This is a genomic window from Streptomyces sp. NPDC096311 (assembly GCF_044763085.1).
Lineage (GTDB): Bacteria > Actinomycetota > Actinomycetes > Streptomycetales > Streptomycetaceae > Streptomyces.
Window position 1 is genome coordinate 57672 of sequence record NZ_JBIWFN010000012.1, and the last position, 230077, is coordinate 287748.

At 69.9% G+C, this 230077-nt stretch carries 195 protein-coding genes, 6 tRNA genes, 1 other RNA gene and 5 pseudogenes (2 of these 207 only partly in view); 123 read left to right on the top strand and 84 right to left on the bottom strand.

The features are described 5' to 3' along the window. From ACIRA5_RS28890 to ACIRA5_RS28915, 6 genes are all read right to left on the bottom strand, one after another. On the bottom strand, nucleotides 1-732 hold the 5' portion of the coding sequence (locus tag ACIRA5_RS28890) for a CDP-glycerol glycerophosphotransferase family protein (RefSeq protein WP_403695283.1). Its footprint begins 1539 nt before the window's first position; the window shows 732 of its 2271 coding nt (coding positions 1-732); its start codon is at nucleotides 730-732; the stop codon falls past the left edge of the window. A gap of 149 nt (nucleotides 733-881) precedes the next feature. Continuing rightward, nucleotides 882-1790: a carbohydrate ABC transporter permease gene (locus ACIRA5_RS28895; protein ID WP_403695286.1), complete on the bottom strand. Its 909-nt coding sequence runs from the start codon at nucleotides 1788-1790 to the stop codon at nucleotides 882-884. After that, nucleotides 1787-3127, bottom strand: a complete 1341-nt coding sequence (locus ACIRA5_RS28900) for a carbohydrate ABC transporter permease (RefSeq protein ID WP_403695288.1) — start codon at nucleotides 3125-3127, stop codon at nucleotides 1787-1789. The genes ACIRA5_RS28895 and ACIRA5_RS28900 overlap by 4 nt, the downstream gene beginning before the upstream one ends. Before the next feature lie 7 nt (nucleotides 3128-3134). Continuing rightward, nucleotides 3135-4568, bottom strand: coding sequence for an ABC transporter substrate-binding protein (locus ACIRA5_RS28905; RefSeq protein WP_403695291.1), 1434 nt, complete (start codon nucleotides 4566-4568; stop codon nucleotides 3135-3137). A gap of 225 nt (nucleotides 4569-4793) precedes the next feature. Continuing rightward, the gene (locus tag ACIRA5_RS28910; RefSeq protein WP_403695294.1) at nucleotides 4794-5636 is read right to left on the bottom strand and encodes a 2-phosphosulfolactate phosphatase; all 843 of its coding nucleotides are present in this window, start codon (nucleotides 5634-5636) and stop codon (nucleotides 4794-4796) included. 33 nt (nucleotides 5637-5669) lie between these two features. Next, on the bottom strand, nucleotides 5670-9080 hold the full coding sequence (locus ACIRA5_RS28915) for an FHA domain-containing protein (RefSeq protein WP_403695839.1): 3411 nt from the start codon (nucleotides 9078-9080) through the stop codon (nucleotides 5670-5672). A 477-nt stretch (nucleotides 9081-9557) separates the two neighbouring features. On the opposite strand from ACIRA5_RS28915, the gene ACIRA5_RS28920 reads away from it, so the two are divergent. From ACIRA5_RS28920 to ACIRA5_RS28935, 4 genes are all read left to right on the top strand, one after another. Further along, the gene (locus ACIRA5_RS28920) at nucleotides 9558-11324 is read left to right on the top strand and encodes a serine/threonine-protein kinase (RefSeq protein ID WP_403695297.1); all 1767 of its coding nucleotides are present in this window, start codon (nucleotides 9558-9560) and stop codon (nucleotides 11322-11324) included. Nucleotides 11325-11482: 158 nt separating this feature from the next. Beyond that, a complete protein-coding gene (locus ACIRA5_RS28925) occupies nucleotides 11483-12724 on the top strand; it encodes a serine/threonine-protein kinase (protein WP_403695300.1) in 1242 nt (413 codons plus the stop codon). A 332-nt stretch (nucleotides 12725-13056) separates the two neighbouring features. Continuing rightward, on the top strand, nucleotides 13057-14163 hold the full coding sequence (prfB, locus tag ACIRA5_RS28930) for a peptide chain release factor 2 (RefSeq protein ID WP_403695303.1): 1107 nt from the start codon (nucleotides 13057-13059) through the stop codon (nucleotides 14161-14163). 312 nt (nucleotides 14164-14475) lie between these two features. Continuing rightward, nucleotides 14476-15093 carry an LPXTG cell wall anchor domain-containing protein gene (locus ACIRA5_RS28935; protein WP_403695306.1) on the top strand — a complete coding sequence of 206 codons (618 nt, stop codon included), beginning with the start codon at nucleotides 14476-14478 and terminating at the stop codon, nucleotides 15091-15093. Between the two features lie 199 nt (nucleotides 15094-15292). Here ACIRA5_RS28935 and ACIRA5_RS28940 read toward each other — a convergent pair whose 3' ends face one another. Beyond that, nucleotides 15293-15484 (bottom strand): hypothetical protein, encoded by a 192-nt coding sequence (locus tag ACIRA5_RS28940; RefSeq protein WP_095854342.1) that lies wholly within the window; start codon nucleotides 15482-15484, stop codon nucleotides 15293-15295. 391 nt (nucleotides 15485-15875) lie between these two features. Between ACIRA5_RS28940 and ftsE the strand changes: the two genes are divergently transcribed. The 7 genes from ftsE (at nucleotide 15876) to ACIRA5_RS28975 (ending at nucleotide 22256) form a co-directional block, all read left to right on the top strand. Next, on the top strand, nucleotides 15876-16565 hold the full coding sequence (gene ftsE / locus ACIRA5_RS28945; protein WP_067379910.1) for a cell division ATP-binding protein FtsE: 690 nt from the start codon (nucleotides 15876-15878) through the stop codon (nucleotides 16563-16565). A gap of 31 nt (nucleotides 16566-16596) precedes the next feature. Then, nucleotides 16597-17514, top strand: coding sequence for a permease-like cell division protein FtsX (gene ftsX / locus ACIRA5_RS28950; RefSeq protein ID WP_403695309.1), 918 nt, complete (start codon nucleotides 16597-16599; stop codon nucleotides 17512-17514). Between the two features lie 67 nt (nucleotides 17515-17581). After that, nucleotides 17582-18748, top strand: a complete 1167-nt coding sequence (locus tag ACIRA5_RS28955) for a S41 family peptidase (protein WP_403695311.1) — start codon at nucleotides 17582-17584, stop codon at nucleotides 18746-18748. A gap of 69 nt (nucleotides 18749-18817) precedes the next feature. After that, on the top strand, nucleotides 18818-19360 hold the full coding sequence (gene smpB, locus ACIRA5_RS28960) for an SsrA-binding protein SmpB (RefSeq protein WP_054229635.1): 543 nt from the start codon (nucleotides 18818-18820) through the stop codon (nucleotides 19358-19360). A 105-nt stretch (nucleotides 19361-19465) separates the two neighbouring features. Continuing rightward, nucleotides 19466-19854, top strand: a transfer-messenger RNA (tmRNA) gene (gene ssrA / locus ACIRA5_RS28965). A gap of 79 nt (nucleotides 19855-19933) precedes the next feature. After that, a complete protein-coding gene (locus ACIRA5_RS28970) occupies nucleotides 19934-20779 on the top strand; it encodes a hypothetical protein (RefSeq protein WP_403695316.1) in 846 nt (281 codons plus the stop codon). Between the two features lie 52 nt (nucleotides 20780-20831). Further along, complete coding sequence (locus ACIRA5_RS28975) at nucleotides 20832-22256, top strand: hypothetical protein (protein WP_403695318.1); 1425 nt, start codon at nucleotides 20832-20834, stop codon at nucleotides 22254-22256. Between the two features lie 6 nt (nucleotides 22257-22262). Here ACIRA5_RS28975 and ACIRA5_RS28980 read toward each other — a convergent pair whose 3' ends face one another. The 7 genes from ACIRA5_RS28980 to ACIRA5_RS29010 all read right to left on the bottom strand — a co-directional run bounded on the left by ACIRA5_RS28980 (nucleotide 22263) and on the right by ACIRA5_RS29010 (nucleotide 33036). Continuing rightward, entirely contained in the window at nucleotides 22263-25205 is a 2943-nt protein-coding gene (locus ACIRA5_RS28980) for a glycoside hydrolase family 3 C-terminal domain-containing protein (protein ID WP_403695321.1), read from the bottom strand. Between the two features lie 11 nt (nucleotides 25206-25216). Beyond that, on the bottom strand, nucleotides 25217-26230 hold the full coding sequence (locus ACIRA5_RS28985; RefSeq protein WP_403695323.1) for a LacI family DNA-binding transcriptional regulator: 1014 nt from the start codon (nucleotides 26228-26230) through the stop codon (nucleotides 25217-25219). Next, nucleotides 26230-28479 carry an alpha-xylosidase gene (gene yicI / locus ACIRA5_RS28990; protein ID WP_403695326.1) on the bottom strand — a complete coding sequence of 750 codons (2250 nt, stop codon included), beginning with the start codon at nucleotides 28477-28479 and terminating at the stop codon, nucleotides 26230-26232. Before yicI ends, ACIRA5_RS28985 begins: the two co-directional genes overlap by 1 nt. 11 nt (nucleotides 28480-28490) lie before the next feature. Continuing rightward, nucleotides 28491-29312 carry a carbohydrate ABC transporter permease gene (locus ACIRA5_RS28995; protein ID WP_403695329.1) on the bottom strand — a complete coding sequence of 274 codons (822 nt, stop codon included), beginning with the start codon at nucleotides 29310-29312 and terminating at the stop codon, nucleotides 28491-28493. After that, entirely contained in the window at nucleotides 29309-30286 is a 978-nt protein-coding gene (locus ACIRA5_RS29000) for a carbohydrate ABC transporter permease (RefSeq protein WP_403695332.1), read from the bottom strand. Before ACIRA5_RS29000 ends, ACIRA5_RS28995 begins: the two co-directional genes overlap by 4 nt. Beyond that, a complete protein-coding gene (locus tag ACIRA5_RS29005; protein WP_403695335.1) occupies nucleotides 30283-31578 on the bottom strand; it encodes an ABC transporter substrate-binding protein in 1296 nt (431 codons plus the stop codon). The genes ACIRA5_RS29000 and ACIRA5_RS29005 overlap by 4 nt, the downstream gene beginning before the upstream one ends. A 120-nt stretch (nucleotides 31579-31698) precedes the next feature. Beyond that, on the bottom strand, nucleotides 31699-33036 hold the full coding sequence (locus ACIRA5_RS29010; protein WP_403695338.1) for an MFS transporter: 1338 nt from the start codon (nucleotides 33034-33036) through the stop codon (nucleotides 31699-31701). 83 nt (nucleotides 33037-33119) lie between these two features. Between ACIRA5_RS29010 and ACIRA5_RS29015 the strand changes: the two genes are divergently transcribed. The 6 genes from ACIRA5_RS29015 to ACIRA5_RS29040 all read left to right on the top strand — a co-directional run bounded on the left by ACIRA5_RS29015 (nucleotide 33120) and on the right by ACIRA5_RS29040 (nucleotide 42984). Next, nucleotides 33120-34124, top strand: coding sequence for a LysR family transcriptional regulator (locus ACIRA5_RS29015; protein WP_403695340.1), 1005 nt, complete (start codon nucleotides 33120-33122; stop codon nucleotides 34122-34124). A 1666-nt stretch (nucleotides 34125-35790) separates the two neighbouring features. Next, nucleotides 35791-36618, top strand: coding sequence for a hypothetical protein (locus ACIRA5_RS29020; RefSeq protein ID WP_403695342.1), 828 nt, complete (start codon nucleotides 35791-35793; stop codon nucleotides 36616-36618). Then, the gene (locus ACIRA5_RS29025) at nucleotides 36618-38828 is read left to right on the top strand and encodes a glycosyltransferase (RefSeq protein ID WP_403695344.1); all 2211 of its coding nucleotides are present in this window, start codon (nucleotides 36618-36620) and stop codon (nucleotides 38826-38828) included. The genes ACIRA5_RS29020 and ACIRA5_RS29025 overlap by 1 nt, the downstream gene beginning before the upstream one ends. Further along, nucleotides 38825-40141 carry an acyltransferase gene (locus ACIRA5_RS29030; protein ID WP_403695346.1) on the top strand — a complete coding sequence of 439 codons (1317 nt, stop codon included), beginning with the start codon at nucleotides 38825-38827 and terminating at the stop codon, nucleotides 40139-40141. The genes ACIRA5_RS29025 and ACIRA5_RS29030 overlap by 4 nt, the downstream gene beginning before the upstream one ends. Nucleotides 40142-40342: 201 nt before the next feature. Further along, the gene (locus ACIRA5_RS29035) at nucleotides 40343-41722 is read left to right on the top strand and encodes an MFS transporter (protein ID WP_403695348.1); all 1380 of its coding nucleotides are present in this window, start codon (nucleotides 40343-40345) and stop codon (nucleotides 41720-41722) included. A 101-nt stretch (nucleotides 41723-41823) separates the two neighbouring features. Continuing rightward, on the top strand, nucleotides 41824-42984 hold the full coding sequence (locus tag ACIRA5_RS29040; RefSeq protein WP_403695350.1) for a uroporphyrinogen-III synthase: 1161 nt from the start codon (nucleotides 41824-41826) through the stop codon (nucleotides 42982-42984). Here ACIRA5_RS29040 and ACIRA5_RS29045 read toward each other — a convergent pair. After that, the gene (locus tag ACIRA5_RS29045) at nucleotides 42933-43490 is read right to left on the bottom strand and encodes a DUF1772 domain-containing protein (RefSeq protein WP_403695352.1); all 558 of its coding nucleotides are present in this window, start codon (nucleotides 43488-43490) and stop codon (nucleotides 42933-42935) included. The two genes, ACIRA5_RS29040 and ACIRA5_RS29045, sit on opposite strands and share 52 nt — an antisense overlap. Nucleotides 43491-43668: 178 nt before the next feature. On the opposite strand from ACIRA5_RS29045, the gene ACIRA5_RS29050 reads away from it, so the two are divergent. The 6 genes from ACIRA5_RS29050 to ACIRA5_RS29075 all read left to right on the top strand — a co-directional run bounded on the left by ACIRA5_RS29050 (nucleotide 43669) and on the right by ACIRA5_RS29075 (nucleotide 51068). Further along, entirely contained in the window at nucleotides 43669-44256 is a 588-nt protein-coding gene (locus ACIRA5_RS29050; RefSeq protein WP_403695355.1) for a CGNR zinc finger domain-containing protein, read from the top strand. 293 nt (nucleotides 44257-44549) lie between these two features. Next, nucleotides 44550-45086: a sigma-70 family RNA polymerase sigma factor gene (locus ACIRA5_RS29055; RefSeq protein WP_054229655.1), complete on the top strand. Its 537-nt coding sequence runs from the start codon at nucleotides 44550-44552 to the stop codon at nucleotides 45084-45086. Nucleotides 45087-45124: 38 nt separating this feature from the next. Further along, entirely contained in the window at nucleotides 45125-45910 is a 786-nt protein-coding gene (locus tag ACIRA5_RS29060) for an anti-sigma factor family protein (RefSeq protein ID WP_403695357.1), read from the top strand. An 83-nt stretch (nucleotides 45911-45993) separates the two neighbouring features. Then, entirely contained in the window at nucleotides 45994-48420 is a 2427-nt protein-coding gene (locus ACIRA5_RS29065; RefSeq protein WP_403695360.1) for a HelD family protein, read from the top strand. A 423-nt stretch (nucleotides 48421-48843) separates the two neighbouring features. Next, nucleotides 48844-50265 (top strand): NAD-dependent malic enzyme, encoded by a 1422-nt coding sequence (locus ACIRA5_RS29070; RefSeq protein ID WP_403695362.1) that lies wholly within the window; start codon nucleotides 48844-48846, stop codon nucleotides 50263-50265. A gap of 521 nt (nucleotides 50266-50786) precedes the next feature. After that, nucleotides 50787-51068: an HU family DNA-binding protein gene (locus ACIRA5_RS29075; protein ID WP_007382399.1), complete on the top strand. Its 282-nt coding sequence runs from the start codon at nucleotides 50787-50789 to the stop codon at nucleotides 51066-51068. A 168-nt stretch (nucleotides 51069-51236) separates the two neighbouring features. Here ACIRA5_RS29075 and murA read toward each other — a convergent pair whose 3' ends face one another. Then, entirely contained in the window at nucleotides 51237-52583 is a 1347-nt protein-coding gene (gene murA / locus ACIRA5_RS29080; RefSeq protein ID WP_403695365.1) for a UDP-N-acetylglucosamine 1-carboxyvinyltransferase, read from the bottom strand. Between the two features lie 280 nt (nucleotides 52584-52863). On the opposite strand from murA, the gene ACIRA5_RS29085 reads away from it, so the two are divergent. The 17 genes from ACIRA5_RS29085 (at nucleotide 52864) to ACIRA5_RS29165 (ending at nucleotide 72125) form a co-directional block, all read left to right on the top strand. Then, entirely contained in the window at nucleotides 52864-53439 is a 576-nt protein-coding gene (locus ACIRA5_RS29085; protein WP_054229660.1) for a YqgE/AlgH family protein, read from the top strand. A gap of 30 nt (nucleotides 53440-53469) precedes the next feature. Then, a complete protein-coding gene (locus tag ACIRA5_RS29090) occupies nucleotides 53470-53766 on the top strand; it encodes a DUF3039 domain-containing protein (RefSeq protein ID WP_403695366.1) in 297 nt (98 codons plus the stop codon). 253 nt (nucleotides 53767-54019) lie between these two features. Further along, complete coding sequence (locus ACIRA5_RS29095) at nucleotides 54020-55339, top strand: extracellular solute-binding protein (protein WP_403695368.1); 1320 nt, start codon at nucleotides 54020-54022, stop codon at nucleotides 55337-55339. 4 nt (nucleotides 55340-55343) lie between these two features. Continuing rightward, nucleotides 55344-56288, top strand: coding sequence for a carbohydrate ABC transporter permease (locus ACIRA5_RS29100; RefSeq protein ID WP_403695369.1), 945 nt, complete (start codon nucleotides 55344-55346; stop codon nucleotides 56286-56288). 2 nt (nucleotides 56289-56290) lie between these two features. Further along, complete coding sequence (locus ACIRA5_RS29105) at nucleotides 56291-57139, top strand: carbohydrate ABC transporter permease (RefSeq protein ID WP_373559073.1); 849 nt, start codon at nucleotides 56291-56293, stop codon at nucleotides 57137-57139. A 1-nt stretch (nucleotide 57140) separates the two neighbouring features. Beyond that, a complete protein-coding gene (locus tag ACIRA5_RS29110) occupies nucleotides 57141-58817 on the top strand; it encodes a beta-N-acetylhexosaminidase (protein ID WP_403695371.1) in 1677 nt (558 codons plus the stop codon). 280 nt (nucleotides 58818-59097) lie between these two features. After that, on the top strand, nucleotides 59098-59991 hold the full coding sequence (locus ACIRA5_RS29115) for an FAD binding domain-containing protein (RefSeq protein ID WP_352049009.1): 894 nt from the start codon (nucleotides 59098-59100) through the stop codon (nucleotides 59989-59991). Then, nucleotides 59988-61637 (top strand): 2Fe-2S iron-sulfur cluster-binding protein, encoded by a 1650-nt coding sequence (locus tag ACIRA5_RS29120; RefSeq protein WP_403695375.1) that lies wholly within the window; start codon nucleotides 59988-59990, stop codon nucleotides 61635-61637. The genes ACIRA5_RS29115 and ACIRA5_RS29120 overlap by 4 nt, the downstream gene beginning before the upstream one ends. After that, nucleotides 61634-63940 (top strand): xanthine dehydrogenase family protein molybdopterin-binding subunit, encoded by a 2307-nt coding sequence (locus ACIRA5_RS29125; protein WP_403695378.1) that lies wholly within the window; start codon nucleotides 61634-61636, stop codon nucleotides 63938-63940. The genes ACIRA5_RS29120 and ACIRA5_RS29125 overlap by 4 nt, the downstream gene beginning before the upstream one ends. Continuing rightward, nucleotides 63937-64101, top strand: a complete 165-nt coding sequence (locus ACIRA5_RS29130) for a hypothetical protein (protein WP_164331724.1) — start codon at nucleotides 63937-63939, stop codon at nucleotides 64099-64101. Before ACIRA5_RS29125 ends, ACIRA5_RS29130 begins: the two co-directional genes overlap by 4 nt. Nucleotides 64102-64291: 190 nt before the next feature. Then, nucleotides 64292-65470, top strand: coding sequence for an SUKH-4 family immunity protein (locus tag ACIRA5_RS29135; RefSeq protein ID WP_403695381.1), 1179 nt, complete (start codon nucleotides 64292-64294; stop codon nucleotides 65468-65470). A gap of 533 nt (nucleotides 65471-66003) precedes the next feature. Then, nucleotides 66004-66549: a hypothetical protein gene (locus ACIRA5_RS29140; protein ID WP_403695384.1), complete on the top strand. Its 546-nt coding sequence runs from the start codon at nucleotides 66004-66006 to the stop codon at nucleotides 66547-66549. A 643-nt stretch (nucleotides 66550-67192) separates the two neighbouring features. Further along, complete coding sequence (locus ACIRA5_RS29145; protein ID WP_403695387.1) at nucleotides 67193-67798, top strand: recombinase family protein; 606 nt, start codon at nucleotides 67193-67195, stop codon at nucleotides 67796-67798. A 1122-nt stretch (nucleotides 67799-68920) separates the two neighbouring features. Further along, nucleotides 68921-69367 (top strand): hypothetical protein, encoded by a 447-nt coding sequence (locus ACIRA5_RS29150; RefSeq protein WP_403695389.1) that lies wholly within the window; start codon nucleotides 68921-68923, stop codon nucleotides 69365-69367. 658 nt (nucleotides 69368-70025) lie between these two features. Next, a complete protein-coding gene (locus tag ACIRA5_RS29155; protein ID WP_403695392.1) occupies nucleotides 70026-70325 on the top strand; it encodes a hypothetical protein in 300 nt (99 codons plus the stop codon). Between the two features lie 155 nt (nucleotides 70326-70480). After that, complete coding sequence (locus tag ACIRA5_RS29160; RefSeq protein ID WP_403695394.1) at nucleotides 70481-71134, top strand: helix-turn-helix transcriptional regulator; 654 nt, start codon at nucleotides 70481-70483, stop codon at nucleotides 71132-71134. 460 nt (nucleotides 71135-71594) lie between these two features. Then, nucleotides 71595-72125 (top strand): hypothetical protein, encoded by a 531-nt coding sequence (locus ACIRA5_RS29165; protein ID WP_403695396.1) that lies wholly within the window; start codon nucleotides 71595-71597, stop codon nucleotides 72123-72125. 577 nt (nucleotides 72126-72702) lie between these two features. On the opposite strand, the gene ACIRA5_RS29170 is transcribed toward ACIRA5_RS29165, so the two are convergent. Next, nucleotides 72703-73290, bottom strand: a complete 588-nt coding sequence (locus tag ACIRA5_RS29170; protein WP_403695398.1) for a hypothetical protein — start codon at nucleotides 73288-73290, stop codon at nucleotides 72703-72705. A gap of 115 nt (nucleotides 73291-73405) precedes the next feature. Further along, nucleotides 73406-74197: an XRE family transcriptional regulator gene (locus ACIRA5_RS29175; RefSeq protein ID WP_403695400.1), complete on the bottom strand. Its 792-nt coding sequence runs from the start codon at nucleotides 74195-74197 to the stop codon at nucleotides 73406-73408. 154 nt (nucleotides 74198-74351) lie between these two features. Here ACIRA5_RS29175 and ACIRA5_RS29180 point away from each other — a divergent pair, with 154 nt between their 5' ends. Together ACIRA5_RS29180 and ACIRA5_RS29185 are read left to right on the top strand one after the other, a co-directional pair. Next, a complete protein-coding gene (locus ACIRA5_RS29180; protein ID WP_403695403.1) occupies nucleotides 74352-74666 on the top strand; it encodes a DUF6415 family natural product biosynthesis protein in 315 nt (104 codons plus the stop codon). Continuing rightward, on the top strand, nucleotides 74663-74893 hold the full coding sequence (locus ACIRA5_RS29185; RefSeq protein ID WP_403695405.1) for a hypothetical protein: 231 nt from the start codon (nucleotides 74663-74665) through the stop codon (nucleotides 74891-74893). The genes ACIRA5_RS29180 and ACIRA5_RS29185 overlap by 4 nt, the downstream gene beginning before the upstream one ends. Before the next feature lie 433 nt (nucleotides 74894-75326). On the opposite strand, the gene ACIRA5_RS29190 is transcribed toward ACIRA5_RS29185, so the two are convergent. The 3 genes from ACIRA5_RS29190 to ACIRA5_RS29200 form a co-directional block, all read right to left on the bottom strand. After that, nucleotides 75327-76292: a tyrosine-type recombinase/integrase gene (locus tag ACIRA5_RS29190; RefSeq protein WP_403695409.1), complete on the bottom strand. Its 966-nt coding sequence runs from the start codon at nucleotides 76290-76292 to the stop codon at nucleotides 75327-75329. A gap of 266 nt (nucleotides 76293-76558) precedes the next feature. Further along, nucleotides 76559-76633, bottom strand: a tRNA-Cys gene (locus ACIRA5_RS29195). Nucleotides 76634-76642: 9 nt separating this feature from the next. Further along, nucleotides 76643-76740 (bottom strand) — tRNA-OTHER (locus ACIRA5_RS29200). 218 nt (nucleotides 76741-76958) lie between these two features. Between ACIRA5_RS29200 and ACIRA5_RS29205 the strand changes: the two genes are divergently transcribed. The 5 genes and pseudogenes from ACIRA5_RS29205 (at nucleotide 76959) to ACIRA5_RS29225 (ending at nucleotide 82029) form a co-directional block, all read left to right on the top strand. Beyond that, nucleotides 76959-78401, top strand: coding sequence for an MFS transporter (locus ACIRA5_RS29205; protein WP_403695412.1), 1443 nt, complete (start codon nucleotides 76959-76961; stop codon nucleotides 78399-78401). 256 nt (nucleotides 78402-78657) lie between these two features. Beyond that, on the top strand, nucleotides 78658-80457 hold the full coding sequence (locus tag ACIRA5_RS29210; protein WP_403695413.1) for a DEAD/DEAH box helicase: 1800 nt from the start codon (nucleotides 78658-78660) through the stop codon (nucleotides 80455-80457). A 430-nt stretch (nucleotides 80458-80887) separates the two neighbouring features. Further along, nucleotides 80888-81532 (top strand): IclR family transcriptional regulator, encoded by a 645-nt coding sequence (locus ACIRA5_RS29215; protein WP_403695415.1) that lies wholly within the window; start codon nucleotides 80888-80890, stop codon nucleotides 81530-81532. A gap of 186 nt (nucleotides 81533-81718) precedes the next feature. Then, nucleotides 81719-81826: pseudogene (locus tag ACIRA5_RS29220) on the top strand (succinyl-diaminopimelate desuccinylase); the annotation flags it as partial. A gap of 38 nt (nucleotides 81827-81864) precedes the next feature. Continuing rightward, nucleotides 81865-82029 (top strand): hypothetical protein, encoded by a 165-nt coding sequence (locus tag ACIRA5_RS29225; protein WP_403695416.1) that lies wholly within the window; start codon nucleotides 81865-81867, stop codon nucleotides 82027-82029. On the opposite strand, the gene ACIRA5_RS29230 is transcribed toward ACIRA5_RS29225, so the two are convergent. Then, nucleotides 82010-82831 carry an alpha/beta fold hydrolase gene (locus ACIRA5_RS29230; protein WP_403695419.1) on the bottom strand — a complete coding sequence of 274 codons (822 nt, stop codon included), beginning with the start codon at nucleotides 82829-82831 and terminating at the stop codon, nucleotides 82010-82012. The two genes, ACIRA5_RS29225 and ACIRA5_RS29230, sit on opposite strands and share 20 nt — an antisense overlap. 57 nt (nucleotides 82832-82888) lie before the next feature. Here ACIRA5_RS29230 and ACIRA5_RS29235 point away from each other — a divergent pair, with 57 nt between their 5' ends. Next, entirely contained in the window at nucleotides 82889-83419 is a 531-nt protein-coding gene (locus ACIRA5_RS29235) for a MarR family winged helix-turn-helix transcriptional regulator (RefSeq protein ID WP_403695421.1), read from the top strand. 21 nt (nucleotides 83420-83440) lie between these two features. On the opposite strand, the gene ACIRA5_RS29240 is transcribed toward ACIRA5_RS29235, so the two are convergent. Then, nucleotides 83441-85018: a PucR family transcriptional regulator gene (locus tag ACIRA5_RS29240; RefSeq protein WP_403695423.1), complete on the bottom strand. Its 1578-nt coding sequence runs from the start codon at nucleotides 85016-85018 to the stop codon at nucleotides 83441-83443. A 171-nt stretch (nucleotides 85019-85189) separates the two neighbouring features. Here ACIRA5_RS29240 and ACIRA5_RS29245 point away from each other — a divergent pair, with 171 nt between their 5' ends. Genes ACIRA5_RS29245 through ACIRA5_RS29255 form a run of 3 tightly spaced genes read left to right on the top strand, consistent with a single transcriptional unit; the run spans nucleotide 85190 to nucleotide 87888 of the window. After that, nucleotides 85190-85966 (top strand): chorismate synthase, encoded by a 777-nt coding sequence (locus ACIRA5_RS29245; RefSeq protein WP_403695426.1) that lies wholly within the window; start codon nucleotides 85190-85192, stop codon nucleotides 85964-85966. Further along, nucleotides 85963-87084, top strand: a complete 1122-nt coding sequence (menC, locus tag ACIRA5_RS29250; RefSeq protein WP_403695429.1) for an o-succinylbenzoate synthase — start codon at nucleotides 85963-85965, stop codon at nucleotides 87082-87084. Before ACIRA5_RS29245 ends, menC begins: the two co-directional genes overlap by 4 nt. A 15-nt stretch (nucleotides 87085-87099) precedes the next feature. Further along, nucleotides 87100-87888: a S16 family serine protease gene (locus ACIRA5_RS29255; protein ID WP_403695432.1), complete on the top strand. Its 789-nt coding sequence runs from the start codon at nucleotides 87100-87102 to the stop codon at nucleotides 87886-87888. Here the strand turns inward: ACIRA5_RS29255 and ACIRA5_RS29260 are convergent. The 7 genes from ACIRA5_RS29260 to ACIRA5_RS29290 all read right to left on the bottom strand — a co-directional run bounded on the left by ACIRA5_RS29260 (nucleotide 87885) and on the right by ACIRA5_RS29290 (nucleotide 93144). Then, complete coding sequence (locus ACIRA5_RS29260; RefSeq protein WP_403695434.1) at nucleotides 87885-88070, bottom strand: hypothetical protein; 186 nt, start codon at nucleotides 88068-88070, stop codon at nucleotides 87885-87887. The two genes, ACIRA5_RS29255 and ACIRA5_RS29260, sit on opposite strands and share 4 nt — an antisense overlap. Then, entirely contained in the window at nucleotides 88067-88669 is a 603-nt protein-coding gene (locus ACIRA5_RS29265; protein ID WP_403695436.1) for an ArsR/SmtB family transcription factor, read from the bottom strand. Before ACIRA5_RS29265 ends, ACIRA5_RS29260 begins: the two co-directional genes overlap by 4 nt. Before the next feature lie 77 nt (nucleotides 88670-88746). Then, complete coding sequence (locus ACIRA5_RS29270) at nucleotides 88747-89709, bottom strand: glycine betaine ABC transporter substrate-binding protein (RefSeq protein WP_403695843.1); 963 nt, start codon at nucleotides 89707-89709, stop codon at nucleotides 88747-88749. Between the two features lie 50 nt (nucleotides 89710-89759). Continuing rightward, nucleotides 89760-90638 (bottom strand): ABC transporter permease, encoded by an 879-nt coding sequence (locus ACIRA5_RS29275; protein WP_403695845.1) that lies wholly within the window; start codon nucleotides 90636-90638, stop codon nucleotides 89760-89762. Nucleotides 90639-90727: 89 nt separating this feature from the next. Further along, a complete protein-coding gene (locus tag ACIRA5_RS29280; RefSeq protein ID WP_403695438.1) occupies nucleotides 90728-92014 on the bottom strand; it encodes a betaine/proline/choline family ABC transporter ATP-binding protein in 1287 nt (428 codons plus the stop codon). Beyond that, nucleotides 92007-92654 (bottom strand): ABC transporter permease, encoded by a 648-nt coding sequence (locus ACIRA5_RS29285; RefSeq protein WP_403695440.1) that lies wholly within the window; start codon nucleotides 92652-92654, stop codon nucleotides 92007-92009. Before ACIRA5_RS29285 ends, ACIRA5_RS29280 begins: the two co-directional genes overlap by 8 nt. Nucleotides 92655-92673: 19 nt before the next feature. Beyond that, the gene (locus ACIRA5_RS29290; protein ID WP_352049052.1) at nucleotides 92674-93144 is read right to left on the bottom strand and encodes an Lrp/AsnC family transcriptional regulator; all 471 of its coding nucleotides are present in this window, start codon (nucleotides 93142-93144) and stop codon (nucleotides 92674-92676) included. Between the two features lie 122 nt (nucleotides 93145-93266). On the opposite strand from ACIRA5_RS29290, the gene hppD reads away from it, so the two are divergent. Next, a complete protein-coding gene (gene hppD, locus ACIRA5_RS29295) occupies nucleotides 93267-94412 on the top strand; it encodes a 4-hydroxyphenylpyruvate dioxygenase (RefSeq protein WP_403695441.1) in 1146 nt (381 codons plus the stop codon). Between the two features lie 146 nt (nucleotides 94413-94558). Here hppD and ACIRA5_RS29300 read toward each other — a convergent pair whose 3' ends face one another. Next, the gene (locus ACIRA5_RS29300; protein ID WP_403695443.1) at nucleotides 94559-96148 is read right to left on the bottom strand and encodes a tetratricopeptide repeat protein; all 1590 of its coding nucleotides are present in this window, start codon (nucleotides 96146-96148) and stop codon (nucleotides 94559-94561) included. A 92-nt stretch (nucleotides 96149-96240) separates the two neighbouring features. Here ACIRA5_RS29300 and ACIRA5_RS29305 point away from each other — a divergent pair, with 92 nt between their 5' ends. Continuing rightward, nucleotides 96241-97647 (top strand): FAD-linked oxidase C-terminal domain-containing protein, encoded by a 1407-nt coding sequence (locus ACIRA5_RS29305; RefSeq protein ID WP_352049030.1) that lies wholly within the window; start codon nucleotides 96241-96243, stop codon nucleotides 97645-97647. Here the strand turns inward: ACIRA5_RS29305 and ACIRA5_RS29310 are convergent. Then, nucleotides 97644-97928, bottom strand: a pseudogene (locus ACIRA5_RS29310) (aldo/keto reductase); the annotation flags it as partial. The gene ACIRA5_RS29305 and the pseudogene ACIRA5_RS29310 overlap by 4 nt on opposite strands. Between ACIRA5_RS29310 and ACIRA5_RS29315 the strand changes: the two are divergent. Continuing rightward, nucleotides 97844-98716, top strand: coding sequence for a transcriptional regulator (locus ACIRA5_RS29315; protein ID WP_403695445.1), 873 nt, complete (start codon nucleotides 97844-97846; stop codon nucleotides 98714-98716). The pseudogene ACIRA5_RS29310 and the gene ACIRA5_RS29315 overlap by 85 nt on opposite strands. Before the next feature lie 59 nt (nucleotides 98717-98775). Here ACIRA5_RS29315 and ACIRA5_RS29320 read toward each other — a convergent pair whose 3' ends face one another. Continuing rightward, nucleotides 98776-99249 carry an SsgA family sporulation/cell division regulator gene (locus ACIRA5_RS29320; RefSeq protein ID WP_403695447.1) on the bottom strand — a complete coding sequence of 158 codons (474 nt, stop codon included), beginning with the start codon at nucleotides 99247-99249 and terminating at the stop codon, nucleotides 98776-98778. A 255-nt stretch (nucleotides 99250-99504) separates the two neighbouring features. Here ACIRA5_RS29320 and ACIRA5_RS29325 point away from each other — a divergent pair, with 255 nt between their 5' ends. Both ACIRA5_RS29325 and ACIRA5_RS29330 read left to right on the top strand, forming a co-directional pair. Continuing rightward, entirely contained in the window at nucleotides 99505-101115 is a 1611-nt protein-coding gene (locus ACIRA5_RS29325; protein ID WP_403695450.1) for an RDD family protein, read from the top strand. A gap of 121 nt (nucleotides 101116-101236) precedes the next feature. Beyond that, complete coding sequence (locus tag ACIRA5_RS29330; RefSeq protein WP_403695453.1) at nucleotides 101237-101914, top strand: RDD family protein; 678 nt, start codon at nucleotides 101237-101239, stop codon at nucleotides 101912-101914. A gap of 63 nt (nucleotides 101915-101977) precedes the next feature. On the opposite strand, the gene ACIRA5_RS29335 is transcribed toward ACIRA5_RS29330, so the two are convergent. Then, nucleotides 101978-102298: a hypothetical protein gene (locus tag ACIRA5_RS29335; RefSeq protein WP_403695455.1), complete on the bottom strand. Its 321-nt coding sequence runs from the start codon at nucleotides 102296-102298 to the stop codon at nucleotides 101978-101980. 509 nt (nucleotides 102299-102807) lie between these two features. Between ACIRA5_RS29335 and ACIRA5_RS29340 the strand changes: the two genes are divergently transcribed. Beyond that, on the top strand, nucleotides 102808-105153 hold the full coding sequence (locus ACIRA5_RS29340) for an immune inhibitor A domain-containing protein (protein ID WP_403695458.1): 2346 nt from the start codon (nucleotides 102808-102810) through the stop codon (nucleotides 105151-105153). 121 nt (nucleotides 105154-105274) lie between these two features. Next, complete coding sequence (locus ACIRA5_RS29345) at nucleotides 105275-105616, top strand: hypothetical protein (RefSeq protein WP_403695459.1); 342 nt, start codon at nucleotides 105275-105277, stop codon at nucleotides 105614-105616. Between the two features lie 77 nt (nucleotides 105617-105693). Here the strand turns inward: ACIRA5_RS29345 and ACIRA5_RS29350 are convergent, their stop codons facing one another. Then, the gene (locus ACIRA5_RS29350) at nucleotides 105694-106278 is read right to left on the bottom strand and encodes a nicotinamidase (protein ID WP_403695462.1); all 585 of its coding nucleotides are present in this window, start codon (nucleotides 106276-106278) and stop codon (nucleotides 105694-105696) included. 274 nt (nucleotides 106279-106552) lie between these two features. After that, on the bottom strand, nucleotides 106553-107881 hold the full coding sequence (locus ACIRA5_RS29355) for a nicotinate phosphoribosyltransferase (RefSeq protein ID WP_403695464.1): 1329 nt from the start codon (nucleotides 107879-107881) through the stop codon (nucleotides 106553-106555). 119 nt (nucleotides 107882-108000) lie between these two features. On the opposite strand from ACIRA5_RS29355, the gene clpS reads away from it, so the two are divergent. From clpS to ACIRA5_RS29390, 7 genes are all read left to right on the top strand, one after another. Next, nucleotides 108001-108318 carry an ATP-dependent Clp protease adapter ClpS gene (gene clpS, locus ACIRA5_RS29360; protein ID WP_054229692.1) on the top strand — a complete coding sequence of 106 codons (318 nt, stop codon included), beginning with the start codon at nucleotides 108001-108003 and terminating at the stop codon, nucleotides 108316-108318. 97 nt (nucleotides 108319-108415) lie between these two features. Next, nucleotides 108416-109021, top strand: coding sequence for a DUF2017 domain-containing protein (locus ACIRA5_RS29365; RefSeq protein WP_403695467.1), 606 nt, complete (start codon nucleotides 108416-108418; stop codon nucleotides 109019-109021). Between the two features lie 461 nt (nucleotides 109022-109482). Then, complete coding sequence (locus ACIRA5_RS29370) at nucleotides 109483-110943, top strand: amino acid permease (RefSeq protein ID WP_403695470.1); 1461 nt, start codon at nucleotides 109483-109485, stop codon at nucleotides 110941-110943. 76 nt (nucleotides 110944-111019) lie between these two features. After that, nucleotides 111020-111442 carry a Mov34/MPN/PAD-1 family protein gene (locus ACIRA5_RS29375; RefSeq protein WP_403695472.1) on the top strand — a complete coding sequence of 141 codons (423 nt, stop codon included), beginning with the start codon at nucleotides 111020-111022 and terminating at the stop codon, nucleotides 111440-111442. A gap of 125 nt (nucleotides 111443-111567) precedes the next feature. Next, nucleotides 111568-111669, top strand: coding sequence for a putative leader peptide (locus ACIRA5_RS29380; protein WP_312638615.1), 102 nt, complete (start codon nucleotides 111568-111570; stop codon nucleotides 111667-111669). Nucleotides 111670-111791: 122 nt separating this feature from the next. Further along, entirely contained in the window at nucleotides 111792-112070 is a 279-nt protein-coding gene (locus tag ACIRA5_RS29385; protein ID WP_054229696.1) for a MoaD/ThiS family protein, read from the top strand. A 17-nt stretch (nucleotides 112071-112087) separates the two neighbouring features. Further along, a complete protein-coding gene (locus ACIRA5_RS29390) occupies nucleotides 112088-113038 on the top strand; it encodes a cysteine synthase (RefSeq protein ID WP_352049042.1) in 951 nt (316 codons plus the stop codon). A 193-nt stretch (nucleotides 113039-113231) separates the two neighbouring features. Here ACIRA5_RS29390 and ACIRA5_RS29395 read toward each other — a convergent pair whose 3' ends face one another. After that, nucleotides 113232-113711 carry a type II toxin-antitoxin system PemK/MazF family toxin gene (locus ACIRA5_RS29395; RefSeq protein WP_403695476.1) on the bottom strand — a complete coding sequence of 160 codons (480 nt, stop codon included), beginning with the start codon at nucleotides 113709-113711 and terminating at the stop codon, nucleotides 113232-113234. A 260-nt stretch (nucleotides 113712-113971) separates the two neighbouring features. Here ACIRA5_RS29395 and ACIRA5_RS29400 point away from each other — a divergent pair, with 260 nt between their 5' ends. Next, nucleotides 113972-114724 carry an MBL fold metallo-hydrolase gene (locus tag ACIRA5_RS29400; RefSeq protein WP_403695478.1) on the top strand — a complete coding sequence of 251 codons (753 nt, stop codon included), beginning with the start codon at nucleotides 113972-113974 and terminating at the stop codon, nucleotides 114722-114724. A gap of 72 nt (nucleotides 114725-114796) precedes the next feature. Here ACIRA5_RS29400 and ACIRA5_RS29405 read toward each other — a convergent pair whose 3' ends face one another. Next, complete coding sequence (locus tag ACIRA5_RS29405; protein ID WP_403695480.1) at nucleotides 114797-116062, bottom strand: PTS transporter subunit EIIC; 1266 nt, start codon at nucleotides 116060-116062, stop codon at nucleotides 114797-114799. 221 nt (nucleotides 116063-116283) lie between these two features. Further along, nucleotides 116284-117573, bottom strand: coding sequence for a PTS transporter subunit EIIC (locus ACIRA5_RS29410; RefSeq protein WP_403695482.1), 1290 nt, complete (start codon nucleotides 117571-117573; stop codon nucleotides 116284-116286). A gap of 174 nt (nucleotides 117574-117747) precedes the next feature. Between ACIRA5_RS29410 and ACIRA5_RS29415 the strand changes: the two genes are divergently transcribed. From ACIRA5_RS29415 to rdgB, 4 genes are all read left to right on the top strand, one after another. Further along, nucleotides 117748-117981, top strand: coding sequence for a glucose PTS transporter subunit EIIB (locus tag ACIRA5_RS29415; RefSeq protein WP_030569190.1), 234 nt, complete (start codon nucleotides 117748-117750; stop codon nucleotides 117979-117981). A 107-nt stretch (nucleotides 117982-118088) separates the two neighbouring features. Further along, a complete protein-coding gene (gene rph, locus ACIRA5_RS29420; protein WP_403695485.1) occupies nucleotides 118089-118823 on the top strand; it encodes a ribonuclease PH in 735 nt (244 codons plus the stop codon). Nucleotides 118824-118947: 124 nt separating this feature from the next. Then, a complete protein-coding gene (locus ACIRA5_RS29425) occupies nucleotides 118948-119340 on the top strand; it encodes a hypothetical protein (protein WP_403695487.1) in 393 nt (130 codons plus the stop codon). Between the two features lie 47 nt (nucleotides 119341-119387). Next, nucleotides 119388-119990 carry an RdgB/HAM1 family non-canonical purine NTP pyrophosphatase gene (gene rdgB / locus ACIRA5_RS29430; RefSeq protein ID WP_403695490.1) on the top strand — a complete coding sequence of 201 codons (603 nt, stop codon included), beginning with the start codon at nucleotides 119388-119390 and terminating at the stop codon, nucleotides 119988-119990. A 52-nt stretch (nucleotides 119991-120042) separates the two neighbouring features. Here the strand turns inward: rdgB and ACIRA5_RS29435 are convergent. The 6 genes and pseudogenes from ACIRA5_RS29435 to ACIRA5_RS29460 all read right to left on the bottom strand — a co-directional run bounded on the left by ACIRA5_RS29435 (nucleotide 120043) and on the right by ACIRA5_RS29460 (nucleotide 122650). Beyond that, nucleotides 120043-120126 (bottom strand) — tRNA-Leu (locus ACIRA5_RS29435). Next, nucleotides 120126-120800 (bottom strand): HNH endonuclease, encoded by a 675-nt coding sequence (locus tag ACIRA5_RS29440; RefSeq protein ID WP_403695493.1) that lies wholly within the window; start codon nucleotides 120798-120800, stop codon nucleotides 120126-120128. The genes ACIRA5_RS29435 and ACIRA5_RS29440 overlap by 1 nt, the downstream gene beginning before the upstream one ends. Next, nucleotides 120800-121359: pseudogene (locus ACIRA5_RS29445) on the bottom strand (HNH endonuclease signature motif containing protein); the annotation flags it as partial. The pseudogene ACIRA5_RS29445 and the gene ACIRA5_RS29440, both read right to left, overlap by 1 nt. A 67-nt stretch (nucleotides 121360-121426) precedes the next feature. After that, nucleotides 121427-121747, bottom strand: a complete 321-nt coding sequence (sugE, locus tag ACIRA5_RS29450; protein ID WP_403695495.1) for a quaternary ammonium compound efflux SMR transporter SugE — start codon at nucleotides 121745-121747, stop codon at nucleotides 121427-121429. Nucleotides 121748-121924: 177 nt separating this feature from the next. Next, complete coding sequence (locus ACIRA5_RS29455) at nucleotides 121925-122227, bottom strand: co-chaperone GroES (RefSeq protein WP_187285621.1); 303 nt, start codon at nucleotides 122225-122227, stop codon at nucleotides 121925-121927. Between the two features lie 84 nt (nucleotides 122228-122311). Next, nucleotides 122312-122650, bottom strand: coding sequence for a DUF3618 domain-containing protein (locus tag ACIRA5_RS29460; RefSeq protein WP_403695497.1), 339 nt, complete (start codon nucleotides 122648-122650; stop codon nucleotides 122312-122314). A 145-nt stretch (nucleotides 122651-122795) separates the two neighbouring features. On the opposite strand from ACIRA5_RS29460, the gene bcp reads away from it, so the two are divergent. After that, a complete protein-coding gene (gene bcp, locus ACIRA5_RS29465; protein ID WP_067379715.1) occupies nucleotides 122796-123263 on the top strand; it encodes a thioredoxin-dependent thiol peroxidase in 468 nt (155 codons plus the stop codon). A 37-nt stretch (nucleotides 123264-123300) separates the two neighbouring features. On the opposite strand, the gene ACIRA5_RS29470 is transcribed toward bcp, so the two are convergent. Continuing rightward, nucleotides 123301-125784, bottom strand: coding sequence for a transglycosylase domain-containing protein (locus ACIRA5_RS29470; RefSeq protein ID WP_403695500.1), 2484 nt, complete (start codon nucleotides 125782-125784; stop codon nucleotides 123301-123303). A gap of 209 nt (nucleotides 125785-125993) precedes the next feature. Between ACIRA5_RS29470 and ACIRA5_RS29475 the strand changes: the two genes are divergently transcribed. The 4 genes from ACIRA5_RS29475 to ACIRA5_RS29490 all read left to right on the top strand — a co-directional run bounded on the left by ACIRA5_RS29475 (nucleotide 125994) and on the right by ACIRA5_RS29490 (nucleotide 129628). After that, nucleotides 125994-126794: an ABC-2 family transporter protein gene (locus ACIRA5_RS29475; RefSeq protein ID WP_164404877.1), complete on the top strand. Its 801-nt coding sequence runs from the start codon at nucleotides 125994-125996 to the stop codon at nucleotides 126792-126794. Nucleotides 126795-126927: 133 nt separating this feature from the next. Next, nucleotides 126928-127704 carry an ABC transporter permease gene (locus ACIRA5_RS29480; protein WP_403695848.1) on the top strand — a complete coding sequence of 259 codons (777 nt, stop codon included), beginning with the start codon at nucleotides 126928-126930 and terminating at the stop codon, nucleotides 127702-127704. Nucleotides 127705-127710: 6 nt separating this feature from the next. Continuing rightward, nucleotides 127711-128712, top strand: a complete 1002-nt coding sequence (locus ACIRA5_RS29485) for an ATP-binding cassette domain-containing protein (protein WP_403695503.1) — start codon at nucleotides 127711-127713, stop codon at nucleotides 128710-128712. A gap of 10 nt (nucleotides 128713-128722) precedes the next feature. Beyond that, a complete protein-coding gene (locus tag ACIRA5_RS29490) occupies nucleotides 128723-129628 on the top strand; it encodes a DUF1707 domain-containing protein (RefSeq protein WP_403695506.1) in 906 nt (301 codons plus the stop codon). Nucleotides 129629-129642: 14 nt separating this feature from the next. Here the strand turns inward: ACIRA5_RS29490 and ACIRA5_RS29495 are convergent, their stop codons facing one another. Beyond that, nucleotides 129643-130977 carry an SGNH/GDSL hydrolase family protein gene (locus ACIRA5_RS29495; RefSeq protein WP_403695509.1) on the bottom strand — a complete coding sequence of 445 codons (1335 nt, stop codon included), beginning with the start codon at nucleotides 130975-130977 and terminating at the stop codon, nucleotides 129643-129645. A gap of 284 nt (nucleotides 130978-131261) precedes the next feature. On the opposite strand from ACIRA5_RS29495, the gene ACIRA5_RS29500 reads away from it, so the two are divergent. The 3 genes from ACIRA5_RS29500 to ACIRA5_RS29510 all read left to right on the top strand — a co-directional run bounded on the left by ACIRA5_RS29500 (nucleotide 131262) and on the right by ACIRA5_RS29510 (nucleotide 134946). Then, on the top strand, nucleotides 131262-132689 hold the full coding sequence (locus ACIRA5_RS29500; RefSeq protein WP_403695512.1) for a DUF445 domain-containing protein: 1428 nt from the start codon (nucleotides 131262-131264) through the stop codon (nucleotides 132687-132689). 94 nt (nucleotides 132690-132783) lie between these two features. Further along, nucleotides 132784-134280, top strand: a complete 1497-nt coding sequence (locus tag ACIRA5_RS29505) for an MFS transporter (protein ID WP_403695515.1) — start codon at nucleotides 132784-132786, stop codon at nucleotides 134278-134280. A gap of 114 nt (nucleotides 134281-134394) precedes the next feature. Beyond that, nucleotides 134395-134946, top strand: a complete 552-nt coding sequence (locus ACIRA5_RS29510) for a hypothetical protein (protein ID WP_403695517.1) — start codon at nucleotides 134395-134397, stop codon at nucleotides 134944-134946. A gap of 19 nt (nucleotides 134947-134965) precedes the next feature. Here ACIRA5_RS29510 and ACIRA5_RS29515 read toward each other — a convergent pair whose 3' ends face one another. Further along, nucleotides 134966-135496, bottom strand: a complete 531-nt coding sequence (locus ACIRA5_RS29515) for a levansucrase (RefSeq protein ID WP_403695519.1) — start codon at nucleotides 135494-135496, stop codon at nucleotides 134966-134968. 16 nt (nucleotides 135497-135512) lie between these two features. Then, complete coding sequence (locus tag ACIRA5_RS29520) at nucleotides 135513-135986, bottom strand: DUF2269 family protein (RefSeq protein ID WP_403695521.1); 474 nt, start codon at nucleotides 135984-135986, stop codon at nucleotides 135513-135515. Between the two features lie 269 nt (nucleotides 135987-136255). On the opposite strand from ACIRA5_RS29520, the gene ACIRA5_RS29525 reads away from it, so the two are divergent. Beyond that, complete coding sequence (locus ACIRA5_RS29525) at nucleotides 136256-137287, top strand: GlxA family transcriptional regulator (protein WP_403695523.1); 1032 nt, start codon at nucleotides 136256-136258, stop codon at nucleotides 137285-137287. Nucleotides 137288-137354: 67 nt separating this feature from the next. Here ACIRA5_RS29525 and ACIRA5_RS29530 read toward each other — a convergent pair whose 3' ends face one another. Together ACIRA5_RS29530 and ACIRA5_RS29535 are read right to left on the bottom strand one after the other, a co-directional pair. Beyond that, the gene (locus tag ACIRA5_RS29530; RefSeq protein WP_075029125.1) at nucleotides 137355-137657 is read right to left on the bottom strand and encodes a hypothetical protein; all 303 of its coding nucleotides are present in this window, start codon (nucleotides 137655-137657) and stop codon (nucleotides 137355-137357) included. 82 nt (nucleotides 137658-137739) lie between these two features. After that, nucleotides 137740-138276 carry a MarR family winged helix-turn-helix transcriptional regulator gene (locus ACIRA5_RS29535; protein ID WP_403695524.1) on the bottom strand — a complete coding sequence of 179 codons (537 nt, stop codon included), beginning with the start codon at nucleotides 138274-138276 and terminating at the stop codon, nucleotides 137740-137742. 163 nt (nucleotides 138277-138439) lie between these two features. On the opposite strand from ACIRA5_RS29535, the gene ACIRA5_RS29540 reads away from it, so the two are divergent. Both ACIRA5_RS29540 and ACIRA5_RS29545 read left to right on the top strand, forming a co-directional pair. Next, entirely contained in the window at nucleotides 138440-139756 is a 1317-nt protein-coding gene (locus ACIRA5_RS29540; RefSeq protein ID WP_403695526.1) for an MFS transporter, read from the top strand. Nucleotides 139757-140172: 416 nt separating this feature from the next. Next, nucleotides 140173-141492 carry a DUF222 domain-containing protein gene (locus tag ACIRA5_RS29545; protein WP_403695529.1) on the top strand — a complete coding sequence of 440 codons (1320 nt, stop codon included), beginning with the start codon at nucleotides 140173-140175 and terminating at the stop codon, nucleotides 141490-141492. Nucleotides 141493-141750: 258 nt separating this feature from the next. On the opposite strand, the gene ACIRA5_RS29550 is transcribed toward ACIRA5_RS29545, so the two are convergent. Then, on the bottom strand, nucleotides 141751-141969 hold the full coding sequence (locus ACIRA5_RS29550; protein WP_403695531.1) for a DUF397 domain-containing protein: 219 nt from the start codon (nucleotides 141967-141969) through the stop codon (nucleotides 141751-141753). Beyond that, nucleotides 141966-142814 carry a helix-turn-helix domain-containing protein gene (locus tag ACIRA5_RS29555; protein WP_403695533.1) on the bottom strand — a complete coding sequence of 283 codons (849 nt, stop codon included), beginning with the start codon at nucleotides 142812-142814 and terminating at the stop codon, nucleotides 141966-141968. The genes ACIRA5_RS29550 and ACIRA5_RS29555 overlap by 4 nt, the downstream gene beginning before the upstream one ends. Nucleotides 142815-143052: 238 nt before the next feature. Here ACIRA5_RS29555 and ACIRA5_RS29560 point away from each other — a divergent pair, with 238 nt between their 5' ends. After that, entirely contained in the window at nucleotides 143053-143697 is a 645-nt protein-coding gene (locus ACIRA5_RS29560) for an ATP-binding protein (RefSeq protein ID WP_403695850.1), read from the top strand. 4 nt (nucleotides 143698-143701) lie between these two features. Here the strand turns inward: ACIRA5_RS29560 and ACIRA5_RS29565 are convergent, their stop codons facing one another. Then, nucleotides 143702-146863, bottom strand: a complete 3162-nt coding sequence (locus tag ACIRA5_RS29565) for a DUF3427 domain-containing protein (RefSeq protein ID WP_403695536.1) — start codon at nucleotides 146861-146863, stop codon at nucleotides 143702-143704. A 458-nt stretch (nucleotides 146864-147321) separates the two neighbouring features. On the opposite strand from ACIRA5_RS29565, the gene ACIRA5_RS29570 reads away from it, so the two are divergent. After that, entirely contained in the window at nucleotides 147322-148116 is a 795-nt protein-coding gene (locus ACIRA5_RS29570) for a DUF6602 domain-containing protein (RefSeq protein WP_403695852.1), read from the top strand. Nucleotides 148117-148134: 18 nt separating this feature from the next. Here ACIRA5_RS29570 and ACIRA5_RS29575 read toward each other — a convergent pair whose 3' ends face one another. Next, on the bottom strand, nucleotides 148135-149250 hold the full coding sequence (locus tag ACIRA5_RS29575; protein ID WP_403695538.1) for a hypothetical protein: 1116 nt from the start codon (nucleotides 149248-149250) through the stop codon (nucleotides 148135-148137). Nucleotides 149251-150222: 972 nt separating this feature from the next. Between ACIRA5_RS29575 and ACIRA5_RS29580 the strand changes: the two are divergent. Continuing rightward, nucleotides 150223-150693: pseudogene (locus ACIRA5_RS29580) on the top strand (hypothetical protein); the annotation flags it as partial. 90 nt (nucleotides 150694-150783) lie between these two features. Here ACIRA5_RS29580 and ACIRA5_RS29585 read toward each other — a convergent pair. The 3 genes from ACIRA5_RS29585 to ACIRA5_RS29595 all read right to left on the bottom strand — a co-directional run bounded on the left by ACIRA5_RS29585 (nucleotide 150784) and on the right by ACIRA5_RS29595 (nucleotide 154139). Next, nucleotides 150784-150951 (bottom strand): hypothetical protein, encoded by a 168-nt coding sequence (locus tag ACIRA5_RS29585; protein WP_403695878.1) that lies wholly within the window; start codon nucleotides 150949-150951, stop codon nucleotides 150784-150786. A 287-nt stretch (nucleotides 150952-151238) separates the two neighbouring features. Continuing rightward, nucleotides 151239-152816 carry a substrate-binding domain-containing protein gene (locus ACIRA5_RS29590; RefSeq protein ID WP_403695539.1) on the bottom strand — a complete coding sequence of 526 codons (1578 nt, stop codon included), beginning with the start codon at nucleotides 152814-152816 and terminating at the stop codon, nucleotides 151239-151241. A gap of 303 nt (nucleotides 152817-153119) precedes the next feature. Then, nucleotides 153120-154139 (bottom strand): hypothetical protein, encoded by a 1020-nt coding sequence (locus tag ACIRA5_RS29595; RefSeq protein ID WP_403695542.1) that lies wholly within the window; start codon nucleotides 154137-154139, stop codon nucleotides 153120-153122. A 188-nt stretch (nucleotides 154140-154327) separates the two neighbouring features. Here ACIRA5_RS29595 and ACIRA5_RS29600 point away from each other — a divergent pair, with 188 nt between their 5' ends. From ACIRA5_RS29600 to ACIRA5_RS29615, 4 genes are all read left to right on the top strand, one after another. After that, complete coding sequence (locus ACIRA5_RS29600; protein ID WP_403695545.1) at nucleotides 154328-155164, top strand: class E sortase; 837 nt, start codon at nucleotides 154328-154330, stop codon at nucleotides 155162-155164. Between the two features lie 384 nt (nucleotides 155165-155548). Next, the gene (locus ACIRA5_RS29605; RefSeq protein ID WP_403695547.1) at nucleotides 155549-155875 is read left to right on the top strand and encodes a DUF6412 domain-containing protein; all 327 of its coding nucleotides are present in this window, start codon (nucleotides 155549-155551) and stop codon (nucleotides 155873-155875) included. 164 nt (nucleotides 155876-156039) lie between these two features. Next, complete coding sequence (gene yidC / locus ACIRA5_RS29610; protein ID WP_403695854.1) at nucleotides 156040-156747, top strand: membrane protein insertase YidC; 708 nt, start codon at nucleotides 156040-156042, stop codon at nucleotides 156745-156747. 125 nt (nucleotides 156748-156872) lie between these two features. After that, on the top strand, nucleotides 156873-157730 hold the full coding sequence (locus tag ACIRA5_RS29615; RefSeq protein WP_403695550.1) for a fumarylacetoacetate hydrolase family protein: 858 nt from the start codon (nucleotides 156873-156875) through the stop codon (nucleotides 157728-157730). Nucleotides 157731-157883: 153 nt separating this feature from the next. Here the strand turns inward: ACIRA5_RS29615 and ACIRA5_RS29620 are convergent, their stop codons facing one another. Both ACIRA5_RS29620 and ACIRA5_RS29625 read right to left on the bottom strand, forming a co-directional pair. Further along, on the bottom strand, nucleotides 157884-158348 hold the full coding sequence (locus tag ACIRA5_RS29620) for a heme-degrading domain-containing protein (RefSeq protein WP_352047016.1): 465 nt from the start codon (nucleotides 158346-158348) through the stop codon (nucleotides 157884-157886). Continuing rightward, nucleotides 158345-159424, bottom strand: coding sequence for a Gfo/Idh/MocA family oxidoreductase (locus tag ACIRA5_RS29625; protein WP_403695553.1), 1080 nt, complete (start codon nucleotides 159422-159424; stop codon nucleotides 158345-158347). The genes ACIRA5_RS29620 and ACIRA5_RS29625 overlap by 4 nt, the downstream gene beginning before the upstream one ends. Nucleotides 159425-159472: 48 nt before the next feature. On the opposite strand from ACIRA5_RS29625, the gene ACIRA5_RS29630 reads away from it, so the two are divergent. The 13 genes and pseudogenes from ACIRA5_RS29630 to ACIRA5_RS29690 all read left to right on the top strand — a co-directional run bounded on the left by ACIRA5_RS29630 (nucleotide 159473) and on the right by ACIRA5_RS29690 (nucleotide 172776). After that, complete coding sequence (locus ACIRA5_RS29630) at nucleotides 159473-160822, top strand: ROK family protein (RefSeq protein ID WP_403695556.1); 1350 nt, start codon at nucleotides 159473-159475, stop codon at nucleotides 160820-160822. 281 nt (nucleotides 160823-161103) lie between these two features. Then, the gene (locus tag ACIRA5_RS29635) at nucleotides 161104-162207 is read left to right on the top strand and encodes a hypothetical protein (protein ID WP_403695559.1); all 1104 of its coding nucleotides are present in this window, start codon (nucleotides 161104-161106) and stop codon (nucleotides 162205-162207) included. 48 nt (nucleotides 162208-162255) lie between these two features. Then, complete coding sequence (locus ACIRA5_RS29640) at nucleotides 162256-163014, top strand: GntR family transcriptional regulator (RefSeq protein ID WP_319747772.1); 759 nt, start codon at nucleotides 162256-162258, stop codon at nucleotides 163012-163014. 179 nt (nucleotides 163015-163193) lie between these two features. Next, nucleotides 163194-164318 carry a TIGR03364 family FAD-dependent oxidoreductase gene (locus tag ACIRA5_RS29645; protein WP_403695562.1) on the top strand — a complete coding sequence of 375 codons (1125 nt, stop codon included), beginning with the start codon at nucleotides 163194-163196 and terminating at the stop codon, nucleotides 164316-164318. A gap of 5 nt (nucleotides 164319-164323) precedes the next feature. Then, nucleotides 164324-165004 (top strand): annotated as a pseudogene (locus tag ACIRA5_RS29650) (HAD family hydrolase); the annotation flags it as partial. Between the two features lie 197 nt (nucleotides 165005-165201). Next, nucleotides 165202-166287, top strand: coding sequence for an ABC transporter ATP-binding protein (locus tag ACIRA5_RS29655; RefSeq protein ID WP_403695564.1), 1086 nt, complete (start codon nucleotides 165202-165204; stop codon nucleotides 166285-166287). Then, nucleotides 166280-167134 carry a 2-aminoethylphosphonate ABC transporter permease subunit gene (locus ACIRA5_RS29660; RefSeq protein ID WP_403695567.1) on the top strand — a complete coding sequence of 285 codons (855 nt, stop codon included), beginning with the start codon at nucleotides 166280-166282 and terminating at the stop codon, nucleotides 167132-167134. The genes ACIRA5_RS29655 and ACIRA5_RS29660 overlap by 8 nt, the downstream gene beginning before the upstream one ends. Then, complete coding sequence (locus ACIRA5_RS29665; protein ID WP_403695570.1) at nucleotides 167121-167918, top strand: ABC transporter permease; 798 nt, start codon at nucleotides 167121-167123, stop codon at nucleotides 167916-167918. The genes ACIRA5_RS29660 and ACIRA5_RS29665 overlap by 14 nt, the downstream gene beginning before the upstream one ends. Nucleotides 167919-167975: 57 nt before the next feature. Continuing rightward, nucleotides 167976-169061, top strand: coding sequence for a 2-aminoethylphosphonate ABC transporter substrate-binding protein (locus tag ACIRA5_RS29670; protein ID WP_403695572.1), 1086 nt, complete (start codon nucleotides 167976-167978; stop codon nucleotides 169059-169061). A 99-nt stretch (nucleotides 169062-169160) separates the two neighbouring features. After that, on the top strand, nucleotides 169161-169940 hold the full coding sequence (locus tag ACIRA5_RS29675; protein ID WP_054235562.1) for an HAD-IIA family hydrolase: 780 nt from the start codon (nucleotides 169161-169163) through the stop codon (nucleotides 169938-169940). 126 nt (nucleotides 169941-170066) lie between these two features. Further along, entirely contained in the window at nucleotides 170067-170735 is a 669-nt protein-coding gene (locus ACIRA5_RS29680; RefSeq protein WP_403695575.1) for a hypothetical protein, read from the top strand. A 1-nt stretch (nucleotide 170736) separates the two neighbouring features. Continuing rightward, a complete protein-coding gene (locus tag ACIRA5_RS29685) occupies nucleotides 170737-171414 on the top strand; it encodes a class F sortase (protein WP_403695577.1) in 678 nt (225 codons plus the stop codon). A 345-nt stretch (nucleotides 171415-171759) separates the two neighbouring features. Further along, nucleotides 171760-172776: a glycoside hydrolase family 6 protein gene (locus ACIRA5_RS29690; protein WP_403695579.1), complete on the top strand. Its 1017-nt coding sequence runs from the start codon at nucleotides 171760-171762 to the stop codon at nucleotides 172774-172776. A gap of 154 nt (nucleotides 172777-172930) precedes the next feature. On the opposite strand, the gene ACIRA5_RS29695 is transcribed toward ACIRA5_RS29690, so the two are convergent. The 3 genes from ACIRA5_RS29695 to ACIRA5_RS29705 form a co-directional block, all read right to left on the bottom strand. After that, a complete protein-coding gene (locus ACIRA5_RS29695) occupies nucleotides 172931-174868 on the bottom strand; it encodes a galactose oxidase-like domain-containing protein (protein WP_403695582.1) in 1938 nt (645 codons plus the stop codon). Next, entirely contained in the window at nucleotides 174865-176859 is a 1995-nt protein-coding gene (locus ACIRA5_RS29700) for a glycosyltransferase family 2 protein (protein ID WP_403695585.1), read from the bottom strand. Before ACIRA5_RS29700 ends, ACIRA5_RS29695 begins: the two co-directional genes overlap by 4 nt. A 513-nt stretch (nucleotides 176860-177372) precedes the next feature. Beyond that, nucleotides 177373-177446, bottom strand: a tRNA-Lys gene (locus ACIRA5_RS29705). A 206-nt stretch (nucleotides 177447-177652) separates the two neighbouring features. Between ACIRA5_RS29705 and ACIRA5_RS29710 the strand changes: the two genes are divergently transcribed. The 11 genes from ACIRA5_RS29710 (at nucleotide 177653) to ACIRA5_RS29760 (ending at nucleotide 196782) form a co-directional block, all read left to right on the top strand. After that, a complete protein-coding gene (locus ACIRA5_RS29710) occupies nucleotides 177653-179026 on the top strand; it encodes a peptidoglycan-binding protein (protein ID WP_403695588.1) in 1374 nt (457 codons plus the stop codon). Nucleotides 179027-179215: 189 nt separating this feature from the next. Then, a complete protein-coding gene (locus ACIRA5_RS29715; RefSeq protein WP_403695590.1) occupies nucleotides 179216-180376 on the top strand; it encodes an SPFH domain-containing protein in 1161 nt (386 codons plus the stop codon). A 154-nt stretch (nucleotides 180377-180530) separates the two neighbouring features. Continuing rightward, a complete protein-coding gene (locus ACIRA5_RS29720) occupies nucleotides 180531-181184 on the top strand; it encodes a lytic polysaccharide monooxygenase (protein WP_403695591.1) in 654 nt (217 codons plus the stop codon). A gap of 147 nt (nucleotides 181185-181331) precedes the next feature. Further along, complete coding sequence (locus ACIRA5_RS29725) at nucleotides 181332-181832, top strand: DUF3592 domain-containing protein (RefSeq protein WP_403695593.1); 501 nt, start codon at nucleotides 181332-181334, stop codon at nucleotides 181830-181832. Nucleotides 181833-181858: 26 nt separating this feature from the next. Beyond that, on the top strand, nucleotides 181859-183559 hold the full coding sequence (locus ACIRA5_RS29730) for an AMP-binding protein (RefSeq protein ID WP_403695596.1): 1701 nt from the start codon (nucleotides 181859-181861) through the stop codon (nucleotides 183557-183559). Nucleotides 183560-183768: 209 nt separating this feature from the next. Continuing rightward, nucleotides 183769-185091 carry an MFS transporter gene (locus ACIRA5_RS29735; protein WP_403695599.1) on the top strand — a complete coding sequence of 441 codons (1323 nt, stop codon included), beginning with the start codon at nucleotides 183769-183771 and terminating at the stop codon, nucleotides 185089-185091. Then, complete coding sequence (locus tag ACIRA5_RS29740; protein ID WP_403695856.1) at nucleotides 185066-188236, top strand: type I polyketide synthase; 3171 nt, start codon at nucleotides 185066-185068, stop codon at nucleotides 188234-188236. Before ACIRA5_RS29735 ends, ACIRA5_RS29740 begins: the two co-directional genes overlap by 26 nt. After that, on the top strand, nucleotides 188233-193884 hold the full coding sequence (locus ACIRA5_RS29745) for a MupA/Atu3671 family FMN-dependent luciferase-like monooxygenase (RefSeq protein ID WP_403695602.1): 5652 nt from the start codon (nucleotides 188233-188235) through the stop codon (nucleotides 193882-193884). Before ACIRA5_RS29740 ends, ACIRA5_RS29745 begins: the two co-directional genes overlap by 4 nt. Nucleotides 193885-193890: 6 nt before the next feature. Beyond that, complete coding sequence (locus ACIRA5_RS29750; RefSeq protein WP_403695604.1) at nucleotides 193891-195183, top strand: M18 family aminopeptidase; 1293 nt, start codon at nucleotides 193891-193893, stop codon at nucleotides 195181-195183. 40 nt (nucleotides 195184-195223) lie between these two features. Then, nucleotides 195224-195946, top strand: coding sequence for a thioesterase II family protein (locus ACIRA5_RS29755; protein WP_403695606.1), 723 nt, complete (start codon nucleotides 195224-195226; stop codon nucleotides 195944-195946). Next, the gene (locus ACIRA5_RS29760) at nucleotides 195943-196782 is read left to right on the top strand and encodes a mycofactocin-coupled SDR family oxidoreductase (protein ID WP_403695608.1); all 840 of its coding nucleotides are present in this window, start codon (nucleotides 195943-195945) and stop codon (nucleotides 196780-196782) included. Before ACIRA5_RS29755 ends, ACIRA5_RS29760 begins: the two co-directional genes overlap by 4 nt. Before the next feature lie 347 nt (nucleotides 196783-197129). On the opposite strand, the gene ACIRA5_RS29765 is transcribed toward ACIRA5_RS29760, so the two are convergent. The 6 genes from ACIRA5_RS29765 to ehuB form a co-directional block, all read right to left on the bottom strand. After that, nucleotides 197130-197203: transfer RNA gene (locus tag ACIRA5_RS29765), tRNA-Lys, on the bottom strand. Nucleotides 197204-197305: 102 nt separating this feature from the next. Next, nucleotides 197306-198064, bottom strand: a complete 759-nt coding sequence (locus tag ACIRA5_RS29770; RefSeq protein WP_054235545.1) for an IclR family transcriptional regulator — start codon at nucleotides 198062-198064, stop codon at nucleotides 197306-197308. 216 nt (nucleotides 198065-198280) lie between these two features. Next, entirely contained in the window at nucleotides 198281-199024 is a 744-nt protein-coding gene (ehuA, locus tag ACIRA5_RS29775; protein ID WP_403695858.1) for an ectoine/hydroxyectoine ABC transporter ATP-binding protein EhuA, read from the bottom strand. A gap of 76 nt (nucleotides 199025-199100) precedes the next feature. Then, the gene (gene ehuD / locus ACIRA5_RS29780; protein WP_403695611.1) at nucleotides 199101-199751 is read right to left on the bottom strand and encodes an ectoine/hydroxyectoine ABC transporter permease subunit EhuD; all 651 of its coding nucleotides are present in this window, start codon (nucleotides 199749-199751) and stop codon (nucleotides 199101-199103) included. Further along, entirely contained in the window at nucleotides 199748-200467 is a 720-nt protein-coding gene (gene ehuC / locus ACIRA5_RS29785) for an ectoine/hydroxyectoine ABC transporter permease subunit EhuC (protein ID WP_054235543.1), read from the bottom strand. The genes ehuD and ehuC overlap by 4 nt, the downstream gene beginning before the upstream one ends. Continuing rightward, a complete protein-coding gene (gene ehuB / locus ACIRA5_RS29790) occupies nucleotides 200464-201393 on the bottom strand; it encodes an ectoine/hydroxyectoine ABC transporter substrate-binding protein EhuB (RefSeq protein WP_403695615.1) in 930 nt (309 codons plus the stop codon). Before ehuB ends, ehuC begins: the two co-directional genes overlap by 4 nt. A gap of 107 nt (nucleotides 201394-201500) precedes the next feature. Between ehuB and ACIRA5_RS29795 the strand changes: the two genes are divergently transcribed. Beyond that, nucleotides 201501-202007, top strand: coding sequence for a DUF3830 family protein (locus ACIRA5_RS29795; protein WP_352046991.1), 507 nt, complete (start codon nucleotides 201501-201503; stop codon nucleotides 202005-202007). Nucleotides 202008-202217: 210 nt separating this feature from the next. Here ACIRA5_RS29795 and ACIRA5_RS29800 read toward each other — a convergent pair whose 3' ends face one another. Continuing rightward, complete coding sequence (locus ACIRA5_RS29800; RefSeq protein ID WP_403695616.1) at nucleotides 202218-203621, bottom strand: amidase; 1404 nt, start codon at nucleotides 203619-203621, stop codon at nucleotides 202218-202220. Between the two features lie 20 nt (nucleotides 203622-203641). After that, nucleotides 203642-204565, bottom strand: coding sequence for a D-2-hydroxyacid dehydrogenase (locus tag ACIRA5_RS29805; RefSeq protein WP_403695860.1), 924 nt, complete (start codon nucleotides 204563-204565; stop codon nucleotides 203642-203644). Between the two features lie 266 nt (nucleotides 204566-204831). On the opposite strand from ACIRA5_RS29805, the gene ACIRA5_RS29810 reads away from it, so the two are divergent. The 3 genes from ACIRA5_RS29810 to ACIRA5_RS29820 all read left to right on the top strand — a co-directional run bounded on the left by ACIRA5_RS29810 (nucleotide 204832) and on the right by ACIRA5_RS29820 (nucleotide 207755). Beyond that, entirely contained in the window at nucleotides 204832-205614 is a 783-nt protein-coding gene (locus ACIRA5_RS29810) for a decarboxylase (RefSeq protein WP_403695619.1), read from the top strand. After that, a complete protein-coding gene (locus ACIRA5_RS29815; RefSeq protein ID WP_403695620.1) occupies nucleotides 205611-206342 on the top strand; it encodes a decarboxylase in 732 nt (243 codons plus the stop codon). The genes ACIRA5_RS29810 and ACIRA5_RS29815 overlap by 4 nt, the downstream gene beginning before the upstream one ends. A gap of 318 nt (nucleotides 206343-206660) precedes the next feature. Continuing rightward, complete coding sequence (locus tag ACIRA5_RS29820) at nucleotides 206661-207755, top strand: LLM class flavin-dependent oxidoreductase (RefSeq protein WP_403695623.1); 1095 nt, start codon at nucleotides 206661-206663, stop codon at nucleotides 207753-207755. A gap of 27 nt (nucleotides 207756-207782) precedes the next feature. Here the strand turns inward: ACIRA5_RS29820 and ACIRA5_RS29825 are convergent, their stop codons facing one another. After that, the gene (locus tag ACIRA5_RS29825) at nucleotides 207783-209852 is read right to left on the bottom strand and encodes an EAL domain-containing protein (RefSeq protein ID WP_403695626.1); all 2070 of its coding nucleotides are present in this window, start codon (nucleotides 209850-209852) and stop codon (nucleotides 207783-207785) included. A 584-nt stretch (nucleotides 209853-210436) separates the two neighbouring features. On the opposite strand from ACIRA5_RS29825, the gene ACIRA5_RS29830 reads away from it, so the two are divergent. Further along, a complete protein-coding gene (locus tag ACIRA5_RS29830; RefSeq protein WP_403695862.1) occupies nucleotides 210437-211906 on the top strand; it encodes a M6 family metalloprotease domain-containing protein in 1470 nt (489 codons plus the stop codon). A 69-nt stretch (nucleotides 211907-211975) separates the two neighbouring features. Here the strand turns inward: ACIRA5_RS29830 and ACIRA5_RS29835 are convergent. The 7 genes from ACIRA5_RS29835 to ACIRA5_RS29865 all read right to left on the bottom strand — a co-directional run bounded on the left by ACIRA5_RS29835 (nucleotide 211976) and on the right by ACIRA5_RS29865 (nucleotide 218667). Next, nucleotides 211976-212049, bottom strand: a tRNA-Lys gene (locus ACIRA5_RS29835). Next, entirely contained in the window at nucleotides 212040-212675 is a 636-nt protein-coding gene (locus ACIRA5_RS29840) for a bifunctional DNA primase/polymerase (protein ID WP_403695628.1), read from the bottom strand. The genes ACIRA5_RS29835 and ACIRA5_RS29840 overlap by 10 nt, the downstream gene beginning before the upstream one ends. A gap of 186 nt (nucleotides 212676-212861) precedes the next feature. After that, the gene (locus ACIRA5_RS29845) at nucleotides 212862-213245 is read right to left on the bottom strand and encodes a hypothetical protein (RefSeq protein WP_403695629.1); all 384 of its coding nucleotides are present in this window, start codon (nucleotides 213243-213245) and stop codon (nucleotides 212862-212864) included. 332 nt (nucleotides 213246-213577) lie between these two features. Further along, entirely contained in the window at nucleotides 213578-214912 is a 1335-nt protein-coding gene (locus ACIRA5_RS29850; protein ID WP_403695632.1) for an AAA domain-containing protein, read from the bottom strand. After that, entirely contained in the window at nucleotides 214909-216513 is a 1605-nt protein-coding gene (locus tag ACIRA5_RS29855) for a hypothetical protein (protein WP_403695634.1), read from the bottom strand. Before ACIRA5_RS29855 ends, ACIRA5_RS29850 begins: the two co-directional genes overlap by 4 nt. Beyond that, nucleotides 216504-217718 (bottom strand): hypothetical protein, encoded by a 1215-nt coding sequence (locus ACIRA5_RS29860; RefSeq protein WP_403695636.1) that lies wholly within the window; start codon nucleotides 217716-217718, stop codon nucleotides 216504-216506. Before ACIRA5_RS29860 ends, ACIRA5_RS29855 begins: the two co-directional genes overlap by 10 nt. Next, nucleotides 217669-218667, bottom strand: a complete 999-nt coding sequence (locus ACIRA5_RS29865; RefSeq protein ID WP_403695639.1) for a phosphatase PAP2 family protein — start codon at nucleotides 218665-218667, stop codon at nucleotides 217669-217671. The genes ACIRA5_RS29860 and ACIRA5_RS29865 overlap by 50 nt, the downstream gene beginning before the upstream one ends. Before the next feature lie 262 nt (nucleotides 218668-218929). Between ACIRA5_RS29865 and ACIRA5_RS29870 the strand changes: the two genes are divergently transcribed. Further along, a complete protein-coding gene (locus tag ACIRA5_RS29870) occupies nucleotides 218930-219526 on the top strand; it encodes a histidine phosphatase family protein (RefSeq protein ID WP_403695641.1) in 597 nt (198 codons plus the stop codon). 20 nt (nucleotides 219527-219546) lie between these two features. Here the strand turns inward: ACIRA5_RS29870 and ACIRA5_RS29875 are convergent, their stop codons facing one another. Then, the gene (locus ACIRA5_RS29875) at nucleotides 219547-220995 is read right to left on the bottom strand and encodes a hypothetical protein (protein WP_403695643.1); all 1449 of its coding nucleotides are present in this window, start codon (nucleotides 220993-220995) and stop codon (nucleotides 219547-219549) included. Between the two features lie 300 nt (nucleotides 220996-221295). Between ACIRA5_RS29875 and ACIRA5_RS29880 the strand changes: the two genes are divergently transcribed. Next, nucleotides 221296-221727 carry a hypothetical protein gene (locus ACIRA5_RS29880; protein ID WP_352046980.1) on the top strand — a complete coding sequence of 144 codons (432 nt, stop codon included), beginning with the start codon at nucleotides 221296-221298 and terminating at the stop codon, nucleotides 221725-221727. 74 nt (nucleotides 221728-221801) lie between these two features. After that, on the top strand, nucleotides 221802-222719 hold the full coding sequence (locus ACIRA5_RS29885; RefSeq protein WP_403695646.1) for a spermidine synthase: 918 nt from the start codon (nucleotides 221802-221804) through the stop codon (nucleotides 222717-222719). A gap of 106 nt (nucleotides 222720-222825) precedes the next feature. Here ACIRA5_RS29885 and ACIRA5_RS29890 read toward each other — a convergent pair whose 3' ends face one another. After that, nucleotides 222826-223353 (bottom strand): hypothetical protein, encoded by a 528-nt coding sequence (locus ACIRA5_RS29890; RefSeq protein WP_403695649.1) that lies wholly within the window; start codon nucleotides 223351-223353, stop codon nucleotides 222826-222828. A gap of 119 nt (nucleotides 223354-223472) precedes the next feature. Here ACIRA5_RS29890 and ACIRA5_RS29895 point away from each other — a divergent pair, with 119 nt between their 5' ends. From ACIRA5_RS29895 to ACIRA5_RS29905, 3 genes are all read left to right on the top strand, one after another. After that, nucleotides 223473-224174 carry a response regulator transcription factor gene (locus tag ACIRA5_RS29895; RefSeq protein WP_319747852.1) on the top strand — a complete coding sequence of 234 codons (702 nt, stop codon included), beginning with the start codon at nucleotides 223473-223475 and terminating at the stop codon, nucleotides 224172-224174. Beyond that, on the top strand, nucleotides 224171-225547 hold the full coding sequence (locus tag ACIRA5_RS29900; RefSeq protein ID WP_403695652.1) for a sensor histidine kinase: 1377 nt from the start codon (nucleotides 224171-224173) through the stop codon (nucleotides 225545-225547). Before ACIRA5_RS29895 ends, ACIRA5_RS29900 begins: the two co-directional genes overlap by 4 nt. 207 nt (nucleotides 225548-225754) lie before the next feature. After that, nucleotides 225755-227242, top strand: a complete 1488-nt coding sequence (locus ACIRA5_RS29905; protein ID WP_403695655.1) for a cellulose binding domain-containing protein — start codon at nucleotides 225755-225757, stop codon at nucleotides 227240-227242. Between the two features lie 17 nt (nucleotides 227243-227259). Here ACIRA5_RS29905 and ACIRA5_RS29910 read toward each other — a convergent pair whose 3' ends face one another. The 3 genes from ACIRA5_RS29910 to ACIRA5_RS29920 form a co-directional block, all read right to left on the bottom strand. Then, nucleotides 227260-227991: a methyltransferase domain-containing protein gene (locus tag ACIRA5_RS29910; protein ID WP_352046974.1), complete on the bottom strand. Its 732-nt coding sequence runs from the start codon at nucleotides 227989-227991 to the stop codon at nucleotides 227260-227262. 352 nt (nucleotides 227992-228343) lie between these two features. Further along, nucleotides 228344-229780: a GH1 family beta-glucosidase gene (locus ACIRA5_RS29915; RefSeq protein WP_403695657.1), complete on the bottom strand. Its 1437-nt coding sequence runs from the start codon at nucleotides 229778-229780 to the stop codon at nucleotides 228344-228346. A gap of 132 nt (nucleotides 229781-229912) precedes the next feature. After that, nucleotides 229913-230077: the end of a carbohydrate ABC transporter permease gene (locus ACIRA5_RS29920; protein ID WP_403695660.1), read on the bottom strand. It continues 744 nt past the right edge of the window; the window shows 165 of its 909 coding nt (coding positions 745-909); the start codon falls outside the window, past its right edge; its stop codon occupies nucleotides 229913-229915.

The following is a 230077-nucleotide window of genomic DNA, read 5'->3' on the forward strand; positions in this document are numbered from 1 at the left end:
CTCCGGGTGCGCGTCGAGATGCGCGAAGACACGGTCGTACTGCTCGAAGATGTCGAAGTGCTTGCGGCTGCTGGTGCCGAGGATGTTGCCCTGACGGCGCTGGCGGTAGTGCACACAGACCCGGTCGAGGGTGGCGATCGTCTCGGCGGAGATCAGCGCCGGGTAGGTCCAGGGGGTGTCCTCGTAGTAGCCGGGCGGGAAGGAGAGGCCCGCACGCTGCACGAACTCCCTTCGGTACGCCTTGTTCCACACCACCATCAGGACCCTGAGCAGCCCCGGCCGGTCGTCGAGCCGGAAGGGCGCGGGTCCCCGCTCGCTGAGCTGCTCCGCGAAGCGGTTGCGGACGATGTCCCCGTTCCAGTAGGTGCGCGCGTAGTCGTAGACCAGGACGTCCGGTTCGGCGGTCTCCTTCAGCCGGTCGGCGATCGCGCGCAGAGCGTCCCGGGTGAGGGTGTCGTCGCCGTCCAGGAAGAGCAGGTAGTCGCCGGTGGCGTGTTCGAGACCCGCGTTGCGGGCGCGGCCGAGGCCCACGTTCCCCGGCAGGCGGACGGGACGGACCCGGGAGTCACGGGCGGCGAACTCGTCGATGATCGCACCGCAGGCGTCGGGCGAGCAGTCGTCGACGGCGATCAGTTCGAGGTCCGGACAGGACTGCTCCAGCACGGATTCGAGGCATTCGTGCAGGTACGCCTGAACCTTGTACGCGGGGACGATGACACTGAACCTGGGCAAGGGACATCCATGGGTCGGCGCGGGCATACTGCCCGGCAACGGCCGAAGGGGTGACTTGGTTACGCCAGATGTGGCATACGGGGGATTCTGGGTGAACGCCGAGGGGCGAGCCGGTGTCCGGCTCGCCCCTGATGTGGTTATTTGTCCGGCTACTTCACCGCGCCCGCCATCACCCCGGACACGAACTGACGTTGGAACGCGAAGAACACGGCCAGCGGGATGACCATCGAGATGAAGGCGCCGGGCGCCAGCACGTCGATGTTGTTGCCGAACTGGCGTACCTGGGTCTGGAGCGCGACCGTGATCGGCTGGCTGCCCGCGTCGGAGAACACCAGCGCGACCAGCATGTCGTTCCACACCCACAGGAACTGGAAGATGCCGAGCGAGGCGATCGCGGGACCGCCGAGCGGCATCACGACCTTCAGGAACAGGCGCAGTTCACCCGCGCCGTCCAGCCGGGCCGCCTCCAGCAGCTCCCGGGGGATCTCCGCGAAGAAGTTCCGCAGCAGGAACACCGCGAAGGGCAGACCGAAGCCCACGTGGAAGAGAATCACCCCGAAGATCGTGCCGAAGATGCCGATCTTGCCGAAGAGTTCGGCGATCGGGATCAGCGCCACCTGCACGGGGACGACCAGCAGTCCGACCACCGCCAGGAACCACCAGTCGCGGCCCGGGAACTCCATCCAGGCGAAGGCGTAGCCCGCGAGCGCGCCGATGACGACGACGAGGACGGTCGCCGGGACGGTGATCAGCACCGTGTTTCCCAGCGAACTGGTGATGTCACCGTTCTCCAGGAGCTTCTGGTAACTGTCCACGGTGAGCTGGGAGGGCTCGCTGAAGACCTTCCACCAGCCGGACGCGCTCATGTCCTCCGGTGTGCGCAGCGAGGCCAGCAGCAGCCCGACCGTCGGCACCAGCCAGAACAGGCCGACGAGGAGGAGGAACACCCGGACGATCCCGCCGCTGACACCGCTCGCGAGCCGTGAGGCGAGCGACTGCCTGGGCTTGACGCCGGTGACGGGCGCGGTCTTCGTGAGACCGCCGACGTGGGTGGTCATCGCCGTACCTCCCGCCGCAGACGACGCACGTTGAACCACACCACCGGGATCACGAGCAGCAGCAGGAACACGGCGATCGCGCTCGCGATGCCCGGCTGGTCCTCGGAGAAGCCCTTCCGGTACAGCTCAAGGGCCAGCACGTTCGCGTCGTCCTGGGAGGAGCCCGGCGGGATGATGAAGACCAGGTCGAAGACCTTCAGCACGTTGATCATCAGCGTGACCAGGACGACGGCGAGGACGGGCGCGAGCAGCGGCACGGTGACCCTTCGCAGCACCTGCCACTCGTTCGCCCCGTCCACCCGCGCCGCTTCGAGGAGTTCACGCGGCACGCCAGCGAGCCCCGCCGCGATGAGCACCATGGCGAAGCCGGCCCACATCCAGACATACGCTCCGATCACGGCCGGGGTGACGAGCGACGGGCCGAGCCAGTCGACGCCGTTGTACGGCTCCCGGAAGTTGCTCGCCGGGAGCCGGAGCCGAGCCCCGTCTGCCTTGTCGGAGAGCGTGAAGGTGCCGTCGTCCCGTACCTTCGCCGAATCGACGACCTTGCCGTCCTTCACCGCCTCGATCTTCATGCCCGGGTAGCCGAGTTCGCCCGGGTCGACCTGGCCGAGCCTGCCGACGCCCTTGCCCCGGGTGAAGTCCTGCCAGGCGGTGCCGGTGACCTTGCCGGGCTCGGACGGTGCCTGTACGGCCTTCTTCGCGCCGCCCGGCATCTTGTCGGGGGCGACGCCGACGAGGGGAAGGGAGACGGACTGCCCGGTGTGCACGGCCTGTTGGGTGAGGAACCCGCCCTTCTCCGGCCGGAGCGGCGACTGCCGTCCCGGGTGGGCGTTCGGGAACGCCGACGACTCGGCGAAGGTGTCGTGCACCCCCACCCAGACCGCGTTCGCGACCCCCTTGTTCGGGTCCTGGTCGTACACCAGCCGGAAGATGATCCCCGCGGCGAGCATCGAGATCGCCATCGGCATGAAGACGACCAGCTTGAACGCCGTGCCCCAGCGGACCCGTTCGGTGAGGACCGCGAAGACGAGACCGAGCGCGGTCGCCACGGTGGGCGCGAACACGACCCAGATGACGTTGTTCTTGAGGGCGGTACGGATGCCGTCGTCGGTGAACAGCGCCTTGTAGTTGTCGACCCCGGCGAAACCGTCGCCGGACTGGTTGAGGAAGCTGCGGATCAGCGAGTACCCGATCGGGTAGACCACGAGCGCGCCGAGCAGCACGAGACAGGGCAGCAGGAACAGCACCGCCACGGTCCTGCGGGTGCCGGTCACGCTCTTGCGTGTGCGGGCCGGAGGAACCGGTGCGGTTCCTCCGGCCGTTGCCGACGTCATCGCCGGATCAGCTTCCGCTGCCGTACGCCGCCGCCGCGTCCTTCTCCAGCGTCGCCTGGGTGCCCGCGACGTCGGTCGGGTTCTTCAGGAAGTCCTGGAGGTCCTTCCACTCACCCTTGCCGGGCGTGCCGCCGAAGGCCTGCGGGGCCTGGTCGGACATGTCGAAGCGGAAGTCGTCGCCCGACGCGATCAGGGACTTGGCGATCTTCTGCTGCACCGCGTTCGGGTACGCCGAGGTCGGCACGTTCTTGTTGGGGGAGAGGTAGCCGCCCAGCTTGGCCTGGATCGTCGCCGCGTCCGGGGAGGCCAGGAAGGTGGCCAGCGCCTGCGCCGCCTTGGAGTCCTTCAGGATGACGGCCGCGTCGCCGCCGGAGACCACGGGTGCCGCGCTGCCCACGGCAGGGAACGGGAACACCTTCGCGTCCGTGCCCACCTTGGCCTTCGTCTCGCCGATGTTGACCTGTGCGAAGTCGCCCTCGAAGACCATGCCCGCCTTGGGCTGGTCGCCGCCGGTGAAGGTCTGGGTGACGGAGTTCGGGAACTCCGTCTGCAGGGCGCCGTTCGCGCCGCCCGCGATGTAGTTCTTCTTGCCCCAGATCCCGGCGAGGGTGGTGAGGGCCTGCTTGACGGACGGATCCGTCCATTTGATCTTGTGCTGGCTCAGCTGGTCGTACTTCTCCGGGCCCGCCTGGGAGAGATACACGTTCTCGAACCAGTCGGTGAGGGTCCAGCCGTCGGCGCCGCCGACGGAGAACGGGGTGACACCGGAGTCGTAGACCGTCTGCGCGGTCGTCAGCAGGTCCTGCCAGGTCTGGGGCTCCTTCGCGCCCGCGTTCTCGAAGACCTTGGCGTTGTACCAGATCAGCGACTTGTTGGCGGCCTTGTAATACACGCCGTACTGCTTGCCGCCCACCTTGCCGATGTCCTGCCAGCCCTGCGAGTAGTTCTTGGCGAGTTCGGCCACGGCCTCGGGGCCGAGGGGCTTGGCCCACTTCTTGTCGACGGCCTGTTTGATGGCGCCGGGCTGCGGGAGCAGCGCGACGTCCGGCGGCTGGCCGCCCGCGATCTTCGAACCGAGGAAGTTGATGATCGGGTCCTGGGCCGCCACGAAGGTCACCTTCGCGCCGGTGCGCTTCTCGAACTCCGCGAGGACCGTCTTGAAGTTCTTCTGCTCTTCGCCGGTCCAGACGGCGGCGACTTCGAGGCTCTCGCCGTTGAGCTTGGGGAGGGTGACGGTGTCGCCGCTCGCACTGGCACTGCTCGTACCGCCGTTCTCCTTCTTGTCCTTGCTGCCACCGCCACACGCGGTGAGGGCGAGCGCGACGGCGACGGCGGCTGCGGCGGCCTGTGCGGCCCTGGGTGACCTGCGGTGGTGTGCGGCTCTGCGTGACCTGTGCGTCGAGTGGTTGGGCGACTTGTGTGTACGAAGAGCTCTGTGCATCACTGCCCCGTTCTCGTTCTTCGTCGAACGTCCGGCGCTGTCCCGTGCGCTCTGGTCTACGCCCGGGGCATCGAGGGCGGCAAGAGCGCCTGCGCTGTCAAGCGGGTGATCGTGATTGGGTCGTGACGTGGGCGGCTGTGCGAACGCGGTGCGGACTCTGTGCGGCGGAGGCGCTCCGGCGGTGGTAGTGGCGCAAGGAGGACTGGAACACCGGGTGATGGTGGGTCAGCCGTGCGGAGTGAGGCGGACGGGGCCGGTGTGGACCGCGCCGTCGAGGGGGCTGCCGTCGCTGCGGGTGCCCGCGGTGAAGGCGCCGTCGGTGAGGACGGGCACGGTCGTACTCGCGTCCACCTCGACCGCGATCGCCACGTCGTCGGCGAAGCCGCTCCGGGCCAGTTCCAGGGCCGAGGCACAGGCGGCCACGGCCGCCGCCGCGTCGGGGGTCCCGGTGTAGGCGGTCCGTGCGGCGGCGGCCTCGGGCGACACCGGTCCGGCGCCGCCCGTCGCCTGGAGTGCGGCGATGACCGCTCCGGCCCCCATCAGGTCTTCCAGCCCCGGCCGCAGGCTGCCGTCCGGCCGGCGCTCGCCCGCGGCGATCACGGCGAGTGGCCGTTCCAGGGTCCCGTGACCATGGAGCGCCAGCCATCGGCCGACGGCCGACGCGTTGCGCAGACAGCCCGCGACCACGGTCGAGCCGCCCGCCGCCGCGGCGATGGCGGATCCGTTGGGTGAGGGGAGGACGAGCCGGGGGGTGAACGGGGCCCGCCGGAGCGCGGCGGGGGACAGCGACCAGGGAGAGGCCGCGGTGACCGCCCGCCGTCCGACCGCCAGTTCCGCGGCGTTGTCCCGGGCGAAGACGGACGCCGTCTCGTCCCGCCAGGCACAGGGGTGGACCCGGGTCCCCGCCTCGACGGCGACGTTCACGGACGTGCTGAACGACAACACGTCCACCACCACGAGACACCCGACCCCGACCGAGATCCGCTCCGCCCCACCGGCCCCCCACTCGAACCGGACCCCGTACTCCTGCTGCAGGTACCACTCACCCAGGTCGCTCATGTCATTCATGAGGGCCGAGTGTCGCGTACGGCTGTCGAAGACCTACAGCAACGACGGTATCTCCACGGCCGCCACCGACCTCGCCGCCCGCTCGAGCGCGCTGGCCAGCAGAGCCAGGTCCGTGGGGCCGTTGCCGAGTTCGCGGACCGGGCGGCGGGCCGGGGGGTCGCCCATGCGGTGCCATTCGAGGGGAACGACCGTGGGGCGGAGGGTGGCCGTGCGGGGGATGCGGCCCGTGACCCGGCCGGCCTGGAAGGGCGTGAGGCGACCGTCGGGAGTGGACAGGCGGCCCCGGCCGGGGGCGGGTTCGTCCGCGCCGGGGGACACCGGGTCGAGGGAGATACGGAGCGAGGCGGCGCGGCCCAGTTCGGTGGTCGCCGTGCGGCCGTCGTCCGCGGCGGCCGCCACCAGGTGCACACCGAGGCGGTCACCCTCGCGGGCGACGGCCTCCAGAGCCCGTACGACCGAACCGGCCGCCGGTCGTCCCGGGGAGCCCAGCGCGGGGGAGAGCAGCGCGTCCAGGTCGTCGATGATGACGAAGAGACGGGCCAACGGGGGGCCCGGATCCGTCCGTTCGCGGGCAGCCGCCGGGCGCAGCCGCAGGGTGGAACTGGGGGGCGCGTCGAGATCCGCGGCGCCGGAGGCGGCGGGAGAGACGGAGGGGGAGGCGGAGCCGGGCTTCGCTCCCGGGGAGGGTTTGGGGGTGCGCTGGGTGACCATCCGGCCCGACACCTCGCCGCGCGTGTGCCACTCCGCGAAGCCGAGCCGGCCCAGGAGCTCGGCCCGCCGCTTCAGCTCGGCGCTGAGTGCCTGGGCGAACTCCCGCATCCGCACGGGGTCGTTGGCGGTGAGGTGGGTGGTGACGTGGGGCAGGTCCGTACAGACCCGCAGCCCCTCCGCTCCTTGGCCCGCGCCGTGGCCCCCGGTGCTGTCCCGCCCGTCCATCAGCACGATCCCGAGCCGGTCGGGGCGCTCCGCGGCGGCCAGGGACGCGGCGATCGCGCGGAGCAACTCCGTACGACCGCTGCCGGGCGGGCCCTCGATCAGCAGGTGCGGGCCCTCGGCGGGGAGGTCCACGGCGACCGGGCCGCGCGGGCCGGCGCCGAGGACGGCCCGGCCGCGGCCACCGAGCGCGTCCGTGTCGTCCGCCGCGTCCGCCCAACGCGCCATGAGGGATGCGGGGGTGGCCCGGGCCAGTCCCAACTCGTCCAGCAGGCGGGCCGCTTGAGGGAGCGGAGCGGACACGCGTGCGTGGCGGTCGGTGCGCGCCCCGTCCGTACGGAGGGGGGCCAGTGCGCGCGCGAAACGCTCCGCCCAGGCCAGTGACACCGCGTCCACCGCGGCGACCGTGCCGTGCCCCACGGGCCCGTCGGATCCCACCCTCATCAGCCGCAGCGCCGTGGCCACATCCCCGCTGAGCAGCGCGACCGCCCCGCACTCCCGGAACGCCGGTGATGCCTCGCAGGCCGCCTCGTACGTCTCCGTCACCGGGGACGCGGGCGACGCCGACACGGTCTCGGCCAGACACACCACATGTATGCCCGCCCGCACGCCCTCGTGCGTCAGCCGCAGCACCGCCTCCCGTACGTCGGCGCCTCCGGGGTCCCCGTCCACGACGAGCACGGTGAACGGCCCCTCGAAGTCCCGGTCGATGCCCGTCGGGTCCTCGTCGCGGGCCCAGGACGGGCGCCGTGCGCCGCCCCGCGCGTCCACGGGGACGCGATCGGCCCTGTCGTACGCCCCCCGGGCGCCGCCCGTTTCCGTCAGCTGGTCCTCCAGGCGGCGCAGGAGCTCGTCCGTGCGGGCCGTCGCCTGTTCACGGTCGTAAGCGAGGAGGAGACGGCAGTCCTGGCCGTGGGTGGGTCGCAGATGCGGGAGCCAGCCGAGCCAGGACCACTCGGCGGTGCGCTCCTCCACAGGGCGGGAGCGGTCCGTGCTGATCAGGACGATGTCGAGGGCGTCGGGGGAGTGCAGCGCGGCGAGCTGGGCGACCACCGAGCGGGCCAGCCCGGCCAGCCGCGCCCGCGGCCCCGCCAGGCCCAGCGAGCCGACCTCCCGCAGGCCCGCGGTCACCGGCACCGCGGGCACCAGTCCCGAACCGTCGGGCGCCGCCCGGTCCGCCGTGCCCAGCCGCACCGTCAGCGTCTCCGGGTGGCCCGGGCCGCGCTCCCACAGCCGCGGTCCCGGACCCAGCGCGGTGAGCAGCAGCGTCGCGGGATCGGGCCAGCTCTCCGGGGCCTGCGTGGGCAGGGAGGCCGCCAGGAACTCCGCCGCCCCGTCATCCCCGTCCGTCTCGTACGGATCTCCCGGTCCGGTGCCCGGCACGTCGCCCCGGCCGCCGGTCAGCCGACGCGCCCACGCGCCGAACCCGCTCCGCTTGCGCATCCCCGGCGGTACGTCGGTGCCCCGCGTGGGCGTGCCTTTGCGGGTGCCCGGCTCCGGACCGGCCGCGGCCCGGGGCGTGACCTTGCCCCCCGACGCGTCCGGGCCGGACGGCCGCGCGGGCCTGCTCTCGATCCGGGGTGCACGGCCCTGCTCGGGCACGACCGGGCCGTGCTCCTGTGCTCCGGGGACGCCGCCCGCGGCTCCCCACTCCGCCGATCCGAAGCCGTGATGTGTGTCACCGACGGGCGGCACGGGCAGCGCGCGGGCACCGGAGGCGCCTCCCACGCGCGCGTGGGGCACGACAGGAGCCGAAGGACCGGCGGGGGCGGCGGAGGACGACGAGGGGCCGGGGCCGGTGGGCGGCTTCGGGCGGGTGGCCGTACCGGTGAGGGTGGTGACCCTGACGTGGCCCTCCCCGTCGGGCGTCGTGCCCACCGGATCCGCGCCACCGGGCGGAGCCAGTCGCAGGGCGGACTCGCCGACGCGCAGCAGCGCGCCCGGCCCGAAGCGGACCGGGCGGGTGCCGACCTGGGTGCCGTCCAGCGTCGTGCCGTTCGTCGAGCCCAGGTCGGCGACCGAGACGCGGCCGTCGGGGGTGACCGTGACCGCGCAGTGCAGGCGGGAGACGTCGGGATCGTCCAGCGGGACGTCCGCGTCGGCGGAGCGGCCGATGTCGATCCGGCCGCCGTGCAGCAGGTGGACGCCGCCCGCGTCGGGGCCCGCGACGACATGGAGCCGGGCCGCGACCCCGTCCACGTCGGGACCGGGCTCGGCGGGGCAGCCCAGGGACAGCACGGCGCCGTCCGTCAGGGGCGGCTCGCCCAGTGTGCAGCGCTGGCCGTCGAGGCGCTCGGCGCCCGCGTACAGCACGACGGGACCTCCGCCGAGCTCCCGGCCGCGGTCGTGCTGGCCTGCGCCCTCACCGCCGACCGCCGAGGCCAGACCCGCCGCCACCGCTGCCAGCGCCGTCCCGGCGGGAGCGGTGACCAGCACATCGCAGGCCGCGGCTCGCCCCCGCGGCTCCGAGGGCGAGCCCAGCGGGTCTACGACGGTCAGCCGGATCTGCATCGCCGCCAGCGGTCCCTTCCGCGCAGGCACCCGCGAGGAGGGCGAGGCTGTGCCGCGGTCCCCCACCGCAGATTCCCCCACCGCACACGGGCACGTCGGCCAGTACTGAAGGCATCCTCGCACCTGTCACTGACAACACGCCCGCCACCCACCGGCAAGTGATCTTGATTGGTCGGCTCTGCCCGTAAAAGTGCCTGACCAGTGCCCGACCGGTGCCCGCTTGAGATCGGTCACGTCGCCCCCGTGGACGTCGATCGGCAACCAACCGCCGCATGCGAGCGTCTTTCCATCGAACATGTGCGGGAACGCGTACGTAAGCGCTTATGCGAAGCACAGGTGCTTATGGGAAGCAGTGAGAAGCACAGGAAGACGACAGTCCGGTGCCAGGTGTCTCGGCACTACAGTGGGGCGGAAACCGCCACAGCACGTTGACGACGGCGGACGGACCAGGCAAGCAAGCAACAGGGAGCGCATGACGTGCGGCCGGTAGGGAGCAAGTACCTCCTTGAGGAGCCGCTTGGGCGCGGCGCCACAGGCACTGTCTGGCGAGCCCGCCAGCGGGAGACCGCGGGCGCCGAGGCGGCCGTCGCCGGCCAGCCCGGCGAGACCGTGGCGATCAAGGTCCTCAAGGAAGAGCTCGCCAACGACGCGGACATCGTGATGCGGTTCCTCCGGGAGCGCTCCGTCCTGCTGCGCCTGACCCACCCGAACATCGTGCGGGTACGGGACCTCGTCGTCGAGGGCGACCTGCTCGCCCTGGTCATGGACCTGGTCGACGGCCCCGACCTGCACCGCTATCTGCGCGAGAACGGTCCGTTCTCGCCGGTCGCCGCCGCCCTCCTCACCGCCCAGGTCGCCGACGCGCTCGCCGCCAGCCACGCGGACGGCGTCGTGCACCGCGACCTGAAGCCCGCGAACGTCCTGCTCAAGCAGGACGGCGGCCAGATGCACCCGATGCTCACCGACTTCGGTATCGCCCGGCTCGCCGACTCCCCGGGCCTCACCCGGACCCACGAGTTCGTCGGCACGCCCGCGTACGTCGCGCCGGAGTCCGCCGAGGGACGCCCGCAGACGTCCGCCGTCGACATCTACGGCGCGGGCATCCTGCTGTACGAGCTGGTCACCGGGCGTCCCCCGTTCGCCGGCGAGTCCGCCCTCGAAGTGCTGCACCAGCACCTGAGCGCCGAGCCGCGCCGCCCTTCCACGGTCCCGGACCCCCTGTGGACCGTCATAGAGCGCTGCCTGCGCAAGAACCCGGACGAGCGGCCCAGCGCCGAGAACCTCGCCCGCGGGCTGCGCACCGTCGCCCAGGGCATCGGTGTGCACGCCAACTCCGCGCAGATCGCCGCCGCGGAGGGCGTGGGCGCGCTGCTCGCCCCCGACCCGGCGCCGGCCGCGGTGCCGGGCGTGCCCGGCGCGGCCGACCCCACGCAGGTGCTGCCGCACAGCGCCCCGGGGGCCTACGACCCGAACGGCGCGACCAGCGTCCTGCCGCACACCGGCGCCCCCGGCATGCCCGGCGCCGCCGACCCCACCGCCGTACTGCCGCACCGCGGCGCCGCCGACCCGACCGCCGTCATGCCGCCGGTGCCCCCGCACCAGCCGGGCGGTCAGCCGGGACAGCCCGGGCAGCCGGGGCAGGGCGAGGACCCGCACCCCTGGCAGAGCCAGCTGCGCGCGGCCCGGGACCGCAACGAGCAGACCCAGGTCCAGTACCTCGACCCCGGCCAGGACCCGCTGCGCCGCCGTCCGCAGCGGCAGGTCGCGCGCCCGCAGCAACAGCAGCGCCCGCCGCAGGGACAGCAGCCGCCGCCCGGATACGGGTATCAGCAGCAGCAACAGCCGCAGCAGTACGCGCCTCAGCAGCAGCCTCAGCAGCAGCCCCAGCAGCAGCCGCAGCGCCGTCAGCGGCAGCAGCAGCCGCAGGGGTACGCCCCCGCGCCCCAGCAGCAGCCGCAGCCTCAGCGGTACGCGCCCCCGCCGCAGCAGCCCGAGGCACCGGCGCCCCGGCAGTCGCGCGAGCCGCGGCAGCGCAGCGCCAACCCGATGAAGATCCCGGGACTCGGCTGCCTCAAGGGGTGCCTGTTCACGATCGTCATCCTGTTCGTCGCCGGCTGGCTGGTCTGGGAGTTCAGCCCGCTCCAGCACTGGATCGGGACGACCAAGGGGTACTGGAGTGTGCTGAAGGACGGGTTCACCACCGCCACCAAGTGGATCGGGGATCTCGGCGGTTCCGGCAATTAGCTCCCGCCGATTCCCTTTTGATTCCCGGTGAATCCCTCGCGGTTCCCTCGTGACTCTGGGGATTTGTCGACATCTGACGGGTGATTTCCGTCTCCGGAGTGAAGGTTGGCTCTTCGGACGCGTACTTTTAGCGGCAACACGCGTCAGTAGGAGCAGTCTTGGCACGGAAGATCGGGAGCCGGTACACCGCCCACCAGATTCTGGGGCGGGGCAGCGCCGGCACGGTGTGGCTCGGTGAGGGACCTGAGGGGCCCGTCGCCATCAAGCTGCTGCGCGAGGACCTCGCGTCCGACCAGGAGCTGGTGGGCCGCTTCGTACAGGAGCGCACGGCTCTGCTCGGGCTCGATCACCCGCATGTCGTGGCGGTACGGGACCTCGTCGTCGACGGCAATGACCTCGCGCTCGTCATGGACCTCGTACGGGGCACGGATCTGCGCACCCGGCTCGACCGGGAACGGCGGCTGGCGCCCGAGGCCGCGGTCGCGATCGTGGCCGACGTCGCGGACGGGCTGGCGGCGGCGCACGCGGCCGGGGTCGTGCACCGGGACGTGAAGCCGGAGAACGTGCTGCTGGACATGCAGGGGCCGCTGGGTCCGGGGGGCTCGCACCCCGCGCTGCTCACGGACTTCGGTGTGGCCAAACTCATCGACTCGCCGCGGCGGACCCGGGCCACGAAGATCATCGGGACGCCGGACTATCTCGCGCCCGAGATCATCGAAGGGCTGCCGCCGCGGGCCGCCGTCGACATCTACGCCCTGGCGACCGTCCTGTACGAGCTCCTCGCCGGGTTCACGCCCTTCGGGGGCGGGCATCCCGGGGCGGTGCTGCGGCGGCACGTGACCGAGACGGTCGTACCGCTTCCCGGTATCCCCGAGGAGCTGTGGCAGCTGATCGTGCAGTGCCTGGCCAAGGCGCCGGCGTCGCGGTTGCGGGCCTCCGAGCTGGGGGCGCGGTTGCGGGAGCAGCTGCCGCTGCTGGCCGGGATGCCGCCGCTGGACGTCGACGAACCGGACGGCGAGTCGGCGCAGGACGTCCCCGAGGGGGGCGAGACGGCGGAGCCGACGGAGCCCGCTTCGCGGGTGCGGCGGGGGGCGGTGCCGTTGGTGCCGGGGGCTGCGCCGGACTCCAACCGGGACACGCATACGTCGATGCGGGTGCCGGGGCCGGACGAGCTGGCGGGTGGGGCGCGCGGGACGGCTAGGGCGCCGCGGGCGGCGGGGGCGCCTCGGCCGGGGTCGGCTCGGCACCGGGCGTCGGCGCGGCGGCGTCGGATCACGTTGGGGGTGGCGGGGGCGGTTCTTGTCGCTGTGGTGGGGGTCGGTACGTGGCTGGCCACGTCGGGTGACGACGCGGGGGCGACGCCGCACGACACGAAGAACTCGGCCCCGGCGTCCCCCTGACCCCCACTCCGCCCCGGGGCTCCGCCCCGGACCCCGGTTGTTCGGCCGCGGGTGGGTGGGGGCTGGTCGCGCAGTTCCCCGCGCCCCTTGGAGGATGGGGCTTCGCCCCTGGCCCCCTGGCTGGTGGTTGGTTGGCTGCGGGGCGGTGGGGGTTGATCGCGCAGTTCCCCGCGCCCCTGGGGGGCGGGGTTTCGCCCCTGGCCCGTGGCTGCGGGGCGGTGGGGGCTGGGCGTGCAGCGCCCGGAACCGACGGTCCCGCGCCCCTGGCCCCGGGAGGGACCCCCGTCGGGCGAGGGGCGAGCCTCGCTTGCGGCAGCCGTTACGCTGGAGGCGTGGCAGTCGTCGATGTATCCGAAGAGCTCAAGTCCCTCTCCTCGACCATGGAGTCGATCGAGGCCGTCCTGGACCTCGACAAGCTGAGGGCAGATGTCGCCGTGCTCGAGGAGCAGGCGGCCGCGCCGTCCCTGTGGGACGACCCGGACGAGGCGCAGAAGATCACCAGCAAGCTGAGCCACCTCCAGGCGGAGGTCAGGAAGGCCGAGGCGCTGCGCGGGCGTATCGACGATCTGAGCGTGCTCTTCGAGATGGCCGAGGAGGAGGACGACCCGGACGCCCGTGCCGAGGCCGAGTCCGAGCTCGTCGCCGTCAAGAAGGCGCTGGACGAGATGGAAGTCCGGACGCTGCTCTCGGGGGAGTACGACTCCCGTGAGGCCGTCGTCACCATCCGTGCCGAGGCCGGCGGCGTCGACGCCTCCGACTTCGCCGAGAAGCTCCAGCGCATGTACCTGCGCTGGGCCGAGCGCCACGGGTACAAGACCGAGCTCTACGAGACCTCGTACGCGGAAGAGGCGGGCATCAAGTCCACCACCTTCGCCGTCCACGTCCCGTACGCGTACGGAACGCTCTCCGTGGAGCAGGGCACCCACCGCCTCGTGCGCATCTCGCCGTTCGACAACCAGGGGCGCCGCCAGACGTCATTCGCGGGTGTCGAGATCCTGCCCGTCGTCGAGCAGACCGATCACATCGAGATCGACGAGTCCGAGCTGCGCGTGGACGTGTACCGGTCGTCCGGCCCCGGCGGCCAGGGAGTGAACACCACCGACTCCGCGGTGCGCCTCACCCACCTCCCCACCGGAATCGTCGTCTCCTGCCAGAACGAGCGGTCGCAGATCCAGAACAAGGCGAGCGCGATGAACGTGCTCCAGGCCAAGCTGCTCGAGCGGCGCCGCCAGGAGGAGCAGGCCAAGATGAACGCCCTGAAGGGCGACGGCGGCAACTCCTGGGGAAACCAGATGCGTTCGTACGTCCTGCACCCCTACCAGATGGTCAAGGACCTGCGGACCGAGTTCGAAGTCGGTAACCCCGAGGGCGTTTTCGGCGGGGAGATCGACGGATTCATCGAGGCCGGAATTCGCTGGCGCAAGCAGCAGGAGAAGTAGTTCGAGGTATCAACATCACCTGGATGCCTCTTTGTCGACAAGGCAACTGCCGCCCATCGGGCGGCAGTTGCCTTTTGTGTGGGGGAATTCTGGGTTTTACGTCACAGTCACATGTCCGCAGGGCAGGCAAATGTCACTGATCCGGACATCGCGTACGCAACGACCTTGACGTTGCTGTGAAAACTGGGAAGGGTGACGTGTGGCATGCGTATCTCCGGGGCGCATGTGAACCGGGGGCTGAGCGAGCCGCCTGTGACGCCGTGGCCCCGGGCGCTGCTCCATTGACGATCAGCTACTGGGGGTAGCAAACAGATGACCAAGAAGACGCGGATCCGCGTGGCACGCATAGCGGCCGGTGTGGTGATCGCCGCCGGTGCTTCGCTGACTGCCGCGGGTGCCGCCTCGGCTCTCGACATCAATGTCGGTGTCACGGTTGACGGAGACCCGAGCGCCACCCCGACCGAGACGGTCATTCCCACCGACCCGGCCACCCCGACCGACCCGACGACGGACCCTGGCACGCCGACGGACCCGGGTACGCCCACCATCCCGAGCACGCCGACCGACCCGGCCACGCCCACCACGACGCCGCCGACGGACGAGCCCACCGACCCCACCGAGAACCCCACCGAGCCCACCGACCCGACGGACAGCCCGACGGACGGTTCCGGCACCGGCACCGGTGGCAATGACAGCAACCCCGACGGCGGCTCCAAGCCCGTCGAGCAGGGCAAGGGTTCCTCCGGCCTGACCGACACCGGCGCGAACACCTCGTCCGACACCTCCGCCCAGGGCAAGAACGGGCAGCTGGCCGAGACGGGTGCCGCCGAGACCACGTTCCTGCTGGTCGGCGCCGCCACGATGATCGCGGGCGGTATCGGCTTCCGTCTGCTGCCGCGCCTCGCGAACGGCCGCGGCGCCGCTGCCTGACGCGGCTGAGCGCAGCACGAGAGGGGCCCGGAGCTGACTGCTCCGGGCCCCTCTCGCGTCAAGCACGTCAGCGATGCTCGGGATGGTTCACACAGTGACCGACCGTCTCGGACGGTGACCACCATGACGAACACCGCGGTGACCACCGCGGTGACCACCTGAGATGGTGACCGAGGTCACACCGCTGCTCTCGGGAGACTCATACCGTCTGGTGCGCCAGCAGTGCCACCGCCGCGATCAGCACGGCGAGCAGCGCGATCAGCGCCATCGGGTTCAGCCCCGCGAAGGGGCTCTCCTGCTGCAGCCGCTCCCGGTTCGCGCGGCAGACCGGGCAGCGGCCCTCGCTGACGGGCGCCGCGCAGTTCGCGCACACCAATCGGTCGTACGTCATGCGCTTGCCCTCCTTGCGCCGTCCTCCGCCGCTTACATAACGTCGCGGGGAACGCAACCGTTCCCCTTCCACTGTGCCAGGTTCCGCGGGAAACGGCGCGGCTCGCCTTATCCTGCCCTGTGCTCCGCGGGTTAGGCAGGGAAACGGGCGCTTCCGAAGGAGCGGGCGGCGTCTGGTTCGCGGCTGCCGGCCGGTGGGGCCGGGCGCGCGGTTCCCCGCGCCCCTGCGGGGTGCCCGTACAAAGGCCCGTACAAAAGGGCCCCGCCAAAGACCTGTACAAAAACGCACAAGCCCCGCACAACCCCCGCGCAACCCTGACCGGCGACTGCGCTCGTGCACCCGGTTCGCGTATGGTCACGCTCACCTACCCCCGGCGACCCGTGGTGCATCCGTGATCCGATTCGACAGTGTCTCCAAGGTCTACCCCAAGCAGACCCGCCCCGCTCTCAGGGATGTCACCCTGGAGGTCGAGCGTGGTGAGTTCGTGTTCCTCGTGGGGTCCTCCGGCTCCGGAAAGTCCACCTTCCTGCGGCTGATCCTCCGCGAGGAGCGGACCAGCCAAGGCCAGGTGCACGTCCTGGGCAAGGACCTCGCGCGCCTCTCCAACTGGAAGGTGCCGCAGATGCGCCGCCAGCTGGGGACCGTGTTCCAGGACTTCCGCCTGCTGCCGAACAAGACGGTCTCCGAGAACGTCGCCTTCGCGCAGGAGGTCATCGGCAAGTCCCGCGGAGAGATCCGCAAGTCCGTGCCCCAGGTGCTCGACCTCGTCGGGCTCGGCGGCAAGGAGGACCGGATGCCCGGCGAGCTGTCCGGTGGTGAGCAGCAGCGCGTGGCCATCGCGAGAGCCTTCGTGAACCGGCCCAAGCTCCTCATCGCGGACGAGCCGACCGGCAACCTCGACCCGCAGACCTCCGTCGGCATCATGAAGCTGCTCGACCGCATCAACCGGACGGGCACCACCGTGCTGATGGCGACGCACGACCAGAACATCGTGGACCAGATGCGTAAGCGCGTCATCGAGCTGGAGCAGGGCCGCCTCGTCCGCGACCAGGCGCGCGGCGTCTACGGCTACCAGCACTGACGACGGTCCACGGAAAGGCTTAGCAGACGCCATGCGCCCCCAGTTCGTTCTGTCGGAGATCGGTGTCGGTCTCCGGCGTAATCTGACGATGACCTTCGCGGTCGTCGTCTCGGTCGCCCTCTCCCTCGCCCTGTTCGGCGGCTCGCTGCTGATGAGCGACCAGGTGAGCACCATGAAGGGCTACTGGTACGACAAGGTCAACGTCTCGGTCTTCCTCTGCAACAAGAGCGACGCGGAGTCCGATGCCCACTGCGCCAAGGGGGCCGTGACCACCGAGCAGAAGGACCAGATCCTCGGCGACCTCAAGAAGATGACCGTCGTCGAGAAGGTCTCGTACGAGTCGGCGGACCAGGCCTACAAGCACTACAAGGAGCAGTTCGGCGACTCCCCGCTGGCCAGCTCCCTCACGCCGGACCAGATGCAGGAGTCGTACCGCATCAAGCTGAAGGACCCGCAGAAGTACCAGGTCATCGCGACCGCCTTCGACGGCCGTGACGGCGTGCAGTCCGTGCAGGACCAGAAGGGCATCCTGGACAACCTCTTCGGGCTGCTCAACGGCATGAACTGGGCCGCGCGCGCGGTGATGGCGATGATGCTCGTCGTCGCCCTGATGCTGATCGTCAACACGGTGCGCGTCTCGGCGTTCAGCCGGCGCAGGGAAACCGGCATCATGCGGCTCGTGGGCGCCTCCGGGTTCTACATCCAGGCGCCGTTCATCATGGAGGCCGCGGTCGCCGGACTGATCGGCGGAGGCGTCGCCTGCGGATTCCTGGTGGTCGCGCGGTACTTCATCATCGATCACGGCCTCGCGCTGTCCCAGAAGCTGAATCTGATCAACTTCATCGGCTGGGACGCCGTGCTCACCAAGCTGCCGCTCATCCTCGCGACGAGTCTGCTGATGCCCGCGCTTGCGGCGTTTTTCGCGTTGCGCAAGTACCTGAAGGTGTGACGCATGCCAAGGGGGCCGTACTGCCAACCGGCGGTACGGCCCTTTGCGTTGTCCTAGACTCACCGCCATGTCAGGCCGAGACCTGTTCTGTCAGCCCCGCCGCGCAGGCCGCGGGGCCGCCCTGACATTGCTTTTCGCGAGTGTCCTCGTCGCGGGGGCCGCGACCGGGTCCTTCGGTGATCCCGACCGGAAATCCCCGTCCCCCTCGGCGCGTTCGACCCCGGCGGCCCACCGTGAGACGGTCACCGACGCCGCCGCAGAGGCGATGGCCGACGGCAAGTCCCCCATGGAAGCCGCCGAGCGGGCCGTCAGCCGCAGCGGGGACCGCTGGGGCGCCGTCTACTCCCAGGGCGAGTACGAGGAGTTCGAGGAGGCCCTCGACGGCCAGTACACGGGCGTGGGGCTGTGGGCCCGGCGTGAGCGTGACGGCCGTATCGAGGTGGCCCGGGTGCAGAGCGGCTCGCCCGCGGCGGCTGCCGGGATCCGCACGGGCGACCGGCTGCGCAGCGTCGACGGCGAGAAGGTGGACGGCCGGCCGGTCACCGAGGTCGTCTCGTTACTGCGCGGGGACGCGGACGACGCCGCCGCCGGTACGAAGGTCTCCCTCGGTCTGGAGCGCGGCACACGCGCGTGGAGTGAGACGGTGCGCCGGGCGCGGCTGTCCACGGACTCCCTGACCGTCCGCAAGCTCCCCGGCGGCGTCACCGTGATCAAGGTCGCCGCCTTCACCAAGGGCGTCGGTGACGCCGTACGGACCGCCGTCGAGCAGACCCCCGAGCACGCCGGGATCGTCCTCGACCTGCGCGGCAACTCCGGCGGACTGGTCACCGAGGCCGTCACCGCCGCCTCCGCCTTCCTCGACGGCGGCCTCGTCGCCACCTACGACGTCAACGGCGCGCAGCGCTCCCTGCACGCCGATCCCGGCGGCGACACCACCAGACCCCTGGTCGCGCTCGTCGACGGCGGCACGATGAGCGCGGCCGAACTGCTCACCGGCGCCCTCCAGGACCGCGGCCGTGCGGTCGTCGTGGGCTCCAGGACCTTCGGCAAGGGCTCGATCCAGATGCCGAGCCGGCTGCCCGGCGGCTCCGTCGCCGAGCTGACCGTCGGCCACTACCGCACCCCCGCCGGGCACACCGTCGACGGGCGGGGCATCACCCCCGACCTGGAGGTGGACGCGGAGGCCCTGGAGCGGGCGGCGACCGTGCTCAGCGGTCTCGGCGACCCTTCGTAGCCACCGGCTCGGCGCTCTTGTAATCGGCTTTCCCCCGGACCCCCCTGTAGTGCGAAAATGGTCAGCACTATGAGTAAGGGAATGTACGTACCGAAGGAGTCCCAGCCCAAGCAGGGCGGAGGGGCCGCGAAGGCCAAGGACGGCAAGCGCAAGATCGTCGCGCAGAACAAGAAGGCACGGCACGACTACGCGATCATCGACACCTACGAGGCCGGGCTCGTCCTGACCGGCACCGAGGTGAAGTCGCTGCGCCAGGGACGCGCCTCGCTGACCGACGGCTTCGTCCAGATCGACGGGAACGAGGCGTGGCTGCACAACGCCCACATTCCCGAGTACAGCCAGGGCACCTGGACCAACCACACGGTGCGCCGCAAGCGCAAGCTGCTCCTGCACCGCGAGGAGATCGACAAGCTGGCGTCGAAGTCGGAGGAGACGGGTCACACGATCGTGCCCCTCGCCCTGTACTTCAAGGACGGCCGCGCCAAGGCCGAGATCGCGCTCGCCCGCGGTAAGAAGGAGTACGACAAGCGGCAGACCCTGCGTGAGAAGCAGGACCGCCGGGAGTCGGACCGCGCGATCGCGGCGGCGAAGCGGAAGCAGCGGGGCGAGTAGCCACGGGGAATACGGTGGCATCGACGTGCGTTGGTCACGTACGATGGGATCTGCACCTCACAGCGGGTGCGCAACCCTCTTCGGAGGGGCTTGAAAAAACAACATGGGGATGATCGGTTTCGACAGCGGCTGTCGAAGCAGGGGAAGCGTGTCGAGGAAGCGACAATGATCTCGTTAACCATATGTCGCAACCAATAATCGCCAATTCCAAGAGCGATTCCCAGTCCTTCGCCCTCGCTGCCTAATAAGCAGTGAGTGAAGGACCCTTAATGGGTGTCAGCCCGGGGGTGTTCCCGACCCGGATCCTGGCATAATCTAGGGAACTAAACCATCGAGCCCGGTCACGGGGTTCGATGGGAAATCAAACAGTGGCTGGGCCCGTCGGCGACTTGTTCGCGTGATCACCGGGGCCGAGAAAATCGCAGCGAACTGCACACGGAGAAGCCCTGATTCTGCACCGGTGGACGCGGGTTCGATTCCCGCCATCTCCACGATCAGGAGGTCCCTCCGGACCTCCACATCCCATGTGGGCAAAGGCCTCGTCGCTTTCGAGCGGCGGGGCCTTTGTCATGCGTGATCATCCAGCTGAAGTACGTGGGCGGCACATATCCTCGCGAGGAACTCATGGCGGAACAACGGGAAGCACGCTTTTTGATCCACGACGAACCCCGGCACCTGCTCGTCCGCGCCCAGGGCGAGCCGTCTCCGGTGTACGAGCCGGAGGATCCCGGGGACCACGAGGACCCCGGCGCCTTCACCCGTAACACCCCGCTCAACGACGACAGGCTGGTCCTTCCGGCGGACCTGGCGGATGCGCTGCGTTCCTGGTCGTCGTCCCGCTCGGCGGACGGTTTCCCGTCCCGTCGGCACAGGCGGAAGCACGTCGAACGGGGCCTGGAGGTCTCCCGGGCGGTGGCGAGACACCTGGGGCCCGGATGGGTGGTGCGGTACTGGGACGAGAGGCAGGCCAGGGCCCACTTCGTGTGCTGGGGATGCGGACGCCCGGACTGGGCCCTCGAGGAACACGGCGAGCCCTCGCACCCGCTCCACATCGTGGTCGAAGGCGAGTTCAAGTGGTACCCGCTCCGCGCGGAGGGATTCGGAGACTTCGCACCGGACGGTCCCGTCGGCAGTCTCCATCTGTCCGAGGAACTGGTGGCCGATCTGTACGCGTGGGCGAAGAGCATCGACACCACGGTGAACCTGGACCTGCGGGACCGGGAGGACGGTAAGTACGACGACGAGTGGGAGCGGCTGTTCCACGAAGGGACGGAGCTGGCGAGACGTGTCGCGCACGAGCTCGGCCCTGCCCGGAAGGTGACCTACAAAGGCCTGGCGAACGGCGGTCCGGCCGCCATGACGTCGGTCACCTGGCAGGGGGACCGGGAAGTGCGAAAGTCCGCTGAACACGAGCGGTGAAGTGCGATGCGCGTTCGCCGTGAGAGAGACCTGAAGGCTGGAGGGGACGACTGTGACGGGACGGCAGGAGCCGTACTACGTGGACTATGACGCGGACTTCGGGCTCAGTGGGCTGACCGAGGCGTTCACGCTCACACCCGCTCCGGAGAACACCGGCGCGGCACTCGGGCTCGTCACGGCGAAGCTCGACGCGTATGACCGTGAGTGTCCCGCGGGCAGCGTCGACCATCTCAGCGCGGATGAGCGGAGCATCCTCGGCTATGACACCAGCCACGACGACTGGGGGTACGCCGAGGAGCTGCGCGAGGACGTGCGCGGGCTCGTCGAGTCCCCGCTGGCGGACGAGGCGATCCAGGCCGTGTGGCGGGCGGCCGCCGGGGGCGGGTGGGATCCCGCGGCGCACGGCATGAGCGCCCGTGACTGGCTGCGGCGCATCGACGAGACCTGCGCCGCACGCCCGCCCCGGAAAATCCCCGGGCGGCGCCCGGCGCCTTCCTCGTGGTGGGGCGCCTGGCGGCCGGCGGCCGACGAGGTGCGTGACGACGTAGTCGCGGAGATCGCGGAGATCGCGGAAATACGGTCCTGTCGCGAGCCGTCGGCCGGTTCCCTCCCTTCCCCCGACACCCGGTTCCCTTCCCCCGACACCCTGTCGGCCCTCGAAGAAGTGGCCGTCCGCGTGCATCCCGAGCTCGGCTTCCGCTTGTTCCTGCGCGCGCTGAAGGTGCACTCCGTGCGGATGGAAAAGGCGCGGTACGACCGGTTCCAAGCGCTCGGTGAGAGGTTCGGCCACCCCGCTGCGCTCATCGACTGCGGTCTCGACGTCGCGTGGCCGCCCCTCGACACCGCCCGCCGCGATGCCACCTGGGACTTCGGGTTCTCCCACCTCGCCGGGCAGGCCCATCAGGACTGGCGTGAAAGCCGGGAGGAGATCCGGAAAGCAGCCGAGGGCGACGACATCGGGCAGACCCCGGGCTCCGCGGCGGCCGTCCTCCTGGAGGACGCGCTCCGGCTGCTGCGGTCCGCACTGCCCGACGCCGCGGTCACCGCCCTGTGGGCCGGCGCCGCGGACAGGCCGGGGAGTACCGACGGCCGGGACTGGCTTCGGCTGATCGAGGACGTGTGCCGGGAGCGGCTGAGGGAGGCCGCTCCCGCGTACACACCCGTTGTGGCGCCCGCCCGCACCGAACTCGCCGACACGGTGCTGCGGGAAGTGCGGGAGACAGCGCCCGCGGTGGCGGACAAGGCCGCCGGCCGCCACTGGCATCCTGTTCCCGCCGCGGACGTCATGGACGCGCTGGAACACGTGGTCACCCGGATCGATCCCGATCTCGGGTTCCGGTTGTTCCTCCGCGTCCTGAACACGCTGTCCGTGCGACTCACGCAGGAGCAGTACGACCGGTACCAGGCGATCGGCGAGCGCTTCGGGTACGGCGAGTATCACGTCTCCGACGTGGATCACCTGATCGAGACCGGCTGACCCGCCTCAGCGCAGGGTGAACGTGGACAGCCGCACACCCCCGCTCAGCACCAGATACACGCCCGTACGCCCCTTCGCCGCGCCGGTGAGGGCGGCGGTCACCGTCGTGTAGTCGTACGGGGATGCCGTGCCGCCCGTACGAGCGGTGCCGACGAGCGGGCCGGTCGGCGAACCCAGCCGGACCTCGACCGTGCCGGACGAACCGGCGACGCGTGCGCTGAACTCGGACACTCCAGAACCCAGTTGGGCGTCCGCGAACTTCAGCCAGGCCCCGTCGGCCGTCGCGCCCACCGCCGTCCCGCGCGCCTTCGACTCGTCGACCAGACGGACGGATCCGGGGGAGTAGTCGTCGAAGTTCTCCGCCCGGGTCACTTTCGTGAGGTCCCGGGGCGGGATCGTCTCGCCCCGTACCGTCCATGACGTCCGGGAGCGGATGTCGCAGGACGAGGCGCCGACCAGGACGTCGTACGTGCCGCTCTCCACCACCCACTTCGAGCGGGTGACGTCCCAGTGCGCGAGGTCTTTCGCAGGGACCTTCAGCCGGACCGTCTTCGTCTCCCCGGGCTTCAGGGACACCCTCGCGTACGCCTTCAGCTGCTTCAGGGGCTCCTTGTCCCTCGACGCCCGCTGGTGGGTGTAGAGCTGGACGACCTCGTCGCCCGCCCGCTTGCCCGTGTTCGTGACCGCCACCTCGTAGCCGCCGTCCACCCTCTTCAGCACGCCGTAGCGGAACGTCGTGTACGACAGGCCGTAGCCGAAGGGATAGAGCGTCCGCCCCTTGAAGTACTGGTAGGTGCGGTCGGACTTGATGATGTCGTAGTCGAGGATCGAGGGGAGGTCCGATGCCGACCGGTACCAGGTCTGGGTGAGGCGGCCCGCCGGGTTCGTGTCGCCGTAGAGGACGTCGGCGAGCGCGTTGCCCGTCTCCTGGCCCGCGTGGGTGCTCCACAGGAGGGCCGGGACCTCCTTCTGGAGGGTGCCGAGGGTGGTCGGGTAGCTGTTCTCCACGATCACGACCGTCTTCGGATTGGCCGCGCGCACCGCCCTGACCAGGGCCTCCTGCGACGGGGCCAGGCCCATGTCCGTACGGTCGTGGGCCTCGCGGCCGTTGATCGCGGGCATCGAGCCGACCACGACCACCGCCGTGTCCTTGCCCCGCACCGCGGCCACGGCCTCGTCCACGCCGCTGCGGACGACGTCCTTGGAGTAGTGGGCGGCCCCCGACTTCTCGACCAGGCCCAGGGTGCCGTCGGGGCCCGTCGGGCCGAGGTAGACCGGGTTCGACCACCAGGACTCGGTGGTCTCGTATCCGGCGTACCGGAGCAGGTACGTGCCGTCGTCCTGCCGCTCCAGCTTGAACTGCTGCTGGACGTACCAACCGTTGGGCTGGACCTGGTCGTTGACGAAGTTCGACCAGTTGTAGCCGACGTACTTGCCGTTGGCGGCCGAGCGCAGGGTCACGATGCCTGAGCCCCAGTCGAACGCGTCGAACTGGGCCGCCACCCCTGTCTCGGTGCTCTCCTTCAGGGCCCCGCCGGCCTCCGCCGCGCCCGCCGTCACGTACTTCCCCGTCGCCGTGTCCCTCAGCGCGATGCGGTCGACGCCCTCGCTGCTCCCCACCGAGGTGCCCAGCTTCGTGGCGATGCCGTCGGCAGGCGTGACCGCGTACGGCAGCGTGCCCGAGTACCAGTCCGTGTAGAGGGTGTCGGCGAGCGGGCCGACCACGGCCACGTTCTTCGCCGCGGCCTTCAAGGGCAGTACGCCGTCGTTCTTGAGCAGGACCGCGCTCTCCGCCGCCGCCTCGCGGGCCAGCTTCTGGTGGGCCGGGCTGTTGATGACCGACTGGTCGATCGAGCCGTATCTGCCGCCGTTCGGGTCGAACTCGCCGAGCCGGACGCGGACGGCGAGGACGTGGGAGACGGCCGTGTCGACGTCCGACTCCTTCAACAGGCCGGTACTCAGAGCCGACTTGATGGCCGTGGTCGTCGGGGCCGAGTCGCCGTTGTTGTCCGTGAAGCTGTCGATGCCCGCCTTGAGCGCCGCCGCGTCGCCCTCGGCGAGGGTGTCGTAGTAGTTCTGGGTGCCGGGGAGCAGGTTGCCCGGGGCGAAGGCGTCGGTGACGTTCAGGAGGTCTCGGGAGGTCCACGTCCGTACGACGTCGCCGAGGTCCGGGTTCACCGTGTCGGGGCGGCCGTTGACCAGGTTGTACGAGGCCATCACGCCCGTCGTCGCGTCCGCCTCGACCGCCGGTCTGAAGGCCGCCTCGTCGTACTCGTGCTGGACGCGTGGGCGCAGGTCGGAGGACGTGGTCGCGCGGTTCACCTCGTTGTTGTTGGCGAGGTAGTGCTTGAGGGTGGGGGCCGTCTTGAGGTGGTCGGGGTCGCCGCCGGTCAGGCCCTCGCCGTACGCCGTGGAGATCGAACCGGTGAGATACGGGTCCTCGGAGTAGCCCTCCTCGTTGCGTCCCCAGCGCGGGTCGCGCAGCAGGTTGACCACGGGCGCCCACAGGTTGAGGCCCCAGCCGTCGGGGCGTTCCTGCTGGAAGCCGCGCGCCTCGTCGCCGACCGCCGAGCCGACCTGCTGGATCAGTGCCGGGTCCCAGGTGGAGGCGAGACCGATCGCCTGCGGGAAGACGGTCGCCCTGCCGAGCCAGGCGACGCCGTGCAGGGCCTCGGTGCCGGTGCGGAAGGACTGGATGCCGAGGCGGGGGATCGCGGGCTCGTACTGGTGGAGGAGGGAGACCTTCTCGTCGAGGGTCAGCCTCCCCAGCAGGTCGTTCACGCGTGCGGTGACGGGGAGGCGGGGGTTGCGGAAGGCGTACGCGGGGTCGTCCGCCCCTGCCGGAACGATGGCTGTCAGACCGGCGGTCAGCGCCAGCGCCAGGACGAGGGAGGCCCGCTGTCTTGTCCTGTTTCCTCTGTTTCCCTTGCTTCTCTTGCCTTTCCTCATGTCACGGCTCCTCAAGGGGTCAGCGTGCGCGGTGCGGTACTCGCGCGTTCCGTCAGCCGGGGTGCGAGGAGCGTGGCCTCGGGTACGTCGGTGCCGCCCAGCTTCTTCATCAGCAGATCCACCGCCCGCGCGCCCACCTCGGTGGACGGGATGGCGACGGAGGTGACGGGGACGCGGACGTTCTCGGCGAGCTCGTCCGGGCAGATCGCGGTGACGGAGAGGTCGACGGGGACGCGCAGACCGAGCTGTTCGAAGGCGTCGATCAGCGGTTCCAGGACCGGTTCGTTGTGCACGACGACGCCGGTGAGCGCCGGCTGTTCGCGCAGGAGCTGTTCGGCGACCCGGCGGGCGGCGGCGGGCGAGGCCTCGCAGGGGTGGACGGAGGACGCAAGCCTGCCCCGGTCCGCGGCGGCGGTGAAGCCCTCCACCACACGCTGGGCGAACGCCGTCCCCCGTACGTACACCTCGGGCGGCGACCCGACCAGCGCCACGACGCGGTGCCCGAGCCCCGCCAGCCGCTCGACGCACAGCTCGCCCGCCGCCTTGAAGTCCAGGTCGATGCAGGTCAGCCCGGCGGGCCTGGCAGGGAACCCGATGAGGACCGAGGGGCGGTCCAGGGCGCGCAGCAGCGGCAGCCTGGGGTCGTGCAGCTGGACGTCCATCACGATCAGCGCGTCCACCAGCGCGGTGTCCGCGACCCTCCGCAGCCCCTCCTCGCCCTCCTCCTGCGTCAGCAGCAGGACGTCGTGATCGTGCCTGCGCGCCGCCGTCACCACCGACACCGCGAACTGCATCACCACCGGCACATGGATGCCCGCCCGCAGCGGCACCACCAGGGCCAGGACGTTGGACCGGCTGCTCGCGAGGGCGCGCGCCCCGGCGTGCGGGCGGTAGCCCAGTTCGCGGATGCTGGCCTCGATGCGCTGTCGGGTCTCCTCGGAGATGGGGCGCTTGCCGCTCAGGGCGTAGGAGACGGTGCTGGGGGAGACCCCCGCGTGCCGCGCCACATCGGTGATCTTCACCATCAGGCCGGCTCCACCGTGAGGAACCCGGTCCCCGCCCGTGCCCGCGCGGTCCGCTCCCCGGAGGCCAGCCCCCAGGGTGCCGAGGGATCACTGCAGGACGCCCGGAGCGTGTCTCCTTCCCGTACGACGGTGAAGGTCACGTCGCCGACCGGCACGGTCACCTGAGCGCCCCGCTCCAGCCCGTACGCCCTGAGCGTGACCCCGTCGGCGTACACGTAGTCGGGCCGGTCGTCCACCGCGCCCACCGGGATCACCGCGCCCGGCCGCACCAGCAGCGGCACGCTGCTGAAGCCGTGCCGCTCGCGCACCCAGCGCGGACCGGTCACCGTGCGCCCCGTGAGGAAATGGGTCCAGGTGCCGTCCGGAACGTAGTAGGAGACGTCTCCCTCGTCGCTGAAGACGGGCGCGACCAGCATGTCCGGGCCGAGCATGTACTGCCGTTCCAGGTGCGCGCACCCCGGATCGTCGGGGAATTCGAGGACCATCGCCCGCATCATCGGCACGCCCTCCGCGTGGGCGGCGCGGGCGACCTCGTACAGATACGGCATGAGGCCGAGCTTCAGCCGGGTGAACAGCCGCAGCACGTCCACGGCCTCCTCGTCGAACAGCCACGGCACCCGGTAGGAGGACGAGCCGTGCAGCCGGCTGTGGGAGGAGAGGAGCCCGAAGGCGATCCACCGTTTGAAGAGGGCCGGTGTCGGTGTTCCCTCGAAGCCGCCGATGTCGTGGCTCCAGAACCCGAACCCCGACATGCCGAGACTCAGCCCGCCGCGCAGCGACTCCGCCATCGACGCGTACGTCGCCTCGCAGTCGCCTCCCCAGTGCACCGGGAACTGCTGGCTTCCGGCGGTCGCCGAGCGCGCGAAGACGACGGCCTCCGCCTCGCCCCGGTGCTTGCGCAGCACTTCGAAGACCGTGCGGTTGTAGAGGTAGGTGTAGTAGTTGTGCATGCGTTCCGGGTCGGCGCCGTCGGTGTACGCCACGTCGACGGGGACCCGCTCGCCGAAGTCGGTCTTGAAGCAGTCGACGCCCTGGTCGAGCAGCGCCTCCAGTTTCGAGGCGTACCAGTCGCGGGCGGCCGGGCTGGTGAAGTCGACCAGCGCCATGCCCGGCTGCCACAGGTCCCACTGCCACACACTGCCGTCGGGTTTCCTGAGCAGATGGCCCAGGGCCTTGCCCTCGGCGAAGAGCGGGGAGCGCTGCGCGATGTACGGGTTGATCCACACGCAGATGTGCAGGCCCTTGTCCTTCAGCCGGGTCAGCATGCCTTCCGGGTCGGGGAAGACGCGCGGGTCCCACCGGAAGTCGCACCAGTTGAACTCGCGCATCCAGAAACAGTCGAAGTGGAAGACCGAGAGGGGGAGTTCGCGCTCCCGCATGCCGTCGATGAACGAGGTGACGGTGGCCTCGTCGTAGGAGGTGGTGAAGGACGTCGACAGCCACAGGCCGAAGGACCAGGCGGGCGGGAGGGCCGGGCGGCCGGTGAGCCGGGTGTACTTGCGCAGGATGTCCTTCGGGCTCGGCCCGTACATCACGTAGTACGTCAACTGCTGTGTCTCGGCGCTGAACTGGACCCGGGAGACCGCTTCCGAAGCGACCTCGAAGGAGACACGGCCCGGGTGGTCGACGAAGACCCCGTAGCCCGCGTCCGTCAGATAGAAGGGCACGTTCTTGTACGCCTGTTCCGTCGCCGTACCGCCGTCGGCGTTCCACATGTCCACGACCTGGCCGTTCTTGACGAGCGGGCCGAAGCGCTCGCCGAGGCCGTAGACCTGGGTGCCGACCCCGAGGTTCAGCTGCTCGCGCAGATAGTGGGCGCCGGCCGCGTCCCGCATGATGCCCATGCCCTTGGGGCCGCTGGTGGTGAGGACACGGCCGTGGGCGAGGAAGTCGACGTGCCAGGGGGTGGTGCGGGACACCCGGACGGACAGGTCGCCCGCGGTGAGCGTCGCGTGCTCGTCGTCGTGCTCCACGGTGGGGACGAACTCGCTCCGGTGGACTTCGAAGCGGGGGCCGCGCGGTTCCTCGCCCTGGAAGTGCGTGAACGTGACGCCGATGACGTCCGGCATCGGCGCGTGCGCGCTGATCGTCACGACCGGTCCCTTCAGCAGGTCGCCGCGGTGGCGGATGGGCTGGGTCGGCGCGTGGATGTCGAGGGTTGCGTCGGACGCGCTGACGTCGAGGACCTCGACCGGGTGGGCCGCGGTGACGCCCTCGCGCAGCAGCCAGTAGCCGTCGGTGAACTTCACGCCCACACCCCTTACTTGACCGCGCCCACGGCGATGCCGCGGGTCAGTGTCCGCTGGAAGACGAGGAAGAAGACGATCGCGGGGAGCACGCCCAGGAGGGCCGCCGCGTTGGTCATGGTCGCGTCCATCAGGCGTTGGCCCTGGAGGACGCCGAGCGCCACCGACACCGTCTGGTTGTCGTTGGAGATCAGCATGACCAGCGGCAGCAGGAACTCGTTCCAGGTCCAGATGAAGAAGAAGACCAGGAGGACACCGATGGTGGGGCGGCTGACGGGGACCACGATCCGCCACAGCACCTGCCACTGGTTCGCCCCGTCGATCCGGGCGGCCTCGATGATCTCGCGCGGGAACCGCCCGAGGACGGAGGACAGGAGATACGTGCCGAAGGCCGCCTGGACGACCGTGAACACGATGATCACGCTGAGCCGGGTGTCGTAGAGGCCCGCCTGCTTGCTCAGGTAGTAGATCGGATAGACCAGCGCCTCCTGCGGCAGCATGTTCGCCAGCACGAAGAAGGCGAGGACCCAGGTGCGGCCCTTGATGCGGCCGATGCCGATCGCGTACGCGTTCAGGACGGACAGCACGGCGGCGCCGATCGCCACCGAGCCGGAGATCAGGATCGAGTTGACCAGCTTCTGGCCGTAGTCGACGCGCTGCCAGAAGTCCTTGAGGCCGTCGAGGTAGAGGCCGTGGGGCAGGCTGAGGGGTCCGTTCGACGAGTACTCGGCGGGGGACTTGACCGCGTTGATCGCGACGATGCCGAAGGGCAGCACCATGAACAGGGCCGCGATGATCAGGGCCACGAGGACGGGATAGCGGCGTACGGCGGTCATGCGCGGAGTCCTTCCTCGGCGTCCTCGGCGCGGGTCTGGAGCTTCAGGCCGATCAGGGCGAGTACGAGGATGATCACGGTCAGCACGGTGGAGATCGCCGCGCCGTAGCCGACCTGGGTCTTCTCGAAGAAGGTGGCGAAGGAGAAGTAGGACGGCACGTCGGTCGCGCCGCCGGGACCGCCCTTGGTGAGGACGTACACCGCGCCGAACACCTTGAGCGCGGCGATCGTGCACCAGAGGAGGACGACGTAGATCTCCGGGCGGATCTGCGGCAGCGTGATGTGCCAGAAGCGGCGCCACCAGCCCGCGCCGTCCAGCTCCGCCGCCTCGTACAGCTGCGGGTCGACGCGTTGCAGCCCCGCCATGAAGACGACCAGCGGGAAGCCGATCTGGACCCACACCATCACGCCCATGACGCTGTAGAGGGCGAAGTCGGGGTCGCCGAGCCAGTCCCGCTGGAGCGAGCCGAGGCCCACCGCCTTCAGAAGTGCGTTCAGGGAGCCGTTGTCGGGGGCGAGGATCCAGCTCCAGACGATGCCGGCGACGGCGATGGGCAGGACCTGGGGGAGGTAGAAACAGGCGCGCAGGACAGCGGCGATCTTCGTGCCGAAGTGCTTGCCGACGAAGTCGAAGAGGGCGGCGGCCAGCACGAGCCCGAGGACCGTCGGTACGGCGGCCATGGCGACGACCATGAACAAGCTGTGCCGGAAGGACGCCCAGAACTCGGAGTCGTGCGTCAGCTCGCGGTAGTTGGCGAGCCCCGACCACTTCGGCGAGCCGACGCCCTGCCAGTCGGTGAAGCTCACGCCGGTGTTCATCAGGAACGGGACGACGATCACGGCGAGGAAGGCGAGGACGCCGGGGAGCAGGAAGAGGGCGTAGGAGGAGTGGGGGCGGCGCGGGCGCGTCGTACGGCCGTGGTGCCGGTGGTGCCTCCGGACGACCCGGCCGCCCCGTTCGACGGTGACCGTCATGTCTTCGGCGCGCCCTTGTCGTACGCCGTCTGCAGCGCGCTCAGATAGGCGTCCGGTTTCTCGCTCCCCGTGATCAGCTTCTGGGTCTCGGAGACGAGGACGTCGTAGAAGCCGGCGACCGGCCAGTCCGGGTAGAAGGCCAGACCGTCCTTGCCGGAGAGCGTGTTGAAGTCGGCGATCAGGGTCTTGGCCTTGGGGTCGGTGATGGCGGCGGTGTCGGCGCCCACCGGGACCCCGCCCTTGTTGCCGAGCAGGTTCTGGATCTTCTGCGACATGGTGATGTCGATGAAGTCGTAGGCGAGGTCCTTGTTCTTGGCGCCCTTGGGGACGACCCAGAGGTTGCCGCCGGAGCCGAGGGTGAGGTTGCTGCCGGGCCAGAGGAAGGTGCCCCAGTCGAACTTGTTCTCCGTCTGGAAGCGCCCGTACCACCAGCTGCCGCTGAACAGGATCGGGCTCTTGCCCTGGATGAAGGAGACGCCCGCGTCCTCAGCCTTGAGCGAGGTGGACTTCTTGCTGATGTAGCCCTTCTTCACCCAGTCGGCGAAGGTCGTTGCGGCGTACGTCCAGGCGGCGTCGTGGAAGTCCGTCTTGCCCTTGTAGAGCTCGTACTTGTCGACCCAGGAGCGGTCGGCCTGGGAGAGGGCGAGCTGGTACAGGTACTGCTGGGCGACGTACTCGGCGCCCGCGTTCGCCAGCGGGGTGATGCCCTTCGACACGAACGTGTCCATGGCGGCGGTGAGCTGGTCGAGGGTGGTGGGCTCGGCGATGCCGTACTTCTTGAAGAGGTCCTTGTTGTAGAACACCATCGTGTACTCGGCGTAGTTGGGCACGCCGTACCACTTGCCGGAGCCCATGACCCCGTTGGTGTCGTACTGGCTGGTGGTGCGCACACCCGCGCTGAGCTTCTTGTCCCAGCCGCGCTTGGTCGCCTCGGCGGTCAGATCGGTGAGAAGCCCCTGCTTGGAGAGCAGCCCGGCCGTTGCGTTGCCCTTGTTGTACTCCATGAGGTCGGGCGCGTCGTTCGAGTTGAGGACCATCGGGGCCGTCTTCTGGATCTGCTCGAAGCCCTTCTCCTCGAACTTCACCTTGACGCCGGGATGCTTTGCCTCGAACTCCTTGATGGCCTCGTTCCAGGCCACGCCCATGGCGCTGTCCGGCGCTTCGTAGTGCCACAGCTTCAGTGTCTTGCCGTCCGAGGAACCGCTGTCCGAGCTGCCGCAGGACGCCAGCAGCAGGGAGCCCGCCAGGGCCACCGCCGCCGTCGCCACCGCACGCCTTCGTGTCGTCAACATCCATTGCCTCCGGGGGAGTTGGATGGGTTTCGGGACCGTCACGCAGCGTTCGTCGAATCGTTTCGATGCGTGACGTCGAAGCGCTTCGACGGGGGAAGGTATGTGGGGGTCCCGGGCGCGTCAATGGGGTGCGTCGGAATTGGGGCCGAGGGACTGGCGGCGGTTCGGCGGGTCGGACACCAGGGGGATCGTGAGGGAGATCGCGAGCGCGCTTCCCGCCGCCGCGACCGGCACCCCGAACCCCGCCGTCGCCGAGACGTGTTCGACCATCCAGCCGCCGGTCGCCGAGCCGCAGGCGATGCCGCCGAGCAGGCCCGTCACCGCGAGGGTCATGCCCTCGTTCAACCGGCCCTCGGGAGTGCGCCCCTGGACGAGGGCCATGCCGGTGACCATGGTCGGCGCGGTCGCGGCCCCGGCGAGCAGCAGTGCGCCCGCGAGCGCCGGGAGCGAGGCGGTCAGGGAGGCCGCGAGCAGGGGGAGGGCCATGAGGGCCGTCATGGCGGCGAGACACCACGGATGGCGCCGCTCGGCCGGACCGGTCGGCTTCCGCGCCCCGTACAGCAGCCCCGCCACGCACGATCCCGCCGCCTGGAGGGCGAGCACCGCGCCCGCCGCCGACCGATGCCCCTGTGCGTCCGCGAAGGCGATCGTGACGACCTCCATCGATCCGAAGACGGCACCGGTGGCGAGGAAACAGAGGAGCAGAGGCGGCATTCCGGTGGCCAGGAGAGGGGACTTGGACGGCGTACGGGGCTGGGGCGGCGGCTCCGTCGAACGCTGGGCGGCGAAGATCAGCACACCGGTCATCATCAGCACGCCGGCCACCAGCGTGCCCGCCTCCGGGAAGAACGTCCCGCACAGGAAGGCCGCGCACACCGGGCCCAGCATGAAACACAGCTCGTCCGCGGCCTGTTCGAAGGAGTTCGCGGTGTGCGCGGCGGCCGGGTCGTCCCGCAGGAGGTGGGCCCAGCGGGCGCGTGACATGCCGCCCGTGTTGGGGGTGGTGGCCGTGGCGGCGTACGCGGCGAACAGGGTCCAGTCCGGCGCCCCGAAACGCACGCACAGCAGCAGCGCGACGCTTCCCAGCAGGGCGAAGGCGGTGGCCGGCACCGCGATCCGGGCCTGACCGTGGCGGTCGACGAGCCGTGCGGTCCAGGGGGCGACCAGCGCGGTCGCCGCGAGACCGGTCGCCGTCACGGCGCCGGCGAGGGCGTACGAGCCGCGCGAGCCCGCGATCATGATCACCGCGCTGACGCTGAACATCCCCATGGGGAGCCGGGCGAGCAGGTTTCCGACGGTGAAGGCGCGGGTGCCGGGGATGGTGAAGAGGCGGCGGTAGGGGGTTGTCCGGCGGGGCGGGGCCTTCTGACGGCGGGGCCGGAAGTCGGCGATCACCAGGCTGTCGCCGGTGGCGGTGAGCAGGGGCAGGGACGCGTGCTCGGAGGGCTGTTGCGGCATGGGCCAACCGTCGCCGGGCGCGGGGTGGAGCGTCCAACACCTACTCCGCGGCCATTGACGCACCTGCGTTGTAAGTTCGCGTGATGCCCGCCCCTGCCGACCGCTCTCCTAGCCTCCCTCACCGCTCTCTCGACCCCCGACTCCTACGCGGGTTCCTCGTCGTCGCCGAGGAGTTGCACTTCACGCGGGCCGCCGCCCGGCTGTACGTCGCCCAACAGGCCCTCAGTCGCGACATCCGGCGACTGGAGCGCGAACTCGGGGCGGAGCTGTTCGTGCGCACGACCCGGCAGGTGACGCTGACCGCCGACGGTGAGCGGCTGGTGCCGTACGCGCGGCGGGTGCTGGAGGCGCAGGACGCGCTGCTGTCCGCGTTCGCGGGGGACGGACCGGAGCGGCCGCTGCTCGTCGACGTCAACTCCCCGGGCCTCGTCTCCGGCCGCGTCCTGGACCGGGCCCGTGCGCTCGCGCCCGACTGCGAGCTGATGGCCCGCTTCGAGAGCGGGCTGACCGGCGCGGCGGGGGAGATCCTCGCGGGCCGCCTGGACGCGTCGTTCGGACGGTTCGCGGGCCTCGATCCGGCGGTCCGGGCGCGGCTCGAACAGCAGCCCGTACGGTACGAGCCGATGGCCGTCGTGCTGCCCGAGGACCATCACCTCGCCGGCCTGGACGCGGTGCCGCTCGACGCGCTCGCGGGCGAGACCGTGTACGCCGGGGCGGGGAACCCGCGGACGCGGGAATGGACCGACTTGGCGCTTCACCTTTTCGAGGGACGCGGTATCGCGCTGGCGCCACCCGCGCCGGTGGCCGTCGGAGCCGATGAGTTCCGGCGGGTCATGGCCAAGAAGCGGAATCCTGTCCTTGCTGTGGTCGATTTTCCGGCCATGTCTGAAACCGTGCGGAAACCTCTCGTTGGGCCTGTTCCGTTGTCACCCGTGTCACTGGTGTGGCGAAAGGGGCTGGTGCACCCCGGGATCGATGCCCTTCGACGAGCGGCCGGCGAGCTGGCTGCCGAGGAAGGGTGGCTGCGGCGCCCCGCGGACGGTTGGATTCCGGCCAGTGATGAGCTGGTGATGGGGAGACAGGATTGACACATAAGCACACGGGTCTTCCCCATGCGCTACATTCATGGTCCGGGTGCAGTGTGGTAATAGGGGGGCGCTCGGGACGGGTGGGGGCTCGTTCCGAACGACATGTACGTAATGCCCGGAGTCGTGCGCGCACCCGAAACCTGTCCCTGGGGGGATGTGCGTGCGCGTGGAGAAGTGGCGAGAAGACGCCCAACCTGATCGCCGAGATATCGATCAGGCGGACGGGCGTGGGGGCGGGGAGTCGGCTGCGCCGACCGCGCCGACGGGATCCGGAGAGTCGGTGGTGTGGCCCGAGGCCGCCCGTGCGACGTCGACGTGGCCCCAGATCGCGGGCGCCGCCGCCGTGCGGCTCGCCGCGGAAGCGGAATCCGACACCGATGTCGAACGCGGTGTCGAAAGAGAGCCTGGAGCTGGCGGCGAAGGCCGACCGGGCGCCGGTACGGGAACTGGCGCGGAACGTGGATCGGGCGCGGAACGTGGATCGGGCGCGGAACGTGGATCGGGCGCAGAGGGTGCGTTCGGCGCGGGCCGGTTGCCGGGCGCGGGCCGTTCGTCCGGTTCTGAGGGGTTGTCCGGTGCGGGCAGATCGTCCGGTGCCGGTGGTCGGGGCGGCGTTGAGCGACGGTTCGATGTGGACGGTCGGGTGCGCGCGGACGACGACGCGGGCGCCGACGGCCTCGGCGCGGAGCGCCACGACGAGGCGAACCATGGAGACGACGCGGACCTGCAGGCCGGGGCGGTCCGCCGTGCTGGGTCGGACCGTCGTGCAGGGGTTGTCGACCGGGCGGCCGGACCGGACGACCTTGCCGGGGTGCCCGGTCAGCCTGCCGGGCCGCGTGACCGTACTGGAGTGGACCGGGGAGAAGAGGCTGCCCTGGGGGCCGGGGTGGCCGGCCGGGCCGGGGCGGTGGGCCGTGCTGGGTTGAACCGTCGTGCCGGGGTTGCCGACGTGGCGGTCGGATCGGACGCCGCGACCGGGGTGCCCGACCGGACCGCTGGACCGGACGACCTTGCCGGGGTGCCCAACCAGCCCGCCGGTCCGCGCGACCGTGCCGGGGCGGATCGGCGCGCCGGGGCGCCCGACCAGCCCGCCGGTCCGCGTGACCGCAGTGCATCGGATCAGCGCGCCGGAGTACCCGACCAGCCTGGCGGTCCGCGTGACCGTGCCGGGGCGGATCGGCGCGCCGAGGCGCCAGATCAACTCGCCGGTCCGCGTGACCGCATCGCACCGGATCGACTCGCCGGAGTACCCGACCAGCCCGCCGGTCCACGTGACCGCGCCAGGACGGATCAGCGCGCCGAGGCGCCTGATCAGCCCGCCGGTCCGCGCGACCGTGCCGGAGCCGATCGACGCGTCGGCAAGGACGATCGGCCGGCCACGGGCGGCTGGCCGGACGCGCGCAGGCGCCCCGACTTCCTCGGTCGACCTGACACCCTCGGTCGCCCCGACGCCTTCGGCCGACCTGACACCCTGGGTCGACCCGACACGCCCAGCCGTTCCGATACGCCCAGCCGTTCCGACATGTCCAGCCGTTCCGATACGCCCAGCCGATTCGACACGCCCGGTGGGTCCGACACGCCCAGCCGACCCCAGGGGGGCGGCTGGCCGGTTGTGGAGCGCAGGGCGGACACGCTCGGTCGGGGCCATGGGGACGGTCGGGCGATCGTGGGCCGTGGGGCCGACACGACCGGTGGGTCCGCTGCCGCGTCCTGGGAGCAGTCCGGTGAGCCGGGACACACCCACGATCCGCACGAGGTGACGGTTCAACTCGACGGAGTCGGACGGCGGAAGACGGAGGACTGGCTGGTTCAGCAGGCCAAGGACGCTCCGGGCGTCCAGGACGGCTCGGACGGCCCGGTGTTCGTGGACGAGTCCGGCCGCCGCAGCCGCAGGTTCCGCCGGCTCGGCATCCTCGTCGGCATCGCCTGCGCGGTGTACGCCGTCGTCATCGTCGCCACCCTCCTGTCCGGCAACTCCAACGCGCCCTGGCTGCCGGTACCGGGCCAGCAGGACGACACGCCGGCCGGGAAGGTCGACACCTCGCCGCTGCCCACCGATTCGGTGTCGCCGTCCGGTGCGAGCGGCGCCGCGCCCGGCGCGAGCGCCTCGGCGAGCGACGGTACGGCCCCCGCACCGGGCGTCAGCCCGACACCGGGCGCCTCCGTGAGCGCCACCGACCCGGGCACGTCCGCGGATCCGAAGCCCTCGACGTCCGCCACCACCAGGCCGAAACCGAGCACCAGCACCACCAAGGACCCCGTCACCCCGCCGTCCCTCCCGGTGTCCGACTCGCCCGACCCCAGCCCCTCCGAGGACGGCGCCGCCTCGCCGAGCCCCTCGGAGAGCACGGTCGGCGCCGACGGCACCGGCACGGTCGCCGACAGCCCCGTAGAACCGGGCCCCATCGCCTCCGAGCCCGGCATCACCAACTCCTCGTCCCCGGAGAACCCGGTGAGCCCGGCGACCCCGCAGAACCTGGAGAACATCCTCTGATGGCATCCCGCCCCAACGCGCACGGGCCCGCTCCCCGTGCGCGGCGTCCGGCACCCGATGTCCGGCGCCGACGGCTGCCCATGCGCTGGCTGCTGCCCTCGCTGCTCCTCATCGCCATGCTGGCGATGCTGATGCTGCGCGGCTATGTGCACAGCGAGATCCTCGCCGACCACCGCATCCAGCCCGAGGCCGCCACCGACAAGGTGCCGGACAAGATCCTCGACGGCGGCCCGGTCATCGACACCCGCGGTGGCCGCACGAACAGCCTGACCGTCCCCGACCACCGGCTCGTCCTCACCTTCGACGACGGCCCGGACCCCACGTGGACACCCAAGGTTCTCGACGTCCTGAAGAAGCACCACGCCCACGCCGTCTTCTTCGTCACCGGCACCATGACCTCGCGCTATCCGGAGCTCGTGAAGCGCATGGTCGCGGAGGGCCACGAGGTCGGCCTGCACACCTTCAACCACCCCGACCTCTCCTTCCAGTCCACGAAGCGCATCGACTGGGAGCTCTCCCAGAACCAGCTGGCGCTGGCCGGGGCGGCGGGCATCCGCACCTCGCTCTTCCGGCCGCCGTACTCGTCCTTCGCGGACGCCATGGACAACAAGTCGTGGCCGGTGACGGAGTACATCGGGACGCGCGGTTACATCACCGTCGTCAACAACACCGACAGCGAGGACTGGCAGAAGCCGGGCGTCGACCGGATCATCCGCAACGCCACGCCCAAGGGCGGCAAGGGCGCGATCGTCCTGATGCACGACTCCGGCGGCGACCGCCACCAGACCGTGCAGGCGCTGGACAGGTTCCTGCCGGAGCTTCAGGAGCGCGGGTACCGGTTCCAGAACCTCACCGAGGCCCTCGACGCACCCAGCGCGCACACCCAGGTCACCGGCCTCGAACTGTGGAAGGGCAAGGCCTGGGTCTACCTGGTGCGCGCCTCCGACGACGTCACCGACGTCCTGGTCGTCGGCATCGCGATCATCGGCGTGCTCGTCTTCACCCGCTTCGGCATGATGCTCCTGTTGTCCGCCCTGCACGCCCGCCGGGTGCGTCGCACGGACTTCCGCTGGGGTCCGGCGCCGGTCACCGAACCGGTGTCGGTGCTCGTGCCGGCGTACAACGAGGCCAAGTGCATAGAGAACACGGTCCGTTCCCTGATGGCGAGCGAACACCCCGTCGAAGTGCTGGTCGTCGACGACGGTTCGAGTGACGGCACGGCGCGGATCGTCGAGGACCTGCTGCTGCCGAACGTCCGTGTCGTGCGCCAGCACAACGCGGGCAAGCCCGCGGCTCTCAACCGGGGCCTGGCCAACGCCCGTCACGACATCGTCGTGATGATGGACGGCGACACGGTCTTCGAACCGGCCACCGTCCGCGAACTCGTCCAGCCGTTCGCCGACCCGAGCGTCGGCGCGGTCGCGGGCAACGCCAAGGTCGGCAACCGCGACTCCCTCATCGGGGCCTGGCAGCACATCGAGTACGTGATGGGCTTCAACCTCGACCGCCGGATGTACGACATCCTCGGCTGCATGCCGACCATCCCCGGCGCGGTCGGCGCCTTCCGCCGCTCCGCGCTGGAGCGGGTCGGCGGCATGAGCGACGACACACTCGCCGAGGACACCGACATCACGATGGCCCTGCACCGCGACGGCTGGCGGGTCGTCTACGCGGAGAAGGCACGCGCGTGGACGGAGGCGCCGGAGTCCGTCCAGCAGCTCTGGTCCCAGCGCTACCGCTGGTCGTACGGCACGATGCAGGCGATCTGGAAGCACCGCAGAGCGCTCGTCGAACGGGGCCCGTCGGGCCGCTTCGGCCGGGTGGGCCTGCCGCTGGTCTCGCTGTTCATGGTCCTGGCCCCGCTGCTGGCTCCGCTGATCGACGTCTTCCTGCTGTACGGGCTCGTCTTCGGCCCGACGCAGAAGACGGTCCTCGCGTGGCTGGGCGTCCTTGCCGTCCAGGCGGCCTGCGCGGCGTACGCCTTCCGGCTGGACCGCGAGCGCATGAGGTATCTCGTCTCGCTCCCGCTCCAGCAGATTCTCTACAGGCAGTTGATGTACATGGTCCTCCTCCAGTCCTGGATCACCGCGCTCACCGGAGGCCGGCTGCGCTGGCAGAAGCTGCGGCGCACGGGCGTCGTGGAGGCACCGGGATCGATCCCGCGGCAGCGGACGGCACAGAGCGGGAACGATCGGAGGCCGGTCGCATGACCACGCACGAGTACACGGCGGGTGCGACACCGCCGCTGGGATCGGCCCGGATCCACCCCGAACCGGCACCATCGCCGACACCCGCGCCGACATTCGCGCCGACACCCACCCCGGGATCAGCCCCGGGACCGGCCGCGCAGTCCGCTCCCGCGCCCAAGAAGCCCGGCCGTGACCGTTACCTGGACCTGCTGCGTTCGATCGCCCTGGTCCGTGTGGTCGTCTACCACCTCTTCGGCTGGGCGTGGCTGACGGTCCTCTTCCCCTCCATGGGCGTGATGTTCGCGCTGGCCGGCTCGCTGATGGCCCGCTCGCTCAGCCGCCCGCCCCTCGGTGTGATCCGCGGCCGTGTCCGCCGCCTCCTGCCGCCCCTGTGGGCGTTCGGCGCGGTGGCGCTCGCACTGATGTTCGCGGGCGGCTGGAACGTGCTGAAGGACCCGGACAACGGCGGCACCTGGGGCCTCGTCAAGCTGATCGACTACGTCATTCCGATCGGCGCCCCGCCCTTCCCCTGGCACGTCGGCTCCAAGTCCGGCCTGCTGGAGGACACCTGGGCGGTCCAGGCGGCGGGCCCGCTCTGGTACCTGCGCGCCTATCTGTGGTTCGTGATCGCCTCGCCCCTGCTGCTGTGGGCCTTCCGCAGGGTGCCCTGGGCGACGCTGCTGGCACCCCTCGCCCTGACGGCGGTCCTCGGCACCGGCCTGGTCACCATTCCCGGCGAGACGGGCAACGCGCTCTCCGACTTCACGGTCTACGGCGGCTGCTGGGTCCTGGGCTTCGCCCACCACGAGGGCGTTCTGCAACGGGTCCCCCGCTATCTGGCGATCTCCTGCTCGGCCCTGCTCATGGCCTTCGGCCTGTGGTGGGCCTCGGGACACCTGGGCCCCGACGGCTGGGACCTGAACGACATCCCCCTCGCCCAGGCGGCCTGGTCCTTCGGCTTCGTCGTCATCCTGCTCCAGTACTCCCCGTCCTGGCAGGAACTCCCCGGTCGGCTGGCCCGCTGGGACAAGCTGATCACCCTGTCCAACAACCGGGCCGTCACGATCTACCTCTGGCACAACATGCTGATCATGGCCACGGTCCCGATCATCGACCAGGCCTACAACCTCCCGTTCATGCAGAGCGACAGCGCGGTGGCCGCGCTCGACTCCTCGTACATGGTGTGGATGTTCCTCCTGGTCTGGCCCCTCATCGGCCTGACGATCCTGGCCTTCGGCTGGATCGAGGACATCGCCGCCAAGCGCAGCCCGAGGCTGTGGCCCGACGGCGCGCAGAGGAAGAAGGGCGCCTCGCGGGGAAGCCACCGGGTCTAGCGGGAATTCACCGGGTCTGGACACGGGCAGGGGGCGACGGCACCCGGGACGTCCTCACCGTCGCCCCCTCGCTCTCGTGAGAGCAACGTTCCTTTCCGGTCACTCACAGCCACAGCCTCGAAACGCGTCCTCCCTACCTTCGGGACTCAGTCAGTCGTTGTACGACACCTGGGCACCGCACCGGAGAACCGTGGAGGCGTCATGACAGCCCCTAGTACAGCCCCCGCACCGAGCAGGGGAGGCCGCTGGATCCAGAAGTGGGACCCGGAGGACGAGACCTTCTGGAAAGAGACGGGTGAGAAGGTCGCCCGGCGGAATCTGCTCTTCTCCGTGCTCTCCGAGCACATCGGGTTCTCGATCTGGACCATGTGGTCGGTGATGGTGCTCTTCATGGGCCCCGAGTACGGGCTCACCCCGGCCGACAAGTTCATGCTCACCTCGATGGTGACGCTCGTCGGAGCCGTGGTGCGGGTGCCGTACACCTTCGCGGTGGCGATCTTCGGCGGCCGGAACTGGACCATCGTCTCGGCGAGCCTGCTGCTCGTCCCGAGCGTCGCCGCGTTCGCGGTGATGAAGCCGGGGACCTCGTTCGACACCTTCCTGCTGGTCGGTCTGCTCGCCGGCATCGGCGGCGGCAACTTCGCCTCCAGCATGACCAACATCAACGCCTTCTTCCCGTTGAGGAAGAAGGGCTGGGCGCTCGGTCTCAACGCGGGCGGCGGAAACATCGGCGTTCCCGTCATCCAGCTCGTGGCGCTCGCGATCATCGGCGCGAACGGCGGACCGAGGGTCCTGCTGGGGATCTACATTCCGCTGATCGTCGTAGCCGCCGTGCTCGCCGCCGTCTCCATGGACAACATCGCGTCCGTGAAGAACGACACCGGCGCCGCCAGGGACGCCGCGAAGGACGCCCACACCTGGATCATGTCCTTCCTCTACATCGGCACCTTCGGGTCGTTCATCGGCTACAGCTTCGCCTTCGGGCAGGTGCTCCAGAACCAGTTCGGCCGCACCCCGCTGCAGGCGGCCTACGTCACCTTCATCGGCCCGCTGCTCGGCTCGCTGATCCGGCCCGTGGGCGGCTGGCTCGCCGACCGCTACGGCGGCGCGCGCATCACGCTGTGGAACTTCGTCGCCATGGCCGGCGCGACCGGTGTCATCGTCGTCGCCTCCACCCAGAAGTCGCTTCCCCTGTTCACGATCGCGTTCATCGCGCTGTTCGTGCTCACCGGGCTCGGCAACGGCTCGACGTACAAGATGATCCCGGGCATCTTCCAGGCCAAGGCCGTCGCCAAGGGACTGGAAGGGGAGGCGGCGGCCTCCTACGGGCGGCGGCTGTCCGGCGCCTCCATGGGCCTCATCGGCGCGGTGGGCGCGCTCGGCGGCGTCGGCATCAACCTCGCCTTCCGGCAGTCCTTCCTGTCCTACGGCTCGGGCACCGGCGCCTTCGTCGCCTTCCTCGCCTTCTACGCGCTGTGCTTCCTGGTGACCTGGGCCGTATACCTTCGCGGCCCCGCCACCCAGACCCGTACGGCCACTGCCGCAGAGGCGAAGCCGCAGCTCAGCTACGTCGAGGTCTGACGTAACACGGGTGACATCAAGGTGAACCGAGCCTGTCACGGGGTGTTGACAGGCTCGGTCAGCGGTGACCGCACATAGACCCCCAGCGCGAGACGAGAGCCATGGACGACGAACAGCAGCGACCGGCCGGGCAGGACAGCGGCCCCCTCGCGGGGTTCACCGTGGGCGTGACGGCCGCGCGTCGGGCCGACGAACTCGGGGCTTTGCTCCAGCGACGCGGCGCCGTCGTCCAGCACGCGCCCGCCCTGCGCATCGTGCCGCTCGCCGACGACAGCGAACTCCTCGCCGCCACCAAGGAGCTGATCGACCAGGCGCCCGACATCGTGGTCGCCACCACCGCGATCGGCTTCCGCGGCTGGATCGAGGCCGCCGACGGGTGGGGGCTCGGCGAGGCCCTGCTCGGTCGGCTGCGCGGGGTCGAACTGCTCGCGCGCGGCCCCAAGGTGAAGGGCGCCGTACGGGCCCAGGGACTGACCGAGGAGTGGTCGCCCTCCTCCGAGTCCATGGCCGAGGTGCTCGACCGGCTCCTGGAGGAGGGCGTCGAGGGCCGCCGTATCGCCGTACAGCTGCACGGCGAGCCGCTGCCCGGGTTCGTGGAGTCGCTGCGGGCCGCCGGAGCCGAGGTCGTGGGGGTCCCCGTCTACCGGTGGATGCCGCCGGAGGACATCGGGCCCGTCGACCGGCTCCTCGACGCGACCGTCACCCGGGGCCTGGACGCGCTCACCTTCACCAGCGCGCCCGCCGCCGCTTCCCTGCTGTCCAGGGCCGAGGACCGCGGCCTGCTGTCCGAACTCCTCGCCGCCCTCCACCACGACGTCCTGCCCGCCTGCGTCGGCCCCGTCACCGCGCTCCCTCTGCAGGCGCACGGCATCGACACCGTCCAGCCCGAGCGCTTCCGGCTCGGCCCCCTCGTCCAGCTGCTCTGCCAGGAACTCCCCGGCCGGGCCCGTACGTTGCCCATCGCCGGCCACCGCGTAGAGATCCGCGGTCACGCCGTGATGGTCGACGGAGCGCTGCGGCCCGTACCGCCCGCCGGGATGTCGCTGCTGCGGACCCTGTCCCGCCGCCCCGGCTGGGTGGTCGCCCGGGCCGAACTGCTGCGGGCGCTGCCGGGCGCCGGGCGGGACGAGCACGCCGTCGAGACGGCCATGGCCCGGCTGCGTACGGCACTCGGCGCGCCCAAGCTCATCCAGACCGTCGTCAAGCGCGGCTACCGGCTCGCGCTCGACCCGGCCGCCGACTCCAAGTACGCCGACGTGTAGGTGCGGTGGCGGTACAGGAGCAGGGCGCGGGTGAGGCAGGCCAGGGCGAGCGTCGACAGCAGGGCCCGTACGACGTTCCACGCGACCCAGGTGTCCTCGAACCTCTGGCGTACGGCGGCCGGGTCGGCGACCGTCGCGGGGTTTCCGGCGTTTGCCAGGCGGTTGTTGAGCGGGATGTTCACGGCGACCGTGAACAGGAAGGCCAGCGCGTACGCGGCGAGGGCGGCGAACACCCACCACCGGTGGGGGGACTTGCGCGACTGCCAGGCGGAGACCGCCGTGAGGACCAGCGCGCCCATGAAGCTCAGGAAGAACACCGGGTTCTGGATCACGTCGTTGATGTTCTGCATGACCTCGATGAAGACGCGGTCGTCACTGCGGGCCAGTGACGGCATGACGTCGCAGGCGAAAATGTAGAAGACCCCGGCGATCAGGCCCATCGCGACCGTGGCCGCACCCAGGACACCTCCGGCGGTGGTACGCCGCCCCGTGCTGTTCTGTGTCATGCCATCGAGTCAACCGGCGTGGTCCGGCGCCGGACATGGCCGAGGCGCGCGGTCTCATAAGCGGACGTCCACCCCCTGACCGGCACAGGTCTTCCGGTCGCGGGTGCAGCCATGCACTGTAGGGGGTACGACCCCTACCGACCCCTCACGGCGGTAACCCCAAGGCGGTGACAGGCACATGGCATCGGGCATGGCCACGGCCTCGTACGAGCTGAGGTTCGACTCCGGGCGGATCTGCCTGGACCTCCTCGCGACCACCCACCCCGAGGAACGGCTCGACTCGGTGGACCGGCTGCGCGCCTGGATCACCCGCTCCGGGCTCGTCCCCGCGGGCACCCCGCTAGCGGCGGCCGACCTCTCCTGGCTCGTGGGCTTTCGCGAACTACGTGGCCATGTCGCCCGGTTGGTGCGCGGTGAGCTGGACGCGCGGCCCGCCGACACCGCGCTCGCCCGCGTCAACGCCGTCGCGCTCGCCGCCCCGCCCGCCCCCTGGGCCGTACGCGCGGACGACGGCTCGCTGCGGCGCCGGCTGCACACCCCGCCCGGCTGCCCCGGGTTGCTCGCCGTCATCGCGCGCGACGCCCTCGAACTGCTCACCGACCCGGTGGCGCGCGCGAGCCTCAGACAGTGCGAGGGGGACAACTGCCCGATCGTCTACCTCGACACCTCCCGGGGGCGGCGCCGACGGTGGTGTTCCAGCGAGGTGTGCGGAAACCGGGAGCGGGTGGCCCGGCATCGGCGCCGGGCGGCCCTCGCCCGCGCGTGAACCGTGCATGACGCGCATACACGTGTATGACGCGCATAACCCCGTGTATGAAACGCGTCACAGTATCCGGAGCCTTCGCTTCACCCCTATGTGATGTGTTGATCGCGTGCGGTGATCAACAAACATCCTTCACAACTCTTCCAAGAAATATGTCCTACCTCTTTGAACATGCGCACGCCCAGACACGTACTCCGGGACGAGCGACCGACTGGGGGATCCCCCGGACACCGGAGGTAGGCGTGCGCAAGGATTCCGCCGTGGCTGATGAACGAAGGTCAAGGGCCCGACATCGCATGAATCCATCTGCGTCGGCTTCGTCGAACGAACCCGACGAGGAGCTGATGCGTGCGCTGTACCGGGAACACGCGGGTCCGTTGCTCGCGTACGTGCTGCGGCTGGTCGCGGGGGATCGGCAGCGTGCCGAGGACGTTGTGCAGGAAACACTCATCCGTGCCTGGAAGAACGCCGGTCAGCTCAATCGGGCGACCGGTTCGGTACGACCCTGGCTGGTGACGGTCGCCCGGCGCATCGTCATCGACGGCCACCGCAGCCGGCAGGCCCGGCCGCAGGAGGTGGACCCGTCACCGCTGGAGGTCATCCCCGCGGAGGACGAGATCGACAAGGCGTTGTGGCTGATGACACTGTCGGACGCGCTGGACGACCTGACCCCTGCTCACAGGGAAGTTCTGGTCGAAACGTACTTCAAAGGGCGTACGGTCAATGAGGCGGCCGAGACGCTCGGCATACCCAGCGGCACCGTGCGCTCCCGGGTGTTCTACGCCCTGCGGTCGATGAAGCTGGCGCTGGAGGAGCGGGGGGTGACGGCATGAACACATACGGGGGTTACGGAACGGGCGGGCCAGGAGCCATGCAGGGACCACGGGGACAACAGAACCCCGGTGACAACATTCACGAAACCGTCGGCGCCTACGCCCTCGGAATCCTCGACGACGCCGAAGCGACGGCCTTCGAGGCCCATCTCGCCACCTGCGAATGGTGCGCCCAGCAGCTCGACGAGCTCGCCGGGATGGAACCGATGCTCGCCGCGCTCGCGGATCTGCCCGCCTCGCAGGGCACGCCCGCCATCGGCGAGTCGCTGGCCGCCCGCCCGAGCCCACGGCTCGCCGAACGGCTGGTCGACGAGGTGTCGGAGCGACGCGCGGTCAAGCGCCGGCGCGGCCTCTACCTCGTGGCCGCCGCGGCCGCGCTGATCATCGGCGGCCCGCTGACGGTGATGGCCGTCAACGGCGGCGGCACCACCACCGCGTCGCCCGACTCGGCCATGGCCACCAGCCCGGCCAAGGCAGCCTTCGATGTCATGACGGACAAGAAGTCGGCCACGGACCCGGGCACCAAGGTCAACGCCGTCGTCGCGATCGAGAAGAAGGACTGGGGCACCCACGCCGTCCTCCAGCTCAAGAACGTCAAGGGCCCGCTGAAGTGCTCCCTGATCGCCGTCGGCAAGAACGGCGAGCGCGAGACGGTGACCTCCTGGGCCGTGCCGAACTGGGGCTACGGCATCGCGAACGCCAAGACGGAAGAGGCGAAGAAGCCCCTCTACGTCCACGGCGGCGCGGCCTTCAACCCGAACGAGATCGACCACTTCGAGGTCATGACCTTCGACGGGAAGCGGCTCGTCGAGGTGAACGTGTGAGCGAACTCAGGGCGCGCACGTAGCCTCACGGGGTCCCCTTCGCGTACGGTTGACGGCTGCCCAGCACGTCAGAAGGGGGCCCGGTGGCCGCTCAGGCTCAGCAGGAAACCGCGCTCGACCAGATCCACGATTCCGCACAGGACGATTCCGTACGGGATCGTGAGATCAGCGTCGAGCAGCAACATCTGGACCGGGTGTACCGGCGCCTCGAGGAGAAGATCCACGAGGCGGAGTTCCTGATGAACGACGCCGCCCAGCGCGGCCAGGTCGGTACACCGGGGGCGCTCGCGGAGCGCGACGCCCAGGTGTTCCGCGCGGGGATTCATCTGAATCGCCTGAACAACGAGTTCGAGGACTTCCTCTTCGGCCGGATCGACCTGCTGCTCGGGAAGGACGGCAAGAAGGGCCCGGACGGCGCCTACACGGCCGTCGAACCGGCCGAGGGTGTCGTACAGGTGGACGAGACCGGCCAGTACGCCTCCATCGCCGAGACGCTGCACATCGGCCGCATCGGGGTGCTGGACGCGGACTACGCGCCGCTGGTCATCGACTGGCGGGCGCCCGCCGCGGCCCCCTTCTACCGCTCGACACCGGTCGACCCGGGCCGCGTCGTACGCCGCCGGGTCATCCGCTCCAAGGGCCGCAAGGTCCTCGGCGTCGAGGACGACCTGATGCGCCCCGAGCTCAAGGCCACCCTCGACGGCCGGGAACTCCCGGTGATCGGCGACGGCGCCCTGATGGCCGCGCTCGGCCAGGCCCGCAGCCACACCATGCGGGACATCGTGGCGTCCATCCAGGCCGAACAGGACCTGGTGATCCGCGCCCCCGCCGCGTCGGTGACCTACGTGGAGGGCGGCCCCGGCACCGGCAAGACGGCCGTGGCCCTGCACCGGGCGGCCTATCTCCTCTACCAGGACCGCCGCCGGTACGCGGGCGGCATCCTGATCGTCTCCCCGACGCCGCTCCTGGTCGCCTACACCGAGGGCGTGCTGCCCTCCCTCGGCGAAGAGGGCCAGGTCGCCATCCGCGCCATCGGCTCCCTCGTCGACGGTGCGGAGGCCACCCTGTACGACGCTCCGGCCGTCGCCCGTGCCAAGGGCTCGTACAGGATGCTCAAGGTGCTGAGGAAGGCCGCCAGGGGCGCGCTGGAGACTCCCGGCGGCAACCCGGGCCGGTCCACCGCCGGCGGGGACAGGCCGGAGCAGCTCGCCTTCGGCGAGGAGGCCGCCCCGGCCCCCGCGGGTACCCCCACCCGCCTGCGTGTCGTCGCCTTCGGGCGGCGCCTGGAGCTGGAGGCCGCCGAGCTCGACCGCATCAAGCACAACGCGCTGAGCGGGACCGCGCCGGTGAACCTGCTGCGCCCGCGCGCCCGCAAACTGCTCCTGGACGCGCTGTGGGCGAAGTCCGGGGCCGGTACGCGGCACGCGGACCCGGAGCTGGCCGCCGAGCTGCGGTCGTCCTTCGACGAGGACGTCGCCTCCGAGGACAGTTTCATCGACTTCGTGAACGCGTGGTGGCCCGAGCTGACCCCGCGGGGCGTCCTCGCCGCCATGGCCGACGAGCGGCGCCTCGGCCGCTGGGCGCGCCGGATCCTCAACCCCGGCGAGGTGCGCCGGGTCGCGCGCTCGCTCAAGCGGGACGGGCTGTCCGTCCACGACGTGGCGATGCTGGACGAGCTCCAGGCGATCCTGGGCATGCCCGTCCGGCCCCGCAAACGCCGCGAGCTGGACCCGCTGGACCAGCTCAGCGGTCTCGAGGAGCTCATGCCCGTACGCGAGGAGTCGCAGCGCGAGCGGGCCGAGCGGCTGGCGCAGGAGCGCGTCGAGTACGCGCACGTCATCGTCGACGAGGCGCAGGACCTCACGCCCATGCAGTGGCGGATGGTGGGCCGACGCGGCCGGCAGGCCACCTGGACCGTCGTGGGCGACCCGGCGCAGTCCTCGTGGTCGGACCCCGACGAGGCCGCGGAGGCCCGTGACGAGGCCCTGGGAAGCCGTCCCCGGCGCCGCTTCACCCTCACCGTCAACTACCGCAACCCCGCCGAGATCGCCGAGCTGGCCGCCAAGGTCCTCGCCCTCGCCATGCCCGGCTCCGAGTCCCCTTCGGCCGTACGGTCCACCGGGGTCGAGCCGCGTTTCGTGGCGACGAACAACGCGGGCGCCGGTGTACGGGACTCGCTCGCGCGGACCGTGCGCGCCGAGGCCGCGCGGCTGCTGGACCGGGTGGACGGCACGGTGGGCGTCGTGGTGGCCATGAACCGGCGCGAGGAGGCCGCCCGCTGGCTCGCCGGGCTCGGCGAACGGGTGGTGGCGCTCGGGAGCCTGGAGGCGAAGGGACTGGAGTACGACGCGACGGTGGTCGTCTCGCCGGCGGAGATCGCCGACGAGTCGCCCGCGGGGCTGCGGGTGCTCTACGTCGCCCTCACCCGGGCCACGCAGCAGCTGACGATCGTCTCCGGCGACCGCGACGAACCCGACGCGAACGGGATGCCGGATCTGCTCCGGGACTGACCCCCGCCGGGGCCGACGCCCCAGATGAACTCTCGGGGTGGGAATTGCCTTACGGGGATCGTTTGTTACCGTGGATGTGACACCGGCCCGATCCAAGCCCCCGGGCCCAACCTTCGTCGCTACGAGCGACCACTTGCCGCGAGGCGAGCATGGCGGGTCGGTGTCACTGAACGAGGAGAGGCTCACGTCACCTGACGTGAGCCTCTTTCGTTGTCGGCTCCCGTTGGCCGACCGTTTCCCGCGAGGTTCACGTACTCTCGTATGGTGGAAGTTGTCTTCCGAAATCGCACGCCTTGCCTGCGAACAAAACGTTCGCAATCCGGGGCGGCTACCACGTACTGGGGGGTAGGTGCGACGATCGGACGGCATACCCGCGAGACAGCGCGACCCAGCAGTACACGGTGAAAGCAGAGGAAGTCGGCCATGGCAACGGCGCCCAGCGTCTCCTACTCGATTACGGTCCGACTGGAGGTGCCCGCGAGCGGAACCGCGGTCTCCCAGATCACCACGGCCGTAGAGTCCCACGGAGGCTCGGTCACCGGCCTCGACGTGACCGCCTCAGGCCACGAGAAGCTCCGGATCGACGTCACCATCGCGGCGAGCTCCACGGCCCACGCCGACGAGATCGTCCAGCAGCTGCGCGGCATCGAGGGCGTCACGCTGGGCAAGGTCTCCGACCGTACGTTCCTCATGCACCTCGGCGGCAAGATCGAGATGCAGTCGAAGCACCCGATCCGCAACCGTGACGACCTCTCCATGATCTACACCCCGGGCGTGGCCCGCGTGTGCATGGCGATCGCCGAGAACCCCGAGGACGCCCGCCGCCTCACCATCAAGCGCAACTCCGTTGCGGTCGTGACGGACGGCTCGGCCGTGCTCGGCCTCGGGAACATCGGGCCCAAGGCCGCCCTCCCGGTCATGGAGGGCAAGGCGGCCCTCTTCAAGCGCTTCGCCGGCATCGACGCCTGGCCGCTGTGCCTGGACACCCAGGACACCGACGCGATCGTCGAGATCGTCAAGGCCATCGCCCCCGGCTTCGCGGGCATCAACCTGGAGGACATCTCCGCGCCGCGCTGCTTCGAGATCGAGGCCCGGCTGCGCGAGGCCCTCGACATCCCCGTCTTCCACGACGACCAGCACGGCACCGCGATCGTCGTCCTCGCCGCGCTCACGAACGCCCTGCGTGTGGCGGGCAAGGCCATCGGTGACATCCGGGTCGTCATGTCCGGCGCGGGCGCGGCCGGTACGGCCATCCTGAAGCTGCTCATCGCCGCGGGCGTCAAGAACGCCGTCGTCGCCGACATCCACGGTGTCGTGCACGCGGACCGCGCGGACCTCGTCGGCGCGGCCTCCGATTCGCCACTGCGTTGGATCGCCGACAACACCAACCCCGAGGGCCTCACGGGCACGTTGAAGGAGGCCGTGCGCGACGCCGACGTGTTCATCGGCGTCTCCGCCCCGAACGTGCTCGACGGCGACGACGTGGCCGCCATGGCCGAGGGTGCCATCGTGTTCGCGCTCGCGAACCCCGACCCCGAGGTCGACCCGGCAATCGCCCGCCAGACCGCGGCAGTTGTCGCCACCGGCCGCTCCGACTTCCCCAACCAGATCAACAACGTGCTGGTCTTCCCGGGCGTCTTCCGGGGCCTCCTGGACGCCCAGTCCCGCACGGTCAACACCGAGATGATGCTGGCCGCCGCGGCCGCGCTCGCGGACGTGGTGACCGAGGACGAGCTGAACCCGAACTACATCATCCCCAGCGTCTTCAACGACAAGGTCGCGGGCGCGGTCGCCGGAGCGGTGCGCTCCGCGGCGAAGGCGGCGGGTGTGACAGCGGCGGAGTAGGGCACTCGGCGCCGGTGCGGGCGTCGCCGGGGGCCTGCCGCCCCCGGCCCCCGCGTCGGCCCGGACGGCCTTGTCCTCGAACGCCGGACGGGCCGGCAGGCGTCCGCCGGGTGAGGGTGGTCGGTGGTTGCGGCGGTGTGACTTGCTGTGACGATCGCCACGACGGCCGCGCGTCGGCGCGTCGCGGGATGCGGGGTCCCTGGCGGCCCTCTAGGGTGGCGGCCAGGCTCAGGCCTCCCAGGCCCTGCGGTCCGCTGCCGGGAGCGGACGGAGCGTCACCACACTGAGGCAGTGGCGCTTTTCGTGTGACTCCCAAGGGTGTTCGTGTGACTCCCAGGGGTGCCGGATTGGCTTTCCCGCCGCAGGTGGGGGCAGGATGCGTCTTCGGGCGCGAGGGTCTGGCTACGGACCCGGGTCCGGGGACCGACCGAGGGCCCTGGCAGCATCGGCTTCGCCGCATCCAACATGCGGCTCCGCCGCGTGGCACGCCTCAACGGCAAGAAGAACACGGGAGTAACAACATGAACCGCAGTGAGCTGGTGGCCGCGCTGGCCGACCGCGCCGAGGTGACCCGCAAGGACGCCGACGCCGTTCTGGCCGCGTTCGCCGAGACCGTCGGCGAGATCGTCGCCAAGGGCGACGAGAAGGTCACCATCCCCGGCTTCCTGACCTTCGAGCGCACCCACCGTGCCGCTCGCACCGCGCGCAACCCGCAGACCGGCGACCCGATCCAGATTCCGGCCGGCTACAGCGTGAAGGTCTCCGCGGGCAGCAAGCTCAAGGAAGCGGCCAAGGGCAAGTAAGCCGCGTCCGTGTGCCACGGGACGGCGCACGAACCGCAGTAACGCCAATGGGGCGGCCCCCTTGACCGGGGGCCGCCCCATCGTCGTACACACACCGAGCGCCGGCCGTGCCGTCCGCCCGTCGGCGGTGCCGCCCGAGCGTCAGCGCACGGTCCGGGTGTCCGTGTGCTATCCGAGCGCCTTGCCCGGCAGTTCGACCTTCGCGCCCAGTTCCACGAGCTTCTCCATGAAGTTCTCGTAGCCGCGGTTGATCAGGTCGATGCCGTGGACGCGGGAGGTGCCCTGGGCCGTGAGGGCGGCGATCAGGTACGAGAAGCCGCCGCGGAGGTCGGGGATGACCAGGTCGGCGCCCTGGAGCTTGGTCGGGCCCGAAACGACGGCCGAGTGCAGGAAGTTGCGCTGGCCGAAGCGGCAGTTCGAGCCGCCGAGGCACTCGCGGTAGAGCTGGATGTGCGCGCCCATCTGGTTCAGCGCGGAGGTGAAGCCGAGGCGGGACTCGTACACCGTCTCGTGGATGATCGACAGCCCCGTGGCCTGCGTCAGGGCGACCACCAGCGGCTGCTGCCAGTCGGTCTGGAAGCCGGGGTGGACGTCCGTCTCCAGGGCGATGGACTTGAGCTGCGAGCCCGGGTGCCAGAAGCGGATGCCCTCGTCGTCGATCTCGAACGCGCCGCCCACCTTGCGGTAGGTGTTCAGGAACGTCATCATCGAGCGCTGCTGGGCGCCGCGGACGTAGATGTTGCCCTCGGTCGCCAGCGCGGCGGAAGCCCAGGAGGCGGCCTCCAGGCGGTCCGGGAGGGCCGCGTGGGTGTAGCCGCCGAGCGAGTCCACACCGGTGATGCGGATCGTCCGGTCGGTGTCCATGGCGATGATCGCGCCCATCTTCTGCAGTACGCAGATGAGGTCCTCGATCTCGGGCTCCACGGCGGCGTTGGACAGCTCGGTGACGCCCTCCGCGAGCACCGCCGTCAGCAACACCTGCTCAGTCGCGCCGACGGACGGGTACGGCAGCTGGATCTTCGTGCCGCGCAGCCGCTGCGGAGCCTCCAGGTACTGGCCGTCCGCCCGCTTCTCGATCCGCGCGCCGAACTGCCGCAGCACCTCGAAGTGGAAGTCGATCGGCCGGCCGCCGATGTCACAGCCGCCGAGACCCGGGATGAACGCGTGTCCCAGACGGTGCAGCAGCGGGCCGCAGAAGAGGATCGGGATGCGCGACGAGCCCGCGTGGGCATCGATGTCGGCGACGTTCGCGCTCTCCACGTGCGACGGGTCGAGGATCAGCTCGCCCGGCTCCTCACCCGGACGGACCGTCACGCCGTGCAGCTGCAGCAGCCCGCGCACGACGCGCACGTCGCGAATGTCGGGGACATTGCGCAGTCGGCTCGGAGCGCTGCCCAGCAGGGCGGCGACCATGGCCTTCGGTACGAGGTTCTTCGCACCGCGGACACGGATCTCGCCCTCGAGCGGGGTTCCGCCGTGGACAAGCAGTACATCGTCAGAGCCGTTGACGGTCATGTATCTCGCGTTCCGATGAGTTGGGCAGGAGTATGCGTCGGCAGGCCGGTTGGGCGGGAGCCGAAGAGCAAGGGTAATCGCCGCCCACCCCCCTTAAGTAAGCCCAAGGACCACCCAGCAACGTCATAGCTTTGCCACAACACGAACCGTTCCGAATCGGGCACACGGGGTCACCGGTGACGGTGTGCGCGGGGGACGCTCCTCTGCGCCCTGAGCTGCATTCACTCGGGTACGGGTATTGGGTCCCCCTACCCGGGGAAGATGCGGGATCATGTCTGGCATGACCGAGGTGTCCTCGCTCACAGGGCGGCTGCTCGTGGCCACGCCCGCCCTGGCGGACCCGAACTTCGACCGCGCGGTGGTGCTGCTCCTCGACCACGACGAGGAGGGCTCGCTCGGTGTCGTCCTCAACCGGCCGACCCCGGTGGACGTCAGCGACATCCTGGAGGCCTGGGCCGACCTGGCCGGGGAACCCGGCGTCGTCTTCCAGGGCGGCCCGGTGTCGCTGGACTCGGCGCTGGGCGTCGCGGTGATCCCGGGCGGCGTCGCCTCCGGGGAGCGCGCGCCACTCGGCTGGCGGCGGGTGCACGGCGCGATCGGCCTCGTCGACCTGGAGGCCCCACCGGAACTTCTCGCCTCGGCCCTCGGCTCCCTGAGAATCTTCGCCGGGTACGCGGGCTGGGGCCCCGGCCAGCTGGAGGACGAACTGACCGAGGGCGCCTGGTACGTGGTGGAATCCGAACCGGGAGACGTCTCCTCCCCGTCCCCGGAGCGCCTCTGGCGCGAGGTCCTGCGCCGCCAGCGCAACGAACTCGCGATGGTGGCGACGTATCCGGACGACCCTTCACTCAACTGATGTCCGTGACCTTAAGTACCCTTGGCTCCTATGAGCACTCTTGAGCCTGAGACCCAGCCCCAGCGAGGCACTGGGACGGGGACCCTCGTAGAGCCGACGCCGCAGGTGTCGCACGGCGACGGGGACCACGAGCGCTTCGCCCACTATGTCCAGAAGGACAAGATCATGGCGAGCGCTCTCGACGGCACGCCCGTCGTGGCCCTCTGCGGCAAGGTGTGGGTCCCGGGCCGCGACCCGAAGAAGTACCCCGTGTGCCCCATGTGCAAGGAGATCTACGAGTCCATGGGCGCCGGCGGCGACAAGGGCAAGGGCGGCCAGGACACGTAACGGGCGCCGCCGAGCACCGGCGGCCCGACGATCACAAGGCCCTCGGGGCGCGTTCCGGCGCGCCCCGAGGGCCTTCGCGTCGTGTGCGCCGGCGGTCTTCGCGCCGGTTGCCGTTGCGCAGGGTGCGCCCCGTGGTCACAGAGTGGTTGAGACCTCTTGTGGACATGTTCATGTAGTCCATAGCCTCCGGTGTGTTGTGCAGAGCGAAACCGCCATTGCGTATGTTGCAACGCCCCCCATCGGAGGATGCTCGATGAAGCTCTCTGTGAAGCTGCCCGTGAAGCTCCCCGCACGAACGGCCGTCGCCCTCGCCGCCCTTGTCGTCGCCACCGCCTGCGCCCCCCAGACCTCCGGCAACTCCTCCTCCGGAAAGGACGAGAAGACCGGCACGCTGCGGGTCTGGCTGTTCCAGGAGGTCAGCAACGGGCCGAAGGAGAAGGTCGTCGACGCGGCCGTCAGCACCTTCAAGAAGGCTCACAAGGACACCAAGGTCACCATCGAGTACATCCCCGTGGAGACCCGCGCCCAGCGGATGAAGGCCGCCTTCAACGACCCGAAGAGCGCCCCCGACGTCATCGAGTACGGCAACACGGACACCGCCGGCTACGTCAAGGACGGCGGACTCGCCGACGTCACCAAGGAGTTCGCCGACTGGAGCGAGGCCAAGGACACCGACCCGACCGCCAAGCAGTCCGTGACGGTGGACGGGAAGATCTACGGCGCCCCGTTCTTCGTCGGCGTCCGCGCCCTTTACTACCGCACCGACATCCTCAAGAGCCTCGGCCTCGAAGCCCCCAGGACCCAGGCCGAGTTGATCTCCACCGCCAAGAAGATCCGCGCGGCCGATCCCGGCCTCTACGGACTCGTGGTCGGCGGCGCCTACACATACGGCGCGATGCCCTTCATCTGGTCCCAGGGCGGCGAGATCGCCCAGGGCAAGGGCGGCTCCTACGCCGCGACCATCGACAGCGAGGCCGCCCGGAAGGGCATCAAGGCCTACACCTCGCTGTTCGGCGCCGACAACTGTCCCGCCGCCAAGTGCGCGGGCATGACCGGCAACGACACCGTCACCGCGTTCTCCTCCGGCAAGGCGGGCATGGCCATCGGCGGCGACTTCAGCCACGCCGCGATCGAGGCCGGGAAGATCAAGGGCAAGTACGCGGTCGTGCCGTTGCCCGGTGTGGAGCCGGGCTCGGTGGCCCCGGCGTTCGCGGGCGGCAACAACATCGGCGTCCTGAAGAGCACGTCGCACCACACCCTCGCCGTCGACCTGATGGAGCGGCTGGCGAGCAAGAAGACCCAGAGCGAGCTCTTCGACGCCATGGGGTTCCTGCCCACGTACACCGACGTGCGGGACGCGGTCGCGAAGAAGCAGCCGTTTCTCGCGCCCTTCGTGAAGACCCTCGCCTCGGGCGCCAGGTTCGTGCCCGCCTCGGCCGCCTGGTCCCAGATCGACGCCTCGCTCGTCCTGCCGACGATGTTCCAGGAGGTCATCAGCGGCAAGAAGGACGTCGCGGCGGCCTCGAAGGACGCGGCGAAGAAGATGAACGACGCGTTCAGCTCCGTGGGGTGAGCGGATGACCACGCAAGAGGCCGTCGCCCAACCGGTCACGGTCGCGAAGGCCGCGGCCGGCGTCCCCGGCGGCCGGCGCGCCCGCTGGACCCCCTGGCTCTACCTCGCCCCCGCCCTCGTCGTCCTCGGCGCCCTGCTCGTCTACCCCATCTACCAGCTCGGCCTGATCTCGCTCCTGAAGTACACCCAGGCACAGGTCAGCGGCGGCGAACCGACCGCCTTCGAAGGGTTCGGCAACTACACCACCCTCTTCGCCGACGACCAGTTCTGGCAGGTCCTGATCGCCACGCTGGTGTTCGCGGCGGCCTGCGTGCTCTCCACCCTGGCCGTCGGCTGCGCCCTCGCCGTGCTCCTCACCCGCGTACGGGCCCTGCCGAGGCTCGCGCTGATGCTGGCCGCGCTCGGCGCGTGGGCGACCCCGGCGGTCACCGGGTCCACGGTCTGGCTGTTCCTGTTCGACCCCGACTTCGGTCCCGTCAACCGGGTCCTCGGAATCGGCGACCACTCCTGGACGTACGGGCGCTCCAGCGCCTTCGCGCTCGTCCTGCTCGAAGTGGTCTGGTGCTCCTTCCCGTTCGTGATGGTCACGGTCTACGCGGGGATCCGCGCCGTACCCTCCGAAGTGCTGGAGGCGGCCGCGCTGGACGGCGCCTCGCAGTGGCGGATCTGGCGCTCGGTGCTCGCACCGCTGCTCCGCCCGATCCTGGTGGTCGTCACCATCCAGTCGGTCATCTGGGACTTCAAGGTCTTCACGCAGATCTACGTGATGACGAACGGCGGCGGCATCGCCGGCCAGAACCTCGTGCTGAACGTGTACGCCTACCAGAAGGCCTTCGCCTCCTCGCAGTACGGCCTCGGTTCGGCGATCGGCGTGGTCATGCTGGTGATCCTGCTGGCGGTCACGCTGGTGTACCTGCGGCTGCTGCGCAGGCAGGGGGAGGAACTGTGAGCCTGATACCCGGCTTCGTACGGCGTCCCCGGCGCCCCTGGCGGCTCGCCGCCGAGGCGTCCGCGCTGCTGATCGCGGTGGTCGTCGCCTTCCCCCTCTACTGGATGGTGCTCGGCGCCTTCAAACCGGCCGGGGAGATCGAGTCCACCGAGCCCCGGCCGTGGACGCTTTCGCCCTCCCTGGATTCCTTCCGGCGCGTCTTCGGGCAGCAGGAATTCGGCCGCTACTTCGTCAACAGCCTTGTGGTGGCGGGGTCCGTGGTCGTCGTCTCGGCGCTGATCGCGTTTCTCGCGGCGACCGCGGTCACCCGATTCCGCTTCCGTTTCCGGACCACCTTGTTGATCATGTTCCTGGTCGCGCAGATGGTGCCCGTCGAGGCGCTGACGATCCCCCTCTTCTTCCTGATGCGGGACTTCGGCCAGCTGAACACGCTGGGCTCGCTGATCCTGCCGCACATCGCCTTCTCGCTGCCGTTCGCGATCTGGATGCTGAGGGGTTTTGTGAAGGCGGTTCCCGAGGCGCTGGAGGAGGCCGCGTACATCGACGGGGCTAGCCGTACGCGATTCCTCTGGCAGATCCTTTTCCCGCTCGTCTTCCCGGGGCTGGTGGCCACGAGCGTCTTTTCCTTCATCTCGGCCTGGAACGACTTCCTGTTCGCCAAGTCCTTCATCATCAGCGACACCTCGCAGTCCACCTTGCCGATGGCCCTCCTCGTCTTCTACAAGCCCGACGAACCCGACTGGGGCGGCGTGATGGCGGCGTCCACAGTGATGACGATTCCGGTGCTCATCTTCTTCGTACTCGTACAGCGACGCCTGGTCTCCGGCCTCGGCGGAGCGGTGAAGGACTGACGTGAACCATGTGATTCCGGCGCCCCGCGCCGTCGAGGGCCCCCTGCGCCGCGGGGTCGAACTCGACGCGGAGACCACCCTGTGGGCCGCTCCCGGCACGGACGCCACGGAGATCTGGCTGCGCGCCACGCTCGGCGCCGCGCTCGGCCTGCCGCTGCGACCAGGACCGCAGGACGCCCGCAACGCCGTACGGCTGCTCCTCGACGACACCCTGGAGCCGGAGGCGTACAAACTCAGCGTCGTCGTCAACTGGGGCATCGAGATCCGGGGCGGCGGCGCGGCCGGGGTCTTCTGGGGTGCGCAGACCCTGCGTCAACTCCTCGGCCCCGATGCCTTCCGCCGCGCCCCCGTCCGGCCGGGCAGGACGTACGGAATCGCGCACCAGATCATCGAGGACGCCCCTCGATTCGCCTGGCGCGGTCTCATGCTCGACGTCTCCCGGCACTTCATGCCCAAGGACGGCGTCCTGCGTCTGCTCGACCTCATGGCCGCCCACAAACTCAATGTCTTCCACTTCCACCTCACCGACGACCAAGGCTGGCGTGTCCAGATCAAGCGGTATCCGAAGCTGACGGAGGTCGGATCCTGGCGGGCGCGCACGAAATTCGGCCATCGTGCCTCGCCCCGGTGGGAGGAGAAGCCGCACGGGGGCTTCTACCCGCAGGACGACATCCGCGAGATCGTCGCGTACGCGGCCGAGCGGCATATCAGTGTCGTCCCCGAGATAGACATCCCGGGGCACTCGCAGGCCGCCATCGCCGCGTATCCGGAACTGGGCAACACCGACGTCATCGACACGACCTCCCTGACCGTCTGGGACACCTGGGGCATCTCCAAAAACGTACTCGCCCCCACTGACAACACCCTGCGCTTCTACGAGGGGGTGTTCGAGGAACTCCTGGAGCTCTTCCCGGCGGACGCCGGCCCGATCGCGCGGTTCTCGCCGTTCTCGGGGTTCTCGGGCTTCTCGGGGTTTGTGCACATCGGCGGCGACGAGTGCGCCAAGGACCAGTGGAAGCAGTCGCCGACCGCGCAGGCGCGCATCAGGGAACTGGGGCTCGCGGACGAGGACGAGTTGCAGTCCTGGTTCGTCCGGCACTTCGACAACTGGCTCTCCGAGCGCGGGCGTCGGCTGATCGGCTGGGACGAGATCCTGGAGGGCGGGCTGGCCGAGGGGGCGGCGGTGTCCTCGTGGCGCGGCTACCAGGGCGGCATCAAGGCCGCCCGCGCCGGCCACGACGTGGTCATGTGCCCCGAGCAGCAGGTGTACTTGGACCACCGTCAGGCCGCGGGTCCGGACGAGCCGGTGCCGATCGGATATGTCCGCACCCTGGAGGACGTCTACCGCTTCGAACCCGTTCCGCCCGAGCTCACCGAGGCGGAGGCACGGCATGTGCTGGGCACTCAGGCGAACGTGTGGACCGAGGTGATGGAGGACCCCGCGCGCGTGGACTACCAGACCTTCCCTCGGCTCGCGGCCTTCGCCGAGGTCGCCTGGAGCGCCCTGCCCGCCCCCGCCGAGCGGGACTTCGCCGACTTCGAGCGCCGGATGGCCGCCCACTACGGGCGACTTGACGCCCTGGGCGTGGCCTACCGCCCGCCCACGGGCCCCCTTCCGTGGCAGCGGCGCCCGGGTGTGCTCGGACGTCCGATCGAGGGGGCGCCCCCAAACGTGTGAGGTGACCCCCGACCGGCGTGTCCCGGCCCGTTCGCCCCGACGCAGTGGCCCCACAAGGCAAAAGACACCCAAGGGCCACCGAAGAGTGGCAATTCGTACTGACCGGCGATGCCGTAGGAAAACGGACCATCTCGCTGGTGAGGGGGCGAATGCCTCCTAGCGGACCCCCGCGTCGAGGGCCGGGGAAGATGTGCCAGAGTTGCCACGTCCGCCCTGTCAGCACGTACCGTACGCGCAACACAGGTGGGACCAGGTGGGGCAGCGGGAAGGGGCAGCCGGTTTGACCACGCACGCACCGCAGGCGGCGCAGGCCGTGACGCTGCCCGCCTCGCTGGACGAGGCAGTGGCGGCGCTGGCCGCCATGCCCGCCGCCGTCCCCGTGGCCGGCGGCACCGACCTCATGGCCGCCGTCAACTCCGGACAGCTGCGGCCCGCCGCGCTCGTCGGCCTCGGCCGGATCAGCGAGATCCGCGGCTGGCAGTACCAGGACGGCCACGCGCTGCTCGGCGCCGGCCTCACCCACGCCCGCATGGGGCGCCCCGACTTCGCGGCCCTCATCCCGGCGCTCGCCGCCGCCGCGCGCGCCGCGGGACCGCCGCAGATCCGCAACGCGGGCACCCTGGGCGGCAACATCGCCTCGGCGGCCCCCACGGGGGACGCGCTGCCCGTGCTGGCGGCCCTGGAAGCCACGCTGATCATCGCGGGCCAGGGCGGGGCCCGCCGTGAGATCCCGGTGTCGCACCTGCTCGCGGGCATGGAGATGCTCCGCGGCGGCGAACTCATCGGCTACGTGCGTGTGCCGCTGCTGCACGCGCCGCAGGTCTTCCTGAAGGCGACCGGACGCACCGGACCCGGGCGCGCCATCGCGTCCGTGGCGCTCGTCCTGGACCCGGCGCGGCGCGGTGTGCGGTGCGCCGTGGGCGCCATAGCGCCGATGCCGCTGCGGCCTCTGGACGCGGAGGCGTGGGTCGCCCAGCTGATCGACTGGGACAACAGCCGGACGATCGTGCCGGAGGCGCTGAACGCCTTCGGGGAGTACGTCGCCGCGGCCTGCATCCCCGATCCCGTCCCGGCCGAGGACGGCTCCGTGCAACAGCTTCCGCCCGCCGTACTGCACCTGCGGCGCACCGTCGCCGCGCTGGCCCGACGAGCACTGGGGAGGGCACTGTCGTGACCGACGACCAGCACGGAGAGGGCACTCCGCGGACCAGCGGCAGGTGGGACCCCCTCCCGCAGGGGGACTACGACGACGGCGCCACCGCCTTCGTCAAGCTCCCCGAGGGCGGAATCGACGCCCTTTTGGCGGAACGTGAGACGCCGCTCGCGGCGCCCGGTCACGGCTATGTGCCCCCCCGGATCACCACGGCGCCCCCGGCGGCCGACCCCGGGGCGACGGGCACCTGGGCCACGCCGGCCGAGGCAGTCCAGTGGCCGGACCCCAACGCCGCGCACCAGGAAGCCGTACGCCACGAGACCGGGCGCCAGGAATCCGGGCGTCACGAGTCCGGGCATCAGCAGGCCGCGCACGACGGGTTCTCGTACCACCCCGGCGCCACCGGGCAGTGGGACTTCGGCGAGGCCACCCGGGAGGGCGCCTCCTCCGGTCACCACCCGGCCGACGCGCCCGGACACGACGTCACCGGACAGTGGTCGATTCCCGTCGCCGGGGGTGATCTTCCGGATGAATCGGGCGAGTTCACCACGTCGGCCCTGGTCGAGCAGTGGGGCGGCACGCCGCCCGCCACGCTCCCGGGCGGTGCGGCAGCGCCCTGGGCGACCTCGGAGATCGGCGAGCCGTGGTCCGCCGCACCGCGCGCGGTGACCCCCGAGGCCCCGCAGGCCTCTGAGGGCCCCGTGGAGCCCGCGCGGCACACGCATGCGGAATCGGCCGCCGAGGCCGCCCAGACGGCCGCGCAGGCCGCTCACGAGGCTCCTGAGCCGGTCGCCGGACCCACGCACGCGACGGCCGAGGCGTACGGGACCCCGGACGGGGCAGGACCGGACCACGACCCGGCCGTGCGGACTGCTCCGGCAGCGGATCGGGAGGACTCCTCGGAGTACCTTTCGGAGCATCTTTCCGAGCACCCGTCGGAGTACCCCGAGACCCCGGCGCCGGACGCCCCCGCCGCGGAGGCGAGCGCCCCGGACACCCCCGCGCCGCCCCCGCACGACGAACACCCCCTGGCCTCCTACGTCCTGCGCGTCAACGGCGCCGACCGCCCCGTGACCGACGCCTGGATCGGCGAGTCGCTGCTCTACGTCCTGCGCGAGCGCCTCGGCCTCGCGGGCGCCAAGGACGGCTGCTCGCAGGGCGAGTGCGGAGCCTGCAACGTGCAGGTGGACGGGCGGCTCGTGGCGTCCTGCCTGGTGCCCGCCGTCACCGCCGCGAGCAGTGAGGTGCGTACGGTCGAAGGCCTCGCCGCCGACGGACAGCCCTCGGACGTGCAGCGCGCCCTGGCCAAGTGCGGCGCGGTGCAGTGCGGTTTCTGCGTCCCGGGCATGGCCATGACCGTGCACGACCTCCTCGAGGGCAACCCGGCCCCCACCGAACTCGAGACCCGCCAGGCGCTGTGCGGCAACCTGTGCCGCTGCTCCGGCTACCGCGGGGTCCTGGACGCCGTACGCGAGGTCGTCGCCGAACGCCAGGCGCACAACGCGGCCGCCGCCGAGGCCACCCCGGACGCGGACGAGCCGCGCATCCCGCACCAGGCGGGGCCCGGCGCGGGCGGCGTCAACCCCTCGGCGTTCGAGGACCCTTCCCCGTACGACTCCCAGGCGCCGCATGAGCGGCCGTACGGCCAGGACGGAGGCCAGGCGTGAGCAACGAGACCGCGACCGCGACTCCCGCGGCACCCGACACCGGCCCCGAGCCGCTGCCGCACGGGCTCGGCGTGTCGCTGCCCGCCGCGGAGGCCCGCGCCAAGACGGAGGGCACCTTCCCGTACGCGGCCGACCTGTGGGCCGAGGGCCTGCTGTGGGCGGCCGTGCTGCGCTCGCCGCACCCGCACGCGCGCATCGTGTCCATCGACACCAGCCACGCGCGTGAGATGCCCGGCGTGCGGGCGGTCATCACCCACGAGGACGTGCCCGGCTCCGCCCTGCACGGCCGCGGCCGTGCGGACCGCCCGGTGTTCGCCTCCGAGGTCGTACGCCACCACGGCGAACCCATCGCGGCCGTCGCCGCCGATCACCCGGACACCGCGCGGATGGCCGCCGCGGCCGTCATCGTCGAGTACGAGGTACTCGACCCGGTGACCGACCCTGAGCAGGCGTTCGAGGCCGAGCCCCTGCACCCCGACGGCAACCTGATCCGGCACATCCCGCTGCGCCACGGCGACCCGGACGCGGTCGGCGAGATCGTCGTCGAGGGCCTGTACCGCATCGGCCGCCAGGACCCGGCCCCGATCGGCGCCGAGGCCGGACTCGCCGTGCCCCGCCCGGACGGCGGCGTCGAGCTCTACGTCGCCTCCACCGACCCGCACACCGACCGCGACACCGCCGCCGCCTGCTACGGCCTGGAGCCCGAGCGGGTGAAGGTCGTCGTCACCGGAGTGCCCGGCGCCACCGCCGACCGCGAGGACCAGGGCTTCCAGCTCCCGCTCGGCCTGCTGGCCCTGCGGACCGGCTGCCCGGTGAAGATCACCGCGACCCGCGAGGAGTCCTTCCTCGGCCACGCCCACCGGCACCCCACCCTCCTGCGCTACCGCCACCACGCGGACACCGAGGGCAGGTTGGTGAAGGTCGAGGCGCAGATCCTGCTCGACGCGGGCGCCTACGCCGACACGTCCGCCGAGTCGCTGGCCGCCGCGGTCTCCTTCGCCTGCGGTCCCTACGTCGTCCCGAACGCCTTCATCGAGGGCTGGGCCGTGCGCACCAACAACCCGCCCTCCGGCCATGTGCGCGGCGAGGGCGCCATGCAGGTCTGCGCCGCCTACGAGGCGCAGATGGACAAGCTCGCCAAGAAGCTCGCCCTCGACCCCGCCGAACTGCGCCTGCAGAACGCGATGGCCACCGGGGACGTGCTTCCGACGGGCCAGACGGTGACCTGCCCGGCCCCGGTCGCCGAACTGCTCCAGGCCGTACGCGACTACCCCCTGCCCGCGCTCCCCAAGGACACCCCCGAGGACGAGTGGCTGCTCCCGGGCGGCCCCGAGGGCGCGGGCGAACCCGGCGCCGTGCGCCGCGGGGTCGGCTACGGCCTCGGCATGGTCCACATGCTCGGCGCCGAGGGCGCGGACGAGGTCTCCACGGCCACGGTCAAGGTCCACGACGGCGTCGCCACGGTGCTGTGCGCGGCCGTCGAGACCGGCCAGGGCTTCACCACCCTGGCCCGCCAGATCGTCCAGGAGACCCTCGGCATCGACGAGGTGCACGTGGCGCCGGTCGACACCGACCAGCCGCCCGCGGGCCCCAGCTGCCGGGGCCGCCACACCTGGGTGTCGGGCGGAGCGGTCGAACGCGCCGCGAAGATGGTCCGTACGCAGCTCCTGCAGCCCCTGGCGCACAAGTTCGGCATGTCCACGGAGCTCCTCCAGATCACCGACGGCAAGATCACCTCGTACGACGGTGTGCTCTCGACCACCGTCACGGAGGCGATGGACGGCAAGGAGCTGTGGGCCACCGCGCAGTGCCGCCCGCACCCGACCGAGCCGCTGGACGAGGCGGGCCAGGGCGACGCCTTCGTGGGCCTGGCCTTCTGTGCGATCCGCGCGGTGGTGGACGTGGACATCGAACTCGGCTCGGTACGGGTGGTGGAGCTGGCGCTCGCCCAGGACGTCGGCCGGATCCTCAACCCCGCCCAGCTCACGGCCCGTATCGAGGCGGGCGTCACCCAGGGCGTCGGTGCCGCCCTCACGGAGAACCTCCGTACCGCCCGCGGTCTGGTCCGCCACCCCGACCTCACCGGTTACGCCCTCCCGACGTCCCTGGACGCCCCCGACATCCGCATCGTCAAGCTCGTCGAGGAGCGCGACGTCGTCGCCCCCTTCGGCGCGAAGGCGGCCAGCGCGGTGCCGGTCGTGACGTCCCCGGCGGCCGTCGCGTCCGCCGTACGGGCGGCGACGGGCCGCCCCGTCAACCGCCTCCCGATCCGTCCGCAAGCCGCCGTGGTGACCACGTCATGAGTACCCCCGAGCCGACGACCCACGACCCCGAGCCGACGACCCACCTCCCCGAGCAGCCGCGCTACGAGCCCCCGCCGAGCGTCGGGAAGCTGGCGCTGTGGGTACTGCTGTTCGTCGTGGCGGCCGTCGTGGTCGTCCTGGGCGGCCTGTACCTCACCTGAGCCGGGCGGCGGCGAGGCGCCCCCCGATGGCTTGAACCCGCGTGTTTCCGGGCCGTACGTCCTGCGTGCCTGCGGGTTTCCGGCGTTGTCAGTGGGGCGGCGTATGGTTCTCGGTCAGTGGGGAATTGCCGCTGGGCGGCGGCGAGTTCCCCGCGGGAAGCACATATGCGTTCACATGCGCGGGGGAGCCATGAGCACGACTGACACCGATGTCGTCGGCGCGATCACGCTGACCGAGGACGAGCTGGATCCATCCATCACGCACACGGACACTCGGCAGTGGCTGACGGGGCCCGGGCTGCCGGCCGAGGGCACGCTGCTGGCCTTCGGCGCATTGCGGGAGCACGGGCTGCGCAGGGTCGCCGACCTGGCTGGTGACGCCGACAAACTCGCCACGGAGCTCCAGGACCAGCTGGTCGTGGGAGCCCTGCGGACCTTCGACCGGGACCTGGAGTCGATCGTCCTGGACGGGGCGACGGGGAAGGTCGCCACGACGTACTTCTTCTCCGACCCGGCTCTGATGGACCTCGCGCCCCTGGCCCCCTCCCTGGAAGCCCTGGTGCGTTTCTCGGCGGCGACGGAGGAACTGACGGCGTCCCGCGGACGGTTCGCCTCCTACGAGGGCCGCTTCGGCCCGAAGGCGGTCACGGAGGCCTCCGAGTCCCTCGCCGCGGTCTTCGCGGCGGGCGCGGGCGGCGAGGTGGCGCCGTACTGGCGGATGGCCGCCCTGATCCGCCCCCTGGCCCGGATCGCGGGCCCCGGCGAGGGCCTCGTCCTCGACCTGCCCAAGCGGCTGCTGGACGAGGAGTTCGGCGCGGGCGCGATCATGCGCTTCGAGGACGTCGACTTCCCGCCCGCGCTCGTGCACGAGCCGACCCGTCGCTTTCTGCGCGAGACCGGCCTGCCCGAGGACGGCCTCTTCTTCCAGCTGGACACGGAAGTGCCCCTGCCGGCCCTCGCCGACTACTACGCGGACCAGCGCCCCGACGACTTCTCCGCCGACGAACTCCCGCCGACGGCCGACCGCCTGATACGCCTCGGCTACCTCATCGAGGACACCAGCCTCGTGGTGGACGGCACCACGGGCGCGGTCCTCGCCTGGAGCGAGCCGGACATCACCCTGCGCCCCCTCAACGCCGACATCTCCACCCTCGCCTTCACCCTCTGGCTGCTCCACCGCGAGAGGGCCCTCGACGCGACCCACGACCTCACCGACTCCTACGAACAACTGGCCGCGACCATGGCCCAGACCCTCGCCACGGTCGACCCGGTCGCCTGCGACCCCACCCCCACGCTGGAGGGCGACGACGGCTGGCGCTACTGGCCGGAGATATTCGAGGACGAGGCGGGCGGCACCCTCCACGGCTAGCGGCGCTTTTCACACCCGGGGCGTGCCGAGGGCGCCCGAGCGCATGCCTGCCAGCAGGTGGGCGAGGGTGCGGGGTGGACTTCTGCCAGCGGAGGCCGACCGAGGTCTGGCGCTCGTCCGCGCCTGCGCCGACCTCTGGGGCTGGCGGCCGCTGTCCCGGCATGGCCGTCGTGGCACGTACGTGTGGTGCGATCTGACGGCGGCGTAGCTCATGCCGCGGTGACGCCGACGGCCCTGAGACGGTGTCCTCTCTGGTGAGGCGGAGCATGGTCGACGCGGTGCGGGCCGATGCGGCGCGGCAGGTCGACGGTCTCATTTGGGAGTAGCGGCTTCCGGGGCGCGGCAACGGCCGCGCCCCGGAAGCCGCATCCAGATTTACGACTCCTTCATGGAGGTGGATCGGCGGTACGTTTGTGCCGCCATTTTTAGGAGGGCTAATGCCGTCGAGTGCAGATCTCGCCGCGTGGGCCGGCGCCGTGGGCACATGGGCAGCACTGGGAGCCGCAGTCTATGGAGCGCGCGTCGCACTTCACATGATCCGAGTCGAGCGTGATCGGGATCGCGAGCAGGAACGTCAGCGGCAGGCGGATCAGGCCTCCAGCGTGGCGGTCTGGGTTGGGCGCGCGTTCGGTAGCAACCGCTCAGACCGCTTGGCGACCAGCGTGGCTCTCAGGCGTGAGAGCTTCTTTCCCGACATCTACTTAGTGAACAGCTCTCGTCTACCCGTTTACGAGGTCGGAGTCTTCGTCTGGGTCGACTTCAGCGACCGCCCGATTCGCTGGCAAAATCGCGTCATCCTTCCACCTACGCAAGAACCCGTGATCGCCAGCGCCTACGTGGATGCGGCCCCCGACGCCGCGCCGGTCATGGAGCGCGTCGTCGGCGTCAGTATCGCCTTCCGCGATGCTGAGGGGACGCACTGGCAGCGCACGCGAGACGGCTCCCTCCGCGAGGTCGACACGGGTGATGTGACTCAGCGGACGGGAGTTGCTGACGGTGGCGGTTTCGTTCAGCCCCAGGATCTGGAGGACGTGGATCTTCCACGTCCTCCAGGCCTGAGTCGATCGCAAGGCGCCTGACCAGACGACGACTTCTGGTGAGCGGAGCCCGGACCGCGCAGACAGGGGATTGCTGTCGACGGAAACGGAAACGGAGACGGAAACTGAGACGGACGAGCAAAGGGGCGGCACCCCTCATGGGTGCCGCCCCTTTCGTTTTTCCTGATCAAGGCACCAGAGGCCGTGGCGGGAATCGAACCCGCGTAACTCGCTTTGCAGTCTGCTAGCGCAGCCTGAGACTCGTACCGAGTCTGACCAGGCTCGTCCCCATGGTCAAGCGGTTCTGACCAGTGCAGGCGACTGACTCAACACGGGGCACACACGGCTACTGCCCAACCCCCTTGAAGCCTCAGCCACGAAGAAGACCAGGCGGGGCGGTCTGGAATTTCGAACGGTGAAGGTGGGGGGGGGTCTGTGCCAACCTTTGTACTGTCACCTAACGATCCGTCAGAAAGCTGCGCCCTGGTGTGGGAGCGCAGCCTTTGTGCCTAGGTTTGTATCGCGCTTCGCCGTTCATCAAACGGTCGTCTGCTGATCCTGAACGCCTGAGTGAGGTATGTCCGGTTAGCCCGATCCTGCTGTTTCATCAAACGGTTCATCTATCTGCTATCATCTATGTAGTGGAAACAACGTTTGATGAAGATGATCTAGAGGGAGACAGGGCATGGCGCTGGTGGGACTGGTCCGAGTGAGCACGGACAAGCAGGAGACGGCACGGCAGCATGACGCACTGAACGGCGCAGGGTGCGTCAAGGTCTTTGAGGAGAAGATCAGCGGTAAGACGCACGTGGAGGAGCGCCCTGGTCTGCTCGCTGCTCTCGACTACATGCGCGAGGGGGACGTGTTGTGCGTCCAAGAGGTTGACCGACTCGGCCGGAACCTCCTGCAAGGTCTGATCATGCTGACTGAGCTGTTTGAACGGGGCGTAGCCGTAAGGGTGTTGGACGGCATTGCCAAGGGTGACCACACAGAGCGCTCCCTGATCCTTGACCTTGCTTTCGCTCTGGCAGAGGACAGGCGCAGGGACATTGTGAAGAAGACCAAGAACGGCCTTGAGGCTGCGAAGAAGCGTGGCCGGGTAGGTGGACGTCGTGCAGTCATGTCGGAAGCCATGGTCATTCAGGCTGCGGCTCTCAGGGCGCAGGGCTACACCATCAAGCAGATTCAGCCTCACCTCACGTACAAGACTCAGAGCGGCGAGACCCGTAACCCGTCCGTAGGGGCCATCTCGCAGGCTCTCACTGCCCATGAGGAGCAGAAGGATTCGTAAGCCCTCACAGAGCCGTACAGACCCTCTAGAGCCTCTGCCTAACCGGTAGGGGCTCTCTTCTTTGGGACAATAGAGGGAGACAGGCAGACGACACAGAGACAGGAGATTGACCATGGGAGAGTACGAGCCAGGAATGCCCGTAGACATGGGAGCCATCGATGAGATAGCGGGAACAGCCACAGAGGGCGCGGGACAGATAGAAGACAAGCTAAATGATTTTGCACAGCATCTAACGAACGGCCACCGTATGGCTAACTTCGCTCAGGGCACCGGAGAGGCCAGAGCCAATGGCCGTGGCCTGCGAGCGACAGCGGAAGCGATTCCGGCTGTCTAGAAAACCCATTGTGATATCGAGCACAATTAAATACCGTGCAATACAGAAAAACTACTGAGCGTTGCAATCGAATTAATTAACGGCCTCGGCGGTCACATTACGTGACAGTCGGGGCCTTTTTCTATTTGGACTCAATCCGACATTGAATGAATACCTGCCATAATGAATATGAAAGGCAAGGAATACCATTCGGAATACACAAGGAGTATCACCAGGGGCATAAGGAAAAATAGCGAAAGACTAAGCCAATGAGCAGACGTAAGAGACTGCAAGACCTCCCTATCTGGCGTGGAGACTTTGAGCCAGGAGAGACAGCGGTATGGATCTGGCACAACGAAGATCTATCGTGGAATCTAAGGTATTCCGCTCAAAAGCTACTGCTGAACTTCGCTCTCAGCCACAGGGAGCGCTACATAGAACAACTGATCAAAGCCGGATGGATGCTCCATGACGAGAAGGGTCTACGTTCTGTAATACCCGGAAAGAAGAAGAGATATGGAAGAAACGGAAGTTGAACTAACCCCCTGGGAAGGGGAGAGCATGACTCCTTGGAAAGCCAGGCGAGTAAAGGCCAGAGCAGATTGGCTCTGGACGTACCTGAATCTATGCCAAGACGAAAAGACGAGATTCACGCAGACAGAGCTAAGTGAGGTTCTGGCACTCGGCGTAGACCGCGTACCGCTCAGAGAAGCGGTAAGAAACCTGGAAGGGCGGGGATTGCTGCGCGTGGATCGCAGCGTACGGCCACACCGCTATGAACTAATCGAAACAGAGACACAGGAGACAGCATGACAGACATGAACGCATTCAGCTTCGGAGCCAATGAGAACTGGTTTGCGCGCTACTCAGACCCTCAGGCCATGGCTCAGAGAGCCAATAGAAAGGCCGAAGCCGTGGCAGAGGAGCAGCGCAGAATGATTGAGGACCACAAGCAGCGACAGACAGCGGCTGTAATGGCGCAGGCCGGACCAGCGGTCCTCGCTCTTATCCGCCAGTACAACGACCAGAGCCGTCCTGCACTGACCAGCGAAGTGAAAGACCTGTTTAAGCAGAATCTACAGGGCGCAACGGATTCGGATTTTCAGACGACCCTAGACGTCTTGAAGGAGTCAGGAGCAGTAATGGAGAAGGTTACGACTAGCGGAATCAGCGGGTATGGCACGGAAGGGTTTATGGGCCAGAAAGTGACCGCCCTTTGGTCTATGGAAAAGCTAAACGAGTGGGGAGGACAATGACAGACCTGGAAAACCTCAGCTTCCCTGCTATCGCCCTCTACACAATATTTGAAGACGGACACGAAGCAGACTCAATACATACGCGAGAGGTCTTTTACCGGGGATTCCCCGAGTCCTCTTATGAGGACGCATTGGATGAATTGATGAATGCAGATTTGTACCCCGAGCCGGCTCGGACATTCCATATTGAAGAACCAAGGGGAGTTCTCTTTAGCCAGAGAAGTGCAAGACCGATAAGAATTGACTAACTAAAAGAGAAATGCCCCCCAATCCTACGGCCAGGAGAGGGGGCGTTTCTGTAAGTGCACCGAATAGCCTTACGGAATACACGGTATCTACAAGAAAAGGATACGCCATTCTTGGCCGTAACTGAGTTCTTGGCCGAATGGGCTAGGCGGTTGTCCGGAAGAATTGGCTATGTCCTAGTTTAATTGTCCTAAAGAATTGGGTATGTCCCATTTCGTTTCGGGCAGGAATGGGGACCGTTGACTTGTGATTAGTGCTGAGTCATAATCCTGTCTCTACCGCAGCACACAGCCCCAGGATTCCGGTCCTGGGGTTCTTTGTGTTGCGCGGGAGCCTAACTAACGTCAGCTCTATTTGAGCTATAATAGTTAGAGAAGCTAACGATCCCAGGAAACGAGGAAAGGACACACGTATGTCTAATGAGCAAGGGATATCCGGCTACTACCCGACTTGGGTATGGGAACCAGGAAACGGTTTGACTGTGAATGAGCGGGCTCTCTATATCTACCTATCCGCCATGGGAGGTTATGAGGGGCCCGTATCCCGCACCAATGACGATATCGCCCTACACACAGGAGTATCGGTAAGCACGGTCAAGAGAACCATTGCCCAGTTGAAGGCAAAGGCGCTTGTCACAGTGGAGAAGATCAAGGGTGATGGAAGCTATGCAACGAATCACTACACCCTGCGCATGCCAATAGAGTTCGCCTAGAACGAAATAAACCCTCTCTCTGAAACGGAGCGAATCAGAAAGAGGGTCTAAGTCGGAAAGGAAGGAAGCAGAAAGACAAATGCAATGAATGTAGCCAGTTCCAGGCACGAAACCATCTACTCAAAGGATATCAGCAACTAGCGAAAGGAATAGCCGTGGCCCAGAGAACAAGACCGAGACAAAATATCGATATGGAAGTACCTAGAGAAAGAATACCAGAGATGACAGATAAGCCATTCCCGCTTAGCTCTCCAGATGTGAAGTGGGAGTCAAAGACGTATGGACCCAGACCAGATTGGCTCTACACACCTGGAGTTTTCAACCCTAATGAGCGTTCCGTATGGGACTTCCTGAATATGCGTGCTGGAAAGAATCGTGAGGTCTACTGCTCCCTGGAGCACATTGCAGAGCACATCGGAGCTTCCAAAAGCACAGTGCAGAGAACATGCAACAGTCTGAAGGAACGGGGGCTACTCACCTGGGAGAAAGTCAAGACTGGCAGGAACCAGAAGTACCCAACCAACACGTACACCCTGTTTGTGCCAGCGGAGTTTGCCGAGCACCTGACTGCCCAATACCGCGCAAAGGTCTTGGGGAAGCCACAGACGGCCCAGGACACTGCGCTAGGACAGATTCCCGAGCAGAGACAGTCTGCGGCGCAGAAGTCTTCTCAGCACAAGGAAGACCCGCTAGACCGAGCATGCAGGATCGGAACGCTAGAAGCCTTCCAAGAGGTCTTCCCGGATCGTCCAGATACGGCACAGCTTTACTTCGACACGTGGCAGGAGGAGAACGGCGTAACCGTATAACTACCGGTCATCCTGACCACATGCTCTAAACCTGTGGTCAGATTGACCATAGGTCTTGTGGTCAGATTGACCATAGGTTTGGCGGAAACCTGTAGTCAGATTGACCAACTAAACAAACAATAAATACATAAACAAACAACGGGGAAACAGCGGACACAGGTTCTAGCCGGAGCCTACGGCTCTACCCCTACGCTGCTCCGCAGCTACGGGGGAAAGACTGTGCCTGCGGCACTAAGCAGAAGTTCCCGCTGGGAAGAGATGGAACAGCGTTCAACAGAGGTAATTCCTTACTTGAACAGAGGTAACGCAAGTTACTTATGAGTAACAAAGGAAAGAAGAGATGTAGGTTCAAGTAGACGTTTCTGACGATCTGTCAGGTATCTGCCTAGAAACCACCACGCCGCACCTGCGGCTACACAGAGCGCTTCGCTAGAACAGAGGAGAGAGGGAAAGGAAAGTTATGGCTAGAAGAACAGTGAAGACATGTAGCAAGTGCCAGGAGTCCAAGACTCGGGACAACTTCAGTAAGAACCGTGCGGCCAAGGATGGATTGCAGTCCTACTGCAAGGAATGTGTCAGGGCGTACAACCAGGCTAGGAACGCCTCTAACCGCCCCGTAGCCACTCCTACGGCCGAGGAGGCCAGCCATGGGCGCACAAGCCCTCAGACGGCCGCAGAGAGCTTTGACGAGATAGTGAAGGATCTGGAGTCTCCGGCGCTCCGGGACTTCCCTTGTCCCTTCGAAAAGCATCAACTAACTGAGGAGCAAGACGAAGCACTAGCCGGAATCCTGATTGCCCTTATGCGTAAGGATGTAGCCGGTTCCAAATTTCTTATGTCCGAGGTATGCGAAACCTGGAAAGACGTTACGGCGGTTATGGCCGTACTCCTGGAACTGATAATTGGCGTCGCAGGAAATTCTGACCAGAAAGACAAAATCATCTGGACGGCAGAAAAGGTAATCGGAGATAGGGTAGCCAGTAGAGCATAACCGAATAGAGAATAGGGAATTCTGCATCTCAGAGCCGGCCTGGGGTATGGAATTCCCTATTTCCCTATTCAGTATCGGATACTGCATTTGAATTAAATAGAAATTCCGACAACGACTCCTAGTTTTCTGGGTAATCCCAGACGTGTGGAGTTGGTACTGTGGGTAGTTCCGGGGTAATCCACCTTAGTAGTAGTTACTCCTCTAAGGGGGGTCCGAGTTATGGCAGGAAAATTCCGAGTTTCCAGGAATCGGGAACACTCCCAGATAGTTACTACTGTGGGTAGTGCATGTTCAGAATCCTCCCTGTCTTCACCGCCATCTTTCCCGCCTTGTACAGGGTGAGGATCAGTGCCTTTCTGCCTACCTGATTGATCGCTGGTTCAATCGAGAGCACTTCAGCAGTCTTACCGTTCCACAGTTTCAGGTGATCCCCCGCTTTCAGCTTGTCTGCTCTCTTGCGTTCTGGATTTTTGATGCTTCCTCCTCATGGGACGTCGGTTACTTGAGCTACGACTGTCCCATGAGGCACTGACAAACGAGACGGAGTGATTCCGCTTAGCGGAGAAATGGCGCCCTGTCACACAGATGGAGATGACAGCCCGAGTTCCGGGTAGTAGCCGTTGATCCTGTTGATCTGGTCGTCCAGTGCGCTGCGAGAGATCCGCTTTCCGTGCACCTCTTCACCGTTAGTCAGCCGCACTACAACCGTCACGGAGCCCCAACCAGGGGGAGGCGAGATGGTTTCGAAGTCATACGGGATCTCCCAACTCAATCCGCCAAAGGCTGGAAGTTCCATGTTCGGCGCCTTGAGGGAGCGTGCACCCGCAATGCGGGGGATTTTGATCTCTTGGCGGACCGGAACGCGCCTCTTTGGCCAAGGTTTGCGAAACATCTTCTTGAGTGGATAACGCAGCGGCATCCAACCCACCACGTGAACGCTCTCCACCTTGGCGGCTGTGGGGCTGACATTCTTGACGTGCAGACGGAAACCGAAAGTGTTCTTGCCCTTCCTGGGGCGTTCAAAGTCTCCTAGCAGTCCCCACCTGGAGTCGACTTCGACTCGTGGCCTTACGCGACGGTAGGTCAACGCAGAGATGACCATGTTGGACCCGGTGAACACCGCACTGACGGACGCGATGATGATCGCGATGACTGATAGCGACATGGGCCAAGGATGCCCAGCAGCAAGCCCGTTGGACCCTGACTTGAGGAACCTCAGCGCTTGGACATGAGAGAACCCCCAGACCGGTACAGCGTCCGGGGGCTCTCTTGATCACTCTTCAGGCTTCCGGCCTCACGTTCCACTTCTCCAGTGCTGCCTTGTTGGTGGACGCGTCCTTGAACTCCAAGATCCAGGGACCCGTGTTCACGTCGAACTCCTTGCCGAACCCGAGCCACTTACCGACCATGCGCCTACCGGTCGGCTCAATGAGCATCTGAATGGCACCGTGATACCGAGCCCCGGCGTAGTACCCCTCGGATGCCGTCTCCTCCACCCATGTCCCCGTGACCACATTCCCGTCAAGGGTGAGATCCATAGTGAGAGGGGAGTTCGGATTCAGGGAGGCATCCGGCAGAGAGCGCACCGTGAGCTTGTTCCCGTGCTGGAGCAAGACGACGTAGTGAAGCCCCGTGAACGTCTCGTCACGCCCAGAGGAGAAGAACTCATACCGGCTGAGCCAGATACCCGAGTAGTTCCCGTTCGGCGTCCTGGTGGCCGTCTGAGCGGTTGGTGTGGACGTGGGAGCCGTTGCCGACGACGGCTCTAGGTCGTGGCCTCCCTGTCCGTCGCTCTGAACGCTCGCCAGAGCCACTGGGACAAACCCCAGGGAGTCGATAGGAAGCCCTGTAACCCTCTCCAGAGCCCTTGCGTAGACCGGTCGGGGCGCACCCGTCGTCCCTGCCTCCCAGCGCTGTACGAGCCTCTTGGAGGCGTCGTTGGGCTCTCCTGCTGCTGTCCCTGCCTCGCGGATGGCTCGGGCTAGATCATCCTGGCTCATGAGCAGTCCCATACGGACCGCCCTGAGCTTGGCGTTCGGTACTGGCTTCACCGCTGTCTTGGCTGTCGTCATGGTCATCACGGTAGACCTCTGACGCCGACAATGACACCGGTTTGACGCCCTGGTAGACGCCCCTCTGACGCCGTGTCAGTCGTCGCGGGTAGCTGTAATGGCCCGGTAACCGTGAGCCATGACCAGTCACTGCGCGCCCATTGACGTTCCGACGATGCGCGAGACAGCCGCGCGTCTGCTCTCAGACGACGCTGAACTTCCGTCACTGGAAGAGCTGGAGACCCTGACTCTTCTACTGCGGGGACAGATCATGGTGAGCATCCCCGAGATCGAGACTGCTGCCGGAAAGCTCCCCGAGGACGACGTACCGCGCGCGTGCGCTCTGGCGTGCGTAGGAGAGGCCCGTATGAGGCTGCGCCTGGAACCCTCCAACCACACTCTTCCGGCAGGCGTAGCACACGCTCAGAGGCTGGCACGGTCCGTCAGAGCCCTGTCTGATCACTACGTGAATCTCGGGTGCCAGTCGTGACCCAGACCCTTCACGTCTGCCGGTACTGCGACGGCCTGATCACGGAGCCAGAGGACGCGGTAGCCGTCGCTCACGAACTGGGCATGTCCGGCCCCGGATGGACGGTATGGGCACACCGGGAACACGCGCACCTGGTGAAGCCGGATGAGGCTCCCATTCGCATTCTGGCGCGTGTCCTGGTGGCCAAGCTGACGTCACCTGATGCCGCATGGCGTAAGGAATCCTGAGAGCCATGAGGACGCGTCTGGGCCGAGTAGGAATGGCTCTGCTGACTGCCGCTCTGATAGCGGGATGCGGGAGCATAGGAGATAAGAGCGCTCAATCAGATGAGCCGGTCAAGGTCTCGCGCTGCGAGACTGGCCAGGGAGAGACCATGGAACTCCGGGCAACGAACAACTTCCCGGACCCCACGGCCTACATGATCCAGCTCTATTGGTTCGACAAATCGGGCAGACAGGCGGACGGGTTCAGAATGACCAGTCCCGCTGTCCAACCGGGAAAGTCCGTCACCTTCACTGCTGAGGGGCGCATACCCGGAGATACAGAGGGATGGACCTGCGACGTCAAGGTACTGGGAGCGCAGTAAGCCCAAGTCCCTGTAGGCAGTAGAAAGCCCCGGCAACCCAACCAAGGGAGACCGGGGCTCTCGTGTGTCTTGGGTCAGTACCTATCTCCCAAGCCCTGTACGGCGTTCACAGCCCTTGTACTGGCCATGTCTGCGCCGTACCTCCGGAGCATGGCAGGGGACTTCCAACCCCGGATAGCCATGATGTGCTCTCCCGATACTCCTGCCGCTTTGAGGTCATCGGCCCATGTGTGGCAGAACGAGTGAGGGGCTACCTGTGCAGGGTCGTAACCCGCATCCTTTGCCCGCTTCTTCACCATGACGTACAGACCCCTGTACTGGAGTGGTCCACGGTTCCGCGTACCGAGCCAGAGGAACGGAGTTGAGTCCGCCATGGCGTGAGTGGAGCGCACTCGGAGATACCGAGCCAGAGCCTTTGCTGTCTTGGGCTGGAGAGGGATCACACGGCCGTCAACGCTGTTCCTGTCCATCTTGAGCGGGATCACCAGCATGGTTCTCTGTGAGAGATCCAAGTCTTCTACCCGCAGGTTCAACAGCTCTTCCGCCCGTAGTCCCTCTGTGAGAACACGGATGATTGCGTGATCCCTCACCGTCTGGAAGTCGCGGACTTTGGGAGAGCCGTTCCCCGTGACCTTGAGTACGTCGGTCACGAACTCCTCAGAGAGCGTCTTGGGCTTACCGATCGGGGGAGCTGTGTACCGGTGGAGCTTGGGGGAGTCGTAGGGATTGGCGTGGTCGTACTCCTCTGCCAGATAGATGAACAGAGGGCGCAGGTTCCTTTGAAGGGTGTTGGTCCCTCCCGTGTAACCGCCCTTTCCGTCCTGGGACTTGGGCACGTCATGCACCTGGTAGTACCAGCGAAAGAAGCGGTTCAGTGTGGCCACATCACACGCGGTGAAGTCGCCTTCCATATCGCTCTCGGTCATCCAGTTGTGCAGAGCCACACCAGCGAACTTGTACGCGTTGATGGTCTTGCGCTGGAACGGACGGCCGTACCTGTTGGTGATCGTGCTCAGGTGAAGGTCGAGTTCTTCCAGCATGGCCGTACGCGCATCTGTGGCTGAGCGTCCGTCTACGACCCTGAGAGGTGTACTCGCTGCGCTCGTATCGCTGCTCTGAGGCTTCCTGAGCGCGCTCCGGAGAGGTGTACGTGCTGACACTTGGGCTCCCTTTGCGCCGTGTGGCGCTCTGTGGAGCTAGGTCAGTCGGTAGTGGACCAAGCAACTGACCTAGCCCCGTCTTGGACGGGAGTCCCTTGCTGTGAGAGCTGTGTCTGACCTACGAACATGCAGGTCAGAGACTGTATTGGAGGCCGTGGCGGGAATCGAACCCACGTAACTCGCTTTGCAGGCGAGTCCCTGAACCACTCGGGCACACGGCCAAGCAGGAACGGCCGTGGTGGGGATCGAACCCGCGTAACTCCCCGCGGGCGGAGCCCGCTGATGGATGCAGCGCAGGCGAGTCCCTGAACCACTCGGGCACACGGCCGTTCTCAGGTGCGGCACGGCTCACTCGTTCCGAACCTGATGGGTTGAACGTAGGCGGGGCGGAGGGCGGGCTCAAGAGGTGCGGGAGCGCTGCAACGGGACTGCCATACGCCGTTCATGAATGCCGGTTCCCGGACCTGTGGCGTACGACCAAAGACCCAGGCGATCACGGTCTTTGGACAGGAGTCACTGTCAGTTGCGGCCCTTACGCTGGCGGCCATGACAGCGCTGGAAGCACGTGATGCCGCGACCTCCCCGCCCGAGGGCAAGGGGGAGGGGGGTGTGCTGAGCCGTCCCTACCGGGCGCTCAGCATCGGGATCGTGTTCGTGGAGCTGCTGATCGCTTTCGAGGCGACGGCCGTCGGGACGGCGATGCCCGTCGCGGCGCGGGAGCTCGACGGGGTGTCGTTGTACGCGTTCGCGTTCTCGGCGTATTTCACGACGAGTCTGTTCGGGATGGTGTTCGCCGGACAGTGGGCGGACCGCGACGGGCCGCTCGCGCCGCTGACCACGGGGATCACGGGCTTCGCGGTGGGACTGCTGCTGTCCGGGACGGCCGGGACCATGTGGCTGTTCCTTCTCGGGCGGGCGGTGCAGGGGCTCGGCGGCGGGCTGGTCGTCGTGGCGTTGTACGTCGTCGTGGTGCGGGCCTACCCGGAGCGGCTGCGCCCGGCGATCATGGCGGCGTTCGCGGCGAGCTGGGTGATTCCGTCCGTGGTCGGACCGTTGATCGCGGGCACGGTCACCGAGCACCTGGGCTGGCGCTGGGTGTTCACCGGGATACCGGTGCTGGTCGTGTTTCCGCTGGCGCTCGCGCTGCCGCGGATACGACGGCTGTCGTCCGGGCGGTCGGCGGACGCGGGGACCGCCGGTCGCGAGCCCTTCGAGCGGCGGCGCATCCGGCTCGCGCTCGGGATCTCGCTCGGCTCCGGACTCCTTCAGTACGCCGCCCAGGACCTGGACCTGTTCTCCCTCGTCCCCGGCCTCGCGGGCGCCGCGCTGCTCGTCCCTGCCGTTCTCGGGCTGCTGCCGCGCGGCACCTACCGGGCGGCGCGCGGGCTGCCGTCCGTGGTGCTGCTGCGCGGGTTGGCGGCCGGTTCCTTCATCGCCGCCGAGTCCTTCGTGCCCCTCATGCTGGTCACCCAGCGCGGGCTGTCGCCGACGCTCGCCGGGTTCTCTCTCGCGGCGGCCGGCGGGACCTGGGCGCTGGGGTCGTATGTGCAGTCGCGGCCCCGCACGGAGCCCTACCGGGACCGGCTGATGTTCCTCGGGATGGTGCTGCTCGCGGCTGCCGTCGCCGCCGTGCCCAGCGTGCTGAACCCCGCTGTGCCCGTGTGGACCGTCGCCGTCGCCTGGGGGTTCGGCTGCTTCGGGATGGGGCTGGTGATCGCCTCGACCAGTGTGCTGCTGCTGCGCCTCTCGACGTCGGCGGAGGTCGGCTCCAACTCCGCCGCGCTCCAGATCTCCGACGGCCTCTCCAACATCGTGCTCCTCGCGGCGGGCGGCGCGGCGTTCGCGGCGCTGGGCGGCGGCAAGGTCGCGGAGACGGCCACCTCGGCGGCCGACGGTTCCCACCCCACCGCGTTCGCCGCCGTGTTCCTGCCGATGGCCGGGGTGGCGTTGGTGGGGGCCTGGGTGACGACGCGACTGCGAGAGCGGTGATCCGGAGAGAGAGCGGCGCTCCGGTTCGGGCGAGTGCGGTCCCCGTGGACCGGCCGGCCGCGTACTACCTGGTCATCGACGTGGCGGCCGGTGTGGAGCACGGCATCGGGCTGATCGCTGGGCGGTTGCGGGGTTTGTGAGGTGGGTCCCATCCATGGGTGACCCGGCGTCGTCCGCGCGTTGACAGCTCCGGGGCGCCGGTAGGGTGGCCCGGTTGTCATACGTAGCCGAGCCGCTCGACCAAACCACGGAGACCGTGACTACCACCGCCGCCAGCGCATCCACCTCGCACCACCTCTCACCCGCCTTCCCCGGCCGCGCCCCCTGGGGTACCGCCAGCAAGCTGCGTGCCTGGCAGCAGGGGGCGCTGGAGAAGTACATCCAGGAGCAGCCCCGCGACTTCCTGGCCGTCGCCACCCCCGGCGCCGGCAAGACGACGTTCGCGCTGACGCTCGCGTCCTGGCTGCTGCACCACCACGTCGTGCAGCAGGTGACCGTGGTCGCGCCGACCGAGCACCTGAAGAAGCAGTGGGCGGAGGCCGCCGCGCGGATAGGGATCAAGCTGGATCCCGAGTACAGCGCCGGTCCGCTCAGCAAGGAGTACCAGGGCATCGCCGTGACGTACGCGGGTGTGGGCGTGCGGCCCATGCTCCACCGCAATCGGGTCGAGCAGCGCAAGACCCTCGTCATCCTCGATGAGATCCACCACGCCGGTGACTCGAAGTCCTGGGGCGAGGCCTGCCTCGAAGCGTTCGAGCCCGCCACGCGGCGGCTCGCGCTCACCGGTACGCCCTTCCGGTCCGACACCAATCCCATCCCTTTTGTGACGTATGAAGAGGGAAACGACGGGATTCGCCGGTCCTCAGCCGACTACACCTACGGGTACGGGTCCGCGCTGGGGGACGGGGTCGTGCGGCCCGTCATCTTCCTCTCCTACAGCGGCAACATGCGGTGGCGCACGAAGGCGGGGGACGAGATCGCGGCCCGGCTCGGCGAGCCGATGACCAAGGACGCCATCTCGCAGGCCTGGCGCACCGCGCTCGACCCGCGCGGCGAGTGGATGCCCAGTGTGCTGCGCGCCGCCGACCAGCGGCTGACCGAGGTCAGGAAGGGCATCCCGGACGCGGGCGCGCTCGTCATCGCCTCCGACCAGGACTCCGCGCGCGCGTACGCCAAGCTCATCCGTGAGATCACCGGGACGAAGGCGACCCTCGTCCTGTCCGACGACACCGGCGCGTCCAGCAGGATCGACGAGTTCAGCCACAGCGAGGACCGGTGGATGGTCGCCGTCCGCATGGTGTCCGAGGGCGTCGACGTGCCGCGGCTCGCCGTCGGTGTGTACGCCACCACCATCTCCACGCCCCTCTTCTTCGCGCAGGCCGTCGGCCGTTTCGTACGGTCCCGGCGGCGCGGCGAGACCGCCTCCGTCTTCCTCCCGACCGTCCCCGATCTCCTCGGCTTCGCGGGCGAGATGGAGGTCGAGCGCGACCACGTCCTCGACAAGCCCAAGAAGGAGGGCGAGGAGGACCCGTACGCCGAGTCCGAGCAGGAGATGGACGAGGCGAACCGGGAGCAGGACGAGGACACCGGCGAGCAGGAGCAGTTCTCCTTCGAGGCGCTGGAGTCCGAGGCCGTCTTCGACCGAGTGCTGTACGACGGCGCCGAGTTCGGGATGCAGGCCCACCCGGGGAGCGAGGAGGAGCAGGACTACCTCGGGATTCCGGGGCTGCTCGAACCCGACCAGGTACAGCTGTTGCTCCAGAAGCGGCAGGCGCGGCAGATCGCGCACAGCCGCAAGAAGCCCGACGAGGAGGCCGACCTCCTCGAACTGCCCGCCGAGCGGCGGCCCGTGGTCTCGCACAAGGAGATGCTGGAGCTGCGCAAGCAGCTCAACACCATGGTCGGCGCCTACGTCCACCAGAGCGGCAAACCGCACGGCGTGATCCACACCGAACTGCGCCGCGTGTGCGGGGGGCCGCCGAGCGCGGAGGCGACGGCGGGGCAACTGCGGCAGCGGATCGCCAAGGTGCAGGAGTGGGCCACCCGTATGCGGTGACGCTGGGCGCTGTGCCTGGGCCGCTCTCGGTTCCGGGGCGCTGGGGTGTGCTTCTGCCGCCGGCCGGCGGGGGCTGATCGCGCAGTTCCCCGCGCCCCTTCGGGGGCGTGTGCGCCGTGTGTGAGGGGCGTGTGCGACACGTGGTGTGCGCTGTACGTACGAGGACAAAGGCTCCGTAAAGGGGAAGAGTCCGTACCAGGCCATGACCGGATTCTGGACGGAGACTTCCGCTGAGCGAACCGGCTCGCTACTGTCCCGCTACGCACACGCCCCGTGGCAGCGCCGCCGCGGAGCGCAGCCGTGTAGCGACTCCGCCCGGGAAGAGCCCGGGTCGTCAGCCGACGGCGGCCTCTGAAGCGCGTCGCCGACGGGACTCGGAGACGCAACCGCCGCGAGGGGCCGCCGACCTCACCACTAAGGAGTGGGCGTCGTGACCGCGGAGACCTCTCAGACGCTCGACCGGGGACTGCGTGTCCTCAAGCTGCTCGCCGACACGGACCACGGGCTGACCGTCACCGAGCTCTCGAACAAACTGGGCGTCAACCGGACGGTTGTGTACCGCCTGCTCGCCACGCTGGAACAACACGCGCTCGTACGCAGGGATCTGGGCGGCCGCGCCCGGGTCGGGCTGGGGGTGCTGAGGCTGGGGCGCCAGGTGCATCCGCTGGTACGGGAGGCCGCGCTGCCGGCGCTGCGCGCGCTGGCCGAGGACATAGGGGCCACGGCCCATCTCACGCTCGTGGACGGCACCGAGGCGCTCGCCGTCGCCGTCGTGGAGCCGACGTGGACGGACTATCACGTCGCCTACCGCGCCGGGTTCCGCCATCCCCTGGACCGGGGCGCCGCGGGCCGCGCGATCCTCGCCGCCCGCCAGCCCGGGCAGGCGGACGCGCCGGGATACACGCTCACGCACGGGGAGTTGGAGGCGGGCGCGAGCGGGGCCGCCGCTCCCCTGATAGGGGTGACCGGGGTCGAGGGCAGCGTCGGTGTCGTCATGCTCGCGGACTCCGTGCCGGAACGGGTGGGGCCGAGGGTCATGGACGCGGCGCGAGAGGTCGCGGACGCACTGCGCTGAGACTCCGGGCCCGCGCGGTGCTGAGATTCCGGGCCCGCGCGGTGCTGAGATTCCGGGCCCGCACTGCGCTGAGACTCCGGGCCCGCACTGTGCTGAGACCCCGGGCCCGCGCGGTGCTGAGTTGACGCCCCGTACTGCGTTGCGCTGACAACCCTTGTTTCCCGTCACCCCTTCCTGCGGGGCGACCTCCTGTACGGGCTCGGCGCCTGCGACATGAAGGGCGGAGTCGCCGTCGCACTCCGGCTGGCGGCGACGGTTCCCGAGCCCACCCGCGACCTCACCTACGTCTTCCACGCGCCCGGGTCGCGAGCGACGTCGTCCCCGACGCGTGCGTGATCACCGTCAACTCCCGTTTCGCCGCCCTCGGCACGCCCGCCCTCAACTACGGCCCCGGCGATCCGGTCCTCGCCCACACGGCGGGGGAGTACGTCCCCGTGGCGCAGCTGCGGGCGGGCGAGGAGCGGCTGGCGGGGTGGCTCAGGCGGGCAGGCCGCTGAGCCACTCCAGCAGGAACTTGGTGAAGACGTACGGCTGTTCCATGTTGGCGTAGTGGGCGGCGCCCTCGACGGTGGCGGTGCGGCCTTCGGCGACGGTGTCGACGAGGCGGTCGGCCAACGCGATCGGACCGGCCGCGTCCAGGGCGCCGTTGATGGCCAGGACGGGGACCGCGATGGTCCTGGCGCGCGCCGGGATGTCGGTCACCGGGACGGAGCGGTCGGGTTCGTCGGGCGTGTGCTTGGAAATGGTCCCCCGCGCCATTTCCCGTACCCGCCGTACGACCTCCGGGTCGACCTCGTCGAGCGTGCGATGCGGGCCGGCCACGGCCGAGGCGAAGATGTCGACCCAGCCGTCGATGTCGCCGGCGGCCAGGGTGCTGCCCCAGCGTTTCCAGATGTCCAGGGTCCAGGAGTCGGTGTCCTCGGGGTCGGTGATCCCGGCGCCGCTGACGACGAGCGCGCGGACGAGCTCCGGGTGTTCCAGCGTGGTGTCGACCGCGGTGGCCCCGCCCATCGACATCCCGACGAGGACCGCGGGGCCCGTACCGAGGTGGCGCAGGAGGGCGGCGAGGTCGTCGGCGGGGCGGAAGGGCTTCGTCGCGTTGGCGGACCGGCCGTGGCCGCGGGCGTCGGGCGCGATCACCCGGTGGCCGACCGCGAGGAGCGGCACCAGGTCGTCCCACATGCGGTGGTCGGTGAAGCCGCCGTGCAGCAGCACCAGCGGGGGACCGGTGCCGACGTCGCGGTAGGCGAGCGGACCGTCGGCGGACTCGAACATGAACACCTGAGCGGCATCAGTCATGACAACCAAGGTGTCATGTTGGGGCTGACTTGGCAACCAAGGTGTCATCCTGTCTCCGTGACCCACACCAGCAAGCCCGACACCAGCAAGTCCGACACCGTCAGGCTCGATGGCAAGCCCGACGACTCCAAGCCGCTCCCGCCCGACGACCTCGCCCCCCGCCTCTACGAGGTGTTCGCCGTGCTGGGGCCCCTGTACCGGCGCGTGAGCCGCAAGGTGGAGCTGAACGAGCCGATCGAAGGCCTGTCCATCGGCGTGCGCGCCGTCCTGGACCTCCTGCGCGCGCAGGGGCCCCTGACGGTCCCCCAGATGGGGCGAGCTCAGGCGCTCAGCCGTCAGTTCGTGCAGCGGATGGTCAACGAGGCGGCGGCCCACGGTCTGGTCGAGGCCATCGCCAACCCCGCGCACCAGCGGTCCTCGCTGATCCGGCTGACCGACGACGGCCGTACGGTCATCGACGCGGTGATCACCCGTGAGAGCGCGCTGCTGAAGCGGGTGGGCGGGGACCTCACCGACGCGGACGTGGAGAGGTGTGTACGGGTGCTGACGCGCATGCTGGAGGTCTTCGAGGACGTGGACATCACCTGACGGCCGGGCCCGAAGGGCGGCTCAGTGGCGGCTGCCGAGCCCGCCCAGCGTCCTCAACTGGAGCCACAGCACCAGCCGTTCGTCGGGATCGTCGAGGTCGATGCCGAGCTGCTGCCGGGCCTGCCGGAGGCGATAGCGGCAGGTGTTGGCGTGCACGGCGAGCAGCCGCGCCGCGCCCGCCATGTCGCAGCCCGCGTCCAGCCAGGCGACGAGAGTGCGCGCGTACTCGGTGCCGTGCTCGACGTCGTGCGCGAGGACCCGCCGCCACCCGCCCGCGCTCAACTCCCGCCGCTCGCCCAGGACTTCGGCAAGTCGCAGCAGGGTGACGCGCGGCCTCACCTCCTCCACGGTCGCCACCGGCAGGTCAGGGCCCAGCACCCGCAGGACGAGGTCGGCGTCGTCCCGGGAGGCCCGCACCTCCGCGAGCCCGCCGACCACATCCCCCAGCCCGGCCCGCACAGGCACCCGCAGCGCCTGTCCTGCCCGCCCCACGATGTCCTCAGCCAGCCCTCTGTGGCGCGCTCCGCCACGCTCCCCGAACGCGGGCAGCAGCGCGTACACGACCCCGTCGACGAGAACGCCCGCGTGCCGCCCGTAGCGCGCCTCGCACTGCAGGCGTACGAGATCCAGGAGCCGTAGCGCGGTCTGTTCGACGTCCGCCGCCGAGACGCTGGAGTCCAGGACGAAGGCGGCCACGCGCACGGGCGCCGGGTTTCCGTCCGGGCCGAGGCCCATGCCCAGGCGGTGGGCGGCGCCCGCCGGGTCGGCGGTGCCGTCGAGCAGGCGGCGCAGCAGGTCGCCGTTCTGGTGGCGGGCCAGCTCCTGCGCGGCGCGGGCCCGCAGCAGGAGCAGCGCCGCCGTGGACGCGCCCTGGGCGAGGGCCTCCTCGGCGTCCGGCGCGAGGCCACCGTCGTCGACGACCCAGAGCGAGCCGAGGGTCTCGCCGCCCGCCCGGACGGGGACGGCGAGCCGCGGCAGGTTGTCGCTGCCCTCCAGCGCGGGCAGCCGGACCACGCCGTCGGCCGCGAACAGCACCCGGTACTGCTCCGAGTTGGCGGGGCTCCCGGGCACCTGGAGGCCGAGGATGCCCGTGCGGCGGTCCTCGTCGACCGGCTGCCCCGGAACCGTCGAGTAGGCGAGGATCCGCTGCCGCGGGTCCTCGATCGCGGTGGCGCCACCGACGGCCGCGGCCACCGCGTCGGCCAGCGCGAACAGGTCCCCCAGACCGCTCCCGGCGGCCGACGGCCGGGCGCCGATCGCGGAGGCCAGCAGCAGATGTACGTGGTGCCACGCGGCGTCCTCGTCCACGGACAGCAGGGCCACACCCGCCGACTCCGCCTCCGCGAGCGGGCCGTCCGTGCCGCGTACGACCAGCCCGCTCATCCCCGCCTGGGCCGCCGCCCGCGCCAGCGGCCCCGCCGCGGACGCCCGCACCCCGACCGCGAGCAGCAGCGCCCCGGGCGCACGGGTCAGCGGCGCGTGGGCGTCGTACAGCAGCGCCTCCGTGACGGGCACGGCGAGCCCGGCGGGCGCGGTCTGCAGCCGTACGGAGGGGCCACCGACGACGTCCAGCAGGTCACCGAGGGTGCAGGCGTCCACGCGGCTCCTTCCCGAGGAGAGGGGTGGGGATGGGGAGGGGACGGGGCGGGATGGGACGGGGATGACAAGGATGGTCGGCCGGGCACGGTTGGCCGATCTCATCAGGAACGTACGCGCGTGTTGTCCTGATGCACAACGTGGGCGCCGCCGCGAGCTTCGACACTCGGTTCCATGACCGAAGAAGAAGTGAGCATCCGTACGGTTCACGACGTCACCGGGATCGCCGCGGTGGCCGACCTCTTCAGCGACGTCTGGCAGACGCCCCGCAGCAGCCCGCCGTATCCGGCGGAGGTGCTGCACAGCCTGGTGCACGCAGGGGGCGCGGTGCATGCCGCGTACGACGGGACACGGCTGGCCGGAGCCGCCGTCGCCGTGTTCGGGCAACCGGGGCGGCAGGACACGTACTCCCTGGTCGCCGCGGCCGATCGCGGGCTCGGGTACGCCGTGAAGCAGGCCCAGCGCGCCTGGGCGCTGGAACACGGCGCCCGCACCATGCGCTGGACCTTCGATCCGCTGGTCGGCCGCAACGCCCGCTTCAACCTGGTCAAGCTGGGGGCCACCGGCACGGAGTACCTGGTCGACTTCTACGGGCCCATGGCGGACGGGGTGAACGACGGGGACGAGAGCGACCGGCTGACGGTGACCTGGGATCTCACCGCGCCCCGCACGCCCCAGGAGACGGGCGACCGTGACGCCGCGCCCGCCACCCACCTCGCCCCCGACGGCGCCTTCCTCGCCCGCCGCGACACCCGCGACCGGCACATCTGGTGCCGGGTCCCGGACGACATCGTCAAACTGCGCGTCGCCGACCCGACGCTCGCGCTGCGCTGGCGCCACGCCGTCCGCGCGGTCTTCACGGAGGCCTTCGCCGAGGGGTACGTCGCCACCGGGATGTCCCGCGACGGCTGGTACACCCTCACCCGCCCCGCCACGGAAGGCGCCGCATGAAACTCGAACGCGTCGAAGTCGTCCACATCGCGCTGCCCCTCGTCATCCCCTTCCGTACCTCCTTCGGGACCATGACGACGAAGGACACGTTCCTCCTGCACGTCGTCACGGACGCGGCCGAGGGCTGGTCGGAGTTCGCCGCCGACCCCGAGCCGCTGTACTGCTCGGAGTTCGTGGCCGGCGCCGAGATCGTGCTGCGCGACTTCCTGCTGTCGCGCGTGGCCGCCCTCCCGCACCTCACGGCCGCCGCGCTCGCCCCCGCGATGGCGAAGATCAAGGGGCACGAGCTGGCCAAGGCGGCCCTGGAGACGGCCGTCCTCGACGCCGAGCTGCGCGCCCACGACATGTCGCTCGCGACCTACCTCGGAGCCGTCCACGACCGCGTGCCCGCCGGGGTCTCGGTCGGTATCAAGGACTCCGTCCCGGCACTCCTGGACGATGTCGAGCGCTACCTCGCCGAGGGGTACGTCCGGATCAAGCTGAAGATCGAACCCGGCTGGGACCTGGAGCCCGTACGGGCCGTGCGCGAGCGCTTCGGGGACGCGCTGCCGCTCCAGGTGGACGCCAACACGGCGTACTCGCTCGCGGACGCCGAGCACCTGCGCCGGCTCGACGCGTTCGGACTGCTGCTCATCGAGGAGCCGCTGGAGGAGAACAACCTCCACGCGCACGCACGGCTCCAGCAGCGCATCGCCACTCCCGTCTGTCTCGACGAGTCCCTGCACAGCGCCCGCGACACCGCCTCCGCGATCGCCATGGACGCCTGCCGGGTCGTCAACGTGAAGCCCGCCCGGGTCGGCGGCTACCTGGAGGCGCGCCGTATCCACGACGTCGCCCACGCGCACGGGGTACCGGTCTGGTGCGGCGGCATGCTGGAGACGGGCATCGGCCGGGCCCCGAACCTGGCCCTGGCGGCCCTGCCGGGCTTCACCCTCCCCGGCGACACCTCCGCCTCCAGCCGCTACTTCGCCGAGGACATCACCGAGCCCTTCGTCCTTCAGGACGGTCATCTGCCGGTGCCGAGCACCCCGGGCATCGGGACCGAGCCGCTGGCGGAGGTGCTGCGCCGCTTCACCACCGCCCGGCGGGACCTGTACGGAGGCCGCGCCGAGCGGTGACGTTAGATTGATCCCGTGCTCTCTCGTCTCACACGCCTCCAGGCCATCACCGTCTGCGCCGCTCCCGTCGTGGCCCTGCTCGCCACGGCGGCGTTCGCGCCGCTGCCGTTCTCCGTGGCACAGCCCGGGATGACGGCGAACGTCCTGGGCGAGAACAAGGGCGACCCGGTGATCACGATCAGCGGAGCGCCCACCCGGCAGACGAACGGGCAGCTGCGGATGACGACGATCGAGGCGACCGGGCCGGACGCGAACGTCAGCCTGGGCGACGTGATCGACGGCTGGTTCCGCACGGACCGGGCCGTGATGCCGCGCGACTCGGTCTACCCGAGCGGGAACTCCGTCAAGGAGATCGAGCAGCACAACGCGGACGAGATGAAGAAGTCCCAGGACACGGCCACCGAGGCGGCCCTGGCCTACCTGCACGAGAAGAACGACGTGAAGGTCACGCTCAAGCTGGCCGACGTCGGCGGGCCCAGCGCCGGACTGCTCTTCACGCTCGGGATCATCGACAAGCTGGACGGCAACGGCAGCGGCGGCGACCTCACGGGCGGTCGCACCGTCGCGGGTACGGGGACGATCGACGCCGACGGCAAGGTCGGCGCGGTCGGCGGGGTCGCCCTGAAGACGCAGGCCGCCCGGCGCGACGGTGCGACGGTCTTCCTGGTCCCGAAGGCGGAGTGCTCGGACGCCAAGTCGGAACTGCCCAAGGGGCTGCGACTGGTTCCGGTGACCACGCTCAAGGGCGCGGTCGACGCGCTGGTCTCCCTGGAGAAGGGGAAGGGCTCGGTTCCGAGCTGTTAGGCGACCGCCGGCTTCGGTGCGGCGGCGAGCCGCAGGCCGACCTCCACGAGGGTCCAGCCGAGGCGCGTCCGCAGTTCACCGGGGCGCCGGGCGGAGACGGCCAGGCGGTGGATCTCGGCCTGGGCCCGGAGCTCGGCGGCGCGGGTGTGATGCAGGGCGAGGTGGGTCTCGGCGTGCGTCATGGGTGCGTCTCCGTTCGGTCCTGCGCGATGGGGAAGGCGTGGGTGTGGATGCGGACCTGCTCCGCGGCGGGGTCGTCCTCGGCGCGGGCGAGGGGCCGGTAGCTTTCGAGCAGGTCGTGCATCTTCTGCATGAGTTCACGGGTGAGTTCAGGTGTCAGCCGCAGCGTCTCGCTGCTCAGGTCCCAGACGCTGGACCATTCCTCCGGCCACTGGGCCCGGTTGCCCAGCCAGGTCGACAGGTCTCGGGTGTGCATGGTCGCGACCTCGTGGAGGTACAGGTCGGCGGCCCCGCGCACGACCGGGTCGGTGTCCGCGAGCAGAGAGTCGTCGAACCTCAGGCCCCGGTGGGTCGCCTTCCACCACCGCTCCCGCCCCCTGCCCCGCTCCGGGGCGTCCTCGACGAAGCCGTGGGTGGCGAGTTGTCGCAGGTGGTAGCTGGTGGCACCGCTCGACTCACCCAGCTTCTCGGCGAGCTGGGACGCGGTGGCCGGACCGCCGAAGCGCAGAGCGTCCAGGAGCTGCATGCGCAAGGGATGTGCGAGCCCGCGCAGTGAGCGGGCGTCGAGATTGCGGACCTGGGGATCCTGGGGCTCTTCCATGCATCCAAAGGTAGCGTTGCAAAGAAATGGTTGCAAGGGTTCCTTTGCAAGCACTTCTTTGGAAGCCGTCGCTCCGCTCACCCTCCCTTGACGAACCCCTCCTGCTTCATCCAGTCCAGCGCCACCTGATGCGGATCCTGCCCGTCGACGTCCACCTTCGAGTTCAGGGTCTGGGCCACGTCGTTGTCGAGCTTCTTGGTGATCGGGTCCAGGACCTGGGCGATCGCCGGGTACTTCTTCAGGGCCTTGGAGTTGATCACGGGCGCCGCGTTGTAGTTGGGGAAGAACTTCTTGTCGTCCTCCATCACCGCCAGGTTCATCGACCTGATGCGCCCGTCGGTGGTGAACACCTCCCCGTACGTGCAACTCCCCTTCGCCACCTGGGTGTAGATGATCCCGGTGTCCATCTGCGTGATGTTCTTCGCGGGCAGACTCATCCCGTACGCCTTCTCCATGCCCGGCAGTCCGTCGGCCCGGTTGGCGAACTCGCTCTCCACGCACAGCGTGACCGCGCCCGGGTTCGACCTGGACAGCGCGGCCACGTCGGAGAGGGTCTTGGTGCCGTACTTCTTGAAGTTGGCCTGGTTCATGGCGAGCGCGTACGTGTTGTTGAGCGCGGACGGCGGCAGCCAGCTCAGCCCGTTCTTCAGGTCGGCGTCGTGCACCGCCTGCCACTGCCGCTGCGGGTCGGGGATGGGCCTGCTGTTGCCGAGGTACGTGATCCAGGCGGTACCCGTGTACTCGTACATCCCGTCCGCGTCCCCGCTCTTGACGGCCTCCCGCGCGCCGATCGAACCCTGGATGCCCGTCCGGTCGAGGACGTCCGCGCCGGCCGCCTGGAAGGCGATGCCCATGATCGCGCCGAGGATCAGCTGCTCGGTGAACTCCTTCGACGTCACCGTCAGATGGGCGCCCTTGAGCGGCTGCCCCTGCCCGATCGAGCCGGGCGTGACGTTGTCGACCATGGGGGAGCCGCTGGTGAGCCCGCAGCCGGCGGCCAGGACCAGCGCTCCGGCCAGCACCGGAGCCGTACGTCGCACGGCGGGTGCGGGGCCCGTACGTCTCGCGGCGGGTGCGGAACCCGTACGGCTCATGAGCCCGCCTCCAGTCCGTGCGGCCTGAGCAGCAGTTCGACCAGGGAGGCGAGCCAGTCCACCAGCAGGGCCAGTGAGATCGTGAGGACCGAGCCGAGGACCAGGACGGGCATGCGCTGGGTGGTGATGCCGGTGGTGATCAGGACACCGAGGCCGCCGCCCCCGCCGAAGGTGGCGAGGGTCGCCGTGCCCACGTTCAGGACCAGGGCCGTCCGTACGCCCGCGAGGATCAGCGGCACGGCCAGCGGGAGTTCGATGCGGGTCAGCACCCCCAGGGGGGACATCCCGATGCCGCGGGCCGCCTCCAGCAGGGTCGGGTCGTTGGCCTTCAGGCCCGCGATCGTGTTGGAGAGGACCGGCAGGATGGCGTAGACGGTGATGCCGATCAGGGCCGCCCGCTGGCCGGTGCCCAGCCAGATGACCAGCAGCGCCAGCAGGCCGATCGCGGGCGTGGCCTGCCCCATGTTGGCGAGCGTCATCGCGACCGGGGTCGCCTTCCGGAACGCCGCCCGGGTGAGCAGGATGCCCAGGGGGATCGCGATGATCAGCACGAAGAAGGTGGAGATCGCGGTCAGCCGGATCTGCTGCCACAGGGCCTTCGGCACCTGGCCGTTCGACAGCGCGTTCTCGGAGATCGGGTCCAACCGGGCCTGCTGGAACCAGAGCCAGGTGGCCAGCAGCACGGCCGCGAGGACCAGGGGCAGGAAGGTCAGCTTCTGCCAGCTGATCCGGCGCTTGAGGACGACCTTCGGAGGTGGGGCCTCCCCCTCGACTCCGCCTTCACCGTTCCCGGGAAGGCCTTCGGGAAGGTCCCCGGGGAAGTCCCCGGAGTCCGGGGAGAACTCGCCGTCGTCCCGGAACGCGAGCCCCTTCACCTCGTGCTCGCCCTCGGGCCGTTCCCTGCGCTGTTCCTCGGGCCGTTCCTCGGGCCGCTCTTTGGGCCGTTCCTCGGGCGGGGGAGTGCTCACGCCTTCGCCTCCCCGCCGCCCACGCCCTCCTGCTCGAAGTGGGTCTGCTGGGCGCGCGCCTCCTCCAGCTCGTGCTGGTGCTCCATCGCCTCCAGCCGGTCCTCCTCCAGCAGTTCGTGCACGGAGTTCATCAGCGTCTCCATGTCGACGACACCGGTGAACTCGCCGCGCCGCCCGGTGACCGCGACCCGGCCCGTGTTGTCGATGAGCACGGCCTCCAGCGCGTCCCGCAGCGTGGCGTCCCGGGTCACCGTGTCGTGCACCAGCGTGCCCGCCCGTGCCAGCGAACCCCTGGCCCGCATCAGGTCGCCGCGCCGCAGCCACTTGTAGGGGCGGCCCCGCCGGTCGAGCAGCAGGATCTCGTTCGTGCCGCTGCTTCTGAGCTTGTTGAAGATCTCCTGGAGCGGGTCGTCCACGGTGACCGTCGGATAGTCGGTGATCTCCACATCCCGTACCCGGGTGAGATTGAGCCGCTTCAGCGCCGCGCCCGCGCCCACGAACCCCGACACGAAGTCGTCGGCCGGGTTGGTGAGGATCGCCTCCGGGGTGTCGAACTGCGCGATGTGCGAGTGCTCGCGCAGCACCGCGATCCGGTCACCGAGCTTGATCGCCTCGTCGAAGTCGTGGGTGACGAAGACGATCGTCTTGTGCAGCTCACGCTGGAGCCGGATCAGCTCGTCCTGGAGGTGGTCGCGGGTGATCGGGTCCACGGCGCCGAAGGGCTCGTCCATCAGCAGCACGGGCGGGTCGGCCGCGAGCGCCCGGGCCACGCCCACGCGCTGCTGCTGGCCGCCGGAGAGCTGGCGCGGATAACGTCCCTGGAACTCGCCCGGGTCGAGGCCGACCAGGTCCAGCATCTCCTCGACGCGCGCCCTGATCCGCGACTTCGACCAGCCGACCATCTTCGGTACGAGGGCGATGTTCTGGGCGACCGTCATGTGCGGGAAGAGCCCGGACGCCTGGATGGCGTAGCCGATCTTGCGGCGCAGCTTCACCGGGTCCATGTCGGTGACGTCCTCGGCATTGATGCGGATGCGGCCGCTGGTCGGTTCGATCAGCCGGTTGATCATCTTGAGCGTGGTGGACTTGCCGCATCCCGACGGGCCCACGAAGACGACCAGCTCGCCCGCCTTGATCTCCATGTTGACGCTGTCCACGGCCGGTTCCCGGCTGTTGGGGTAGCGCTTGGTGAGGTTCTCCAGCTCGATGGTGGCGCCGGCCGTGGAGGTGTGCGCGCTCTCCGTGCCCTCCGGTGGCTCCGCGACCTCGGTCGTCTCAGGCACGGATCCCCCTCGGAATGGTCAGCCGGCCGATGAGGACGTAGGCGGCGTCGAACAGCAACGCGAGGATGATGATCCCGATCGTGCCCGCGAGTACCTGATTGAGCGCGTTCCTGCTGCCCAGGGACGCGAGGCCGCGGAAGATCTCGTTGCCGAGGCCGGGGCCGGAGGCGTACGCCGCGATCGCCGCGATGCCCATCAGCATCTGCGTGGAGACCCGGATACCGGTGAGGATCGGCGGCCAGGCCAGCGGCAGCTCGACCTTCAGCAGCCGGGCCGGAGCGGACATGCCGATGCCCTTCGCCGCTTCCACCAGCGCGGGGTCGACCCCGCGCAGGCCCACGATCGCGTTGCGCACGATCGGCAGCAGCCCGTACAGCGTCAGCGCGATCACCGTGGGCGGCACGCCCAGGCCCACGACCGGGATCAGCAGACCGATCATGGCGAGCGAGGGGATGGTCAGGATGGTGGAGGTGGTGGTCGTGGCCACGCCGCCCGCCCAGCCGCTGTGATAGGTGACGACGCCGATCACCACACCGATGAGCGTCGCGACGACCATGCACTGGAAGACCACGCTGGCGTGCTGGTACGCGTCCGTGAGCAACTGCTGATGGCGGCTGCTCAGGTACTGCCAGAAGTTCACGCCACCTCCCGGTCGTCGGTCAGTGCTCGGTCGCCGCCTGTTCCACCAGCGGGATGATCCGCAGCGGAACGGGGTTCTCCATGACGATCGCCGTGGAGGCCCGGACGATGCCATCAAAACCGACGACCCGGTCGATCACACGTTGGAGATCGGCGTTCGAGCGGGCCACCAGGCGGCACAGCATGTCGCCGCTGCCGGTGGTCGTGTGCAGCTCCAGCACCTCGGGGACGGTCGCCAAGTGCGCCCGTACGTCGGGGCCTTGTCCCTGCCTGATCTGCAGCGTCGCGAAGGCCGTGACGGGGTAGCCGAGCGCTGCCGGATCCACCTGCGGACCGAATCCCCGAATGACTCCATTCGATTGAAGGCGGTCGAGCCGGGCCTGCACGGTGCCGCGCGCGACCCCGAGCCGCCGGGACATCTCCAGCACGCCGATGCGCGGCTCCTCGGCCAACAGCACGATGAGCCGGCCGTCCAGGTGATCGATTCCCATGCCGCCCTCCCGGGTGGTCATCATGTACAGAACGTCCGCTCACATGGACGTTTTGCTGAGCACATTGTCCAGCTCTCCCGCAAACTATTGCGCACCTTGTGGAACGGAGGGAGTCTGCGGCCATGACGCAGACCACAGACCTCACTCCCGACACCGCCCGGCAGGCAGACCCCTTCCCGGTCAAGGGAATGGACGCGGTCGTCTTCGCCGTCGGCAACGCCAAGCAGGCCGCGCACTACTACTCCACGGCCTTCGGCATGCGGCTGGTCGCCTACTCCGGACCGGAGAACGGCAGCCGCGAGACGGCGTCGTACGTCCTCGAGAACGGCTCGGCACGCTTCGTCCTCACCTCCGTCATCAAGCCCACCACCACCTGGGGCCACTTCCTGGCCGAGCACGTGGCCGCGCACGGCGACGGGGTCGTCGACCTCGCCATCGAGGTCCCGGACGCGCGCGCCGCGTTCGCGTACGCCGTCGAGCACGGCGCCCGCCCGCTCGCCGAGCCCCATGAGCTCAAGGACGAGCACGGCACGGTCGTCCTCGCCGCGATCGCCACGTACGGCGAGACCCGGCACACGCTCGTCGAACGCACCGGCTACGACGGCCCGTACCTCCCCGGGTTCACCGCCGCCGCCCCGATCGTCGAACCGCCCGCCCATCGCACCTTCCAGGCCATCGACCACTGCGTCGGCAACGTCGAACTCGGCCGCATGAACGAATGGGTCGGCTTCTACAACAAGGTCATGGGCTTCACGAACATGAAGGAGTTCGTGGGCGACGACATCGCGACCGAGTACAGCGCGCTGATGTCGAAGGTCGTCGCCGACGGCACGCTCAAGGTCAAGTTCCCGATCAACGAGCCCGCCATCGCCAAGAAGAAGTCCCAGATCGACGAGTACCTGGAGTTCTACGGCGGCGCGGGCGTCCAGCACATCGCGCTGAACACCAACGACATCGTGCAGACCGTACGCACCATGCGCGCGGCCGGGGTCCAGTTCCTGGACACGCCCGACTCGTACTACGACACCCTCGGCGAGTGGGTCGGCGACACCCGGGTCCCCGTCGACACCCTGCGCGAGTTCAAGATCCTCGCCGACCGCGACGAGGACGGCTATCTGCTCCAGATCTTCACCAAGCCGGTCCAGGACCGGCCGACCGTCTTCTTCGAGATCATCGAGCGGCACGGCTCGATGGGCTTCGGCAAGGGCAACTTCAAGGCGCTCTTCGAGGCGATCGAGCGGGAGCAGGAGAAGCGCGGCAACCTGTAGGAATCATCTGCGGAAAGCTGTCATCTGTTATCTGTCAGCCGATATCTGTCAGCCGTCAGCCGTCAGCCGTCAGCCGTCAGCTGTCAGCCGTCAGCCGTCAGCCGTCAGCCAATGTCTGTCAGCGGTCAGCGGTCAGCGGCCCTCGGTCATCGTGACGCCGTGCGCCGCGGTGCCGGTGCCGGTGCCGATGCGTGTGGCCTGGGTCGACGGGTCGCCCTCGGGGCCGCCGGGTTCGCCGGATTCACGGCAGTGCCCGGCGGCCCCGCCGCGCCCCCCGGTTCCGCCGGGGTCTCGTCCTTCGGCTCGGGCGGCGGCTCCGCGGGCGGTTCGCCGAGGGCGGCCAGGTCGTGCCGGGCCTGGGGGGCGAGGACGGGGGAGAAGTACGGATTGATCTGGAGGGACTCCGCGATGTGGCGGCGGGCGGGCGCGAGCAGGCCCAGCTCGCGTTCGATCTGCCCCCGGTGGTAGACGTACAGCGCGCTGCGGACGCCGCCGCCCTTCGTCTTGTCCGTCGCCTTCGTCGCGAACTTCAGCGCCTCCTCGTCCTCCTGCGCCCGGTGCAGCGCCCACCCCAGCGCGTCCGCGACGGCGACCCCGGGCTGGCGCGCCCACTCCTCGCGCAGCCGGCGCACCGCGTCCTCCGGATCGCCGTGGTCCGCCTCGAACAGCCCGAGGACCAGTTCGTCGTCGACACCGGCCGCGGCGTCGGTGCGCACCCGCTCCCGCAGCAGGGCGTACTGCGTCTGTGCCGCGTCGCGCACCCCCAGCGTCTCGTACAGCTCGCCCAGCTCCAGCGCGTACCGCGGATCGGGCTCCTGGGCGAGCGCCGTCTGGTACGCACGCAGCGCCTCCGCGCTGCGCCCGAGCGCCGCCAGCGCACGCCCCTGTCCGGCGAGCGCGTCGTGCTGATCGGGGTCGATGCTCAGCGCGGCCTCGTAGTAGCGCAACGACTCCTCGCGGTCCCCGCGCTCCCAGGCGAGCCGGCCCGTTTGCGCCAGCCAGACCGCCCGCTCGGCCGGAGAGGTGGCGCCCGCCGCCGCGTCCGCGAGGGAGGCCACCGCGTCCTCGCGCCAGCCGCGGTCCCAGTACACCTGGGCGGCCTCGGCCAGCACCGGCGGCCCGTGGTGCAGCCCCTGGAGCTTCTCCAGCGCACCGCGGCTCGCCTTGTAGTCACCGAGGCCGCTGCAGGAGTCGATCAGCAGCGGATACGCCGTCCACCGCTTCGGGGCCAGCTTCAGCGCCTCCTCGGCCCACTTCCGCCCGGTCCGGAAGTCGTTGCGGGCGTTGGCGAGCGCGGCCAGCCCCTCCAGCGCCGTCAGGTTCCCCTTCGGTTTCGTCTCCAGCGACGTGCGCAGCGCCTGTTCGGCCTTCGGGAAGTACGTGGGTGTGGCGGTCCGCCGCCCCTGCTCCACATAGGCCACGCCGAGCACCGCCCACGACCGATCGTCGCGCGGATGGGCGCGCAGATGGGCCTCGTGGTCGCCGATGAGCGCCACCAGATCGGGCAGCGCGGCGGGCACCCCGGCCCCCACCGCCGTCGCCGCCCGCGCCGCCGGACCCGCCGACGGCGGCGCCGCGGTCCGCCGCTGCGAGGGCAGCAGCACCAGCACCCCGCCGAGGACGACAGATCCCGCCACCAGGCCGATCAGCACGTGCTTGGCGACGGAGGGACGCCGCCCGGAGGGCCCCTGAGGCGTGAGCCCCGTGAGCACCGGCTGTCGCTCTTCGATCTCCATGCCGCTCACTGTGCGTCAATACGAAGACCACACCCCGGCACGCCAAGCCCCGCGCGGATGGGGTTCACACCGATGGCCCCGAGTGCGACGCTGTGATCATGAGCCGTATCGAAGCCCCGCGCGACGAAGTCACCGGCAACCTCGCGGACCGCCTGCTGAGCGGCCTGCCGGCCGAGGCCGTCCTCATCGACCCGGACGTCACGGCCTCGTACGCGAACGACATGGCGAGCTTCTGCGAGGCGGGCACCCCCGCCGTCGTCGTCCTGCCCCGTACCGTCGAACAGGTCCAGCACGTCATGCGGATCGCGACCGAGCTGCGTGTCCCGGTCGTCCCGCAGGGCGCCCGCACCGGCCTGTCCGGCGCCGCCAACGCCTCCGACGGCTGCATCGTGCTGTCGCTGGTGAAGATGGACCGCATCCTGGAGATCAACCCGGTCGACCGGATCGCCGTCGTGGAACCCGGCGTCATCAACGCCACCCTCTCCCGCGCCGTGAACGAACACGGTCTGTACTACCCGCCGGACCCCTCCAGCTGGGAGATGTGCACGATCGGCGGGAACATCGGCACGGCCTCCGGCGGCCTGTGCTGTGTGAAGTACGGGGTGACGGCGGAGTACGTCCTCGGCCTCGACGTGGTGCTGGCCGACGGACGGCTCATGTCCACCGGCCGCCGTACGGCGAAGGGGGTCGCCGGGTACGACCTCACCCGCCTCTTCGTCGGATCCGAGGGCTCGCTCGGCATCGTCGTACGGGCGATCCTGGCGCTCAAGCCGCAGCCGCCCCAGCAGTTGGTGCTGGCGGCGGAGTTCGGATCGGCGCGGGCCGCCTGCGACGCCGTGGTCCGGATCATGGAGGGCGGGCACGTCCCCTCCCTCCTCGAACTCATGGACCGTACGACGGTCAAGGCCGTCAACGACCTGGCCCACATGGGCCTCCCGGAGACCACCGAGGCGCTCCTCCTCGCCGCCTTCGACACCCACGACCCGGCCGCCGACCTGGCCGCCGTCGGCGCCCTGTGCGAGGCCGCGGGCGCGACGCAGGTGGTCCCCGCGGAGGACGCGGCGGAATCCGAACTGCTCCTCCAGGCAAGGCGGTTGTCGCTCACCGCGCTCGAAGCGGTCAAGGGCACCACGATGATCGACGACGTGTGCGTGCCGCGCTCCCGGCTCGGCGACATGCTCGAAGGCATCGAGCGCGTCGCCGAGAAGTACTCCCTGACCATCGGTGTCTGCGCGCACGCGGGCGACGGCAACACCCACCCCACCGTCTGCTTCGACGCCGACGATCCCGACGAGTCGCGGCGCGCCCGCGAGTCCTTCGACGAGATCATGGCCCTCGGTCTGGAACTCGGCGGCACCATCACGGGCGAACACGGCGTCGGAGTCCTGAAGAAGGAGTGGCTGGCCCGCGAGCTCGGACCGGTGGGCGTGGAGATGCAGCGCGGCATCAAGGCCGCCTTCGACCCACTGGGCATCCTGAACCCGGGCAAGGTGCTCTAGGCCCCGCCACCCCCGTCCCCGCCCCGGTGGAGACGGTCCAGAACGGCCAGTTCGTCCTCGCTCAGCCGCAGGGCGCCGGCGGCCACGTTGGCGGCCAGGTGGTCGGGGTCGCCGGTGCCGGGGATGGCCAGTACGTGCGGTCCACGGTGCAACGTCCAGGCCAGCCGGACCTGCGCCGCGCTCACCCCGTGGGCCCGTGCGACGGCCCTGGGCCGAACAGGTACGCCCCCGGGTGCCGGCCGCCGGCCTCGACCGTGGCCTGCTCGCCGAGCTGATCCCGCCCGCGGGCTATGTGCCCGACTTCCTCAACCCGGCCCCCGACGGGCCCGCCCCCGCGCTCGCCACGGAACTGGCCGGGGTCATGGCCGCTCCCCCCGCCCGGGTACGCCAGGACCTCGACCGCCTGGCACACGACCAGGGAGGGCTCGGCCCCAGGTCGCGGACGCTGTACGCCGATCCGGCCGCCCGCCTGCCCCGGCTCGCGGAGGAGGTCGAGACCTACTGGGAGCTGGCCCTCGCCCCCTACTGGGCGCGCATCCGCACGGTCCTGGACGCCGATGTGTTCCACCGGGCCCGGCAGGTCGCCGAGCAGGGCACCGGGCACCTGTTCAACGAGCTGCACCCGTTGGTGAGCTGGGACGACAGCGCGCTGCGGCTGTCGCGCAGAGGGCGCCCGCTGTCCCGCGAGGCGGCGGGTGCCGGGCTGCTGCTGATTCCCCCGGCCTTCACCCACCCGGGCCCGCTGACCCGGGTGACACCCCCGGAGCCGCCCCAACTGGCCTATCCGGCACGGGGTGTCGGCACCCTGTGGGAACCCCGGCCGCTCGCCGGGACCGATGCCCTCGCCGCCGTACTCGGCCGCTCGCGGACCCTGCTGCTGACCGGACTGGAGACCCCGGCCTCCACCACCGAGCCGGCCCACCGCACGGGGCTCTCGCCGTCCGGGGTGTCCCAGATCCTGACCGCACTGCGCGACGCGGGCCTGGTCAGCGCGCACCGGGCCGGTCGCTCGGTGCTGTACGCGCGCACATCGGTCGCGGAGAGCCTGCTGGCCGCGGCACGCCCGTAGGACCGCTTCCCGCGGGGCCACCACCGCGGCCGGTATCGGAAACAGGGACACGAACGGGTTCACTCGCCCTCCTTCGACTCGTCCGACGGCCACGGGTCGCGCAGCCACAGGTCGTCGGCCGGGGTCGGGGCCAGCAACTCGGCGAGGCCCTCGTCGATGCCGAGCTGATCGGCCTCGAAGCCCGGCGGAACCGCCCGCAGGGTGCGCTCCAGCCAGGCGGACACCTGCGCGGTGGGCGCCTCGAGGAGGGCGTCCCCGTCCGGGGAGCTGAGCGCCATCAGGACGACGCTGCGGCCCGCGACCTTCGTCGGCCACACCCGTACGTCGCCGTGCCCGCACGGCCTGAACACCCCCTCGACGAGCAGTTCACGGGCGAAGGTCCAGCCGACGGGATGGTCGGAGCCGATGTGGAAGGTGATGTGGACGGCGTACGGGTCGTCGGAGCGGTAGGTGAGCCGGGCCGGTACGGGGATGCTGCGTTCGGGCGACAGGACGAGGTTGAGCTCGAGTTCGCGTTCCACCACGGTGTGCATGTCGATGCGCTTCCTTTCGGGTACGGGGCCCTCAGGGCGAGCCCGTACGAGTGGAGAGCGCGATCACGCGGAACCATTACGCGGGTTCGAAGAAGTTTTTTGGCGGGCGTTCCGAGACCGTGTTCCGGGCGGCGACCGCTTGTGGCGGAACCTTGCCCGAAAGAGGTGGGTACGGCGGGAGCGCCGCTGACAGGCGCGCCCGTCTGATAGATGTGGAGCCCTCAAAAACCCCCGAGCAGATACGGGACGACGGACATGAGCGCCCCAACCCCGGCCCCCGGTGACGACCGGCCCCGTGAAGGGTATTACCCGGACCCCTCCATTCCTGGATATGTCCGGTACTGGAACGGTGCCTCCTGGGTACCGGGTACGAGCCGTCCCGCGCCCTCCGACGGCGTACCGCTCGCGCCGCCGTCCGGTACCCGGCCGACAGCCTCCGTTCCCGCGCCCGCTCCGGCCCCCGCCGAGGAGACCGGCCCGCACTTCTTCGACGAGGACCCGCGACCCGCCGCCGAGCCGCGCCGGGTGAGCCCGGCCGAGGCACAGCACGGCAACAGGCCCGAGCCCGCGGCCGCGTGGGGCGCCGACCGCTCCCAGCAGTCCGGCTTCGGCGGCGAGCAGGACCGCCGGGTGTCCTGGGGCTCGCCCCCGACGGCCGATCCGCGGCTGGCGCGCGCGGCCGAACCGGGTGACGCCGTCGTCCAGCCGGACGGTGCGTCAGCCCGCGCCGACGGCACGGCGACGATCCCGCCCGCGGATTCGGGCGGCGCCGCGCAGCCTCCCGCGTCCGGCGGCACCGTGGTGTTCCGTCGCCCGACGGGACCGGCGCGGGCCACCGGCGCCGAGGGCGCGTCCGCGGCCCCGGCGAGCGGCGCGCAGTTCGCCGGCACCGGTCTCCCCGACGGCGCCGCGGAACCCGCCCCTTCCGAGGGCACCATGATCTTCCGCCCGTCCGCCCCGCGCACGGGGCCGCAGCGCGGGGCGCAGGCCGGGGGCACGGCTCCGGCCACCGGCGCACCGGGGGCGGACACGCCCGCGGCGGGCGGCCCGGCCGGGGCCGGGGGAGGCTTCGGCGCCGGGCAGGCCGCCCAGGCCGCGGCGGAGGCGGCGGCCCAGTCGGCCCAGTCCGCCGCCGCGCGCCAGCCGGCCACCCCCGCACCCTCCGCACCCTCCGCACCCCCCGCACCCTCCGCACCCTCCGTGCCCCAGCAGGCCTCCGGTCCGGCCGCCACGCCCCTCACCAGTGGCCCCGGTGGGGGACAGCCGTCCTGGGCCCAGCAGGTGCACCGGCTCGCGGGTGACCCGGGGGCCGACGGACAGCCCGTCGTGCCCTGGAAGCCGCCGGTGGACGACGTGTTCCAGGCCGCCGCCCGCAGACAGTCCGAGGCGCGCCCGGCGAGCCTCGGCAGGCGGCTGCTGGCCCGGATCGTGGACACCGCGGTCCTGGCGACCGTCACCGCGGTGGCCGCCGTACCGCTGGGCACCAAGGCGATCGACCACATCAACGAGAAGGTCGACGCGGCCAAGCGGTCCGGCCAGACCGTCACGGTGTGGCTGCTCGACGGCACGACCACGGGCTACCTCGGGATCGTGCTGGCCGTCCTGCTCCTCTTCGGCGTCCTCTACGACGCGCTGCCCACCGCCAAGTGGGGCCGCACCCTCGGCAAGAAGGTGTGCGGCATCGAGGTCCGGGACATCGAGGGTCACGAACCCCCGTCCTTCGGACGGGCCCTGCGCCGCTGGCTCGTGTACGCGGTCCCCGGCGTCCTCGTCATCGGTGTCGTCGGCGTCCTGTGGTGCCTGTTCGACAGGCCCTGGCGCCAGTGCTGGCACGACAAGGCGGCCCACACCTTCGTGGCCGCGTAGCCGCCCGTACGCCGTCGTGGTGGCCTGACTCCCCGCGCGACGGCGCGGTCGCCGGGAGCCCGGTCCCCCGGACGGCCGCTCGCCGGATGCGCGGTGGCGGGGTTCGCGGTCGACTCGGGCCATGAGCAGCGAACCGCCGCCCCCGGGCTCGGGTCAGCCACCGGACGAGGATCCGTTCAAGAAGCAGCCCCCGCCCGCCGAGGGCGGCGGCTCCCCGTACGACGGCCCTTCGCCGCCCACACCGCCCCAGGGCTCCCCGTACGACTCCCCGTACGGGTCACCGCCCCCGCACGGCGGCGGCGGTGACCCGTACGGCCCCGGCGGCCCCTACGGCGGCGACCCGCTGGCCGGCATGCCTCCGCTCGCCGACAGCGGCAAACGCACGGTGGCGAGGATCATCGACATGATCCTGGTGGGCATCGTGGTGTGGCTGCTGTCCTGGGCCTTCGGGGTCATGCAGTACAACATGAACGCCGACAAGATCGAGTACAGCAGGGGCTTCGGACAGTCCGTGATCGCCGCGGTGCTCTACACCGGCTACGACACCATCATGATCAGCAGGTCGGGGCAGACCCTCGGCAAGAAGCTGTTCAACCTGAGGGTGGCCAACCTCGACAACGGCTCCACGCCCTCCGTGCAGACCACGCTGGTCCGCTCGCTGGTGCTGTGGATCCCGTTCGCGTTCTGCTGCGCGTGCATCTGGACCGCGATCGCGGGCGGTTGGAGCTATTTCGACAAGCCCTACAAGCAGGGCCTGCACGACAAGGCGGCCAAGACGGTGGTGGTCAGCACGGGCTGACATACGCGATCAGCCGCACTCCATGAGGAGACGGCTGATCGGGAGTGCGGCGGGTTCGTGGAATCACGGGCCCGCCGGTTCGCGTACGGCGGAGACGGACGCCGACGACACGGACGCGGCGACGGACGCGGTCTCGCGCGGTGCGGGCACCCGCTCCTGAACGGGGGCCGGTGCGGGAGCGGGTACGGCGGCCATGGAGTCGGAACGGACGCGCTTCGGCAGCGGAACCGTTACGGCGACGAGCAGTCCGAGAGCGAGTGCCGAGAGGGTGATCACCGCGATCCCCAGGCCCGAACTCGTCTGAGACAGCAGCAGCATGGCGAGGGTGGAGAAGATCACGGTGCAGGAACCGTAGGCGAGCTGTGCGGCGGTCGGACGAGGCATGGCGATTCCTCGGGGTGGGGGTACTCCCCCCGGTGCCTCTCGCGATGGGGGAGGATGCGGACAACAACGGGACCGGACGGCGACCGGGGCGATCGACAACGGGAGTGGGGCCGCCGGTCCGGGTGGGGCTGCGAATCGTGGGACGACAACGGTGTCGACTGGTCAATCCGTTGACATTCCAACGTTCCGCCAATCGACTCTATTCGCCTGCATGCCCGAGTGGAACGTCCGGTAAGCGTGACCTTACCCACGGTGCCGGAGCACAGGGGGCGCACGGAGTCATCGCGTCCACCAAGTGGACGGCCGGACGCGCCCGTTGAAAGGGCCGGTCACGGTTCGGATACCGAACTCCAGCTCCGCATAGTGCAGTTGCCAGGTTCAAGTCAAGATCTGTCTTTTCTTTGGTAACTCCGGTCAAATGTCGTCACTTGACACGCGTATACGCGCGCGGACCTCCATCACCCCGGGATCCCCCCATCCGCGCGAACGGACGCAGGGGAGGACTGCAAGTGACCAGCAGACCATGGACGTTCAGAGCGGCCGCGGTGGGTGTCGCCCTCGCGGCGGCCACCGCCACGTTCTCGACGTTCGCCGTTGCGCAGGCAGATGATGCCGCATCGGCGGCGGCCTCGGCGAGCGCGAACCGCCACGAGCCCCAGCCGGCCGGCAACAAGGCCGGACACGACCTCGACGGCCCGCTCAGCAAGACCCAGGAAGCACAGCGCGAAGAGGCCCTGAACCAGGTCATATCCGGGGACGCGAAGGTCCAGGACCGGAACGGTTCGCAGGTCGTCAAGCTCAAGGGCAAGAACAAGTACGTCGAGCTCGGCCGCGAGAAGACCGACAAGATCTTCACGATCCTGGTCGAGTTCGGCGACCAGGTCGACAGCCGCTACGGCGGCACCGCGGGCCCGCTGCACAACCAGATAGCCGCGCCCGACCGCACCCAGGACAACAGCACGGCCTGGCAGGCGGACTACAACCAGGCGCACTTCCAGGACCTCTACTTCGGCACCGGCAAGAACACCGAGTCGCTGAAGAAGTACTACGAGAAGCAGTCCTCGGGCCGCTACTCGGTCGACGGCGAGGTCACCGACTGGGTCAAGGTCCCCTACAACGAGGCCCGTTACGGCTCCAACAAGGCGTCCACGGGCGCCTGGTACGCGGTCCAGGACGGTGTCACCGCCTGGGTCGCCGACCAGAAGGCGGCCGGCAGGTCCGACGCGGACATCAAGGCGGACCTGGCCAAGTACGACCAGTGGGACCGCTACGACTACGACGGCGACGGCAACTTCAACGAGCCCGACGGCTACATCGACCACTTCCAGATCGTGCACGCCGGTGAGGACGAGTCCGCGGGCGGCGGCGCGCAGGGCGAGGACGCGATCTGGGCGCACCGCTGGTACGCGTTCGGCACCGACGCGGGCGCCACGGGTCCGGCCGGCAACAAGCTCGGCGGCGCCGCGATCGGCGACACCGGCATCTGGGTCGGCGATTACACCATCCAGCCGGAGAACGGCGGACTCGGCGTCTACGCGCACGAGTACGGCCACGACCTCGGTCTGCCGGACGAGTACGACACCACCAACTCGGCCGAGAACTCCACGGGCTTCTGGACCCTGATGTCCTCCGGTTCCTGGCTCGGCACCGGCAAGAACGCCATCGGTGACCTGCCCGGCGACATGAACGCCTGGGACAAGCTGCAGCTCGGCTGGCTGAACTACGACACGGCCAAGGCCGCGACGAAGTCGAAGCACAAGCTGGGTGTCGCCGAGTACAACACCAAGAACAAGCAGGCCCTCGTGGTCTCGCTGCCGGACAAGGCGGTCACCACCGAGATCGTCGCCCCGGCGCAGGGCTCGACCCAGTGGTGGAGCGGCAGCGGCAACGACCTCAAGAACACGCTGACGCGTTCCGTCGACCTCACCGGCAAGTCGTCGGCCGCCCTCACGCTCGACGGCTGGTACGACATCGAGGCCGACTACGACTACCTGTACACCGAGGTCTCCACCGACGGCGGCGCCAACTGGACCCCGATCGACGGCACGGTGGACGGGCAGCCGATCCCGCGTGACGGCAGTGGCAAGCCCGCGCTGACCGGCACGGTGGACGCGTACAAGAAGCTGTCGTTCCCGCTCGACGCCTACGCGGGCCAGAAGATCGACCTGCGGTTCCGCTACCAGAGCGACGGTGGCGTGGCGCTGAAGGGCTTCGCGGCCGACGAGATCGCCGTGACCGCGGACGGTTCGGCGCTCTTCTCGGACAACGCCGAGACCGCGGACGCCGCGTGGACCGCCGCCGGCTTCTCCCGCGTCGGCGCGTCCTTCACCGACGACTACCCGCAGTACTACATCGCGGAGAACCGTCAGTACGTCTCGTACGACAAGACCCTCAAGACCGGTCCGTACAACTTCGGCTTCTCGACGACGCGTCCGTCCTGGGTGGAGCACTACCCGTACCAGAACGGCCTGTTGATCTGGAAGTGGGACACCTCGCAGAAGGACAACAACGTCAGCGCGCACGCGGGCTCCGGGCTGATCCTGCCGGTCGACTCGCACTCCACCGCGCTGAAGTGGTCCGACGGAACGCTGATGCGCAGCCGGATCCAGTCGTACGACTCGCCGTTCAGCCTGTACCGCACGGACGGTCTGACGCTGCACAACGCGGACGTGGCGACGAAGATCCCGTCGAAGCCGGGGGTGCCGGTCTTCAACGACCACACCAGCACCTACTACGACACGACGGCCCCGACCGCGGGTGTCAAGATCACTGACACCAACACCAAGATCAAGATCGCCAAGGAGGCCCGTGACGGGTCGACGATCTCGCTCGAAGTAGGCCCCGCGGTGAAGTAACCGGTATTTCCGCAGGTCAGAAGCGTATCGGCGGCGACCCCCTGGCGGGTTGCCGCCGATCGTGTTTAGGTGCGTCCTGTGGATTTCTTATTGACACCGGTGCGCACGGGGGTGTGACTGCATGGCCGCAGGAGGTTTTTGCAAGCTGCCGAACGGCAGCGTGGTTGTGGCCCTGAACCTGCCCAGCCCGGCGGGCCCGGGTCCCGGCTGCGTGCGCTTTCTGGTCCTGGCCCAAAACCGTGCCCGCGCCCTGACGCGCCTGCGCAACCTCGGCCTGCGCGCGGTCTACCTCCGCGGGAACGCGGCCCCGCCCACCCCCGACGAGATCACCGCCGTCCTGCACCACCCCGACGGCCTCATATGGCGCACGACCCTGGACAGCGGAGTCCAGGGTTCCGACCTCACTCAGGAACTGTGGCGCCCGTTCAAATCCCTCCTGAGACGCCCGGCACCCCAGGCGTGACCGGCGACGGGTCGGCGGCGCGGACGTAGCCACCCGGCGCTCGCCGGGCGGCGGGGCCGGTCGGAATGGCCAGAAGGCTAGACGACCGGCTTTCCTGTCAGGTCCACGCCTGCTGCTCGGAGTTCTTCGAGGGCGCGGTCCGTGGTTTCCTCGGCGACTCCGGCCGTGAGGTCCAGGAGGACCTGGGTACGGAAGCCGTTGCGGACGGAGTCCAGGGCGGTCGCGCGGACGCAGTGGTCGGTGGCGATGCCGACCACGTCCACCTCGTCGATCTCACGGGCGCGCAGCCAGTCACCCAGCGCGACCCCGTTCTCGTCGGCGCCCTCGAAACCGCTGTACGCCGCCGCGTACGCGCCCTTGTCGAAGACGGCGTCGACCGCGCCGGAGGCGACCGCCGGAGCGAAGTTCGGGTGGAACCCGACCCCCTCCGTGCCGGCGACGCAGTGCGCGGGCCAGGAGTGGACGAAGTCGGGGTTGTCGGCGAAGTGGCCACCGGGAGCGATGTGGAGGTCACGCGTGGCGACGACATGCCGGTAGCCGGCGGGCGCCTGCCCGATCAGCTCCGTGATGGCGGCGGCGACATCGGCGCCTCCGGACACCGCGAGGCTGCCCCCCTCGCAGAAGTCGTTCTGCACGTCTACGACGATCAAGGCGCGGCGCATGGTCGGTGTCCTTCGACGGTGTCGACTATGGGGTCGGTGAATGTGGCAGGAGGTGTGCGGGACCGGCCTGTGGAGCCGAGCCTAGAGACTTCGGGTGCGGCGCGGGAGGGGGCATTCGGTTACGGCCCGTTGCGGCGGCCGGTGCGGTGTGCGTGTTGCCGTTGCATTCCCGCTGACCGCCCGTTCATTCGTGTTTGCCCAAGGGTGGCCGGAGCCGGCCGGAGCGCCGCCCGCGCGCGCTCCGGCGCACCCCGCGCACACCGCGGGGGCCGAATCAGATGTACTCCGTCGGAATGACCGGTTCCCCGCGCGAGAGCTGTGTCGCCGACAACGGCAGGTTGGCGCGGGAGGCGGCGTGCCGGTCGCGTACGACGTCGAGGGGCTCGCGGGAGAGGACCTGCCCGCCCTTGACGAGCTCCACCAGCAGTTGTCGGTCGGCGAGCGCCACGGGGACCGCCCCGGTACCGATCACCTCGGCCTCGGCGACCCCCCGCTCGTCGAGCCGGCGCGCGGCCCACTTGCGCCCGCCGATCGAGGTCTTGCCGCCGGTGGACCTCTTGGCCACGGGCTCCAGCGGAGCCTTCGGGTCCGCCGACTCGGCGCGGGCGACCAGCTTGTAGACCATCGAGCAGGTGGGATGGCCGGAACCCGTCACCAACTGCGTACCGACGCCGTACGCGTCGACGGGCGCCGCCGCCAGCGAGGCGATCGCGTACTCGTCCAGGTCCGAGGTCACGATGATCCGCGTGTCCCTCGCGCCCAGCTCGTCCAGCTGCTGCCGCACCCGGTGCGCGACCAGCAGCAGGTCCCCGGAGTCGATCCGTACGGCCCCGAGCTCAGGCCCGGCGACCTCGACCGCCATCCGTACCGCCTCCGCGACGTCGTACGTGTCCACGAGCAGCGTCGTCCCCCGGCCCAGCGAGTTCACCTGGGCCTGGAAGGCGTCCCGCTCCCGGTCGTGCAGGAGGGTGAAGGCGTGTGCGGAGGTGCCGACGGTCGGGATGCCGTAGCGGAAGCCTGCCGCCAGGTCGGAGGTGGTCGTGAAGCCCCCGACGTACGCGGCCCGCGACGCCGCCACCGCGGCCAGCTCGTGCGTCCGCCGGGCGCCCATCTCGATCAGCGGCCGGCCCCCGGCGGCGGAGGCCATCCGGGAGGCGGCGGCCGCGATGGCCGAGTCGTGGTTGAGGATGGAGAGGATCACCGTCTCCAGGAGCACGCACTCCGCGAAGGACCCCTCGACCCGCAGGATCGGCGAGCCCGGGAAGTACACCTCGCCCTCGGGATAGCCCCAGATGTCCCCGCTGAAGCGGTACGAGGCGAGCCACTCCAGGGTCGGCCCGTCCACGATGGCGTTCTCGCGCAGGAAGCCGAGGACGTCGGCGTCGAAGCGGAAGTTCTCGACGGCGTCGAGAACCCGCCCGGTGCCCGCGACGACGCCGTAGCGCCGCCCCTCCGGCAGCCGCCGCGTGAAGACCTCGAAGACCGAGCGTCGCTCGGCGGTCCCCGCGGCCAGTGCGGCCTGCAACATCGTCAGCTCGTACTGGTCCGTGAAGAGCGCCGTCGAGGGAACGTCCACCGGCAGCCCAAGGTCCGCTGTGTTCATAAGCCTGGATGGTACCCCCATCTCGTCACTCTGACGATTTATGGTGGCCCTTGTGGTCGGGTTGTATCCCGTTGTATTCCGGGGGTCCATTTGTGCGGGCCCCCCTCTCTGGTGGCAGCATGGGCCGTGTGACCGCTCCCGCACCCCTAGAGATCGAAAAGACCGAGTCGGCGGAGGAGGTCTTCGCCGTACCCGAGCCCGACGTCCCCTGGGTCACCATCGTGCACAACGACCCGGTCAACCTCATGAGCTATGTGACGTATGTCTTCCAGACGTACTTCGGCTACACCAAGGACAAGGCCACCAAGCTCATGCTCGACGTCCATCACAAGGGCCGGGCGGTCGTCTCCAGCGGCACGCGCGAGGAGATGGAGCGCGACGTACAGGCCATGCACGGCTACGGTCTGTGGGCCACCCTTCAGCAGGACCGGAAGTAGCGGGCCGGAAGTCGTCGGACCGGCGGCCGTCGGACCGGCAGCAGCCCGAGCCCTCCCTGTAAACCGCGAGCAGGACCGGAAGTAGCGAACTCACTCCATGCCAGGACACTTCGAACCGCTCCCCGGCGGCGGCGCGGCCGTCGCGCTCGACGAGGTCGAGATCTCCATCATCCGCTCCCTCGCCGTACAGCTCCTGGAGCTCATCGGGCCCGGCCCCGCGGAGAACGCCCCCGACGACCCGCTCGCCGAACTCTTCGCGGAGGGCCCCAGCGAGCCGCCCTCCGACCCGGTGCTCCAGCGCCTCTTCCCGGACGCCTACGGCGGCCCCGACGTCGAGGCGTCCTCGCCGGAACAGGCCGAGGAGCAGCGGGCGTACTCCTCCGAGTTCCGCCGCTTCACCGAGAACGACCTGCGCGCCGGCAAGCGCGAGAACGCCCTCGCGGTGATCCGCTCGCTGGACGCCCTCACCACGGCGGGTGACGGCGGCGCGGTCCTCAAGCTCTCCCCCGGGGAGTCCGAGCAGTGGCTGCGCGCCCTCAACGACCTGCGCCTGGCGATCGGGGCCCGGCTGGACGTCGTCGACGAGGAGGACACCGACCTCCTCTACCGCCTTCCGGACGAGGACCCGCGCAAGCCGATGGTGATGGCGTACCTGTGGCTGGGCGGTCTCCAGGAGACGCTCGTCGAGACGCTGATGTCCTGATCGTCCGCCGAGATGCCCCGATCGGGCGCTGGGCGGGGAAACGGTCGTGTGCCCCGATCGGGCGCTGGGCGGGGAAACGGTCGTGTGCCCCGATCGGACGCTGGACATGTAAGCACCGGAAAGCCCTGATCAGGGGTTGGTTCAGGGTTCAATCGGTGTTCGCTCAGAGGACGCTCAGATCCGGATAACGATCCCGTCACCGTCGTGGCCTGCTATGTCCGGGTGAGTGCTGTTTGTCCGCTTCTCCTTGTGGCATGCCTTACATCACCCGCAGGCTGCCCATGTTGCGGCCGTGATAAATCTTCACGACCGCCCGACAGGACACCACCCAGGTCCGGTCGGGTGCGCCACCGAGCCGGCGACCGCCGGCCAGGCACAGCTCCATCACATCCGGGGGGATCGGAACCCGATCCGAAGCCAAGGGACTGGCTCGGACCGGCATGGAGAAAGGCGCACCACACATGACCTCATCGCAGGTCGACAAGACCGACGAGCCGCGTACCGGCAGTGAGGCCGTGGGCGGCGACGCCCCCGAAGAGGGGTACGAGCGCGGGCTCGGCAGTCGCCAGGTCCAGATGATCGCGATCGGCGGCGCCATCGGCGTCGGTCTCTTCCTGGGCGCCGGGGCGAACATCGCCAAGGCGGGGCCCAGCCTCATCTTCATGTACGCCCTCGCGGGCGTGATCATCTTCTTCATCATGCGGGCGCTCGGCGAGCTGCTCCTGTACCGCCCGGTCTCGGGCTCCTTCGCGGAGTACTCCCGCGAGTTCCTCGGCCCGTTCTTCGGCTACTTCACCGGCTGGACGTACTGGCTGATGTGGGTGGTCACCGGCATGGCGGAACTCACCGCCGCCGCGATCTACGTCCACTACTGGTTCCCGTCCATCCCCCAATGGGTGACGGCGCTGGTCTTCCTGATCGTCCTCTTCGTGGCGAACCTGATCTCGGTGAAGCTCTTCGGAGAGATCGAGTTCTGGTTCTCGATGGTCAAGGTCACCGCCCTGATCGGCATGATCGTGATCGGCCTCGGCGTCCTCACCTTCGGCTTCAGCTCGGCCGGTGACACGGCCTCCGTCGCCAACCTCTGGCAGTTCGACGGCTTCTTCCCCAAGGGCGTCGGCTCGTCCCTGATGACCCTCCAGGGCGTCATGTTCGCCTACCTCGCCGTCGAGCTCGTCGGCGTCACGGCGGGCGAGTCCGAGGACCCGGAGAAGACCCTCCCCAAGGCGATCAACACCCTCCCGTGGCGCATCGCGCTCTTCTACGTCGGCGCGCTCACGGTCATCCTCTGCGTCGTGAAGTGGACCGAGTTCGCCCCGGGCGTCAGCCCCTTCGTCGAGGCCTTCGCGAAGATCGGCATCCCGGCCGGCGCCGGCATCGTCAACTTCGTCGTCCTGACCGCCGCCCTGTCCTCCTGCAACTCCGGCATGTACTCCACGGGCCGCATGCTGCGCACCCTGGCGGACAACGGCGAGGCCCCCAAGGTCTTCAGCAGGCTCTCCTCGACCAAGACCCCGGCGATCGGCATCACCGTCTCCATGCTCTTCATGGGCATCGGCGTGATCCTGAACTACATCGTCCCGGAGAAGGCCTTCGGCTACGTCACCTCCGTGGCCACCGCCGCCGGCATCTGGACCTGGCTGATGATCCTGGTCAGCCACATCCTCTACCGCCGCGCGGTGGACGCCGGACGCCTGCCCGCCTCCTCCTTCCCGGCCCCCGGTGGAGCGAAGTGCAGCTGGATCGCGGTCGTCTTCCTGCTGTTCGTCACGGGCCTCATCGCGTACGACGCCGACTCCCGCGTCTGTCTGTACGTGATGGCCGGCTGGGCCGCGGCCCTGGCCATCGGCTGGTGGGTGCTCAAGACACGCAACCCCCAGGTCACCGAGCGCCGCGAGCCGGCGTTCGAGAAGGTCGGCTGACCTTCCCGGTTCAGCATGTGGGCCGCTGCGTACCACCCCTCGGTACGCAGCGGCCCTTCTGCTTATCCTGGCCGACATGCTGACCATCACCCAGGCCCTCGTCGACCAGATCGTCGCGCACGCGCGCCAGGACCACCCCGACGAGGCGTGCGGCGTCGTCGCGGGCCCGGCGGGCTCGGGCCGCCCCGAGCGCTTCATCCCGATGCTCAACGCCGCCCGCTCGCCCACGTTCTACGAGTTCGACTCCGGCGACCTGCTGAAGCTGTACCGCGAGATGGACGACCGCGACGAGGAGCCGGCGATCATCTACCACTCCCACACGGCGACCGAGGCATACCCCTCCCGCACCGACATCTCGTACGCCAACGAGCCCGGCGCGCACTACGTCCTCGTCTCGACGGCTGACGCGGACGACGCGGGTCCCTTCCAGTTCCGCTCGTACCGGATCGTCGAGGGAGAGGTGACGGAGGAGGAGGTCACGGTCGTGGACGCGTACTGACACCGCCCCGACTGCGCCCCGATCCTTTGCTCCCGCTCCGCTCCGATCCCGGACTTCGGGCAGAATTCATCCACCATCTGAGATCACACTCCGGGACCCGGACCGGGAATCGATACGATGAGCCCATGGTTTCCCAGGACGTGAGCGACAAGACGCCGGGCATGCTGCTCGTGGCGCGGCTGCACGTCGACCTGTGCAGGCTGCAGAGCGCCATCTGTACGCGCTGAACCCTGCCGCCGTACGGCCGTGAGCCACGGCTCCGCGGGGCCACCACCGGTGTCCCCCTGCCCTTCCCGCGCCGCCGCGCGCCCACCGACCTGACTTTTCCTTCCGACAGGAGCCCGCAACCATGGCCATCGAGGTCCGCATCCCCACCATCCTCCGCACCTACACCGGCGGCGAGAAGGCCGTCGAGGGCGGCGGCGCGACCCTCGCCGAGCTCTTCGCCGACCTCGAGACCCGGCACGCCGGCATCCAGGCCCGGATCGTCGACGACGGCCAGCTGCGCCGCTTCGTCAACGTGTACCTGAACGACGAGGACGTCCGCTTCCTCGACGGCATCAACACCAAGCTCACCGACGGCGACAACGTGACGATCCTGCCGGCCGTGGCCGGCGGCATGGTCTGATCGGCTGCTGATCGCTGATGCGCTACGACTCCCCGCTCGCCGCGGTGGGCAACACCCCTCTGGTGCGCCTGCCCCGCCTTTCGCCGTCCGCCGACGTCCGGATCTGGGCGAAGCTGGAGGACCGCAACCCGACGGGCTCGGTCAAGGACCGCCCTGCCCTCCACATGGTCGAACAGGCGGAGAAGGACGGCCGGTTGACGCCGGGCTGCACGATCCTGGAGCCGACGAGCGGGAACACCGGCATCTCGCTGGCCATGGCGGCGAAGCTCAAGGGCTACCGCATGGTGTGCGTGATGCCGGAGAACACCTCTCAGGAGCGGCGGGACCTGCTGGCCATGTGGGGCGCGGAGATCATCTCCAGCCCTGCGGCCGGCGGTTCCAACACCGCCGTGCGCGTCGCGAAGGAACTGTCGGCCGAGCACCCCGACTGGGTGATGCTCTACCAGTACGGGAACCCCGACAACGCGGGCGCCCACTACGCGACGACGGGCCCCGAGATCCTGGCGGACCTCCCCTCCATCACGCACTTCGTCGCAGGGCTCGGCACGACGGGCACCCTGATGGGCGTCGGCCGCTACCTCCGGGAGAACAAGCCGGACGTGAAGATCGTCGCCGCGGAGCCGCGCTACGACGACCTCGTGTACGGCCTGCGCAACCTGGACGAGGGCTTCGTTCCCGAGCTGTACGACGCGTCGGTCCTCACCTCCCGCTTCTCGGTCGGCTCCGCCGACGCGGTCACCCGCACCCGTGAGCTCCTCCAGCAGGAGGGCATCTTCGCGGGCGTCTCCACCGGGGCCGCGCTGCACGCCGCGATCGGCGTCGGCAAGAAGGCGATCGCCGCCGGGGAGTCCGCCGACATCGTCTTCGTCGTCGCCGACGGCGGCTGGAAGTACCTGTCGACGGGCGTCTACACCGCCGCGACCACAGAAGAAGCCATCGAAACCCTCCAGGGCCAGCTCTGGGCGTAGGCCGCAGGGGCGACGGCCCGGATGTTTCTCGCCCCCGCCGCCCCTACCCGCCCCCTCCCCCCTTGGGGGCTGCGCCCCCGGACCCCCGACCGGCCTGAAAGATGCGCGCCAGCGCTCACAAGGGGCGCGGGGAACTGCGCGACCAGCCCCCACCGGCCCGCAGCCGAAAGACCGGCGGAGGCGAGGGAGGGGCTCAGCCTGCCAAGTAGCGGACCTGGTCCCAAAGGACCGGATCCACTACTCCCACCCGCCGCCGAAACTCCCACAAGGGCACCTCGCGCAGCTCATCCGTCTCCAGGAAGCTCGCCCGCCCATGGGCATCGCCGACGGCACCCGGCGGCAACGGAATCACCCCGGCCCGATCGTCGTGGTACTTGCTCGTGATCTTCGCGACGGTCACCCGTTCGCCTCGCACGGCCAGCACCAGACACGGCCGGTCCTTCTCCCCGGGCCCGTCCTCGTAGGGAACCTTCGCCCACCAGATCTCCGCCGGCCGCGGCCGAGGTATCCGCGGCCGCTCCCGCCGCCCGGGCGGCCGAGTCCGACCGGCGGCCCGGTCTCCGCGGCGCTCTCGGCGCCCGCGGCGCCCACGGCGCCCCCAGCCGTCCACCAGCGTCGCGACCAGCGCGAGCAGCACCACGGCCGCCAACGCGAGCCACCAGGACGTGTCCATACCAAAGAAGGTACCGGCGTGCACTCCGCCTCGCCCCCCGCCCGCGGAACCCAGGCATCCGACCTCCGGTCGACCATCCATCCGAACCGGTGACACCACAGGTGAGTTCGCCCACAACAGCCCCTGGTGGAGGAGCGACCCGCCCTTTTGCGCCTTACGCTCGACGGACCGCACGACCCCCGTTCCCGTATCCGCAGCCGAGTACCTGCACCCCGCATCTACTCTCTGCACTTCCTGTCAGCGCGGAGGTTCCAGCTCTTATGAAGCTCACCGTCGTCGGCTGCTCGGGGTCGTTCCCGTCCGCGGAATCGGCCTGCTCGAGCTACCTCGTCGAGGCCGACGGCTTCAGGCTGCTTCTCGACATGGGCAATGGTGCCCTTGGCGAGCTGCAGCGCCACTGCGGTCTCTACGACCTCGACGCGATCTTCCTCAGCCATCTGCACGCCGACCACTGCATCGACATGTGCGCGTACTTCGTCGCGCGCTACTACCGCCACGACGGCGGCCGCTGCGACCCGCTCCCCGTCTACGGACCCGAGGGCACGGAACAGCGACTGACCACCGCGTACGCGGACACTCCCACCGCCTCCTCGATGAGCGAGGTCTTCGACTTCCACACCGTCAAACCGGCCACGTTCGAGATCGGCCCGTTCACCGTGCACACGGAGAGGGTGCGCCACCCCGTGGAGGCGTACGCCATCCGCATCGAGCACGGCGGGAAGTCGCTGACGTACTCCGGGGACACCGGTGTCACCGACGCGCTGGACGAACTCGCCCGGGACACCGACCTGTTCCTGTGCGAGGCCGCGTTCACGCACGGCAAGGAGAAGATCCCCGACCTGCACCTCAACGGCCGCGAGGCGGGCGAGAGCGCCGACCGCGCCGGCGCCCGTCGCCTGCTGCTCACCCACATCCCGCCGTGGACGGACCCCCGGATCAACCTGGCCGACGCCCGCGCGGTGTACCCGGGCCCCGTGGATCTGGCGACGCCCCGGGCGACGTACGAGATCTAGAAGCCGTCGCCGTCCGTACGTACGAAAGGGCCCCCGGAGGATTCTCCGGGGGCCCTCGGTCGTGTACGGGGGCTACTTGGCCTCCGCCTTCAGCAGCTCCGCCAGCTCCTCGTCGGACTCACGGCCCGGCGTGGGGAGGTTCCACTTGATGATCGCGAAGCGGAAGACCGCGTAGTAGACCACCCCGAAGCACAGACCCACCAGGACCAGGCCCCACGGATTGCTCGCGATGCCGAGGTTCAGACCGAAGTCGACCGCGCCCGCCGAGAAGCCGAAGCCGTCCTTCATGCCGAGCGCCCAGGTCAGCGCCAGCGAGACACCGGTCAGGACTGCGTGGATGGCGTACAGGACCGGCGCGATGAACATGAACGTGAACTCGATCGGCTCGGTCACACCCGTCACGAACGAGGTCAGCGCGATCGAGAGCATCATGCCGCCGACGACCTTGCGGCGCTCGGGCCGGGCGCAGTGCACCATCGCCAGGCACGCGGCCGGGAGGCCGAACATCATGATCGGGAAGAAGCCGGTCATGAACTGGCCCGCGGTCGGGTCGCCGGCCAGGAAGCGCGCGATGTCACCGCTCTTGCCGTGGTAGTCGCCCGCCTGGAACCAGGGGTAGGAGTTCAGCAGGTGGTGCATGCCGATCGGGATCAGCGCACGGTTGGCGACACCGAAGATGCCGGCGCCGACGGCCCCCGAACCGACCAGCTTCTCACCGAAGCTGTGCAGACCCGTGCCGAGGACCGGCCAGATGTAACCGAAGACGATGCCGATCAGCAGGCCCGCGAACGCGGACAGGATCGGGACGAGCCGGCGGCCGCCGAAGAAGCCCGCCCAGTCGGGCAGTTTGGTCCGGTAGAACTTCTGGTACAGCAGGGCGACGACTATGCCCATCACCACACCGCCCAGGACCTTGGCGTCCACGGGGGCGTTCACCATGACGACCTTGCCGTCGACGGCCGTGGCCACCTTCGGCAGGTTCTTGTCCGTGAACGTCGCCAGCACGTTCTTGAACACCAGGTAGCCGACCACCGCGGCGAGCGCCGTCGAGCCGTCCGACTTCTTCGCGAAGCCGATCGCGATGCCAACGGCGAACAGCAGCGCCATATTGTCGAGGATCGCGTTGCCGCCGGCCGTCATAAAGCCGGCGATCTTGGTGAAGAACGTGGGGAAGGACGGGCGTCCCAGCATGTCCGTGTTGCCGAGACGCACGAGGAGCGCGGCGGCGGGCAGTACGGCGACCGGCAGCATCAGGCTGCGGCCGATGCGCTGCAGGACAGCCATCGCGCCGGAGCCCTTCTTCTTGTCGGCCGCGGGAGCGGCGCTGGCCGTGGTCACAACTTCCTCCAGTGGACAAGGCGCCGCCCAGGGGACAAGGAAGGTGGGTGGGGACGGCGTGGTCTACACCACTCAGTGGTGTAGACCTGTTGTAGCACGGTGAAGGTGGGATAAGGAACCCGCAGATTTTGTGGCCCGGATCATAAAGGGACGAACCGGTTCCGGACGCGCCGAAGCCGCGCGACCAGCCCCCACCGGCCCGCGGATCGTCGACGAACCGCCTACGCCTTGGTCGTGTCCTCGTGCTCCTCCTCCGACTCCCGCCCCGGAGTCCTCAGATCGAACTTCGTGATCGCGAACCGGAAGATGACGTAATACACGGCCGCGAAGCACAGCCCGATCGGCACGACCGCCCACGGCCTGGTCGCCAGATGCCAGTTGATGACGTAGTCGATCAGCCCCGCGGAGAAGGTGAAGCCGTCGTGCACGCCCAACCCCCACGTCACCGCCATCGACACCCCCGTCAGCAGCGCGTGGATCGCGTACAGCACCGGCGCGACGAACAAGAACGAATACTCGAGCGGTTCCGTGATGCCCGTGACGAACGAGGTCAACGCGACCGACAGCATCAGCCCGCCGATCTCCTTGCGGCGCTCGGGCCTCGCGCAGTGCGTGATGGCCAGGGCCGCCGCCGGCAGCGCGAACATCATGATGGGAAAGAACCCGGACGTGAACTGCCCGGCGTTCGGATCGCCGGCCAGGAACATGTTGATGTCGCCGTGCACGACCGTCCCGTCCGGCGTGGTGTAGCTGCCGAACTGAAACCAGACCGGCACGTTCAGAAACTGGTGCAGGCCGATCACCAGCAGCGCCCGGTTGGCCACCCCGAAGACACCGGCACCCCAGTAACCCAGCCCCACCAGCCAGTCGCCGAAGTGCTCGAGACCCCGCCCCACCGGCGGCCAGACCCACAGACACAACGCCGCGAAGGCGACGGCCACGAACGCCATGATGATCGGCACCAACCGCCGCCCGTTGAAGAAGCCGAGCCAGTCGACCAGCCTGGTGCGGTGGTAACGCTGCCAGAAGTACGCGGTCATCAGCCCCATGACGATGCCGCCGAACACCCCCGGATTCTGGTACGTGAACGGCGCCACCGAAGAGTCGGCGGCCTGGCAGCCGATGTTCGTGAGCACCTTCGCCCCGCCCGGGCAGCTCACCGGGAACTGGCGCAGCACGTTGTAGTAGACGAGGAAACCGGCGACCGCCGCGAGCGCCGTCGACCCGTCCGCCTTCTTCGCCATACCGATGGCCACGCCCACGCAGAACAGCAGCGGCAGCCCGAGCGACCCGTCGAGCAGCGCGCCGCCCGCACCCCTCATCACCTTGGAGACGTTGTCCCAGCCGAGCCCCTCGGCGCCGAACACGCCAGGCTGGCCGAGTCCGATGAGAAGGCCCGCGGCCGGCAGCACGGCGATCGGCAGCTGGAGGCTGCGGCCCATCTTCTGCAGCCCCTGGAACAGCTTGTTCCAGCGGGCCCGTGCGGGCGCGGGGGCGCTGTCGGCACTCATGGGCGTCCTCCGGACGGGGCCGGGTTGGCGACTGCCCGCCCACTGGTGTAGACCAGTCGACGAACGGTTGCGCTGTCGTGAACGCCATCATTCGGTACGCGCGACATGGCCGCTCGCAAAGATGGGCCAACTGTGGGTTACTGCGACAAAGCGGTTCTGATCAGGGAGTAGGACATGGCCACGAAGGCTGAGAAGATCGTCGCCGGGCTCGGCGGCATCGACAACATCGAAGAGGTCGAGGGCTGCATCACCCGCCTGCGTACCGAGGTCGTGGACCCGAGCAAGGTCGACGAGGCCGCCCTGAAGGCCGCCGGCGCCCACGGCGTCGTCAAGATGGGCACCGCCATCCAGGTCGTCATCGGCACCGATGCCGACCCCATCGCCGCGGACATCGAAGACATGATGTGAACCGATGTGAACGCAAGGGGCACCCTTGAGCCCCCCACCTCACCTTTGAGGGGCCGCTTCCGCAACCGGAGGCGGCCCCTCAGCCGTATGCGGCTAGGCTCAACGTCATGTCTCGAATCGACGGCCGCACCCCCGAACAACTGCGCCCCATCACCATCCAGCGCGGCTGGAGCAAGCACGCCGAGGGCTCCGTCCTCGTCTCCTTCGGCGACACCAAGGTGTTCTGCACCGCCTCCGTCACGGAGGGCGTCCCGCGCTGGCGCAAGGGCAGCGGAGAGGGCTGGGTCACCGCCGAGTACTCCATGCTTCCCCGCGCCACGAACACCCGTGGAGACCGCGAGTCGGTCCGCGGCAGGATCGGCGGCCGTACGCACGAGATCTCCCGCCTCATCGGCCGCTCCCTGCGCGCCGTCATCGACTACAAGGCGCTCGGCGAGAACACCATCGTCCTCGACTGCGACGTCCTCCAGGCCGACGGCGGCACGCGTACGGCGGCCATCACCGGCGCGTACGTGGCGCTGGCCGACGCGATCACCTGGGCGCAGGCCAAGAAGCTGGTCAAGCCCGGCCGCAAGCCCCTGACCGGCACCGTCTCCGCCGTCTCGGTCGGCATCGTCGGCGGGATCCCCCTCCTGGACCTCTGCTACGAGGAGGACGTGAAGGCCGACACCGACATGAACGTCGTCTGCACCGGCGACGGACGCTTCGTCGAGGTCCAGGGCACCGCGGAGGCCGAGCCCTTCGACCGCAAGGAGCTCAACGCCCTGCTCGACCTCGCCGTCGCCGGCTGCGACGAGCTCGCGGTGATCCAGCGGGCGGCCCTCGAGGCAACCGCGGAATAACCCTTCGCGTTCTAAGGGGTACGGGCGTACGGTCCAGCCGTGCGCCCCCGTCGGCCCCCGCACGGGCCGAGCCGACCGCGCCACGGGGTCGACCACATGTCTGTCCACGGGGAGGGACCGTTCCATGGCCGCGCGCCACCGACGCCGCACAGCCGCATTCGCCGTCGCCGCCGTACTCGTCGCCCTGCCGGCGGCCGTGGGCTGCGACGCCGTCAACAAGGCCCTGGACTGTGTCCAGACCGCCGACTCCATCGCCGACAGCGTCACCAACCTCCAGCAGGCCGTGGAGAACGCGGCGAACGACCCGACGCAGACCGACGAGTCCCTCAACGCGATCGAGAACAACCTCGACAAGATCGGCGACAAGACGGACAACGCCGATGTCAACAAGGCGGTCGACGACCTGAACAAGGCCGTCGGCAACGTCCGTACGGCCATCAAGAACGGCGACAACACCCCCGACGTCAGCCTGGTCACCGACGCGGCCGGTGAACTGACGAAGGTCTGCACGCCGTAGCGACCGCCGGTCGGACCCCGGAAAGGGACTCGGCGATACTGATGGCCATGACCCGCCTGATCCTCGCCACCCGCAACGCCGGAAAGATCACCGAGCTGAAGGTGATCCTCGCCGACGCAGGTATCACCCACGACCTCGTCGGCGCGGAGGCCTACCCGGACATCCCCGACGTCAAGGAAACCGGCGTCACCTTCGCCGAGAACGCCCTCCTCAAGGCCCACGCCCTGGCCCAGGCAACCGGCCTGCCCGCCGTCGCCGACGACTCCGGCCTCTGCGTGGACGTCCTGAACGGCGCCCCCGGCATCTTCTCCGCCCGCTGGGCGGGACGGCACGGGGACGACCGCGCGAACCTGGACCTTCTCCTCGCCCAGCTCTCGGACATCTCCGACGAACACCGGGGCGCCCACTTCGCCTGCGCGGCGGCGCTCGCCCTGCCGGACGGCACGGAGCGGGTCGTCGAGGGACAGCTGAGGGGTACGTTGCGCCACGCCCCGACCGGCACGAATGGCTTCGGCTACGACCCTATCCTCCAGCCGGAGGGGGAGAAGCGGACGTGCGCGGAGCTCTCTGCCGAGGAGAAGAACGCGATCAGCCACCGGGGGAAGGCGTTCCGGGGGCTGGTGCCGGTGGTTCGGGAGTTGTTGGGCTGAGAGCGCCCACGAGAACGGCCTGCGTATCTTTCGATTCGCAGGCCGTTTGCTGTGCGGCGGAAGGGATTCGAACCCTCAAGCCGTTTCACGGGCCACAGATCCTAAGTCTGCTGCGTCGCCGTTGCGCCACCGCCGCTAGCCGCCTGCCATCGTACCGGGAGTCGCCCGCAGCCTTCTGCCTCCCCTGCACCAGATGCTCGTGATCGCGTGGCAGTTGGGGCACAGCAACCGCAGATTCTCACGCCGGTTGTCATGCCGGTCGCCGTCGATGTGATCGACTTCCAGCGTCATGGGCCTGCCGAGCCACACGGGGCCGACTCCGCACCTCGCGCACTGCTCAAGGACGCCGACTGCACAGAGCGCCCGCCGCAATCGGGAGGTCTTGATCCGGTGCGTGCCGCTGTGGCATACCAAAACATCCTCGGGGCGTCGGGTGGTCGCGGTCTGCTTCCCCCGCTGATGTGCCTGGCCGAGAAAATGCGTGGTCGCAAGGTGATTCTCGGCGATCCACTTGCGCAGCTTCGCGCGCTGGGCACCGTTATTCGTGCGCCCCAGGCGGCGCAGCACTTCTGTGATCGAGAACGATTCGGCGACCGCCGCTCGCAACTCGTCGGGCGCGGGCCGGGCGTGCCTGCCGCAGGGGCGGAAATGTGAGATGTCGATGCCGAAGTCGGCGAATCGCTTGGTGAGGTACCGGCGGAGATTCGCATACGGTTCGGTGCCGAGGAAAGCGATGACCTCATCGATGTCGGAACACCGTTCGGCGGCTTCCGACAGTCGCTCGCGGGTGTACTGCGCGCCGCTGCCCATCAGGCGCCGTCCCTGACGCGCCGCATGCCCCCTCCTCGGTAACTGTCCGTCGTGGAGTGGCAGTTGGGGCAGAGGAACCGAAGGTTCTCGATCCGGTTGTTGCGCCAGTTGGCGTCGATGTGGTCGATCTCGAGCGGGAGTGGTTCCTCCAGCCAGACCGGTTCGATACCGCACAGGGCGCAGCGCTCCTCTACACCCAGCTCGCGCATTGCCCTTTTGAGTCGTTGGCTCGGGATACGCCTGGCGTCCGCCGACGCGTCCTCGACGAGGATCTCCTCGGCGGTGCGGCGACGCTGGTTGTACCTCATTCGCTCGGTTCGGACCACGGGCGTGAAGTGAGAGGTGTCGATCCCGCATGCCTTGATGCGTCGAGCGATGTTGGTGTGGTGGCCGCCTACGGTACCGAGTCCGAGTCGCCGCAAGACCTCGTTGACGCTCGTCGACACGACGACCACCGATTCAAGGATCTCCCTGGTCCACTTGGCGCCTTCGCGCTCGAGTGGGAGGTGTCCACCCCCAGCTTCTTCATGCGCTCACGGATGTAGTTCCGCTTCGAACTCGCCCGGAACGGAGGGGAATCGGATGGACACGTCCGGCTTTCGGTGCTGTGCTGCGGAGGGGGTGTCTCAGTGCCCCGACGTCACCTTCAGGCCCACCACCGCCACCAGGAGCAGGCAGACGAAGAAGATGCGGGCGGCGGTCGCCGGTTCGCCGAGGACGAGCATGCCCAGTACCGCCGCGCCGGCCGCGCCGATGCCGACCCAGACGCCGTAGGCGGTGCCGATGGGGAGGGACCTGGCGGCGTAGGAGAGCAGGACCATGCTCGCGATGATGCCCGCGCCGGTGAGGACGCTGGGGACGAGGCGGGTGAAGCCGTCGGTGTACTTCATGCCGACCGACCAGCCGACTTCGAGCAGACCGGCGACGAGCAGCAGGATCCAGGCCATGAGAGGCACCTCCGTGAGTGGTCAACAGGGGTGCGTCGTCTTTGCCTGGGAGCTTTTTCGCTCTCCGCCCGGTACGGCGCGTCTCGTCGGGGTCCTTCCAGCGCCTTCCACGGTAGCAAAGCACAGGCAAAAGGGGCTGGTGACCATGGTCACCAGCCCCGTCGGATCCGCTACGTCCTACAGATACAAGCCGGTCGAGTCCTCGGAGCCCTCGAAGCGGTCCGCCGCCACGGCGTGCAGATCGCGCTCGCGCATCAGCACGTACGCGATTCCCCGCACCTCGACCTCGGCCCGGTCCTCGGGGTCGTAGAGGACACGGTCGCCCGGTTCCACCGTCCGTACGTTCTGTCCGACCGCGACGACCTCGGCCCAGGCGAGGCGCCGCCCGACGGCCGCCGTCGCGGGGATCAGGATGCCGCCGCCGGAACGCCGCTCGCCCTCGGCGGCGTCCTGCCGCACCAGCACGCGGTCGTGCAGCATCCGGATGGGCAACTTGTCGTGGTGGGGGGTCTGCTTGTCCCGATTGGCGCTCACATCCAGAACCTACCTGCCTTTGAGCCGTTGTCAGCGCTTGCGTCGTCGTGAGCCCGCCACCACCAGGCCCACGACCCCGACCGCGACGAGTGCGAGGGGCACGATGCGCTCCAGGCGTGGCGCGCCGTCCTCGGTGACGAGCTGCCCCTTCACATCGCCGACCACCCGGTTGACGCCGACGTAGGCGCGGCCGAGCGTGTGGTCGATCTGGGAGGCGACCTTGGCCTTGGCGTCCCCGACGATCGTCTTCGGGTGGACGCGCACGCCGATCTCGTCGAGCGTCTCGGCGAGTGTTTCGCGGCGGCGCTTGATGTCCGCCTCGATCTGCGCCGGAGTCCTGGTATCCGACGTCCTCGACGTATCCGACACCGCGCTGCCTCCGTGGTCGTGTTCCGATCTTTGTCTCTGTGCCGCCGACAGTCTGTCAGCTCGGGCCGCCGCTCACCCCTCGGCACCCCCATTACGCTCGTTCCCGTAGTTCCGTAAGCATTCACCCCGGCCACGTGAGGTTCCGATGAGCGAGCGACTCCAGCCCGGCGACACCGCCCCCGCCTTCACCCTGCCCGACGCCGACGGCAACGAGGTCTCCCTCGCCGACCACAAGGGCCGCAAGGTCATCGTCTACTTCTACCCGGCCGCCCTGACCCCCGGCTGCACGAAGCAGGCCTGTGACTTCACGGACAACCTCGACGTGCTGGCCGGTGCCGGGTACGACGTCATCGGCGTCTCCCCGGACAAGCCCGAGAAGCTCGCCAAGTTCCGCGAGAAGGAGTCCCTCAAGGTCACCCTGGTCGGCGACCCCGACAAGACCGTCCTGGAGGCGTACGGCGCCTTCGGCGAGAAGAAGCTGTACGGCAAGACGGTCGTCGGCGTCATCCGCTCCACGGTGATCGTGGACGAGGAGGGCAAGGTCGAGCGGGCGCTGTACAACGTCAAGGCGACCGGCCACGTGGCGAAGATCATCAAGGATCTGGGGATCTGAGCTTCCCGAAGCTGCCGGCCCCCTGTCCAGGCGCGGGTCACTGTTTTCGTGACGTCAGTGCGCCCAGTGGCCCCGCTCCCGCGGTCGTCCCCGCCGTACCGCCGCCGTCCGTGGTCCCGCCCGACGGGGCCGCGGTGTCGCCGCCGGTGGTGGTGCCCGCGTCCGTCGTGCCGCCGCTGGTCGTCCCGTCGGTCGTGCCGCCCCCGGTGGTGGTGCCGCCGTCGGTCTGGCCCTGCGTCTCCCCTTCGGTCTGACCTTCCGTCTGGCCCTGGGTCTGGCCGTCGGTCTGTCCCTGGGTCTGGCCCTGCGTCTGATCCGAGGGCGGGCTCTGGGAGGCCGTCCCGCCGGTGGTCTGGCCCCCGTTGTCCTGGCCGCCGGTGCCGGGGGTCTGGTCGGTGGTGCCGGTACTCGGGAGCTGCTGCTCCTCCGCGCCCGGCTGGAGCTGCAGGTCGAAGTCCTTCGCGCTGCTGCCCTTGAGCGCGGCCTTCGTGTACTGCGCCCAGATCTGCGCAGGGTAGCCGCCGCCGTTGATGCGGGGCTGGCCGAGGGCGCCGTAGAGGGACTCGTGGGTGCCGGTGTCGGGGTCCTGGCCCATGACGGAGACGACGGTGGCGAGGTCGGGGGTGTAGCCCGCGAACCAGGCCGCCTGGTCCTCCTCCGCGGTGCCGGTCTTGCCCGCGGCGGGCCGGCCGGCGGCCAGCGCTGCGGTACCGGTACCGCCCTCGACGACGCTCTGCAGGATGGACGTCGTGGTGTCGGCGGCCTCCCGGGGCACCGCCTGCTCGGTGTCCTGCGTGGGCAGGCTCACGGCCGACGTGCCGTCCTTGGTGACCTTCTCGACGAGCGTGTACGTGCCGTGCTTGCCATGGTTGGCGAGGGTCGCGTACGCCTCCGCCATGTCGAGGACGCTGGCCGTGGACGGGCCGAGCGCGATGGACGGGGTGCCGGTCAGGTCGGGGGTGGTGGAGGGGATGCCGAGGGCTTCGGCGGTCTGCTTGACCCTGCCGGGGCCGACGTCGACGGCCATCTGCGCGTACACGGCGTTGACGGACTTGTCGGTGGCGGTGCGTACCGTGATGGGCCCGTACGAGATGTTGTCCTCGTTCTCGGGCGCGTACGAGCCGCCGTTCCAGCCCTGCACGGGGCGCTTGTTGGTGCCGTCGTAGACCGTGTTCGGGGTGATCGCGCGGCCGTCCTGCGTCTGCGAGCCGTTCTGCACGGCCGAGGTGAAGACGAACGGCTTGAAGGTGGAGCCGACCTGGTAGTCACGGCGTGTCGCGTTGTTGACGTACTGCTTGGTGTAGTCGATGCCGCCGTACATCGCGACGACCTTGCCGGTGGCCGGGTCGATGGAGACGCCGCCGGCGCGGACGTACCGGTCGACCTTGCGGTTCTTCTTGTCGAGGTTCGACATCACCTGGTCGTCGACGGCCTTCACGAAGGCGTTCTGCCGGGACTTCTGGAGCGTGGTCGTGATGCGGTAGCCGCCGGTGGTCAGGGTGTCCTCGTCGATGATCTTGTTCGAGACGAGGTAGTCCTTGACCGCCTGCACCAGGTAGCCGCGCTGGCCCGACATGGCGGCGGCGACCACTTCCTGCTTGGGCTGCGGGAACGTGACCTTGGCCCGGTCCGCCCGGGTCAGCCAGTTCTTCTTGACCATGCCGTCGAGGACGTACTTCCAGCGGGCGACGGCCGCGGACTTGTTCTCGGGGTGCGCGACCACGTCGTACTCGCTCGGCGCGTTCAGGAGCGCGGCGAGGTAGGCACCCTGACCGAGCGTCAGGTTTTTGGCGTCGACGCCGTAGTACGCCTGGGCGGCGGCCTGGATGCCGTACGCGTTGCGGCCGTAGTAGCTGGTGTTGAGGTAGCCCTCGAGGATGTCGTCCTTGCTCTTCTGGCGGTCGAGCTTGATGGAGATGAAGAACTCCTTCACCTTCCGCGTGGCGGTCTGCTCCTGGCCCAGGTAGTAGTTCTTCACGTACTGCTGGGTGATCGTCGAACCGGACTGCTTGCCCTTGCCGGTGACGGTGTTCCAGCCGGCGCGGATCATCGCCTTGGGGTCGACGGCCGACTCGGTGTAGAAGTCGCGGTCCTCGGCGGCGAGCGCCGCGTGCTGGGCGTCCTTCGAGATCTCAGCGAGCGCCACGTTCTCGCGGTTGACCTCGCCGTCGCGGGCGAGCTGGCTGCCGTCCGCATACAGGTAGACGTTGCTCTGCTTGGTCGCGGCGGCGTTCGCGGGCGGGATCTTGACCAGGTAGTAGCCCAGTGCGAACAGGCCGATCAGGAGCAGTATCGCGCCGACGAGCGTGCCGAGCACCATCCGCCAGGTCGGGATGAGCCGCCCCCAGCCCGTCCGCTTCTGCCTGGGCGTCTTCCCCGGCTTGCCCGGCGTGTCCGTCCCAGCCGGACCGTCCGGTGTGCCGTCGCTGTCCGGCCCGCCCGGTGCCGCTTGAGGCGCCGGTTCCGGTTCCTTCGGGGCCCAGCCCTGGCTGCTCTGCTGCGGCTGCGGCTTGTCACTCATCTGTTCGCCGGACTCCTGTTTCGCATCGTACGTTCCCGTACGCCCTCATACGCCTGGTGCGCCCCCTGATGAAGACTGTCGCACCAAGCGTTCCGTTCCCGGATCCCGGCACGTGTCGCGCCTGAAAATGCCTGGCAGGCGAAGCCGGGCGGGGCTAGGCTCCTGCGCTTCGGCCACAACGGCCCTTTTGACGCAAGGAGGACATCCTCGTGGGGACAGGGCGGTTGTACACGGCCGTCGCGGTGGGCGGGTTCCGGCGCTACGCCACGTATCGGACGGCGACGGCGGCGGGGGTGTTCACCAACACCGTCTTCGGGCTGATCCTGGCGTACGTCTTCATGGCCCTGTGGGACGAGAAACCGCACCTCGGCGGCTATGACCAGGCCCAGGCCCTCACCTATGTGTGGCTCTCCCAGGCGCTGCTCATGGCGATGGCGACGATGGGCGGCGGCTTCGAGGACGAGTTGATCGAGCGCATCCGTACGGGTGACATCGCGATCGACCTGTACCGGCCCGCCGACCTCCAGCTGTGGTGGCTGTCCCAGGACGCGGGGCGGGCCATGTTCCATCTGCTGGGGCGCGGAGCGGTGCCCCTGGCGTTCGGCGCGCTCTTCTTCGAACTGGCGCTCCCCGCCGACCCGCTGACCTGGATCGCGTTCCTGATCGCGGTCGCGCTCGGAACAGTCGTGAGCTTCTCGCTCCGCTATCTGGTGGCCCTGTCCGCGTTCTGGCTGCTCGACGGGGCGGGCGTGGCGCAGATGTCCATGATCGCGGGTGTCTTCTGCTCGGGGATGCTGCTGCCGCTGAACGTCTTCCCGGGCGCGCTGGGCGAGGTCGTACGCGCCCTGCCCTGGTCGTCCCTGGTCCAGGGCCCCGCGGACGTCCTGCTCGGCACCGCGGACCCCCTCGGCACGTACGTCTTCCAGGCGTCCTGGGCGCTGGGGCTCCTGGCCCTGGGACGACTGATCCAGTCGGTGGCGACACGGAGGGTGGTGGTGCAGGGTGGCTGACTCGGCGGAGGCAGCGGAAACCGCACGGGGCTCCAGGGACTCGGTCTCCTCCCGGGAGCCGGCGGCTTCGGCGGTGCTGGGTGCGCCGCAGGGGACGTATGCCCGCGTGCGGGAGGGATTCCGCGCCTACCGGATGATCGCCGGGATGTGGATCCGTTCCACGATGGCCTACCGCGCCTCCTTCGCGATGACCACCTTCGGGAACTTCGCGGCGACCGCCCTCGACTTCGTGGCCGTCCTGCTGATGTTCTCGCGGGTCGACCGGATCGGCGGCTACAGCCTGCCCGAGGTCGCCTTCCTGTACGGCATCTCGGCCACCTCCTTCGGGATCACGGACCTGGTGGTCGGCTCGATGGACCGGCTCGGGCGCCGGGTGCGCGACGGCACCCTCGACACGCTCCTCGTACGCCCCGTCCCCGTACTCGCCCAGGTCGCCGCCGACCGCTTCGCGCTGCGCCGTCTCGGCCGGGTCACCCAGGGGCTGCTGGTCCTCGCGTACGCGATCGCCGTGCTCGACATCGACTGGACGCCGCTCAGGCTGCTCATGGTCCCGTTGATGCTGCTCTGCGGCGCCGCCATCTTCGCGGCCGTGTTCGTGGCGGGCGGAGCCTTCCAGTTCGTCGCGCAGGACGCCTCCGAGGTGCAGAACTCCTTCACGTACGGCGGCACCACGCTCCTGCAGTACCCGCCGACCGTCTTCGCCAAGGACCTGGTGCGCGGGGTCACCTTCGTGCTGCCGCTGGCCTTCGTGAACTGGCTGCCCGGGCTGTATGTGCTGGGCCGGCCCTATCCGCTCGACCTGCCGACCTGGATCGCCTTCACGCCGCCCCTGATCGCGGCGGGCTGCTGCGCGCTGGCGGGGGTCGCCTGGCGGGCGGGACTTCGTTCGTATCGCAGCACGGGGAGTTGAACCGACATGGAAACAGGCCTGATGACGGACCCGGTCAGGGATCCGGTGGGCGACTTCATCGAACTCGACGGCGTCGAGAAGGTCTTCGACGTCCGCAAGAAGACCGGCTTCCTGCGCAGCGAACGGCGCCAGGTACGGGCCGTGGACTCCCTCTCCTTCACCGTGGCGCGCGGTGAGATGGTCGGCTACATCGGTCCGAACGGCGCGGGCAAGTCGACCACCATCAAGATGCTCACCGGCATCCTCACCCCGAGCGCCGGCCGGCTGCGGGTCGCGGGCATCGATCCGTCCCGCGAGCGCACCCGGCTCGCGCGGCGCATCGGGGTCGTCTTCGGGCAGCGTACGACCCTGTGGTGGGACCTTCCGCTGATCGACTCCTACCGGCTGATGCACCGCATGTACCGGATCCCGGACGCCCGTTACCGTGAGAACCTCGACCGCTGTGTCGAACTCCTGGACCTGGAAGCCCTGTTGGACGTGCCGGTGCGTCAGCTCTCGCTGGGGCAGCGGATGCGCGGCGACATCGGGGCGGCGCTGCTGCACAACCCCGAGGTCCTCTACCTCGACGAACCCACCATCGGCCTCGATGTGATCAGCAAGGCCAAGGTCCGTTCCTTCCTGCGGGACCTGAACGCCGAGCGCGGTACGACGGTGCTGCTGACCACGCACGACCTCACCGACATCGAGCAGCTGTGCCGGCGGGTGATGGTCATCGACCACGGGCGGCTGATGTACGACGGTCCGCTGACCGGGCTGCACGAGGTGGGGGAGAGCGAGCGGACCCTCGTGGTCGACCTGGAGCGGGAGCTTCCGCCGATCGAGGTGGACTCGGCGCGGGTGGTGAAGGTGGAGGGGCCCCGGCAGTGGCTCGCCTTCCCCGCGGCGGCGTCGGCGGCGGAGCTGGTGGCGCGGATCGCGGCCGAGTTCCCCCTGGTGGACCTCTCGGTGCGGGAGCCGGACATCGAGGCGGTCATCAGCCGCATGTACGCGGAGAAGGCTCTCTCGTAGGCTGAGTCCCATGACCGAGGATGCGCCTTCCAGGGGAAGCGACGACCAGCGACCGACGCCGCCGGACCCCGGATCCCCGAGCCCGGAGCTCCGGGCCTCCGACGCCGATCGTGAACGAGTCGCCGAACAGCTGCGGGACGCCCTCGCGGAGGGCCGTCTCGACATGGAGGAGTTCGAGGAGCGGCTGGAAGCGACGTTCAAGGCACGGACGTACAGCGAACTGGCGCCGCTCACCCGCGATCTGCCGGGCGCGCACGCCGCGGCCCCGGTCTCCATGGTCAAGCAGCCCGAGGAGAGCGGGAGTTGGGCGGGGCGGATCGTCGGCGGCGAGGGCTCGTCCTCGTGGGGTGTCGCGATCCTGTCGGGCTTCGAGCGCAAGGGCCGCTGGACGGTTCCGAGGCGCTTCAACTCCTTCGCCTTCATGGGCGGCGGTGAGATCGACCTGCGTGAGGCGAACTTCGCGGACCGCGAGGTCGTCGTCAACGCCGTCGCCGTCATGGGCGGCGTGAACGTCATCGTGCCGCCCGGCGTCGAGGTCGTCGTCCGCGGCATCGGCATCATGGGCGGCTTCGACCACCGCGAGGAAGGGCGGCCCGGGGACCCCGGCGCCCCGCGCGTGATCGTCACGGGGTTCGCCTTCTGGGGCGGCGTCGGCGTGGAGCGCAAGCTGACCCGTGCCGAGCGGCTGCGCCTGAAGGAGGAGCGCCGCCAGGAGAAGCTGGAGCGCAAGAGCGCCCGCAGGGAACTGGAGGGTTCACGGCGGGACGGCCTCGGCGACATGTTCGACGCCCTGGACGAGGCCCACGACCTCATCCGCGAACGCCACGAGGAACGCAGGGAGCGCCAGGAGGAGCGCCGGGAACGGCACCGGGAGCGCAGGGACGAGCGGCATCGGCGGAGGCACGGCGGCTTCTAGTTCCCGCGGGACCTCTACAGCTCCGCCGGCGCCGCCCCCTTCAGATCCCCGAGCTCGAACACCTCCGCCATCCGCTTGTACCCCTTGTCACTGGGGTGCAGATGGTCCCCGGAGTCGTAGTCGGACCGCAGCCGCCGCGGGTCGTACGGATCCCGCAACGCCTTGTCGAAGTCGACGACGGCGTCGTACACCTTCCCGGCCCGGATCTCCGCGTTGACGGCCCGGCGTACGGCGTCACGCGAGCGTGAGTACCCGCGGTGCCCCCCGAAGGGCGTCAGCGTCGCCCCGACGACCCGCAGCCCGCGCGCATGCGCCCGCCGCACCAGCTCCCGCAGACCGTCGGTGACGGTCACCGGATCGACCTGGCCCTGGTTGCGCAGGATGTCGTTGACGCCGAGGTCGATGACGACGGCCTTGACGTTCGTGCGGTTGAGCACGTCGCGTTCCAGACGGTTCAGGCCGCTCGGGTTGGAGGCGGGCCGGCCGAGCCCTTCGGCCAGGACCTGGTTGCCGCTGATGCCCTGGTTGACGACGCTGTAGCGGGGCGCGTCGCCGTCGCCGGCCGCGGCGCGCAGCCGGTCGGCGAGGACGTCCGTCCAGCGGTGGTTGGCGCCCTCCGTGGAGTTGCTGCCGTCGGTGATCGAGTCGCCCAGGGCGACGACGGTGCCGACCGATTCGTCGCTCAGCACGTCGAGCGCGGTCAGATAGCGCCAGTACGGGGTCCGCTCGGTGTACGCGGTGGCGCTCACGTCCTCGGTGCGGTCGCCCTGGGCGGCGTACGAGATCTGCCGTGCGAGCGAGTGGTAGGTGACCGGGCCGGACGGGGTCGGGGAGTACGTGGTCACCAGGACGTCGGAGTCGCGCGGGACGCGCACGCGCACGGCGTCGCTCATGATCTGCGCTCCGGCCGGGACGATCACGCTGGTGCTGCCGGAGAAGGTGAGGCGGCGCATGGTGCCGGCCACCGCCGCCGCGTCGTTCTCGGCCGCGGCGACCGCGATCGAGGCGTGCGTGATGGTCAGCGGCTGATGTCCGTAGAGGTTGGACAGGGTGATGCGGGCTTCGGTGCCGCCGACGTCCGTGTGCACGACGTTGCGCAGGGAGCGGCCCGCCATGCCGTTCGTCTCGGTGCCGGGCTCGGCTCCGGCGGGGGAGGCCGACCAGGTGCCGACCCAGGTGCCGGCGGAGGCGGGGGCGGCCCGGTCGCGCGGGGCGCGGTTGTCGGCGGTGGCGTTGCGGGTGCCGCCGGTGCCGTCGTCGGCGGCGACACCCACGTATATGGCTCCGGATATGGCCACGATCACGGCGATGACGGCGGCCAGCAGGGCATAACCATGACGCTTGGTCATGCGGTGCGTGTCTCCTCGGGCGAGGGGAGCCCGAGGCTCCGAAGTGATGATCACATAATGGGGTACGCGGTGGGGAGGAAAACGACGGGACCCCCTCCCGCGGCCTCGAACGGCCCGCAGGCGCCCCGGAGACGCCCCCGAGATGTCCCGGAGACGGCCCCAGGATTCCCCTGAGTTCCCCCCGTCCGAACAGACGCAGGGAACTCCTGTTCCGTTCCGGGAGTCGGTCAGGAAGGGACAATGTGTACGGAGCCCTCGGACGGCTCGGCGAACGGGTGGAGTGAATGGAACGAACAGAACCGGAAGACGCAGGCGCCGAAGGGCGGTCCGCCCGGCCCGGCGCCCCCGGCAACCGCGCGACGACCGTCGTCGACCAGGCCGAACGCACGCCGGCCGGCCCCGGCCGGGAGCGGCGCGCGGGGACCGTCCCCGGCCCGGCGAACCGCGCGATGACCTCGTTCAGCCCCGCCGACGAGGAGAAGCGTCGCGGTGTCCGCCAGATGAAGCTGACGGCCACCGGCCTGCTGCTCTTCGTCGCCCTCGTGTACGTCCTCGCGACATGGGCGTCCCACGAGGGCGCCGGAGTCTGGGCCGGTTATGTCGCGGCGGCCGCCGAGGCCGGCATGGTCGGCGCGCTCGCCGACTGGTTCGCGGTCACGGCCCTCTTCCGCCACCCGCTCGGGCTGCCCATCCCGCACACCGCGATCATCCCCACCAAGAAGGACCAGCTGGGCGTCTCGCTCGGCGAGTTCGTCGGCGAGAACTTCCTCTCCTCCGACGTCGTACGACAGCGCCTGCGCGCCGTGGGCATCGGCAGCCGTCTCGGTGCCTGGCTCGCCGAACCGGAGCACGCCGACCGGGTCACCGCCGAGCTCGCCGCCGCGCTCAGAGGCGCCCTGACCGTGCTGCGCGACTCCGATGTGCAGGCGGTGGTCGGAGAGGCGATCACCCGCCGCGCCGACGCCCAGGAGATCGCGCCCGGCATAGGGAAGATGCTGGAGAAGATCGTCGCGGACGGCGGCCACAAGCGGGTCGTGGACCTGGTCTGCATCCGCGCCCAAGACTGGCTGGTGCTCCACGACGAGCAGGTCATGGACGCGATCCAGGGCGGCGCGCCCGGCTGGACCCCGCGCTTCGTCGACAAGAAGGTCGGCGAGCGGGTCTACAAGGAGCTGCTCCGCTTCGTCACCGAGATGCGCGACGCCCCCTCCCACCCGGCCCGCGGCGCCCTCGACCGCTTCCTCACCGACTTCGCCTCCGACCTCCAGTCCGACACCGACACCCGCGCGCGCGTGGAGCGCCTGAAGGGTGAGGTGCTCGGCCGCGGCGAGGTCCAGGACCTGATCGCCTCCGCCTGGACGGCCGTACGGGCCATGATCGTTTCCGCCGCCGAGGACGAGCGCAGTGAGCTGCGGCTGCGCGTGCGGGCCTCCCTGCTCTCGCTGGGCGCCCGCATGGCCACCGATCCCAAGCTCCAGGCCAAGGTCGACGGGTGGGTCGAGGGCGCGGCGGTGTACGTGGTGACGACGTACCGGACCGAGATCACCTCCCTCATCACCGACACGGTGGCGGGCTGGGACGCCGAGCACACGACCAGGAAGATCGAGGCCCACATCGGCCGTGACCTGCAGTTCATCCGGATCAATGGCACGGTGGTGGGCTCGTTGGCCGGGTTGCTGATCTATACGGTGTCGCGGATCGTGGGGGCGTAGATCCCTCTCGGGAGGGTGTGACCGCACTCGGGCGGGCGTAGGCCGTGCTCCGGAGGGAACCCGGGCAGGCGTCGCCCGACGAGGAGGGAGCCTCATGCCCACCGTTGAGGAGAAGGGCCGGGGGGAAGGCCGGGATCAAGCCGGGGGCCGGGTCACCACCGCCGTTCCCGCCCGTCTCGACCGCCTCCCGTGGTCACGCTGGCACTGGACCGTGGTGATCGGCCTCGGCACGGTGTGGATCCTCGACGGCCTGGAAGTCACGATCGTCGGCAACATCGCCGGACGCCTCTCCGAGCCCGGCAGCGGCCTGCCGATCACCTCCGCGCAGGTCACCGGCACCGCGGCCGCCCTCTATGTGGCCGGTGCGTGCGTGGGGGCGCTGTTCTTCGGCCGCCTCACCGACCGCTTCGGCCGCAGGAAACTGTTCATGGTCACCCTGGCGGTGTATCTGGGGGCCACGGCCCTGACCGCCGTCTCCTTCGAGCCCTGGTGGTTCTTCACCTTCCGCTTCCTCACGGGCTTCGGCATCGGCGGCGAGTACGCGGCCATCAACTCCGCGATCGACGAGCTGATCCCCTCCCATTACCGCGGCCGGGTCGACCTGATCATCAACGGCAGTTTCTGGCTGGGCGCGATCGGCGGCTCCCTACTGTCGATCGTCGCGCTGGACACCGCCCTCTTCCCGGCGAACATCGGCTGGCGGCTGACCTTCGCCCTCGGCGTGGTCCTCGGCCTGGTCATCCTCGTCGTACGCCGCAATGTCCCGGAGAGCCCACGGTGGCTGCTGATCCACGGCAGACAGGAAGAGGCCGAGCAACTGGTGGCGTCGGTGGAGGAACAGGTCCGCGCCGACCTCGGCGACCGCGAACTGCCGCCCCCCGCCGGGGAGATCACCATCCACCAGCGCAAGACCATCGGCTTCCTCACCATCGCCCGCACGGTCCTCGCGACCTACCGCAAACGAGCCGCGCTCGGCCTCTCCCTCTTCATCGGCCAGGCGTTCCTCTACAACGCGATCACCTTCGGCTTCGGCGCGATCCTGACCACGTTCTACGACGTCCCGGCGGGCTCCACCGGCTACTACTTCGCCGTGATCGCGTTCGGCAACTTCCTCGGCCCGCTGCTGCTCGGCAAGCTCTTCGACACGGTAGGCCGCCGCCGGATGATCTCGTCGACGTACCTGCTCTCCGGGCTGCTGCTGTTCGGCACGGCCTGGCTCTTCGGCCGGGGCTCGCTGAGCGCGGTGACCCTGACAGCCTGCTGGTGCGTGGCCCTCTTCTTCGCCTCGGCGGGCGCGTCGAGCGCCTACCTCACGGTCTCCGAGATCTTCCCCATGGAGACCCGCGCGATGGCCATCGCCTTCTTCTACGCCATCGGCACGGCGGCCGGCGGCATCAGCGGACCGCTGGTCTTCGCGGACCTCACCCAGTCCGGCGTGGTCGGCGACACCGTGCTGGCCTTCCAGATCGGTGCGGGCCTGATGTGCGCGGCGGGCCTGGTCGCCGCGTTCCTGGCGGTGAACGCCGAACGGCGCTCACTGGAGGACATCGCGCCCCCGCTGTCGACGGTGGCACCGGCGGACTCCGCCTGAGCACAGGGCCTGAGCACAGGACCTGAGCACAGGACCTGAGCGCGGGACCTGAGTACGGGAACCTGAGTACGCGTACTCTGTCGGGCCGCCGCCCGGGCGGGAACCCTCGTACGCATGACCGAGAAGCTGTTAGGCCCCCTGCGAACGCGCCCCTGGCCGGAACGCTGGCTGACGCGCGTGCTCGGCGCCGCCCTCTCCGGTGCGGCGTACCTCCTCTGCCTCCCCTGGGACCTGCGCAACCGCCCCGGGGCGACCGGGTCGGTCACCGAGACGACCTCGGTGACCGTCCTCGGCGCCGTCCTCCTCGGCGTCGCCCTGCTGCTCCTGGCCGCCTACCTCGGCCGCCGGGACGCGCTGGCCTGGCCGTTGCTGCTGGTGGCGGGACCACCGGCAGCACTCATGTACCTCTCCTTCCACTCCCACCCGGAGCCCCCGGACGCGGCGGTCTGGCCACTCACCTGGGCGTTCTTCACGCTGGTGGTCGCGGCGGGGGTGCTGATCGCGACGGCGGTGGCGAGGCGGTACCGGGCGGCGGACTGGGCGAAGCCGGCGGGCTCCGGGGACTCCTGGGACTCCGAGGGCTCCAGGGCCTCCAGCGGCTCCAGGGGATCGAAGGGCTCCAGGGCCTCGTCGGACGAGGCGCTCAGCCTCGCCCGGTGGTGGTGAACGCCCAGCGGGGGACGGCTCACGCGCCGTAGAAGTACCGCGAGCCCTTCTCGATGAAGTACCCGGCGTAGACGCGCCCGAGGGCAGGCTTTCCGCGGTACATCCCCACGTAGGGCCGGGCACTGTCGACGACGACAGGCCGCGTCATACAGGCGAACCGGACCCGCTGGCGCTCCTCCGCCCACCGTACGGCGGCCGGGTCGACGCGGTCGCTGACCAGGACGGGGAAGGCGCCGACCCCGTTCTGCAGACCGACGGGCAGGCCGCCCTTGGTGTCCTTGGCGTACTTCGTCACCTGTTCGGTGAAGCCCTCGACGACGGGCACGGTGATCTCCGGGACCGCCGCGGCCAAGGTGAACAGATGCAGCTTCGTCGCCATCCAGCGCAGCCGGAAGTCCGCCCGTCGCCCCACCAGCACGGGCACCCCGGCCCAGTCCTCCCAGCGGGTGGCGCACCCGTCGGCTGTCAGCCGGCCCTCCACGGCGGCGAGGTAGGCCGCCGGGGCCGAGGGCGTCGACGGACCGTGCGGTCCGTTCACCTGTCCATGCATGAGCCGGATCCTAGGGCTAGGCGCCCGTGGTCGACCCCGGTCGGACGATCATCAGGACCGTGACGGTGGCCCAGAGAAGGTTGAAGAGCCCGGTGACCATGGCGAGCCGGGCGGTGGCCCGCCGAGCCCCCTCGCCGCCCGTACCGATGCCCTCCACGTCCTCTATGAGCGCGGTCTGCCGGGGCAGGACCAGCGCGGCGAGGACGACGGCGGCCAGGGCCGTCAGCGCGATCGAGACGATCAGCCAGGTGTCGCCGAGCACGCCCATGTTCTTGGCCGTGGCGAACCCGAACACGGGCACGGCGACGCCGACCGTCGCGTACACACGGCAGATGCGGTGCAGCACCCGCACGGTGGACAGGGCCTGGGCGTCCCCTGGCTCGGCGAGCGCCTTGCGCGCACTGGGCGGGAACATGCTGGCGGCGACGGTGACGGGCCCGACGGCGACGATCGCGGCGAGGACGTGCACGGCGAGAAGGAACTTGTTCACGGGCCGACGCTAGGGCCGCGCGCGATCTTGCAGAAGCGGCACTTCTGCCAGGGCCCAACGGATTCTCGCCAGCCGCCACGACGCAGGGAATCGGCGGCCCGGACACAGCCACGAGGCGCGACCCGAACACAGCTGTACGAGGCTGTGGGCGCCCTGCCTACGAGGCTGTGGGCGCGCCGCCCTGCCTACGAGACTGCGGGCGCCCTACGAGGCCACGAGGCTAAGGGCCCCCGCTTGGCCACGATCCGCCGTATGCCTACGCTCTGGCCATGCACACCGTGGCCGTACTGGCGCTCGACCAGGTCATCCCGTTCGACCTCTCCGCCCCGATCGACACCTTCGGCTGGGCCCGGCTGCCGGACGGCCGGGAGCCCTACCGGATCCGGGTCTGCTCGCCCACGGCGGACGCGGAGGTGAGCGCGGGCCCGTTCACGATCCGCGCCCCCTACGGCCTGGAGGCGCTGGCCGAGGCCGACACGATCATCCTGCCCGGCGTCGCCAACCCGGCCGCCCCGCTCCCGCCGGGCGTGACGCAGGCGCTGCGCGCGGCGGCCGCGAACGGCACCCGGATCGCCTCGATCTGCGTGGGCGCCTTCGTCTTCGCCGCCACCGGCCTGCTGGACGGGCTGCGCGCCACCACCCACTGGGTCGCGGCGCAGAACCTGGCGGCCAGGTACCCCGCCGTGACCGTCGACCCGAACGTCCTCTACGTCGACAACGGCCAGTTCCTCACCTCGGCGGGCGCGGCCGCCGCCCTCGACATGTGCCTGCACATGATCCGCAACGACCACGGTTCGGCGGTCGCCGCGCACGCGGCCCGGATGTCGGTCATGCCGCTCGAACGGGAGGGCGGCCAGGCCCAGTTCATCATCCACGACCAGCCGCCGGTACCGGCCGGCACCACGATGGAGCCCCTCCTCGCCTGGCTGGAGGAGAACGCGGAGCGTGAGCTGACCCTGGAGGACATCGCCGCCCACGCCGGCATGAGCACCCGTACGCTCAACCGCCGCTTCCGCGACCAGACCGGCACCACACCGCTCCAGTGGCTGCACCGCGCCCGGGTCCGCCGCGCCCAGTACCTCCTGGAGACGACCACGTACCCGGTCGAACGCATCGCGACCCAGGCGGGGTTCGGCTCACCGACGGCGTTCCGGGAGCGGTTCAAGCGGGTGGTGGGAACGAGCCCGTACGCGTACCGCCGCGCGTTCCAGAGCACGGGACCAACCCCGGTTCCGGTACCGGTTCCAGTCCCGGTTCCCGTCCCGGTTCCGGAGTCCGTGTCCACTGCCGCGGCCTCGTAGGCACGCAAACCCTCAGGCTCTCAAGCCCGCGGTGCTCTGAACCTGTTACCTGCTATGTGCTGCCTGCTCAGGCCCGCCGGTCGGCCACGGCCCACGAGGCGAGGGCCACGGCACCGGCGACGCCGAACACGGAGGGCCAGGCGCCCACCTTCTTGGCCAGCGGGTGGGACCCGGCGAAGGCGGCGACGTACGCGACGGTCAGCGCACCGGCGGCCTTCCCGCCGGCCTGCCGCCGCCACTGCTGCGCGGCCGTGGCCCCGGCGGCCGCCAGCACCACCCCGCCGAGCTGCCGCTTCTTGGTCCACCGGGCCACGCCGTACCCACCGATGAGCCCACCCGCGGCCACCGCCGCGGCCGGTACCTTCGCCATTGCTGCCTCCCGCTCCTGCCTGCGTCTGTCGAACAAACCGAGGCTAACGCGCGCAGACGACCGGTCGGCGGCCACCCTCCCGCTAGGCGGATTCGGACCGCTCGGCGACGAGCATGATGCGCCGGAGCATGTCCGACAGGGCCTTGCGCTCAGCGGCGTCGAGGGCCCCCAGCAGACGGGACTCCTCATCGCCGAGTACGTCCATCGCGCCGAGCCAGGCCGCCCGCCCGGCCTCGGTGAGCTGGACGTCGACGCGGCGACGGTCGGCGGCGGAGTGGACGCGACGGACGTAGTCGCGCCGTTCGAGGGCGTCGAGCCGCCCGGTGACCGAGGCGGGGGCCAGGTCGAGGTCGGCGGCGAGTTCGGAGGGGGCGGCGTGGCCACCGCGCCCGGCGAGCGAGTGCAGGGTGTCGAATTCGTGCCGCTGGAGGCCGAAGTCGACCAGGGACCGCTCGCGGACCCGGCGCAGGTGACTGGAGATCAGTTTCATACGGGTGACCGCGCCCTCGACGTCAGGGTCGAGGCCAGGCAGCACGGGCAGCCAGCGGTCGACATGCCCATCGGTCCAGTCATGCCCATCGATCCGGTCACGCCCACTGGTCCTGTCATGGTCCTCCATGGGCTGATCCTATGGCGCCCGTGGCTCATGAGGGGTTGCCGGCCGGCGCGTCCGGAGCCGCCGCCGCTGACCTTCGTTCCTGCTGACCTTCGCTCCTGCGGAGCCATCACTGACCGAAGTATTTCGTTGACGAAAGATTAGGTACCGAAATACATTCTGCGCTGTGAATCCACTCGGGCTTCCCGCCTTTCGTCTGTTCTTCGCCGGGCGCTGCGTGTCCCTGCTGGGCGACGCCGTCACCCCGGCCGCCCTCGCCATCGCCGTCGCCAGGGCCACCGGGTCCGCGTCCGCGCTCGCGCTCGTCCTGGGCTGTGCGATGGTGCCGCGGCTTCTGCTGCTGCCGATCGGCGGAGTGATCGCCGACCGCTTCGACGCCCGGCTGGTCGCGCTCATCACGGACCTGGTGCGGTGCGCGGCCCAGCTCTTCGTGGGACTCCAACTGATCGGTGGAGACCCGGCGTTGGCTCACATCGCGGCCGCCGAGGCGGTCGGCGGGACGGCATCGGCATTCGCCATGCCGACACAGGCGCCGCTCGTCACGGGGACGGTGAGCGCGGGCCCCGGCCGACAACAGGCCAACGCTCTGCTGGGCACGGCGTCCAGTACGGCACGGCTGGCCGGCCCCGCGATCGCCGCCCTGCTGTTCGCGACCGTGGGCGCGGGCTGGGCGTTCGTCCTGGACGCGGTGTCCTTCCTGGTCAGCGCGGGCACGCTGGCCGCGATCCGGATCGAGCGGGTACCGGTGGAACACCGCTCGCTGCGCGCCGACCTGACCGAGGGCTGGACCGAGGTACGCAGCCGGGACTGGTACTGGACCAGTCTGCTGGCGCACGGCGTATGGAACGGGGCGGCGGCAGTGCTGGCCACCCTCGGCCCGATCGTCGCCCTGCACGAACTCGGCGGGGAGGGGGTCTGGTTGGTCGTCCTCCAAGCGGGCGCGATCGGACTGCTCGCCGGTTCGCTCCTGGCCGGCCGGGCCCGCCTGCGACGCCCGGTCCTGACCGGGAACCTGGGCCTGGCCAGCTACGCCCTGCCGCTGATCGTGCTGGCGATGCCCGGCCCCGTACCGCTGCTCGTGATCTCGTACGGACTGGCACTCGCCGCACTCGGTTTCCTCAACCCCGTGTGGGAAACGGTCGTCCAGGAACACATCCCGGCCCACGCCCTGGCCCGCGTCACCTCGTACGACTGGCTGGTCTCCATGGCCGCCATGCCGCTCGGCTACGTACTGGCACCCCTGGCGGCAAACGCCTGGGGCACCGCGGTACCGCTCACCGCCGCGGCCGCCCTGGTCGCAACGGCCTGCCTGGCCACGGCGGCGATACCGGGGGTACGACGGCTGACCGCACAGGACACCTCACCCGACATGTCCGGTCCATCTGATCCATCCGGTCCATCTGTTCAGTCCGGCCCTTCCGGTCAGGAGGCCACGCGCGAGCCGAGCAGCCTGCCCGACTCCTCCACCACAGTGAGGGATTGACGAGGCCAGCGCCGCCAGCCGACCTGATCAGCGGCGCTGCAGCACCGATGCCTCATGCACGAAAGCTTCCTGTACGGAAAGTGGTTGCAGCACCCGCGCACAGGCCGGGCATTGCACCTGAGCACGCAGCAGTATCGAAGCTCCTGTCCGCGACATAGGGCATACGCCAAACGACGGGCGCTGGAGGGAGTCGGATGTGTCTCACTGAGTGAGCATTTCACCTGGCGTTATTACGCTGCGTGATGGATGATGGGGGAGTCAACTTGCCCTGATGTGAAGGGTGGGTCGCGGAGCTGTCGGACGCCTGCTGGGGGGTGAGCGCGTTGGCCGTAACCACGATGGAATTCGAGCCGTGCGCAGCCCTCCCGGAGCCGAAATCCGCGGAGTCCCCAGCCGGGCCACTGCGGCAGGGGCCAGTGTCGCAGGATGAGTGGGCAGCGCGGCTGAGGGACCAGCCACCGTCGGCCGAGACCGCCGCGGCCCTGGACGCCCTGGACATCGGGCAGTTGTCGCCGCGTGGTCGGATCGACGTATTGGCAGTGCTGGAACAACACATGTCGTGGCTGCAGGCCAAGCAGGTGGATGTACTGGCGGCGATCGCGGCGCACACGGACAACACCTCCGATCCCACCGAAGTGCCCGCTTCTGGCGAAGACTTCGACGCGCAACTCTTGGCCACGTGGGACTGCGCCACGGAGGAGGTAGCCTGCGCCCTACGCCTGGCCAACATCACCGCGGGCCAGCGCCTGGCCACCGCCACGCTGCTGCAGACCCGTCATCAGGCCACCCTCGGCCTCTTGGCGGGCGGCCAGATCTCCTACCCGCAGGCAAGGACGCTGGCCGACCAGTGCCGGGTCCTGTCCGACGAGGTGACCGGTCAGGTAGAGGCAGCCATGCTCACGAAGATGCCGTCGCAAGCAGCCGGGCAGACCATGGTGTCAGTGCGCCACCAGATCCACCGGGCGGACCCGGACGGAGCCGAGCACCGACACGCGCAGCGAAACCGGGAGCGCAAGACGCTCTGCTATCAGCAAGACGACGGGATGGCCTTGTTCGGCGCGATCCTCCCCGCCCAGCAGACCGCCGCGATGGAACAGGCAGTGTCGACCCACGCGGCCACCTATACGGATGACGACCGAACCCTGGACCAGAAGCGAGCGGACGCCCTCTACGACTTGGTAGTCAACCAGCCTCGCCTGAAAGCAACTTCAGATAGGGCAGTCCGCTCGGGACGAGGAGCGGCGGTGGTACAGGTAACAGTCCCCTTCGACATCCTTCTGGGCGTGGACGAGGGCCCGGCGGAGCTGAAGGGCTACGGCCCGATCACCGCCACGCAGGCCCGCGAAATCGCCTTCGCTCCGGGCACGATCTGGCGCCGCCTGATCACGCAGCCGGAGACGGGCCTGCTCATCAAGTCGGACCCGACAACGTACAAACCAACCGCGGACACGGCCCGCCAGGTGCTGGCCCGCGACCAGTACTGCGCGTTCCCATCCTGCCGAATGCCGGCCCACCGCTGCGACCTGGACCACATCCGCCCCTTCAACCACGACCACCCACACCACGGCGGCCAAACGGTCCCGGACAACCTCCAGCCTTTGTGCCGACGCCATCACCGCCTGAAAACCCACCACCCAGGCTGGAAGGTCACCCGAGACCCTCACACAGGCACCACCACCTGGACGAGCCCCACCCACCACACCTACACCAACGGCCCACCCGTCTACCGCGAGTAGCCCAGCTGCACCCAGCTGCTCCCCCACCTCCGATGGGCCGCCAACCCGGCCCGGCTTGCCTCGATACGCGCCCGCGCGCCCACCCACTCCCCGCAGCCGCTGAGCCGACTCGGCGTGCTTGCGAGAGGCGCCCGCGCCCCGCAAACTGCGCCCACATCCCAGCCAAGCGGAGCGCATGCCCACCTCGGACCCCACCCCTTCGGACCGCGATCCCACGGCACCGTCAACAGTCAGGCCTACGGTGTAACGAGTGTCCGCTCACGCCGCTGTCGGAGCGCCACTCTCCACAGTCTGTATGAAGGCTTGCCAAGCATCTGCGCGGAAGGCGACCACGGGCCCACCGGTCTTCTTGGAATCACGCACCAGGGTGCCGTCCACGCTGCGGGCGCACTCGACACATTCGCCGCCTGCGCCGTTGCTGTAGGAGGACTTGAACCAAGGAGAGGCATAGACGGGCACGGACGGTGCACTGTTCATCTCGAGTGTTCCTTAAGAACGGTCTTGATCAGTTCGGCGGAGCGCTGAGGGCTCAACGCCGCTGCTCGCAGTCCGTCGAAGGCCCTCGTGTACTCACGCACATGATGCTCGCCTTCGAGATAGACGGCATCGGTGATGCCGTCTCGATATACGAGGTCGGGGTCCTCCTGGTCGGGGAAGCCAAGCATGGTGAACGAACCCGTGGCCGGATAGGTACCTGAATCGAAAGGCAGGACCTGCAAGGTCACACTCGACAACTCGGCCGCTTGCAAGAGGCGTTCCAGCTGCTCGCGCATCAGCGTTCGGTCCCCGATGACATTGCGCAACGCACCTTCGTTCACGACGAACCAGGCGTCGGGACCGTCGGGCCGCGTCAGCATTGCCTGCCGTTCCATGCGCACACGGACCGCACGAGCGATGTCCTGAGCGGACATGTGCGCACCGGTCTTGTGGAGTTCGCCGGCGTACGCCGACGTCTGCATGAGACCCGGCAACAACTCGCACTGGTACTGGCGCAACGTGGAGGCGTCCTGCTCCAGGCCGATGTAGATAGAGAACCACTCGGGAACTCCGGCGCCGTGCACCTGCCACCAACCACGCGTCCTGGCCTGCCGGGCCAGCGCCTTCAGGAACTCGCGCAACTCATCACTGGTGTCGTAGAACCGGCACAGGGCATCGATGTCGGACGGCTGGACCTTGCCGCTGCCGGTCTCCATCCGATTGACCTTGGAGCCGCTCCAGTCCAACGCATCACCGACCTGCGCGCAGGTCAGCGCATTCCGCTCGCGGAGCTTCTTCAGCTCGATCGAGAGACGTCGACGACGTGCAGTCGGGGATCCGGCCATCCCAGCCCCTTCCTGAAAAGGCCTCCTGATAACGGGCGTTCAGTCTCGCGCCAAGGGGTGAGCTTGCCAATCACTCGGACGTGGGAATCCCGCCGTGCATATTGCACGGCGGGATGCGCGGGCGCCATCCTGGCAAGCAACGCCACCCAGAGTGAGCACACGTAACGCTCCGCCGAACAGGTAGGGGGCAAGGAAGTTGCCGCCGATGAGAGGGGTCTCGGTGATCCACCAGACGTGTATGTCACGGAAGCCGTGGGACTTGGCCTTCACGGCAGAACCTGAAGAAGTAGCAGCTTTGCGCCGCATCATGCGACTGCACCTTGACCTCTGGGGCTTGCACGAAGTCATCGACGCGGCCCAACTCTGCGTCAGCGAACTCGTTTCCAACGTGATCACGCATGTCGGCCCGGGTACCCCGACCACCCTCACCGTCTCAATGGATGGCACGCACCTGCGCATCGAGGTCCACGACCCCGACCCTCGGGCTCTTCCGACGCTCCTCGATGCGGGCGCCGACTCCGAGGGCGGTCGCGGCATGGCGCTCGTCGACGCCATCGCCGATCGCTGGGGCGTCCAACTCCATGCCGACCGAAAGGTCACCTGGTGCGAACTGGCCACCAGCCTGAGCTCGCCCAACGGTCATACAGGAGGTGTCCGTGTGGCAAGAGCAGGGGCAATGCTCGGTCTCTACGACGCAGCGCAACTGAACCGGGGCGCGGAGGCGAGCACGTCAAGCGTGGCCGTGGTGGAGGAAACGGCGATCGCCGTCATCGCCGACCTCCTTCATTGGCTGCAAGCGCACGGCCGTGACGTGAACGAGGCGCTGGACCGTGCCCAGATGCACCTCGAGGCAGACACCGGCGCTGAGGGAGACTCGCTCTGAGGTGTTAGCCGGCAGCGATCGCGGAGTATGTCCATACGTCCGCCGGAATCTCGTGTGTCAGCTTCCACGTGATCGCCATCGGCTTGCTTCCTTTGTGCTCGACGTACTCGGCGGGGCCGAGCAGCATCCACGGCTGGGCTCCGCCGATGTCAGTGCTCTTGTAGCGGCGTACGAAGAGCAAGACGTGGCTGCCCGCGATGGCGTGGTGCTGATAGCGGAGCCCAGTGGGTGACGTGGCCGAGGTCTGGTTCTGGGACTCCCAGTGGAAGAGGGTCTCGCTGAGCGCATAGTCGTGGTAGCGGGTCTGCGGGGAGAAGTCCTTCTCGTCTTTGTCCAAGGTGATGAGCAAGGCGTCGGTCTTGATCGAATCACACCACTTCACCCCCTCGCGGAAGTCGCCCGGCATGAAGCCGCCGATGAAGGATTGCCCGAGCGCGGGGAGGATCTCTTCTCGGCTGTAGGAAGCGTGCACGGTCAGTGGAATACCGGCCTTGCTACCGACCCCTAGGAGTGGGATCGGGACATGCTCGGTGTGGGCGAGGTTGTACTCCAGCACTTGGCGTAGCTCGTTGCGTACCGCGTGCTGGTGGTGCAGCATCGTGAACCCGGCGTCGTAATTGGCGAAGCCCTTGCGGGTGTTTCCGCCGAGCGGCCACAGTTGGAAGAAGAGCATGCGGGCGTAGGCTTGACCCTGCTCATCGAGTGCGCCGTATGCGGGGGCATCGTCTTCCAACAGCCTTGTGTACGCGGAGACGCGCAGCGGGTCGTCCACGTGCAGGAACGCGGAAACCCGCTTGAGTAGCATAGCTTCGCCTTCAGGCGCCTCGCCCTTCAGGAGACCAGACCGACGGAGGAGCCCAGTCCATGAGTTCCCGTTTCCTCGGTAAAGCTCTTTTAGCTCGCGGCCACTCTCATCCAGGTACCGGCTCAGCCTTGGCTCGGCATAGTCGGCGACTTCGCGAGCGAGAGCTGTCACATTGACGCCGATCTGATCTTTGATATTGGCGATGATGGTTTTCTTTGCCTTCTCTTCAAGAATGATCTGGCAGCCGGAGGGTAGCTGGGGGAAGCCATGCTCGATGTTGTCCAGGAGTCGCTTGCGGGTGAGGTTCGTTAGCGCTCGGAACTGGTTCTCGAAGCGGAATTCCTTGCGGTGTTGACCGATGAAGTCCAGCACGGTCAGCACTGCTTTTTCCTCAGTGCGTCGGAGGCCTCGGCCGAGCTGCTGAAGGAACACGGTTGCGCTGGAGGTGGGGCGCAGCAGGAGTAGGGTGTCGACGTCGGGGATGTCGAGGCCCTCGTTGAAGAGGTCGACCGAGAAGATCACCTGCAATGACCCCGACCTGAGGTCAGACAGTGCCTGATTACGCTGGTCGGCTGGAGACTCGCCTGACAGAGCTACGGCATTGAGGCCGGCCGCGCGAAAGTACTCTGCCATGAAGTGTGCGTGCGCGACCGACACACAGAAGCCTAGAGCCCGCATGGCTCCTGGCTCGGAGACCTTCTCCTTGACGGCCTTCACGACCAACAGGGCCCGCGCGTCATTTTCCGCGAGAACAGTACTCAGAGCGCTCGCGTCGTACGCTCCACGCTTCCACTCCACCGCACTCAAGTCGGTGTTGTCACTGATACCGAAGTAGTGGAAAGGGCTGAGGAGATCGTTCTCCAAAGCCTCCCATAGGCGCATTTCGGCAGCGATCCGGCCATCGAAGAACTCATCTTGGATGTTCTTGCCGTCCATGCGCTCGGGGGTCGCCGTCAGTCCCAGCAGCTCCAACGGCTGGAAGTGATCGAGGATCTTCCGATACGTCGGTGAGGTTCCGTGATGGAACTCGTCGATCACGATTACGTCGAAGTAATCGGGAGCGAGCTGGTCCAGCGCTCGAGCGTTCAGCGACTGCACGCTGGCGAAGACGTGCGTCCAGCGCTCTGGGATCTCCCCGCTGTGGAGGGATTCGCCGAAGTTTGGGTTCACCAAGACATCTTGGTAAGTCCGCAGGGACTGCTGCAAGATTTCCTTGCGATGCGCGACGAACAATAGTCGCAGGTCACGGCCATGCTTCTTGCGCAGCTGTTTGTAGTCGAGTGCCGCCATCACAGTCTTGCCGGTGCCAGTGGCGGCCACCAGCAGATTGCGGTGCCGGTCATGAACCTCCCGCTCAACTTCCAGCCGCTCTAGCATGTCGCGCTGGTGTGGATACGGCCGTACCTCAAGGCCGGACAACGTGATCTTGCGGTCCGCGGAGGACGTTGAGGAGGTACCTCCAGCGATCGCCAACGCCTCCTGCAACCGGGTTCCGTCCGCATCAGGATCGTATGTTTCGAACGAAGGGTCGCTCCAGTACGCCTCGAAGGTTGCTTCGAACTTTCGCAACACGTTGGGAGTGGCGATGGAAGACAGCCGGACGTTCCACTCCAGGCCATCGAGCAGGGCGGCTTTGGAGAGGTTGGAGCTGCCGACGTACGCCGTGTCGTAGCCACTCCCACGCCGGAACAGCCATGCTTTGGCGTGGAGTCGAGTAGAGCGTGTCTCGTAGTTGACCTTGACCTGGGCGTTGAATTCTTGCACCAGCCGATCCAGCGCGCGCCGTTCGGTCGCTCCGATGTACGTCGTCGTGATGACGCGTATCGGTACGCCCCGCTCATGGGCCGCCTTCAGGGATTGCTCGATGATGCGCAGACCGTGCCATTTCACGAACGCGCAGAGTAGGTCGACACGGTCAGCAGTGGCTAGCTCCGCGCGCAGCTCGAAGCCGAGGCTTGGATCCTCGGGCGAGTTTGTGATGAGCGCCGTATCAGAGAGCGGGATGCCTGGCCGTATGGCGAAGACACCGGGAGCCTCCTGCCGTGTCAGCGCCAGGAGTTGGCGAGGACCGTCCGCCACCAACTCCACCCACTCCTGCGCTCCTTCAAGAGTGCTGATGGACTCCAAGATGTGGTTCGCCGCGTAAACCCGCTCCTCGGCAGGGAGGCTGTGTAGAACACGGCGCACGGTCTGAGCGATATGTCTTGCCAGTACATGGGAAACGGACTCAGCTCCCACTGCATCGCTCACCGGATGCCACCCGAGGCTCGCGAACTCCTTCAGCTTCTGCTCGAAGCGCACGGTGATGAGCTCCTCGTACACCCCTACGGCAGGCTGCGTCAGATCCCCCGACTCGGACACGCTGGCTCCCTTGATCGCTCAGACGGTTGTGCCCATGTGTAACAGAGGGCACTGACAGTGGGCAGGCGTTGACCGATCGCTGGACGTGGGGATACCCCTTGGCGCTTGGCCAGACAGGGCACGATCGCCGCAAGCGCCCTGCATCGGTGTCCATGTAGCCGTTGCCTCACACCCCAATCTTGATCCCGAAGACGGTGCCAGTGGGGCATGCTTGGGCCAAAGTCAAGCTGCTGCAGCAATTACTCCCACTGTATGTCGGAGTGGAGGGATCAAACTCCTAAGGTGCGTGCCGTAGTTATGCCACAGGGGGCGGCCTTCCATGGGCAACGACGGTTCGCCGTAGTCGAGATGCCTCGTCCTTGTTGCCGTCCGTAGCTGCAGAAGCCTGTGGACTACTCTAGAATCATTTCATGTCTCAAGAGAAGCTTGGAAGAATCCTGGGCTCAGTTGCTATGCGAATGCGTGCAGATTTTGAGCAGTCAAGGAACTTCAGACATAACGGCGAAGCGGGAACTTCCCGAGAAGCTCTTGTTCGCGAGTTTCTCGCCAGCTATCTACCATCCCATGTGGAAACGGTACATAACGCTGAAATCATCACTGCCTCAGGTGAGACCTCTCCTCAATGCGACATCGTTCTTGCGGATCGGGGAACCCCGCCTTTCACTACCCTAAACGGGTACCGAATTCTCCCAAATGAGTGCGTTTATGGCGTCGTCGAAGTGAAGACTAAACTAGATAAGGAGCAACTTGTAGACGCATGTAACAAAATAAGTAAACTGCGCCGCATGTCGAAGGCTTCCTATCGCCCGACGCCTGGCCTTATTCCGCGAAAAACGTCAGCCCATGGGAAAGTCTACGACTTTTTTCCAACCTCTGGGATTATCGTCGCCTTTGACAGTCTCAAATTGGAGACCATCGGTAGCCACCTCATGGACTGGTGCCAAACTCGGTCTCCGACCGAATGGCCTGATAGTGTATGGGTGTTGGGTAAGGGGCAACTGCAGTGGCAGAACCCTGACAATCACCTTCTCGAACGCTCACCCGAGCCGGGGTCTCTACTCGCGCAAATAGATGCGGATGCATCTCAGGATATCCTCCTGGCTCTCGCACTACACTTGAATATTCATTTCTCTGATGCGTGGATGAATCCGATTGACCTCGTGCCATACGCCGGAGCAACTCGCCTCGGCGTCATTTCGCGTCGATGGCGTATGTCTCCCGTAGGTAGGCCGTCTAAGATGTTAGAAGGCTGAGGGGAGTACTTCGAGGGCTTAGTCGACTGGTACAGATTCGCCAATGAAGCTGCCGTTTTCTGATCTGTAAATTATTTCAACCCCGTAAGATTCGCACAGATCGAACATGTCCAGATCTGGCTTTGCGGGGAGAAGAATGACCCGCTTGGGTGGCTCCGCGTGGTCCTCAGTCAGTACGTAGCGGCTGTAGTCTAGAATTTGCCCGAGAGCCATTCTTACGTCCTCGCGGGCGCTAGATCCCTTAGCTTCGTAGAGTACGTGCTCCGTTGCATCATAGAGATCTGTCCTCAGGGTGGCCGTAAGGCCCTTGACCTTTATTTGGAAGGCGCCGGTTTTGCGTCCCACAGATTTAAGAAAGGCCATGTAGGTACGAGTTAGCTCTGCTTCACGACGCACAGCGATGTGTGCTGCGGTCGACGAGCGAAGACTCATCTTCTTATTGAAGGCTTCCGAGGCAACGAACGTGCCGCTGGTAGCGGCATTCTTGGCGGCTTTTCGCGAAGAGCTGGATTTATTTCTCGGCTGCTTAAGAAAGGCCAGCCCCCCAATAGTCGCGGGATCGCTTTGAAGGGTCGCTGCAGTAACTACATCGAGGGGGACGAGTTCACATGTGGTCTCTTTCGCAACTGGGATCAAGCTATTTGAAGAGCGCTGCGTTTCCCCTTCCGGTCGAAGGCGAAAAACGATTGCATTGCGCTTCCTTCCGTCCTGGCCATGAACTCTGCGCCACACGTAAGGTTCCAATGCATCTAGAGCGAATTCACCGAGGTACTGATGTGTCTTGGCAGCGCTTTTGGGATCCTGACCGACCTGTTTGAAAACTCGCAATGTTCGACCCTGTTCAGCGTGGGACAGGATGGCTCGGTTGCCCGCGCCGGCGGATCCGGCGAACGTCTGATTGCCAGACCTCCCGGCCCCGGTGTACTCGAAGATGGGCCCCAGATCGTCTTCCTCTGCCAGCCAACCGTCGTAGTAGCCGTTTACCTCTCCGACGCTGGGGTCCGAGTAGAGGTTGACACTCCGCTCTTCGATTGCGGGGCATATACCGCCCTGCGTGCTTCCTCCGAACACCCGTTTGATCTCTGCTCGCGTGCGTACATTTCCGGGCACGATCGCGTCAACTTCTGTCGCCATGTCATGACTCTAACAACTGCCCGCGCGTTGACTTGAGTTGTCGGTAGTGATGGGACAGCAGGCGAGTTTGAGGGAGGCTCCGTGGATGTCGGAGCGTGGTTCCCAGCGCAGGTGCCGGAGGTCGTGTAGCCAGGCGAAGGTGACCTGGACAGTCGGTGTCGCTGATGAGGCCGTGGCGTCGATCGGACACCCCAGACGTGCCCTGTGGTTCAGCGGGTCGTCGTCCTCGATACGGCGAACGTCACGTTGCTGCGTGCGGCCGGGCTGCCCGGGCTGATCTGGAAATTGGCAGATCTGGGCTATGACGTGTCTTCCGGATCTCGCCGGGAACGGCTGAGGCTCTGCTGTGCAGCGCAACCTCATGGGGAGTTCGCGACGTTGACGCTCGTGTCGCTCGAGGGCGCCGGGCAGTTGACCCGGGGTGTCGCCAGAGCGGTGCTGGCAGTGAATGTGGAAGGCAACAGGAACTGCTGGAAGGCGGTCGGGGAACTTTGCAGAGGAAGGTCCGTCGGCCCTGTGACTCCTCCGGCGATTCCGTTGATGCTCACGAGATGGAGGGTGTAGTCACTGTCGTTGCGGACGAAGAAGTTGATGGTGTCCTGCGGCCCCTGGGGCTGCCGACCGTGTGTCCGGTGCCCGAGACCTGACCGGATCCGACGTGACTTTCCTGGCCTGAAACACCGACGTGGTTGTTGTCCCCCGTGACGACGATGAAATTCGGCTCGGTGATTCCGCCGGAGTCACTTGTGCCGTCGGCCACGGCAGGACTCGCGCCCGTGCTCGTTACGAGGGGCACAGTGAGGAGCGTGGTAGCGGCAGCGATCCTTGACGAAGGAAACACGAGACTTCTCCTGGAATCAGGCCGTACGGACGGCAGGAACTCTCGCAGCAGCAGCTCTGCCATGGCGTGCCGCGGGGAACGGGACACGGTGAACGCCTCCATGGCTTCTACCCGTAGGAGTGGGATCGGCCATGCGTGTGGGGATTACCGGGCATCGGGGTCTGAGTCGAGACGTTGAGCGGCAGGTTCGGCAGCTTCTCGAAGTGGCTGTTCGCGAAATCGATGCGGCTGAATTGGTAGGGGTCTCGTGCATCGCGGACGGTCCGGATGCGTGGTTCGCGGAGGCCGTGCTGATGCATGGCGGAGCTCTCGAAGTCGTCGTTCCCGCTGAGTAGTACCGCGAAGGTCTTCCGGAGAGTCACTGGCCGGTCTACGACGAGTTGATGGGTCGTGCGGCACGGGTGCACCACACGGGCAGGACGGTGTCGGCTTCGGACGCACATATGACGGGCAGCGAGATTCTGGTCGGCTTGGCCGAGGAAGTGTTCGCTGTCTGGGACGGGAAGCCGGCGTGGGGGTACGGGGGTACGGCGGATGTGGTGTCGTACGCCGAACGGAACGGGGTCCCAGTGCGCGTGTTGTGGCCAGAGGGTGCGACACGTGAGCAGGACCGGACCAGGTGGCGTATGAGGGAAGAGAGGGGGACGATCGAAGTGAGGGCAGAAATCTCACGACTCCGCAAGTTCGGAGATTCACACATCACCGAAGGCGACAACCATGAAAATGGAAAAGCGCAACCCTAGGCGATGCTTCGGCGTTCTCGCCTCGCTTCTTCTCGCCTCGCTGGCGCTGTCACCAGCCGTTGCCGAGGCTGCTGTTGTCCCGCAATCGGCGACTTTGAAGGCGTCGGTCGCGGACACCCTGAGTCCTACCGCGAAGCAGGACCATTCGCGAGACTGGTATCGAGGTTACCGTGCGGGCTACAACGCTGGGTCGGGCGACTACAGCTGCTACCTGCACGTGCCCTCGGTCGGGCACTCACACTCCTACAGGTCGGGGTACAGGTCCGGATACACGTCGGGCTGGAAGAACCACCACTGTGTCGCCTGACAAATCCGGGGCCGAGGCGGTGAGTTGTCAGGCCTGCAACCTTGGGCAGCAGTGGCTCAGTTATCGCAGATAGCTCATCGGCAATTCCATCCCGTGGCTAACTGGGACGGCAAAGCAGCGGCTTCGCCAGTTCGGCGCACGGGCGGTCGCCGTGGGAGCGGATGACGTCCTTGCCGACCTCGTTGGCGAGGTAGCGCAGGAATCCCGCGGCGAGGGAGTCCGCGGGCGGCTCTCCGTAGGTGTACGCGTACTCGGTCTGCCAGTACGGGTACGCGCCCTCGTCCGCGCCTTCGAGGGTGGCAGGGTAGCCGTCGATGCGGATCTGCTGGATGTCGTCGTGTGCGGTGGCGGCGCCGACCTCGCTGTGGCCGAGGGCTCCGGGCGTTGAGGCCACGGTGCTCAGGAGGGTCTCGGTGTCGCTGACCTCGCAGCGGCCGGGCTTGGTCGCGTCCAGCGCAGTGCAGTCGTTCGCGGTGACCGCCAACAGGGGCTTGTCGGCCAGTACCTGGCGTTCCAGGGTCGTGCGGGTGCCTGAGCCGGGGTTGCGGCTGACGAGGTGGATGGGCACGTTGTTGCCCTTCACCTGGATCCAGTTGGTGATCTTTCCGGCGTAGATGTCCCTGATCTGTTTCAGGGACAGGTCCTGGACGCCGGCGTCCTTGTTGACGACCAGGACGAACAGGGACAGGGCGACGGGTCTGGGGAGCAGTTGCGGACGGCCGTCGCTCTTGGGGCCGTCGCTGAACGCCAGCCGGTCGCCGAGTCCCTGGCTGCCTGTCAGTTTGGTCTTCCGGCCCGCCGCGGCCAGGGCGTCGAGCCCTGACACGCTGCCGTGGAACGTGTCGTTGGTGATGGGGATGAAGGCGTCGGGGCAGGTCTTGTGGTACTGCTTCGCCGCCTCCTGGAGCACCGGCGCGAACGCGGTGGAGCCTGACAGGGTGAGCGTCCCGGTGGCGCAGTCCAATGGTGCGGCCGTGGCATCGTGCCTGGTGAACGTGAGGATGGACTGGACGGCGCTGACCATGACGAGGAGGGCGAGCACCCACCTGACCGGCTTCGAGGCGAACGGGTAGTACTCGGTCTTCTTGATCTTCCCGCGGCGTACTCCGCCCACGATGCTCGCGACGACCTCGGGCTCGGGGAACTCCTCGTCCGTGAAGCTCTCCTCGCGTTCCAGGACCGCCAGCACCTTGTAGTGGTCGCCGCGGTTCAGTTTCACCTTGGGCAGTTCGATGACGCCGTCGGTGACACCGAGGCCGGGGACGTGCGGTGTGGGGTGCTGGTCGTCGGTGCTCGGCGTGAAGAAGCCGCGCAGCTCGTTGCGGCTGAGTTCGGTCACGACCATGCCGACGACGCGGCGGCCCCGGCACTTGACCTGGATGCCCGCGTGGCCCCGGTCGGGCGCCAGGTAGCTGTTCTCCACGATGGGGGCCCAGCCGCTGTTCTCGATCCGCAGCAGCACGAAGGACGGGTCACGCAGCGGCCCGCCGTTGGTCCGCTGCATCTGCTGAAGCACCCCGGCGTACGGTAGGGCGCGTTCGTCACGGGCGGTCGTGTCCATCTGGACCCGGTAGCCGAGCCGTTTGCGGCCGACGAGGACGAACTCCCAGAGCGCCGCGATCCCGGGAAGGGCCAAGCCCAGTACGGCGAACCCGAGTTGCCAGGAACCGTTCACGGTCGACTCCCGCGGAAGAAGAGGCTGGGAGGGCCATGGTGGCGGGCGGGTTCCCGGAGTATCGAGGGTGCTCAGATCCTTGCGATTGTTTTCACCGGGGCGTCACCTGGGACATCTGGGGTTTGCCGAGCAGGGCGACGGCGGCATGACTCCGGGAGCCGGGAGGGCGGGCTGATGACGCCCGGTACCCCCGGCCCCGAGGCCGGGGGAGCCGGGAGCCGGGAGAGCCGGAGGGAAGAGAGTCGTGTTACTCAGAGGTGGTTACTCGGAGGTGGCTACTCAGAGGTGGTTACTCAGCGGTGGCTACTCGGCGGTGGTTCCGTGGCACTCCCCGTAACCCTGCTCCGAACCGCACCAGCACTCGACGCCCCGCTGCGGCGGCCAAACCACCGCCAGCCCGCGCGCCGCCAGCGTCGTCGCGTACTGCGGGAGCAGGGTCGCGTCCGACGGGGAGGAGGCCTCCGAGGCGGCGAAGGCCTCGTAGGACGGGACGGTTCCGGTGACGATGCCGAGGTTCGGAGTGCCGGAAGTCGCCAGTTCCCGTAGCGACGCCTCTATGGTCGCGAGGTGTTCCTCGTGGGACGGGTACTCCGAGGTGAGGGTGGGGTACGCCGTGAGGAGTTCCGTCAGTTCGGTGGTCGGCCAGTGCAGGATCGCCACCGGGAACGGGCGGGACAGCGCCTCCCTGAACGTGCCCAGCTCCGCCCTGAGGCGGGAGATCTCCGCCTGGAGTTCGGCGGGGTTGTCCGAGCCGAGGGACCAGACGCGCTTCGGGTCGTGGAGTTCGTCGAGGGAGACCGGGGACGAGTGGAGGGTGTCGGCCAGGGCGTCCCAGTCGTCGTGGGCCGCGCCCAGCATGCGGCGGACGCGGTGGCGGCCGAAGAGGAGCGGGTGGGCGGCGTACGGGGGCTCCGACGTCTCCGAGAGGAGGAGCTGCGCGGCCTGGGTGAACGTCTCCTGCGCCGCTTCCAGTTCGTCGTGGGACTCCAGGGCCTCGGCCACGATCACCCAGGGGGCCGGGTCCCGGGGAGACGCGGCGCGGATGCCGTCGATGATCGCCCGGGCCTCGGCCTCGTGGCCGTACTCCCACAGGTTCGACGCCTTGAGGGCGCGGACCAGGTGGGGGTGCTCCAGGGGGGTCGAGGACGACAGCAGGCGGTCGTAGAGCGCGGTGGCTCCGGGGCGGTCGCCGGCCAGTTCGAGGTGGGCCGCGGCCTGCACGAGCAGGTGTTCGGCGTCCTCGGGGTAGAGGCCTGCGGTCCGCTCCAGGCGCGCTGCTTCGGCGTGGTGGTCGACGTGCTCGGCAGACGTGTCGGGGCGCATGGGGGACACCGTACTGCCGATGCCGTTCGAGGGAGAGATACCTGCAGGCCAGAGGGCGGGATCTCGTCGGTGCCCTGGGGTGCCGACGAACGGTTCGGGCGGTCATGGGGCTGGTGAGTTCGGGGCGCAGCCCTTATCTTGCGGGCCCGGTCGAGGAGGCGAGGCAGTCGAGGAGACGAGGCATCGGTATGGGGGCTCCTGGCATCGTGCGGCGCGGCCTCGGGGCTCCCGGCGTCGTGGATCACGGCACTCGGCGGCGGCGGGCCGCGTACCGGCGGGTGGTGTGGGGCGGGGGCGAGGTTCTCGTCACCGTCGGCCTCCTGCTCCTGCTTCTCGTCGTGCATCAGCTCTGGTGGACCAATCGGCAGGCCCGGGAGGGCGCCGAGAGGAAGGTCCAGGCGTTGGAGAAGGGGTGGGGGAGCGGGAAGGGGCAGGGGCAGGGGAAGGAGCAGGGGGCGGGGGTGTCGGGTGCGGGGAGTGGTTCGGGTGGCTCGGCGGGGGGTGGTGATGCGTCCGGTGGGGGTGGCTCCGGGGCCTCCACCGCGAGTGGGCGGGCGCAGGGAACGCCCCGGTCGTCCCAGGCGTACGCCGTGCTCTCCATTCCCCGGCTCGGTCTTCGTGTGCCGGTCGCGGAGGGGGTCGGCAAGCGGGATGTCCTCAACAAGGGGTACGTCGGGCACTACCCGCACACCCAACAGGCCGGACAGGCAGGGAACTTCGCGCTCGCGGGACATCGGAACACTCATGGGGAGCCGTTCCGGTACATCAACCGGCTGCGGCGGGGGGACGAGATCGACGTCGAGACGGCGGCGGGGCGCTACGTCTACGTCGTAGACAAGACGCTTCCGCAGACCTCCGCGCATGACGGAGGGGTCATTCGGGAGGTGCCGCGCAGTACCGTTCGGCCCGCCTACGGGTACAGCGCGCCGGGGTACTACATCACCCTCACCACCTGCACGCCCGAGTACACCTCCCGGTATCGGCTCGTGGTGTGGGGAAAGCTGACCTCCATGCGCCCCCGTTGACCGCGGTCACCGTCCGGTCCGGGGAACGGTCCCGGCCGGACCCCATGCCGCGTAGCGGCACACGGTTCGGACGGGAAGGCCGGAATCCCCGGGCCTCAGTCCGAGGAGCACGTCAATTCCGGCATGCGACCGGCGGTACGGAGCTCGGCTCGTACGGCGAATGTGCCATGTGTGGAACCGTCGTACCCGTCCCGGACGTCGAAATGGTGCCGGGACCCGGACTCGATCCGGACCCGGCGGATCCGGTCAGCCGTGTGCTGCTGAGGCCGAAGCGGCCGCTGGAGCCGATCGACACCGGTCACGCGTAAGGCCGACACCGGTCACGCGTGAGCAGGTACGGGGGACGTGAGCCCGCGTACGAGAGGGTGAGAGGAGGGGTGGTCCGTGGTTCGGAGCTCGGCGGACGCGCGAAATCTGCGCCCTGTCGCCCTTCTGCTCGTGCTGCTCCTCGAACTCGCCGTGCTGGACGCCGGCAGCCTCCCGGCGGCCGTCGCCGTCGCGTTCACCGCGACCGCCGCGGCCGGGGCCGCGCTCGCCGTCTGCGCCCTCATCGGCTCGCGCCGCGCGTCCGCCGTCCCGCGTACGCGGGTTCGTACGGCGATCCGCGACCGTGAGCACCGTACGGCGTTCCTGCCGCAACGCGATCCCGACGCCTCGGGGCGTCCGCGCCCCCGAGCGCCCGGGCGGGCCCTCCTGACGGCCGCCGCGTAGGGATCCCAGCAGGAACTCGCCCGTCGTACCACCCCTGTCTGCGTACCCCGCGCGGGTCGTCATGCCGACGCGTCACTTCTCATTCCGGCACGACGAGACCCCCGGAGGGCTCACCCATGTCCACCTCCATGTCCACCTCCATGTCCACCTCCATGTCCACACCCATGTCCGCTTTCGCCGGGCTGGTCGAGCGGCTCGCCGATCTGCTCGAACCGCTGTTCCACGCTTCCGCGGCCGCCGCCGCGATCGTCCTGTTCACCGCGCTCGTACGGCTGCTCGTGCATCCCCTGTCCCGGGCGGCGGCGCGGGGGCAGCGGGCGCGTGCCGCGTTGCAGCCGCGGCTCGCCGAGCTGCGCAAGAAGTATCGGAAGGATCCCGAGAGGATGCGGAAGGCGGTGCTGGAACTGCACGAGAAGGAGAAGGTGTCGCCGCTGTCGGGGATTCTGCCCGGGCTTCTTCAGCTGCCGGCCTTCTTTCTTCTCTACCACCTGTTCTCCAGCTCCACCGTCGGCGGTGAGGCCAATGAGCTGCTGAGCCACCAGCTGTTCGCCGCGCCGCTCGGCGGGCGGTGGCTGGACGTGCTCGGGGGCGGTGGGGTGTTCGGTGCCGCCGGGTTCGTCTACCTCGCTCTGTTCGTGGTCGTCGGCGCGGTGGCTGTCTTCAACTACCGCCGTACGAAGCGGACGATGGCCGCCTCGGCGCCTGCGGCCGGCGGGGCGGAGGTGCCCGGCCTCGGTGCGGTGAGTGCGTTTGTGCCGTTCCTGTCCTTCTTCACGCTGATCACCGTGGCGGTGGTGCCGCTGGCCGCCGCGTTGTACGTGGTGACCAGTACGGCCTGGAGTGCCGTGGAGCGGGCGGTCCTGTATCCCTGAGGGTGTGGTGGCGGTCCAGTCCGTGAACGGGGTATTGCGGAGTGGACGTACAGCTTGGAGGATCGACCAGTCCTCCGATGGCTGCACCCGTCGGTGGCTGCCCGCGATCGAGGGAGACTGTGATCATGAAGCTGCTGCGAGTCGGTACGGCGGGATCGGAGCGGCCCGCGCTGCTCGATGCCGAAGGGGTTCTCCGGGATCTGTCGGGAGTCGTGCCGGACATCGACGGGGCGCTGCTCGCCGACGACGCGGCGCTCGGGCGGGTCCGTGCGGCCGGCGAGTCGGGGGAACTGCCCGTGCTGGACGCGGACGGGCTGCGCGTCGGGCCGCCGCTGGCCCGGATCGGCAAGATCGTCTGCATCGGGCTCAACTACCACGACCACGCTCGCGAGACCGGGGCCGAGCCGCCCGCCGAGCCGGTGATCTTCTTCAAGGCCGCGGACACGGTGGTCGGGCCGGACGACACCGTGCTCGTGCCGCGCGGGTCGGTCAAGACCGACTGGGAGGTCGAACTCGCGGTCGTCATCGGGCGTACCGCCCGCTATCTGGAGTCGCACGAGGAGGCGCTCGCGTGTGTCGCGGGGTACGCGGTGGCGCACGACGTCTCTGAGCGGGAGTTCCAGATCGAGCGCGGGGGGACGTGGGACAAGGGCAAGAACTGCGAGACGTTCAATCCGCTGGGGCCGTGGCTGGTGACGGCGGACGAGGTTTTTGACCCGCAGGATCTTTCGCTGAAGCTGTGGGTGAACGGTGAGCTGAAGCAGGACGGGACCACGGCCGAGCAGATCTTTCCGGTGGCGGAAGTGGTCCGGTACGTCAGTCAGTTCATGACGCTCTATCCGGGGGACGTCATCAATACGGGGACGCCGGCGGGGGTTGCCTTGGGGCAGCCGGAGCCGAAGCCGTATCTGCGGGCCGGGGATGTGGTGGAGCTGGAGATCGGGGGGTTGGGGCGGCAGCGGCAGGAGTTCAAACCGGCGTAGGCACTCCGTTGGGGTGGGCCGGGGGGGCGTTGTCGGGTGCCGGTTCGCTGTGGCTGGTCGCGCAGTTCCCCGCGCCCCTGAAAGATCGCGCAGTTCCCCGCGCCCCTGAAAAGACACCCGCGCCCCTGAAAAGACAGGGGCGCGGGTGGGGGGCTACTTTTCCAGGAAGTGGCCCAGCGCCTCGATGACCATGGCGTGGTCCTCCAGTTGCGGCAGTCCCGACACCACCACCGTGCCGATCACGCCCGCGCCCTCGACGGCGATCGGGAACGCGCCGCCGTGCGCCGCGTACGTGTCGGGGTCGAGGCGCGAGGAGTCCTCGAAGGTCGTGCCCTTGGCGCGGAAGCGGGAGCCGACCAGCAGCGACGAGCAGCCGTAGCGCTCGACGACGCGGCGCTTGCGGTCGATCCAGGCGTCGTTGTCCGGGGTCGAGCCGGGCAGCGCCGCGTGGAAGAGCTGCTGACCGCCGCGGCGGATGTCGATCGCGACGGGGGCGCTCCGCTCACGGGCGAGCTCGACGAGCAGGGTCCCGAGGGCCCACGCGTCGTCGTGGGTGAAGTGCGGGAGCGTCAGCCGGCGCTCCTGTGCTTCCAGTTCGGCGATCTCCGGCGCGTTCACAGGGACACCGCCGTGCCCTCGGTGGCGGAGCGACGGGCCGCCTCCAGGACGTCGAGGGCGGCGGCGGCCTCCTGCGCGGTGACCGGGTTCGGGGCGCCGTCGCGGAGGGCGGCCGCGATGGCCGCGTAGTACGCGGGGTACGCGCCCGGGAGCGTGGGCTCGGGGCGGCCGCCACCCGTGAGCGGGGACTCGCCGGAGCCGACGCGGCCCCACAGGGACTCTGGCTCGACACCCCACTCGGTGGTCGCGTCGGGACGCCTGCCCTCGCGCAGGTCCGCCTCCTGCGGGTCGAGGCCGTGCTTCACGTAACCGGCCGCCGAGCCCAGGACGCGGAAGCGCGGGCCGAGTTGGGCGGTCGTCGCGGAGACGTAGAGGTGGGAGCGGACGCCGTTCGTGTGCGTGATCGCGATGAAGGTGTCGTCGTCGGTCTGCGCGCCGGGGCGGCGGACGTCCGTCTCGGCGTACACCGAGGCCGCGGGGCCGAAGAGGACGAGGGCCTGATCGACGACGTGGCTGCCGAGGTCGTAGAGGAGACCTCCGATGTCTGCCGGGTCGCCGGACTCGCGCCAGCCACCCTTGGGCTGCGGACGCCACCGCTCGAAACGGGACTCGAAGCGCCATACGTCGCCCAGCTCGCCCGCGTCGAGCAGCTTGCGGAGAGTCAGGAAGTCGTTGTCCCAGCGGCGGTTCTGGAAGACGGAGAGGAGCAGGCCGCGCTCTTCGGCCAGCGCGGCCAGCTCGCGGGCCTCCGCCGCCGTACCGGCGAGGGGCTTGTCGACGACGACCGGCAGGCCCGCCTTGAGGGCGGCGGTCGCGAGCGGGACGTGGGTCTTGTTCGGGGAGGCGATGACGATCAGGTCCAGCTCGTCGGCGCGCGCCCAGAGCTCTTCGGGCGTGGCGGCGAACGAGACTCCGTCGCCGAACTCGGCGCGGGCCTGCTCCTGCCGCTCCGGGTTTGAGGTGACGATCGTGTCCAGGGCCAGGCCCTCGGTCGCGGCGATCAGCGGGGCGTGGAAGACGGAGCCCGCGAGGCCGTAACCGACGAGGGCCACGCGGAGGGGAGGAGTAGCAGTCATGACGTCCACTTTCGCAACGCTGTTGCCAAAGTGCAAGCGCGGGGGACAATGGCGTACGTGAACAGGACCAATGCCGAGTCTGGAGTCAATCTGCTCGCCCTGCGCAGCCACAACGCCGCGCTCGTGCTCGATCTGCTGCGCACGGCCGGGGAGGGCGGCATCAGCCGGCTCGAACTCGCCGAGCGCACCAGGCTGACCCCGCAGGCCGTCAGCAAGATCACCGCTCGGCTGCGGGCGGACGGGCTGGCGGCGGAGGCGGGGCGCCGCGCGTCGACCGGCGGCAAGCCGCGGACCGTGCTGCGGCTCGTGCCCGAGGCCGGGCACGCGGTCGGGCTCCACCTCGACCGCGACGAGGTGACGGTCGTGCTGTGCGACCTCACCGGCGCGGTGGTCGCCGAGCGGCGGGTTCCGCTCGATCTGGGGGCCGGGGCGGACGCGGTCGTCGAGTCGGCGGCGGGGGAGGTCGAGGCGCTGCTCGCGGGGGCGGGGGTGTCCGTACTGGGCGTGGGCGTCGCCCTGCCGGGGCCGCTCGACCATGCCCGGGGTGTACTGCATCGGGTCACCGGGTTTCCCGAGTGGGACGGGTTCCCGCTGCGGGACGCGCTGGCGGGGCGGCTCGGGGTGCCCGTGGTGGTGGACAAGGACACGAACGCGGCCGCGTTGGGGATCGCGGTGGCGGGGAGTGGGGTCGGGGCGCTGGGGGGTGGCGACTCTGGTACCCCTGGCTCCGCTGGTCCCGCCCGTGCCTCTGGCTCCGCTGGTCCCGCCGGTGCCTCTGGCTCCGCTGGTCCCGCCGGTGCCTCTGGCTCCGCTGGTCCCGCCGGTGCCTCTGGCTCCGCTGGTCCCGCCGGTGCCTCTGATCCCTCTGGCTCTTCTGGTCCCGCTGACTCTGCTGGTCCTGCTGGTCCTGCTGGTCCCTCCGGCCCCCTTGAATCCTTCGCCTATCTGCATCTCGGTACGGGGCTCGGGGCGGGGCTCGTGATCGGTGGGGGCGTGCACCGGGGGGCGCGTACCGGGGCGGGGGAGTTCGGGCATCAGGTCATTCAGCTGGACGGGCCCCCGTGCGGCTGCGGCAACCGTGGCTGTATCGAGGCGTTGTGCCTCGCCGCCGTGGACCGCGGTGCCGTGGGTGAGGCGGCGCGGGTGCTCGGGGTGGGCGCCGCGAATCTGGTGGGGCTGCTGGACATCGACCTCGTGCTGCTCGGCGGGCGTACCGTCGCCGCGCATGAGGAGGCCTTCGTACGGGGTGTCGGTGCCGTTCTTGAGGAACGGGCCCGGCTGGAGGGCGTGGACGACGGGGCGATTCCGGTGCGGGTGGCGCCCGGTGGGGCGCGTGGGGTCGCGGAGGGCGCGGCGCAGTTGTTGCTGGCGCCGTTGTTCGGGCGCGGGGAGGGCTGAGCGGCTCGGGTGTTCGGGGCGGGTCTCCGGCCGGGGTGACTCGGCTGTCCGGGGCGGGTCACCGGCCGGGTGACTCGGCTTTTCGGAGGGGCTTCGGGGGCGGGGTGACTCGGCTGTTCGGGGGGACTTCGGGGGCCGGGCGGGGTGTGTCGTGGGTGTGGCGGGGCGGTGGGCGCCGACCGGTGTGGGACGGTCACGGGGCCGTTGCCCTGTACGCCGTTGCCCTCACCACCCGACGCTCCCGCCCCCCTCCCGCCGCCCTTGATCGGCAAAGGCCCCTCATGCGACTGCTGCGACTGCGCAAGACCAGCCCCTTCGCCCTGACCGCCGTTGCCCCCGCCCTGGGTCTCGGGCTCGCACCGCCGCCCGCCGCACAGGCGCTCGCGCCGCTCGGGCCCCTCGCGAGCCCCCGCCCCACCTGTGCCGCGCCCGACACCCGGGCCTTCCCGATCAAGACCCGGATCCACGGCGGTCCGGACGCCTACGACGTCGGCGGCGACTTCCGGACCTGGTACATCGACCTGACCAACACCACCGCGCACACCTGCGGAAACATCCACCCGATCGTCGTACTCGTGGACAGCAAGCGGCTGCTGCGGCCGGGACAGGCGCGGCTGGAGTTCTACGAGGGGGAGCGCACGCATCCCGTCGAGTTCGAGAAGAGCGACCAGGACGAGAACATCGGGGCGTTCGACGACGGGTTCCCGGGGTTCACGGTCGGACCCGGCCGGACGCTCACCGTGAAGGTCCGCCTCTCCGTGACCTCCGACGCCGCCGTGCCGAACGACGTCGTCGCCAACGCGGCCGTGGTGCAGCGCCACAACAACGACGGGGACTGGGTGGGGGAGTCGAACGCGTACCGCTTCCGGATCGACGACGAGAGCAAGACGAGCGACGGCGACGTTGTGGACGCGGGGGGCACGGGGGGCACGGGAGGCACCGGGGACGGTGGGGGCAGCGATGGCGGAGGTGACGGCGGAGGCGGCGGAAGCGGCGGCGGTGACGGCGGAAGCGGCGGAGGTGATGGCGGAGGCGGCGGCGGTACGAGCGCGGCTCCCGAAGCCAGCGGCACCGCCACGGGCAGTAGCACCGGTAGTAGCACAGGCGGCGTCACCGGCACCGGCACCAGCAGTCCCACCGGTACCGGTGCCGGTGACGGCGGTGGCGGCGGTCGCGACGGCGGTGACAATGACGGAGCCGATGACGGCGACGCCGCAGGAAAGGAACGGGACGGGTCCTCATCGGCGGACGACGGATCCTCGTCCGCGGACGAGCTGGCCATGACCGGGCCGCGCGAGGTCGCTCTGGCGGTGGGCGTCGCCCTGTTCGCCGCCGGAGGCGTGCTCTTAGTGGCCTCCCGTTGGTCCCGGTTCCGGCGTCGCTGAGCCCTCCCACCGGCGCACCGCCCGTACCGCATCTGCGACCATCCCCCCGTGGACTACCCGAACGACCAATCGCCCGGCGCCCCCGTCCGCTCCGGCATCCCGGAGCACGGCCGTATCCCGAAGTACTACGCGGTCAAGGCGCACATCGCCGTGCTGATCGAGGAGTTGGGCGAAGGGGGACTCCTGCCCACCGAGCGCGATCTCGCCGAGAAGTACGAGGTGGCCCGCGAGACCGTACGGCAGGCCCTGCGAGAGCTGCTGCTCGAAGGCAAGCTGCGGCGGCAGGGGCGCGGCACCGTCGTCGCGGGGCCGAAACTGGAGCAGCCGCTCTCCCTCGCGAGCTACACCGAAGGCGTACGGCGGCAGGGGCGCACCCCCGGTCGTACGCTCATCTCGCTCGACCGCTTCCCCTGCCCGCAGGCGCTGGCCACCGAGGCGGGGCTGACGCGCGGCGAGCCCGTCTGGCACATGGAGCGCGTGCTGCTCGCCGACGACGAGCGGGTCGGGCTGGAGAGTACGTACGTCGCCGTGGCCCGGGTGCCCGACCTCGACCGTGACTTCGACCCCGACTCCTCCTTCTACGCCTACCTCCACGACCGGCTCGGCATCGCGTTCGGTGACGCGGACGAGCGGATCGAGACGGTGCTGGCGACGCCGCGCGAGGCGCTGCTCATCGGTACGCCGCCCGCGCTGCCGATGCTGCTGATCCACCGGGTCTCGCGGGACACGAAGGGGCGGCCGCTGGAGCGGGTGCGGACGCTGTACCGGGGGGACCGGTTCTCGTTCACGGCGCACCTGGGCAGGTGACGTTCACCGCGTACCCCGGCAGCTGACGCACGGCGGGCCGGGGGCGGGCTCGAAGGCGTCCTCTCGACCAAGTATTGTCACGAGAAGATAACGGGTCTAGCCCAAACGTGATGGGCGGTTCACCATCTGGATGCTGTCCGGACCCCTTTGATTCCCCCTCCCCGAGGAGCGTGGCCGTCGTGAGAGTGATAGTCGTCGGAGCCGGCGTGGTGGGTACCCTGCACGCCTGGCACGCAGTGGAACGCGGCCACGAGGTCGTACAGATCGAGCGTGAGGCGGAGGCCCGCGGGGCCTCGCTGCGCAACTTCGGGCAGATCTGGGTGAGTGGTCGCGCCGGAGGAGAGGAGCTGGAGACCGCCCTGCGGGCGCGGGAGCTGTGGGAGGAGATCGGGGCACGCGTCCCGGACGTCGGCTTCCGGGCGTGCGGATCGCTGACCCCCGTGCGCAACCCGCGCGAGCTCGCCGTCGCCGAGGCCGCACTGGCCCGCGAGGACGCCGCCGCCCGCGGCTACAAACTGCTCGCCGCGGACGAGGCGCGCGCCGTGAACCCCGCCCTGCGGGGTGCGTTCGAAGCGGCCCTGTTCTGCGAGCGCGACGCGGCCGTCGAGCCGCGCACGGCCCAACTCGCCCTCCGCGCCGAGCTGTCGAAGTCCCCGAACTACACCTTCCTGCCGGGGCGCGAGGTCCGTGACGTCGTCGGAGAACACGCCGTACGCGACGACCACGGGGACGTTCACACCGGTGACGTCGTCGTGCTGTGCACGGGCGCCTGGCTCGGCGGTCTCGTACGGGAGCTGGCCGGGCCCGAGCTGCCCGTGCGGCGGGTGCGGCTCCAGATGATGCAGACCGAACCGCTGGGCGAGCCGCTCACCACCTCCGTCGCCGACGCCGACAGCTTCCGGTACTACCCCGCGTACCGCAGCCCCGCCCTCGACGACCTGGACGCACACCAGCCGCAGGCCCCGATCGCCGCCGCGCACCGGATGCAGCTGCTCATGGTGCAGCGCGCGGACGGTGGGCTGACCATCGGCGACACCCACGAGTACGAGCACCCCTTCGCCTTCGACACCCTCGAAGACCCCTACGACCACCTCACCGAGGTCGTCGAGTCCTTCCTCGGCCGCCCGCTGCCGAAGATCCGGCGCCGCTGGGCCGGGGTGTACGCGCAGTGCACCGACCCGAGCCGAGTCGTGCACCGGCAGCGGGTGCGGGACGGGGTGTGGCTGGTCACCGGGCCCGGCGGGCGCGGCATGACCTGTTCGCCCGCCATCGCCGAAACGACCGCCAACGACTTGGGATGGTGAAAGAAATGACCGAGGACATACGACTCGTCGTGCTCGACATGGCGGGCACCACCGTCGCCGACGGCGGCCTGGTGGAGCAGGCCTTCGCCGTGGCCGCCGGGGAGCTGGGCGTCGAGCCCGGGTCCGCCGACCACACCAGGAAGCTCGACCACGTCCGGGCCACCATGGGCGAGTCCAAGATCTCCGTCTTCCGGCACCTGTTCGGCGAGGAGTCCCTCGCCCGGCGGGCCAACGTCGCCTTCGAGAAGGCGTACGGGGAACTCGTCGACGGTGGGCGCCTCGCGCCGATCGCCGGGGCGCGCGAGGCGATCGAGGAGCTCCAGGCGGGCGGCCGTACCGTCGTCCTGACCACCGGGTTCGCCCGCGTCACCCAGGACGCCATCCTCGACGCCCTCGGCTGGCAGGGGCTGGTGCCGCTCACGCTGTGCCCGGCCGACGCCGGAGGCCGCGGGCGGCCGTACCCCGACATGGTCCTGGAGGCCTTCCTGCGCACCAAGGCCGCGGAAGGCGTCCAGCAGGTCGCGGTCGTGGGCGACACCTCGTACGACATGCTCAGCGGCGTACGCGCCGGGGCGGGCGTGGTGGCCGGTGTGCTCACCGGGGCGCACGGCGACGAGGTGCTGCGCGCGGCCGGGGCCGGCCATGTGCTCGGCTCGGTGGCCGAACTTCCCGCCCTGCTCGACGGACCCACCGGAGACGACTTGCTCTCCGGAGAGGACTTGCTCTCCGGAGACGAACGGCTCCCTGGAGCCGACCCGTTTCCCGGACCCAGTTCGTTTCCCGGACCCGGTTCGTTTCCCGGAGCCGACCCGCTCCCCGGACCCGGTCCGCTCCCCGGACCCGGTCCGCTCCCCGGACACGATCCGTATCCCGGAGCCGGGCGATGAGCGGCGGCAGCGGTATCCGCTTCGACCGGGTGTCCGTCGCGTACGACGGCACCACGGTCCTCGACTCCCTCGACCTCACCGTCGAGCCCGGCGAGGTGATGGCGCTGCTCGGGCCGTCCGGGTCCGGGAAGACCACCGCGCTGCGGGCCGTCGCCGGGTTCGTGCGGCCCGCCTCCGGCCGGGTGTTCATCGGCGACCGGGAGGTGACCGCTCTGCCGCCCCACCGGCGCGGCGTCGGCATGGTGGTGCAGCAGTACGCGCTGTTCCCGCACATGCGGGTCGAGGACAACGTCGCCTTCGGGCTCAGGGCGCAGAAGGTCGCCAAGGGCGAGATCCGCGGACGGGTCGCCGAGGCGCTGGAGATGACCGGGATGGCGGCCTGTGCCCGGCGCCATCCCCGGGAACTGTCCGGCGGGCAGCAGCAGCGGGTCGCCATCGCGCGGGCGCTCGCCATCCGGCCCGGCGTCCTCCTCCTCGACGAGCCGCTGTCCGCGCTCGACGCGCAGCTGCGGTCGGGGATGCTGGCCGAACTCGCCCGGCTGCACCGGGAGTTGCCCGACATGTCGATCCTGTACGTCACCCACGACCAGATCGAGGCGCTGACGCTGGCCGACCGGATCGCGGTGATGGACAAGGCGCGGTTGCAGGACGTGGGGACGCCGCGGGAGCTGTACCGGGCGCCGAGGACCGCGTTCACGGCGTCGTTCGTGGGCAACGCGAACCTGTTGCCGGTGACCGTGGGCGCGGGAGGTGTCGCCTTCGGCGGGACCGAGCTCAAGGTGTCGACGGGCAACGCCGTCGAGGGCGCGAGCGCCACGCTGTGCGTACGGCCGCACCTCGTCGGACTCGGCGGGGGACCCAACGCCCTCACCGGGTCGGTGGCCGAGGTGCAGTGGCGCGGTGCCACCCACCGGCTCTACGTCGACGTGGACGGACACCGACTCAAAGTGGACCTGCGGGAGTTGCGGACGCCGCCCGCTCTCGGGGAGGAGATCACCGTGCACTTCGCAGCCGAGGACGCGGTGCTGCTCTCCGCAGAGGTGACCGCAGAGGTGACCGCAGGGGTGACCGCGGATGTCTAGCGCCATGGCGGCCACCAGGTCCCGTCCGCGCATACCGACCTGGGCCTGGGCCCTGCCGCCCGTCGCCGTCCTCGGACTCGTCTTCCTCTACCCCCTCGCACTCGTCGTCCAGCAGTCCTTCCAGCCGGACACCGGGGGCACCTCCCTCCAGCCGTACGCCGACGTCCTCGCGTCCCCGTGGTTCCTGGAGGCCCTCCGTACGACCGTCTGGATCGCCGTCGCGGCGACCGTCGGCTGTCTCGTGCTCGGGTTCGTGCTCGCCCTGGTCATCGCGTTCGTGCCGTTCCCCGGCGGGAAGGCCGTCGCCAGGTTCATCGACGTCTTCCTGTCCTTCCCGTCCTTCCTGATCACGCTCGCGCTGCTGTTCATCTACGGCACGGTGGGCATGGCCAACGGACTGTGGACGGACGTGACCGGTGCCGCCGAGGGGCCGTTCCAGTTCCTCACCACCCCGTGGGGGGTCCTCCTCGCCGAGATCACGTACTTCACCCCGTTCGTGATGCGGCCCCTGCTCGCCGCCTTCTCGGGGATCGACACCGCCCAGCTGGAGGTGGCGTCCTCCCTCGGGGCGCGGCCCACCCGGATCGTGCGGCAGGTGATCCTGCCCGAAGCGCTGCCCGCGCTCGCGGCCGGCGGCAGCCTCGTCCTCGTGCTCTGCCTCAACGAGTTCGGGATCGTCCTGTTCACCGGGGCGAAGGGCGTCACGACCCTGCCGATGCTCGTCTACAGCAAGGCGATTCTGGAGTCCGACTATCCGGGCGCGTGCGTGGTCGCCGTCGTCAACGTCCTCGTCTCCGTCGGGCTCTACGGCCTCTACCGGGTGGTGAGCCGCCGTGCTGGTGCATAGCCGCAAGGGGAAGTGGGCCACCTGGGCCGTCTTCTTCCTGCTCTTCCTGCCCCTGTTCGCCCTGCCGCTGCTCGTCGTCCTCGCCGCGTCGTTCGCCACGAACTGGTCGAGCGCGCTCCCGTCCGGCTTCACCACCGGGCACTACACGGCCGCCACCCGTGGCGCGTCCCTCCAGGCCCTCACCACCAGCCTGGTCACGGCGGTCACCGCGAGCCTGCTCGCACTGGTCGTCGGCACCTGGGCGGCGCTCGCCGCGCACGCGCTGGGGAAGCGCGGCAGGCGGGTCCTGGACGCCATGTTCATGCTGCCGGTCGCCGTGCCCTCGGTCGTCGTGGGCCTCGCGATCCTCGTCGCCTTCTCCACACCGCCGATGCTGCTCAACGGCACCCGCTGGATCGTCATCCTCGCGCACACCGTGCTGGTCACGGCCTTCGCCCACCAGTCGGTGTCGGCCGCCCTCGCCCGTCTCGACCCGGCCTACGAACAGGCCGCGGCCTCGCTCGGCGCCCGGCCCTCGTACGTGCTGTGGAGGGTGCGGCTGCCGCTGCTGCTGCCCTCGCTGACCGCCGCCGCGGGGCTCTGCTTCGCCCTGTCCATGGGCGAGCTGAGCGCCACCATGATGCTCTACCCGCCCGACTGGACCCCGCTTCCCGTCCAGATCTACGCGGCCTCGGACCGCGGCGCCCTCTTCACCGGCTCCGCGCTCGCGGTCGTCCTCATGACCACGACGGTGCTCGTCCTGTTCGCCGTCTCCCGGATCCGCACCAAGGCCTCCTACCGCTGACCCCGATCCGATCCTGATCAGCCACCCTTCCAAAGATCGCAAGGAGTTCATCTCGCCATGCCCAGAAACCTCCACCACCTCGAGCCGATCGCCGCCGTCGTCGGCAGCCTCGCCCTCGCCGCCACCCTCACCGCCTGCGGCGGCGCCTCCAGCGCCTCCGACGCCAAGGTCGTCACCGTCTACAGCGCCGACGGCCTCAAGGGCGAGAACGGCGACGGCTGGTACGACCAGGTCTTCAAGGACTTCGAGAAGCAGACCGGGATCAAGGTCAAGTACGTCGAGGGCGGCTCGGGCGAGATGGTCCAGCGCGCCGTCCGCGAGAAGACCAACCCGCAGGCCGACGTCCTCGTCACCCTCCCGCCGTTCATCCAGCAGGCCGACGGCAAGGGGCTGCTCCAGAAGTACACCCCGAAGGGCTCCGACCAGGTCGCCGGCGGCGACAAGGCCGCCGACGCCACCTGGACCTGCGTCGTCAACAACTACTTCGGTTTCGTCTACGACAAGAAGGAGCTGAAGCAGACGCCCACCACCTGGGAGGAGCTGCTCGACGCGCGGTACAAGAACAAGCTCCAGTACTCCACCCCGGGCGTCGCCGGAGACGGAACCGCCGTGCTCGTCAAGGCGATCCACGACTTCGGCGGCAAGGAACAGGCGCTTGCCTACCTGAAGAAGCTCCAGGCCAACAACGTCGGCCCGTCCGCCTCCACCGGCAAGCTCGCGCCCAAGGTCGACAAGGGCGAACTCCTCGTCGCGAACGGCGACGTCCAGATGAACTACGCCCAGTCCAAGGACATGCCGAACCTGGGCATCTGGTTCCCGAAGGCCACGGACAAGGCCGCCGACGCCGCCGGGAAGCCCACCACCTTCGCCCTCCCGTACGCCGCGGGACTCGTCACCAAGGCCCCGCACGCGGACAACGGCAGGAAGCTCCTCGACTTCATGCTGTCCGCCACGGCGCAGCAGCAGGTCAGCGAGATCGGCGGCGGCTTCTCCGCACGCAAGGACGTCAAGGCCACCGACGCGAACGCCATCGCCCTGACCAAGCTCATGGACGGCGTCGCGCTCTTCGAGCCGGACTGGGCCGACATCGACAAGAACCTGACCTCGTACGTCGAGGACTGGAAGACGGCCACGGGAAGCTGACACTCCACCCTGACTAGGCTGGGGGCGTCGGCACATCGTCGTTCCGGCGCCCCCGGATCGTGTGCGTACGTACGCCAGGACGGCAGGAGAACCAGCACCATGGCAGAGCGCAAGCCCATCGAGTCGTGGCTCACCGACATGGACGGCGTCCTCATCCACGAGGGTGTGCCGATCCCCGGCGCGGACGCCTTCGTCAAGAGGCTGCGGGAGTCCGGGAAGCCGTTCCTGGTGCTCACCAACAACTCGATCTACACCGCTCGTGACCTGCACGCCAGGCTGCGGCGCATGGGCCTGGACGTGCCGGTCGAGAACATCTGGACCTCCGCGCTCGCCACCGCCAAGTTCCTGGACGACCAGCGGCCCGGTGGCACCGCGTACGTCATCGGCGAGGCGGGCCTGACCACGGCACTGCACGACATCGGGTACGTCCTGACCGACCACGAGCCGGACTACGTGGTCCTCGGCGAGACCCGTACGTACTCCTTCGAGGCCATGACCAAGGCGGTCCGGCTGATCAAGGGCGGCGCCCGGTTCATCGCCACCAACCCCGACGAGACCGGCCCGTCCGCCGAGGGCCCGCTGCCCGCGACCGGCGCGGTGGCCGCGCTGATCACCAAGGCGACCGGCAAGCAGCCCTACTTCGCCGGCAAGCCGAACCCGCTGATGATGCGGACGGGGCTCAACGCCATCGGGGCGCACTCCGAGACCAGCGCGATGATCGGCGACCGGATGGACACGGACGTCCTGGCCGGCCTCGAGGCGGGCATGGTGACCTATCTCGTCCTCACCGGGCTGACCACCCGCGAGGAGATCGAGCAGTACCCCTTCCGGCCCTCCAGGATCGTGGACTCGATCGCGGACCTCGTCGAGCGGATCTGACGCCGCGCGGGCCGAGGGCCACCGGCCCGCGCCAAACCTTTCGAGACCCGTTTGGAGCAGTCGGGGGCGTCTGAGGATGCGTCCCGCGGCCAGGCGGGGGAGTCTCCAGGTATCTGGAGGTTCACGATGGGTTCATGTCGACTCGCTCTCTGTGCGCGACTCACTCTCTGTGCCGGTGCGGTGCTCGCGGCGGCGTTCACTCCCGCCGCGTACGCGGCCGACGGCGGCGTCTCCGTCTCTCCCGGGTCCCCGGCCCCCGGCAGCGACGTCCAGCTGCGGGCGCTGGGCTGTACGGGGACGACCGGTACCGCGGTCTCGACGGCGTTCGTCGCCGACGCGCGGCTCACCGGCCAGGGCGGGGTGCTCACCGGCGACACCCGCGTCCGCTCGTCGGCCACGCCCGGTGCCTACGAGGTCAAGGTCAGCTGTGACGGCCGCCAGGACCGGGTGACCGGCACGGTCACGGTCACCGCGCCGGGCGGCCCGACCTCCCTGAGGTCCGCCCTCGCCGTCCCGAACGCCTTGACGTCCGCCCTCGCCGTCCCGAACGCCTTGACGTCCGCCCTCGCCGTCCCGAACGTCTTGACGTCCGCCCTCGCCGTCCCGACCGGCCTGGCCTCGCCCGTCGCCCCCGTGCACGCGGGCGGCGGCGGCACCGCGCACTTCGCCTCGGTGGACGCCCGCTCGTCGAGCCCCGGCACCAAGCACGCGGTGATCGGCCTCGTCCTCGCGAGCGCCGCCGCGGTGGCGGTCGCGGTCCGCAGCGCGCGCCGGGGCCACGACACCCGGGACTGACATGTCCGACGACATGCCCGAACACGGGCGTTGTTCCGGCGCCGGCCGGCTGCTGACCGGTGTCGCCTGGGCGGTGCTGCTGCTCGGGCTGTGGCTGTGGGGCCGCGACCTGACCGACGTACGGCAGGGGATAGCGGCGCCGACGACGGGGGACATCGCGGCGGTCGGACGACCGCCCGAGGTACGGCTGCCACCCGCGCTGAAGCCGCTGACGAGCGCCGTGCCGCAGCGCATCGACATTCCCTCGATGGGGGTGCAGGCGCCGGTCGTGGGCCGCGGGCTCGACGGGCAGGGGGCGATCGATCCGCCCCCCTTCGACCAGCCGGGCGTGGTCGGCTGGTACGCCGCCGGGGTGCGGCCGGGGGCGGCCGGGACCGCGCTGTTCGTGGGGCACGTCGACACCGAGACCCGGCCCGCGGTCTTCTACAAACTCAGCACGGTACGGCCGGGGCAGACGGTCCGGGTGGTCCGCGACGACGGGACCGTCGCCGAGTTCACCGTGGACGACGTGCAGGTCTTCCCGCGCGACCATTTCGACGCCCGACAGGCCTACGGGCCACGGGAGTCGGGGCGGGCCGAGCTGCGGCTCGTCACCTGCGGCGGCACCTTCGACCGGGTGAGCCGCACCTACACCGCGAACGTGGTCGTGTCGGCCTACCTCACGGGCCACGGACGATGATGCGGGTGACTCGCGGACGATGATGCGGGTGAATGCGGCCGGTGCCCCGGTGCCCCGGTGCCCCGGTGACCGGTTCCACCTGGCCCGGTCGGCGGCCCGCTCCCCCCGGAGCCGCCGACCGGGCTGGTCCTCGACCGCGCACGCACGGGCTGCGGGAGTAACCCGGCGGTCGGCGCGGGAGGTTCTGGGTCCGTTTGAGGCAACTCTAGAACGTATGAGCGTTCTGGCCTAGGACCTGTCCCCGGGGCTGTAACAGCTCACCGATAAGGCGCGGGCGATCTCGTGGGCGAGGCGCCACCTATGTCACGATTGACCCCAAGGACAGTGCACCCGAGGGGGAGTTGCATGTACGGCAGCAAGGGGGCCGGGGCTCGGGCGTCCGTCGCGGTGGTGGGGGCGTTGCTGGTGCTCGCGGGGTGTTCCTCCGGGGGCGGCGGCGACCAGAGCGACGGTTCCGGTTCCAAGGTCACTCAACAGCCCAAGAACTCCGACCCGTTCTGGGTCAACCCGGCGGGCAACGCGGCCGAGCAGGTCACCGCGTATGCCAAGGCGGGCAAGAAGGACGACGCCGAGCAGATCCGCAAGATAGCCGAACAGCCGACCGGCGAGTGGATCGGGCCGGAGAATCCCGAGCAGGAGGCGCGCGGCTTCACCGAGGCGGCGCAGCAGGCCGACCGGGCGGCCATCCTGGTCCTCTACAACATCCCGCACCGCGACTGCGGCCAGTTCTCGCAGGGTGGCGCGGCGGACGGCGACGCCTACAAGGCCTGGATCGACGGGGTCGCCCGCGGCATCCAGGACCGGCCCGCCACGGTGATCCTGGAGCCGGACGCGATTCTGCACCTGGTCAACCAGTGCACTCCGGCGCAGTTCCAGGAGGAGCGGTACTTCCTGCTCGAGACCGCGGTCACCAAGCTCAAGGCCCTGAAGAACACGAAGGTGTACCTCGACGCGGGCAACGCGGGCTGGGGTCACCCCGACCAGATCTTCCCGTCGCTGAAGCGGGCGGGCATCGACCAGGCCGACGGCTTCTCCGTCAACGTCTCCAACTTCTACTCGACCAAGGACTCCATCGCGTACGGCAGGCAGCTGTCCGCGAAGGTCGGCGGCAAGCACTTCGTCATCGACACCAGCCGCAACGGAAACGGCCCCTACACGGCCGGCGACGCGGACGAGAACTGGTGCAATCCGCCGGGGCGCGCGCTGGGCGAGACCCCGACGACCAAGACCGCCGATCCGCTTGTCGACGCGTATCTCTGGGTCAAGCGGCCCGGTGAGTCGGACGGGGAGTGCAAGGGGGGTCCGAAGGCGGGAGACTGGTGGGCGGAGTACGCGCTGAAGCTCGCCAAGGCCAGCGGCTGAGCTCGGGGCCGCGAGTGGTTCGGTGGGTGCGGGTGGACTGTGGCTCGGCGCGCCCACGCGGCGGAGCCGCGTATGTCACAGCCCCGCGCCCCTCAGTACGGTGCGGGCGCCCTTCGAGAGAAGGGCGCCCGCAGTTACGTACGGCTCTCGAAAATCACGGAACCTTGACCCACTGCGCCTTGCTCGGCGTCCCCTGGTCGTCCGTCACGAACAGCATGTACCAACCGGACTCCACGAGATTCCGGTTCTTCGGCACGGTCACCGTGACCCCGTTCTTCGTCTTCTTGAAGTCCAGCGCGATGGACCGCTGATCGACGTCGGTGACGTGCGTGGACGCGCTCGGCCGGATCAGCCGGGCCGTCCTGATCGTCGACGCGTGCCGCGAGGTGAACGTCGCCGAGCCGCCGCGCGCGATCGTCTTCGGGCCGCCGGTCAGATCGGGCCGCGAGTCCCGGTAGAGGTACGGCGGCGTGTAGATCTCGATGCGCTGCTCGAACGTGGCCGGTTTGGTGTTGGCCTTGTCCGCGTAGAGCGAGTTGGAGCCGAAGAACATCACCCGGCCGTCGGGCAGCAGGATCGAGCCCGAGTGGTAGTTGCGGCCCACCAGCGGATCGGCGACCCGGTCGAAGGTGTTCGACTTGGTGTCGTAGATCCGCGCCTGGAGGATGTTGGAGTCGCTGCGCCCCCGGTAGTCCTCGGAGCCGCCGGACACGAGGACGGAGTCGTCCGGCAGGATCGAGGACTGCGGGTAACGGGTGCCCTTCTCCAGTTCGGGCCCGTCCACGAACCTCGGGTTCTTGTCCTTGAGGTCGATCAGCCGGGTCTTCTTGCTGGACAGCTTGGACTCGCCGACCCCGCCGCCGCCGATCACCATGTACTTCTCGTCCTGCGCGGGCGGCAGCAGCACCGTGCCGGACGTCTCCATCATGTTGGGGTCGCTCAGGCCCGGCAGCTTGGTGAACTTGTTGGTGGCCACGTCCCAGACGCCGGGGTCGCGGCCCACGTTGTCCGGTCCGTAGCCCGCGTTCGAGCCCGAGTAGAACATCTCGCCGTTCTGCATCAGGGAGATCGCCGGGTAGGTCGGGAACTGGCGGATTCCCTTGGTGTACGTCCATTTCTTGGTCTTCGGGTCGAACACCTCGTTCTTGCCCGGGACCAGCTGGCCGATCTCGTCCAGACCGGAGAGGCTGAGGATCTTGCCGTCGCTCATGGTGGTGAGCGTCGGGTACCAGCGGGCCTCGTTCATCGGGTCGACCTTGATGTACTTCTCGGCGACCGGATCGAACTCGTACGCGTCCCGGATGCCCTGGAAGTCCTTCTTGTCCAGGGCGAGCTTCTGTGCGATGCCGTAGGTGTTGCGGGCGTCGGTGCCGGTCAGGCCCTGGATGCGGTAGTTGTCCTGGGTGCCCGTCTCGTACTTCTGGCCGCTCTGCTGTGCCTCGACATAGATACGGCCGAGGCCCGGGTCGTTGCGCAGGAACGTGCCGGTCGCCTTGTCGAAGACCTTCGTCGCGCGCGGGACGAGCACCGGGTCCTTGGAGACGAACGTCTTGCCGTTCTCCTTGCCGGTGAACCTGGTGCCCGCGGGCAGCGTGATCGGCTTGTCCGGGTTCTCGTTGTGGACGACCATCAGGCCGCCCGCCTTGGTGACGTCACCCTTCAGCGTCTCGTACCGCTTGGTGCCGCCCGCGATCAGCAGATTGCCGTTGGCGAGCTGGGTGTGGCCCGTGCAGAACAGGTCGGCGGGCGTCGGGATCTTCTTGATGGTGCCCTTGACCGGGTCCCAGATCCGCGTGTCGAACTTCTTCGCGTCGAAGTTGTCCTGGTTGTTGCCCGAGCCCGCGATCAGCAGGATCTTGTCGGTGTGCAGCAGGGCCGCGTGGATGGTGTTCTGTCTGTACTCCTTGGGGAACTGGATGATGTCCCAGTGCCCGTTCTTGGCCTTGTACTCGGGCTTGTTGATCGTGTAGTCGTGGTATTTCTCCGTGCTGAAGCGGTACACCCACGGCCCGTTCATCCCGGCCAGCGCGAGCACCACCGCCCCGCCTATCGCAAGACGACGAGCGCGGCGGCGACGGGCACCGTCTTTCATTTTTTACGTCCCCCAAGGGAAATCTGCATGGTCTGGTCATTGCCCGCTCCGCTTCGGCCGTCCTGTCCCTGCGCCGCCGCCCAGCTGGGCTTGTGCTGCGGGGCGTGCGGGGCATGCGGCGCGTGCTGCTCCTGCTGGGGCGCCGAGGCCTGAGCGGGCAGCGGCACGGTCTCCTCGGATGAGGCGGGCGGCACCGACGGCTTCTTCTTCGCCTGGCGCAGGGCCCACCGCCAGGCGAGGATCGGCGAGGCGGTGATCAGCAGGGCGAAGCAGGCCCAGGTGATCATCGCGGGGTGGGAGTGCCCGAGCAGGAGTCCGGCGACGATCGAGCCGGCGAAGACCAGGATGAAGAACAGGTGGATCCGGAAGGTCCCGAACAGCGTGTCGGGACTGGCCGAATCACCCTTGGGGGTCACCACGAACTTGCTCTTGCGGCGCAGCACCGCGTCCATCAGCGAGCGGGCGTAGATCGGCGCGGAGAGCGCCGACATGATCATGCCCGCCACGCCGCCCGAGCCCTCGGGCTCGTGCGGGGAGACGTTGTGCCGGCGGTTCCACACGTACAGGCCGATCTGCAGCGCGGAGGCGTTGCCGTACAGCATCAGCCAGACCGTCGGGTCGATGTTCACACCGGATGCGCCCAGGCCCAGGAAGAGTGCGCAGCTGAGGGCCGCGAGGATCCAGTTGAGGGCGGACATCGGGTAGAAGATGATCATCATGGTGTAGTTGAAGAGCTTGCTCGGCGGCAGCGAGAAGAAGCCCTTCCAGTACTGCTTGAGGATCGTCTCGTACGTGCCCCGGGACCAGCGCAGCTGCTGGGTGAAGAAGTCCGTCCAGGCGTTCGGGCCCTCGCCGACCGCGAGGACGTCGGGGGTGTAGACCGAGCGCCACTTCTTGCCCGTCGCCGGGTTCTTGGCGCGGTGCATCTCGAAGCCGGTCGCCATGTCCTCGGTGATCGAGTCGTACAGGCCGCCGATCTGCTTGAGCGCCTTGATGCGTACGGCGTTGGAGGTGCCCACGAACATCGGCGCGCCGTAGCGGTTGCCGGCCCGCTGGATCAGCGCGTGGAAGAGGAACTGCTGGGACTCGGCGGCCTTGGTGATGGGGTTGTCGTAGTTGCCGTAGACCTGCGGGCCGATGACGAAGCCGATGTCCGGGTCGCGGAAGAAGCCGAGCATCCGCTCCAGATAGTTGGGCAGCGGCACGTGGTCGGTGTCGACCGAGGCGAAGAAGTCGTACTCGTCGCCGTGCGCCTCCAGCCAGGCGTTGTAGTTGCCGTGCTTCGTCTTGGCGCGGTGCGGGCCCTTGGCCTGGTTCCACTTCGCGACGCCCTTGCGGGAGAAGTGGTGCACGCCCAGGCGCTCGCAGACCTCCTTCACCTCCGGGTCGTCACCCTCGTCGAGGAGCCAGATGTGCAGAAGGCCCCGGTGGCGCAGCTTGACGGCCGCTTCCAGGGTCTTGGTCACCATGGCGAGGGGTTCCTTGCCGGGCACGAAGGAGGTGAGGAAGGCGACTCTGGTGCCGGTCTCCGGGACCACCGGGATCGGGTCGCGGGCGACCAGGGTGGCGTGCGCGTTCGACAGCACGTTCATGCAGCGGAAGAACTCGATCAGACCGATCGAGACCAGCATCACGATGTCGAGCACCGGCAGGAAGTCGTAGGCCGGGTAGTCGCGTTCGGTCCAGTGTTCCGGCTGGAGCAGCCAGCCCAGCAGGATCAGCGACAGCAGCGGCGCGGCCCCCAGCATCAGGGCGGCTCGTATGCGGTGCGGCTCCTGGGACAGCAGCGAGCGGTACTGCACCTTGTACGGCTTGTCCGGATCGGGCTGTGTGAGGGGACCCGCGAGCCGGCTGTAGTGCTCGTAGTCGTATCTCGGCAGGGTCTTCTTGATCCTGCGGAAGTTGCTGCCGGTCCGGTGCGATGGCATCCGGAGCTGGGTCGTCTCAGACGGGTCGAAGTTCTGCCGGGCGCCCGTCGGCGTCGACGTCATGAGTCATTCCCCCCGCACGCACGTCCAGGTGCGTGTTCGTCGGTTCTTGTCGCCCGTTCGAGTCCCCCTTGACCGTCACGGACGCATGCTGGCAGGTCGGCATCGCCACATCCTCCACACAAGGGAGACATAGAAATGCGACCTTCCGGTTGCATGATGCCCCCCTCGGCATCGGTTCATGAACGGGGCCCCCAACCCCCCATGGTCGCAACCGGCCATACCCCCAACTGTCAGGTATCGACAGTCCCTTGAAGCCCAGGGTTCTACGGCGTTCATCATGATCGCAAGATGCGAAACGCGGTGTTAACCGGTCATACGCGCTAATTGGGACGCGTGTACGAAGATGGGGTCACCGCCCCATACGCCGGGCGCATATGCCCGGCCCCTATGCGCCCCTATGCGACTCTTTGCGCCGGTTGTGTCCGTAGGGAGCCTGCCCCGCCCATGAAGGGATCCCGCCCCGCCCATAAGCCGAAGGGCCCCTCACGCTGGTGAGGAGCCCTTCGGTGTCGGTGCGCCGCCAGGGACTCGAACCCCGGACCCGCTGATTAAGAGTCAGCTGCTCTAACCAACTGAGCTAGCGGCGCCTGCTGACCCGAGAACTCTACCGGACCAGGGAGGGTGCTCCGGACCACGAGGGTGCCGTGAAGTGAGCCGTGAGGTGTCCCGAACCGGCCGGAAGTGGTCCCTGTACATCATTCGGACCGTCAACATGCGACAAGAGGCGACAGTTGCGAAACTGACGATTGTGCAGAAGTGCGGAGACATGGACCTGTGGTGTGAGGGGAATCTCATGGAGGCTCCGGTATTCGAGGAATTCGATCCCGTGAGCGACTGCGATTGCCCCGGATGCGTGCACTGGCGGCGCGTCATTCCCTCTTCCTCACTCCCCGGGCCCGTGGGACACCCGGCGGCGCGGCGCGCGCTGCTGCTGGCCGCGGCGGCGGGCACCGTCCTCGCCGTCGGCCAGCCGGTACCGGCTGTGGCCGCCGCGCACGGACCCGCCCGGCCGGGCGACCCCCGAGGTGACCGGCCGGGCGACCCCCGAGATGACGATCCCGACACCCCGCAGGGCGACCAGGCCCCGCTGCACGGCCCCGACGGGGGACCGGCGGGGCCCGCGCAGCCCGGGGCGGGGGGCGAGCTCCCCGCGACCACCCGGGCGGCGATCATCGACCGGGCCAAGAAGTGGGTCGCCTCGCGGGTGCCGTACAGCAAGACCGAGTACTGGCCGGACGGATACCGGCAGGACTGCTCGGGCTTCGTCTCGATGGCCTGGAACCTGCCGGGAAACGAATGGACGGGCAGCCTCAGCACGTTCGGCGTACGCATTTCACGCGACCAGTTGCAGCCCGGCGACATGCTCCTGTTCCACAATTCGGCGGATCCGCAGAAAGGCTCGCACGTCGTCCTTTTCGGCGGCTGGTCGGACTACACACACACCTATTACCTCGCCTATGAACAGACCCGCCCGCACGCCCGCGGGCAGTCCGCTCCGTACGCCTACTGGAGCAACTCGGACCGCTATGTTCCCTACCGCTACAAGGGACTGGCCGAGGAGACGAGCGGCGCGGGCGTCTCCGCGTCGGGGGCGGGGAGCAGCCGCTACCCGGGCCGGTCTTCCTTCGGCCCGGGCGCGGACAACCCCCAGGTCACCCGGCTGGCCCGGCTCCTCGTGGAACGCGGCGCGGACCGCTTCTACTCGACCGGACCCGGACCGAGCTGGTCGGACGCGGACCGGCGGGCCACCCAGGCGTTCCAGCGGGCGCAGGGCTGGCGGGGCACGGACGCGGACGGGCTGCCCGGGCCGCAGACCTGGTCCCACCTGGTGGGGAGGAAGGGCAGGGACATTCCGGCGGCGGGGAGGTCCGTGCCGGGGACCCCGGTGGTGGGCGGAGCGGGGACGAAGGGATTCTCGGCCCCGTCCGTTCCCGGCTATCCGGGGCGCGGGCTGCTGCGGCCGGGCGCCGACAACGAGTTCGTCACCCGGCTCGGCGAGCAACTCGTGAAGAAGGGGTTCGGCACGTACTACACGTCGGGCCCGGGGCCGCGCTGGGGCGAGGCGGACCGGCGGGGCGTCGAGGCGTTCCAGCGGGCGCAGGGCTGGCGCGGCGGCGCGGCGGACGGCTGTCCGGGGCCGGAGACCTGGCGCCGGCTCTTCTCGTGAAGCTCCGGGTGGCAGGGCTCGCAGCACGGCTCGCACCCGGGCTCGTACCAGGCAACGCGTCAGGCAGCACACCAAGGCTCGCACCACGGCTCGTACCAGGCATCGCACTACGGCTCGCACCAGGAATCGCACCAGGGCTCGTCACCCGGCCGGGATCACCCTTCCACGCGCGGAGGCATGGAGGCAGCTATGAGTACGACGACTTCACCCACCCCGGAGTCCGGGGGGACGCCGGAGGGCGGCGGCGCCTCCCGGTCCGCCCGGCTCATCCACAACGAGGCGACCACCGAGATCCCCGTCCATCTGCTCTTCCGTGACGACCCCGAGCCGGTGTCCGTGCCGCTCTCGCCCGCCGTGGTGGGGCGGCGGCGCGGCACGGGCGAACAGCCCCGGATCCGGCGCCCCGTGCTGGGCCGGGCCCCGCGCCCGGTGCCGGAGGTCGACCCCGAACTGGTGGAGCGCCCCGCACGGGTGCTGCCCGGAGTGGCGGGTGTGCTGACCGGGGCCTGCGGGGTGGCCGGATGTGTACTCACCACCTGGTGGTCGGGTGTGCTGCCGCACAGCGCGGCGAGGGTGATCGGGCTGCCCTGGTACGCGGGGGCCGGGCTCGGCCCCGCGCAGTGGGCCGCGTACGCCGGGGCCGGCGCGCTCGGGCTGTTCGGGTTCGGCGGGCTCTCCCGCGGCCGGACCGGGCGCGCCTGGGTGCTCGGCCTCTTCGGCCGCTACCGGGGCACGGTCCGGCGCACCGGGCTGTTGTGGATCAACCCGATGGTGCTGCGGCGCCGGGTCGACGTACGGCTGCGGCACTGGCGCAGTGAGCCGATGTCGGTGGTCGACGCGAACGGGGTCGCGCTGCGGGTGGTGGTGCTCGTGGTGTGGCGGGTCAAGGACACCGCGCGGGCCGTGCTCGGCGTCGAGGACCACGAGACGTATCTGCGCGAGTGTGTGGAGGCGGCGATGTCGCGGATGCTCTCGCAGCTGCCGGCCGAGGCGCCGCCCGCCGTCATCAAGGACGTGGCGACCCTGCGCAACACGGACGTGGTCGGCGAGGTGCTCACCGGGATGATCGCCGCGGACACCGCGCCGGTCGGCCTGGAGGTGTTCTCGGCGCAGCCGACCCGGATCGAGTACGCCCCCGAGGTCGCGGCCGTGATGCAGCGCCGCCGGATCGCGACCCTGGACGCCCAGCACCGCGACACCGTGCTCACCTCCGTCGTCGACTCCGTCGAGGACACGGTGACCCGGCTGACCATGCGCGGGCTGGTCGAACTCGACGACTACGAGCGCAAAGCGCTGGTGAAGGACCTGACGGTGGCGTTCTACACGGGGCGCAGGGACTCCTCGCCGTGACGGGGGCCGGCAGGGGGGCCGTGACGGGGGCCGAGAGCTTGGCTATTGGTCTGGACATGTTCAAGTTGCGGCAATAATCTGGGACTTGGTCTAGACCTGAAAATCGCGCGCACGGCTCACGAGAACCTCCCCCACGTCCTCCAGGAGCGGCAGCATGCGCATACGGACGACCAGGATCCCCGCGGCAGGGGTCCGTACCAGCAGGAAAGTCAAGCTGTACGCCGCTGTCGTGGGCCTCGCCACGGCGGGCACGTTCGTGCTCTCCACCGGCGGAGCCGACGCCCACGGCTACACCGACCAGCCCCTCAGCAGGCAGAAGTTGTGCGCCGCCAACGGCGGCAGTGTCGCGGGCTGCGGTGACATCCAGTGGGAGCCGCAGAGCGTCGAGGGCCCGAAGGGCTTCCCGGCGGCGGGTCCCGCGGACGGACAGATCTGCTCCGCGAACCACACCAACTTCAGCCAGCTCGACCAGCCCAAGACCCCCTCGGGTGCGGCCTGGCCGACGACCAAGGTCACCGGCGGGCAGAGCTACACCTTCCGCTGGCAGTTCACGGCCGTGCACGCCACGACCGACTTCAAGTACTTCGTCACCAAGTCCGGCTGGAACCAGAACCACGCACTGACCAGGGCGGACCTGAACACCACCCCGTTCCTGACCGTCCCGTACAACGGGCAGCGCCCGCCGTCCACGTTCAGTCACACCGGCACGCTGCCCTCCGGGCTGAGCGGTCACCACGTCATCCTCGGCGTGTGGACGATCGCCGACACCGCGAACGCGTTCTACTCGTGCGCGGACGTCACGTTCTGAACGCTCAGAGCGTTCTGAGCGCGTGTGGACCGGAAATGTTCTGAGCCTCTCTTGAGGAGCTCGCGCACCCCCCACGGGTAGGTTCCACGCACGTCGACATGACCATGACGGCGTGCGTGGAGCTGTACCGGACAACGGGGGAATGTCATGGACGTCTTCTTCTATGCCGTGCCGGCGGTGATCATGGCCGGGGCGATCTTCATGGCGGTCGTGGTGGTCCGCCGGTCGCTGGACATCAACCGGGCGTGGGACAGCGGGCTGGTCGCGGAGGGGCGCTGTCTGCGGGCGTACACGACGACCAGTGGCGGCGGCGGTGACACGTCCGTGTCCACGACCCTGCACCACGTGTACGAGTTCATGACGCGTGACGGCCGCACGGTCCGCTTCGAGGAGCCGAACGGCCCGGCGACGATCGTCGAGGGCGACATCGTCCCCGTCCACTACATCGCCGAGCGTCCCGAGAAGGCGACGGCCCACGCGCCGAGCCGGGGCCTGCTGGCGGCGGGCGCGGTCTTCACCCTGGTCTTCTGTACGGTGATCGTCCTCTTCTGCATCGGCTTCATGGTGGGCGTCCACGAGTTCTTCTCGCTGTGGGACTCGGCCGGGAGCGGAGGGGACGAGTTCGAGGGCGCGGGGCTCCCTTTCTGACGGTACGTCAATTATGGTGCGCCCCCATGGGGTCCATGAGGCGTACCGTCGCGGAACTCGTACAGGAACGGTGGGGCGACCACCGGCCGGGACTGTGGTTCGAGGGGCGGGTGCTGAGCCACCACCGGGTGGCGGCGGGCGCGGCGGCGCGGGCGGCGCTCCTCGCCGACCTGCTGCCGCCCGGCGCCGCACCGCACGTCGGGGCGCTGCTCGACAACACCCCCGAATATCCGCTGTGGTTGAGCGCGGCGGCCCTCTCCGGTGCCGCCGTGGCCGGGATCAACCCGACCCGGCGCGGCCCCGAACTGGCCCGCGACATCCTGCACACCGAGTGCCGTGTCCTGGTCACCGAGCGGACCCATCTGCCCCTCCTCGACGGCCTGGAACTGCCCGGCGTACGCGTCCTGGTCACCGACACCGAGGCGTACGGGGAACTCCTCGCGCCGTACGAGGGCGCGACGCCGGACGCGGCGCCCTCCGTGTCGCCGGACGCCCGCCTCCTCCTCTACTTCACCTCCGGCTCGACCGGTGCCCCCAAGGCGGCGATCTGCACCCAGGGCCGGCTGGCCGCCGCCGGGCGCTCGCTCGTCGACCAGTTCGGGGTGCGCCCGGATGACACGCACTACATCTGCATGCCGATGTTCCACGGCAACGCGGTGATCGCCGACTGGGCGCCCGCCCTGGCCGCGGGCGCGGGGATCGCGCTGAGGCGGCGCTTCTCGGCGTCGGGGTTCCTCACGGACGTACGGGCCTGCGGGGCGACGTACTTCACCTATGTGGGCCGCGCGGTGCAGTACCTGCTGGCCACGCCCGCCCGCGGCGACGACCGCGACAACCCGCTGCGGATGGGCTTCGGGACGGAGGCCGGGGCCGTGGACGCGGCCGCCTTCGAGGAGCGCTTCGGGGTGCGGCTGGTGGAGGGGTACGGCTCGTCCGAGGGCGGCGCCGCCATCCAGTGGACGCCCGGCGCCCCGGCGGGCGCGATCGGGCGGGCGGCGCCCCGCGACGACCTCGCGGTGGTCGACCCGGAGACAGGAGCCGAGCGTCCGCCCGCCGTCTTCGCCGAGGACGGGAGGCTTCTCAACGGCGACGAGGCGATAGGGGAGTTGGTGAACCGCGGGCCCAACCCCTTCGAAGGGTACTGGCGCAACCCGGCCGCGGACGCCGACCGCCGCCGAGGGGGGTCCCCCCGCTCGAGCGAAGCCGGGAGCGGGGGAGGCTGGTACTGGACCGGCGACCTCTTCTACCGCGACGCCGACGGCTTCCTCTACTTCGCCGGGCGGGCGGACGACCGGCTGCGCGTCGACAGCGAGAACCTCGCCGCCGCGATGATCGAGAACATCCTCGCCCGTCACGAGGACGCCGCCGCCGTGGCGGTGTACGCGGTCCCCGACCCGGTGGCGGGGGACCAGGTGATGGCGGCGATCGCGCCGCGCGAGGGGGCGGGCTTCGATCCGTCGGCCTTCGCGGAGTTCCTCCTCGCCCAGCCCGACCTGGGGACCAAGATGGCACCCCGTTTCGTCCGGATCGTGACGCGGATGCCGGTCACCGCCACCAACAAGATCCACCGGGTGGGGCTGCGCCGCGAGGGCTTCCGCTGTGCCGACCCGGTGTGGTGGCGGCCACCGGGGGAGTCGGCGTACCGCAGACTGCGCGCGCCGGACATCGAGGGGCTGCTGGCCGAGTACCGGGCGCGCGGACGCGAGAAGTTGCTGCCGACCGGGTAGGTTCCGGGCGCACTTCCCGCGCGGGCGCTCGCCGGCCGGAACTTTCGGCGCTCCGGCGGACGTCCCGTCTCAGGGAGTCCCGGGCCGGAGGAATCCTCTCCGCCCCACAGGGGGAGGATGCCCCCGGACACCTCTGTCGCCCGCGCCGAGGAAAGAGGGAACATGCGTCACCTGATCCGGGTCGTGAACACCGCCGATGCCGCACCGCCATGCGGCGGACGGAGGCGGGCGGCGGTCCGGGGACGGCGCGTGGCGCGGCACCGGTGACGGCCGAAGGGCGCTACCGCGTCCTGGTCGCCGGCTACTCCGTCTCCTCGTACGGCACCTTTCTGAACATGGTGGCGCTCAACCTGTTCGTCTACGCCACCACCCACAGCGCGCTCGCCATCGGACTGTTCATGGCGGTACGGCTGGGCGCGGGGTTCCTGGCGGGGACGGTCGCGGGGCGCGTGCAGGCGCGGTTCGGGGTCAAGCCGGTCATGCTGTGGGCCAATATCGCCCAAGCCTTTGTCATGTTCCTGTTGGTCGTGACGCCGGACGGGGGACTGCGGACCGGCGTGCTGTTCACGGTGTCCGCGGCCGTCGGGGCGTGCAGCACCGTGTTCATGGTCGCGCTGCGCAGCTCCATCCCCGACCTGGTCGGCGCGGACCGGCGCGCCTGGGCCAACTCGCTGATGGTGGGCGGCCGTTCGCTGGCGATGGTCGCCGGGTTCGCCTCGTCTGGTGTGGTGGTGCCCTGGCTCGGCTTCACCGCCGCGTTCCTGGTGGACGCGGCGAGCTTCCTGGTGTGCGCGGCGGCGGTCGCGTGGCTGCCGGGCATCGAACGCGCCCCCGAGCCCCCGCGGGCGCCCGACGAGCCCCGCGAGAAGCACGGCGTGTGGGCCGCGATGACGGCGCTGGCCACCGTGCCCGCCCTCGGCCTCATGATGTGTCTGCGCACCGTCGACGCCCTCGGCTCCTCCTCGCACAACGCGGCCCTGCCCGTCTACTCCAGCACGCTCCACCCGGACGACCCGGCCGCGTTCGTCAGCCGCTTCTGGCTGTTCTGGGCGCTGGGCAACGTCCTGGCGCAACAGGTCATCCAACGCTGGGCCAAACGCTCCGGACGGGCCGTCGGCGCGCTCGGCTTCGGTCTGGGCACCCTCGTCATGTCCTCCGCGTTCATCCTCGGCTTCGCCGGGTTCCCGATGGCGGCGACCGTGCTGATCGCCCTCGTCGCGGGCGCCGCGGACGGGCTCACCGAGGTGTCGTACACCTCGCATCTGCAGACCCTGCCGGAGACCCTGCGCGGCCACGCCTTCGGGCTCACGGCGACGGTCGAGAACCTCGGCTTCGGGATCGGCATGATCGGTGTGTCGGCGGCCCTCGAATCGTTCTCCGCGTTCACCGTCGTGGCCTGGTCGCACGGCCTCGCCCTCGTGGTCGCGGGGATCTACCTGCTCCGGTTGTACGCGGTCCACGGCGCCGGCAAGGAGGGGACGAGCGGTGCGTACGGCAGTCGTCGGGATGGCGCTGAGGTTTCCGGGAGCTGACACCCCCGACGCGTACTGGCGGGACATCCGGGCGGGTGTGACGCACGTACGGCGGTTCACCGACGCCGAGCTGGCGGCGGCCGGGTTCGCCCCCGAGGAGTACGGCGCGCCCGACTTCGTGGCCGCGAGCGCCCCGCTGCCCGGCATCGACGGCTTCGACGCGGCCTTCTTCGGGATGAGCGCCCGCGAGGCCACGGTCACCGATCCGCAGCAACGGCTCCTCCTGGAGTGCGCCCACCACGCCCTGGAGGACGCGGGGTACGCACAGCCGCGCGCCGGGGTGCGGATCGGGGTGTGCGGGAGCACCGGCTACCGGCTCTACTCGCTGCACAGCTATCTCGCCAACAACCTGCGGGAGGAGGCGGGTTCGGGGGACTGGCAGCGGCAGAAGCAGGCGCAGGTCGGCACCTACCCCGATTTCGCGGCCCCTCGGGCGGCCCACCGGCTCGGACTGACGGGCCCGGCCCTGAACGTGGCCACGGCCTGCTCGTCGTCCCTGGTGTCCGTCCATCTCGCCTGCCAGGCCCTGCACTTCGGCGACGCGGACCTCATGGTCGTCGCCTCGGCCGCCCTGCACGTCCCCCAGGTCACCGGGCACCGGCACGTACGCGGCTCGACGATCTCGCGCTCCGGGACCGTGCGCGCCTTCGACGCCGACGCGGACGGCACCGTCGGCGGCAACGGCGTCGCCGCCGTCGTCCTCAAACCGCTGGAGAAGGCGCTCGCCGACGGCGACACCGTGTACGCGGTGATCGCCGGGTCCGCCGTCACCAACGACGGCGCCGACCGGCCCGGGTTCGCCGCGCCGGGCTCCACCGGCCAGCGCGACGCCGTGCTCGGCGCGCTGCGCGCGGCCGGGGTGCCCGCCGACTCCCTCGGCTACCTGGAGGCGCACGGCACCGGCACGCTCAAGGGCGACCCGATCGAGTTCGCCGCCCTCACCGAGGCGTTCCGGCTGCACACCGACCGCACCGGGTTCTGCGCGCTGGGCTCCACGAAGCCGGCGATCGGCCACCTGGACAGCGCGGCCGGGCTGGCCGGGCTGATCAAGGCGGTGCTGGTGCTGCGCCACGGGGAGATACCGCCGCTGGTCCATCACACCCGCCCCAACCCGGCCCTGGACGTGACCGGGAGCCCCTTCGTCCTGCCGACCCGCGCGCTGCCCTGGCCCGCCGGGGAGGGCCGTCCGCGCCGGGCCGGGGTGCACTCCATCGGGATGGGCGGGACGAACGCCCACGTGATCCTGGAGGAAGCGCCGACCCCGGCCCCCCGCCCGCCGGACCGCGGGCAGGCCCCCGCACTGCTGCCGCTGTCCGGCCACACCCCCGAGGCGCTCCTCGCCTGCGCACGGGCCTTCCGCGACCACCTCACCGAACACCCCGGGACCGACCCCGCCGACCTGCTCCTCACCACCGCGCTCGGGCGACGGCACCTCGAACACCGGCTCGTGGTGACCGGCGCGGCCGGCCACACGGCGACGGCGCTGGACGCCTTCGTACGGGGCGAGGCGGGGGCGTACGCGAACGGCGTCGCCGGGGCGCAGGCGAGCAGGGGACCGGTGTTCCTCTTCACCGGCCAGGGCAGCGGGTACGACGGGATGGGCGCGGCGCTCGCCGAGCGGTTCCCGGTGGTGGCCCGCACCTTGGAGGAGTGCGCGGGGATCCACCGGGACGAGACGGGGGAGGAGGGGTTCCTCGACCGGTTGCTGGGCGGCGCCGCCGGTGGTCCTGCGGAGCCGGCGCGGGCCCGGGGCCCGGAAGGAGCGCGGGTCTGGGACACCGCCTTCGCACAGCCCGCGCTCTTCGCCCTGCAAGTCGCGCAGGCACGGCTGTGGCGGCGGTTCGGCGTCGAACCGGTCGCGGTGGCCGGGCACAGCGCCGGGGAGTACGCGGCCCTGTGCGTGGCCGGAGCGCTGACGCTGGAGGACGGACTGCGGCTGGTCTGCAGGCGGGGGCGGCTGATGCGCGACGGCACCCCGGCCGGGGCCATGCTCGCGGTGTCCGCCGCCGAGGACGTCGTAAGGGGGCTGGTCACCGAGATCGACGGCCTCGAACTCGCCGTCGTCAACGGGCCCGGGCAGTACGTCGTGGGCGGACCGCCCGAGGCGGTGGCCGCCGCCCGCGCCCGGCTCGCGGAACGCGGTACGCCCGCGGAGCCCCTGCCGGTGGACCGCGCGTTCCACACCGCCCTGCTCGACCCCGTCCTGGCCGACTTCCGGGACGCCTGCGGAAAGGTACGACTGCGGCCCACCAGGACCGAGTTCGTGAGCGGTCCGGACGGGGTCCGACACCCGGTGGGCTGGCTGCCGGACGCCGAGCACCTCGTACGGGGGACCCGACGGCCGGTGGACTTCGCCGCCGTACTGCGCACGCTGGAGCGGACACCCGGGCGGCCGGTCCATCTGGAGATCGGCCCCGACGCGCCCCTCACCGGGCTCGTCCGGCGCGCCCGGCCGGACACCGCCGCCGTCCCCACCCAGCGCCGCGGCGACCGTGGCCTCGGCACCCTCTGGGCGGCCGTGGCCCGGCTGCACTGCGCGGGCCACCGGCTTGACTGGGCGGCCCTGCTCGACGGCAGCGGCGCCCGCCGGATCCCGCTGCCGCCGTATCCCTTCCAGCACCGGCCGTACTGGACAGGACCGCCGCCCACCCCCTTGGCCGACGACCGCAGGACGGAGGACGGCATGACCGAACAGGCCGTACTGGCCCGGGTGCTGGCGCTCAGCGCCCGTCATCTCGGATACGCGCCGGAGGAGGTCACCGCGGAGCGGACGTTCGTCGGGCTCGGCGCGGACTCGCTCCAACTCATAGGAATGGTGCGACAGCTGGAGGCCGAGTTCGGGGTGGAGATCGGAATGCGGGAGATTCTGGAGGAGGCGGGGACTCCACGGCTCGCGGCCCGGTTGATAGCGGAGCGGACGGGGCGGACCGGCCGGGGGACGGTCTCGGCCGTTGCGGGCGTCGCCCCGGACGACGAGCCCGTGCACGTCACTTCCGACGAGGAACCCGTCTACGCCACCCGTGCCGAGGTCGAGGAACTCGCCCGGCAGATACGCCAACTCGCCGAGACCCAGACCAGGATGCTCGGTCAGCTCTCCGAGGCCGTGGCGCTGCTCGCCGAGGGCCGCAAGGAGGCCGGGGGATGACCACGGCAGGGACCAGCCCCGAATCGCAGGCGAGCGCCGAGGCCGTCGCCCGAACCGTCGCCGTCTCCGGACGGCTCGACGAACTTCTGACGGCGGCCCGCCACCGCACCGAGCCGCCCGCCGAGCCGCCCGCCGGGCAACCCACCGGGCAACCCGCCGAGCCACCCCTCCACCACGGCCCCCACGTCACCCTCCCCCCTGACTCCGGCATGTCCGGCACCGGCGCGAGTGAGGCCCAGCGGGCCCATGCCGACGACCTGGTCCGCCGCTTCACCGAGCGGACCCGCACGTCGAAGGAGCTGGCCCAGCGGCACCGGACGGTGCTGGCGGACAGCCGGGCCGTGGTCGGCTTCCGGCGGGCGACGAAGGAGATGCAGTACCCGATCGCGGCCCGCTCGGCGCACGGGGCCCGGCTGACGGACATCGACGGCAACGACTACACCGACATCACCATGGGCTTCGGCGCGCTGCTGCTCGGCCACGAGCCCGCCCCGGTGACGGAGGCCGTCCGCCGCCACCTCGCCGGCGGACTGCGCCTCGGTCCGCGCGCCGAGGACACGGGCGTGGCCGCCGAACTGCTCGCGGAACTCACCGGCATGGAGCGGGTGGCGTTCGCGAACTCCGGCACCGAGGCCAACTCCGCCGCCCTGCGGCTCGCCCGCGCGGCCACCGGACGCGACCGCGTGGTCATGTTCCGCGGCTCCTACCACGGCCACATCGACTCGGTCCTCGGCCGCCCGGGCCCCGACGGCCGCCACGCCGTCCCCGTCGCGCGCGGCATCCCCGCGAGCGCGGTGTCCGAACTCCTCGTCCTCGAATACGGCAGCCAGGAGAGCCTGGAGGTCATCGACGAACTCGGCGACACGATCGCCGCGGTCCTTGTCGAACCGGTCCAGTGCCGCAACCCCGCCCTGCGTCCCGTCGCCTTCCTGCGCGCGCTGCGGGAGCTGACCGCCCGGCGCGGAATCGTCCTCCTCTTCGACGAGATGCTCACCGGCCTGCGTCCCCACCCCCGCGGCGCCCAGCACCACTACGGCGTCGTCCCCGACCTCGCCACCTACGGCAAGGCCCTCGGCAGCGGTCACCCCATCGGCGCGATCGCGGGCCGCGCCGACCTCATGGACGGCATCGACGGCGGCTTCTGGCGGTACGGGGACGACAGCCGCCCGACGCGCGACACGACCTTCTTCGGCGGTACGTACATCCAGCACCCCCTGTCGATGGCCGCCGCCCGCGCGGTCCTCACCCACCTCAAGGAGCGGGGCCCGGAGCTCCAGCGGACGCTGAACGCCCGCACCGACGCGCTCGCCGCCGACCTCGACGACTTCTTCCACGCCGAGGAATTCCCCCTGCGAACAGCCCACTTCGGGTCCATGTTCCGCTTCACCCACCGCGCCGACATGGAACTGCTCTACCACCACCTCCTCCTGCGCGGGATCTACGTCTGGGAGTGGCGCTCCTTCTACCTCTCCACCGCGCACACCGACACCGACGTCGAACGGATCACGGACGCGGTGAAGGACTCACTGCGGGAGCTACGCGCGGGCGGCTACTTCCCGGCCACGGCCCGCCACAGCCGACGGCACAGTCACGGCGACGCCTCCGAGCGGCCCGCCCCCGACTTCGGCGTCTACTTCTTCGGCGACCACCCCGACAGCGAGGACAGCGCGGGGGCCTACGAACGGCTGATCGAGACCGCACGCTTCGCCGACACCCACAACTTCAGCACGCTCTGGCTCCCCGAACGCCACTTCCACTCCTTCGGCGGCCTCTTCCCCAACCCGTCCGTCCTGGCCGCCGCGCTCGCCCGCGAGACCCGCCGCATCCGTCTGCACGCGGGCTCGGTCGTCCTCCCGCTGCACGACCCCGTGCGGATCGCCGAGGAGTGGGCGGTGGCCGACAACCTCTCCGGCGGCCGGGTCGGCATCGGCTGTGCGAGCGGCTGGCACGCGAGCGACTTCGCCCTGCACCCCGACCGCTTCACCGACCGCACCGAGATCGCCTTCCAGTACCTGGAGGACGTACGGCGGTTGTGGCGCGGCGAGAGCGTCGCGCGCCGTACCGGCGAAGGGCACCCCATCGACGTACGCCTGCATCCGCGACCCGTGCAGAAGCTGCCGCCGATGTATCTGGCGACATCCGGGCGGCGTGCCTCGTACGAGGAGGCGGCCCGCCGCGACCTCGGGGTCGTCACCAACCTCATGAACCAGACGGTCGAGCAGCTCGCGGCGCACATCCGCCACTACCGCCGGCTGCGCGCCGAGACCGGCCTCGACCCCGACGCGGGCCGCGTCACCGTCCTGCTCCACACCCACCTCGCCGAGGACCACACCGCCGCCCGGGCCGCCGCGCGCGAGCCGATGAGCCGCTATCTGCGCTCCTCCCTCCAGATGCGTTCCGCCGCGAGCGCCCTCGGCGGCCGCCCCGAGGACCTGGCCGACGCGAGCGAGGCCGACCTCGCCTACCTCTTCGACCGCGCCTACGACCGCTACTGCGACCAACGGGCCCTCATCGGCTCGCCGGACACCTGCGCGGCCACCGTCGACGCGCTGCGGGCCGCGGGGATCGACGAGATCGCCGCCCTGGTCGACTTCGGGCTGCCGCCCGAGGAGATGAGGGCGGGCCTGGAGCAGCTGGACGTCCTGCGCCGTCGCTACCACGAGCCCCCGACGGAGCCGAAGACGCCGAATCGGCCGAAGACGCCGAAGACGCCCGAAGAACGGCGGGCTCCCGCGACCCCGGCTCAGCGCCGCCTCTGGCTCGCCGCCACGCTGCTCGCCAACCCGGCCGCGTACAACGAGATCCAGGGCGTACGGCTGCGGGGTCCGCTGGACGCCGGGGCCCTGCGGACCGCCGTGGACGGCCTCGTCCGCCGCCACGACGGGCTGCGGACCGCGTTCGTTGCCGGGGGAGACGGGGTCTTCCAGGTCGTACGGGAGGACCGGGACCGGCCATGTCCGGCCTTGATCGTCGACGACGTCCGGGGCCGGGACGCCGACGAGGCGATCCGCGCCGCCCTGCGGGAGGAGAGCACCCGCGCCTACGACCTCGCGTCGGGGGCGCTGTTCACGCCCCGGCTGCTGCGGCTCGCCGACGACGACCACGCGCTGATCCTCGGCATGCACCACCTCGTCACTGACGGCCACTCCGCGGCGCTGGTCGCCGCCGACCTCGGGGAGTTCTACCGGGCGGCGCTGGAAGGACGCGCGCCCCGATTCGAGCGGGCCGCCGGCAGCACACTCGACACGATCGCGGTGACCGGGGAAGCGGACGACCTGGACTGGTGGCGCGCCCACCTCGGGGACGGGCCGGGCGCGCCCGCACTGCCCACGGACCGGCCGCGCACCCGCACCGTCGCCGGACGCGGCGGGGCCGTGGGGCTGCGGCTCGGCCCGGAGCGGGCGGGGCGGCTGCGGGAGTGGAGCGGGCGGCAAGGGGTCACCCTGTTCGCGACGCTGCTCACCGCCTGGCGGATCGTGCTGCGCCAGTACGCCGGACAGGACGACTTCGTCATCGGGTCCACCTTCGGCCGCCGCACCCCCGAGACGCGGGACACCGTCGGCTTCCACGTGTCCCTGCTGCCGCTGCGCGGGACCCTGACCGACGGCACGGCACTCACCGACGCCGTACGCGTCACCCGGGACACGCTCTTCGCCGCCGACGCCCGCCAGCACGTCGACCTGGACGCCCTGTCGGCGGCCCGCCACCCCGACCCGGGCAACCCGCGCCCCCTCGTCACGGTCTCCGCCGACCTCGACACCGCGCCCCTGACCGCCCTCGCCCTGCCGGGCCTGCGCGCCACCCCCCTCGACGGCGGCACCGAGTCCGCGCCCCTCGAACTCGCCCTCATGGCGACCCGGCTCCCCGACGAGGACCTCGGCCTGCGCCTCCGCTACGACGCCGACCTGTTCGACGAGGCGACGGCACGGGGGTGCCTGGACCGTCTGGAGCGCGTGCTGGCCGGCATGACGGCGGGCGCCGCGGAGACGGTCGGCGACCTGACACCGGGCTCCGTCACCCCGGGCATCCCCGACGGCGCCCACCGGCTCCGTACCCTCTGGCAGCACACCCTCGGCCCGGTCGGTGATCTCACCCCGGACGCCAACTTCTTCGAACTCGGGGGGAATTCGATCGGCGCGATCAGACTGGTGAACCGGGTCCGGGACAGCTTCGGCGTGGAATACCCCTTGGCGGACTTCTTCGCCGACGCCACGCTGGGGGCGATGACCGCCCGGCTCGCGCCACCCCGGGGCGTGACCGTGGTGGACACGGCGCCCGTCAGCGACCAGCAGGCCCGCATGATCGCGGGCGTCCTGAGCATGCCCCGCCCCGAGGTGTGGAACATCCCGACCCGGATCCGTTTCACCGGCCCCCTGGACGTGGCCGCGCTGCGCACCGCGGTGGCCGGGCTGCTCGACCGGCACCACGGACTGCGGTGCCGCTTCGCACCCGGAGACGGGCAGCCGGTCCCGTCGTACGGAAAGGACGACGGGACCGGCTGGCGGCAGGAGGTTCTCGACGTGCCGCCCCCGGCGCTTCCCGTCGAGGACCTCACCGGCATCCCCGCCGAGTCCGAACGGCTCGCGCGCGCCGAGGAGTTGTGCCGGGCAGCCGCCGCGACGCCCATCACGCTGACCGACCCCGCGCTGCCCGTGCTGCGGCTGCTGCGCGTCGCGCCCGACCGGTGGACGCTGATGTTCGTCGTGCACCACATCTGCGTCGACGGCTGGTCCCTCTCCCTCCTCCTGAGCGAGTTCGCCGCGCTCTACACGGCCGCCGCCGCGGGCCGCCCGCACGGTCTGCCCGAACCGGTCGCGCAGTGCACGGACTACGCCCGCTGGCAGCGCGAGCACGCCGACCCCGCCGAGGAGGCCCGCAGGAAGGCGTACTGGACCCGGTATCTGAAGGGGATCCCGGCCGCGGTCGAGATCCCCGGCGACCGGGCCCGGCCCGCCGTACCGAGCGGACACGGCGACACCTTGCGCGGCACCGCCTCCGGTGAACTGCGCAAGGCCGTCGAGGAGTTGGCCGCGGCCCGGCACACCACGCCCTTCGGGGTCGCGGCCACGGCGCTCGGCGTGCTGGTCGCCCGCCGGTCCGGGGTGCGGGACATCGCGATGGGCACGCCGTACGCCCACCGCGAGCGCAGCGCGTTCGAGTCGATGGTCGCGCTGACGTCCACCGGCGTGGTCGTCCGGGTGACGCCCGACCCGGACGAGACGCGCGGCGCCCTCGTGGAGCGCACCGGCGCCGGCGCCCTGGAGGCGACGGCCCACGTCCTGCCGACCGCGCGGATCGTGCGCGCCCTGCGCGAGAGCGGCGCCCGCGCGGTGCCCGAGCGCTTCCCGCTGACCATCGCCTTCCAGAACTCCCTCGACACGGACATCGAGATCCCCGGACTCGACGTCGAGGTCGACGACCTCGCCCCGCCCGTGTCCCGCGGTGACCTCTCCTTCGGTCTCGCCCCGCGCCGCGACCCGGCCAACGGCTACCGCACCTTCCTGGAGTACTCCGCCGATCTGTGGGACCCCGCCACGGCTCAGGAGCTGCTCGACGACTGGCAGGCCGTCCTCGCCGAACTGTGCACTCGGCCGGACGCGCCCGTCGCTTCACTCCTCAACCCTCTTCAGCCCCTCCGAAAGGCGTGAGCGCCCATGTCCCCCACACATGACCGCAGTCACAGCGACGATCTGCTCTCCTTCGTCCGCTCCAGCCCCTCGCCCTACCACGTGGTCGCGAACGCGGCCCAGCGCCTGGAGAAGGCGGGCTTCCAGGAGCTGCGCGAGACGGACGACTGGACGGCAGGTGCCGAGGGCGGCCGGTACGTCGTCCGCGCCGGAGCGCTGCTCGCCTGGTACGTCCCCGCGGGCGCCCCGGCCCGCACCCCGTTCCGGATCGTCGGAGCCCACACCGACTCCCCGAACCTGCGGATCAAGCCCGAGCCCGACACCGGCTCCGCGGGCTGGCGGCAGATCGCCGTGGAGATCTACGGCGGCGTTCCCCACAACACCTGGCTCGACCGCGACCTCGGCATCTCGGGCCGGCTGACGCTGCGCGACGGATCCAGCCGCCTCGTCTGCGTCGACCGGCCGCTGCTGCGCGTGCCCCAGCTCGCCATCCACCTCGACCGCACCGTCAACGAAGGTGTCGTGCTTGACCCGCAGCAGCACATGACCCCGCTGTGGGGCCTCGGCCCCGCCCGGCCCGGCGCCCTGCTCGCCCGGGTCGCCGCCGAGGCGGACACCGATGTCGCCGAGGTCCTCGGCTGGGACCTGATGCTGCACGACCTCCAGCCGCCCGGCTACCTCGGTGCCGACGAGGAGTTCCTCGTCTCACCGCGTCTGGACAACCAGATCTCCGTGCACGCGGGCGTCACCGCGCTGGTCGCCGCCGCCACCGCCGTCCGGCCGCCCGCCCACATCCCCGTGCTCGCCGCCTTCGACCACGAGGAGGTCGGCAGCGGCTCCCAGTCGGGCGCCCAGGGCCCCCTGCTGGAGCGGGTGCTCGGCCGGTCCGTCGCCGCGCGCGGCGGCAGCGCCGAGGACTTCAACCGGGCCCTCGCCGGCGCCTTCTGCGTCTCCGCCGACATGTCGCACGCCGTGCACCCCAACTACGCCGAACGCCACGACCCCGACCACCACCCCCTCCCCAACGGCGGCCCCGTCGTCAAGGTCAACGCCAACCAGCGGTACGCCACCGACGGCACCGGAGTCGCCGCCTTCGCCGCGGCCTGCGAGCGCGCCGAGGTGCCCTGGCAGCCGTTCGTCTCCCACAACGCCATGCCGTGCGGCACCTCGATCGGCCCGATCACCGCGGCCCGACTGGGAGTCGCCACCGTCGACGTGGGCGTACCGGGGCTGTCGATGCACTCCGCGCGGGAGCTGTGCGGGGCGCAGGACCCCGGTCTGCTGGCCCGGGTCCTCACCGAGTTCGTCACCACGGGCTGAGCCCGGGCCCCTTTGCATCCGGAACCGAGACTCGGGAGCGATGTCAGCAGTGGAAGAGACCCACCTCATCTGTCTGCCCTTCGCCGGGGCGGGCGCGTCCTTCTTCAAGCCGTGGCAGGACCGGGCGCCGGCGGGCCTGCGCGTCCTGCCGGTGCAACTCCCCGGCCGCGAGGAGCGGTTCGTGGAGGAACCCCACACGGACGCGGTACGGGCCGCCGCCGAGGCGCACACCCAGGTGACCCGGCAGCTCCCGGAGGGCGCACGGGTGGCGGTGTTCGGGCACAGCCTCGGCGCGGTGCTCGGCTTCGAGCTGGCGCACCGGCTGGAGGCCGAGCCCGGCGTCCGCCTGGATGCCCTCGTCGTCAGCGGTGCGCCGGGCCCGTGGACCGGCCGCACGGACCGGGCGAGCGGTCTGCCCGACACGGAGTTCCTGGCCCGGGTGCGCACCTTCGCGGGGTACGCGCATCCGGCCCTGGAGCACCCGGAGATGCGCGAGCTGCTGCTCCCGCTGCTGCGGGCCGACGTACGGATGCACGAGACGTACCGGCCCGCCTGCGACCGCCCGCTCGCCGCCCCGGTCCTCGCCCTGCGTGGCCGCGACGACGAGCTGGTGAGCGCGGCCGAGGCCGCCGAGTGGTCCCGCGCCACCACCGGGAAGCTCACCACGGCGGAACTGGACGGCGGCCACATGTACCTGACGGAGAACCCGGGCGCGCTCCTGCGTCTGATCGGAGCCGAACTCCGCGCCGGACGCACGCGGTGAGCCCGGGCGGTCCGAGGCTCTCGGGCAAGGTCGCCCTCGTCACCGGGGCGGCCCGCGGCATCGGCCGGGCGATCGCCGTCGCGTTCGCCCGCGAGGGCGCCGATCTGATGCTCGTGGACATCGCGGCGGACCTCCCGGGTGTGCCGTATCCGCTGGGCTCCGAGAGCCAGTTGGCGCACACGGCGGAGCTCTGCCGGGAGACGGGCGTCGCCGTCCGGACGGCCCGGGTCGACGTCCGGGACCTGGCCGCGGTTCAGACGGCGGTGAAGGAGACGACGGCCCGCTTCGGACGGCTCGACGTCCTCGTCAACAACGCCGGGATCGCCGCGCCCTCCGGCCGGGCCGCCCACGAGATCGAGGAGCACGAGTGGCAGCTGATGCTGGACGTGGACCTCTCCGGGGCCTGGCGCACGATCCGCGCGGCGGGCGCCCTGATGACCGCGCGGGGCGCCGGCTCGATCATCAACATCGCCTCCACGGCCGGTCTGGTCGGCTACCGCCACTTCGCCGGGTACGTCGCCGCCAAGCACGGCCTGATCGGACTGACCAAGGCGGTCGCCCTCGACTACGCGCCCCGCCGGGTTCGCGTCAACGCCATCTGCCCCGGATCGGTCCGCGACGACCCCCGTGTGGAGGGCCGGATGCTCGCCGAGATCGCCCGCGCCCTGGACGTGCCGGTCGCCGAGCACGAGCAGACCTTCGTCCAGGCCCAGCCCATGAATGCCCTCGTCGAACCGGACGACGTCGCCACCGCCGCCCTCTGGCTCGCCTCCGACGAGTCCCGCCAGGTGACCGGCACCGTCCTCACGGTCGACGGAGGCTTCTCGGCCCGCTAGGTCCTGTCGGGCCAGGCCCTGTCCTCACGGTTGGAGTTCGTGAACGATCCGCGAAGGGGACACCGGCGACGTACGCCGGCGGGCCGTGCGGCTGCTGCCCGACCACATGCTGCCGACGACCGTCACCGCCGTCCCGGCGCTGCCGCAGACCCCGAACGGCAAGCTGGACCGCGACCGTCTCCCGGCGCCGCGGAAGCCCGTACCGGTGCCCGCGCCCACCGGAGACCTGGTGACGGCTGCCCGCGCTTTCCCTGCGGCTGCTCTCCACGCATCCGACGGTCCACGCCCTGTCGCTGGCCGTGGCAGACGAATGAAGGCCCCTCACCGTGGTGAAGGGCCTTCTCATGTGCGCCGCCAGGGACTCGAACCCCGGACCCGCTGATTAAGAGTCAGCTGCTCTAACCAACTGAGCTAGCGGCGCATGACTCTCGCCTCCCGCTCTCGCGGTCGGCGACAAAAGAAATACTACCTGGTCCGGACGGGTGCTTCCGACCACCCAGGGCCTGATCCAAAGGAGCGGGTCCTAGATGGCCAGGGAGAGCAGGACGGGGGTGGCGCCGCGGTTGAGCGTGTCCGCGGCGCGGCGCAGGCGATGGGCGTGTTCGACCGGGAGGGAGAGGGCGAGGCAGCCGACCGAGGAGCCCGCGGTGATGGGGACGGCCGCGCAGACCGTGCCGATCGCGTACTCCTGGAGGTCGAGCACCGGCACCGTGGCCGGCTGGGCGTCGAGCCGGGACAGCAGCAGCCGCTCGTTGGTGATGGTCCGCGAGGTGAGGCGGGCCATCTTGTGGCGGGAGAGGTGGTCGCGCCGGGCGTTCAGGTCGAGCTGGCCGAGAAGGCTCTTGCCGACCGCGCTGGCGTGGGCCGAGGAGCGGAAGTCCACCCATTCGTTGACCGCGGGGGTCGCGGGACCCTCGGCGCACTGGGTGACGTGCACCTCGCCGTCGATGTAGCGGCTGATGTAGATCGCGGCGCCGACGGAGTCGCGCAGCCGGTCGATGGTCTGCTGGAGTTTCTCGCGCAGTGCCTGGTCGCGGCCGTGGGCGGAGCCCAGCCGGCCGAGGGCGGCACCGGCGACGTACGCGCCGTCGACGACCTGCTCGACGTACCCCTCCCGGCGCAGCATCCGCAGCAGTGCGGTCAGGCGCTCCGTGCCGAGGCCCGTCTGGCGGGCCAGCTCGACGTCGGTGACACCGCCGGAGTGCCGGGCCACCGTCTCCAGGACGCGCAGGGCGTCCTGGGCCGAGTGGTACGGCGCGGTCGGCTCGTTCATCAGCGCCACGGTTTCCCCCTGCGCTTTTTGGGCCATCGATCCGGACAGCTGAGCTCCTCCACGATAACTGTCAAACGCTTGGTGGGGAGGGGCTGTTGGCGAGAAAGTCGGTGCGCTCCGGTTCGCTCAGCAGGAGTGCGACACCCTGGCATATGCCGAGGTCATGGCTCGGCGGGCATGCCACATGGTCCGGACCTCGCACCTTGTCGCGTTCACTATGTGTGGTCACAGGATCGCGCTGAGGAATTCCCGGGTCCTTTCGTGTTCCGGATCGGTGAAGATCCGGTCGGGCGAACCGGACTCGATGACATGGCCGGAATCGAACATCAGCACCTGGTCCGAGATGTCGCGGGCGAAATTCATCTCATGGGTCACACAGAGCATCGTGATGTCGGTGGTGCGGGCGATGTCTCGGAGGACGTCGAGGACGCCCGTGACCAGCTCGGGGTCGAGCGCGGACGTCACCTCGTCCAGAAGCAGCACCTGGGGCCGCATCGCCAGCGCCCGCGCGATCGCCACCCGCTGCTGCTGTCCGCCGGACAACTGACTCGGGTAGGCGTCGCACTTGTCCGCGAGGCCCACCATCTCCAGCAGCTCCCGGGCCCGCGCCTCGGCCTCGTCCCCGGACAGCCCGAGGACGGTGACCGGCGCCTCGGTGATGTTGCGGAGCACCTTCATGTTCGGGAAGAGGTTGAACTGCTGGAAGACCATCCCGATCTTCTTGCGGACCTCCCGGATCTGCTTCTCGGGGGCCGGGTGGAGCCGCTCACCGGCGACCGTGATCGTGCCCTCGTCGGGCTTGGCCAGGGTCATCAGCAGCCGAAGGATCGTCGTCTTGCCGGAGCCGGACGGGCCGATCAGTGTGACGTGCTTGCCGGAGTCGACGCGGAAGTCGAGGCCGTCGAGGACGGTGTTGTCCCCGAAGCGCTTGGTGACCTTGTCGAAACGGATCAGCTCGCCGCCGTCCACCGGCGGATTGGCCGTGTGGTCGGCCTTTTCCGCAGGGGTCGTACCTGCGGCGGTCTTGGACGTGTCGAGGGGAGTGTCAGCGGACAAGACGTCGCTCCAGGGCTCGCAGAAGGAGGGAAGCGGGATAGGAAACGAGGATGAAGGCCACGCCGATGACCGTGAGCGGTTCGGTGAACTGGAAGTGCTCCTGCGAGTACAGCCGCGCCTCACCGAGCATCTCCAGCACGGTGATCGCCATCAGCATCGGGGTGTCCTTGAGCATCGAGATGACGTAGTTGCCGAGCGCGGGTACCACCCGGCGGATCGCCTGCGGCAGGATCACCGCGGTCCAGGTGTGCCGCAGCGGCAGGTTGAGCGCCGTGGCCGCTTCCCACTGGCCGGCCGGCACGCCCTCGATACCGGCCCGGTAGACCTGCATCGTGTACGTCGAGTAGTGCAGCCCGATCGCGACGACACCGGTGGTCAGCGCGGAGAACGTGATGTTCCACTCGGGCAGCACGTAGAAGAGGAAGAACAGCTGCACCAGCAGCGGGGTGTTGCGGATGAACTCCGTGACGACCCCGACCGGCCAGCGCACCCAGCGGGTCGGCGTGCGCATCAGCAGCGCCCACACCAGACCCAGGGCGAAGGAGATCACCGAGCCGAGCGCCAGCGCCTGCAGGGTGACCAGCAGTCCGTCCCAGAAGTGCGGCATGAAGTCGCGCACCGCGCCCCAGTCCCAGTTCATGCGGCACCTCCCGTCGCGCCGACGCCGGTGGCTTCCGCGCGTCGCGGTGTGGTCCTGGCGGGCTGGGGCGCCTTGCCGATCCCGGCCTTCAGCCGCCGCTCCAGCGCCCGCATCAGCCGGGTGATCACGAAGGCGATCGCGAAGTAGATCAGCAGGACGTACGCGTAGATCTCCGCGCTCTCCTGGAGCGCGAGCCGCACGAGGTTGCCGCTGAACGTCAGATCGCCCATGCCCATGATCGACACCAGGGCCGTGCCCTTGAGCAGTTCGACCAGCAGGTTGCAGAAGGAGGGGATCATCTCGGGCACCGCCTGCGGCAGCAGGATCAGCCGCATCCGCTGCCAGGGCGTGAAGCTGAGCGCGATGCCGCCCTCGCGCTGGGCGGGGTCGACGGCGTTCAGGGCGCCGCGCACGATCTCACTGCCGTACGCCCCGTAGGTCAGCCCCAGCGCCAGCGTGCCCGCCCACATCGGGACGAGCTGCCAGCCGAAGGCGAGCGGCAGCACGAAGTACACCCAGAAGATCATGATCAGGGCGGAGGTGCCGCGGAACACCTCGGTGTAGAGGCCCGCGAGGAAGCGGACGATCCACCGCCGCGAGGTGCGCGCGACACCGACGGCGAACGAGACGGCCCCGGCCACCAGCGAGCTGAGGAACAGCAACTGGACGGTGACCCAGACACCTTTGAGTACGAGTTCCCAGAGTCCCGAGGTCATCCGCGGCAGAGCTCCTTCGCGGTCATGTCGGTCATCTCGGCCCGGGTGAACCCGAAGGGCCGCAGAATGCGGAACAACTCCCCGTCGGCCTTCAGCTTCTTCAGCTCCACGTTGAAGGCGTCGCGCAGCCGCGTCTCGGCGGAACGGAACGCGAAGCCGCCGCCGTCGACGTGCGGCTTGCCCTGCACCAGGGGCGTGAAGGGCTTCGTGCTCTCGGCCTTGCGGGACTTTCTGGCCACCTCGCGCATGGTCAGCGCGGTCCCGGCGAAGACGTCGACACGGCCTGCCTCGACCGCGTTCAGCCCGGCGACCTGATCGGGCACGATCAGGATGTCGCTCTCCTTGTACCCGGCCTCGACGGCGTACTGGATCTCGGCGTACCCGGTGCCGGTCGCGAACCTGGCCTTCTTCGCCACGACGTCCTTGTAGTCGTGCAGGCCCTTCGGATTGCCCTTGCGCACGATGAAGGCGTCCAGCATCTGGTAGTCCGGGTCGGCGAAGACGACCTGCTGACAGCGTTCCGGGTTGATGTACATCCCCGCGGACACGACATCGAACTGCTGCGAGTTGAGCCCGGGAATGAGCGAGCCGAACTCGGTCGGCACGGGTTGCACCCGGTCGACGCCCAGCCGCTTGAAGATCACCTTGGCGAGTTCGGGTGCCTCGCCGGTCAGTTCACCGTTCTTGTCGATGTAGCCGAACGGGATCTCACCGGCTATGCCCAGCCGTACGACGCCCTGCGCCTTGAGCCGGTCGAGGAGATCACCGCCGTTGTCGGACGCGGTGGCGACCCGGGTGCAGCCGGCGGCGCCCAGCGCGCCGACGGCACCGAGCGCGGAGACACCCGCGAGCAGCGACCGCCGACTCGGACTTCGTTTCTCCGGGTCGGTCCCGTCATTCCCGTCATTACTGAGTGGTGGAGCCATGGCCGCGCGGCTACCCGAGAGCATGCGAAGTATTCGGATCGATTTCGGCCCCGTACGACGTCGAGTGATGTCGAGGCGCCCTTGACTCCGGGGAGACCATGGAATGCATGGCTGATCGATTCATCGAGGTCTCGCTGGTCAAGCGCGGAATCCACTGCACCGCGAAACTGCTCGACGACCGGGCGCCGGTCACCTGCGCGGCGGTGTGGGACGCGCTACCCCTGGGCGGCGACGTCTACCACGCGAAGTACGCACGCAATGAGATCTACGCCCTTTTCCCGCCTTTCGCGAAATCGGAGCCACCGCTGGAAAATCCGACAGTTACCCCCATTCCCGGAGACCTCTGTTATTTCGCCTTCGCGGGCACGGAACTGGGTACGAAGGCCTACGGCTACGACACCGACGTACGCCCCGGCACCACGGTCGTCGACCTCGCCCTCTTCTACGAACGCAACAACCTGCTGCTCAACGGCGACGTGGGCTGGGTCCCGGGCATCGTCTGGGGCCAGGTGACCGAGGGCCTGGAGGCGATGGCCGAGGCCTGCAACGACCTCTGGCGCTCGGGCGCCCTGGGGGAGACGCTCAGCTTCCGTAGGGCTCCGGGCCCTGCCTAGGGCCTGTCCGGCGGATCATGCCGCGGACGCGGGGTCTGGCACGCCCTCCCCCAAGCTCTTCGAGCAGGGGGTGCCCCCAGCGGCGTTGTCGTCGGTCGCCATGGCTGCGCCATGACTCCCTCCTCCGCCTTGCAGCTGCCCGCACCAGACCGCTCACCTGTGCCTGTGAGGCGCCGTTACTTCCCTCCGGCCTGATCCGCCGGACAGACCCTAGAACCCCGGCGGCGGAGCCACCCCCGCGGTGCCCGTCTCGTAGAGGGCGTGTGCCGTGCGCAGGACGAGGTCGTCGCGGTGGCGGGCGGCGACGATCTGCAGGCCGACCGGGAGGCCGTCGCCGTCCGTGCCGACCGGGACGCTCGCGGCGGGCTGCTGGGTCATGTTGAAGGGGTACGTGAACGGGGTCCACCCCGTCCAGCGGCGGTGGCCGGAGCCCGGCGGCACCTCCACCCCCGCCGCGAACGCCGTCAGCGGCAGGGTCGGCGTCACCAGCACGTCGTACGACTCGTGGAAGCGCCCCATCCGCCGCCCGAGCTCCATCCGGACGTCCACCGCGGCCAGGTAGTCCAGCGCGCTGAACCGGGCGCCCCGCGCGCAGATCTCCCGCAGCCCCGCGTCCAGCAACTCCCGCTGCCGCGGCCCGAGCCGCTGGGCCACCCGGGCCGCACCGCCGAACCACAGGACGTGGAAGGCCTCCACCGGGTCGGTGAGATCAGGGTCCGTCTCGGTGACGTACGCGCCGAGCCCCGCGAGCCGCTCCACCGCCCGCCGCACCGCCGCCGCGACGGCCGGCTGGACCGCGACCTGCCCGCCGAGGGACGGCGAGTACGCGACCCGCAGCCCGCGCACCCCACCCCCAAGGGCCTCGACGAAGGACCCGTCCACCGGCCCGAGCGCCGACCAGTCACGGGCGTCCGGCCCGCTGATCACGTCCATCATCAGCGCCGCGTCGGCCGCGTCCCGTGTCATCGGCCCCACGTGCGAGAGCGTCCCGAACGCGCTCGCGGGGTACAGCGGCACCCTCCCGTACGTCGGCTTCAGACCGAAGATCCCGCAGAACGCGGCCGGGATGCGCACACTGCCGCCCCCGTCCGTGCCCAGCGCCAGCGGCCCCGCCCCGAGCGCGACGGCCGCCGCGCTGCCGCCGCTCGAGCCGCCCGCCGTGCGCGTGACGTCGTACGGATTGCGGGTGATCCCCGACAGCGGCGAATCCGTGACGCCCTTCCAGCCGAACTCGGGTGTCGTCGTCCTCCCGAGGAACACCGCTCCGTGCTCGCGCAGCCGGGCGACGGACGGTGCGTCCTCGTCCCAACGTCCCTGTGGATCAACGGTCTTGGAGCCGCGCAGGGTCGGTCCGCCGCGCATCAGCAGGATGTCCTTGACGCAGACCGGTACCCCGTCCAGCAGCCCGGCGGGCTCACCCCGCCGCCAGCGGTCCGCGGACCGGGCCGCCTGCGCGAGGGCCGCGTCCGCGTCGAGACGTACGAACGCGTTCACGGCCCGCTGGATCTCCACGGCCCTGCGCAACGCCGCCCGCGTGGCGTCCACGGGGCTGAACTCGCCCTTGCGGTAGCCGTCGAGGAGTTGTACCGCGGTCAGCTCGACGAGTTCCGACATCGGCCCCTCCAGAGGAAGTCTCAGTGCCCCGGTACGTATCCGCGCTTCTTGTCGACCACGTTCGGCAGCGGTCTGCCCGCCTCCCAGCGCTCGTACATCTCCACGAACTGCGCCCCGAGTTCGTCCCGCCACCCGATCGTGTCCCCGCTCATGTGCGGCGACACGATCAGTCCGGGGACACCCCACAGCGGGCTGTCCGGGCCGAGCGGCTCGTCCAGGAAGACATCGAGGGCCGCGCCCGCGATCCACCGCTTCGACAGCGCCTCGGCGAGCGCGTCCTCGACGACCAACTGCCCACGGCCGATGTTGATGAAGCGCGCCGAGGGCTGCATCATCCCGAAGCGCCGCGCGTCGAACATGCCGTACGTGGCCTCGGTGAGCGGCGCCGCCGACACCACCCAGTCGGCGCGCGCCATCAGCCGGTCGAGCTCCTCGGGCCCGTGGATCCCGGTGCGCGCGGTACGCCCCACCAGGGCCGTCGTCACCTCGAGCGCCTTGAGCGTCTTGACGATCGTCCGCCCGATCGGCCCGGAACCGACCACACACGCGCGCGTGCCCGCCACCCGCTGCGACTCCCGGTGCCGCCACTCCCGCTGCCGTTGAAGGTCCCACGTCCTCGGCAGGTCCTTGGCCATCGCGAGGACCAGCGCGGCGACGTACTCGGCGATCGGCCGGTCGAAGATCCCGCGCGCGTTGGTCACCACCGTGTCGGACGCGGCGAGTTCGGGGCACATGAGATGGTCGACGCCCGCGCTCGCCGTGTGCACCCAGCGCGGCCGGGGACCCTCGCCGGGCCAGGCGCGGCGCACCGCGTGCGAGGTGAAGTCCCAGACCAGCAGTACGTCCGCGCGCGGCAGTCGCTCGGCCAGCGTCGACTCGTCGGCGTGCTCGATCCGCACCCGGCCGGTGAGTCTGCCGAGGCGAGGGAGCGGCTCGGCGTCCAGGACGAGGAGGGTGGTGCGGGACCCGGCGCCGGACCCGGTGGCCGGGGCCGACGCGGATACGGGGCGGGGCGGGCGAGGGAAACCGTTTCGCAATGCGTCCGCTTTCCTGAGTTCCTGAGGGGACGAACGTGCGGGGTGGGCGGGGGCGGCCGGAGCCGTCTGAGATGCGCGGATTGACCACGCTCGCACCCGAACCTACCTTCGTCAACACGGACGTACACACGGTCCGTTGCCCCTTCGTCTCCCTTCGTGAGGCCGGTGCTGCCATGGACGTCTCCTTTCTCGGCGGCCCCCGCCCCCAGCGCGGGATCGGCGTCGTCGCCCCCTTCGACTTCGCCCTGGACCGCGAGCTGTGGCGCTGGGTCCCCGACGACGTCTCCCTGCATCTGACCCGCACCCCGTTCGTGCCGGTCGAGGTGAGCCTGGACCTGGCCCGCCTGGTCTCCGAGCACGAGACGCTCGGCGACGCGGTCCGTGCGCTGAACGCGGTCGCGCCCGAGGTCGTGGCGTACGCGTGCACCTCCGGCAGTTTCGTGGGCGGGGTCGCGGGCGAGCGGGCGATGTGCGAGGCGATGACGCGGGCGGGGGAGGTCCGCTCGCTGACCACCTCCGGCGCGCTGCTGGAGGCGCTCACCGAGCTGGCCGCCCACCGGATCGCTCTCGTCACGCCCTACACGGTCTCGGTGACCCAGTCCCTGGAGGCGTACCTCGCTGAGGCGGGCGTCCATGTCACCGGGCGCGCCTTCATGGGTCTGACCAGGCACATCTGGAAAGTCCCGTACCGTGATGTGGTCGACATGGCCCGCCGCGCGGTGCGGGGCGAAGGGGCCGACGCCCTCTTCGTCAGCTGCACCAACCTGCCGACGTACGACGTCATCCCCCAGCTGGAGGCGGAACTGCGCATACCGGTGATCTCGGCCAACCAGGTGACGATGTGGGCGGCACTGCGTCACCTGGGTACCCGGGCGGTGGGCCCCTATCAGCGGCTGATCGATCAGTCCGCCCGCGGGGGACCCGTACTGCCGGAAGAACAGGAAGGTTGGGCATGACCGCACTCGGATTCCTCTACCCGGGCCACTCGGCCGAGGACGACTACCCGCGCATCGAACAGCTCCTGGGCAGCGACGTCCGCCTCCAGCTCGTCCACACGGACATCGGGGAGGACGCCCACCGGGTCGACGCGCTGCGCGAGATGGGCTCGGCGGTCCGGCTCTCGGCGGGCGTCGAGGAGCTGCGGCTGTCCGGCGCGGAGGCCGTGGTCTGGGCGTGCACCAGCGCCAGCTTTGTGTACGGCTGGGAGGGCGCCCACGAGCAGGTACGCGCCCTGGCCCGGGCGGCCGGGCTGCCCGCCTCCTCCACGTCCTTCGCGTTCGCGCACGCCGTCCGGGAAGTCGGGGCCCGGCGGGTCGCGATCGCGGCGACGTATCCGCAGGACGTGACGGACCTCTTCGCCGCGTTCCTTCGGGAGGCGGGAGTGGAGGTCGTGTCGATCAGGGCCGCCGGGATCACCACGGCGGCGGAGGTCGGGACCTGGGGTGAGGCGGAGGTCCTCGAGCTCGCCCGGGCCGGCGACCATCCCGACGCGGACGCCGTCCTCCTGCCCGACACGGCCCTCCATACGGCGGCGCACCTTTCGGCCCTGGAGAAGGACCTCTCCAAGCCGGTCCTCACCGCCAACCAGGTCTCGGTCTGGGAGGCCCTACGCCTCGCCGACCGCAAGGTGAACGCCCCCGCCCTCGGCACCCTCTTCACAAAGGAGCCCATCATCCAGGCGTAACGCCTCCCGGGGTGCGCACGTCGTCTGCGGCGGGGTGGGGGCCGTTCGCGCAGTTCCCCGCGCCCCTGAAAGCCCCCGGCCCGCGTCTTCAGCCCGTCCGGCGTTTGAGGACGAGGCCGTTCAGGCCGATGCGGGGGTCCAGGGAGCGCAGCGCCCCTGGTGGGGGCTGGGGCGGAGCCCCAGAAGGATGGGACGGGTAGGGGCGGCGGGGGCGAGAGACCGTTCCGGCGTGCCGGGGCGCGGTGGCGGGAATAAACGGGGACTGTCTCCTGTTGGCGCCGTGAGGACAGCAACACGTACGCAACAGGAGGCACCCCGGTGGACGACACGGACGAGATCCGAGGCACCGCGCAAGGCACCGCGCCCGTACCCCTCTCCGTACTGGACCTGGTCACCGTAGGCGCCGGCCGCACCGCGACCGACGCCCTGCGCACCAGCGTCGCCATCTCCCGCCTCGCAGAGTCCCGCGGCTTCCACCGCTACTGGGTCGCCGAACACCACTCCATGCCGGGCGTGGCCTCCTCCTCGCCCGCGGTGATCCTCGCCCACCTCGCCGCCCACACGACCCGCATCCGCCTGGGCTCGGGCGGCGTCATGCTCCCGAACCACGCCCCCCTGGTGATCGCGGAGCAGTTCGGCACGCTGGAAGCCATGGCCCCGGGCCGAGTGGACCTGGGCCTGGGCCGAGCCCCCGGCACGGACGGCGCCACCGCCGCCGCCCTCCGCCGCACCGAGCGCCTCCACGAGGGCGCCGACGACTTCCCCGAGCAGCTCGCGGAGCTGACCCGCTTCCTGGACGACGACTTCCCGGCCGGTCACCCCTACGCCCGCATCCACGCGGTCCCGGGCCCCGTCCAGTCGACCTCCCCGGGCGGCGTACAGTCCCCGCACCGCCCCCCGGTCTGGCTCCTCGGCTCCTCCGGTTTCAGCGCCCGCCTGGCCGGCGTGCTCGGCCTCCCCTTCGCCTTCGCGCACCACTTCTCGGCCCAGAACACGATCCCGGCGCTGGACCTCTACCGCGAGTCCTTCCGGCCGAGCGCCGTGCTGGACGCCCCTTACGCCCTGATCGGCGTCTCCGCCCTCGCGACGGACGACGAGAAGGAGGCCCGCCGTCAGGTCAGGGCCGCGGCCCTGAACATGGTCCGTCTGCGCACCGGCCGTCCGGGTCTCGTCCCGACCCCCGAGGAGGCGGAGGCGTACGACTTCAGCCCGATGGAACGTGAGTTCGTCGACTCCTGGAACGCCAACGTCATCCACGGCACCGCGGACGAGGTCCGCGCCGGCCTCGACGACCTCCACAAGCGCACCGGCGCCGACGAGCTGATGCTCACGGGCAACGCCCACGGCGGCGACGTACGCCTGCGCTCGTACGAACTGATCGCGGACGCGTACGGGCTGCCGCACGCGGACTAGGACCCGTTCGCCGTCAGGAACTCGCCGTCAGGAACTCGCGGTCAGGAGGGCGGAGATACGATCCGGCGCCACCGGGCGGGAGTACAGCCAGCCCTGCCCGGTGTCGCAGCCGATCCCGCGCAGCCGGGTGGCCTGGGAGGCGGTCTCCACGCACTCGGCGGTGACCGTCAGGCCGAGCCGGTGGGCGAGTTGGATGAGGGCCTCGACGATGACCTCGTCGGCGGGGTTGGGGTGGGCGCCGCCGGCACCGCCGTCGGGCCCCTCGTACTGGAAGCCGCGCACGAAGGAGCCGTCCAGCTTCAGGACGGAGACCGGCAGGCGGCTGAGGTAGGCGAGGTTGGAGTACCCGGTGCCGAAGTCGTCGATGGCGATGCGCACGCCCATGTCGCTGAGGGCCTGAAGGGCCTGGAGGGGCCGCCCGGCCGAGCCCATCACCGCCGACTCCGTCAGCTCCAACTGGAGCAGATGCGGGGCCAGACCCGTCTCCGCGAGGATCTCCGCCACGTCCGCGACCAGGTCGGAGTCCCACACCTGCCGTACGGCGACGTTGACGCTGACGAAGATCGGCACCGCGTCGGGATGGTCCAGCTGCCAACGACGGGCCTGGCGGCAGGCCGTGGCCAGTACCCAACGGCCGAGCTGCACGATCGAACCGTCTTCCTCGGCCAATCCGATGAACCGATTCGGCGTCAGCGTGCCGAACTGCGGATGGTTCCAGCGGACCAGCGCCTCGACCCCGTGCACCCCGCCGTCCTCCATGCCCACCAAGGGCTGGTACTCCAGGGCGAATTCGTTCCGGTCGATCGCCGCCCGGAGGGTGGAGGAGAGCGCCTGACGGGTCATCCGGTGGGCGTTGCGCTCCGGGTCGAACAGCGTCCAGCGGCCCTTGCCGTCCGCCTTCGCCCAGTACAGCGTGGTGTCCGCGGCCTGCATCAGATGGGTCGCGCTCGTCCCGGCGGCGCGCCGCTCGACGACCCCGATCGACGCGGAGACCGACAGCCGCTGCCCGGAGAGGTCGAAGGGCGCCTGCAGTGACTTCAGGACGGACTCGGCGAGGTCGGCCAACTGGTCCGTCCCGGTCGAGTCCTCGACCAGCAGCGCGAACTCGTCGCCGCCCAGCCGGGCGACCAGGGGAGTGGCCCCCCGGGCGTAACCCGCCTCGTCGGCACAGCGCGTCAGCCGTTCGGCGACGGCCGCGAGCAGCCGGTCGCCGACCCGGTGGCCGAGTGTGTCGTTGACCGCCTTGAACCCGTCCAGATCCAGATAGCAGAGCCCGATCCGGCCGGTGCCGCCCTCCTCGTACGCCTCCGACTCCAGGGCGGACGAGAGCCGCTCGAAGAACAGCGTGCGGTTGGGCAGCCGGGTCACCGGGTCGTGCATCTGCAAGTGCCGCAGCCGCGCCTGGAGTTCACGGCGGGCGCTGATGTCCGCGATGGACAGCAGTACCGCCTCCTCCCGCGCGGGCAGCGGAGCGACCGTCACCTGCACCCAGAGCGAGTGCCCGTCGGGGTGCTTGAGGCGGCGGGTGCAGCGCAGCCGGGCCTGCCGGCCACGCAGCACCTCGCGGTACGCGTGCCAGGTGCGGGCGTCGGAGGCCAGATCCACCAGATCGGCCGCGATCCGTCCCTCGAGCGCGCCCGATCCGGTCCCGAGCAGCGCGCCGAGCGACTCGTTGGCGGTGACGACCAGGCCCTCGCGGTCGACCACGGCCATCGGAAGGGGCGCGGCGCCGAAGGCGGCACGGAAGGCGCCGGGAGATGCCGAGGTCCCGGCGGGCGGGATGAGCGCCGCATCGGGGACGGACTCGGAAACGCCAGGCATGGACTCGGGCGGGCCGGAGATGGGCCCGGGCGTGTCGAGGGGGGACTCAGGCGTGTCGACGACGTCGAGGAGTGTTTCCGCCGGGGCGTACGTGCCGGGAGAGGCCTCGGCGCATGGGGATGCGCCGGGGGGTGAAACGGCGGAGACGGGTGCGCCGGGAGGTACCCCGGCATACGTACGAGGAGACGTACGCGGAGGTGTGTCGATGTGACGCTCTGTGACGGCCGACCGGATGAGATCTGCCGTGGGCGTCGGCCCTTCGGACGTTCCGCTCACCGCTCGCTCCCGCAGTGCACTCGTTCTTCGTATGGGTCTCTCGGGTGGTCGGCCGGTGCTGGACGGCCGAACAAGCCGTGTCCGTGCAGGAAAGTGTGCCGATCATAGAGGCTGGTTCCGGAGCCTTCCAGCCACAGTCCAGTGTCCCGGAACAACCACCGGTTCTGACAGATCGTTTCTGCCTGCATCTGGACCGGTTCCTGTGCCTGGCGATCGCATGTGACGTTCCGTGAGTGTTCGGGGTGTCGTCCGGGGTTTCGGCCACTCATGGTCCCTCACCCGTCTGGTGCAGGCAAACAGGGCAAAGTGTCACGAACTCACCCAGGCTGGGTGCGGTGTCCCGAAAACCGCATCCGGAGGTCGACGTGCCGCGTCAGCGCCCCCTGAGGGATCTCGCCCGAGAGGCCCGGCGGCGTCGAACCCGTGACGTGTCGCGGGTTCCTGACGTCCTGACGGTTCTCGGCGTGCCGCGCGTCCCCGCTCGTCCGGGCGCGCTGTGGGCCGTCGCTCGTCCGGGCGCGCTGCGGGCCTCCCTTCGGCAGGGTGCGCCGCGCTGGCGCAGCACCGCGGCCGTGTTCACCTCCATGACGGCGCTGGCGGCGACCTCCCTGATCACGGGCCCCGCACTCGCCGAACCCCTCTTCTCCCCCTGTGCCCTGAGGCGGACCGAGGCCCACCACTCGGAGGGCCTGGACACCTGGAACGCCGACTATCCGCGCCCCACCCGCTCCCTCGACGCGGTGCTCGTCTATCTGTCCTTCCCGGACTCCCGGCCCCGCACCACCCCCGCCGAACTGGCCGCCGACTACTTCCCGGCCACCAGCCAGTTCTTCGAGCGCGCCTCGTACGGCAGGTTCACGCTGCGCCCGCATCCGCAGCGTGACTGGATCCGGATGCCGCACGCCTCCACCTCGTACGCCATAAAGCGTGACTGGAACGCCGCGCGGCGCGGCGCCTATCTGCGGGACGCGGTCGCCGCGGCCGACCGGCAGGTCGACTTCTCCCGCTACGACATCGTCTATTTCGTGGCCGACCCGGACGCGCCGGGCGTCGACTCGGACGCGACGAAGGTCGTCAACCTCGACACCCCCATCGAAGCCGACGGCAAGGACATCCGCCGTGTCGTCACGGTCTTCGAGAAGCACCCGCCGGACCGCCTCGTCCTCGCCCACGAGACGGGGCACGCCTTCGACCTGCCCGACCTCTACCATCGCCCCACCGACGGCAAGGGCGACTGGGACACCTACGTCGGCGACTGGGACCTCATGGGCAGCCAGTTCGGCCTTGCCCCCGACCTGTTCGGCTGGCACAAGTGGAAACTGGGCTGGCTGGAAACTCGCCAGGTGGCCTGTCTGCGGGAGCACGGGACCACGAGGCTGACGTTGGAGCCGCTGGGGTCGGGTCCGGTGACGGGCGGGGCGGGGACGGCGGCATCGGGAGCGCCGGTCTCCGTCGCGAGCGCCGCTGCCCAGGCCGGTCCGGCACCGGCTCTGGGTTCCGCGGGGTCGACCTCGGACTCGGAGGGCTCCGCCTCGGGGTCCGGGGGGTCGATTCCCGGTCCCGGGATGCCCCGCTCAGGCTCCGTCTCCGGGGGAGCCGCCTCGGGCTCCGGGGCGCGGACCTCGGCCCTGTCAGCCCCGGCTCTGTCTGCCTCGGCCCTGCCGGCCTCGGGGGCGGTTCTGCCCACCTCGGCCCCAGGGGCGCGCATCTTCGGTTCCGGTCGCGGTACGAAGTTGGCGGTGGTCCGTACGGGGCCCGACAGTGCGCTGGCCTTCGAGGCGCGCACCTCGACGGGCAACGACGGCGCCACCTGCACCCAGGGCGTCCTGATCTACCGCATCCGCAGCGAGGCCGACTCCGGCGGCGGCCCGGTCGAGGTCATCGACGCCCACCCGCACTCCGAGTCCTGCTGGGGCGAATCGGTCTACCCGCCCCTGGCGGACGCGCCGGTCGGACTCGGGGAGAGTTTCACGGTCCCCGGCGAGAAGGTGCGTGTCGAGGTCGAGGGCCGGACGGCGTCCGGGGCGTGGACAGTGAAGATCACGACAGGCTGAGCCCCTCGCCCGCGCTGAGCCGGACACGCAGGAAGCCCCTCGCTTTCGCGAGGGGCTTCCTACCGTCTGTGCGCCGCCAGGGACTCGAACCCCGGACCCGCTGATTAAGAGTCAGCTGCTCTAACCAACTGAGCTAGCGGCGCCTGCTGACGTCGTAGACCTTAGCATCCTGATCGGCGGGAGGAAAAATCGATATCCGCACCGCGGCGGAGGCGGCCGTGCGGGCCGCCCGGACGGCCGCCCACACCAGGATCTCGGGCCCCGGAAGCCACGGATGCCGGGTGTCGGGGGCCACCAGCCAGCGGGATGTGAGGTGGGCGACGGGGCTCAGGGCGGGCACGGTCACGGCGTCGCCGACCCCATGGCAGAGCAACGGAGGAATGGCGTCGACGCGCCCGGATCCTGCCGACTCGCCCGCCCCCCACTCCTCCCACTCCAGGAGCGACGGCAGGCGCTGTGCGGTGCCCGGCGCGCTGAACAGCAGCGTCCGCCCGCGGTGCACGGCCACAGGGCCCGAGCCCGGCCCCTCGTCCCACAGCTGGTCGAGCATCCGCCGGCCGAAGATCGCGGGCACGTTGACGATGTCGAAGGCGGTGCCGCAGGGCAGGACGACCGGGGAGGTCGGGCGTTCCTCCCAGAGGGTGAGGGTGCTGCGCGGATACGTTCCTGCCGAGGCGAGCCAGGCGGCTCCGTCCGGGGTGACGCCACAGACGTCGAACCGGTCGGGCAACGGGGCGGCGGAGCTTGCCGGATTCCGTGTGCTGCTCATGGCTATGAGATCTACCGTCGGTAAGCACCCGCCCCCCGAGAGTTGCGAAAACCCGGGACAGGACGCAGGGGGAGGAGTACCTTGCCCCGCGGCATATGCCAGACCTTTGAGGCCTTCAGGGGTGCGGGGAACTGCGCGACCAGCCCAGGCTGCGGGAGACCCCCCGACTACACCGAAACGACCGGCTCACGCATGGTCGCCCACCCCATGCCCGAGCCCCCGCCCATCACCCTCGGCTCCCCGCAGCAGATCCCGCCCGAACTCGATCATCTTCTTCGCATAGTCCTCGGTCCACTCGGCCCGCTCGGCGATCGAAGCCGGCGTAAGCCGGTCGAACCGCCGGGGATCGGCCAGCTGCGCGGCGGCGAGCGCCTGGAACTCGAGCGCCCGATCGGCTGCGGCGCGAAACGCGAGCGTCAGCTCCGTGGCCCGTGCCAGCAGCGCCCGAGGATCGTCGATCGACTCGAGATCGAAGAAGTGCTCCGGATCACCGGCCGCCTCCGCGGGCTCGAAGAGCAGGGGCGCGGGGCGTAGCCGCGGTTCGTTCCGACGCGGCGTGGGCTCCGCCATGTCTTCTCCTCCTCGTACGGTTCAGGGGCCCGCTTCGTGGGTGGGCCACCGTCCATTCTCCCCCGTCCGCGCAAGTAGGCCCGCGTGGGCGGACCCGTACAACCGTGCCATCCGGACCCCCGGCCGCCCCCTGTGGATCCGCTGTGGATCCATGGGTGGATCTACGGTCGCCACAGCCCCCGATGCTCCGCCACATGCGACAGCACCGCGTGATGGGCCTCCCAGCCGTCGGGGCTGTTTCCCATGGCCGCCTCCGGCGGCGTGCCGGACTCCGTCCGGCGGACTGGGCGGCGCCGCGCTGATCGCCTGCCGGGCAGGTGCCGGGGTGCTGGTCAGGGACGCCAGACCACCCGGTGTTCAGACCAGTGATCCCATGTGGACATCATTGCCTCCCAGCCGTCCGGAAACTTCACCGTGACCCCCAGCTGCACCGGCTCCGTCGACGGATGGTCGTCCAGCAGTTCCGTCACCCCCGCCCGGCACACCACGATGCACGCGTGCCGATGCCGCGAGGCGAGGACGCACAGCCGCCCCGTCTCCAGGTGGAACGCGGTCGCGTCGGGCCGCCCGGACAGCGGATGCAGCACCACGGTGACGTCGAACTCCCGCCCCTGAAGCCGGTTCGCCGTGTCGACGGTGACGTCCGCGACCCCGAGGTCGGCGAGCGCCGCCCGTACGGCCGCCGCCTGGTCCCGGTGCGCCGTGCCGACGGCGATCCGGTCGGCGGTCAGCGGCACCGGCTCGTCCGCCCGCTCCGAGGTGGCCGCACCGCCCCGGTCCAGCAGCCGTCGTACGACCTGGGCCACGGCCCGCACCGCCTCCGGGTCCGTACGCGGCGTGTGCCGGGCGGGCAGCTCCAGCAGCCCCCAACCCGCCTCCGCCGATTCGTCGATGACCCGGTCGGGACCCGAACCGTCCGACGCCACGGCGAACTTCAGCCGCCGGTCACCATGTCCGGTGCCGCTGCGGAACGGCGTGTACGGGTAGAACGCGTCCGAGACGAGCGGCGCCGCGGAGGCCGGCAGCCGCCAGGACACCGGGAGGCGGTGCTGCGGCAGTTCGGGGTTGTGGGCCAGCAGTGTCGTCACCGCGGACGCCGACGGGTCGTACGACAGCCCCGCCCACTGCTCCGAGCCGACGATCGCGAACGGGTCCAACTGCCCGGGGTCGCCCACGAACAGCGCCCGCTCGAAGAGCCCCGCCACGGCCAGCAGCGCGTCCGACCGCATCTGGTAGGCCTCGTCGACGATCGCGTGCCGCCACGGCTCGACCCCCTTGACGTGGGCCCACTTGGCGGCGGTCGAGATGACCACGTCCAGGCCGGCCAGATCGCCGGCCTTGGTGGACTTGCGTACGTTCGGCAGGTCGTCCAGCGCCTTGTCGTAGGGGTCGGGATCGCTGCTGTGCAAGCGCCCCACCGGCAGCTCCCCGTTCTTCTCGGCGAGCCGCAGCACCAGGTCGTCGACCTGGGCGTTGGTCTGCGCGATGACCATCAACGGGCGCCCCGCGGAGGCGAGTTCGAGCGCCGCGCGGACGACGAGGGTGGATTTCCCGGCACCCGGGGGCGAGTCGACCACGACGCCGCGGTGCGTGCCGTGCAGGGTGTCGTCCAGGATCGCGTCGGTGGCGCGGCCGGCCGCGGCCGCGGGATCGAAGACCGTCGTCACAGGATGTCCTCCTCCGTCACCGGGTCCGGCCGCGATACCGCGTCGGGCTCGCCCGGCGGTCCGCCGTGCGTCCACGGGGTCTCCTCCGGGTCGGGCAGCTTCGCGCCGCCCCGCTGCTCGTGCTCGAAGAGCGTGAAGCAGAGGAGGTCCCCCTTCTCCGGCACGGACCCGGTCTCGGGTTCCTTGCCGCGCCCCATCTTGTCGACGATCCGCAGGACCAACAGCCCGTCGCCCTCCGACGACTCCTCGTACCCGACGAACTCGGCCGCCTGCGGCTTCCCGCCCAGCGACCGGTACACCTTCGTCCGCTCCCCGAGGTGCGGCCGGTCGTCCGTGCGCACGGTCACCAGGGGGCGGGGGCTCGGCCGCTTGCTCTCGCTGTACGCCATGACGACGTCCGTGACCTCACCCGCGAAGGCCTCCCCGACCAGCCGCCGCCCGGCCATGACCAGCGGATCGTCGAGGGCTTCCTGCGCGTCCAGGCGGGCCTGTTCGCGCTCGCGCGTGGCCAGCTTGTTCGCCGCGGTGACCGCGTCGTCACGGCGTGGCTGCGGGGGCTCGCCCGCGGTGATCCGGTCGCGGTGGCCGGTGAACGACCAGCGGTCACGGGTCCACCGGTCGGCCGCGTGGGTGCCCTCGGGGAGCGTCCGCAGCAGGTCGAGGCCGCGCCACACCGCGTCCCAGGTGGGCCGGGTGACCTGCTCGACGAGAGCGCGGATCTCCCGCTCGGCGGCGGTGAGTTCACCGAGCCGGTCGTCCGCCTCCAAGCCGTCCTCGGCGGCGGCCAGAGCGGTCCGCGCGCGGTCGTAGCGCTCGATGGCGGGAGCGAGCAGTTCGTTGTCGAAGGCGGGATCGGTGGCCGGGCCCGCGGGCGGGCACACGAGCTGTCCCCGGGCATCCCGCCGCAACTCGGCCCGCAGCGCGTCCGCCGCGCCCGACGCACCCTCCGGGGGGTCGATCCAGGCGAGCAGCGCCCCCAGGTGCTGGTCCTCCAGGCTGCTCTGGCCGGTCGCCCAGTGCCGGGACAGTACGTCGGTGAGGGCGAGCAGCAGGGCGGAGCCGGGCACCCGGGCCCGCTCCCCGAAGTGCGTCAGCCACCGCCCGAGCAACGGCACCCGGGGCGGCGCCGGATGGGGTGCCTCCGGCTCCTGCTCCGCGGTGCGCCGAAACCGCGTGGAGCGGCCGAGGAGCCGTACGAACTCCACGCCCGCGCGGCTCGGGACGATCAGCTGCGGGGCGTCCGCGCACAGTTCGACCTCGACCTTGACGCGCTTGCCGGTCTCGGGATCGGTCTCGCTGCGCTCGGCCGCCTCCACGACGTCCGCGTACGTGTCCACGTACGGCAGTACGACATCGGCCAGCTCCGCGAGGAACGCGAACCGCAGGTCGCGGTCCCGGGGCTGCGGCACGACCAGCAGGCGGGGCGCGTCCCGGGCCGTGCCCACCAGCGCCCCGAGCGGGGCCCCGGCCTCACCCGCGGTGGTCAGCGGTACGAACACCAGGGGCCGCTCGGTGAGATGCCGGTGCCGCACGGTGGCGAGGGGCTGGGCCCGCCCGCTCTCGACGGCCTCCAGCCGGGCGAGGGTGGCGATCAGCGACAAGGGGCCACCTCCGGCAGGACTTCGCCGGCCGGCTCCGGCCGGCCGGTGGGAGGCGTCGCGCGCTCCCGCAGGGCCTCCGCCCGCAGCGTCGCGGCCCTGCGCAAGGCCACGACCGCCGGGTCGTCGGGGTCCCCGGCCGCGCCGTGGGCCGCCGCCAGGACCTCACCGATCGTCGTCAGCCCGCCCAGTTCGGAGCGGAGTGACCGCCCCAGGGCCGTCACCACGCCTTCGGCGCGGGAGCGGTCGCGGCAGTGGAAGGCGAGCTCGCAGGCGGCCAGGCACTCGGGGGCGTAGGGCGCGGGGACGGACTCGACGGCGCTCGTCAGGTCGGCGGCCGGGAGGCCGGGGGCGAAGCAGGTGCCCTCGGGGAGGGTGTCCGCGATGTCCTCGACGCGAGTGAGGCGGTCCAGCTGGCGGCGGGTGACCGCGCGCTGCTTGCGGATGTCGACGGCCGACGCGGTGGGCAGGTTGGAGAAGTCCTTGGGGCAGACCAGCAGGACCCGGTGGCGAACGTCGGGGACGGCGCCGCCGTCCCGGGCGCCACGCCCCTGTGGCCCCGCACCGAGGCGCGCGGCCACCTCCTCCAGGGCGAGCACGTAGACCGCGGACTGGCGGGCGGCGGCGCCCACCTTCGCCGGGTCCGCGGAGCCGTCCAGCATCGGGAAGGACTTGATCTCGACGACCGTCCAGCTTCCGTCGGGATGCACGACGACGGCGTCCGGCTCCAGGAAGGCGGGGGAGCCCGCGACGTCGAGGGCGAGCATGGGGTGGTCGAGCAGGGTCCAGGCGGCGGCCGTGGTGGCCTCGCGCAGGGCGAGCGCCGTACGCGCCGCGCGCCCCTCGGGGCCGACCGCGCTCAGGTCGGGGACGACACCGGCCGCGGGCGGCTCGGCGCCCGGGTCAAGCTTCTCGTGCACCAGCCGCAGCAGCTCCGCGCCGCCGTCGGCCTTGACCCGCGCCTCGAACGCGTTCCCCCGCATGAAGGCGAACTGGGACTGGCCGAAGGCGGACGGCGAGCCCAGCGCGTCCGCCAGCTTCGCCTTGTCGACGCCCGCGCCGTCCAGCAAAGCGCGCCGATCGCACCCTGGGTTCGCGGCGAGCGCCGCGAGGGCCCGCGCGTCCAGCGCCTTGGGCGGTACGGCGGAACCGCGCAGCTCAGCGAGCCGCTGCCGCAGCACCTTCCCCGGCATCCTTGGGGGAGGCACCCGGCTCGGCTTCGGGCCCGGTTCGGGACTCGCGCTGTCGGGGAATTCGCTCACCCGCGGAAGTCTGGCATCCGCCACTGACAATTGAGGAACGTGCGCCGCGCGAGGCGCCCGCGACCCACGGGATGCGGGCACTGAGCAGCCCCCGCACGCGGTCCGCGAGCCGCAGCACGTACGGGGTCAGCAGCAGCCCGATCCCCATCACCGTGGCGCCCGCCGCCGCGTCGAGGAAGTAGTGGTTGGCGGTGCCCATCACGACGATCGTGGTCAGCAGCGGGTAGGCGATGCCCGCGAGCCGGACGACGGGTGTGCGGCCGTAGCGCCACAGCATCACTCCGCACCACAGCGACCAGCCCACGTGCAGGCTGGGCATCGCCGCGTACTGGTTGGTCATGCCGCCGAGGCCGCGCGGCGCGCTCGCCTCGCCGCCCCACCAGCCGTACGAGCTGTACTGGGCCATCGTGTCGACGAAGCCGTGGCCCGCGGAGAGCAGCCGGGGCGGGCAGGTCGGCATCAGCGTGAAGCCGATCAGCCCGATCAGCGTGGATGTCATCAGCCAGGTGCGGGCGGCGCGGTAGCGCACGGCCCGGGAGCGGAAGAGCCAGATCAGGATCGCGGGCGTCACCAGGTAGTGCAGCGACGCGTACCAGAAGTCGGCGGGGACGCCGAGCCAGGCCTCGCGGGTGAACAGCCGGTTCAGCGGGTGCTCGGCGTTGAGGTGGAGGGCCTTCTCGATGCGCAGGATCTCCAGGCCGTGACCGACGGCGTCGTCGGTGCCGCCCCGGGCGAGCAGCCGGCCCGCCGAGTACGACGCGTACACCATCACGAGCAGCGGCAGCTCGGTCCACCAGCGCAGCCGGGTGTGCGATGCGGCGGTGCGCAGTTCGGTCCACCGGCGGAGCCGGGCGCGCGGTGCCGCCTCGGTTCGCCGTGCATCGGTCTGCGGCATCCGATCGCCCTCCCCCATCTGCTTGCGTGACCTGTGGTTGTTGCCTACGTGACCAGCCGATTGCGCTCCGATGACGCGGCCATCCGATTTTACGGTGTATGTGAACGGCTTAAGGAGGCGCCCCCTGGTCGTCAAAGACGCAGAGATCGCCCGCCGGGTTGCCCGAGGCGGGGGTGGGACATGATGGGATGACCCATCTCCCAGGTCCGCGTCTCCTCCTCGTCCCGCACGTCCTGCACGCGCACCGGAAAGGCTTCTCTTCATGGCACCGCGCATCCTGCTGGCCCGGCACGGCCAGACGGAGTGGTCACTGTCCGGCAAGCACACCGGCAGGACCGACATCCCGCTCCTGGAAGAGGGCCGACGCGGCGCCAAGGTGCTGGGGGAGCGGCTGCACCGGGCGCCCTTCGACGAGCTCTCGGGGGTCGAGGTGCGCACCAGTCCGCTGGCACGCGCGCGTGAGACGTGCGAACTGGCCGGCTTCGGCGAGCGTGCCACCACCTGGGACACGCTCATGGAGTGGGACTACGGCGCGTACGAGGGCATGACCCCGGCCGAGATCCAGGCGGTGCGCCCGGGCTGGTTCATCTGGCGCGACGGTGTTCCCGAGGGGGAGAGCCTGGAGCAGGTCACCGCGCGCGCGGACGAGGTCGTCGCCTGGGCCCGTGCGGAGGACCGGGATGTGCTGGTCTTCGCGCACGGGCACATCCTGCGCTCGATCGGCGCCCGCTGGCTCGGCCTCCCGCTCGACTTCGCGGCCCGTATCCGCCTCAACCCGACCTCGCTGTCGGTGCTCGGCTGGGCCTACGCAGAGCCCGCGATCGAGGCGTGGAACGACTGCGGGCACCTGACCGCGTAAGCACCGGCCGGCGGCCGGGATCACGCGATGCGCGGCAGACTCGCGTGGCGCTCGAGGAACGCCGACACACCCGACGCCCGGCGGTGCGGCAGCAGTACGCGCGCGGTGCCCGCCAACATGGTCTGGATGCGCGACGACTGGACCTCGCCCAGCAGGTCGATGACGCGCAGACCCGCGAGGGCGGCCTCGTCGGGGCGGCCGCCGCGCGCGAGGTCGTCGGCGAGCTCGGCCGTGTAGAGGGCGATGTTGCGGGTGAAGTGCGGGTCCTGGAGGTGCGCGGCGCGCCGGGCGTGGCGGGCCGCGCGGGTCCAGTCGCCCAGCGTCGACCAGCACTGCGCCTCCAGACCCTCCAGTTCGGCCTCTCCGTAGAAGGTCATCCACTCGGGATCGGTCTCCGAGGGGCCGCGTTCGAAGAGCGTCTGCGCGCGGACGAGCGCCTGCTCGCACCCCGGGCGGTCGGCGAGTCCGGCCCAGCCGCCCGCCTCGCGCAGCGCGAGCAGCGAGAGCAGCCGCGGGGAGCCGAGCGGGCGTGCCGCGCGCTGCGCCGCCTGCGCCGCGCGCACCGCCTCGCGCGGGCGCCCCGCGTCGCGTGCAAGGAACGCCGTGTTGCAGAAGGCGTGCGCCTCGAGGGCCGCGTCGCCGGACATCCTGGCGGTCGCCAGCGCCTCGGCGTAGTGCGAGCGCGCGTCCTCGAAGCGCCCGGAGTCGTGTGCCAACCAGCCCACCGAGATCGCCAGTTCGCCCGCCCCCGCGTACAGCCGGTCGGCGGTGGTCTGCCGGGTGGTGCCCGCGTCGAGCAGCTCGTAGGCCGTGCGCAGCGGCGCCGCGGCCCGCCGGTAGAGGCCGTCGGCCCCGTGCCGGTCGTCGAGCAGCCGGATCCGGCGGACGGCCTCTTCGAGGGCGCCCGCCTCGGACGTCCCCACCCGGTGAACCCGACGGTCCGCGGCCGCGGCCGGAGCGCCGAAGGCGACCCCGAAGGGGCCCAGTGAGGCCGCCGCCACGGTGGCGGTGCCTCCAGTCATGAATGCGCGACGTTGCACGTCGCTCTCCTCGTGGTTCTCGTGCGTGTCATACGGGTCCTGCGTGTCATACGTCTCGTGCGTCTCCTCCGTCTCACCGGTGGCGTACGTCGGGCTCGTGGTGTGGGGAGGGGGCGCCTCGTCCGTGTCGCGCGCCCCTCGGCCGCGTACGGACGAGCGGGGCGAGAAGCCCAGGTCGGTCAGCGTGCGGCCGGGGAACATGTGCAGGAACACCCGTTCGTACGCGTAGTTGGGGCAGCGGATCTCGCCTGCCTCGACCCGCCCGATGTAGCGCGCGTCACAGCTGACCCGCTCCCCGATCTCGCGCGCGGCCCTCCGTACCGCCGCGGCGAACTCGCCCGGCGAGCGCTGTCCGCGCAGCCGCCGGAAGGCGAGATTCGGCCGTGGTGGCCGGGGGGACTGGGACGAGGTCACCGCTGACGACGCCATGGCCGGGCCCTCTCTTGCGAACCGTCGAACCATGCCGGACTCAAGGCGAGTTGTCCGTGTTGCGGCGTGTGTCGCCTTGTCCCGGCGGAGCAAGAACGTACCTGCTGTGACGGCGTCGCCACGCTGGGTTTGGCTACAAAACGGATATCTCATCCACGATCTGCCATGAACTGCCATCCTTTGCGGCTGTGTTGTGCCGTAGCCGTTGACGTTCTGACGCGTTGAACCCGGTGGACCGGGAGCGCACCCGAACTCCCGACCCACTCGTGCAGGAGGAGGGGTTCCGTGTTGGAGGCCGGGATGGAGAGCACCGAGTTTCGTACGCCGCTGCCGACCGACGGGCACCGGCCGTCCCCCGAGTGCGACGCCCCACCGGAGCCGGTCGCCGACTGCGACCTCGTGACCGTTCCGGCGCGCCAGGGGCTGGAGGCGGTCGACATCCTGCGCCGCGGCTCCTGCGCCTTGGTCGGGCCCGTCCTGCTCGACGACGGCTGCGACACCCTCGGCTTCCTGGTGCCGCCCGGCACCGCGGACGCCTGGGACATGCCGGGCAGCACCTGCACCCAGACCAACGGTCGCGGTCTCAGCCTGGTGGCACCCGAGCCCCCCGTCGAGGGCTCGGACTGGCTGCTGCCGCCCGGCGACGCGGACCTCGCGACCGACCCGGCCGTGCTGCGGGCGGCGCTGGGCGAGGCGGCCCGGCTGATCGAGGCCGCGGACAACTGCCGCTGACACCGGAGACACCGGGCGGCGCCCCCACGGGTTGCCGCTGCGCCGACCTCCCTGTACGCCCTGATAATGGCAGGATGGGAAGGTCGAGGAACAAGCGGTCCGACGACGCACAGGGCGCGGCGCGTGACGCGTCGCGCGGTTCGCGCCGCGGGCAGGCGTCGGCCGACGCCGTCGTCGAGACGGTCGAGGGCGGCCTCGCCGAGCTGATACCCGACCGGGACCGCCCGCGCGCCTGGACCCTCCTCATCGACGGCGCCCCCCAGTCCCACGTCGACCTCGACGACCCCGCCCATCTGAGCTTCGAGTACCAGCGCCGCCTCGGCCATGTCATCGACCTCGTGGCCCCGCCCGGCAAGCCCGTGCACGCCGTCCACCTCGGCGGCGGCGCACTCACCCTCGCCCGCTACACCGCCGCGACCCGCCCCCGCTCCACCCAGCAGGTCGTCGAACGCGACGGGGCCCTCGTCCAACTGGTCCGTCGCGAGCTCCCCCTGGACCCGAACGCCCGTATCCGCGTGCGCTCCCTGGACGCCCGCGAAGGCCTCGCCAAGGTCCCCGACGGCTGGGCGGACCTGGTGATAGCGGACGTGTTCAGCGGCGCCCGCACCCCCGCGCACCTCACCTCGGTCGAGTTCCTCACCGACGTCCGCAGAACCGTCAAACCCAGTGGCCTGTACGCCGCCAACCTCGCCGACGGCCCCCCGCTGGCCCACCTGCGCGGCCAGATCGCCACCGCCGCGACCGTCTTCCCCGAACTCGCCCTCATCGCCGACCCCACGGTCCTGCGCGGCAAACGCTTCGGCAACGCCGTCCTCGTGGCCTCCGGCCACCCCCTGCCCCTGGCCGAACTCACCCGCCGCGCCGCCTCGGACCCGCACCCGGCGAGACTCGAACACGGCAGACAGCTCACCGACTTCACCGGGGGAGCGCTGCCGGTGCTGGACGCGGCGGCGGTGGCATCCCCGGCCCCGCCGGCTTCCGTGTTCCGGTGAGTGTGACGCGCCCCAAAGGGGCGCGGGGCTGTTTCACCATGCGGCTCCGCCGCGTGGGCGCGCCCAGCCGCGAATCACCCGCACTCAACCCGCAAAGCCCGCGCAGCTAATACGTGCCGATCTCCACCCGCGGCGGCCCGTCGTGCCACGTACAGAACACCGACACCCGATCCGCCCCCGAAGTGAACTCCACCCGAATCCACGACTCCGTCTTCCACACCTGCATCGACCACCCCGAACCGGGCGTCGCCGAGACGAGCGTCGCGGAGGTCGTGCCGAGATCGAAGACGGCCCGCCCTCCGCCGGTGTCGTAACTCTTGACCCGCCCCGCCGGTCCTGAGGCGCTCGGACCCGGGTCGGTGGAGGGCGATGCCGAGGCGACCGGCGTCGCGCTCGGCCGCGGGCTCGCCGTCGGCTTCGAGGCGGCGGGGCTCGGACTCGCCGGGGGCCGACTCGTCGACGAGGCAAGCGCCTTGGCCTCCTGCGTCGTCGCCCCGCCCGCCATGACGGGCAGCGCGCGCGGCGGATCGTAGGCCGTCCCCGTCATGACCGCGTGGACACCCCACCACGACAGCGTGACCGCCGCGCCCGTGGCGAGCGACCAAGCCAGTACGTGTACGAATCCTCGGAGCATCGCCAGCCATACTGCCTCACGCGCCCCATGGGTGTCTCCCGTCTCTCGGGACAGGACGGCGGCCCGAGTTGTCCACAGGCACCGGACCGGCATCGCACAGATGGCGTACGGTGCGGCGCATGGCAAGTGTGCTCGTGGTCGAGGACGACCAGTTCGTACGCAGCGCTCTCATCCGGCATCTCACCGAAGCCGCGCACACGGTGCGCAGTGTCGGCACCGCCCTTGAGGCGCTGCGCGAGGTTGCCCATTTCTCTTTCGACGTCGTCATCCTGGACCTCGGACTGCCCGATCTGGACGGGGCAGAGGCGCTGAAGATGCTGCGCGGTATCACCGACGTCCCGGTGATCATCGCCACCGCGCGGGACGACGAGACGGAGATCGTCCGCCTGCTGAACGACGGGGCGGACGACTATCTGACCAAGCCGTTCTCGGTCGAGCACCTGTCCGCGCGGATGGCCGCCGTCCTGCGCCGCTCGCGGGCGACGGGGGACACGCCCGCGTCGCCGGTCATCCGGGTCGGCGGCCTGTCCATCGACCCGCTGCGCCGCCAGGCCGAGCTGGACGGCGCCCGACTGGACCTCACCCGGCGCGAGTTCGACCTGCTCGCGTTTCTCGCCGGGCGGCCCGGTGTCGTCGTCGCGCGCAAGGAGCTGCTCGCCGAGGTGTGGCAGCAGTCGTACGGGGACGACCAGACCATCGACGTCCATCTGTCGTGGCTGCGCCGGAAACTGGGCGAGACGGCGGCGCGTCCGCGCTATCTGCACACGCTCCGCGGGGTCGGCGTGAAGCTGGAACCACCGGGCTTGGAGCCGCCGCGATGAGGTGGGCACTGGTCAAGGTGTGCGTGGCGGTGACCACGATGGTCGTGGTGGCCTTCGCGGTCCCCCTGGGGCTCGTCATCAAGGAGATGGCCAGGGACCGCGCCTTCTCGAACGCCGAGCGGCAGGCCGCGGCCATCGCGCCCGCGCTGTCCATCACCACCGACCGGGACCAGCTGGAGCGGGTCGTCGCCTCCGCCGGCTCGGACGACGGGATGGCCGTGCACATACCGGCGAGCGACGGCGCCAAGGCGGTCGACATCGGACGGCAGCGCGCCGCCGCCAAGGACATCGCGACCACACGCGGCATCGGCCGGGCCTCCACCACCGAGGTCCCCGGCGGCTCCACCCTGCTCCAGCCCACCGCGCTGAGCTCCGGCGAGATCGCGGTCGTCGAGGTGTACGTCCCCGAGTCCGAGGTCAGCAACGGGGTCGGCACCGCCTGGGCGGTGCTCGCCGCGGTCGGGGTCGCGCTCATCATCGGCTCGGTCGCGGTCGCCGACCGGCTGGGGGTACGGATGGTGCAGCCGGCCCAGCGGCTGGTCGAGGGCGCGCACGAGCTGGGGGAGGGGAAGCTCGGCGCGAGGGTGCCCGAGGAGGGGCCGAACGAACTGCGGCTGGCCGCGGTGGCGTTCAACTCCATGGCGGATCAGGTCGTACAACTCCTGGCGAACGAGCGGGAGCTGGCCGCTGATCTCTCGCACCGCCTGCGCACCCCGCTGACCGTGCTGCGGCTCAACACGGCCTCGCTCGGTGACGGGCCGGCCGCCGAGCAGACGCGGGCGGCGGTGGCGCAGTTGGAGCGGGAGGTCGACACGATCATCAGGACGGCCCGGGAGGCCAAGCCGCAGACGGCGGCGACAGTCATCGGCGCCGGGTGCGACGCGTCCGAGGTCGTCCGCGAGCGGATGGACTTCTGGTCGGCGCTCGCCGAGGACGAGGGACGCAAGGTGCGGGTCGCGGGAGTGGACCGTCTCGTACGGATACCCGTCGCCCGGGCCGACCTCGTCGCCGCCCTCGACGCACTCCTCGGGAACGTGTTCCGGCACACCCCCGAGGGCACGGCCTTCGCGGTCGACGTGCACAACGGCGAGGACGCGGTGATCGTGCTGGTGTCGGACGCGGGACCGGGCATCGTGGACCCGGAGGCGGCGATGGCGCGCGGGAAGGGTTCCGGGAGCGACGGTTCGACCGGCCTGGGTCTGGACATCGTGCGCCGGCTCGCGGAGTCGACGGGCGGGGACGTGCGGATCGGTTCCTCGGTGCTGGGCGGCACCGAGGTGCGCCTATGGATCCAGCTGGACGGGCGGGCTCCGGTGCGGCGCGGGCACAGGGGATCCGTGCGGCGTCGTAGGCGAGGCGCGGGCGTGAGCTGACGCAGGTCGGCGCGAATCGGGCGCGAGCCGGGCGCGGGCCGGGCATGTGGCCAAATTGGTCTCTACCTTTAACCGTCCCCGATGCCTTCCTTAAGCGCACCATAAGATCGCCAACGGGCGTCCCGATCAGGCGTTTTGCCCGATCTCGGATCGCTAGCGTGCTGCCGCACCCCACCCCCCCGTGAACGGCGAAGGCAGGCACACGCGATGAGCACTACGCACCGGCGCAAGGTCAGTGGCAGGAACAAGGCGATAGGCGGGATCGTCGCCGCGGCCGTGGTCGGTGGTGGCGCCTTCCTGTTCTCCGGGACCGCGCTGGCGGCCGGCGTCGGTGCCGCGTACACCAAGACCAGTGACTGGTCGACGGGTTACACCGCGCAGTACGTCATCACCAACGACACCGGCCAGGCGAAGGGGGACTGGACGCTGGAGTTCGACCTGCCGTCGGGTGCCGGGCTCAGCTCGCTGTGGAACGGAACGTCGACGGTGAGCGGGCAGCACGTCACCGTCAAGCCGCCGTCCTGGGACAAGGACGGGCTGGCGGCCGGCGAGTCGGTCACCGTCGGCTTCGTCGTGAACGGCACCGCGGACCCGAAGGGCTGTGTCATCGACGGCGCCAAGTGCTCCGTGGACGACGGCGCGACGCCGGAGCCGAGCGGCCGCCCGACCCAGTCGCCTACCCCGACCCCGACCCCGACACCCACCGCCACTCGGCCGCCCACATCGACCCCGACCTCCACGTCCACCCCCACTCCCACCCCCACTCCCTCCGCCTCGCAGACCACCGGCAGTGGCACGACGACCGGCGCGGGCTTCGCGCCGTACGTCGACACCTCCCTCTACCCGGCCTTCGACCTGGTCGGCAGCGCCACGGCCACCGGTGTGAAGGACTACAACCTGGCCTTCATCACCGACGGCGGCGGCTGTACGCCGAAGTGGGGCGGGGTGACCGACCTCGCCAGTGACGGCGTGGCGTCGCAGATCGGCGCGCTGCGGGCGAAGGGCGGCGACGTCCGGGTGTCCTTCGGCGGCGCCTCGGGCTCGGAGCTGGCGACGACCTGCTCGTCGTCGGACGCGCTGGCGGCGGCGTACGGGAAGGCCGTGGACGCGTACAACCTGACCAAGGTCGACTTCGACGTCGAGGGCGGCGCGCTGCCGAACACGACCGCGAACACGAACCGGGCGAAGGCGATCGCGAAGCTCCAGCAGCAACACCCGGACCTGGACGTGTCCTTCACCCTCCCGGTCATGCCCGAGGGCCTGACCCAGGACGGCGTGAGCCTGCTCTCCGACGCCAAGTCGAACGGCGTGAAGATCTCCGCGGTCAACATCATGGCGATGGACTACGGCCCCGCGTACAACGGTGACATGGGCACCTACGCCGAGCAGGCCGCCACCGCCACCCAGGCCCAGGTGAAGAGTGTCCTCGGGCTGTCGGACAGCGCGGCGTGGAAGTCCGTCGCCATCACCCCGATGATCGGGGTCAACGACGTCGCCGCCGAGACCTTCAAGGTCGACGACGCGACCCAACTGGTCGACTTCGCCAAGTCGAAGGGCCTCGGCTGGCTCTCCATGTGGTCCGCCGCCCGCGACAAGCAGTGCCCGGGCGGTGCGAAGAACTCCGCCGACGCGACCTGCAGCTCGATCGTGCAGGACGCGGGCGCGTTCTCGAAGGCGTTCGGCGCGTACAAGTAGCCGACCCCGCCAGGGGGTCACCCGTCGCGGCGGAACAGAGCCGTCCAGAGAAAGGGCTCGCCGAAGAGCCCGGACTCGGGCGGCTCGTCGCGCATGCGGCGCAGTTCGACCTCGGTCAGGTCGGAGAAGACCCAGCGCAGGGACTCCGGTGTGTAGGCGAGTCCGCCGTGCAGTGCGGACTGCCGGTAGAAGGCCTCGTCGGGGAGTTCGCACCCCATCGCGCCGGCGGCGAAGCAGGTGAGGGCGAGGTGGCCGCCCGGGGCGAGGACGCGGTCGAGCAGGGCGAGGTAGCTGATGCGGCGGTGCGGCGGCAGATGGTGGAAGCAGCCCGAGTCGTGGACGAGGTCGTACGGGCCGCCCCAGTCGGGGTCGGTGAGCGCGAACGCGTCACCGCAGTGGAAGCGGATCTCGGCCCCGGCCTCGCGCGCACGGTCCTGCGCCCAGGCGATGGCCGTCGGGGAGAGGTCGACCGCGTCCACCCGGAAGCCCGCAGCGGCCAGATGAAGGGCGTTGCGTCCCGGCCCGCAGCCCAGGTCGAGGGCGCGGCCCGGGGCGATCAGGTTCTTGTCGAGGTATCCGGCCAGGTTCTCGTCCGGCTTCGCGACGAAGAACGGTACGGGCTTGGAGCGGTCGGCGTAGAAGCCGTCCCACCAGGCGGCGCCACCCGCCGTCCACCGATCGGCCCCCGGCGCGAACAGGCCGTCCAGCAGCTTCAGCACATCGTCGACGGTGCGTATGTTCCGGTCCATACGGTCCCCTTCCAGGATGGGGGAACAGTAAGACCGAAGGCCACGAAAGGCCAGGTCAGGGCGGTTTCCCGGAGGGGCGGGAAGGAGCTTTGCAGGACCCGGGACGGGAGGCCGCGCCCACCCCGCCGGAGGTGCGCCGCACGGCCGCCCAGCCCCCCTTCGACCGGCGCGCCGGGGGACTTCCCGACGGCGCCGAGACCACTTTCTGCAGGGCCTACCGGTGGAGCCGGGGACGACGGGGTGTCCCGCACGGGCGGCATCGGCCCCTTCTGTTCGACCGCGTCGGGGGCGCGGCACCCCCCCAGGTGCCGCGCCCCCTCCCCCGCTTCCCCCGGACCATGGACTCTGTGGCCTACGCGGCGCCGGCCGGCGCCGCCGGCGGCAGGGAACCCGTCCGCGCCACCTGCGCGTACCAGTGCGCGCTGGACTTGGGCGTACGGGCCAGGGTCGCGTAGTCGACGTACACCGCCCCGAACCGCTTGTCGTAGCCGTACGCCCACTCGAAGTTGTCCATCAGGGACCAGAGGTAGTAGCCCCGCACGTCCGCGCCGTCGGCGATCGCGCCGCGCACCGCCGCCAGATGGCCGTGCAGGTACGCGATGCGCTCGGGGTCGTGGACGCGGCCCTCCGGGTCCGGCTTGTCGTCGTAGGCCGCGCCGTTCTCCGTGATGTACAGCGGCAGACCCGGGGCCTCCCGCGAGTAGCGCATGATCAGGTCGTGCAGGCCGGTCGGGTCGATCGTCCAGCCCATCTCCGTACGCTCGCCGGGGGTCTGGTGGAACGCGACATCGTCCGCACCCGGCCACGGCGAGTACGCGCTCGCCCCGTGCCCGTCCGCGCGCGGGCCGTCCGCCGACTTCTCCGCCGCCGACACCAGCGCCGGGGTGTAGTAGTTCAGACCGAGCGCGTCCAGCGGCTGCTTGATCACCGCGAGGTCGCCGTCCAGGACGTACGACCAGTCCGTGATCGAGGAGGTCTCCGCGAACAGGCCCTCCGGGTAGGCGCCGTGCAGCATGGGGCCGTGGAAGACGCCGTTGGCCAGGTTGTCGATGCGCCGGACCGCCGCCAGGTCCGCCGGGGACGGGGAAAGGGGCCTGACCACCGACGAGTTCAGGCTGACCGCGACCGTGTTGCGGGCCGGCATCGCGGACCTCAGCGCGGTGGTGCCCAGGCCGTGCGCCAGGTTCAGGTGGTGGGCGGCCTTGAGCGAGGCCGCCGCGTCCGTACGGCCCGGCGCGTGCACGCCCGAGCCGTAGCCCAGGAACGCGCTGCACCACGGCTCGTTCAGGGTGATCCACTGCTCCACACGGTCGCCCAGCGCCTCACCCACGATCTGCGCGTACTCGGCGAAACGAAACGCCGTGTCGCGCTCCGGCCAGCCGCCCGCGTCCTCCAGCTCCTGCGGGAGGTCCCAGTGGTAGAGGGTGACGGCCGGCTTGATGCCGTGCGAGAGCAGCTCGTCGACGAGGTTGCGGTAGAAGTCCAGGCCGCGCTGGACCGCGGGACCACGGCCCGTCGGCTGCACCCGGGACCAGGAGACCGAGAAGCGGTACGCGGACAGGCCCAGCTCCGCCATCAGCGCCACGTCGTCCCGGTAGCGGTGGTAGTGGTCGACAGCGATGTCACCGGTCTCACCACCGGCCGTCTTGCCGGGCGTGTGGCTGAAGGTGTCCCAGATGGAGGGCGTACGGCCGTCCTCCCGTACCGCACCCTCGATCTGGTACGCGGAGGTCGCCGCGCCCCAGAGGAAGGCGGGGGGAAAGGTCACGGGCGATGCGGACTCAGGCATGGAAGCGCTCCCATAGGAGGTCGTGGAGACCGGCAGTAAGAAGAAGAGGAGGAGGGGCGAGGGGGAGAGAAGAGGGGAGGAGGGGCCGGGGCGGCGGTGGCCCGGCTCCCCTTCTCCCGCCGGCGAACGAGGTCAGCCCTTGACGGCTCCCTGCATGATGCCGCCGACGATCTGCTTGCCGAACAGGGCGAAGACGAAGAGCAGCGGCAGCGTGCCGAGCAGCGCGCCCGCCATGATCAGGGACTGGTCGGGGGTGAAACCGCGGCCGAGTCCCGCGACCGCGACCTGCACGGTCGG

Bases quoted from the DNA above. Each gene is read 5' to 3' on its own strand.
- ACIRA5_RS29010 (WP_403695338.1), bottom strand. From the start codon at position 33,036: ATGCCGCAACAGCCCTCCGAGCACGCGTCCCTGCCCCTGCTCACCGCC.
- rdgB (WP_403695490.1), top strand. From the start codon at position 119,388: ATGACCCGCCTGATCCTCGCCACCCGCAACGCCGGAAAGATCACCGAG.
- ACIRA5_RS29040 (WP_403695350.1), top strand. From the start codon at position 41,824: ATGGACGACGAACAGCAGCGACCGGCCGGGCAGGACAGCGGCCCCCTC.
- ACIRA5_RS29035 (WP_403695348.1), top strand. From the start codon at position 40,343: ATGACAGCCCCTAGTACAGCCCCCGCACCGAGCAGGGGAGGCCGCTGG.
- ACIRA5_RS29810 (WP_403695619.1), top strand. From the start codon at position 204,832: ATGGACGTCTCCTTTCTCGGCGGCCCCCGCCCCCAGCGCGGGATCGGC.
- ACIRA5_RS28985 (WP_403695323.1), bottom strand. From the start codon at position 26,230: ATGGTGAAGATCACCGATGTGGCGCGGCACGCGGGGGTCTCCCCCAGC.
- ACIRA5_RS29510 (WP_403695517.1), top strand. From the start codon at position 134,395: ATGACCGAGAAGCTGTTAGGCCCCCTGCGAACGCGCCCCTGGCCGGAA.
- ACIRA5_RS28980 (WP_403695321.1), bottom strand. From the start codon at position 25,205: ATGAGGAAAGGCAAGAGAAGCAAGGGAAACAGAGGAAACAGGACAAGA.
- ACIRA5_RS29660 (WP_403695567.1), top strand. From the start codon at position 166,280: ATGTCTAGCGCCATGGCGGCCACCAGGTCCCGTCCGCGCATACCGACC.
- ACIRA5_RS29745 (WP_403695602.1), top strand. From the start codon at position 188,233: ATGACCACGGCAGGGACCAGCCCCGAATCGCAGGCGAGCGCCGAGGCC.
- ACIRA5_RS29025 (WP_403695344.1), top strand. From the start codon at position 36,618: ATGGCATCCCGCCCCAACGCGCACGGGCCCGCTCCCCGTGCGCGGCGT.
- ACIRA5_RS29735 (WP_403695599.1), top strand. From the start codon at position 183,769: ATGCGGCGGACGGAGGCGGGCGGCGGTCCGGGGACGGCGCGTGGCGCG.
- ehuD (WP_403695611.1), bottom strand. From the start codon at position 199,751: ATGAACTGGGACTGGGGCGCGGTGCGCGACTTCATGCCGCACTTCTGG.
- ACIRA5_RS29905 (WP_403695655.1), top strand. From the start codon at position 225,755: ATGAGCACTACGCACCGGCGCAAGGTCAGTGGCAGGAACAAGGCGATA.
- ACIRA5_RS29720 (WP_403695591.1), top strand. From the start codon at position 180,531: ATGCGCATACGGACGACCAGGATCCCCGCGGCAGGGGTCCGTACCAGC.
- ACIRA5_RS29690 (WP_403695579.1), top strand. From the start codon at position 171,760: ATGTACGGCAGCAAGGGGGCCGGGGCTCGGGCGTCCGTCGCGGTGGTG.
- ACIRA5_RS29300 (WP_403695443.1), bottom strand. From the start codon at position 96,148: ATGGAGATCGAAGAGCGACAGCCGGTGCTCACGGGGCTCACGCCTCAG.
- ACIRA5_RS29395 (WP_403695476.1), bottom strand. From the start codon at position 113,711: ATGGACACGTCCTGGTGGCTCGCGTTGGCGGCCGTGGTGCTGCTCGCG.
- ACIRA5_RS28895 (WP_403695286.1), bottom strand. From the start codon at position 1,790: ATGACCACCCACGTCGGCGGTCTCACGAAGACCGCGCCCGTCACCGGC.
- ACIRA5_RS29370 (WP_403695470.1), top strand. From the start codon at position 109,483: ATGACCTCATCGCAGGTCGACAAGACCGACGAGCCGCGTACCGGCAGT.
- ACIRA5_RS28995 (WP_403695329.1), bottom strand. From the start codon at position 29,312: ATGACCGCCGTACGCCGCTATCCCGTCCTCGTGGCCCTGATCATCGCG.
- ACIRA5_RS29380 (WP_312638615.1), top strand. From the start codon at position 111,568: ATGGTTTCCCAGGACGTGAGCGACAAGACGCCGGGCATGCTGCTCGTG.
- ACIRA5_RS29495 (WP_403695509.1), bottom strand. From the start codon at position 130,977: ATGACCAAGCGTCATGGTTATGCCCTGCTGGCCGCCGTCATCGCCGTG.
- ACIRA5_RS29625 (WP_403695553.1), bottom strand. From the start codon at position 159,424: ATGACTGCTACTCCTCCCCTCCGCGTGGCCCTCGTCGGTTACGGCCTC.
- ACIRA5_RS29055 (WP_054229655.1), top strand. From the start codon at position 44,550: ATGAATCCATCTGCGTCGGCTTCGTCGAACGAACCCGACGAGGAGCTG.
- ACIRA5_RS29900 (WP_403695652.1), top strand. From the start codon at position 224,171: ATGAGGTGGGCACTGGTCAAGGTGTGCGTGGCGGTGACCACGATGGTC.
- ACIRA5_RS29075 (WP_007382399.1), top strand. From the start codon at position 50,787: ATGAACCGCAGTGAGCTGGTGGCCGCGCTGGCCGACCGCGCCGAGGTG.
- ACIRA5_RS29060 (WP_403695357.1), top strand. From the start codon at position 45,125: ATGCAGGGACCACGGGGACAACAGAACCCCGGTGACAACATTCACGAA.
- ACIRA5_RS29140 (WP_403695384.1), top strand. From the start codon at position 66,004: ATGATCCGAGTCGAGCGTGATCGGGATCGCGAGCAGGAACGTCAGCGG.
- ACIRA5_RS29265 (WP_403695436.1), bottom strand. From the start codon at position 88,669: ATGGAAGAGCCCCAGGATCCCCAGGTCCGCAATCTCGACGCCCGCTCA.
- ACIRA5_RS28955 (WP_403695311.1), top strand. From the start codon at position 17,582: ATGTCAGGCCGAGACCTGTTCTGTCAGCCCCGCCGCGCAGGCCGCGGG.
- ACIRA5_RS29670 (WP_403695572.1), top strand. From the start codon at position 167,976: ATGCCCAGAAACCTCCACCACCTCGAGCCGATCGCCGCCGTCGTCGGC.
- ACIRA5_RS29555 (WP_403695533.1), bottom strand. From the start codon at position 142,814: ATGGCCGGATCCCCGACTGCACGTCGTCGACGTCTCTCGATCGAGCTG.
- ACIRA5_RS29190 (WP_403695409.1), bottom strand. From the start codon at position 76,292: ATGCTGGAAGAACTCGACCTTCACCTGAGCACGATCACCAACAGGTAC.
- ACIRA5_RS29865 (WP_403695639.1), bottom strand. From the start codon at position 218,667: ATGCCGCAGACCGATGCACGGCGAACCGAGGCGGCACCGCGCGCCCGG.
- bcp (WP_067379715.1), top strand. From the start codon at position 122,796: ATGAGCGAGCGACTCCAGCCCGGCGACACCGCCCCCGCCTTCACCCTG.
- ACIRA5_RS28935 (WP_403695306.1), top strand. From the start codon at position 14,476: ATGACCAAGAAGACGCGGATCCGCGTGGCACGCATAGCGGCCGGTGTG.
- ACIRA5_RS29135 (WP_403695381.1), top strand. From the start codon at position 64,292: ATGAGCACGACTGACACCGATGTCGTCGGCGCGATCACGCTGACCGAG.
- ACIRA5_RS28915 (WP_403695839.1), bottom strand. From the start codon at position 9,080: ATGCAGATCCGGCTGACCGTCGTAGACCCGCTGGGCTCGCCCTCGGAG.
- ACIRA5_RS29320 (WP_403695447.1), bottom strand. From the start codon at position 99,249: ATGCACACCGTGGTGGAACGCGAACTCGAGCTCAACCTCGTCCTGTCG.
- ACIRA5_RS29750 (WP_403695604.1), top strand. From the start codon at position 193,891: ATGTCCCCCACACATGACCGCAGTCACAGCGACGATCTGCTCTCCTTC.
- ACIRA5_RS29535 (WP_403695524.1), bottom strand. From the start codon at position 138,276: ATGGAGGACCATGACAGGACCAGTGGGCGTGACCGGATCGATGGGCAT.
- ACIRA5_RS29150 (WP_403695389.1), top strand. From the start codon at position 68,921: ATGACAGACATGAACGCATTCAGCTTCGGAGCCAATGAGAACTGGTTT.
- ftsX (WP_403695309.1), top strand. From the start codon at position 16,597: ATGCGCCCCCAGTTCGTTCTGTCGGAGATCGGTGTCGGTCTCCGGCGT.
- ACIRA5_RS29170 (WP_403695398.1), bottom strand. From the start codon at position 73,290: ATGTCGCTATCAGTCATCGCGATCATCATCGCGTCCGTCAGTGCGGTG.
- ACIRA5_RS29530 (WP_075029125.1), bottom strand. From the start codon at position 137,657: ATGGCGAAGGTACCGGCCGCGGCGGTGGCCGCGGGTGGGCTCATCGGT.
- ACIRA5_RS29440 (WP_403695493.1), bottom strand. From the start codon at position 120,800: ATGGGCAGCGGCGCGCAGTACACCCGCGAGCGACTGTCGGAAGCCGCC.
- clpS (WP_054229692.1), top strand. From the start codon at position 108,001: ATGGGCCGTGTGACCGCTCCCGCACCCCTAGAGATCGAAAAGACCGAG.
- ACIRA5_RS29100 (WP_403695369.1), top strand. From the start codon at position 55,344: ATGACCACGCAAGAGGCCGTCGCCCAACCGGTCACGGTCGCGAAGGCC.
- ACIRA5_RS29030 (WP_403695346.1), top strand. From the start codon at position 38,825: ATGACCACGCACGAGTACACGGCGGGTGCGACACCGCCGCTGGGATCG.
- ACIRA5_RS29345 (WP_403695459.1), top strand. From the start codon at position 105,275: ATGGCCGCAGGAGGTTTTTGCAAGCTGCCGAACGGCAGCGTGGTTGTG.
- ACIRA5_RS29830 (WP_403695862.1), top strand. From the start codon at position 210,437: ATGACGGCGCTGGCGGCGACCTCCCTGATCACGGGCCCCGCACTCGCC.
- ACIRA5_RS29710 (WP_403695588.1), top strand. From the start codon at position 177,653: ATGGAGGCTCCGGTATTCGAGGAATTCGATCCCGTGAGCGACTGCGAT.
- ACIRA5_RS29350 (WP_403695462.1), bottom strand. From the start codon at position 106,278: ATGCGCCGCGCCTTGATCGTCGTAGACGTGCAGAACGACTTCTGCGAG.
- ACIRA5_RS29290 (WP_352049052.1), bottom strand. From the start codon at position 93,144: ATGGGAATCGATCACCTGGACGGCCGGCTCATCGTGCTGTTGGCCGAG.
- rph (WP_403695485.1), top strand. From the start codon at position 118,089: ATGTCTCGAATCGACGGCCGCACCCCCGAACAACTGCGCCCCATCACC.
- ACIRA5_RS29800 (WP_403695616.1), bottom strand. From the start codon at position 203,621: ATGTCGGAACTCGTCGAGCTGACCGCGGTACAACTCCTCGACGGCTAC.
- ACIRA5_RS29715 (WP_403695590.1), top strand. From the start codon at position 179,216: ATGAGTACGACGACTTCACCCACCCCGGAGTCCGGGGGGACGCCGGAG.
- ACIRA5_RS29205 (WP_403695412.1), top strand. From the start codon at position 76,959: ATGACAGCGCTGGAAGCACGTGATGCCGCGACCTCCCCGCCCGAGGGC.
- ACIRA5_RS29755 (WP_403695606.1), top strand. From the start codon at position 195,224: ATGTCAGCAGTGGAAGAGACCCACCTCATCTGTCTGCCCTTCGCCGGG.
- ACIRA5_RS29095 (WP_403695368.1), top strand. From the start codon at position 54,020: ATGAAGCTCTCTGTGAAGCTGCCCGTGAAGCTCCCCGCACGAACGGCC.
- ACIRA5_RS28940 (WP_095854342.1), bottom strand. From the start codon at position 15,484: ATGACGTACGACCGATTGGTGTGCGCGAACTGCGCGGCGCCCGTCAGC.
- ACIRA5_RS29595 (WP_403695542.1), bottom strand. From the start codon at position 154,139: ATGCGCCCCGACACGTCTGCCGAGCACGTCGACCACCACGCCGAAGCA.
- ACIRA5_RS29680 (WP_403695575.1), top strand. From the start codon at position 170,067: ATGGGTTCATGTCGACTCGCTCTCTGTGCGCGACTCACTCTCTGTGCC.
- ACIRA5_RS29890 (WP_403695649.1), bottom strand. From the start codon at position 223,353: ATGCTCCGAGGATTCGTACACGTACTGGCTTGGTCGCTCGCCACGGGC.
- ACIRA5_RS28910 (WP_403695294.1), bottom strand. From the start codon at position 5,636: ATGAATGACATGAGCGACCTGGGTGAGTGGTACCTGCAGCAGGAGTAC.
- ACIRA5_RS29915 (WP_403695657.1), bottom strand. From the start codon at position 229,780: ATGCCTGAGTCCGCATCGCCCGTGACCTTTCCCCCCGCCTTCCTCTGG.
- murA (WP_403695365.1), bottom strand. From the start codon at position 52,583: ATGACCGTCAACGGCTCTGACGATGTACTGCTTGTCCACGGCGGAACC.
- ACIRA5_RS29325 (WP_403695450.1), top strand. From the start codon at position 99,505: ATGAGCGCCCCAACCCCGGCCCCCGGTGACGACCGGCCCCGTGAAGGG.
- ACIRA5_RS29365 (WP_403695467.1), top strand. From the start codon at position 108,416: ATGCCAGGACACTTCGAACCGCTCCCCGGCGGCGGCGCGGCCGTCGCG.
- ACIRA5_RS29845 (WP_403695629.1), bottom strand. From the start codon at position 213,245: ATGGCGGAGCCCACGCCGCGTCGGAACGAACCGCGGCTACGCCCCGCG.
- ACIRA5_RS29180 (WP_403695403.1), top strand. From the start codon at position 74,352: ATGCGCGAGACAGCCGCGCGTCTGCTCTCAGACGACGCTGAACTTCCG.
- ACIRA5_RS29870 (WP_403695641.1), top strand. From the start codon at position 218,930: ATGGCACCGCGCATCCTGCTGGCCCGGCACGGCCAGACGGAGTGGTCA.
- ACIRA5_RS29015 (WP_403695340.1), top strand. From the start codon at position 33,120: ATGCCCGCCCCTGCCGACCGCTCTCCTAGCCTCCCTCACCGCTCTCTC.
- ACIRA5_RS29005 (WP_403695335.1), bottom strand. From the start codon at position 31,578: ATGTTGACGACACGAAGGCGTGCGGTGGCGACGGCGGCGGTGGCCCTG.
- ACIRA5_RS29070 (WP_403695362.1), top strand. From the start codon at position 48,844: ATGGCAACGGCGCCCAGCGTCTCCTACTCGATTACGGTCCGACTGGAG.
- ACIRA5_RS29655 (WP_403695564.1), top strand. From the start codon at position 165,202: ATGAGCGGCGGCAGCGGTATCCGCTTCGACCGGGTGTCCGTCGCGTAC.
- ACIRA5_RS29600 (WP_403695545.1), top strand. From the start codon at position 154,328: ATGGGGGCTCCTGGCATCGTGCGGCGCGGCCTCGGGGCTCCCGGCGTC.
- ACIRA5_RS29130 (WP_164331724.1), top strand. From the start codon at position 63,937: ATGAGTACCCCCGAGCCGACGACCCACGACCCCGAGCCGACGACCCAC.
- ACIRA5_RS29145 (WP_403695387.1), top strand. From the start codon at position 67,193: ATGGCGCTGGTGGGACTGGTCCGAGTGAGCACGGACAAGCAGGAGACG.
- ACIRA5_RS29385 (WP_054229696.1), top strand. From the start codon at position 111,792: ATGGCCATCGAGGTCCGCATCCCCACCATCCTCCGCACCTACACCGGC.
- ACIRA5_RS29840 (WP_403695628.1), bottom strand. From the start codon at position 212,675: ATGAGCAGCACACGGAATCCGGCAAGCTCCGCCGCCCCGTTGCCCGAC.
- ACIRA5_RS29155 (WP_403695392.1), top strand. From the start codon at position 70,026: ATGTCTAATGAGCAAGGGATATCCGGCTACTACCCGACTTGGGTATGG.
- ACIRA5_RS29085 (WP_054229660.1), top strand. From the start codon at position 52,864: ATGACCGAGGTGTCCTCGCTCACAGGGCGGCTGCTCGTGGCCACGCCC.
- ACIRA5_RS29895 (WP_319747852.1), top strand. From the start codon at position 223,473: ATGGCAAGTGTGCTCGTGGTCGAGGACGACCAGTTCGTACGCAGCGCT.
- ACIRA5_RS29455 (WP_187285621.1), bottom strand. From the start codon at position 122,227: ATGCTGCACGACCGCGTGCTGGTGCGGCAGGACGCCGCCGAGGGCGAG.
- ACIRA5_RS29740 (WP_403695856.1), top strand. From the start codon at position 185,066: ATGGCGCTGAGGTTTCCGGGAGCTGACACCCCCGACGCGTACTGGCGG.
- ACIRA5_RS29505 (WP_403695515.1), top strand. From the start codon at position 132,784: ATGCCCACCGTTGAGGAGAAGGGCCGGGGGGAAGGCCGGGATCAAGCC.
- ACIRA5_RS29635 (WP_403695559.1), top strand. From the start codon at position 161,104: ATGCGACTGCTGCGACTGCGCAAGACCAGCCCCTTCGCCCTGACCGCC.
- ACIRA5_RS29570 (WP_403695852.1), top strand. From the start codon at position 147,322: ATGCGTGCAGATTTTGAGCAGTCAAGGAACTTCAGACATAACGGCGAA.
- ACIRA5_RS29675 (WP_054235562.1), top strand. From the start codon at position 169,161: ATGGCAGAGCGCAAGCCCATCGAGTCGTGGCTCACCGACATGGACGGC.
- menC (WP_403695429.1), top strand. From the start codon at position 85,963: ATGAAACTCGAACGCGTCGAAGTCGTCCACATCGCGCTGCCCCTCGTC.
- ACIRA5_RS29090 (WP_403695366.1), top strand. From the start codon at position 53,470: ATGAGCACTCTTGAGCCTGAGACCCAGCCCCAGCGAGGCACTGGGACG.
- hppD (WP_403695441.1), top strand. From the start codon at position 93,267: ATGACGCAGACCACAGACCTCACTCCCGACACCGCCCGGCAGGCAGAC.
- smpB (WP_054229635.1), top strand. From the start codon at position 18,818: ATGAGTAAGGGAATGTACGTACCGAAGGAGTCCCAGCCCAAGCAGGGC.
- ACIRA5_RS29795 (WP_352046991.1), top strand. From the start codon at position 201,501: ATGGCTGATCGATTCATCGAGGTCTCGCTGGTCAAGCGCGGAATCCAC.
- ACIRA5_RS29630 (WP_403695556.1), top strand. From the start codon at position 159,473: ATGGCGTACGTGAACAGGACCAATGCCGAGTCTGGAGTCAATCTGCTC.
- ACIRA5_RS29425 (WP_403695487.1), top strand. From the start codon at position 118,948: ATGGCCGCGCGCCACCGACGCCGCACAGCCGCATTCGCCGTCGCCGCC.
- ACIRA5_RS29615 (WP_403695550.1), top strand. From the start codon at position 156,873: ATGAAGCTGCTGCGAGTCGGTACGGCGGGATCGGAGCGGCCCGCGCTG.
- ACIRA5_RS29245 (WP_403695426.1), top strand. From the start codon at position 85,190: ATGACCGAAGAAGAAGTGAGCATCCGTACGGTTCACGACGTCACCGGG.
- ACIRA5_RS29560 (WP_403695850.1), top strand. From the start codon at position 143,053: ATGTCACGGAAGCCGTGGGACTTGGCCTTCACGGCAGAACCTGAAGAA.
- ACIRA5_RS29260 (WP_403695434.1), bottom strand. From the start codon at position 88,070: ATGACGCACGCCGAGACCCACCTCGCCCTGCATCACACCCGCGCCGCC.
- ACIRA5_RS29730 (WP_403695596.1), top strand. From the start codon at position 181,859: ATGGGGTCCATGAGGCGTACCGTCGCGGAACTCGTACAGGAACGGTGG.
- ACIRA5_RS29875 (WP_403695643.1), bottom strand. From the start codon at position 220,995: ATGGCGTCGTCAGCGGTGACCTCGTCCCAGTCCCCCCGGCCACCACGG.
- ACIRA5_RS29550 (WP_403695531.1), bottom strand. From the start codon at position 141,969: ATGAACAGTGCACCGTCCGTGCCCGTCTATGCCTCTCCTTGGTTCAAG.
- ACIRA5_RS29390 (WP_352049042.1), top strand. From the start codon at position 112,088: ATGCGCTACGACTCCCCGCTCGCCGCGGTGGGCAACACCCCTCTGGTG.
- ACIRA5_RS29815 (WP_403695620.1), top strand. From the start codon at position 205,611: ATGACCGCACTCGGATTCCTCTACCCGGGCCACTCGGCCGAGGACGAC.
- ACIRA5_RS29410 (WP_403695482.1), bottom strand. From the start codon at position 117,573: ATGAGTGCCGACAGCGCCCCCGCGCCCGCACGGGCCCGCTGGAACAAG.
- sugE (WP_403695495.1), bottom strand. From the start codon at position 121,747: ATGGCCTGGATCCTGCTGCTCGTCGCCGGTCTGCTCGAAGTCGGCTGG.
- ACIRA5_RS29880 (WP_352046980.1), top strand. From the start codon at position 221,296: ATGGAGAGCACCGAGTTTCGTACGCCGCTGCCGACCGACGGGCACCGG.
- ACIRA5_RS29485 (WP_403695503.1), top strand. From the start codon at position 127,711: ATGGAAACAGGCCTGATGACGGACCCGGTCAGGGATCCGGTGGGCGAC.
- ACIRA5_RS29515 (WP_403695519.1), bottom strand. From the start codon at position 135,496: ATGCATGGACAGGTGAACGGACCGCACGGTCCGTCGACGCCCTCGGCC.
- ACIRA5_RS29480 (WP_403695848.1), top strand. From the start codon at position 126,928: ATGATCGCCGGGATGTGGATCCGTTCCACGATGGCCTACCGCGCCTCC.
- ACIRA5_RS29175 (WP_403695400.1), bottom strand. From the start codon at position 74,197: ATGACGACAGCCAAGACAGCGGTGAAGCCAGTACCGAACGCCAAGCTC.
- ACIRA5_RS29490 (WP_403695506.1), top strand. From the start codon at position 128,723: ATGACCGAGGATGCGCCTTCCAGGGGAAGCGACGACCAGCGACCGACG.
- yidC (WP_403695854.1), top strand. From the start codon at position 156,040: ATGTCCGCTTTCGCCGGGCTGGTCGAGCGGCTCGCCGATCTGCTCGAA.
- ACIRA5_RS29335 (WP_403695455.1), bottom strand. From the start codon at position 102,298: ATGCCTCGTCCGACCGCCGCACAGCTCGCCTACGGTTCCTGCACCGTG.
- ACIRA5_RS29470 (WP_403695500.1), bottom strand. From the start codon at position 125,784: ATGAGTGACAAGCCGCAGCCGCAGCAGAGCAGCCAGGGCTGGGCCCCG.
- ACIRA5_RS29415 (WP_030569190.1), top strand. From the start codon at position 117,748: ATGGCCACGAAGGCTGAGAAGATCGTCGCCGGGCTCGGCGGCATCGAC.
- ACIRA5_RS29375 (WP_403695472.1), top strand. From the start codon at position 111,020: ATGCTGACCATCACCCAGGCCCTCGTCGACCAGATCGTCGCGCACGCG.
- ACIRA5_RS29725 (WP_403695593.1), top strand. From the start codon at position 181,332: ATGGACGTCTTCTTCTATGCCGTGCCGGCGGTGATCATGGCCGGGGCG.
- ACIRA5_RS29400 (WP_403695478.1), top strand. From the start codon at position 113,972: ATGAAGCTCACCGTCGTCGGCTGCTCGGGGTCGTTCCCGTCCGCGGAA.
- ACIRA5_RS29045 (WP_403695352.1), bottom strand. From the start codon at position 43,490: ATGACACAGAACAGCACGGGGCGGCGTACCACCGCCGGAGGTGTCCTG.
- ACIRA5_RS28900 (WP_403695288.1), bottom strand. From the start codon at position 3,127: ATGACGTCGGCAACGGCCGGAGGAACCGCACCGGTTCCTCCGGCCCGC.
- ACIRA5_RS29165 (WP_403695396.1), top strand. From the start codon at position 71,595: ATGGCTAGAAGAACAGTGAAGACATGTAGCAAGTGCCAGGAGTCCAAG.
- ACIRA5_RS29500 (WP_403695512.1), top strand. From the start codon at position 131,262: ATGGAACGAACAGAACCGGAAGACGCAGGCGCCGAAGGGCGGTCCGCC.
- ehuB (WP_403695615.1), bottom strand. From the start codon at position 201,393: ATGGCTCCACCACTCAGTAATGACGGGAATGACGGGACCGACCCGGAG.
- ACIRA5_RS29000 (WP_403695332.1), bottom strand. From the start codon at position 30,286: ATGACGGTCACCGTCGAACGGGGCGGCCGGGTCGTCCGGAGGCACCAC.
- ACIRA5_RS29230 (WP_403695419.1), bottom strand. From the start codon at position 82,831: ATGACTGATGCCGCTCAGGTGTTCATGTTCGAGTCCGCCGACGGTCCG.
- ACIRA5_RS29910 (WP_352046974.1), bottom strand. From the start codon at position 227,991: ATGGACCGGAACATACGCACCGTCGACGATGTGCTGAAGCTGCTGGAC.
- ACIRA5_RS29330 (WP_403695453.1), top strand. From the start codon at position 101,237: ATGAGCAGCGAACCGCCGCCCCCGGGCTCGGGTCAGCCACCGGACGAG.
- ACIRA5_RS29050 (WP_403695355.1), top strand. From the start codon at position 43,669: ATGGCATCGGGCATGGCCACGGCCTCGTACGAGCTGAGGTTCGACTCC.
- ACIRA5_RS29885 (WP_403695646.1), top strand. From the start codon at position 221,802: ATGGGAAGGTCGAGGAACAAGCGGTCCGACGACGCACAGGGCGCGGCG.
- ACIRA5_RS29695 (WP_403695582.1), bottom strand. From the start codon at position 174,868: ATGAAAGACGGTGCCCGTCGCCGCCGCGCTCGTCGTCTTGCGATAGGC.
- ACIRA5_RS29355 (WP_403695464.1), bottom strand. From the start codon at position 107,881: ATGAACACAGCGGACCTTGGGCTGCCGGTGGACGTTCCCTCGACGGCG.
- ACIRA5_RS28905 (WP_403695291.1), bottom strand. From the start codon at position 4,568: ATGCACAGAGCTCTTCGTACACACAAGTCGCCCAACCACTCGACGCAC.
- ACIRA5_RS29700 (WP_403695585.1), bottom strand. From the start codon at position 176,859: ATGACGTCGACGCCGACGGGCGCCCGGCAGAACTTCGACCCGTCTGAG.
- ACIRA5_RS29575 (WP_403695538.1), bottom strand. From the start codon at position 149,250: ATGGCGACAGAAGTTGACGCGATCGTGCCCGGAAATGTACGCACGCGA.
- ACIRA5_RS29525 (WP_403695523.1), top strand. From the start codon at position 136,256: ATGCACACCGTGGCCGTACTGGCGCTCGACCAGGTCATCCCGTTCGAC.
- ehuC (WP_054235543.1), bottom strand. From the start codon at position 200,467: ATGACCTCGGGACTCTGGGAACTCGTACTCAAAGGTGTCTGGGTCACC.
- ACIRA5_RS29685 (WP_403695577.1), top strand. From the start codon at position 170,737: ATGTCCGACGACATGCCCGAACACGGGCGTTGTTCCGGCGCCGGCCGG.